204 protein-coding genes, 7 tRNA genes, 1 pseudogene, 2 CRISPR repeat arrays and 1 riboswitch (1 of these 215 running past the window's edge) are annotated in these 230,686 nt (G+C 51.6%); of the genes and pseudogenes, 88 read left to right on the forward strand and 124 right to left on the reverse strand.

All coding sequences use genetic code 11. From position 1 onward, the window contains the following. Window positions 1-374 carry the 5' portion of a cold-shock protein gene (locus ACMV8I_RS10045; RefSeq protein ID WP_498865088.1) on the reverse strand. 109 nt of this gene lie to the left of the window's left edge, so 374 of the gene's 483 nt are visible here — the first part of the coding sequence; it begins with the start codon at window positions 372-374; its stop codon lies off the left edge, out of view. Between the two features lie 161 nt (window positions 375-535). After that, complete coding sequence (locus ACMV8I_RS10050; protein ID WP_498865089.1) at window positions 536-952, reverse strand: winged helix-turn-helix transcriptional regulator; 417 nt, start codon at window positions 950-952, stop codon at window positions 536-538. A gap of 111 nt (window positions 953-1,063) precedes the next feature. Between ACMV8I_RS10050 and ACMV8I_RS10055 the strand changes: the two genes are divergently transcribed. After that, window positions 1,064-1,921 carry an SDR family oxidoreductase gene (locus ACMV8I_RS10055; RefSeq protein WP_498865090.1) on the forward strand — a complete coding sequence of 286 codons (858 nt, stop codon included), beginning with the start codon at window positions 1,064-1,066 and terminating at the stop codon, window positions 1,919-1,921. Between the two features lie 65 nt (window positions 1,922-1,986). Here ACMV8I_RS10055 and alkB read toward each other — a convergent pair whose 3' ends face one another. Next, window positions 1,987-2,643 (reverse strand): DNA oxidative demethylase AlkB, encoded by a 657-nt coding sequence (alkB, locus tag ACMV8I_RS10060; RefSeq protein WP_498865091.1) that lies wholly within the window; start codon window positions 2,641-2,643, stop codon window positions 1,987-1,989. 128 nt (window positions 2,644-2,771) lie between these two features. Here alkB and ACMV8I_RS10065 point away from each other — a divergent pair, with 128 nt between their 5' ends. Further along, entirely contained in the window at window positions 2,772-3,590 is an 819-nt protein-coding gene (locus ACMV8I_RS10065) for a shikimate 5-dehydrogenase (RefSeq protein ID WP_498865092.1), read from the forward strand. Window positions 3,591-3,682: 92 nt separating this feature from the next. On the opposite strand, the gene exbD is transcribed toward ACMV8I_RS10065, so the two are convergent. Together exbD and exbB are read right to left on the reverse strand one after the other, a co-directional pair. Continuing rightward, window positions 3,683-4,114 (reverse strand): TonB system transport protein ExbD, encoded by a 432-nt coding sequence (gene exbD, locus ACMV8I_RS10070; protein WP_498865093.1) that lies wholly within the window; start codon window positions 4,112-4,114, stop codon window positions 3,683-3,685. Between the two features lie 6 nt (window positions 4,115-4,120). Further along, window positions 4,121-5,047, reverse strand: a complete 927-nt coding sequence (exbB, locus tag ACMV8I_RS10075; protein WP_498865282.1) for a tol-pal system-associated acyl-CoA thioesterase — start codon at window positions 5,045-5,047, stop codon at window positions 4,121-4,123. Window positions 5,048-5,505: 458 nt separating this feature from the next. On the opposite strand from exbB, the gene ACMV8I_RS10080 reads away from it, so the two are divergent. The 5 genes from ACMV8I_RS10080 (at window position 5,506) to ACMV8I_RS10100 (ending at window position 10,661) form a co-directional block, all read left to right on the forward strand. Next, window positions 5,506-6,483, forward strand: coding sequence for a TRAP transporter substrate-binding protein (locus ACMV8I_RS10080; protein ID WP_498865094.1), 978 nt, complete (start codon window positions 5,506-5,508; stop codon window positions 6,481-6,483). 57 nt (window positions 6,484-6,540) lie between these two features. Next, the gene (locus ACMV8I_RS10085) at window positions 6,541-7,053 is read left to right on the forward strand and encodes a TRAP transporter small permease (protein ID WP_498865283.1); all 513 of its coding nucleotides are present in this window, start codon (window positions 6,541-6,543) and stop codon (window positions 7,051-7,053) included. Window positions 7,054-7,078: 25 nt separating this feature from the next. After that, window positions 7,079-8,371 (forward strand): TRAP transporter large permease, encoded by a 1,293-nt coding sequence (locus tag ACMV8I_RS10090; protein WP_498865095.1) that lies wholly within the window; start codon window positions 7,079-7,081, stop codon window positions 8,369-8,371. Window positions 8,372-8,510: 139 nt separating this feature from the next. Beyond that, on the forward strand, window positions 8,511-9,707 hold the full coding sequence (gene metC / locus ACMV8I_RS10095; protein WP_498865096.1) for a cystathionine beta-lyase: 1,197 nt from the start codon (window positions 8,511-8,513) through the stop codon (window positions 9,705-9,707). A 255-nt stretch (window positions 9,708-9,962) separates the two neighbouring features. Beyond that, entirely contained in the window at window positions 9,963-10,661 is a 699-nt protein-coding gene (locus ACMV8I_RS10100) for a DedA family protein (RefSeq protein WP_498865097.1), read from the forward strand. 17 nt (window positions 10,662-10,678) lie between these two features. On the opposite strand, the gene ACMV8I_RS10105 is transcribed toward ACMV8I_RS10100, so the two are convergent. Then, entirely contained in the window at window positions 10,679-11,605 is a 927-nt protein-coding gene (locus ACMV8I_RS10105; RefSeq protein ID WP_498865098.1) for an AraC family transcriptional regulator, read from the reverse strand. Between the two features lie 268 nt (window positions 11,606-11,873). On the opposite strand from ACMV8I_RS10105, the gene dkgA reads away from it, so the two are divergent. Then, window positions 11,874-12,695: a 2,5-didehydrogluconate reductase DkgA gene (gene dkgA / locus ACMV8I_RS10110; protein ID WP_498865099.1), complete on the forward strand. Its 822-nt coding sequence runs from the start codon at window positions 11,874-11,876 to the stop codon at window positions 12,693-12,695. 79 nt (window positions 12,696-12,774) lie between these two features. Here dkgA and ftsP read toward each other — a convergent pair whose 3' ends face one another. The 3 genes from ftsP to parC all read right to left on the reverse strand — a co-directional run bounded on the left by ftsP (window position 12,775) and on the right by parC (window position 17,510). Continuing rightward, window positions 12,775-14,190 (reverse strand): cell division protein FtsP, encoded by a 1,416-nt coding sequence (gene ftsP, locus ACMV8I_RS10115; RefSeq protein ID WP_498865100.1) that lies wholly within the window; start codon window positions 14,188-14,190, stop codon window positions 12,775-12,777. A 76-nt stretch (window positions 14,191-14,266) separates the two neighbouring features. After that, window positions 14,267-15,010, reverse strand: a complete 744-nt coding sequence (locus tag ACMV8I_RS10120; RefSeq protein WP_498865101.1) for a 1-acylglycerol-3-phosphate O-acyltransferase — start codon at window positions 15,008-15,010, stop codon at window positions 14,267-14,269. 226 nt (window positions 15,011-15,236) lie between these two features. Beyond that, entirely contained in the window at window positions 15,237-17,510 is a 2,274-nt protein-coding gene (parC, locus tag ACMV8I_RS10125) for a DNA topoisomerase IV subunit A (RefSeq protein WP_498865102.1), read from the reverse strand. 55 nt (window positions 17,511-17,565) lie between these two features. Here parC and ACMV8I_RS10130 point away from each other — a divergent pair, with 55 nt between their 5' ends. The 3 genes from ACMV8I_RS10130 to ACMV8I_RS10140 all read left to right on the forward strand — a co-directional run bounded on the left by ACMV8I_RS10130 (window position 17,566) and on the right by ACMV8I_RS10140 (window position 18,770). Continuing rightward, window positions 17,566-17,739, forward strand: a complete 174-nt coding sequence (locus ACMV8I_RS10130; RefSeq protein ID WP_498865103.1) for a hypothetical protein — start codon at window positions 17,566-17,568, stop codon at window positions 17,737-17,739. Window positions 17,740-17,828: 89 nt separating this feature from the next. Beyond that, the gene (locus ACMV8I_RS10135) at window positions 17,829-18,416 is read left to right on the forward strand and encodes an NAD(P)H-dependent oxidoreductase (RefSeq protein ID WP_498865104.1); all 588 of its coding nucleotides are present in this window, start codon (window positions 17,829-17,831) and stop codon (window positions 18,414-18,416) included. A 48-nt stretch (window positions 18,417-18,464) separates the two neighbouring features. Continuing rightward, window positions 18,465-18,770 carry a putative quinol monooxygenase gene (locus ACMV8I_RS10140; RefSeq protein ID WP_498865105.1) on the forward strand — a complete coding sequence of 102 codons (306 nt, stop codon included), beginning with the start codon at window positions 18,465-18,467 and terminating at the stop codon, window positions 18,768-18,770. A gap of 94 nt (window positions 18,771-18,864) precedes the next feature. Here the strand turns inward: ACMV8I_RS10140 and parE are convergent, their stop codons facing one another. From parE to nudF, 5 genes are all read right to left on the reverse strand, one after another. Further along, complete coding sequence (gene parE / locus ACMV8I_RS10145) at window positions 18,865-20,760, reverse strand: DNA topoisomerase IV subunit B (protein WP_498865106.1); 1,896 nt, start codon at window positions 20,758-20,760, stop codon at window positions 18,865-18,867. 102 nt (window positions 20,761-20,862) lie between these two features. After that, window positions 20,863-21,444, reverse strand: a complete 582-nt coding sequence (gene yqiA / locus ACMV8I_RS10150; RefSeq protein WP_498865107.1) for an esterase YqiA — start codon at window positions 21,442-21,444, stop codon at window positions 20,863-20,865. Further along, a complete protein-coding gene (gene cpdA / locus ACMV8I_RS10155; RefSeq protein WP_498865108.1) occupies window positions 21,441-22,271 on the reverse strand; it encodes a 3',5'-cyclic-AMP phosphodiesterase in 831 nt (276 codons plus the stop codon). The genes yqiA and cpdA overlap by 4 nt, the downstream gene beginning before the upstream one ends. Before the next feature lie 26 nt (window positions 22,272-22,297). Continuing rightward, on the reverse strand, window positions 22,298-22,720 hold the full coding sequence (locus ACMV8I_RS10160; protein ID WP_498865284.1) for a DUF1249 family protein: 423 nt from the start codon (window positions 22,718-22,720) through the stop codon (window positions 22,298-22,300). Window positions 22,721-22,722: 2 nt separating this feature from the next. Continuing rightward, window positions 22,723-23,355, reverse strand: coding sequence for an ADP-ribose diphosphatase (nudF, locus tag ACMV8I_RS10165; protein WP_498865109.1), 633 nt, complete (start codon window positions 23,353-23,355; stop codon window positions 22,723-22,725). A 227-nt stretch (window positions 23,356-23,582) separates the two neighbouring features. Between nudF and tolC the strand changes: the two genes are divergently transcribed. The 3 genes from tolC (at window position 23,583) to ACMV8I_RS10180 (ending at window position 27,239) form a co-directional block, all read left to right on the forward strand. After that, a complete protein-coding gene (tolC, locus tag ACMV8I_RS10170) occupies window positions 23,583-25,100 on the forward strand; it encodes an outer membrane channel protein TolC (RefSeq protein ID WP_498865110.1) in 1,518 nt (505 codons plus the stop codon). A 303-nt stretch (window positions 25,101-25,403) separates the two neighbouring features. Beyond that, window positions 25,404-26,069, forward strand: a complete 666-nt coding sequence (locus ACMV8I_RS10175; protein WP_498865111.1) for a DUF1190 family protein — start codon at window positions 25,404-25,406, stop codon at window positions 26,067-26,069. Between the two features lie 9 nt (window positions 26,070-26,078). Beyond that, window positions 26,079-27,239, forward strand: coding sequence for a glutathionylspermidine synthase family protein (locus ACMV8I_RS10180; RefSeq protein ID WP_498865112.1), 1,161 nt, complete (start codon window positions 26,079-26,081; stop codon window positions 27,237-27,239). 218 nt (window positions 27,240-27,457) lie between these two features. Here ACMV8I_RS10180 and ygiD read toward each other — a convergent pair whose 3' ends face one another. Both ygiD and ribB read right to left on the reverse strand, forming a co-directional pair. After that, window positions 27,458-28,246 carry a 4,5-DOPA-extradiol-dioxygenase gene (gene ygiD, locus ACMV8I_RS10185; protein ID WP_498865285.1) on the reverse strand — a complete coding sequence of 263 codons (789 nt, stop codon included), beginning with the start codon at window positions 28,244-28,246 and terminating at the stop codon, window positions 27,458-27,460. Between the two features lie 190 nt (window positions 28,247-28,436). Beyond that, window positions 28,437-29,090 (reverse strand): 3,4-dihydroxy-2-butanone-4-phosphate synthase, encoded by a 654-nt coding sequence (gene ribB / locus ACMV8I_RS10190; RefSeq protein WP_498865113.1) that lies wholly within the window; start codon window positions 29,088-29,090, stop codon window positions 28,437-28,439. A gap of 267 nt (window positions 29,091-29,357) precedes the next feature. Further along, window positions 29,358-29,533, reverse strand: a riboswitch (FMN riboswitch). Between the two features lie 134 nt (window positions 29,534-29,667). Here ribB and ubiK point away from each other — a divergent pair. After that, window positions 29,668-29,940 (forward strand): ubiquinone biosynthesis accessory factor UbiK, encoded by a 273-nt coding sequence (ubiK, locus tag ACMV8I_RS10195; RefSeq protein ID WP_498865114.1) that lies wholly within the window; start codon window positions 29,668-29,670, stop codon window positions 29,938-29,940. 69 nt (window positions 29,941-30,009) lie between these two features. On the opposite strand, the gene yjeH is transcribed toward ubiK, so the two are convergent. The 4 genes from yjeH to ACMV8I_RS10215 form a co-directional block, all read right to left on the reverse strand. Next, complete coding sequence (gene yjeH / locus ACMV8I_RS10200; protein ID WP_498865115.1) at window positions 30,010-31,260, reverse strand: L-methionine/branched-chain amino acid transporter; 1,251 nt, start codon at window positions 31,258-31,260, stop codon at window positions 30,010-30,012. Window positions 31,261-31,368: 108 nt separating this feature from the next. After that, window positions 31,369-32,796, reverse strand: a complete 1,428-nt coding sequence (gene hldE / locus ACMV8I_RS10205) for a bifunctional D-glycero-beta-D-manno-heptose-7-phosphate kinase/D-glycero-beta-D-manno-heptose 1-phosphate adenylyltransferase HldE (RefSeq protein WP_498865116.1) — start codon at window positions 32,794-32,796, stop codon at window positions 31,369-31,371. 104 nt (window positions 32,797-32,900) lie between these two features. Beyond that, window positions 32,901-35,738, reverse strand: a complete 2,838-nt coding sequence (glnE, locus tag ACMV8I_RS10210; protein WP_498865117.1) for a bifunctional [glutamate--ammonia ligase]-adenylyl-L-tyrosine phosphorylase/[glutamate--ammonia-ligase] adenylyltransferase — start codon at window positions 35,736-35,738, stop codon at window positions 32,901-32,903. Between the two features lie 93 nt (window positions 35,739-35,831). After that, a complete protein-coding gene (locus ACMV8I_RS10215) occupies window positions 35,832-37,142 on the reverse strand; it encodes a CYTH domain-containing protein (protein ID WP_498865118.1) in 1,311 nt (436 codons plus the stop codon). A gap of 224 nt (window positions 37,143-37,366) precedes the next feature. On the opposite strand from ACMV8I_RS10215, the gene ACMV8I_RS10220 reads away from it, so the two are divergent. After that, window positions 37,367-37,987 (forward strand): TIGR04211 family SH3 domain-containing protein, encoded by a 621-nt coding sequence (locus tag ACMV8I_RS10220; RefSeq protein ID WP_498865119.1) that lies wholly within the window; start codon window positions 37,367-37,369, stop codon window positions 37,985-37,987. Window positions 37,988-37,995: 8 nt separating this feature from the next. Beyond that, the gene (locus ACMV8I_RS10225) at window positions 37,996-39,231 is read left to right on the forward strand and encodes a multifunctional CCA addition/repair protein (RefSeq protein WP_498865120.1); all 1,236 of its coding nucleotides are present in this window, start codon (window positions 37,996-37,998) and stop codon (window positions 39,229-39,231) included. A 74-nt stretch (window positions 39,232-39,305) separates the two neighbouring features. On the opposite strand, the gene bacA is transcribed toward ACMV8I_RS10225, so the two are convergent. Together bacA and folB are read right to left on the reverse strand one after the other, a co-directional pair. Continuing rightward, window positions 39,306-40,133, reverse strand: coding sequence for an undecaprenyl-diphosphate phosphatase (bacA, locus tag ACMV8I_RS10230; protein ID WP_498865121.1), 828 nt, complete (start codon window positions 40,131-40,133; stop codon window positions 39,306-39,308). A 209-nt stretch (window positions 40,134-40,342) separates the two neighbouring features. Then, entirely contained in the window at window positions 40,343-40,699 is a 357-nt protein-coding gene (gene folB, locus ACMV8I_RS10235) for a bifunctional dihydroneopterin aldolase/7,8-dihydroneopterin epimerase (protein WP_498865122.1), read from the reverse strand. A gap of 107 nt (window positions 40,700-40,806) precedes the next feature. Here folB and plsY point away from each other — a divergent pair, with 107 nt between their 5' ends. Next, on the forward strand, window positions 40,807-41,460 hold the full coding sequence (plsY, locus tag ACMV8I_RS10240) for a glycerol-3-phosphate 1-O-acyltransferase PlsY (protein ID WP_498865123.1): 654 nt from the start codon (window positions 40,807-40,809) through the stop codon (window positions 41,458-41,460). 92 nt (window positions 41,461-41,552) lie between these two features. On the opposite strand, the gene tsaD is transcribed toward plsY, so the two are convergent. Continuing rightward, window positions 41,553-42,566: a tRNA (adenosine(37)-N6)-threonylcarbamoyltransferase complex transferase subunit TsaD gene (tsaD, locus tag ACMV8I_RS10245; RefSeq protein ID WP_498865124.1), complete on the reverse strand. Its 1,014-nt coding sequence runs from the start codon at window positions 42,564-42,566 to the stop codon at window positions 41,553-41,555. 311 nt (window positions 42,567-42,877) lie between these two features. On the opposite strand from tsaD, the gene rpsU reads away from it, so the two are divergent. The 3 genes from rpsU to rpoD all read left to right on the forward strand — a co-directional run bounded on the left by rpsU (window position 42,878) and on the right by rpoD (window position 47,028). Next, on the forward strand, window positions 42,878-43,093 hold the full coding sequence (gene rpsU / locus ACMV8I_RS10250; RefSeq protein WP_001144069.1) for a 30S ribosomal protein S21: 216 nt from the start codon (window positions 42,878-42,880) through the stop codon (window positions 43,091-43,093). A gap of 137 nt (window positions 43,094-43,230) precedes the next feature. Then, the gene (gene dnaG, locus ACMV8I_RS10255) at window positions 43,231-44,979 is read left to right on the forward strand and encodes a DNA primase (RefSeq protein ID WP_498865125.1); all 1,749 of its coding nucleotides are present in this window, start codon (window positions 43,231-43,233) and stop codon (window positions 44,977-44,979) included. Window positions 44,980-45,189: 210 nt separating this feature from the next. Next, window positions 45,190-47,028: an RNA polymerase sigma factor RpoD gene (gene rpoD / locus ACMV8I_RS10260; RefSeq protein WP_498865126.1), complete on the forward strand. Its 1,839-nt coding sequence runs from the start codon at window positions 45,190-45,192 to the stop codon at window positions 47,026-47,028. A 123-nt stretch (window positions 47,029-47,151) separates the two neighbouring features. Here rpoD and ACMV8I_RS10265 read toward each other — a convergent pair whose 3' ends face one another. From ACMV8I_RS10265 to mug, 4 genes are all read right to left on the reverse strand, one after another. Beyond that, a complete protein-coding gene (locus ACMV8I_RS10265; protein ID WP_498865127.1) occupies window positions 47,152-47,613 on the reverse strand; it encodes a hypothetical protein in 462 nt (153 codons plus the stop codon). A gap of 30 nt (window positions 47,614-47,643) precedes the next feature. Continuing rightward, the gene (locus ACMV8I_RS10270; protein ID WP_498865128.1) at window positions 47,644-48,252 is read right to left on the reverse strand and encodes a RhiA family protein; all 609 of its coding nucleotides are present in this window, start codon (window positions 48,250-48,252) and stop codon (window positions 47,644-47,646) included. An 85-nt stretch (window positions 48,253-48,337) separates the two neighbouring features. Beyond that, on the reverse strand, window positions 48,338-48,820 hold the full coding sequence (locus ACMV8I_RS10275; protein WP_498865129.1) for a hypothetical protein: 483 nt from the start codon (window positions 48,818-48,820) through the stop codon (window positions 48,338-48,340). Window positions 48,821-49,111: 291 nt separating this feature from the next. Then, complete coding sequence (gene mug / locus ACMV8I_RS10280; RefSeq protein WP_498865130.1) at window positions 49,112-49,603, reverse strand: G/U mismatch-specific DNA glycosylase; 492 nt, start codon at window positions 49,601-49,603, stop codon at window positions 49,112-49,114. A 140-nt stretch (window positions 49,604-49,743) separates the two neighbouring features. Between mug and ACMV8I_RS10285 the strand changes: the two genes are divergently transcribed. Then, window positions 49,744-49,820, forward strand: a tRNA-Ile gene (locus ACMV8I_RS10285). Between the two features lie 259 nt (window positions 49,821-50,079). Here ACMV8I_RS10285 and msrA (ACMV8I_RS10290) read toward each other — a convergent pair. From msrA (ACMV8I_RS10290) to malK, 9 genes are all read right to left on the reverse strand, one after another. Beyond that, the gene (gene msrA / locus ACMV8I_RS10290; RefSeq protein WP_498865131.1) at window positions 50,080-50,808 is read right to left on the reverse strand and encodes a peptide-methionine (S)-S-oxide reductase MsrA; all 729 of its coding nucleotides are present in this window, start codon (window positions 50,806-50,808) and stop codon (window positions 50,080-50,082) included. 54 nt (window positions 50,809-50,862) lie between these two features. Further along, window positions 50,863-51,468, reverse strand: a complete 606-nt coding sequence (gene msrB, locus ACMV8I_RS10295) for a peptide-methionine (R)-S-oxide reductase MsrB (protein ID WP_498865132.1) — start codon at window positions 51,466-51,468, stop codon at window positions 50,863-50,865. A gap of 234 nt (window positions 51,469-51,702) precedes the next feature. Beyond that, window positions 51,703-51,909 (reverse strand): hypothetical protein, encoded by a 207-nt coding sequence (locus tag ACMV8I_RS10300; RefSeq protein ID WP_498865133.1) that lies wholly within the window; start codon window positions 51,907-51,909, stop codon window positions 51,703-51,705. A gap of 173 nt (window positions 51,910-52,082) precedes the next feature. Beyond that, window positions 52,083-52,334: a helix-turn-helix domain-containing protein gene (locus ACMV8I_RS10305; protein WP_498865134.1), complete on the reverse strand. Its 252-nt coding sequence runs from the start codon at window positions 52,332-52,334 to the stop codon at window positions 52,083-52,085. Window positions 52,335-52,774: 440 nt separating this feature from the next. Next, window positions 52,775-53,476 carry an acid phosphatase gene (locus ACMV8I_RS10310; protein WP_498865135.1) on the reverse strand — a complete coding sequence of 234 codons (702 nt, stop codon included), beginning with the start codon at window positions 53,474-53,476 and terminating at the stop codon, window positions 52,775-52,777. A gap of 97 nt (window positions 53,477-53,573) precedes the next feature. Next, window positions 53,574-54,212: an RpiB/LacA/LacB family sugar-phosphate isomerase gene (locus ACMV8I_RS10315; protein WP_498865136.1), complete on the reverse strand. Its 639-nt coding sequence runs from the start codon at window positions 54,210-54,212 to the stop codon at window positions 53,574-53,576. A gap of 234 nt (window positions 54,213-54,446) precedes the next feature. Beyond that, window positions 54,447-55,367 (reverse strand): maltose operon protein MalM, encoded by a 921-nt coding sequence (malM, locus tag ACMV8I_RS10320; RefSeq protein ID WP_498865286.1) that lies wholly within the window; start codon window positions 55,365-55,367, stop codon window positions 54,447-54,449. A 220-nt stretch (window positions 55,368-55,587) separates the two neighbouring features. Then, window positions 55,588-56,886: a maltoporin gene (locus ACMV8I_RS10325; protein WP_498865137.1), complete on the reverse strand. Its 1,299-nt coding sequence runs from the start codon at window positions 56,884-56,886 to the stop codon at window positions 55,588-55,590. 26 nt (window positions 56,887-56,912) lie between these two features. Further along, the gene (gene malK, locus ACMV8I_RS10330) at window positions 56,913-58,022 is read right to left on the reverse strand and encodes a maltose/maltodextrin ABC transporter ATP-binding protein MalK (protein WP_498865138.1); all 1,110 of its coding nucleotides are present in this window, start codon (window positions 58,020-58,022) and stop codon (window positions 56,913-56,915) included. A 439-nt stretch (window positions 58,023-58,461) separates the two neighbouring features. On the opposite strand from malK, the gene malE reads away from it, so the two are divergent. From malE to malG, 3 genes are all read left to right on the forward strand, one after another. After that, the gene (gene malE / locus ACMV8I_RS10335) at window positions 58,462-59,676 is read left to right on the forward strand and encodes a maltose/maltodextrin ABC transporter substrate-binding protein MalE (protein WP_498865139.1); all 1,215 of its coding nucleotides are present in this window, start codon (window positions 58,462-58,464) and stop codon (window positions 59,674-59,676) included. 70 nt (window positions 59,677-59,746) lie between these two features. Next, window positions 59,747-61,315, forward strand: coding sequence for a maltose ABC transporter permease MalF (malF, locus tag ACMV8I_RS10340; RefSeq protein WP_498865140.1), 1,569 nt, complete (start codon window positions 59,747-59,749; stop codon window positions 61,313-61,315). Between the two features lie 22 nt (window positions 61,316-61,337). Then, window positions 61,338-62,228: a maltose ABC transporter permease MalG gene (gene malG / locus ACMV8I_RS10345; RefSeq protein ID WP_498865141.1), complete on the forward strand. Its 891-nt coding sequence runs from the start codon at window positions 61,338-61,340 to the stop codon at window positions 62,226-62,228. A 298-nt stretch (window positions 62,229-62,526) separates the two neighbouring features. Here malG and malQ read toward each other — a convergent pair whose 3' ends face one another. Both malQ and malP read right to left on the reverse strand, forming a co-directional pair. Continuing rightward, entirely contained in the window at window positions 62,527-64,617 is a 2,091-nt protein-coding gene (gene malQ / locus ACMV8I_RS10350; RefSeq protein WP_498865142.1) for a 4-alpha-glucanotransferase, read from the reverse strand. 10 nt (window positions 64,618-64,627) lie between these two features. After that, window positions 64,628-67,033 (reverse strand): maltodextrin phosphorylase, encoded by a 2,406-nt coding sequence (malP, locus tag ACMV8I_RS10355; protein ID WP_498865143.1) that lies wholly within the window; start codon window positions 67,031-67,033, stop codon window positions 64,628-64,630. Window positions 67,034-67,327: 294 nt separating this feature from the next. On the opposite strand from malP, the gene malT reads away from it, so the two are divergent. The 4 genes from malT (at window position 67,328) to pdeR (ending at window position 75,207) form a co-directional block, all read left to right on the forward strand. Beyond that, the gene (gene malT, locus ACMV8I_RS10360) at window positions 67,328-70,051 is read left to right on the forward strand and encodes an HTH-type transcriptional regulator MalT (RefSeq protein ID WP_498865144.1); all 2,724 of its coding nucleotides are present in this window, start codon (window positions 67,328-67,330) and stop codon (window positions 70,049-70,051) included. A 261-nt stretch (window positions 70,052-70,312) separates the two neighbouring features. Beyond that, the gene (locus ACMV8I_RS10365) at window positions 70,313-70,597 is read left to right on the forward strand and encodes a YjcB family protein (RefSeq protein ID WP_498865145.1); all 285 of its coding nucleotides are present in this window, start codon (window positions 70,313-70,315) and stop codon (window positions 70,595-70,597) included. Window positions 70,598-70,867: 270 nt separating this feature from the next. After that, the gene (gene bglX, locus ACMV8I_RS10370) at window positions 70,868-73,165 is read left to right on the forward strand and encodes a beta-glucosidase BglX (protein ID WP_498865146.1); all 2,298 of its coding nucleotides are present in this window, start codon (window positions 70,868-70,870) and stop codon (window positions 73,163-73,165) included. Between the two features lie 50 nt (window positions 73,166-73,215). After that, window positions 73,216-75,207 (forward strand): cyclic di-GMP phosphodiesterase, encoded by a 1,992-nt coding sequence (pdeR, locus tag ACMV8I_RS10375; RefSeq protein WP_498865147.1) that lies wholly within the window; start codon window positions 73,216-73,218, stop codon window positions 75,205-75,207. Window positions 75,208-75,271: 64 nt separating this feature from the next. Here the strand turns inward: pdeR and ACMV8I_RS10380 are convergent, their stop codons facing one another. Next, window positions 75,272-76,138, reverse strand: coding sequence for a crotonase/enoyl-CoA hydratase family protein (locus ACMV8I_RS10380; protein WP_498865148.1), 867 nt, complete (start codon window positions 76,136-76,138; stop codon window positions 75,272-75,274). A 395-nt stretch (window positions 76,139-76,533) separates the two neighbouring features. Here ACMV8I_RS10380 and ACMV8I_RS10385 point away from each other — a divergent pair, with 395 nt between their 5' ends. Further along, the gene (locus ACMV8I_RS10385) at window positions 76,534-78,555 is read left to right on the forward strand and encodes an oxidoreductase (RefSeq protein ID WP_498865287.1); all 2,022 of its coding nucleotides are present in this window, start codon (window positions 76,534-76,536) and stop codon (window positions 78,553-78,555) included. 143 nt (window positions 78,556-78,698) lie between these two features. Here ACMV8I_RS10385 and rlmG read toward each other — a convergent pair whose 3' ends face one another. Beyond that, complete coding sequence (gene rlmG / locus ACMV8I_RS10390) at window positions 78,699-79,850, reverse strand: 23S rRNA (guanine(1835)-N(2))-methyltransferase RlmG (protein ID WP_498865149.1); 1,152 nt, start codon at window positions 79,848-79,850, stop codon at window positions 78,699-78,701. Window positions 79,851-80,033: 183 nt separating this feature from the next. Here rlmG and ACMV8I_RS10395 point away from each other — a divergent pair, with 183 nt between their 5' ends. From ACMV8I_RS10395 to ACMV8I_RS10415, 5 genes and pseudogenes are all read left to right on the forward strand, one after another. Continuing rightward, the gene (locus ACMV8I_RS10395) at window positions 80,034-80,540 is read left to right on the forward strand and encodes a M48 metallopeptidase family protein (protein ID WP_498865150.1); all 507 of its coding nucleotides are present in this window, start codon (window positions 80,034-80,036) and stop codon (window positions 80,538-80,540) included. Window positions 80,541-80,691: 151 nt separating this feature from the next. Next, complete coding sequence (locus ACMV8I_RS10400; protein WP_498865151.1) at window positions 80,692-81,678, forward strand: Gfo/Idh/MocA family protein; 987 nt, start codon at window positions 80,692-80,694, stop codon at window positions 81,676-81,678. Between the two features lie 453 nt (window positions 81,679-82,131). Further along, complete coding sequence (locus ACMV8I_RS10405; RefSeq protein WP_498865152.1) at window positions 82,132-83,103, forward strand: TerC family protein; 972 nt, start codon at window positions 82,132-82,134, stop codon at window positions 83,101-83,103. Between the two features lie 137 nt (window positions 83,104-83,240). Next, window positions 83,241-84,452 (forward strand): serine/threonine transporter SstT, encoded by a 1,212-nt coding sequence (gene sstT / locus ACMV8I_RS10410; RefSeq protein WP_498865153.1) that lies wholly within the window; start codon window positions 83,241-83,243, stop codon window positions 84,450-84,452. Between the two features lie 142 nt (window positions 84,453-84,594). Continuing rightward, a pseudogene (locus ACMV8I_RS10415) lies at window positions 84,595-85,085 on the forward strand (ABC transporter permease subunit); the annotation flags it as partial. 48 nt (window positions 85,086-85,133) lie between these two features. Here ACMV8I_RS10415 and ACMV8I_RS10420 read toward each other — a convergent pair. After that, on the reverse strand, window positions 85,134-87,527 hold the full coding sequence (locus ACMV8I_RS10420) for a beta-N-acetylhexosaminidase (protein ID WP_498865154.1): 2,394 nt from the start codon (window positions 87,525-87,527) through the stop codon (window positions 85,134-85,136). 141 nt (window positions 87,528-87,668) lie between these two features. Beyond that, a complete protein-coding gene (mgtA, locus tag ACMV8I_RS10425; protein ID WP_498865155.1) occupies window positions 87,669-90,383 on the reverse strand; it encodes a magnesium-translocating P-type ATPase in 2,715 nt (904 codons plus the stop codon). A 501-nt stretch (window positions 90,384-90,884) separates the two neighbouring features. Here mgtA and treR point away from each other — a divergent pair. The 5 genes from treR to nrdG all read left to right on the forward strand — a co-directional run bounded on the left by treR (window position 90,885) and on the right by nrdG (window position 98,302). Further along, the gene (gene treR / locus ACMV8I_RS10430; protein ID WP_498865156.1) at window positions 90,885-91,835 is read left to right on the forward strand and encodes a trehalose operon repressor TreR; all 951 of its coding nucleotides are present in this window, start codon (window positions 90,885-90,887) and stop codon (window positions 91,833-91,835) included. A gap of 143 nt (window positions 91,836-91,978) precedes the next feature. After that, window positions 91,979-93,397: a PTS trehalose transporter subunit IIBC gene (gene treB, locus ACMV8I_RS10435; RefSeq protein WP_498865157.1), complete on the forward strand. Its 1,419-nt coding sequence runs from the start codon at window positions 91,979-91,981 to the stop codon at window positions 93,395-93,397. A 12-nt stretch (window positions 93,398-93,409) separates the two neighbouring features. After that, window positions 93,410-95,065, forward strand: coding sequence for an alpha,alpha-phosphotrehalase (gene treC, locus ACMV8I_RS10440; protein WP_498865158.1), 1,656 nt, complete (start codon window positions 93,410-93,412; stop codon window positions 95,063-95,065). A gap of 433 nt (window positions 95,066-95,498) precedes the next feature. Continuing rightward, window positions 95,499-97,667: an anaerobic ribonucleoside-triphosphate reductase gene (nrdD, locus tag ACMV8I_RS10445; protein WP_498865159.1), complete on the forward strand. Its 2,169-nt coding sequence runs from the start codon at window positions 95,499-95,501 to the stop codon at window positions 97,665-97,667. A 170-nt stretch (window positions 97,668-97,837) separates the two neighbouring features. After that, window positions 97,838-98,302: an anaerobic ribonucleoside-triphosphate reductase-activating protein gene (gene nrdG / locus ACMV8I_RS10450; RefSeq protein ID WP_498865160.1), complete on the forward strand. Its 465-nt coding sequence runs from the start codon at window positions 97,838-97,840 to the stop codon at window positions 98,300-98,302. 45 nt (window positions 98,303-98,347) lie between these two features. Here nrdG and ACMV8I_RS10455 read toward each other — a convergent pair whose 3' ends face one another. Further along, complete coding sequence (locus tag ACMV8I_RS10455) at window positions 98,348-98,662, reverse strand: CcdB family protein (RefSeq protein WP_498865161.1); 315 nt, start codon at window positions 98,660-98,662, stop codon at window positions 98,348-98,350. After that, window positions 98,662-98,823: a type II toxin-antitoxin system CcdA family antitoxin gene (locus ACMV8I_RS10460; protein WP_498865162.1), complete on the reverse strand. Its 162-nt coding sequence runs from the start codon at window positions 98,821-98,823 to the stop codon at window positions 98,662-98,664. The genes ACMV8I_RS10455 and ACMV8I_RS10460 overlap by 1 nt, the downstream gene beginning before the upstream one ends. A 267-nt stretch (window positions 98,824-99,090) precedes the next feature. Here ACMV8I_RS10460 and phnF point away from each other — a divergent pair, with 267 nt between their 5' ends. From phnF to phnP, 11 genes are read left to right on the forward strand one after another with little or no spacing between them, the layout of a single operon-like run. After that, window positions 99,091-99,816 (forward strand): phosphonate metabolism transcriptional regulator PhnF, encoded by a 726-nt coding sequence (gene phnF / locus ACMV8I_RS10465; protein WP_498865163.1) that lies wholly within the window; start codon window positions 99,091-99,093, stop codon window positions 99,814-99,816. Then, complete coding sequence (gene phnG / locus ACMV8I_RS10470) at window positions 99,817-100,260, forward strand: phosphonate C-P lyase system protein PhnG (protein WP_498865164.1); 444 nt, start codon at window positions 99,817-99,819, stop codon at window positions 100,258-100,260. It abuts the gene before it with no gap. A 3-nt stretch (window positions 100,261-100,263) separates the two neighbouring features. Beyond that, the gene (phnH, locus tag ACMV8I_RS10475; RefSeq protein ID WP_498865165.1) at window positions 100,264-100,845 is read left to right on the forward strand and encodes a phosphonate C-P lyase system protein PhnH; all 582 of its coding nucleotides are present in this window, start codon (window positions 100,264-100,266) and stop codon (window positions 100,843-100,845) included. Then, window positions 100,845-101,942: a carbon-phosphorus lyase complex subunit gene (locus tag ACMV8I_RS10480; protein WP_498865166.1), complete on the forward strand. Its 1,098-nt coding sequence runs from the start codon at window positions 100,845-100,847 to the stop codon at window positions 101,940-101,942. Before phnH ends, ACMV8I_RS10480 begins: the two co-directional genes overlap by 1 nt. Continuing rightward, a complete protein-coding gene (locus ACMV8I_RS10485; protein ID WP_498865167.1) occupies window positions 101,929-102,810 on the forward strand; it encodes an alpha-D-ribose 1-methylphosphonate 5-phosphate C-P-lyase PhnJ in 882 nt (293 codons plus the stop codon). Before ACMV8I_RS10480 ends, ACMV8I_RS10485 begins: the two co-directional genes overlap by 14 nt. After that, on the forward strand, window positions 102,810-103,601 hold the full coding sequence (phnK, locus tag ACMV8I_RS10490; RefSeq protein WP_498865168.1) for a phosphonate C-P lyase system protein PhnK: 792 nt from the start codon (window positions 102,810-102,812) through the stop codon (window positions 103,599-103,601). Before ACMV8I_RS10485 ends, phnK begins: the two co-directional genes overlap by 1 nt. A 30-nt stretch (window positions 103,602-103,631) precedes the next feature. After that, window positions 103,632-104,339: a phosphonate C-P lyase system protein PhnL gene (phnL, locus tag ACMV8I_RS10495; RefSeq protein ID WP_498865169.1), complete on the forward strand. Its 708-nt coding sequence runs from the start codon at window positions 103,632-103,634 to the stop codon at window positions 104,337-104,339. Next, complete coding sequence (gene phnM / locus ACMV8I_RS10500; protein WP_498865170.1) at window positions 104,336-105,472, forward strand: alpha-D-ribose 1-methylphosphonate 5-triphosphate diphosphatase; 1,137 nt, start codon at window positions 104,336-104,338, stop codon at window positions 105,470-105,472. Before phnL ends, phnM begins: the two co-directional genes overlap by 4 nt. Before the next feature lie 9 nt (window positions 105,473-105,481). Continuing rightward, the gene (gene phnN, locus ACMV8I_RS10505) at window positions 105,482-106,072 is read left to right on the forward strand and encodes a ribose 1,5-bisphosphokinase (RefSeq protein ID WP_498865171.1); all 591 of its coding nucleotides are present in this window, start codon (window positions 105,482-105,484) and stop codon (window positions 106,070-106,072) included. After that, a complete protein-coding gene (locus ACMV8I_RS10510; protein WP_498865172.1) occupies window positions 106,065-106,703 on the forward strand; it encodes a DapH/DapD/GlmU-related protein in 639 nt (212 codons plus the stop codon). The genes phnN and ACMV8I_RS10510 overlap by 8 nt, the downstream gene beginning before the upstream one ends. 32 nt (window positions 106,704-106,735) lie before the next feature. After that, on the forward strand, window positions 106,736-107,485 hold the full coding sequence (phnP, locus tag ACMV8I_RS10515) for a phosphonate metabolism protein PhnP (protein WP_498865173.1): 750 nt from the start codon (window positions 106,736-106,738) through the stop codon (window positions 107,483-107,485). A 3-nt stretch (window positions 107,486-107,488) separates the two neighbouring features. On the opposite strand, the gene ACMV8I_RS10520 is transcribed toward phnP, so the two are convergent. After that, complete coding sequence (locus ACMV8I_RS10520; RefSeq protein WP_498865174.1) at window positions 107,489-108,127, reverse strand: Rossmann-fold NAD(P)-binding domain-containing protein; 639 nt, start codon at window positions 108,125-108,127, stop codon at window positions 107,489-107,491. A 216-nt stretch (window positions 108,128-108,343) separates the two neighbouring features. Here ACMV8I_RS10520 and ACMV8I_RS10525 point away from each other — a divergent pair, with 216 nt between their 5' ends. Further along, entirely contained in the window at window positions 108,344-108,862 is a 519-nt protein-coding gene (locus tag ACMV8I_RS10525; protein WP_498865175.1) for a type 1 glutamine amidotransferase domain-containing protein, read from the forward strand. A gap of 86 nt (window positions 108,863-108,948) precedes the next feature. Here the strand turns inward: ACMV8I_RS10525 and ACMV8I_RS10530 are convergent, their stop codons facing one another. Further along, a complete protein-coding gene (locus ACMV8I_RS10530; RefSeq protein ID WP_498865176.1) occupies window positions 108,949-109,389 on the reverse strand; it encodes a YhbP family protein in 441 nt (146 codons plus the stop codon). Window positions 109,390-109,481: 92 nt separating this feature from the next. Here ACMV8I_RS10530 and ACMV8I_RS10535 point away from each other — a divergent pair, with 92 nt between their 5' ends. After that, on the forward strand, window positions 109,482-109,793 hold the full coding sequence (locus ACMV8I_RS10535) for a GIY-YIG nuclease family protein (protein WP_498865177.1): 312 nt from the start codon (window positions 109,482-109,484) through the stop codon (window positions 109,791-109,793). 298 nt (window positions 109,794-110,091) lie between these two features. Here ACMV8I_RS10535 and ACMV8I_RS10540 read toward each other — a convergent pair whose 3' ends face one another. From ACMV8I_RS10540 to ubiT, 11 genes are all read right to left on the reverse strand, one after another. Then, a complete protein-coding gene (locus tag ACMV8I_RS10540) occupies window positions 110,092-110,358 on the reverse strand; it encodes a helix-turn-helix domain-containing protein (RefSeq protein WP_498865178.1) in 267 nt (88 codons plus the stop codon). Between the two features lie 493 nt (window positions 110,359-110,851). Continuing rightward, a CRISPR array of direct repeats spans window positions 110,852-111,840; the repeat unit is 28 nt; unit sequence TTTCTAAGCTGCCTGTTCGGCAGTGAAC. Window positions 111,841-112,222: 382 nt separating this feature from the next. Beyond that, a complete protein-coding gene (locus ACMV8I_RS10545; RefSeq protein ID WP_498865179.1) occupies window positions 112,223-112,489 on the reverse strand; it encodes a helix-turn-helix domain-containing protein in 267 nt (88 codons plus the stop codon). Between the two features lie 98 nt (window positions 112,490-112,587). Next, the gene (locus tag ACMV8I_RS10550) at window positions 112,588-112,770 is read right to left on the reverse strand and encodes an ash family protein (protein WP_498865180.1); all 183 of its coding nucleotides are present in this window, start codon (window positions 112,768-112,770) and stop codon (window positions 112,588-112,590) included. A 224-nt stretch (window positions 112,771-112,994) separates the two neighbouring features. Further along, window positions 112,995-114,582: a CRISPR direct-repeat array (repeat unit 28 nt; unit sequence TTTCTAAGCTGCCTGTTCGGCAGTGAAC). A gap of 128 nt (window positions 114,583-114,710) precedes the next feature. Next, a complete protein-coding gene (cas6f, locus tag ACMV8I_RS10555) occupies window positions 114,711-115,265 on the reverse strand; it encodes a type I-F CRISPR-associated endoribonuclease Cas6/Csy4 (RefSeq protein ID WP_498865181.1) in 555 nt (184 codons plus the stop codon). Between the two features lie 9 nt (window positions 115,266-115,274). Beyond that, window positions 115,275-116,291 (reverse strand): type I-F CRISPR-associated protein Csy3, encoded by a 1,017-nt coding sequence (gene csy3, locus ACMV8I_RS10560; protein ID WP_498865182.1) that lies wholly within the window; start codon window positions 116,289-116,291, stop codon window positions 115,275-115,277. A 22-nt stretch (window positions 116,292-116,313) separates the two neighbouring features. Then, window positions 116,314-117,267 (reverse strand): type I-F CRISPR-associated protein Csy2, encoded by a 954-nt coding sequence (gene csy2 / locus ACMV8I_RS10565; protein WP_498865183.1) that lies wholly within the window; start codon window positions 117,265-117,267, stop codon window positions 116,314-116,316. Continuing rightward, a complete protein-coding gene (gene csy1, locus ACMV8I_RS10570) occupies window positions 117,264-118,604 on the reverse strand; it encodes a type I-F CRISPR-associated protein Csy1 (RefSeq protein ID WP_498865184.1) in 1,341 nt (446 codons plus the stop codon). The genes csy2 and csy1 overlap by 4 nt, the downstream gene beginning before the upstream one ends. Before the next feature lie 20 nt (window positions 118,605-118,624). Next, window positions 118,625-121,906, reverse strand: a complete 3,282-nt coding sequence (cas3f, locus tag ACMV8I_RS10575) for a type I-F CRISPR-associated helicase Cas3f (protein WP_498865185.1) — start codon at window positions 121,904-121,906, stop codon at window positions 118,625-118,627. Beyond that, entirely contained in the window at window positions 121,903-122,880 is a 978-nt protein-coding gene (gene cas1f, locus ACMV8I_RS10580; RefSeq protein WP_498865186.1) for a type I-F CRISPR-associated endonuclease Cas1f, read from the reverse strand. The genes cas3f and cas1f overlap by 4 nt, the downstream gene beginning before the upstream one ends. Window positions 122,881-123,195: 315 nt before the next feature. Continuing rightward, a complete protein-coding gene (locus ACMV8I_RS10585) occupies window positions 123,196-123,699 on the reverse strand; it encodes a GNAT family N-acetyltransferase (RefSeq protein ID WP_498865187.1) in 504 nt (167 codons plus the stop codon). Next, entirely contained in the window at window positions 123,693-124,214 is a 522-nt protein-coding gene (gene ubiT, locus ACMV8I_RS10590) for a ubiquinone anaerobic biosynthesis accessory factor UbiT (RefSeq protein WP_498865188.1), read from the reverse strand. The genes ACMV8I_RS10585 and ubiT overlap by 7 nt, the downstream gene beginning before the upstream one ends. A 313-nt stretch (window positions 124,215-124,527) precedes the next feature. Between ubiT and ubiU the strand changes: the two genes are divergently transcribed. Further along, complete coding sequence (gene ubiU / locus ACMV8I_RS10595; RefSeq protein WP_498865189.1) at window positions 124,528-125,523, forward strand: ubiquinone anaerobic biosynthesis protein UbiU; 996 nt, start codon at window positions 124,528-124,530, stop codon at window positions 125,521-125,523. 14 nt (window positions 125,524-125,537) lie between these two features. Next, on the forward strand, window positions 125,538-126,416 hold the full coding sequence (locus ACMV8I_RS10600) for a U32 family peptidase (protein WP_498865190.1): 879 nt from the start codon (window positions 125,538-125,540) through the stop codon (window positions 126,414-126,416). Window positions 126,417-126,468: 52 nt separating this feature from the next. Here the strand turns inward: ACMV8I_RS10600 and ACMV8I_RS10605 are convergent, their stop codons facing one another. The 3 genes from ACMV8I_RS10605 to ACMV8I_RS10615 are packed head-to-tail and all read right to left on the reverse strand — an operon-like array spanning window position 126,469 to window position 129,760. After that, on the reverse strand, window positions 126,469-127,620 hold the full coding sequence (locus ACMV8I_RS10605; protein WP_498865288.1) for an ABC transporter permease: 1,152 nt from the start codon (window positions 127,618-127,620) through the stop codon (window positions 126,469-126,471). 14 nt (window positions 127,621-127,634) lie between these two features. After that, window positions 127,635-128,783 (reverse strand): ABC transporter permease, encoded by a 1,149-nt coding sequence (locus ACMV8I_RS10610; protein WP_498865289.1) that lies wholly within the window; start codon window positions 128,781-128,783, stop codon window positions 127,635-127,637. Between the two features lie 5 nt (window positions 128,784-128,788). Next, window positions 128,789-129,760, reverse strand: a complete 972-nt coding sequence (locus ACMV8I_RS10615) for an HlyD family secretion protein (RefSeq protein ID WP_498865191.1) — start codon at window positions 129,758-129,760, stop codon at window positions 128,789-128,791. A 344-nt stretch (window positions 129,761-130,104) separates the two neighbouring features. Between ACMV8I_RS10615 and ACMV8I_RS10620 the strand changes: the two genes are divergently transcribed. Further along, window positions 130,105-131,130, forward strand: a complete 1,026-nt coding sequence (locus tag ACMV8I_RS10620; protein ID WP_498865192.1) for a luciferase-like monooxygenase — start codon at window positions 130,105-130,107, stop codon at window positions 131,128-131,130. Window positions 131,131-131,234: 104 nt separating this feature from the next. Here ACMV8I_RS10620 and ACMV8I_RS10625 read toward each other — a convergent pair whose 3' ends face one another. The 17 genes from ACMV8I_RS10625 to rlmE form a co-directional block, all read right to left on the reverse strand. Beyond that, complete coding sequence (locus ACMV8I_RS10625) at window positions 131,235-133,154, reverse strand: DEAD/DEAH family ATP-dependent RNA helicase (RefSeq protein ID WP_498865193.1); 1,920 nt, start codon at window positions 133,152-133,154, stop codon at window positions 131,235-131,237. Further along, window positions 133,144-133,224 carry a protein YrbN gene (yrbN, locus tag ACMV8I_RS10630; RefSeq protein ID WP_096335046.1) on the reverse strand — a complete coding sequence of 27 codons (81 nt, stop codon included), beginning with the start codon at window positions 133,222-133,224 and terminating at the stop codon, window positions 133,144-133,146. Before yrbN ends, ACMV8I_RS10625 begins: the two co-directional genes overlap by 11 nt. 115 nt (window positions 133,225-133,339) lie before the next feature. Then, complete coding sequence (gene nlpI, locus ACMV8I_RS10635) at window positions 133,340-134,224, reverse strand: lipoprotein NlpI (protein ID WP_498865194.1); 885 nt, start codon at window positions 134,222-134,224, stop codon at window positions 133,340-133,342. Between the two features lie 132 nt (window positions 134,225-134,356). After that, the gene (pnp, locus tag ACMV8I_RS10640; RefSeq protein WP_498865195.1) at window positions 134,357-136,477 is read right to left on the reverse strand and encodes a polyribonucleotide nucleotidyltransferase; all 2,121 of its coding nucleotides are present in this window, start codon (window positions 136,475-136,477) and stop codon (window positions 134,357-134,359) included. 282 nt (window positions 136,478-136,759) lie between these two features. Further along, window positions 136,760-137,029 (reverse strand): 30S ribosomal protein S15, encoded by a 270-nt coding sequence (gene rpsO / locus ACMV8I_RS10645; protein WP_498865196.1) that lies wholly within the window; start codon window positions 137,027-137,029, stop codon window positions 136,760-136,762. A gap of 121 nt (window positions 137,030-137,150) precedes the next feature. Then, a complete protein-coding gene (gene truB / locus ACMV8I_RS10650) occupies window positions 137,151-138,095 on the reverse strand; it encodes a tRNA pseudouridine(55) synthase TruB (RefSeq protein WP_498865197.1) in 945 nt (314 codons plus the stop codon). Beyond that, entirely contained in the window at window positions 138,095-138,508 is a 414-nt protein-coding gene (gene rbfA, locus ACMV8I_RS10655) for a 30S ribosome-binding factor RbfA (RefSeq protein WP_498865198.1), read from the reverse strand. Before rbfA ends, truB begins: the two co-directional genes overlap by 1 nt. An 81-nt stretch (window positions 138,509-138,589) precedes the next feature. After that, window positions 138,590-141,277: a translation initiation factor IF-2 gene (gene infB / locus ACMV8I_RS10660; protein WP_498865199.1), complete on the reverse strand. Its 2,688-nt coding sequence runs from the start codon at window positions 141,275-141,277 to the stop codon at window positions 138,590-138,592. A 24-nt stretch (window positions 141,278-141,301) separates the two neighbouring features. Then, entirely contained in the window at window positions 141,302-142,789 is a 1,488-nt protein-coding gene (nusA, locus tag ACMV8I_RS10665) for a transcription termination factor NusA (RefSeq protein WP_498865200.1), read from the reverse strand. Between the two features lie 21 nt (window positions 142,790-142,810). Further along, entirely contained in the window at window positions 142,811-143,263 is a 453-nt protein-coding gene (gene rimP, locus ACMV8I_RS10670) for a ribosome maturation factor RimP (RefSeq protein ID WP_498865201.1), read from the reverse strand. Window positions 143,264-143,505: 242 nt separating this feature from the next. Further along, window positions 143,506-143,582: transfer RNA gene (locus ACMV8I_RS10675), tRNA-Met, on the reverse strand. Between the two features lie 59 nt (window positions 143,583-143,641). Next, a tRNA-Leu gene (locus tag ACMV8I_RS10680) sits at window positions 143,642-143,728 on the reverse strand. Window positions 143,729-143,829: 101 nt separating this feature from the next. Beyond that, window positions 143,830-144,168, reverse strand: a complete 339-nt coding sequence (gene secG, locus ACMV8I_RS10685; RefSeq protein ID WP_498865202.1) for a preprotein translocase subunit SecG — start codon at window positions 144,166-144,168, stop codon at window positions 143,830-143,832. A gap of 255 nt (window positions 144,169-144,423) precedes the next feature. Then, window positions 144,424-145,764: a phosphoglucosamine mutase gene (gene glmM, locus ACMV8I_RS10690; RefSeq protein ID WP_498865203.1), complete on the reverse strand. Its 1,341-nt coding sequence runs from the start codon at window positions 145,762-145,764 to the stop codon at window positions 144,424-144,426. After that, the gene (gene folP, locus ACMV8I_RS10695) at window positions 145,761-146,606 is read right to left on the reverse strand and encodes a dihydropteroate synthase (protein WP_498865204.1); all 846 of its coding nucleotides are present in this window, start codon (window positions 146,604-146,606) and stop codon (window positions 145,761-145,763) included. The genes glmM and folP overlap by 4 nt, the downstream gene beginning before the upstream one ends. 118 nt (window positions 146,607-146,724) lie before the next feature. Continuing rightward, window positions 146,725-148,668, reverse strand: a complete 1,944-nt coding sequence (ftsH, locus tag ACMV8I_RS10700) for an ATP-dependent zinc metalloprotease FtsH (RefSeq protein WP_498865205.1) — start codon at window positions 148,666-148,668, stop codon at window positions 146,725-146,727. Window positions 148,669-148,716: 48 nt separating this feature from the next. Beyond that, entirely contained in the window at window positions 148,717-149,355 is a 639-nt protein-coding gene (gene rlmE / locus ACMV8I_RS10705; protein ID WP_498865206.1) for a 23S rRNA (uridine(2552)-2'-O)-methyltransferase RlmE, read from the reverse strand. Window positions 149,356-149,537: 182 nt separating this feature from the next. Between rlmE and yhbY the strand changes: the two genes are divergently transcribed. Next, complete coding sequence (gene yhbY, locus ACMV8I_RS10710) at window positions 149,538-149,834, forward strand: ribosome assembly RNA-binding protein YhbY (protein ID WP_498865207.1); 297 nt, start codon at window positions 149,538-149,540, stop codon at window positions 149,832-149,834. Window positions 149,835-150,026: 192 nt separating this feature from the next. On the opposite strand, the gene greA is transcribed toward yhbY, so the two are convergent. Next, the gene (greA, locus tag ACMV8I_RS10715) at window positions 150,027-150,503 is read right to left on the reverse strand and encodes a transcription elongation factor GreA (RefSeq protein WP_498865208.1); all 477 of its coding nucleotides are present in this window, start codon (window positions 150,501-150,503) and stop codon (window positions 150,027-150,029) included. Window positions 150,504-150,783: 280 nt separating this feature from the next. Here greA and dacB point away from each other — a divergent pair, with 280 nt between their 5' ends. From dacB to pmrB, 3 genes are read left to right on the forward strand one after another with little or no spacing between them, the layout of a single operon-like run. Next, complete coding sequence (dacB, locus tag ACMV8I_RS10720) at window positions 150,784-152,217, forward strand: serine-type D-Ala-D-Ala carboxypeptidase (RefSeq protein WP_498865209.1); 1,434 nt, start codon at window positions 150,784-150,786, stop codon at window positions 152,215-152,217. Between the two features lie 9 nt (window positions 152,218-152,226). After that, complete coding sequence (gene pmrA / locus ACMV8I_RS10725; protein ID WP_498865210.1) at window positions 152,227-152,889, forward strand: two-component system response regulator PmrA; 663 nt, start codon at window positions 152,227-152,229, stop codon at window positions 152,887-152,889. Beyond that, window positions 152,886-153,953, forward strand: a complete 1,068-nt coding sequence (pmrB, locus tag ACMV8I_RS10730) for a two-component system sensor histidine kinase PmrB (RefSeq protein WP_498865211.1) — start codon at window positions 152,886-152,888, stop codon at window positions 153,951-153,953. Before pmrA ends, pmrB begins: the two co-directional genes overlap by 4 nt. Before the next feature lie 90 nt (window positions 153,954-154,043). Here the strand turns inward: pmrB and cgtA are convergent, their stop codons facing one another. From cgtA to rplU, 4 genes are all read right to left on the reverse strand, one after another. Continuing rightward, a complete protein-coding gene (gene cgtA / locus ACMV8I_RS10735) occupies window positions 154,044-155,225 on the reverse strand; it encodes an Obg family GTPase CgtA (protein ID WP_498865212.1) in 1,182 nt (393 codons plus the stop codon). An 18-nt stretch (window positions 155,226-155,243) separates the two neighbouring features. Then, window positions 155,244-156,215 (reverse strand): DMT family transporter, encoded by a 972-nt coding sequence (locus ACMV8I_RS10740; RefSeq protein ID WP_498865213.1) that lies wholly within the window; start codon window positions 156,213-156,215, stop codon window positions 155,244-155,246. Between the two features lie 87 nt (window positions 156,216-156,302). Then, window positions 156,303-156,560, reverse strand: coding sequence for a 50S ribosomal protein L27 (gene rpmA / locus ACMV8I_RS10745; RefSeq protein WP_188472870.1), 258 nt, complete (start codon window positions 156,558-156,560; stop codon window positions 156,303-156,305). An 18-nt stretch (window positions 156,561-156,578) separates the two neighbouring features. Beyond that, the gene (rplU, locus tag ACMV8I_RS10750; protein ID WP_140473288.1) at window positions 156,579-156,890 is read right to left on the reverse strand and encodes a 50S ribosomal protein L21; all 312 of its coding nucleotides are present in this window, start codon (window positions 156,888-156,890) and stop codon (window positions 156,579-156,581) included. A 259-nt stretch (window positions 156,891-157,149) separates the two neighbouring features. Between rplU and ispB the strand changes: the two genes are divergently transcribed. Continuing rightward, entirely contained in the window at window positions 157,150-158,121 is a 972-nt protein-coding gene (ispB, locus tag ACMV8I_RS10755; RefSeq protein WP_498865214.1) for an octaprenyl diphosphate synthase, read from the forward strand. Between the two features lie 66 nt (window positions 158,122-158,187). Here ispB and ACMV8I_RS10760 read toward each other — a convergent pair whose 3' ends face one another. Further along, entirely contained in the window at window positions 158,188-158,538 is a 351-nt protein-coding gene (locus tag ACMV8I_RS10760) for a DNA-binding protein (protein ID WP_498865215.1), read from the reverse strand. Between the two features lie 658 nt (window positions 158,539-159,196). Between ACMV8I_RS10760 and ACMV8I_RS10765 the strand changes: the two genes are divergently transcribed. Beyond that, window positions 159,197-159,463, forward strand: a complete 267-nt coding sequence (locus tag ACMV8I_RS10765; protein ID WP_498865216.1) for a helix-turn-helix domain-containing protein — start codon at window positions 159,197-159,199, stop codon at window positions 159,461-159,463. A gap of 62 nt (window positions 159,464-159,525) precedes the next feature. Here ACMV8I_RS10765 and mdh read toward each other — a convergent pair whose 3' ends face one another. Further along, window positions 159,526-160,464 carry a malate dehydrogenase gene (gene mdh / locus ACMV8I_RS10770; RefSeq protein WP_498865217.1) on the reverse strand — a complete coding sequence of 313 codons (939 nt, stop codon included), beginning with the start codon at window positions 160,462-160,464 and terminating at the stop codon, window positions 159,526-159,528. 464 nt (window positions 160,465-160,928) lie between these two features. Between mdh and argR the strand changes: the two genes are divergently transcribed. Beyond that, on the forward strand, window positions 160,929-161,399 hold the full coding sequence (gene argR / locus ACMV8I_RS10775) for a transcriptional regulator ArgR (RefSeq protein WP_498865218.1): 471 nt from the start codon (window positions 160,929-160,931) through the stop codon (window positions 161,397-161,399). A 402-nt stretch (window positions 161,400-161,801) separates the two neighbouring features. On the opposite strand, the gene mpl is transcribed toward argR, so the two are convergent. Beyond that, on the reverse strand, window positions 161,802-163,187 hold the full coding sequence (gene mpl / locus ACMV8I_RS10780) for a UDP-N-acetylmuramate:L-alanyl-gamma-D-glutamyl-meso-diaminopimelate ligase (RefSeq protein WP_498865219.1): 1,386 nt from the start codon (window positions 163,185-163,187) through the stop codon (window positions 161,802-161,804). Window positions 163,188-163,354: 167 nt separating this feature from the next. On the opposite strand from mpl, the gene fbp reads away from it, so the two are divergent. Further along, window positions 163,355-164,371, forward strand: a complete 1,017-nt coding sequence (gene fbp / locus ACMV8I_RS10785) for a class 1 fructose-bisphosphatase (protein ID WP_498865220.1) — start codon at window positions 163,355-163,357, stop codon at window positions 164,369-164,371. A 109-nt stretch (window positions 164,372-164,480) separates the two neighbouring features. On the opposite strand, the gene ACMV8I_RS10790 is transcribed toward fbp, so the two are convergent. Further along, a complete protein-coding gene (locus tag ACMV8I_RS10790) occupies window positions 164,481-166,052 on the reverse strand; it encodes a methyl-accepting chemotaxis protein (RefSeq protein WP_498865221.1) in 1,572 nt (523 codons plus the stop codon). A 303-nt stretch (window positions 166,053-166,355) separates the two neighbouring features. On the opposite strand from ACMV8I_RS10790, the gene ppa reads away from it, so the two are divergent. Next, the gene (gene ppa, locus ACMV8I_RS10795; protein ID WP_498865222.1) at window positions 166,356-166,886 is read left to right on the forward strand and encodes an inorganic diphosphatase; all 531 of its coding nucleotides are present in this window, start codon (window positions 166,356-166,358) and stop codon (window positions 166,884-166,886) included. Between the two features lie 110 nt (window positions 166,887-166,996). Here ppa and ACMV8I_RS10800 read toward each other — a convergent pair whose 3' ends face one another. Genes ACMV8I_RS10800 through tamA form a run of 3 tightly spaced genes read right to left on the reverse strand, consistent with a single transcriptional unit; the run spans window position 166,997 to window position 172,882 of the window. Continuing rightward, window positions 166,997-167,347 (reverse strand): gamma-glutamylcyclotransferase family protein, encoded by a 351-nt coding sequence (locus ACMV8I_RS10800; protein WP_498865223.1) that lies wholly within the window; start codon window positions 167,345-167,347, stop codon window positions 166,997-166,999. 31 nt (window positions 167,348-167,378) lie between these two features. Next, complete coding sequence (gene tamB, locus ACMV8I_RS10805) at window positions 167,379-171,206, reverse strand: autotransporter assembly complex protein TamB (RefSeq protein ID WP_498865224.1); 3,828 nt, start codon at window positions 171,204-171,206, stop codon at window positions 167,379-167,381. After that, complete coding sequence (tamA, locus tag ACMV8I_RS10810; RefSeq protein WP_498865290.1) at window positions 171,203-172,882, reverse strand: autotransporter assembly complex protein TamA; 1,680 nt, start codon at window positions 172,880-172,882, stop codon at window positions 171,203-171,205. The genes tamB and tamA overlap by 4 nt, the downstream gene beginning before the upstream one ends. A 302-nt stretch (window positions 172,883-173,184) precedes the next feature. Here tamA and msrA (ACMV8I_RS10815) point away from each other — a divergent pair, with 302 nt between their 5' ends. Further along, the gene (msrA, locus tag ACMV8I_RS10815) at window positions 173,185-173,835 is read left to right on the forward strand and encodes a peptide-methionine (S)-S-oxide reductase MsrA (RefSeq protein ID WP_498865225.1); all 651 of its coding nucleotides are present in this window, start codon (window positions 173,185-173,187) and stop codon (window positions 173,833-173,835) included. Window positions 173,836-174,115: 280 nt separating this feature from the next. After that, complete coding sequence (paeA, locus tag ACMV8I_RS10820) at window positions 174,116-175,489, forward strand: polyamine export protein PaeA (protein ID WP_498865226.1); 1,374 nt, start codon at window positions 174,116-174,118, stop codon at window positions 175,487-175,489. Between the two features lie 104 nt (window positions 175,490-175,593). On the opposite strand, the gene ACMV8I_RS10825 is transcribed toward paeA, so the two are convergent. After that, complete coding sequence (locus tag ACMV8I_RS10825; RefSeq protein WP_498865227.1) at window positions 175,594-175,800, reverse strand: DUF1107 domain-containing protein; 207 nt, start codon at window positions 175,798-175,800, stop codon at window positions 175,594-175,596. A gap of 319 nt (window positions 175,801-176,119) precedes the next feature. Between ACMV8I_RS10825 and ACMV8I_RS10830 the strand changes: the two genes are divergently transcribed. Next, window positions 176,120-176,677 carry a YtfJ family protein gene (locus tag ACMV8I_RS10830; protein WP_498865228.1) on the forward strand — a complete coding sequence of 186 codons (558 nt, stop codon included), beginning with the start codon at window positions 176,120-176,122 and terminating at the stop codon, window positions 176,675-176,677. A 55-nt stretch (window positions 176,678-176,732) separates the two neighbouring features. On the opposite strand, the gene cysQ is transcribed toward ACMV8I_RS10830, so the two are convergent. Next, window positions 176,733-177,479: a 3'(2'),5'-bisphosphate nucleotidase CysQ gene (cysQ, locus tag ACMV8I_RS10835; protein ID WP_498865229.1), complete on the reverse strand. Its 747-nt coding sequence runs from the start codon at window positions 177,477-177,479 to the stop codon at window positions 176,733-176,735. Between the two features lie 221 nt (window positions 177,480-177,700). Here cysQ and ACMV8I_RS10840 point away from each other — a divergent pair, with 221 nt between their 5' ends. After that, on the forward strand, window positions 177,701-179,665 hold the full coding sequence (locus ACMV8I_RS10840; protein ID WP_498865230.1) for a bifunctional 2',3'-cyclic-nucleotide 2'-phosphodiesterase/3'-nucleotidase: 1,965 nt from the start codon (window positions 177,701-177,703) through the stop codon (window positions 179,663-179,665). Between the two features lie 84 nt (window positions 179,666-179,749). On the opposite strand, the gene bamJ is transcribed toward ACMV8I_RS10840, so the two are convergent. Further along, a complete protein-coding gene (bamJ, locus tag ACMV8I_RS10845) occupies window positions 179,750-180,370 on the reverse strand; it encodes a BamJ family beta-barrel-assembly machinery protein (RefSeq protein WP_498865231.1) in 621 nt (206 codons plus the stop codon). A gap of 289 nt (window positions 180,371-180,659) precedes the next feature. Between bamJ and ACMV8I_RS10850 the strand changes: the two genes are divergently transcribed. Beyond that, entirely contained in the window at window positions 180,660-181,379 is a 720-nt protein-coding gene (locus tag ACMV8I_RS10850) for a LysM-like peptidoglycan-binding domain-containing protein (protein WP_498865232.1), read from the forward strand. Between the two features lie 90 nt (window positions 181,380-181,469). On the opposite strand, the gene rplI is transcribed toward ACMV8I_RS10850, so the two are convergent. The 5 genes from rplI to yjfP all read right to left on the reverse strand — a co-directional run bounded on the left by rplI (window position 181,470) and on the right by yjfP (window position 183,832). Continuing rightward, complete coding sequence (rplI, locus tag ACMV8I_RS10855) at window positions 181,470-181,922, reverse strand: 50S ribosomal protein L9 (protein ID WP_498865233.1); 453 nt, start codon at window positions 181,920-181,922, stop codon at window positions 181,470-181,472. 39 nt (window positions 181,923-181,961) lie between these two features. Then, a complete protein-coding gene (gene rpsR, locus ACMV8I_RS10860) occupies window positions 181,962-182,189 on the reverse strand; it encodes a 30S ribosomal protein S18 (RefSeq protein ID WP_004392491.1) in 228 nt (75 codons plus the stop codon). A gap of 4 nt (window positions 182,190-182,193) precedes the next feature. Then, window positions 182,194-182,511 carry a primosomal replication protein N gene (priB, locus tag ACMV8I_RS10865; RefSeq protein WP_498865234.1) on the reverse strand — a complete coding sequence of 106 codons (318 nt, stop codon included), beginning with the start codon at window positions 182,509-182,511 and terminating at the stop codon, window positions 182,194-182,196. Between the two features lie 5 nt (window positions 182,512-182,516). Beyond that, window positions 182,517-182,909 (reverse strand): 30S ribosomal protein S6, encoded by a 393-nt coding sequence (gene rpsF, locus ACMV8I_RS10870; protein WP_013573776.1) that lies wholly within the window; start codon window positions 182,907-182,909, stop codon window positions 182,517-182,519. Window positions 182,910-183,082: 173 nt separating this feature from the next. Beyond that, entirely contained in the window at window positions 183,083-183,832 is a 750-nt protein-coding gene (gene yjfP, locus ACMV8I_RS10875) for an esterase (RefSeq protein ID WP_498865235.1), read from the reverse strand. 200 nt (window positions 183,833-184,032) lie between these two features. Between yjfP and bsmA the strand changes: the two genes are divergently transcribed. After that, window positions 184,033-184,344: a biofilm peroxide resistance protein BsmA gene (bsmA, locus tag ACMV8I_RS10880; RefSeq protein WP_498865236.1), complete on the forward strand. Its 312-nt coding sequence runs from the start codon at window positions 184,033-184,035 to the stop codon at window positions 184,342-184,344. A 3-nt stretch (window positions 184,345-184,347) separates the two neighbouring features. Here the strand turns inward: bsmA and ACMV8I_RS10885 are convergent, their stop codons facing one another. The 15 genes from ACMV8I_RS10885 to nnr form a co-directional block, all read right to left on the reverse strand. Next, window positions 184,348-185,979, reverse strand: coding sequence for an isovaleryl-CoA dehydrogenase (locus tag ACMV8I_RS10885; RefSeq protein WP_498865237.1), 1,632 nt, complete (start codon window positions 185,977-185,979; stop codon window positions 184,348-184,350). A 154-nt stretch (window positions 185,980-186,133) separates the two neighbouring features. Further along, window positions 186,134-186,874, reverse strand: a complete 741-nt coding sequence (gene rlmB, locus ACMV8I_RS10890) for a 23S rRNA (guanosine(2251)-2'-O)-methyltransferase RlmB (protein WP_498865238.1) — start codon at window positions 186,872-186,874, stop codon at window positions 186,134-186,136. Between the two features lie 178 nt (window positions 186,875-187,052). Next, window positions 187,053-189,560, reverse strand: a complete 2,508-nt coding sequence (rnr, locus tag ACMV8I_RS10895) for a ribonuclease R (protein WP_498865239.1) — start codon at window positions 189,558-189,560, stop codon at window positions 187,053-187,055. Between the two features lie 41 nt (window positions 189,561-189,601). Then, complete coding sequence (nsrR, locus tag ACMV8I_RS10900; RefSeq protein WP_498865240.1) at window positions 189,602-190,027, reverse strand: nitric oxide-sensing transcriptional repressor NsrR; 426 nt, start codon at window positions 190,025-190,027, stop codon at window positions 189,602-189,604. 228 nt (window positions 190,028-190,255) lie between these two features. Beyond that, complete coding sequence (locus ACMV8I_RS10905) at window positions 190,256-191,554, reverse strand: adenylosuccinate synthase (RefSeq protein ID WP_498865291.1); 1,299 nt, start codon at window positions 191,552-191,554, stop codon at window positions 190,256-190,258. Window positions 191,555-191,697: 143 nt separating this feature from the next. Further along, window positions 191,698-191,898, reverse strand: a complete 201-nt coding sequence (locus tag ACMV8I_RS10910) for a DUF2065 domain-containing protein (RefSeq protein ID WP_498865241.1) — start codon at window positions 191,896-191,898, stop codon at window positions 191,698-191,700. Window positions 191,899-191,979: 81 nt separating this feature from the next. After that, the gene (gene hflC, locus ACMV8I_RS10915) at window positions 191,980-192,978 is read right to left on the reverse strand and encodes a protease modulator HflC (protein ID WP_497230727.1); all 999 of its coding nucleotides are present in this window, start codon (window positions 192,976-192,978) and stop codon (window positions 191,980-191,982) included. Window positions 192,979-192,980: 2 nt separating this feature from the next. After that, on the reverse strand, window positions 192,981-194,267 hold the full coding sequence (gene hflK / locus ACMV8I_RS10920; protein ID WP_498865242.1) for an FtsH protease activity modulator HflK: 1,287 nt from the start codon (window positions 194,265-194,267) through the stop codon (window positions 192,981-192,983). Window positions 194,268-194,300: 33 nt separating this feature from the next. Next, window positions 194,301-195,605, reverse strand: coding sequence for a ribosome rescue GTPase HflX (gene hflX / locus ACMV8I_RS10925; protein WP_498865243.1), 1,305 nt, complete (start codon window positions 195,603-195,605; stop codon window positions 194,301-194,303). A gap of 98 nt (window positions 195,606-195,703) precedes the next feature. Continuing rightward, window positions 195,704-196,009 carry an RNA chaperone Hfq gene (gene hfq, locus ACMV8I_RS10930; RefSeq protein ID WP_498865244.1) on the reverse strand — a complete coding sequence of 102 codons (306 nt, stop codon included), beginning with the start codon at window positions 196,007-196,009 and terminating at the stop codon, window positions 195,704-195,706. Window positions 196,010-196,123: 114 nt separating this feature from the next. Next, a complete protein-coding gene (gene miaA / locus ACMV8I_RS10935; RefSeq protein WP_498865292.1) occupies window positions 196,124-197,020 on the reverse strand; it encodes a tRNA (adenosine(37)-N6)-dimethylallyltransferase MiaA in 897 nt (298 codons plus the stop codon). A 37-nt stretch (window positions 197,021-197,057) separates the two neighbouring features. Then, window positions 197,058-198,971: a DNA mismatch repair endonuclease MutL gene (gene mutL / locus ACMV8I_RS10940; protein WP_498865245.1), complete on the reverse strand. Its 1,914-nt coding sequence runs from the start codon at window positions 198,969-198,971 to the stop codon at window positions 197,058-197,060. A gap of 50 nt (window positions 198,972-199,021) precedes the next feature. Beyond that, window positions 199,022-200,779 (reverse strand): N-acetylmuramoyl-L-alanine amidase AmiB, encoded by a 1,758-nt coding sequence (gene amiB, locus ACMV8I_RS10945; protein WP_498865246.1) that lies wholly within the window; start codon window positions 200,777-200,779, stop codon window positions 199,022-199,024. 7 nt (window positions 200,780-200,786) lie between these two features. Beyond that, window positions 200,787-201,254, reverse strand: a complete 468-nt coding sequence (gene tsaE / locus ACMV8I_RS10950; protein WP_498865247.1) for a tRNA (adenosine(37)-N6)-threonylcarbamoyltransferase complex ATPase subunit type 1 TsaE — start codon at window positions 201,252-201,254, stop codon at window positions 200,787-200,789. After that, entirely contained in the window at window positions 201,251-202,780 is a 1,530-nt protein-coding gene (gene nnr, locus ACMV8I_RS10955) for a bifunctional ADP-dependent NAD(P)H-hydrate dehydratase/NAD(P)H-hydrate epimerase (protein ID WP_498865248.1), read from the reverse strand. Before nnr ends, tsaE begins: the two co-directional genes overlap by 4 nt. On the opposite strand from nnr, the gene queG reads away from it, so the two are divergent. After that, complete coding sequence (queG, locus tag ACMV8I_RS10960) at window positions 202,779-203,966, forward strand: tRNA epoxyqueuosine(34) reductase QueG (protein WP_498865249.1); 1,188 nt, start codon at window positions 202,779-202,781, stop codon at window positions 203,964-203,966. The genes nnr and queG overlap by 2 nt on opposite strands. A 302-nt stretch (window positions 203,967-204,268) precedes the next feature. On the opposite strand, the gene ACMV8I_RS10965 is transcribed toward queG, so the two are convergent. The 4 genes from ACMV8I_RS10965 to orn form a co-directional block, all read right to left on the reverse strand. Then, window positions 204,269-204,344 (reverse strand) — tRNA-Gly (locus ACMV8I_RS10965). A gap of 76 nt (window positions 204,345-204,420) precedes the next feature. Further along, window positions 204,421-204,496, reverse strand: a tRNA-Gly gene (locus ACMV8I_RS10970). A gap of 44 nt (window positions 204,497-204,540) precedes the next feature. Next, window positions 204,541-204,616, reverse strand: a tRNA-Gly gene (locus tag ACMV8I_RS10975). Window positions 204,617-204,933: 317 nt separating this feature from the next. After that, on the reverse strand, window positions 204,934-205,479 hold the full coding sequence (orn, locus tag ACMV8I_RS10980) for an oligoribonuclease (protein ID WP_498865250.1): 546 nt from the start codon (window positions 205,477-205,479) through the stop codon (window positions 204,934-204,936). Between the two features lie 169 nt (window positions 205,480-205,648). Here orn and rsgA point away from each other — a divergent pair, with 169 nt between their 5' ends. From rsgA to mscM, 3 genes are all read left to right on the forward strand, one after another. Beyond that, window positions 205,649-206,686 (forward strand): small ribosomal subunit biogenesis GTPase RsgA, encoded by a 1,038-nt coding sequence (rsgA, locus tag ACMV8I_RS10985; RefSeq protein WP_498865251.1) that lies wholly within the window; start codon window positions 205,649-205,651, stop codon window positions 206,684-206,686. A gap of 236 nt (window positions 206,687-206,922) precedes the next feature. Then, a complete protein-coding gene (asd, locus tag ACMV8I_RS10990; RefSeq protein ID WP_498865252.1) occupies window positions 206,923-207,948 on the forward strand; it encodes an archaetidylserine decarboxylase in 1,026 nt (341 codons plus the stop codon). Window positions 207,949-207,986: 38 nt separating this feature from the next. Next, complete coding sequence (gene mscM, locus ACMV8I_RS10995) at window positions 207,987-211,352, forward strand: miniconductance mechanosensitive channel MscM (RefSeq protein WP_498865253.1); 3,366 nt, start codon at window positions 207,987-207,989, stop codon at window positions 211,350-211,352. 102 nt (window positions 211,353-211,454) lie between these two features. Here mscM and epmA read toward each other — a convergent pair whose 3' ends face one another. After that, window positions 211,455-212,432 (reverse strand): elongation factor P--(R)-beta-lysine ligase, encoded by a 978-nt coding sequence (gene epmA / locus ACMV8I_RS11000; protein ID WP_498865254.1) that lies wholly within the window; start codon window positions 212,430-212,432, stop codon window positions 211,455-211,457. A 292-nt stretch (window positions 212,433-212,724) separates the two neighbouring features. On the opposite strand from epmA, the gene frdA reads away from it, so the two are divergent. The 5 genes from frdA (at window position 212,725) to blc (ending at window position 216,669) form a co-directional block, all read left to right on the forward strand. Continuing rightward, window positions 212,725-214,524: a fumarate reductase (quinol) flavoprotein subunit gene (gene frdA / locus ACMV8I_RS11005; protein ID WP_498865255.1), complete on the forward strand. Its 1,800-nt coding sequence runs from the start codon at window positions 212,725-212,727 to the stop codon at window positions 214,522-214,524. Continuing rightward, window positions 214,517-215,251, forward strand: coding sequence for a succinate dehydrogenase/fumarate reductase iron-sulfur subunit (locus ACMV8I_RS11010; RefSeq protein ID WP_498865256.1), 735 nt, complete (start codon window positions 214,517-214,519; stop codon window positions 215,249-215,251). Before frdA ends, ACMV8I_RS11010 begins: the two co-directional genes overlap by 8 nt. A gap of 11 nt (window positions 215,252-215,262) precedes the next feature. Next, a complete protein-coding gene (frdC, locus tag ACMV8I_RS11015; RefSeq protein ID WP_498865257.1) occupies window positions 215,263-215,667 on the forward strand; it encodes a fumarate reductase subunit FrdC in 405 nt (134 codons plus the stop codon). An 11-nt stretch (window positions 215,668-215,678) separates the two neighbouring features. Beyond that, window positions 215,679-216,038, forward strand: a complete 360-nt coding sequence (frdD, locus tag ACMV8I_RS11020) for a fumarate reductase subunit FrdD (protein WP_498865258.1) — start codon at window positions 215,679-215,681, stop codon at window positions 216,036-216,038. Between the two features lie 103 nt (window positions 216,039-216,141). Next, entirely contained in the window at window positions 216,142-216,669 is a 528-nt protein-coding gene (blc, locus tag ACMV8I_RS11025; protein WP_498865259.1) for an outer membrane lipoprotein Blc, read from the forward strand. A 79-nt stretch (window positions 216,670-216,748) separates the two neighbouring features. Here blc and ACMV8I_RS11030 read toward each other — a convergent pair whose 3' ends face one another. From ACMV8I_RS11030 to efp, 3 genes are all read right to left on the reverse strand, one after another. Next, window positions 216,749-216,883, reverse strand: a complete 135-nt coding sequence (locus tag ACMV8I_RS11030; protein WP_014333643.1) for an entericidin A/B family lipoprotein — start codon at window positions 216,881-216,883, stop codon at window positions 216,749-216,751. Between the two features lie 117 nt (window positions 216,884-217,000). Further along, window positions 217,001-217,129: an entericidin A/B family lipoprotein gene (locus tag ACMV8I_RS11035; RefSeq protein ID WP_498865260.1), complete on the reverse strand. Its 129-nt coding sequence runs from the start codon at window positions 217,127-217,129 to the stop codon at window positions 217,001-217,003. A gap of 92 nt (window positions 217,130-217,221) precedes the next feature. Next, window positions 217,222-217,788, reverse strand: a complete 567-nt coding sequence (gene efp, locus ACMV8I_RS11040; protein WP_498865261.1) for an elongation factor P — start codon at window positions 217,786-217,788, stop codon at window positions 217,222-217,224. A gap of 37 nt (window positions 217,789-217,825) precedes the next feature. Here efp and epmB point away from each other — a divergent pair, with 37 nt between their 5' ends. Then, window positions 217,826-218,854, forward strand: coding sequence for an EF-P beta-lysylation protein EpmB (epmB, locus tag ACMV8I_RS11045; RefSeq protein ID WP_498865262.1), 1,029 nt, complete (start codon window positions 217,826-217,828; stop codon window positions 218,852-218,854). A gap of 85 nt (window positions 218,855-218,939) precedes the next feature. Here epmB and ACMV8I_RS11050 read toward each other — a convergent pair whose 3' ends face one another. The 4 genes from ACMV8I_RS11050 to ACMV8I_RS11065 all read right to left on the reverse strand — a co-directional run bounded on the left by ACMV8I_RS11050 (window position 218,940) and on the right by ACMV8I_RS11065 (window position 222,272). Beyond that, the gene (locus ACMV8I_RS11050; RefSeq protein WP_498865263.1) at window positions 218,940-219,284 is read right to left on the reverse strand and encodes a DUF4156 domain-containing protein; all 345 of its coding nucleotides are present in this window, start codon (window positions 219,282-219,284) and stop codon (window positions 218,940-218,942) included. A gap of 290 nt (window positions 219,285-219,574) precedes the next feature. Then, window positions 219,575-221,221 carry a chaperonin GroEL gene (groL, locus tag ACMV8I_RS11055; protein ID WP_498865264.1) on the reverse strand — a complete coding sequence of 549 codons (1,647 nt, stop codon included), beginning with the start codon at window positions 221,219-221,221 and terminating at the stop codon, window positions 219,575-219,577. Window positions 221,222-221,271: 50 nt separating this feature from the next. Further along, window positions 221,272-221,565: a co-chaperone GroES gene (locus ACMV8I_RS11060; RefSeq protein WP_009636718.1), complete on the reverse strand. Its 294-nt coding sequence runs from the start codon at window positions 221,563-221,565 to the stop codon at window positions 221,272-221,274. A gap of 215 nt (window positions 221,566-221,780) precedes the next feature. After that, window positions 221,781-222,272 carry an FxsA family protein gene (locus tag ACMV8I_RS11065; RefSeq protein ID WP_498865265.1) on the reverse strand — a complete coding sequence of 164 codons (492 nt, stop codon included), beginning with the start codon at window positions 222,270-222,272 and terminating at the stop codon, window positions 221,781-221,783. A 376-nt stretch (window positions 222,273-222,648) separates the two neighbouring features. On the opposite strand from ACMV8I_RS11065, the gene aspA reads away from it, so the two are divergent. From aspA to ACMV8I_RS11100, 7 genes are all read left to right on the forward strand, one after another. Then, on the forward strand, window positions 222,649-224,085 hold the full coding sequence (gene aspA, locus ACMV8I_RS11070; RefSeq protein WP_498865266.1) for an aspartate ammonia-lyase: 1,437 nt from the start codon (window positions 222,649-222,651) through the stop codon (window positions 224,083-224,085). Window positions 224,086-224,224: 139 nt separating this feature from the next. Continuing rightward, window positions 224,225-225,526 (forward strand): anaerobic C4-dicarboxylate transporter, encoded by a 1,302-nt coding sequence (locus ACMV8I_RS11075; RefSeq protein ID WP_498865267.1) that lies wholly within the window; start codon window positions 224,225-224,227, stop codon window positions 225,524-225,526. Window positions 225,527-225,731: 205 nt separating this feature from the next. Continuing rightward, on the forward strand, window positions 225,732-227,468 hold the full coding sequence (locus ACMV8I_RS11080; protein WP_498865293.1) for a protein-disulfide reductase DsbD: 1,737 nt from the start codon (window positions 225,732-225,734) through the stop codon (window positions 227,466-227,468). 42 nt (window positions 227,469-227,510) lie between these two features. Further along, window positions 227,511-228,086 carry a division control transcriptional repressor DicD gene (dicD, locus tag ACMV8I_RS11085; protein ID WP_498865268.1) on the forward strand — a complete coding sequence of 192 codons (576 nt, stop codon included), beginning with the start codon at window positions 227,511-227,513 and terminating at the stop codon, window positions 228,084-228,086. 127 nt (window positions 228,087-228,213) lie between these two features. Continuing rightward, window positions 228,214-228,289, forward strand: a tRNA-Phe gene (locus ACMV8I_RS11090). Between the two features lie 199 nt (window positions 228,290-228,488). Continuing rightward, the gene (locus tag ACMV8I_RS11095) at window positions 228,489-229,514 is read left to right on the forward strand and encodes a S66 family peptidase (RefSeq protein WP_498865269.1); all 1,026 of its coding nucleotides are present in this window, start codon (window positions 228,489-228,491) and stop codon (window positions 229,512-229,514) included. Between the two features lie 267 nt (window positions 229,515-229,781). Beyond that, window positions 229,782-230,654 carry a winged helix-turn-helix domain-containing protein gene (locus tag ACMV8I_RS11100; protein WP_498865270.1) on the forward strand — a complete coding sequence of 291 codons (873 nt, stop codon included), beginning with the start codon at window positions 229,782-229,784 and terminating at the stop codon, window positions 230,652-230,654. The last annotated feature ends 32 nt before the right edge of the window (window positions 230,655-230,686 follow it).

Below are 230,686 nucleotides of genomic sequence, written 5' to 3' on the forward strand. Positions count from 1 at the left end.
GTCTCCGCTTGCTTCTCTTCTTCTTCCTTCGGGCGGATACGGTTCATCAGTAAACCGACCGATAGCACGGCGTTTTCTTTGTTGACCTGAGACTCTGCAGGTACTTCTTCGCTGTACGCCAGGAAAGACTTAATACTGGTGATTTTGATTCGCTCACCGGCAATAAAAATGTAACGGCTCTCTGGTTCAACTTTCACCGCAAAAGCCGACAAGCCTTTGTTGTTGGTGGTCGGTTCGAAAGTCACCACAGCGTCTTTCTTGATAAGCTCTGGATTGGCGACTTTAATCACGTGGAAATAACGATTATCGCCGTTTTCATCTTTGATAAAACCGAAACCTTTATCTTCAAACCAGGTTGTGATTGTCCCGTTCATCGCTATAACCGCCTAATTAATCGTTCAACATGTCAAATTTTGCAGCGCGCAGTTTAATGCAGTTCGCGCCTAAAGTCCTGCGCTTTACCGCATCGATGCGCCTCGAATTATTTTGGGTAGAGATGAAAAGTTTGGCGTGCATGCCAAATTTCTCTTGTTAATCATTCGCTACCCAAAACCCGAAGGCTGCGCTGTTTCAGGATGCGGTGAAGGTTAAACTCTAGCCAGTCGGCCAGTCCGGTCACCTGTTCCTTAACCTCAAGCCCCAGCGGCGACAGACTATATTCAACGTGTGGCGGCACTACCGGATATGAACGCCGGTCGACAAAGCCGTCCTCTTCTAAAGCCTGAAGCGTTTGGGCCAGCATTTTTTCACTGATACCCCCAACTTTGCGACGTAATTCGCTGAACCGCAGTGTTTCTTCGCTCAGGGCGATCAAAATGAGCAATCCCCAGCGGCTGGTCAAGTGACGGAGGACCTCTCGCGACGGGCAATTCGGATCGAGGATCTTGCCCTGACGGATTTGTTGCGAGAGGGTCAAACGTTCAGAAAATTTTTCAGAGTGAATAACCTTCATACTTACCTTTTGGTGCGTACTTACGAAAAGTTAGTATATCGCATAGGATGTTTTAAGAGCCAGTGTGGTAAAGACCTCTTTTTGAATAAACCCTTACTTTGGAGAAACAACATGATTGCAATTACCGGTGCTACCGGCCAGTTAGGCCGCCTTGTTATCACAGCACTTCTGAAAAAAGTGCCTGCCAATCAAATAATTGCTGCCGTACGCAGTCCCGAAAAAGCCAAAGATCTGGCAGAGTTAGGTGTGGAAGTGCGTCAGGCAGATTATAGCCAGTCCGCCACGCTGGATGCCGCGTTTAAAGGCGTCGAAAAGCTGTTGCTTATTTCTTCCAGTGAAGTTGGACAGCGCGAAGCGCAACACAATGCGGTGATCGCGGCGGCGCAACGTGCGGGTGTTAAACTGCTGGCATATACCAGTTTGCTACACGCAGATAAAAGTCAGCTCGGTCTGGCCGTTGAACATCGTGCAACAGAAAAAGCATTGAGTGAATCCGGCGTGCCTTTTGTGCTGCTGCGTAACAGCTGGTATACCGAAAACTATGCGGCGAGCGTGGCACCTGCGCTGGCACACCATGCCTTTATCGGCTCAGCAGGCGAAGGCCGACTTTCTACTGCGGCGCGTCAGGATTATGCCGAAGCGGCGGCGGCGGTGCTGAGTCTGGATAATCAGGCGGGTAAAATCTACGAACTGGCGGGCGACGAATCCTATACGCTGGCTGAATTCTCTGCGGAAATCGCGCAACAGTCAGGCAAAAAAGTGGATTACGTGAATCTGCCGCAAGCCGAGTTTGCTAAAGCGCTGATGGGTGCGGGTTTACCGGAAGGGCTGTCGAATATGCTGGCGGATTCTGATGCAGCGGCTGCGAAAGGGGGTTTGTTTGATGATTCACATTCATTGAGCAAATTGATTGGGCGTCCGACAACCCCCTTCAAAGACGTGATTGCTGCGACGCTTAAATCTCTCTGATCCCCTTACACGTCATGTTTCGGCCTGTTAACAGCGTGCTTAACAGGCCGGCTTTCCGCTTGCCTTCACCGCAGAGCACGACGAAAGGTCAGATTGAAGCGGTATTGCCCCGTCAGCAGATGTTCGCCTGGTTTGAGCGGTAAAATACCGTGATAACGCAGGCGGGCCGGGCCGCCCCACACCACGATATCACCATGGTTGAGCACCACACGCTGGGTTTTATCACTGCGATCCAAGCCACCAAACTGAAATGTCGCCGGCAGGCCAAGTGAGACTGAAACAATCGGCGCGCCGAAATCGTGCTCGTCTTTGTCCTGATGCAGTGACATTTTAGCCCCCGGCTGATAGCGGTTTATCAGGCACGCATCCGGCTGAAAACCTGGGAAACCAGCCTGCTCTGCGGCATCGACCGCCAGTGCGTAAAACAGTGGCGGCATAGCGGGCCAGGGGTGTTGATTCTCGGGAGACGTTGCCTGATAGCGATACCCTTTTCGATCAGTCACCCAACCAACATCGCCACAGTTAGTCATGGCGACTGACATCTCATATCCACCTGGCGTAGCGCGATACTGGAATGGCACCAGACCGGCAATACGATCGATCTCAACCAGCAATGCGGAATCATCTTGCAGCGCCCCGCCGCGCAGCACCACTGCACCAGGAGCTAACGCCTCACGCCAGTGCGGATGAAAATCCGGGTGATCGAAAAGATCCAAATTCATGTCCACCTCCTGCAGGCGTTATCCCCTAAGTATATACCTTAAATAATTCGTTAAGGCTGGCGGCATACGGCGCGTTTCCGCTAAGGTTTGGTTAACGTATTCAACTCAGTTTTTATACAGGAGGCACCATGAGCCGTGAAATTAACAAAGACACCCAATTGTGTATGTCACTGTCCGGGCGTCCGGGCAACTTCGGCACCCGTTTTCACAATTATTTGTACCAGGCGTTGGATCTGAATTTTGTCTACAAGGCGTTCACTACGAAGGATATTGAAGCGGCCGTTAAAGGCGTGCGTGCACTGGGCATTCGCGGCTGTGCGGTATCAATGCCATTCAAGGAAGCTTGTATTGCTTTTCTGGATAAACTCGACCCTTCCGCCACCGCCATCCAGTCAGTAAATACTATCGTTAATGACGACGGTATTTTGCGGGCCTATAACACCGATTACATCGCCGTCGCTAAATTGCTGGAAGGCTACCAGGTGCCGCATGATGCCGTGTTTGCGCTGCGTGGCAGCGGCGGTATGGGCAAAGCCGTGGTAGCAGCACTGCGCGATGCCGGTTTCAAAAACGGTTATATCGTTGCGCGCAATGAAAAAAATGGCCGAGAACTGGCGCAAGAATACGGTTACCAGTGGAAGAGCGACGTGGGTAATTTAACGGTGGATATGCTCATTAACGTCACGCCGATTGGCATGGCCGGCGGCCCCGAGGTGGATTCACTGGCCTTTGAACCGGAAGTGATTGACCGGGCTTCTATCGTTTTCGACGTGGTGGCTCTGCCGGTGGAGACACCGCTGATCCGTTACGGACGTGAACACAACAAGCAGGTGATCACCGGCGCCGAGGTCGCGACGCTACAGGCGGTAGAACAGTTCGTGTTGTACACCGGAAAACGCCCGAATGATGCACTGATTGATCAGGCCGCGACGCACGCCCGAGGGTGATGTACCCCCGAGAATAAGTAAACACGCCAACAGAACTCACTAAAACGGCCCGAAATTTTCATCGCGGGCCGTTTATATCGAGACTAAAAAATCTATTGCGTTACGTTACCGGTCTGCTCAGCACCCACTAAACCCACTTTCAGATAACCGGCTTTTCGCAGGGTATCCATCACGCCCATCAGTGTTTCATAATCTACCGACTTATCAGCCTGGAAGAAAATGGTGCTCTGCTTGTCGCCGTGCGTACGTTGATCAAGTTGTGCGGTGAGGTTATCGCGATTAACAACGCTGTCGCCCAGATAGAGTTGCTTGTCAGCTTTCACGGTGAGGAACACCGGTTTTTCCGGGCGCGGCTGCGGCTTAGCCGTCGAGGCGGGTAAATCTACACGTACATCAACGGTCGCCAGTGGCGCGGCCACCATGAAGATGATCAACAACACCAACATCACATCGATAAAAGGCGTGACGTTGATGTCATGCATTTCACCGCTTTCGTCGAGATCGTCATTTAAACGTATGGCCATAATTTATTACCCTACGCGCAACTGGCGATCGGCCACTGGCCGCGATGTTTCACCTGCGCTGGCAGCCAGATCCAGATCACGTCCCTGCAACAGTAAAATCTGCGCGGCCACATCCCCCACCTGATGGCGATAAGAGCCGATAGTGCGGGCGAAGATGTTGTAAATCACCACTGCTGGGATCGCGGCAATCAGGCCAACGGCGGTAGCCAGCAGAGCTTCGGCAATCCCAGGAGCGACCACGGCAAGATTGGTGGTTTGCGTCTGGGCAATACCAATGAAGCTGTTCATGATGCCCCACACCGTACCGAACAGACCGACGAACGGAGAGATAGCGCCGATGGTGGCGAGGATACCATTGCCACGGCCCATATGGCGTCCGGCAGCACTGACGCGGCGCTCCAGACGAAAACCAGTACGATCCTTGATGCCGCCGTTGTCGGTTGACCCAGCGGATAGTTCGAGTTCATTTTGGGCATCGCGCACCATCTGGCTGCTGATGCTGTTAGCGTCAAAACTTTCTGCCTGCTCAGCGGCTTCGTCCAGCGTGCGTACCGTTTCCAGTGCAGCGAACTCACGGCGCAAACGGCGCTTGCCGCTCCACACTTCAGCACCTTTGCTAAACAGCAACGTCCAGGTGACCACCGAGGCCAGCAACAGGCCAATCATCACGATTTTCACTATCACGTCAGCGTGGTGATACATGCCAAGCACGGAGAGATCTTTAGGGATAACCGGAAGCGCGACCCTATTATCGACGGGCGCAGCAGAAGCGCTGATCGGCGTCACTGCCGCTGGAGTTTCGTTAGTACTGTCTGTCGGTTGGGCTGCTTGCGTTACCGCTTCAGTTGCCGCAGAAGAAGGTGCCGCGTAGGCATTGCCAGCAAGGCATGCTACCAAAACTAATGGCATCAGAAATGACGCCATCTCTTTCATCTTATTGCGAGCCGTTTTCAAGCGTCGCCTCCAGCCAGAATCAATGTGTATGGGGGTTGATAGCGCCAAATCATATCAAACAAAAAGCTCGAATTGATAGTGGTTCTCATTATTATTTACATTATCGCTGCCCCGTGCGCCCATGTCATTGACCGGTAACAAGCTTTTTGGGGTTTATCCGCAAATGCGTCAAACCTCACCCAGTTCACATTTTTGGAAAAAATTGACGCGTAAATCAATCGATCGATACATTAATTACAAACAAAACGCCGTTTTAAATATTAAGAAATATAATTCCATAACTGTTATCAGTTTGTGACATCGTTCAAATAAACAGCACCCCTGATCGGGTATCTTTCCGAAGTGGGTAAAGACCGGACACCGGCAGCCTTCTTACATGTCATCCATTTCCCCTGTTTTTATTTTCCTTACTAACTGAGTACCCTGGAGACAAAACTATGAAAATGCAGAACGCAATTTTCAGTCTTTGCCTGAGTTCCGCTACCCTTCTCTTTAGTCAAAGTCTGCTGGCACAGACGATCAAAGCCGCCGATGTTCACCCCCAAGGCTACCCTAACGTCGTTGCCGTACAACACATGGGCGAAAAACTGCAACAGCAAACCGACGGCAGGCTGGAGATAAAAACCTTCCCCGGCGGCGTGCTGGGTGATGAAAAACAGGAAATCGAGCAGGCTCAGATCGGAGCGCTGGACATTATCCGTGTGTCGATGACGCCGGTGGCGTCGATTTTGCCGGAGATTAGCGTCTTCACCCTGCCCTACGTTTTCCGCGATGAAGACCACATGCATAAGGTGCTCGACGGCAATATCGGCAAGGAGATTGGCGATAAGATCACTAATGACCCGAAATCCCGCCTGGTGTTTCTGGGCTGGATGGATGGTGGTACACGCAACCTGATCACCAAACAGCCAGTGGTGAAACCTGAAGATTTGCGTGGCATGAAAATCCGCGTTCAGGGAAGCCCAATTGCGCTGGCAACACTCAAAGCCATGGGAGCTAACCCGGTAGCGATGGGCGTCAGTGAAGTGTTCAGCGGGATGCAAACCGGGGTTATCGACGGCACGGAGAACAATCCGCCAACGTTCGTCGCCCACAACTATATGCCGGTGGTGAAAAACTACACCTACAGCCGTCACTTCATTATTCCCGAACTGTTCCTCTATTCAAAAGTGAAGTGGGACAAGCTGTCGAAAGACGATCAACAACTGATGCTGAAACTGGCGAAAGAAGCGCAGGACGAGCAGCGCGAGCTGTGGAAAACCTACAACGACAAATCCCTTGCCACTATGAAAGCGGGCGGCGTGGCGTTTTATGAGATTGACCGCGAGGACTATTTCAAAGCGACCCAACCGGTGCGTGATGAATTCGGTAAAGGCCACGAAGGGCTGATGCAGAAAATTGCCGACGTTCAATAACCTGATGTGAGGCAACCTGCAATGTTGCCTCACATTTCGCGCACTTTCGGGGGTTTCATGCTGAACCGTTATCAACGTTTGATGGACATACTGTATCTCTTCTCCATGTGGCTGGCGGGGATCGCCCTGCTGCTGATGGTGGCCGTGATCCCGATTGGGATCTTCGCGCGCTATGTCATGAATCGCGCCCTCTCCTGGCCGGAACCGGTCGCTATCTTGTGCATGGTGACCTTCACCTTTATCGGCGCGGCCGTGGCCTATCGCTCCGGTTCTCACATCATGGTGGCGATGGTCACCGACCGCCTGCCACCGGCGCTGAAGAGATTATTCGCATTGCTTTCTGACCTGATGATGCTGACCATCAGCCTGTTTATCCTCTGGTACAGCCTGAATCTGTGCAGTGAACTGTGGCAGCAGCCTGTAGCGGAGTTTCCGCAGCTGACCGCCGGGCAGACTTATCTGCCGCTGCCTCTCGGTTCGGCGCTGACCGTGCTGTTTATCATTGAGCAAATCCTTGCAGGCCCGCAGGCCCAGCGCCCGGTGGTCCGGCTTGGTAATTCAGACGCCTGATAGCCCCTTTTCTGGAGCATACGTGATGGATGCATTAATTTTACTGTTAACGCTGGGGGTGATGCTTGCCATCGGCGTGCCGGTTGCTTACGCCGTTGGTCTGAGCGCCGTGGCGGGCGCACTTTGGATTGATTTACCGCTGGAAGCGCTGATGATCCAACTCACCAACGGCGTAAACAAGTTTTCACTGCTGGCCATCCCGTTCTTTATTTTGGCGGGGGCAATCATGGCCGAAGGGGGGATCGCACGGCGACTGGTCAGTTTTGCCTATATCTTTGTTGGCTTTATTCGAGGGGGTCTGTCGTTGGTGAATATCGTGGCCTCAACCTTTTTCGGTGCGATCTCCGGCTCGTCAGTAGCGGATACCGCCTCAATCGGTTCAGTCATGATCCCGGAGATGGAGAAGAAAGGGTACCCGCGTGATTTCGCGGCAGCGGTGACGGCCAGCGGCTCGGTGCAGGCCATTTTGACGCCGCCCAGCCATAATTCAGTGATTTACTCGCTGGCAACCGGTGGCACGGTGTCTATCGCCGCGCTGTTTATCGCCGGGATCCTGCCCGGTCTGCTGCTCAGTCTGAGCTTAATGGTAATGTGCGTGGTATTCGCCCACAAACGCGGCTATCCAAAAGGCGAACGTGTCCCCTTTAAGCAGGCGCTGAAAATCTTCGTCGATACTCTGTGGGGGCTGATGACTGTGGTCATCATCATGGGCGGTATTCTCAGCGGGATTTTTACCGCCACCGAGTCCGCCGCCATCGCCTGCCTGTGGTCATTCTTCGTCACCATGTTTATCTACCGGGACTATAAATGGTCAGAGTTGCCAAAACTGATGTACCGCACGGTTAAAACCGTCAGCATCGTAATGATTCTGATCGGCTTCGCGGCCAGCTTTGGCGCGGTCATGACCTACATGCAATTGCCGATGCGCATCACGGAGTTCTTCACCTCGATCTCCGACAACAAGTACGTGATCCTGATGTGTATCAACATCATGCTGCTACTGATCGGCACGCTGATGGATATGGCACCGATCATTTTGATCCTCACCCCGGTACTGCTGCCGGTAGCCCTTTCCCTTGGCATTGATCCGGTGCATTTCGGCATGATTATGCTGGTCAATCTGGGCATTGGGCTGATCACTCCGCCAGTCGGTTCGGTCCTGTTTGTCGCCAGTGCGGTAAGTAAACAGAGCATTGAGAAAGTGGTGAAAGCCATGCTGCCATTTTATTGCGTGTTGTTCACGGTGCTGATACTAGTGACCTATATTCCGGCGATTTCCCTTACCTTGCCGAAGCTGTTTGGCGTCTATACTGGATAAAGCGCTGGCTGTCAGATGCCTGAAATTTTCTCATCCACGTGGCAAAACCTGCACCGCCCTGAATCATCATGTTAAGTTAAAGAAAAGCCCGTGCCGTAAAGTGCGGGTGTACATTGATTAACGGGATGAAATCGGCACGATGTCTGCAAAAAATATAGAAACCACGCTGATCAGCGCTGGCCGTGACAAAAAGTACACCTTAGGTTCTGTCAATGCGGTGATCCAGCGAGCCTCATCGCTGGTGTTCAACACGGTAGCCGATAAAAAACACGCCACCAAAAACCGCGCCGAGGGTGAACTGTTTTATGGTCGTCGCGGTACGCTGACTCACTTCTCATTTCAGGAGGCGATGGTCGAACTGGAAGGTGGCGCCGGTTGTGCGCTTTACCCGTGCGGCGCGGCGGCAGTCAGCAACGCTATTCTGTCGTTTGTCTCCACCGGCGATCACATTCTGGTCGCCGGTTCAGCCTATGAACCGACACAGGATTTTGCCGAAAAAGTCTTGAGAAAACTGGGCGTCACCACCACTTATTTCCCGGCGACGATCGGCGGTGAACTCGGTTCGCTGATGCAGCCTAATACCAAAGTTGTGTTCCTGGAAGCGCCAGGGTCTATCACCATGGAGATGCCGGATATTCCGGCGATGGTTCGCGCAGTCCGTGCCGTGAATCCCCACGTAGTGGTGATGATTGACAACACCTGGGCGGCGGGCATTCTGTTTAAAGCGCTGGAATTTGATATCGACATTTCGATTCAAGCTGGGACCAAGTACATCATCGGCCACTCTGATGCGATGATTGGCACCGCCGTCAGTAATGAACGCTGCTGGGAACAACTGCGTGAACACTCCTACCTGATGGGCCAGATGGTCGATGCCGACACCGCTTACGTCGCCAGTCGTGGGTTACGCACGCTAAGCATCCGCCTGCGTCAACATGAAGAGAGCAGCATCCAGATAGCACAGTGGCTGGCCGAGCGTCCGGAAGTGGCAAGGGTCAACCATCCCGCGTTGCCAGGAAGCACCGGACACGAATTCTGGAAACGTGATTTCACCGGCAGCTGCGGTCTGTTCTCTTTTGTGTTGAAACAACGGCTCAGCGATCAACAGTTGGCGGATTACCTCGACCACTTCGAACATTTCAGCATGGCCTATTCGTGGGGCGGGTTCGAGTCACTGGTGCTGGCAAACCAGCCAGAAGAGATCCAGGCGATCCGTCCGGCAGAAACCGTCGATTTCAGCGGTACTCTGGTGCGGCTACACATCGGGCTGGAAAATCGCGATGATCTGATCGCCGATCTGGAGACCGCCTTCCAACGTATTGCGGCTAAAGCTTAATGATTGCGACGGACAGCGCAGATCCGCACGCTGTCTGTCGATATTTGTCCGCGAAAATGCCATTAATTTATCAGCATATTTTCATGTGCTCATTTTTATCTGCATAAAGACCTAGCCTCAGCGAATGATGCGTGAGGCTTCTATGACTAAATTATTACTGCTCTTGAGCATTGTCCTCAGATCAACCCCGGCACGACCGATCTGCGTTACACTGACCCTGTGGCCGTTTTTCACAAAACCCTGACAGGACAGACTATGGCAGTACTTACCGATATTTTTCATGCACTGTGGCAGCATGACTTCAGCGTCCTCGCCAACCCTAAGGTACTTTGGGTGGTGTATACCGTATTATTTGTCACCCTTTTTCTGGAAAATGGCCTGCTTCCGGCCTCGTTCCTGCCGGGTGACAGCCTGCTGTTATTAACCGGCGCGTTGATTGCAAAAGGGGTGATGAGCTTTATTCCGACACTGATCATTCTGGTGATTGCAGCCAGCCTGGGTTGCTGGCTGAGTTACATTCAGGGCCGCTGGTTGGGCCATACGAAATTGGTCAAAGGCTGGCTATTGCAGCTTCCAGCGCACTACCATCAGCGTGCTCATCAGATGTTTACGCAGCACGGTTTAATGGCATTGCTGGCTGGCCGTTTTCTGGCATTTGTACGCACGTTACTGCCGACCATCGCCGGTATTTCAGGCCTGAGTAATGCCCGCTTCCAGCTGTTTAACTGGCTAAGCTCGCTGTTATGGGTCGGCGCGCTGATTTCGCTGGGCTTCGCCCTTAGCCATATTCCGATCGTCAAGCGCCATGAAGATCAGGTGATGGCAGGGCTGATGATCCTGCCGGTATTTCTTTTAGTGGTGGGGTTGGCAGGTGCGTTGTTAGTTGTCTGGAAGAAACGAAAATGCAAATCCGCACCCTGCGCCTGTGAGATCAAAACTAAACCCGCTGAATAGCGGGTTTTTTATACATATTATCTAATCAGTGTATCCGCTAACGTCAGCGAGTGACCTTCGCGCGCCCGCGCCATTTCATCACTTGGCGTCACGCCAAAGTAACGCTTAAACTCCCGGCTAAATTGCGACGCACTCTCATAACCGACACGTAATGCCGCCGAACTGGCCTTCAATCCGTCGTACATCATCATCATGCGCGCTTTATGCAGTCGGTAGGTCTTCAAATATTGCAGCGGAGACGTGCTGGTGACCGCTTTAAAGTTATGATGAAAAGCTGAGACGCTCATGTTTACTTCACTGGCCAGCAGCTCAACGCTGAGGTTGTCGGCGTACTGGCTTTCGATACGGCGCAGCGCTTTGGCAATCTGGCAGAAGTGCGTGTGGCGGTTAACCAACGCCTGCAAAGCGCCACCGTTGTCGCTGGTCAGCACCATAAACAGGATCTCCCGGATGATCTGCGGACCTAACACTTTGGCTCGTAAAGGTTTCGCCATCGCATCAAGCAAGCGTTCAGCGGCGCAAAGAATGTCTTCATCCAGCACGCCAGAACTGATACCGGACGATTGATCTTTTTGTCCGGTAAAACCAGCCTCCTCCATGTCCATCAGCAAATCCTGTAACATGACGGTGTTAATACTGATTTGGATCCCGGCTAGCGGATGCTCCACCGTAGCAAAGGTTTCACATTCAAAAGGCAATGGCACCGTCAGCATCAGGTAGTTTTTCGGATCATAGGAAAAGGTGCGCTTGCCCAGATAGCCGATTTTACTGCCCTGGAACAGGATCACCAGACCGGGGTTATACAGCACCGGCGTGCGTGGGTGGTGTCGCTTGGTATGCATCAACGAAACCTGCGGCACGATCGACTGACTGAGCAGTTTATCGCCACTAAGCCGGGCGACATGTAACGCCAGCCGGGTACAAAGCCCCTCTACATCTTCCATTTACCCTTTCCTTCACTCTCAATGATCCGGCACTGATTCTGCCATGGACGCACTATTTCCTACAGCGTTTAGCAGAAACAGGCAAGCTTTAGACAGAAATGAGCATCATTACTGCACCAGAATATTGTTAGGGTGTTAAGTATTACAGTGCGTAGCAGAAATCAGCATAAATGCCGTTAGCTGCTAGGCTTTAGTAAGCACGTGAGGTTTTGCAAAACCTTCATCTGATTGCATCTGATTAAACCCCACGGTTAAACAGGAGAAACTCATGGCAACGCAACCCAACATCAAACTTAACGATGGCAACAAAATGCCTCAGTTAGGACTCGGCGTATGGAAGGCCAGCAACCAAGAGGCGAGCAACGCCGTCACCACAGCGATTAACACGGGTTATCGCCACATAGATACCGCCGCCATTTATAAAAATGAGGAGGGCGTTGGCGAAGCGCTGAGCGCCATAAACGTTCCACGTGAAGAGCTGTTCATTACCACCAAACTTTGGAATGACGACCAGTTGAATGCGCAGGCAGCGCTGGAGAGCAGCCTGAAGAAATTGCGTCTCGACTACGTTGATCTCTACCTGATTCACTGGCCGAAAGCCGATCAGGGTAATTTTGTGGAAGCCTGGAAGCAGCTGCAAAAACTGAAGGAACAGGGGCTGGCGAAAAGCGTCGGCGTGTGTAATTTCCACATTCCGCATCTGCAAAAGCTTAAAGATGAAACCGGGATCTTCCCGGTAGTGAATCAGATTGAGCTGCATCCGCTACTGCAACAGCGTCAGTTGCATGCCTGGAACGCCACGCATAATATTGCTACCGAATCCTGGAGCCCGCTGGCACAGGGCGGCGAAGGCGTGTTCGACCAACCGCTGATCCAAAAGTTGGCGGAAAAGTATGAGAAAACCCCGGCACAGGTGGTGATCCGTTGGCATCTGGACAGCGGCTTAATTGTGATCCCTAAATCCGTGACGCCAAAACGTATTCGCGAAAACTTTGACGTGTTTGACTTCAAACTAGAGAAGGAAGAGCTAACTGAAATCGCCAAACTGGATGCGGGTAAACGTTTAGGGCCAGATCCTGATACGTTTTGATCCACACCTGTACCTGCACGTATTGAAAGCAAAAAACCGCCACGGCGGTTTTTTTTATGTCTTACGTTTGTGACGCGCGTTACATCGACGGCATGGTGATCATCTGGCCGGTGGAGCCACGGTCGGCCATCTCGAGCGCCCCGCTGTAGTAGAGGAACGGGAAATGATCGTAGGATGGCTGGTTGAAGTAAACCAACAGTTCGACATCACCATCGATCCATACCGTATCTTTAAATCCGGCATCTTCCACCAGCGGCGCAGCGCCATTGACACTTTTCACCAAGAAAGAGACGCCCTGAGCATGGAATGGCTGCGGCATGTCGGCATGCACATTCCAGCGCTCCCACGTGCCTTGCTGAGTCGTAACGTCAATACGGCTGATGTCCCAGAGGGAACCATTGATGCCCGGCGGGCTATCACCCAGGCGGAATTCACGGGTGCGGGAGACACTGCCACTGAGAATTTGGTCGGCCAGCAGACGCATAGGAAGATTGTCGGTCACTAAGGGTAAGAGGCCGGTCGGTTTAAGCGTTAGCACTAGTGCGGAAACCAGAATGCTCGAAGGTTCGAACAAGCCACGGAGACGGTCCATCACGCTGGCCGCTTCACCTGCAGTGATCGACACTTCGTCACCCTGCGACATATCAATCAAAACTTCCCGGCGCTCGCCCGGTGCCAGAGATAGCCGCTGAACACTGACCGGTGCAGGTAAGAAGCCAAGATCGGAACCCACCACGTGGAAAGCGCGATTGTCGCTAAGACTAAGCTGATAGCGACGGGCATTAGACGCATTGAGTAAACGCAGGCGCACCCAGCCACGTGAAACCTCGACAAATGGCCCCTGTACACCGTTGACCAGCATAGTGTCGCCAAAGAACCCGCCAGACGCAGGAGTGTCGTATTGCGGCACGCCGAAGTTGTCGAGGCGCTTGTCCTGAATGATCACCGGAAAGTCATCTACGCCATAGTGGTTGGGTAGCGGCAGGTTTTTGCTTATCGGATCTTCAATCAGCCACATCCCCGCCAGCCCATTATAGACGTGTGGTCCCATACGGTTTGGGGTGTTGGCGTGATACCAGCAAGTTGCTGCAGGCTGACGGATAGGCAGAACCGGCGACCAATCGACGCCCGGCGAAATCATGCGCGCGCCACCACCAGCCAGCGTACCTGGCACCTGCAAACCGCTGACAGTCACCGACACCGGTTCAGACAGGCGATTGCTGTAAATCAGCTTGACGTCATCACCGCTGTAGACCCGCACCGTAGGTCCAAGGTACATACCATTAAATCCCCAGACCGGTGCTTTACTCCCCCCGAGGAATGACCAATGGGCTGATTGCATGGTCAGGAATAATGGCTGTCCACGGCGGGACTCTATTAATGGCGGAACGGGCAAGGCTGGTTGCGTTCCACTCGCTTGTGCCCTCAGTGGCAATGCACCTGCGGCCAGTGCCAGGCCGGATGCTTGCAGGAATGAACGACGACTGAGTGACATATTTTCTCCATGAAAACAAAATCAAAGCTGTGTTAACAACCCATTGCCTTCATTGGCTGCGGGCGCAAAGGGAGGACTATTTTTTCGTTTTCGCGGCAGCCTGCCGCTGGGCTACTTCGGCGTCAAGTTCTGCAATTTTGTCAGCCATAACCTGATGACAGTGATTGGACAGCTCGCGCAATCGCTCTTTACCATATTGTGAGGTATCAATCGGCGGCAGCATTTCAATAATTACCAGACCGTTGGACCAGCGGTTGAGTTTAACTGTCCCGTGGGTGTTGGACACGCAGATCGGCACGATTGGCACGCCGGCGGAAATCGCGGCGTGGAAGGCACCGGTTTTAAACGGCATCAAACCGCGGCCACGGCTGCGCGTCCCTTCCGGAAACATCCAAATGGAGATGTTTTTTTTGTTTATATGATCAACCATCTGCGAAATAGTGGTGTGCGCTTTAGCACGGTTATCACGGTCAATCAGCAGGTTACCAGTCAGCCAGTAAAGCTGGCCAAAAAACGGGATCCACGCCAGGTTTTTTTTGCCAACCGTCACGGTTCTTGGCTGGACCATGGACGAAACGGTAACCATGTCATAATTGTTCTGATGGTTGGCAATATAGATGCAGTTACCGTAATGCGCCGCTTCAGGCGGGATCCGTTTTTCCAGGGTAATACCCAGCACCGGTGCCAGACGCGAGAACATATGGCCGAAGGTGGCCACGTGTTTCGGGTTTCTGGGGCTGAACAGGCAATAAATACAACCCAAAATAGACAGTAGAATCGAATAGATAACGACGATGATCAGACGCAAAATAAATAACATAACATCCTCTTAAGCATACCGCCGGAGCCAGCAGAAAACCTCGCAGTTCTCTTTCCTCAACGCTGGGCTATTTTCAGGCCTCGGTCAGCGCTATACAACGGTTTTATTGATACATGTGTAAAGTTTTTGCACTTTGCAGCAACGTAAAAATTGCCTCGTTTTAACAAAGTATTCAGGGCACTAATGTGCCCCGAATTGTTCGATCGGGTTCGGTTACCTGATGGCGTTACTCTTCACTGTTACCCACTGATTTACGCAACGGTGAGTCAACTTCGACGCGATCGATACGTTGCAGGCCACGTGGCAACAGCGTTCCTTTGCGACCACGTTCTGCACGGAATTTCTGTAACTCTTCCGGTCGCAGCGTCAACTTACGCTTGCCGACGTACAGGGTCAGAGAGGTTTGCGGTGGCAACACCAACAGCCAGACCAGTTTGTCTTCGCCCGATGCCGCCTGCGCCGAAGGAATTGAAACAATTTTGTTGCCTTTCCCTTTCGACAACTGCGGCAAATCGGAGACCGGGAACAGCAACATACGACCCGCTGCCGTTATCGACAGCAACATGTTGTCTTCACCATGAAGCTCGATTGGCGGCAGGGTTTTGGCATTATCCGGCAAGGTGATCATTGCCTTACCTGCACGGTTGCGTGCCACTAAATCATTGAAGGTACAGACGAAACCGTAACCCGCATCTGATGCCATAAGGAGTTTCTGATCGTCCTGGGCCATCAGCACCTGTTCGATAGTCGCACCCGGCGGTGGCGTCAATTTCCCCGTCAGCGGCTCACCCTGACCGCGCGCTGAAGGCAGCGTCATCGGATCCAGCGCATAGCTGCGGCCGGTCGAGTCAATAAAGACCACCGGCTGATTGCTCTTGCCTTTGGCAGCCGCACGGAAGCTATCACCGGCCTTGTAGCTCAAACCGTTGGCATCAATATCGTGGCCTTTGGCACTGCGTACCCAGCCCATTTGAGACAGAACGATGGTCACCGGCTCAGACGGCACAAAATCGTGCTCGCTCATGGCTTTGGCTTCTTCACGCTCGGTGATTGGCGAACGGCGATCGTCACCATAGGCCTCAACATCAGCCTGAATTTCTTTACGGATTAAGGTACTGAGCTTACGTTCTGACCCAAGGAGCGCTTGTAACTGATCGCGCTCTTTCGCCAGTTCAGCTTGCTCACCGCGAATTTTGAACTCTTCGAGTTTAGCCAAATGGCGTAATTTCAACTCGAGGATCGCTTCGGTCTGCGTTTCACTCAGATCAAAGCGAGCCATCAGTACCGGTTTAGGTTCATCCTCGGTACGGATGATATGGATCACTTCGTCAATGCTCAGGAAGGCAGTCAGTAAACCTTCGAGGATATGCAGACGCTTCAGCACTTTATCAAGACGGAAGTTCAACCGGCGGCGCACGGTATCACGGCGGTAAGCCAGCCACTCCGTCAGGATTTCCACCAGCCCTTTCACCGACGGACGGTTATCCAGGCCGATCATGTTCATGTTGATACGGTAACTGCGTTCCAGATCGGTAGTAACAAACAGGTGGTTCATCACCTGATCGAGATCAACACGGTTGGAACGTGGCACAACCACCAGACGGGTTGGGTTCTCGTGATCGGATTCGTCACGTAGATCTTCGACCATCGGCAGCTTTTTATTGCGCATCTGGCCGGCGATTTGCTCCAGCACTTTGGCTCCGGACACCTGATGTGGTAAGGCGGTGATCACCGCGCTGCCATCCTCTTTGTGCCACACGGCGCGCATCCGCACCGAGCCTTTGCCAGATTCGTAAATTTTACGGATTTCATTACGCGGGGTAATGATTTCAGCTTCGGTCGGGAAGTCAGGCCCCTGCACGAATTCCAGTAAATCTTCCAGCGTACTGCCCGGTTTTTCCAGCAATGCGATAGCGGCATTAGCGACTTCACGAATGTTGTGCGGCGGAATATCCGTCGCCATCCCCACGGCAATACCGGTCGTACCGTTGAGTAAAATATTCGGCAGGCGCGCTGGCAGGGTTTTTGGTTCTTGCATGGTGCCGTCAAAGTTCGGTACGTAATTAACCGTACCCTGACCCAGTTCGCGCAGCAGCACGTCCGCGTATTTCGACAGACGCGATTCAGTATAACGCATGGCGGCGAAGGATTTCGGGTCATCCGGCGCACCCCAGTTCCCCTGACCGTCCACCAGCGGATAGCGATAGGAGAAGGGTTGTGCCATCAGCACCATGGCTTCATAACAGGCGCTGTCACCGTGCGGGTGATATTTACCTAACACGTCACCGACGGTACGGGCGGATTTCTTGAATTTGGCGTTATTGCTCAGGCCGAGTTCGGACATCGCATAAATAATGCGGCGTTGCACAGGCTTGAGGCCGTCACCGATAAACGGCAGCGCGCGGTCCATGATCACATACATGGAATAGTTGAGATAGGCGTTCTCAGTAAACGTGTGCAGCGCTAAACGCTCTGTACCGTCATGAGTTATTTCGCTCATTGATTAATCCTCAGACCCGTGGCGTTATCGTTTTGGAAAATAAGGAGGCTCACACTTGCAGGGGCACAACATTGCCCGCTACGAGGCGATGATGCCCGCGATAGTACATCATCTGCCGCATTCCTGTCACAGTTGCTGTGATACTGAACGCTACCGCCGCGGTAAGTTGGCTATAAAGTGGCTTAAAATGTTCTTCCTGCCTATTGAAGCGCCGTATTATTGCATCTGAGTCAATAGTATTGTGCGCAATATCACATTTTTCTGCCATGCGGTTTTGAGTAGAATGGGGACAACAGCTTATCAACGAGACCCTACAACATGAGCAATATCCTGATTATTAATGCCGGTAAAACCTTCGCCCACTCAAAAGGCGCACTGAACAACAGCCTGACTGACGTCGGCTCAAGCTTCTTACGCGACGCGGGCCACGAGGTGCGGGTCACCGTTCTTGAAGAGGGTTATGACGTTCAGACCGAAATTGAAAGTTATCTGTGGGCAGATGCCATCATTTATCAGCAACCGGGCTGGTGGATGGGGATGCCATGGACGCTGAAAAAATATATCGATGAAGTCTTCACCGAAGGTCACGGAAAACTGTACGCCAGCGATGGTCGTACCCGTTCAGACGCTGCGCAGAAATATGGCTCAGGCGGCTTGTTACAGGGCAAGAGCTACATGCTCTCTGTTACCTGGAATGCTCCGTTGGAAGCCTTTGAAGATAAAGAGCAATTCTTCCACGGTGTTGGGGTTGACGGCGTGTATCTGGCACAGCACAAAGCCAATCAGTTCATTGGTCTGGATACACTGCCTACTTTCATGTGTAACGACGTCATCAAGCAACCGAATGTTGAGGGCGATTTTGCCCGTTACCGTACGCACCTTGAATATGTGTTTGGTCAGGCTTAAGTTTAGTCTTCGCATCGATATTTTTCCGACAGGTACAAAGAGGATTTCATGATCACTGTTATTGCCGAAATCAAAGTAAAATCGGGCCGCCGTGACGAGGTGCTGGAAAAAATCATCGCGCTGTTGCCAAGCGTTCTCGAAGAGAAAGGCTGTCACCGCTATGAGCCCTACGTTGATTTCAACGGTCAGATCCCGTGGCGTAAAACTGTTCCTCACTCCATCTTCATGTTGGAGGAGTGGGAAAGCCTGGCGCACCTTGAAGCACACCAGCAGGCGGCGCATATGGACCAGCACCGTGAAAACATCAAAGCCGACGTGCTGGATGTGGTGATCCACATTATCGAAAAAGCGTGATTATTTGATGTCAGGTCGCCTTGAAATCTGACATAAAAAAACGCCGGATGCTCTGCAGCTCCGGCGTTTTTGTTCATGATGAAAACGAATCGGTTTACACGTCCAGTTCGGCGGTGTCACCTTTTTCCTGCAACCAGTTGCGGCGGTCTTCAGAACGTTTCTTCGCCAACAGCATGTCCATCATGCGCAGGGTCTGATCGATATTCTCTTCGTCGATGGTCAGTTGCACCAAGCGGCGGGTATTTGGATCCAGCGTGGTTTCACGCAGTTGCAGCGGGTTCATCTCGCCCAATCCTTTGAAGCGCTGGACGTTAGGTTTACCCTTTTTGCGTTTCAGCTGATCCAGTACGCCCTCTTTTTCCTGCTCATCAAGCGCGTAAAATACTTCTTTGCCCAGATCGATTCGGTACAGCGGCGGCATGGCGACATAAACGTGTCCACCGCGAACCAAAGAGCGGAAATGACGGACAAACAGCGCACACAGTAACGTGGCGATGTGCAAGCCGTCGGAGTCCGCATCCGCCAGAATACAGACTTTACCGTAACGCAGCTGGCTCAAATCTTCGCTGTCGGGATCGATACCGATCGCCACCGAAATATCATGTACTTCCTGCGAGGCCAGCACTTCGTCTGAAGAGACTTCCCAGGTATTCAGGATCTTACCCTTGAGGGGCATGATCGCTTGATATTGACGATCGCGCGCCTGTTTGGCCGATCCGCCTGCCGAGTCCCCTTCCACCAGGAAGAGTTCGGTCATATTCAGATCCTGCGAGGAACAGTCAGCCAGTTTGCCGGGTAACGCCGGGCCGCTGGTCAGTTTTTTACGCACCACTTTCTTCGAGGCACGTAAACGACGCTGGGCACTGGAAATACACAGTTCAGCCAACTGTTCAGCGGCCTGCACGTTCTGGTTCAGCCACAGGCTAAAGGCATCTTTCACCACGCCGGACACAAAGGCTGCACACTGGCGTGAAGACAAACGTTCTTTGGTCTGACCGGCAAATTGGGGATCCTGCATTTTCACCGACAGCACATAGGCACAGCGCTCCCAGATATCTTCCGCCGACAGCTTCACGCCGCGTGGCAGAATGTTGCGGAATTCGCAGAACTCACGCATGGCATCGAGCAGGCCCTGACGCAGACCGTTGACGTGCGTCCCGCCCTGCATGGTTGGGATCAGGTTGACGTAGCTTTCGGTGAGCAACTCACCGCCTTCCGGCAGCCACAGCAACGCCCAGTCAACCGCTTCGGTATCACCGGAAAATACGCCAACAAAGGCTTTTTCCGGCAGAGTGATGAGACCGTTGACCGCTTCCATCAGATAGTCAGTCAGACCATCTTCATAACACCAGCGCTGCTCGGTGTTGTTCACATTGTCTTTGAAAACAATTTCAACGCCAGGGCAGAGAACTGCTTTAGCTTTTAGCAAATGGCTGAGGCGGCTGACGGAAAAACGTGGGCTATCGAAGAAGCTGACGTCCGGCCAGAAATGCACGCTAGTACCGGTATTGCGCTTGCCGCAGGTGCCGGTAACGTGCAGATCCTCAACCTTGTCGCCGTTCTCGAATGCCATTTCATAGACTTCGCCGCCGCGTTTCACTGCGACTTCAACACGTGTTGAGAGAGCGTTGACCACGGAAATCCCCACGCCGTGCAGGCCGCCGGAAAACTGATAGTTTTTGTTGGAAAATTTGCCGCCTGCGTGCAGCCGACAAAAAATCAGTTCAACTGCTGGCACACCCTCTTCAAGGTGAATGTCCACCGGCATACCGCGACCGTCATCAGTGACTTCAAGAGACTGGTCGGCGTGCAAGATCACTTCGATACGTTTTGCGTGACCGGCTAACGCCTCATCGACGCTGTTATCTATGACTTCCTGACCGAGGTGGTTTGGTCGTGTGGTGTCGGTGTACATGCCGGGGCGACGACGCACCGGTTCAAGACCGCTGAGGACCTCTATGGAATCCGCGTTATAAGTTGATTGGCTCATCGTTGAATATTCGTGGCTCATAGGTTGGGAAACATTCGTTGGGCGGGCGCTGCAGGGTCTGCGAGTCGGAAAGTCCTCTGGGGGAAAACTCACCCTGACGATTCAGTCCGATGCCAGACCCAGGAAATCAATAATCGGCGAAAAATAGCGTTCGAAGCCGATAAAAGTATGATTTCCCTCAGGTTCGACCGTCTGTCGGCAGGGAGTGTAATACGCCACGGCCTGACGGTAATCGAGGATTTCATCGCCCGTTTGCTGAAGCAACCACAGTAAATCCGGTGACTCCAGCGGCTCGACCTGCATCACTTTCAGGTCGTAAACGTGGCGTGACTCTAACACATATTGCTGCCCGGTGTAGGGGTTCTCATTCTGCCCCAGGTAGTCGATAAGTAGCTCAAAAGGCCGCACGGCGGGATTGACGACCACGGCTGGCACAGTAAAGCATTGGGACAACCAAGTGGCGTAATAGCCGCCCAGCGAAGAGCCGACAATGCCCAGTTTCCGCCCGGATTTTTGCATCACCAGGGATTCAAGTTGCTCCGCTGCATCCGATGGAAAAGGCGGCAACTGCGGCACCACCATTTCTATCTGAGGATGACTTTCCGCCAACCAGTTTTTGAGCAACGTAGCCTTGGCCGACTCCGGTGAACTATTGAAACCGTGCAGGTAGAGTAAGGTGCTCATTCGTAACCGTCCGAATCCGAATCCGGGCTGAATTCATCAGTGTTAAGACGGCATACCTGCGTCTCTACCCGGCCATCAGGATAGAGATCAAGATAGCGCCAGCCAGGCGCGGCCGTATCAATAGTGAAATTGGTACAATGCGGTTTGAACTGAACACAAGTCGATGGCGTGGCATACAGCCGTTTTCCGTACCAGTCGAGATCCAGCTCCTGATGAATATGTCCGCAGAGCAAGGTGTTGACCTTCGGATAGTGCATCAGCACGTTAGCCAGCATGTGCGCATTGCGCAAACTGTGCTGGTCAAGCCAGGTACATCCCGACGGCAGCGGATGGTGATGCAACATAATTAGCGTGAAACGGCCGGGGTAAGCATTCAGACAACGTTCCATCCATTCGATCTGATATTCACTGACATGACCGTGCGGTACACCGAATACCTGCGTGTCGAGCAGCAAGACTTGCCAGCGATCGCCGAGCAGCACTTGCTTAGAGGGATGAATACCCGCAGCTTGCAAGGCATCGACCATCGCGGGTTGGAAATCGTGATTTCCTGGTAACCAGACACAGGGCGCAGGCAGTTCATTAATGCCCTGAGCAAAATGGTGGTAGGCCTCAAGGGATTGATCCTGAGCCAAATCGCCGGTTGCCGCGATGATATCGACCTCGCGCTCCTGTGCTTTTATTGCATCCAGCACAGCGCGATAGCTGCGGAAGGTGTTCACCCCCAACAACGTTTCGTTCTCACCGGCGAAGAGATGAGTATCTGTAATTTGCAGAATTCTGACTTTGGCCCCATTCACCAAAGGCAGTCTAAACAGGCTTTCCAAGTAGTGTCCTTTGTTATCAAGTCTGTCTAACAAACCGGAACGGCCATCGCTCCATGCGCAAGGCAAAAACGCAGCCAATCCGCAAGGAACTGGTTAATTTGATGCTTTTCATCACGCTGATGCAACTTTTTATTAGGATAATCATAGCGTGCTTTGAAGCGAAAGATCTGCTGACTCGCACACACTTCGGCAACCATAGCATCGTGATAAAGACGCACGGTTAATGAAGGCAGGCTCCAGTAGCTGACCGCCGGGGCGGTCTGTTTTATCTCAACCAAGGTCGTGTAACGCGTGGACTCAATAACGGTCAGACGGTACGTTGCGCTACTCACCTGATAAGTTGCCATTTCGCCAACTTCATCATTACGCGGCATTAAACGGCGCAGTTGTGCGAAATTGGTTTCACACAACCTCATCATCTCTGGAAAATCAGGGGTATAGCGCTTAATCATCAGTGGGACCACTCTTTTTTCAGGGATTCATGGTGCAGAGTCAGCCACTGCAAAGCAATAACTGACGCAGCATTATCGATTACGCCTTCCTCCACCCAGCGGTAAGCTTGTTCACGGCTTACCACATGCACGCGGATGTCCTCGTTTTCCACCGCAAGGCCGTGAATTCCCTGTGCCGTTGTCGCATCCACTTCGCCGACCATGATAGACAAGCGTTCGCTGGTTCCCCCTGGACTGGCGAGGTAGCTCAGCGCGAGTTTACAGCGGCCGACAACAATATTAGCTTCCTCCAGCGCTTCGCGACGTGCGACCTCTTCTACCGTTTCGCACTCTTCAATGATACCGGCGACCATTTCGAGAAGCCATGGGGTATCACTGGAATCAATAGATGGAATACGGATTTGTTCAATTAACACCACTTCATCACGCTGAGGATCATAGGGTAATAGTACCGCTGCATGGCCACGTTCGAAAACCTCTCTCACCACTTCTCCACTCATTTCGCCACTAAACAGACGATGGCGAAACCGATAGGCAATAATGGAAAAAAAACCTTTATATCGCGTCTCACGTGCAATAATTTCCACATCATCCTGACCGAAAGTGACCGGTGAATTTTTTAATGAAGACATCTTGCTTCTCCCTTATTCCCTCACACAGACAGATTATCGTCATTTGAGGTCAATTTGATGAAAATGCGCTAATAATAATCAGGCACGTTTGTGGTAGATTTATACTAATTTAGGCCGTAAGGCACGTTAAGCCACTCAGTCCTTCTGCCAGTCTCTGATAGAATCAGGGTCTATTCGTATTTTGACAGCGTCACCATAACAACATTGCTGCACAACAAGGAATGCAAATGAAGAAACTGCTCCCCCTTCTAATCGGACTTAGCCTGGGCGGCTTTAGTGCGATGAGCCAGGCTGAAAACCTAATGCAGGTCTACCAGCAAGCCAGGGAAAGTAACCCGGATCTGCGAAAATCTGCCGCTGACCGTGATGCTGCATTCGAAAAAATTAATGAATCGCGCAGCCCTTTATTGCCGCAACTCGGCTTGGGTGCGGATTATGATTATACCAATGGCTATCGCGACGCGAATGGTGTTAACAGCAATGTGGCCAGTGCTTCCCTGCAGTTGACTCAGACCATTTTTGATATGTCAAAATGGCGTGCATTGACCCTGCAGGAGAAAACGGCCGGTATTCAGGACGTCACTTTCCAAACGGCTCAGCAATCCTTGATTCTGAATTCAGCGACGGCGTATTTCAACGTATTAAGCGCGATTGATTCCCTGTCTTACACCGAAGCTCAGAAACAAGCTGTCTATCGCCAGTTAGATCAAACAACTCAGCGTTTCAACGTTGGCCTTGTGGCGATCACTGATGTGCAAAATGCCCGTTCGCAATACGACACCGTGCTGGCCAATGAAGTGACTGCGCGTAATAACCTCGACAACGCATTGGAATCTTTGCGTCAAGTCACAGGCGTTTACTACCCGCAGCTCTCTTCACTGAATATTGACCGTTTCAACACCCAGCGCCCGCAGCCGGTCGCCAGCCTGTTGAAAGAAGCAGAAAGCCGCAACCTGAGCTTGCTGTCTGCACGTTTGTCACAGGATTTAGCGCGTGAGCAAATCCGTTCTGCCCAGACTGGCCACATGCCGACAGTAGACCTGACGGCGTCCACGGGTCTGAGCAACACCAAGTACAACGGATCTAATACCGGCTCCGGCAATTTTCAGGACAGCGATTCAGGCCAGAATAAAGTTGGTATCAGCTTCTCCCTGCCGCTATACAGCGGCGGCTCGGTGACCTCTCAGGTCAAACAGGCGCAATACAACTTTGTTGGCGCTAGCGAGCAGTTGGAAAGCGCTCACCGTTCTGTGGTTCAGACCGTCCGCTCTTCCTTCAACAACGTTTCTGCGTCTATCAGCAGCATCAACGCCTATAAACAAGCCGTTGTGTCTGCGCAAAGCTCATTTGACGCGATGGAAGCAGGTTACCAGGTGGGTACCCGTACCATCGTTGACGTGTTGGATGCGACCACGACGCTGTATAATGCCAAGCAACAGTTGTCAGCTGCACGTTATAACTACCTGATTAATGAGTTAAATATTAAATCCGCATTAGGTACGTTGAACGAAAATGATCTGCTGGCCCTGAACGGTGCGTTAGGCAAATCGATCCCGACTACACCTGACGCCGTTGCTCCGGAAAGTCCACAACAGGATGCGTCTGCGGACGGTTACAATCAGAATCAGAATGCAACGCAGACCCAAAATAGCGCACAAGCTGACAACGCGAGTTCACCGGTAGTAAACCGTACCCCGACAACCACTCACAGCACCAAGAAAAGCGGTAATCCATTCAAGAATTAATCGAATTATACCCAAAATAATTCGAGGTGCATCGAGGCGGCAAGAGAAGAAATCCCGATGAGCTTAGTAAACTAAGTGATTCGGGTGAATGAGCGCAGCCAATAAAGATGCAGCTTGAAGTATGACGGGTATCACCGTTTTTCGACCTGAGCAGCCTGAAGGGCTGTTTTTTTTGCCCGCGTCACAGCCTTTCGTAAAGTCTCGTAACAATTGACCCTGACTGCTTTAACATTAATCATCTTTACCCTATTCTTGTGCACTACTGGGAAAGGGCAAAAAAGCCCTACACATGGGATATATTCGATGAAACGGACACAAAACATCAATCTGGCTACCTTCCGCAAATCCTGGCGTAGCTATCGCATCACCCCTGTCGCCATTGCCGTCAGCGCCGTATTTATGCTTTCAGCTTGTGAAAAAACCGATGAAACCGTCTCGCTTTACCAAAACGTAGACGATTGTTCAAAAGCTAATCCCTCTAACAGCGCACAGTGTACTGCGGCTTATGATGCTGCCAAAAAAGAAGCTGAAAAAACCGCGCCAAAATACGCCAGCCGTGAAGAGTGTGTGGCTGAATTCGGCGAAGGTCAGTGTACTCAGACGCCAGCGCAGGCTGGCATGGCCGCACAACCGCAGCAAAGTGGCAGCTTCTGGATGCCATTGATGGCTGGCTACATGATGGGCCGTATGATGGGCGGCGCGGGCTTTGCTCAGCAACCGCTGTTCACCTCAAAAAATGCCGCCAGCCCGGCTAACGGCAAATTCGTCGATGCCACCGGTAAAAGCTACGGTCCAGCGACCGCTGGCGGACGTACCATGAACGTGCCTAAAACTGCGATGGCACCAAAGCCCGCGACCACCAGTACCGTAACACGTGGTGGCTTCGGTGAGAGCGTAGCAAAACAGAACACCATGCAGCGCAGCTCGGCCTCCAACACGCGTTCACCGTCACGCAGCATGGGTGGCTAAGAGGCCGTCATGAAACGTTTAGCGATTGCAGAACGCCCGAACTGGCGCGAAAAAGCCACTGAGTTTGGCTTCAACTTTCACACCATGTATGGCGAGCCGTACTGGTGTGAAGATGCTTACTATCAGTTCACGCTGGCACAGATAGAAGAGATCGAAGAGGCTACCGCAGACATCCATCAGATGTGTTTGAAAGTGGTCGAAAAAGTCATCGGCGACGATGCTCTGATGGCGAAATTCCAGATCCCGAAACACGTCTGGGAATTTGTCCGCAGCTCATGGCGCACCCAGCAGCCCTCACTCTATTCCCGCCTGGACCTGGCCTACGACGGCGTTAACCCGCCGAAGTTGCTGGAAAACAATGCCGATACCCCGACGTCGCTTTATGAAGCGGCCTTTTTCCAATGGTTATGGCTGGAAGACCAAATTGCCGCAGGCAAACTGCCGCAGGATGCCGACCAGTTCAACTGCATGCAGGAAAAACTGATTGAGCGTTTCAGCGAGCTGAAGAACCAGCACGGTTTTTCATTGCTGCATTTCGCCTGCTGTGAAGACACAGAGGAAGATCGTGGTACGGTGCAATATCTGCAGGATTGCGCGCTGGAAGCAGAACTCGCCAGTGATTTCCTGTTCATTGAAGAGATCGGCCTTGGCGAACGCGGTCAGTTTACCGATCCGCAGGATCAGGTGATCAGCAACTTGTTCAAGCTCTATCCGTGGGAATTCATGTTCCGCGAGATATTCTCTACCAAACTGGAAGATGCGGGAGTCCGCTGGCTGGAACCGGCCTGGAAAGCCATTATTTCTAACAAAGCCTTGCTGCCGATGTTATGGAAAATGTTCCCGGATCACCCAAATTTGCTGCCGGCTTTTTTCGCAGAGGATGCACACCCGGAAATGGATCACTATGTGATCAAACCGCTGTTTTCCCGTGAAGGTGCCAATATCCGCATTATCGAAAAAGGCCAGGAAGTCGCCCGCGTGGAGGGTCCTTACGGCGAAGAGGGCATGATAGTCCAACAGTTCCATCACCTGCCGCAGTTCGGTGACAGCTATACGCTGATCGGCAGTTGGTTGATCAACGATCAACCCTGCGGCATTGGCCTGCGCGAAGATAAAGCGCTGATCACGCAGGATCTGTCACGTTTCTATCCGCATGTGATCATCGGTTAACCTTTAAATTGACAATAAAAAAGGAGAGCGAATCATTTCACTCTCCTTTTTTTATGTGGCAATTAGCCTATACCCTCAATCATTCGAGTCGCCCAGAAGCGCCTACTTTTGGTGCAGGAAGGCGGCAAACAAGCGAATCCCGATGAGCTGACCTGGGACAGTGATTCGGGTGAGAGAATGCAGCCAACGCACCTGCAGCTTGAAGGATGACGAGCATATTAGCCTAGCTGTATGGACAGCATACTGAGCGACCCCATCACAATACCGTCGGTTGGCGTGGTGATCACCTCTTCGCCATCCCATGCACCCAATAAGTACAGCAGCGGCAGATAATGCTCGACGGATGGATGAGAAAGGGCTGCGTCTTCATGTTGCATAAAGTTGACCAGCGGATGGTCTTTGACCGTCCCTTTCCAGCCCAGATTATCCAATACATACTGGTTAAAGGAGGTCGCCCAAGGATAAGGCTCGGTGTTACCTTCCCACTTCACCCTCCTCAGGTTATGCACCACGTTACCGCTGGCAACAATCATCACACCTTCGTCACGTAGCGCGGCCAGTTTCCTGCCGATCTGATAGTGATATTCTGCCGGTTGTGTACCGTCGATACTGAGCTGCACCACAGGAATATCCGCATCAGGATACATCTTGATCAACACGCCCCAGGTCCCGTGGTCAAGACCCCATTCACTGGTATCTGCAGTGACATTGATGGGCCTGAGCAATTCCTGCAACTGTTTTGCCAGCGCAGGTGAACCCGGTGCCGGATAACGTTTGTCGAATAACGCCTGCGGGAAACCACCAAAGTCATGGATCGTACGCGGGTTTTCCATCGCGGTGACAGCCGTCCCCCGGGTAAACCAGTGAGCAGACACAGCCACGATGGCTTTCGGGCGCGGCAATGTTTCACCCAGTTTTTGCCATGCGCGAGTATAGGTGTTGTCTTCGAGCGCGTTCATCGGGCTGCCGTGACCTAAAAACAAGGCAGGCATACGAGGGGAAGTCATCATGTTTTCCTTACCGCAAAGTTAAAAGAGTGGCAGCTTCCCGACTGATGGATTCTGCGCGATGAAAATACGGTACTCTTTTTCTTCGCGGCACACAGCCGGATAACAGTGATGAAGTTATTCAGTAAATTTGAATAATCGAAAAATAGAAAAGGCCGCACGATGCGGCCTTTCAATAGGATGGAGAAACTCAGCTGGCTTGTTGGGTCTGAGCCTGACGATAGGCCACCAGATCTTCAATAGTCAGTACCGTGATATCGTGTTTTTTGGCAAACGCGATCGCTTCTGGCGCATGTGCCATGCTGCCATCGTCGTTGGTCAGTTCACACAGCACACCGAACGGTTTTAGGCCTGCCAGTATTACCAGATCAATTGACGCTTCGGTGTGACCACCGCGGGTCAGCACCCCGCCCGCTTGGGCGCGCAGCGGAAAAACATGCCCCGGACGGTTCAGATCAGAAGGTTTGGCATTGTCTTTAATGGCAGTGCGGATAGTCGTGAGACGGTCAGCAGCAGACACACCCGTTGTCACACCTTCGGCTGCTTCGATGGTCACGGTAAACGCCGTCTGGAACTGGCTGGAGTTGTGCTCAACCATCATCGGTAAATCGAGCTTTTTACGGCTGTCTTCGTTCATGGTAAGGCAAACAATGCCGCTGCCGTGGCGGATCGTCAGCGCCATTTGCTCAACGGTCATCGTTTCGGCGGCAAAGATTAAGTCGCCTTCGTTTTCACGATCTTCGTCATCCAGTACCATTACACCGCGGCCATTGCGCAATGCATCAAGTGCACGCTCAATACGTTGAACCGGCGTACCAAATTCGGAAAGTAGGGTCTGATTCATGGTAAAAATAACCTCATAAACTGTATGTAAAATACATGGATTACCAGAATCAGGGCGTCTTGAGGAGTATCACTGTGGCGCGACTTCGTTGCACTACAGTGGTATACCCTAAATAATTCGAGTTTCAGGAAGGCAACAAGCTCGTGAATCCCAGGAGCTTAGCTGACTAAGTGACTGAGGTAGGCGAGCGCAGTTAACACACCTGTAACTTGAAGTATGACGGGTATAAAAAATAACGCAGCAGGCAAATTAATGCCTGGCTTGAATCGTTACTCTCTCCCATCCGGACTTTAACCGTCGGCCCCGGAATTACACCGGATCTGCTGACCTCTAACCTCGAAAGGTTGAGCGCTCGCGGGCTTCCACGTTGGAAGGGTTATGATCCTTCCGGTATTCTGTGGTTTACCGCCGGTGGGGACTTTCACCCCGCCCTGAGAATAAGCACGTCAACTATAGCGCCATTAAAAGGTCGGAGCAATGTGTCGAATGGCCGATTAATGCCTTCGAAGAGGTTTATAGAATTCGCATCTGCGATTACACTGGTTGTAATCGCCTAATTCGAAATAAGGTAAAAAGCATGATTGACCCAAAGAAAATTGAACAAATTGCCCGTCAGGTTCACGAGTCTATGCCAAAAGGCATTCGCGAATTTGGTGAAGATGCCGAAAAGAAAATCCGCCAGGTTTTACAGGCCCAGTTCAGCCGTATGGATCTCGTCAATCGTGAAGAGTTTGATGTGCAGACTCAAGTGCTGCTGCGCACCCGCGAGAAACTGGTGGCGATGGAACAGCGTCTGACTGAGCTGGAAAGCAAACTGACTGCGGCGCAAAAGCCACAGGATCCTGTTTAACTTTATCATCCCACCAGATCGACGTAAAAAGACCTGTTTTGCAGGTCTTTTTTATGCGCATAGCAAACGTTACTCAACCCGTAACACTGCCCGGGGTTTCGGCAACATCCCCCATAAAAGAGCAAACATCAGCAAAGCATATAACGACTTCCAGCCCACCATAGCCAATAAAAAGCAGCACAGCAGACTCCCCAACAACGCCATCCCTCTTGAGCGCCCTTTCAGCAACCGCCATCCTGCCAGCATGCACAACAGATAAATAAGAATAAAGATGCCATTGGCATAGACAATCAGCGCATCGAGCGGCAGATCCAACCAGTAAATAAGCAGTGTGAACAATACACAGCTGCCTACCACGGCGTTCAACGCAGCGACCGGAACCTGCTGTGCGGAGAGCTTAGCCAGACGGCTTTTCGGCTTGAGTTGTGCCTGTGACCATACCAGCCTGGCGAAACTTTGTGTGTAGATATTCACGCTGGCAAAACAGGCCAGATAGCCAATGATGCAGGCCACCCAAAGCGCATGTTGGCCGAACAGTTGTACCACAATACCGGGTAGCGACGCTGCCGCCTCGCGGCCTTCGCCCCAGGCGTGAAACTTTAGCACCGCCACCGTACAACCCCAATACACTGCGCCTGCCACCAGCATGCCAATCAGCAGCGCACGTGGGAAATCACGCTTGGGGTGGCGGAACTCAGTTGCCAGATGAGCAAAGGCTTCCAGCCCGACAAAACACCAGAACATCACGGCCAGCGCATCAAACATTGAGAGCGGAGAGATATCCTGTACTTTTGGCAACGGGATCTGGCTGAGCGTTATCCCGCCCTTCCACCAAATCGCCACCACCAGCCCAACCACCAAAAAAGCGATCAGCGTCTGAATATTGGCACTCGAGCCGGCACTGCGGGTGCCGAGAAACCAGATAGCAAAAAGCGTCCCTAGCTGCACCAGTAACAAATTCGTGCTACTCCAGCCAAAAGCCGCCTGCCAGAATCCTGCTGCAATATGTAAAGCGGCAGGCAGTCCCACCGGGATGACGGAAAGAAAAAGCCAGCCAGTTACCCGCGCCATATGCGGGCCAAAGGCCGTGCCGACAAAATGGGCCGCACCGCCCGCACTGGGAAAGTGTCGTCCTAACGCAGCAAAGCCAATGGCAATAGGAAAAACCAGCAGGATTAACAACGGCCAGGCCCACAGGCTGTCATATTGCGCCAGTTGTGCAGCCAGTGCAGGCACCGCGAAAACCCCCGTCCCCAGCAAAGAGGTAGAGAGGAGCCCGACGCCCTGCGCCAGTCCCAACTCCTGTTTTAGTCCACTCACAAACGCCTCACTTAAGCAGGGTTTGACCAATACCTGGGTTTGATCAATAAAAGAAAGGCCCGGCACAATGCCAGGCCTTCGTTTTTTATCGTCGATCAATGCCGTATATTAATCCTGCGCTTTGATCTGATTAATAATTTTGGTGGTGGATAAACCGTCTTCGAAGTTGAGCACTCGCACTTCTCCTCCGTTGGCCCAAACGTCCTCGCAACCGGCAATTTGCTCAGGTTTGTAATCACCCCCTTTGACCAGCAGATCCGGCAGGATCCCGGCGATCAGGCGCTGTGGAGTATCTTCTTCAAATGCCACAACCCAATCCACTGCGCCCAGCGCACCAAGTACGATCATGCGGTTTTGTAACTGATTGACCGGGCGGCTTTCGCCCTTCAGGCGCTTGGTAGAAGCATCGCTGTTGACGGCCACAATCAGACGGTCGCCGAGCTTACGCGCATTCGCCAGATAGGAGACATGCCCTGCATGCAGGATGTCGAAGATGCCGTTGGTCATCACCACTTTTTCACCACGCTGACGGGCCATTGCCACAGCCGCTTTCAGTTCGGTTTCGGTCATCACACCAAAACCTACGTCAGAGCGCCCGCCGATGGCATTCTCAAGTTCAACCGGAGAAACGGTTGAAGTACCGAGCTTTCCGACCACAACACCGGCAGCCGCGTTGGCAAGGAAGCAGGATTCTTCCAGTGAGTTTCCAGCAGCAAGAGCTGCCGCCAGCACACCAATCACCGTATCACCAGCACCGGTCACGTCATACACTTCCTGCGCCTGCGTTGGCAGATGCAGCGGTTCTCTGCCCGGCTGCAACAGGGTCATACCATGTTCTGAGCGGGTTATCAGCAGTGCCGAGAGTTCAAAATCAGCAACCAGTTTCATGCCGCAGGAGACAATCTCTGCTTCATCTTTACAGCGTCCAACCACGGCTTCGAATTCGGACAGATTAGGTGTCAGCAGCGTCGCACCGCGGTAGCGCTCAAAATCAGAACCTTTCGGATCGACCAACACCGGCACACCGGCTTTTTTTGCCAACTGGATCATCGATCGAACGTCAGTCAGTGCGCCTTTGGCGTAGTCAGACAGCACTAGCGCGCCGGTTTTCGGCAGCGCTTGTTCGATTTTTTGCAGCATCGGCTGAAGATCAACACCTTCAAAACCCTCTTCGAAGTCGAGGCGGATCAGCTGCTGATTGCGAGAAAGCACGCGCAGTTTGGTGATGGTGGGGTGAGTCGTTAACGCCACAAAATCACATTGAACATTCACTTCATCCAGACGCTGGCTCAGCGCACGGGCGGCGTCATCAACACCGGTGATCCCGATAAGGCGCGATTCGGCTCCAAGGGACGCGATATTCATCGCCACGTTGGCAGCACCACCAGGGCGCTCCTCAATGGTGTTGACTTTCACCACCGGCACCGGCGCTTCAGGCGAGATACGGTTAGTCGGGCCATACCAGTAGCGATCTAACATTACATCACCCACTACCAGCACACCGGCACGGTGAAAATCAGGCAGAGTCACTTTCATCCCATACTCCAAAACAGGTAAAACCTGACATAAAAATAGTGCGGGGATAATATCACAAGTCATTATCCTCTCAGTAGAAACCATCGCTGCGCAGGATTACCCTGTCAGCCCAGCCAGCTGTTCCAACTGGCCGTGATGTGGCTGCGTTCGGTCATAAAGCTATCGACAGCTACTTTGCCGCTATGTTCCTGTAATGCCAGATGATGTATTTCATCCCGCAACGTCACGTAAGCATGTTTTAGCCGCTGCGCTTCCTCTTCCGACATGATGTCGTACTGCGCCATCAACTCGAAAATACGCACATTATCCGACCAGCGCGTCAGACCTGGCTCATCGTGGGCAAAGCGCAGGACCAAATATTGTGCAATGAACTCAATGTCAGTGATGCCGCCCGGGTCGGCTTTCAGATCAAAGAGATCACGCTTTTTGCTACCTAAATGGGCATACATTTTCTCTCGCATTTCACGCACTTCTTTGCACAATGCGTCGGGATCTCGCTGGCGGCATAAGATCTCGCTCCGGGTGGTATTAAACTGACGGGTAAGTTGCGGATCGCCGTAAACCACGCGTGCGCGCACCAGCGCCTGATGCTCCCAGGTCCAGGCTTCGTTTTGCTGATAATCAGCAAAGGCTTCAATGGTGCTAACCAGCATGCCTGCCGCGCCGGAAGGCCGCAGACGGGCATCAATCTCGTACAAAATACCGGACGAGGTGCGAGTGCTGAAGAGATGCATAATACGCTGAGCAAGGCGCAGATAGAATTGGCGGCCATCGATGCTACGCTCCCCGTCGGTCATCACTTCCGGCGCACAGTCCAGCAGGAATACCAGATCCAAATCCGAGCTGTAACCCAACTCCCAGCCACCAAGCTTACCGTAACCAATCACGGCAAAACCGCGTCCTTCGCGGTGCTGCAGATGAGTCGGTTGCCCGTAACGGACGATCATCTGGCTCCAGGCCTGTTGGATAACCGCCTCGAGGATCGCCTCGGCAAGATAAGTCAGATGGTCACTGACCTTCATCACCGGCAGCGCGCCTGAAATATCACCGGCGGCAATGCGCAGATGCTGCGCCTGTTTAAACTGGCGTAGCGCCTCCAGCTGTTGCTCTTCGTCATCGGCCGGTACACGCAGTAAGAATTGGCGCAATTCATCACGGTAGGCGTCGGGCGCAGTAGGCTGATAAAGGGTACGGGAATCAAGCAGTTCGTCGAGCAGTAGCGGGTGACGCGCCAGTTGGTTTGCCACCATCGGCGACGCAGCGCACAGCCTGACCAACTGTTTCAATGCGCCCGGATACTCCACCAATAGTTCGATATAGGTCGTGCGAGTGACAATATTAAGCAGTAACAGTGTCAGGCGTTCCAGGGTGATATCGGCATTTTTGTAAGCGCAGACTTGCGCCAGCAGACCGGGCATCAGCAGGTCGAGCTGGTCACGGCCACGCGGCCCAATGGTGCGTTTGCCCACGTCACGACGGAATTCGGCGATCAAACGTAATAAACGGCCTTGCGCCCCGGGTGCCAATTGCGGCACCAACCCGGCGATGTCGGCATCGTCCAGTGCATCAATCCACAGACTGCTGAACTGGGCATACTGAGGATCTTCGTCCGCGTCCGGCGTGTCGTCACCGATTAAATCATCAAACACGGTGCGCACTGCCTGCATGTGAGCATTCAACCCATCCAGTAGGCTCGGCCAGTTGGCGAACTGCATTCCCCACGCCAGTCGCGCCTGATTAAGCTCATCCGAAGGCAGGGTTTGCGTCTGCTCATCGGCAATCGCCTGCAAAAGATTTTCCAGACGACGCAGAAACAGATAACTCTCACGCAATTGCTGCACTTGCACCGTCGGCAGTAATCCCAGTTCATCCACCGCCTGCAAGGTCGGTAGTAATGAACGCTGCTGCAACAATGGCTCACGGCCACCGCGGATCAGTTGAAAAACTTGGGCGATAAATTCAATTTCACGGATGCCACCCGCACCGAGCTTAATATTGTCTTTCAGGCCCCGACGGCGGACTTCACGGGCAATCATACCTTTCATATTGCGCAGCGACTGGATCACACTGAAATCAATGTAGCGACGGAAAACAAACGGCATCAGCATCTTACGCAACTCCTGGCCGCTGCTGTCTTCGGCACCGCCCATCAGCCGAGCTTTGACCATGGCATAACGCTCCCAGTCACGCCCCTGCTCCTGATAATAATCTTCCAGCGCAGGGAAACTCATCACCAGCGGGCCGCTGTCGCCGAAAGGCCGCAAACGCATGTCGACGCGATAGACAAAGCCGTCGATGGTCGGTTGATCCAGCGCTTTTATCAGCCGCTGGCCAAGGCGGGTAAAGAATTGAGCATTATCCAGCTGGCGGCGTCCACCCTGCGTCTGACCGTTTTCAGGATAGGCGAAAATCAGATCGATATCGGAAGAGAAATTAAGCTCACCGCCACCCAGTTTGCCCATGCCCAGAATCAGAAGTTTTTGCGGCACGCCTTCTGCATTCACTGGTGTACCAAATTCACGGCAGCAGGCGTCGTATAGCCATTCGCGGGCGCTGACTATCAGGGTTTCAGCCAGTTCGCTTAACTGATGTAATGTCTCTTCGCATCCGCTGGTCAGCAACGTCTGTGACCAGGCAATGCGGGTCAACATGCGCTTGCGAAACAGACGCAGAGTCTTCATCAACCCGGCCTCGTCACTGACTGCGGCCAGCGCTTCGTTCAACCAGTCGCCATAATGTTGCCACTCATTGGCGTGCGGAGGATGTTGCACAATCTCATGCCACCACGCCGGGAAAGCCAGTAAGTTTTCACTGACAAAATCACTGACGGCAATCGCGGCCAGCGTGTTGTCATCAATGTCCGGCAGACTTTCCTGATGTTCCTGACAGCGCTCAATAAAATTGTCAGCCTGACTTTGCAGCGTGGGAGAGAGTGGCAACATGAGATCGGGTTCCTTTCGCAAAAAAGCCTGAGTCAGACTCAGGCTACTTGTTCAATTAAACTTCAACCATAAATCAAAACGGCGATAACTATCTTACCTGGCGATTTTACCATTGAGCCAGAACGCATCCATCATCACCGCTTGCTGACGGGCAGAGTCTTCCCAGGCATGCTGCTGCTGAACGATAGCCTGTTGTAGCTCCAGCCAACCATTGATGTACTGCATAATAGCCTCTTCCGGGTAAGCACCTGCTAACATATGGAAGGAGATGATATGGCGTTTCAGGCGTGCCAACTGGTCACGGAAACCGTCCTCATCCAGTGGCTGGCCAAACACGTCTTTAAGTTCAGCGGCGGTACGGCCCAGCATGATGTCAGCAAAACGCTTGAAAGAACCGTCGAGTTTCTTCTGGGCCTTCTCATCAATGAAAGGTTTCCACGCTTGGTTCGCCAGCCATGATGTGAGCGCCAACTTACATTGTAGATACGCTGCGCTGTAGCAAACGGCTTCAGCATCAGCGCCTTTCTTCTCCAGTAACGGGACTAGATCAGTCAGCAACGCACGTAGGTCGGTAGAGGCTTTACGCGGGATCAACCCGCCGAAAATCACCAGGATTTGACGCACGGTTTCAACGGCCTGCAAGACGGTAAGACGCACAGTTTTATCACCGCGTACCCAGAGTTCCTCATGGTACTGCCAGTGATCCATCGCCTGCGCCAGCGTGTCGGCCAGAGCCTGCTCAACGGTAGCCTTCGGTGCAGCCTTAAATACCAACAAAGGACGCGGCTCACGGGCCGGATCGCCTTTCGCCAATTGGTATCCACGCGCCGCTTTGCTCAAGCCACCCTGACGTAATCCGCCGTTTTGGCCAATCAGTGCCGCCAGAGACAGCAGATCGGCGGTGTTGCCTTTTTTCAGCTCAAGTTCAACTTCAGACAGCGGCTCTGATAGCTCACCGGCAACCACTTCACCCAGATCAAGCCCCAGCTCAATCTCGCTTTGCTGGTAAGTGATCACCCATTTTTCACGTGTGAAGATAGTGCTAAACAGCGGCAGTAATGCTTTTTGTAATGCGGCGACTTTGCAGCCTTCTGGCCAGATATCTTTCGGGAAGGCACTGAGCTTCAAGGTCGGTTTTTTTAGCTCAACATTGTATTCAGGACGCTGATGAAGCCCACCCACGACGCTGCCGGCGGTTTTGATGGTCATTTCATACTGGTCGTCGAAACCACGAATGCGCAGGCCCATATCATGCTTGCGCATCCAGTTATCGGCAGTTTCATAATAGATGTTGGTCAGTTTCTGCGGTGCGGTATGTTCGCTGTCAAGCTTTGCCAATTGGCTCGGCAATTCGGCGATAGCGGCAGCGGTGGCGATAAATTTTAATTCTATTTCTACGGTCATAGTGATTTCACACCGGTTCTGGATGTCATAAGGCTGTTATATAGCCGACAAAAGGAGTTAATTCTACCACAGGGCACGAGCGCAAGCCGCATGTCACGGGATAGTAAGATAGTTCTCATTCCTGTTTAAGCATTGCGTCGTCAAACTGTTCACCTTAGTATCAACCGTTCATGACGTCGGTTCACACATCGCGTTCCATAAATTCACTCAGAAACGATGAAAAAATGCAGAAATTACGCCTAATTTGTCTCGCTTTGCTTACTTTAAGCATCACTTGGGGCGCTCACGCTGATGAAAAGCGCTACATTTCCGACGATCTGATCACCTATATCCACAGTGGTCCGGGTAATCAATATCGTATCGTAGGGACGCTCAATGCCGGTGAACAGGTCACCCTCCGCAGCGTCAATGACAGCACTAAATATGGTGAAATCATTGATTCAAAAGGTAAAACCGCCTGGATCCCACTTGACCAATTGAGTAACGTTCCCAGCATACGTACCCGTGTTCCAGATCTGGAACAGCAGGTGAAAACGCTGACAGACAAATTAAACAATATCGATTCTAGCTGGAATCAGCGCACTGCAGAAATGCAGCAAAAAGTGGCCTCCAGTGACGGTATTATTAATGGTCTGAAAAAAGAAAATCAGGATCTAAAAAACCAGCTGATTGTCGCACAGAAAAAAGTCAGTGCGGTGAATGTGCAGTTGGACGACAAGCAACGCACCATTATTTTACAATGGTTTATGTACGGTGGTGGCGTCGCGGGTGTCGGTTTGATCCTTGGCCTTATCCTGCCGCACCTCGTTCCACGTCGTAAGAAAAATGACCGCTGGATGAGCTGAGCCATATCATGAAGATCTACCTGGTCGGCGGCGCAGTTCGGGACAGCTTATTAAATCTGCCAGTGACCGAACATGACTGGGTGGTCGTGGGTGCAACCCCGGAATACATGCTGGCCCAAGGTTATCAGCAGGTCGGTAAAGATTTTCCCGTATTTCTGCATCCCGTCAGCCACGATGAGTATGCGCTGGCGCGAACCGAGCGCAAGTCCGGTGCCGGTTATAACGGCTTTACCTGTTACGCCGCGCCGGATGTCACCCTTGAGCAGGATCTGATGCGCCGTGACCTGACGATTAACGCCATCGCCAAAAGTGCTGAAGGTGAGCTGATTGACCCTTATCGGGGTCAGCAGGACATCAAACAGCGCGTACTGCGCCATGTGTCTGATGCATTTGGTGAAGATCCCCTGCGCGTGCTGCGCGTGGCGAGATTTGCCGCGCGCTTTGCACATTTGGGTTTTCACGTCGCACCAGAAACACAAAAATTAATGCAACTAATGGCTGATAGCGGTGAATTGTCCGCGTTGACGCCAGAACGCGTCTGGAAAGAGACAGAGAAAGCGTTACAGACGCAGGATCCGCAGGTGTTCTTCCAGGTACTGCGTGACTGCGGCGCGCTCAAGGTGCTGTTCCCTGAACTCGATGCACTTTTTGGCGTGCCTGCGCCTGAGAAATGGCATCCTGAAATCGACACCGGTATTCATACGTTAATGACGCTGAAAATCGCTGTTGAACTAACGCAGGATGTTGATATCCGGTTTTCAGCACTGTGCCACGATCTCGGCAAAGGACTGACCAACCCTGAATACTGGCCGCATCATCATGGACACGGCCCGGCCGGCGTGAAACTGGTGGAGAATGTGTGCCAACGGCTAAAAGTACCTACTCACATTCGCGAGCTAGCCAAGCTGGTTGCCGAATTCCATGACCTAATCCACACCGTCAATAAACTGCGCCCGGAAACGATTCTGAAACTGTTCGACACCATTGATGTCTGGCGCAAACCCCAGCGTCTCGAGCAGATGATTTTAACCAGCGAAGCAGACGCCCGTGGCCGCACCGGCTTTGAACACAACCCCTATCCGCAGGGCAATTATCTACGCGAAGCCTATTCCGTAGCGCAGACCATTTCGATCAGAGACGTGGTGGCGTTAGGTTTACAAGGCACCGCTATTCGCGATGAACTGAAGAAACGCCGTATACAGGCGATTAGCGACTGGAAGAAAATGCAGGACGTTGATCTTTAATCTGCAATTAACGTCAAAAAAAACGCCCATCGGCAAAGATAGGCGCTTTTTTATTGCTTCAACGCTGACAACGGTTAAGCGATAAATACCATATATACCGCAATCGCAACAATAAAACGGTAGATGGCGAATGGCACAAACGAGATACGTTTAATCACGCTCAAAAAGGCTTTTATAGCAAATAGCGCTACGATAAATGCCGTCACAAAACCAACGGCGAACATCGGTAAGTCAGCCATCGTAAGGAAGCTGTAGCTTTTATAAAGGTCGAGGACGGTAGCCCCTAGCATCATCGGCACGGCCAGCAGGAAGGAGAACTCCGAGGCGGCAAAACGGCTCACCCCCAGCAGCATACCGCCGCCGATCGTCGCACCCGAGCGGGAAAAACCCGGCCACAGCGCCAGACACTGACACACGCCAATCATGAATGCCTGAAAATAAGTCATGTCATCCACGCCTTCCGCGCGTGGTTTTTTCGGTTTCAGCCATTCGGCAGCAATCAGCCAAATACCACCGACGACCAACGCGTACATGACATTTTTCGGCTCAAAGAGCATCTTAATCTGCGCATGAAACAGCAGCCCCAGCACTACGGCAGGCAACATCCCGAGCAGAATATGGATAAGGTTTAGCCTGCGGGTTCCCGTTCCTTCATGCACCGGCGGTTTGCCAAAATGCAGCCCGATCATGCCGAACAGTCTGCGCCAGAACATCACCACTACAGCCATGATTGAGCCGAGCTGAATGATCACTTCAAAAGACTTGGCTGTATCACCGGTAAAACCCAGCAAATTGCCGACGATGATCATGTGCCCGGTGGAGGATACCGGCAAGAACTCTGTCAGACCTTCGACCACACCTAAAATGACGGCAACCAGTAAAGAATGGCTCTCAACTACCATTTAAATACCTCAACCCGTAAGAAATGAAAACTGTCTGTTTCTGTCATCGTACAGGATGAAATTCAGACAATAAAAAGCGGCATCATTCAGGTGCCGCTAATACAACGTAGTTCATCACGAACAACGTCTTTATAACGCATTTTTATGACAAATATTCGCGCAATCAGTTCTGAAGTTTACATTTAAATCTGCTTTTTCAAAGACAACATTTAACCGCGCACGCCGCGCTCAATGATCACGCCGACGTTAGATGCCTGCGCTATTGCACCTGGCTTACTCAATTTAATGCGTACCCAGGGTGAGTTAAAGCGTGCCAGTAACAAGGAAGCAACGTCTTCAGCAACGCGTTCAACCAACGCAAAATTCTGTGATGACACATGCTGGATCACCGCTTCACTGACATCGGCGTAGCTTAGGCAATCATTCACATCATCACTAGCAGCTGCCGCACCGTTATCCCATGCCATTTCAATATCAAACACCAGTTTCTGCTTAATCGTCTGTTCCCACTCATAAGCGCCAATGGTGGTGATTACATTCAGTTGCTCAATAAATACGATATCCATCACGCGTTTCTCTGTTTTTGGGTCAGCCGGATACCACTTCCGGCGGAAAATGCGTATTATCCATACATGTTGCGATTAAAACGACTCTTATTAGACGGAACTGCGTTATGAGTGCTACCGCGCTTGGCATGATTATTTTCGCCTACCTTTGCGGCTCGATTTCCAGTGCAATTCTGGTCTGCCGGGTAGCAAGGTTACCCGATCCCCGAACGCAAGGTTCCGGCAACCCTGGTGCGACTAACGTTCTGCGGATTGGTGGTCGCACTGCGGCCGCAACGGTACTGATTTTCGATGTGCTCAAAGGTATGTTGCCGGTCTGGCTAGCGTATCGTCTGAATATTCCGCCGATGTACCTTGGTCTGACTGCCATCGCGGCCTGCGTGGGACACATCTATCCGGTTTTCTTCCGCTTTAAGGGCGGGAAAGGCGTTGCCACAGCGTTTGGTGCCATAGCGCCTATCGGGTGGGACCTGACCGGTTTGATGGCCGGTACGTGGCTGCTGACGGTACTGCTGAGCGGCTATTCATCACTTGGTGCCATTATCAGTGCGCTGATTGCCCCCTTTTATGTCTGGTGGTTCAAACCCCAGTTCACCTTCCCGGTCGCGATGCTGTCATGTCTTATTCTGTTACGTCATCATGATAACATTCAGCGCTTATGGCGGCGGCAGGAAACCAAGATCTGGGACAGGCTAAAAGAGAAGCGTGCCGCTAAAAAAGCGGCCCAGGAAGAGGCCAAACGCGCTGAAAGCGAAAAGTAATCCCGAACGGCAGACATAAAAAACGACCTCTCAGCAGGTCGTTTTTTTTTATTTTTCTTAAATCAGGAAAACCGGTCTGAATGATGGCACTTTCAGACCGCTGGAAGTTCTGCTAAAGGCCAGCGTGGCCGCACCGAAACGCTCAGATCCTGCGTTGCGCCCGTGTTCATCCGCACCATCCCCGCGTAGGCAATCATCGCGCCGTTATCAGTGCAAAACTCAGGACGGGCATAAAATACTGCGCCGCCGCGTTTTTGCATCATCTCAGCGAGTTTAGCCCGCAGAGTGCGGTTAGCACTGACGCCACCCGCCATCACCAGACGCTTAAAGCCAGTGTGGTCGAGAGCACGTTTGCATTTAATCGCCAACGTATCCACGACGGCATCTTCAAAAGCGCGGGCAATATCAGCATGGGTTTGTGGATCACCGTCATTGGCACGAACCGTATTCGCCGCAAAGGTTTTCAGGCCGGAGAAACTGAAGTCCAAACCGGGACGGTCAGTCATCGGGCGCGGGAACGTAAAGCGCCCCGCAGTCCCCTGCTGCGCCATTTTTGACAGCATCGGGCCGCCGGGATAATCCAGACCCAGCAGTTTTGCGGTCTTGTCGAAGGCTTCGCCTGCGGCGTCATCAACAGATTCGCCCAGCAATTCATACTTGCCGATCCCGGTCACGCTGATCAATTGCGTATGACCACCAGAAACCAGTAGCGCGACGAAAGGAAAATCAGGGGGATTATCTTCCAGCATTGGCGCAAGAAGATGACCTTCCATATGATGGACGGGTACAGCTGGAACACTCCAGGCGAACGCCAGAGAACGTCCGATGGTTGCGCCGACCAGCAGCGCACCGACTAAACCGGGGCCTGCGGTATATGCCACGCCATCGATATCCTGCGCCGTCAGCCCGGCTTCTTTCAGCGCCGCCTGAATCAGAGGAATGGTTTTGCGCACATGGTCGCGCGATGCCAGCTCAGGGACTACACCGCCGTAATCAGCATGCAGTTTTACCTGACTATACAGTTGGTTGGCTAACAGACCGACTTCGCTGTCATAGATTGCAATTCCGGTTTCATCGCAGGACGTTTCTATACCCAGTACTCGCATCACCTTTCCCATCTTGTTTTCGCGCTAACTCGCGGCGCGCAGTTTAACATACAACGCCCGCACAGCGCTGCTTCTGCGTAGTAAATCCGATGGCTTAGCCAATTAATGTCGAGCAATTTAAGTTGATTGGTATATAATCGCCGGCCGACGCAAAAGCGAGCGCACTTTTGGAATAGATGGGTTGGAAGGCGCAGTTTCAATTTGCCGTTATGCTTTACAACGCAGAGCAAGTTGGAGTAAAATTCCGCACCATTTTGAAATGTGCTGGTACAAACCAGCAAACAAACCGATTTTATCGAGGTGAGAGGCACATGCCTGTAATTAAAGTACGTGAAAACGAGCCGTTCGACGTAGCTCTGCGTCGCTTCAAGCGTTCCTGCGAAAAAGCGGGTGTTCTGGCAGAAGTTCGTCGTCGTGAGTTCTATGAAAAACCGACTACCGAACGTAAACGCGCCAAAGCATCTGCAGTAAAACGCCACGCCAAGAAACTGGCTCGCGAAAACGCACGCCGTACTCGTCTGTATTAATCTTCGGGGGTAACCCCACCGTGTGTTTTTGCTTACGCAGAAACACACAAATCGATGAGTAGCTGCATACGCATGCCGTGCTTTCCGAAAGGAATGCGCGGCTTGTTCTCATTTATAGGCTAGTGAGTAAGGGGCTTATGGCTGGGAGAATTCCGCGCGTATTTATCAATGACTTGCTGGCTCGTGTCGACATCGTGGATCTTATCGATGCTCGCGTAAAGCTGAAGAAACAAGGCAAGAACTACCACGCGTGTTGCCCTTTCCACCATGAGAAAACACCCTCATTCACCGTAAACAGCGATAAGCAGTTTTATCATTGTTTCGGCTGTGGAGCGCACGGCAATGCCGTCGACTTCCTGATGAACTACGACAGACTTGAGTTTGTCGAAAGTATCGAGGAACTGGCGACAATGCAGGGTCTGGAAGTGCCTTATGAAGCGGGCACGGGTCCAAGCCAGATGGAGCGCCATCAGCGTCAAAGCCTCTACCAGTTGATGGAGCCGCTTGCCGCCTTCTATCAACAGTCACTTAAACAATCCGCCGGTGCACCTGCCAGAGAATACCTTTCTCAACGCGGCTTAAGTGAAGACGTTATTACCCACTTTGCCATAGGTTTCGCTCCCCCTGGTTGGGACAACGCACTTAAGCGCTTTGGTAAAAGTGCTGACGACAAAGCCTCATTAATTGACGCCGGTATGCTGGTCACTAATGACAACGGACGCAGTTATGATCGCTTCCGCGAACGGGTCATGTTCCCGATCCGTGACAAGCGCGGTCGTGTCATTGCCTTTGGTGGCAGGGTTTTAGGCGACGGTACACCGAAATACCTTAACTCGCCAGAAACCGAGATTTTCCATAAAGGCCGCCAGCTGTATGGCCTGTATGAAGCGCAATTAAAACATCCGACACCTTTACGCTTATTGGTTGTCGAAGGTTATATGGACGTCGTCGCACTGGCACAATTTGGCATCGATTATGCCGTTGCCTCTTTGGGAACCTCGACCACTGCTGACCATATACAACTGATGTTTCGCGCCACCGATAATGTGGTGTGTTGCTATGACGGTGATCGAGCGGGGCGCGAAGCGGCCTGGCGCGCACTGGAAACTGCCCTGCCGTATCTCAATGATGGCCGTCAGCTACGATTTATGTTTTTACCCGATGGCGAAGATCCTGACACACTGGTACGCAAAGAAGGTAAAGCAGCGTTCGAACAACGGATGGAGCAGGCGCTGCCGCTCTCAACTTTCCTGTTCGATTCACTGATGCCGCAGGTCGATTTGAGCAGCCCCGATGGGCGCACCAAATTGAGTATGCTGGCGCTGCCTTTGATTCGCCAGGTTCCGGGAGAAACGCTGCGGATGTATCTGCGGCAGCAGTTAGGTAATAAACTCGGCATTCTTGATGACAACCAGCTCGAAAAGCTGATGCCAAAACATGCCGATAGCGGGAATACCTACCAGGTACCCCAGCTAAAACGCACAACCATGCGTATACTTATAGGGTTACTGGTACAAAACCCACAACTGGCTACACTTATACCCTCGCTGCAAGGATTGGAGCAAGCGAAGCAGCCAGGGTTGGAACTCTTTACGGAGTTGGTAACCACTTGCTTAGCCCAGCCGGGGCTGACAACGGGCCAGTTACTTGAATTGTACCGTGACAATAAGTTCTACCAACAGCTTGAAACTCTCGCGATCTGGAACCATATGATCGTAGAGGATATGGTCGAAGAGATATTTCGCGCCACACTGGCAAGCTTGTATGACTCAATACTTGAGCAACGTCAGGAAACACTGATTGCGCGCGAAAGAACCCACGGGCTTAGTGGTGAAGAACGCAAAGAGCTTTGGTCGCTCAACGTAGCGTTGGCGAAAAAGAACTAGAACACCATATAACGAAGATAATGCGTGATGCGTTATCCAAAAGAACACGGCTTAAGTGCCGATAAAAAGTGGGACAAGGTCCCGCGCTATGCCGCCCTTGTGGGCCGCGGCAAAAAGTAAACGCCCCTATACCCTAACGGGTAAACGTTATTGTTGGCGGTTTTGCTGACCAACACCAACCCAAATACTCTGAAGTGTGGATACCGTCTTATGGAGCAAAACCCGCAGTCACAGCTTAAGCTACTTGTCACCCGTGGTAAGGAGCAAGGCTATCTGACCTTTGCTGAGGTCAATGACCATCTGCCGGAAGATATCGTCGACTCCGACCAGATCGAAGACATCATCCAGATGATTAATGACATGGGCATCCAGGTTCTTGAAGAAGCACCTGACGCCGATGACTTAATGCTGGCCGAAAACCGCCCTGATACCGACGACGATGCCGCAGAAGCTGCAGCGCAGGTACTCTCCAGCGTTGAATCTGAAATTGGACGCACCACTGACCCGGTTCGCATGTACATGCGTGAAATGGGTACCGTTGAACTTCTGACACGAGAAGGCGAAATCGACATCGCCAAACGTATCGAAGATGGTATCAACCAAGTTCAGTGTTCCGTTGCCGAATACCCTGAAGCGATTAACTATCTGCTCGAACAGTATGACCGCGTTGAAGCGGGCGAAGCTCGTCTGTCTGATCTGATCAACGGCTTTATTGATCCGAATGCAGAAGAAGAAGTCGCACCAACCGCAACGCATGTGGGTTCTGAACTGACCACTGAAGAGCAGAACGATAACGACGACGACGACGATGAAGACGACGATGCTGAAGACGACAACAGCATCGACCCTGAACTGGCGCGCCAGAAGTTCACCGATCTGCGTGAGCAGCATGAAGCGACTCGTGCCGTCATCAAGAAAAACGGCCGAAACCACAAGAGCGCCGCAGAAGAAATTCTGAAGCTGTCTGATGTCTTCAAGCAGTTCCGCCTAGTGCCAAAACAGTTCGACTTCTTGGTCAATAGCATGCGGTCCATGATGGATCGTGTCCGTACTCAGGAACGTTTGATCATGAAGCTGTGCGTTGAACAGTGCAAAATGCCGAAGAAAAACTTCGTCACTCTGTTCTCCAATGACGAGACCAGTCAGGCTTGGTTCGATGCAGCTCTGGCAATGGGTAAACCATGGTCCGAGAAGCTGAAAGAAGTGACTGAAGATGTACACCGCGGCCTGATGAAACTACGTCAGATCGAAGAAGAAACCGGCCTGACCATCGAGCAGGTGAAAGACATCAATCGCCGCATGTCGATCGGTGAAGCCAAGGCTCGTCGTGCCAAGAAAGAGATGGTTGAAGCAAACTTACGTCTGGTTATTTCGATCGCTAAGAAATACACCAACCGTGGCTTGCAGTTCCTCGACCTGATCCAGGAAGGTAACATCGGCCTGATGAAAGCCGTTGATAAGTTTGAATATCGCCGTGGTTATAAGTTCTCAACTTATGCGACCTGGTGGATCCGTCAGGCTATCACCCGCTCCATTGCCGACCAGGCACGTACCATCCGTATTCCGGTGCATATGATTGAGACCATTAACAAACTCAACCGTATTTCTCGCCAGATGCTGCAAGAGATGGGCCGTGAGCCGACGCCGGAAGAGCTGGCTGAACGCATGCTGATGCCGGAAGACAAAATCCGCAAAGTGCTGAAAATTGCTAAAGAGCCGATCTCCATGGAAACGCCAATCGGCGACGATGAAGATTCGCATCTGGGTGATTTCATCGAGGATACTACCCTCGAGCTGCCGCTGGATTCTGCTACTTCAGAAAGCCTGCGTTCTGCAACGCACGACGTTCTGGCCGGTCTGACTGCACGTGAAGCCAAAGTACTGCGTATGCGTTTCGGTATCGATATGAACACCGACCACACGCTGGAAGAAGTGGGCAAACAGTTCGACGTTACCCGCGAACGTATCCGTCAGATCGAAGCGAAGGCACTGCGCAAACTGCGCCACCCAAGCCGCTCTGAAGTACTGCGCAGCTTCCTGGACGACTAGTCGTTAACGAGTGTGACGTGAAAATGAATAACCCCGGTAGCGATACCGGGGTTATTTTTTCATCTTCACATTATAGCTCCTGAAAATTAACTTCACCGTCCATGCCCTCAACTACTGCTATTATCAACTTAACACTACCGGGATCCAGGTCGTGGAATCTGGTAAAGGGATCAAACCACTACTTTCCCCAGCCACACCAAACACATAAGAATTTTTATACACCTCATTAAAGTAAACATAGAAGGTTTCGGCAAAGCTAATCATCTCCTCTGTGTTATCCGCTGATTCACAGGCATCAATATAAACATTGCCTTGATAACCTTTAGGGAAAATACTTTGCAGACTTTGAAATAGCGTATTGCCATTAATATAAAAATCATTCTTTTTATCACCAATAACAGGTAAGCCGTTATCACCTAAAAAAGCGCCATGGGCTAAGACAAAAATATTCTCGTCAACATCAAGTGTAGGGAGTTGATCGTGGAATACCACAAAAAAGCGGCCATAAGTTAACGGACTTTTAATGATAGAGTTTTTCGCAACAGCAAAAAGCGTCTCATCATCAGTACATACAATCAGGATCATGATTTTTCTCCATCAGTATTAAATATAATTTCAGGAATTAGCTACTGACCAAGTATTATCAGTTTTCAGCTGAACATCCAGATCATAGATATTCGGCTGGAAAATCAGTTGCTGATTATTGGTAATTTCGCCAATATCCAACACCTGCCCTGGCGTGTAGTTACCGAAGGTGACCCAATAGGTTGGGTGCGGCGTGAAGTTAAGGTTAATGTTAGGCTGAGCCTGTACAACAAAGGTTCCTGCGCCTGACATACCCACCCCGACAGAGGCCTGGTTAAGTGGCAGGCTGCTATCATTGGTAATATACATAGTCCCGTTGCGGGCTCCTTTCGTCTGGTCTTCAAAGACAAACGCACCATCACTATAGACCAGAGTTACCTGATTTTTACTGTTGAGGTCGGTTGCCAGGGATTGTGAAGCGTCAAAAGTGACACCGGGGATCAGCACGCCGGTTTCATCCCAGACAAAGCTATAATCGATAGTCCAGTCGAATGTCACTTTAGTGAGTGGATGCGCCACTTTAGAGAACCAGGCCAGAGACATTACTTTCGGATCGGTAATATCTGGAGAAGTTTGATAAATACAAATTGCGCCGGTATTCACCGAGTTATTTTCAACTGTTACGGAATATTTAGTCATGGTATTTACCCTTTATAATTAAGTTAAAAAATATGTGTATTTCATCATGGTAATCTATTCACTTCATAAACCTCCTTCATCTATATTAATTACGTGATTTTATTAACCTAATGCTTCTCATGGTAATGCCAAAAGTTTGTGTGAGTAGTCTTGCCGGAATATCTTCTTTCATTGCCAACTGCATTGCGGCACGTCGAATAGCAATAAAAACGCCCCAATTGGATGGCATGTCAAGATATCCAGACGAATGAGTTTTTTTATAAATCTTCTTATAACTATTTTCGGGAATTGCTATACCATAAATATTTAAAAATTTATCAGACTCTTTGGGGAGATAAATTTTCCGCCCACCATGATGGTGAATAAAATCAAATAGGCCAGAAAATCCACAATGCTCGGCAAACTCTGAAGCAACCCATGGCATCGCTGATAAAATGTTGGTCTTGTACCTTTCACAAAAACTGATTAAGCGGACTTCTCGTTCTGAATGCTGGATCGGCAAGCCGGAAAACAATTCGAACCACTCCTCCAGATTTTCCTGTCTTTCTCCTGTTTCCACATTGGCCATATCCCTTTCTCCCGATGAATCACATTGCTCTGCTGCTGAGCAACTCACCCCGGATGAGATGATGAGATTAAGTTTTAGCCCAATTAACACCATTCACACAGGGGAAGCATTCCGCTTACATTAGGAATGCAAATGTTTCAACACTAATAAAACAGATAAAGGGAAGAATAACCCATTGAAATATATCAACAAGGCGATTTACACCAAAGGGTATGGAAGGTAAATAATGCAGGATACGAATAATTCATCCAAATAAGATAATGTGATAGCAATACAGCCTGAATCTATTTATCACAGTGATAAGTACAGTTCACGATAAGATGCCACCAGTTCATCCAGCGTCGCCCTGTTCAACCCGCTTGGGTTCGGCAACACCCAGACTTCCGTTTTACCTATTTTCTGCGCCTGACGTCCCCAGCTCACTTTACTGATGCCAAACGCCTTACTGAATGCCTGTTTACCCAATACCGCCAATGCCTGCGGCTGATAGCGTTCGATCTTGGCAACCAATGCAGCCCCGCCCTCACGCAACTCATCACGCACCAGCTCTGTGGCTTCAACCGTTGGCCGTTCAACTAACATAGTGATGCCGCAATCCGTATCAAGCAGATGCTGCTCCTCTTCCGGCTTGAGTAAACGCTCAGTAAAACCGGCCTGATGGATCACCTTCCAGAATCGGTTGTTCGAATTAGCGAAGTGGAAGCCATGATGGGCCGTCGACAGGCCTGGATTGATACCGCAGAAAACCACGGAAAGATGGTCGGCAATAATATCGGTGATCATTATTTATCCCTGAGAGGTATTTACCAACGTTATCGCAAAAAAACGCAGCAATGACAACAAGCTAGAATTGCACACAAAACGCGCATACAACCCAACAGGTCTAGACCTGCCAGTGGAACATACCGTATAATCCGCCCCACGGCCCCTTAGCTCAGTTGGTTAGAGCACGCGACTCATAATCGCTTGGTCACTGGTTCAAGTCCAGTAGGGGCCACCAAATTTTAGTTTTAAATTCAATAAACTAAGCCACTTCACAAGAAGTGGCTTTTTTGTTTTTAAGACAAAATGTCGCACAAGCTTTATTGACGCCTTGATACGACGCGAACCAATCCCTATGCATTTATTCGAATAGGGTGCTTCATGAATGCTTCGTGGCATTCTTCGTTATGAAAAGGCTGGGCGTAAACCCTATAGCGAAACTGCGCCTCAACAAATGGCGCAGCCTTAAACAATCGGTCTGAATTAAAACCATCCCCCTATTGTTTCACCAGCACCGGCTGTTGGCGGTAATCCGCTGGGAAGTAGTGCTGCAAATCCTTAATCTTTGGCAAATCATTCACCACAATGTACGGATAGTCAGGATTATCATTCAGGAAGTTTTGGTGATAAGCCTCCGCAGGGAAAAAATGCCCGCTGTTTTCGACTTTAGTCACCACCGGTTTACTGTAGCTTTGGCTGGCGTTGAGTTGCGCAATATAGGCTTTTGCTACCTGCGCCTGTTCATTATTGAGCGGGAACACGGCAGAACGGTACTGACTGCCGCTGTCTGGCCCCTGACGGTCAAGTTCGGTAGGGTTATGTCCCACAGAGAAGAAGATATGCAGCAGTTCGCCATAGGTGACCTGCGTCGGGTCGAAAGTGATCTGAACAGATTCTGCATGGCCGGTTTCGCCCGTGCTCACCTGCTCATAGCTCGCTGTTTGCGCCACACCACCGGCATAGCCTGATACTGCACTGGTCACGCCTTTCACATGCTGGAACACGCCCTGGATCCCCCAGAAACATCCACCGGCAAACAGCGCCGTCTCACTGTGTGACGTACCGGCAGGCTCATTCTGTATCGGCGCTGGGATAACGACAGCTGGCTCCGCGCCACCGCCCCATGACCAGGCGTTATTCTGAAAAGCAAAAGCGGAAGCCACCACCAGACTGGCAATCAGGCTGTAATTACGTACCGACAATATGTTTTTACGGATAGTTTTCATCAGGCTACTCACTTGTAAGTTACGCAGAGGGTGGCGAAGATTGTCACCGTCAATTCACATCGCTTTCGGTGTAAATGTCATCGCCAGACCATTCATGCAATAACGCTGCCCCGTAGGCGGTGGTCCATCATCAAAGACGTGCCCAAGATGCCCACCGCAGCGCCGACAATGCACTTCATCACGCACCATACCCAGCGAGGTATCACGGCGGGTCAGCGCTGCGTTGGGCAATGGTTTCCAGAAGCTTGGCCAGCCGGTGTGGCTGTCGAATTTGGTCGCAGAGGAAAAGAGAGGAAGACTGCACCCTGCGCAGGCAAATTCACCCACGCGGTGTTCGTCATTTAATGGGCTGGAATAAGGGCGTTCCGTCCCGGCCTCACGCAATATGTAGTATTGCGCCCCGCTCAGCCGCTGATGCCACTGCGCGTCAGTCAGGCTGACTTCAAAACGTTCATTTTTCGCCTGAGCGTCAGCCTTGCGGGTAAACAGCGTCGGGAATAAGCCCAGCGCTGCTACAGCAGATACCGTGCAGCTGCCCAGCAGGAAATTACGTCTGTTGATCATCATTGCCTCACGTCGGTCTGCGATTAATGACGTCAGACTACAAAGGAAAGGGTTACCGAATCCTCCCGAAGGTTTAACCATTTTGTGATAACTCAACGTCGTCTTCCTGCGGAGGTTTTCATACAGCAACGGGCGAAGATGACGAGCATAGAGATTAAGCTTTTCGAGTCAGCAGCAGACCCCATTTTCCTTAAATACTTCTCCCTCAGCATTCTTTGCAATTTGAGCTAATAGTGATCTAAATAGGCTGGATATTATTAATCTGATAACAAATAAAATGATGCCGCCAAACCACTGCTGGAAGCCACGGTGCGAAGTTCAACCGCACCTCTATTTTTCGAGCCATATTTTTATTCCCAGCTCGTTCAGCAGTGTGTGAAGATTGACGGCCTTAGCCGCTGATGGGTTAGCGATCATTCGTTTAAATGTGGAGACAGAGACACCAATTTGTAGGGCCATCTCTTCATAAGTGATGTTTTGCAGTTTTAGTTGGCGAGTCAGAATTTGCGGAAGGGTTGAAAAATCAAAAAGTGTCATATTTGAACCTATTGCACCCTATTTAGCTTTCCCTTGAGTGAAATACCCTGGAATTTGATAAAAGTGTCAAATATGAACCTTAGACGCAACACTTAAGCAGACGAAAGGCCACTGTTAACCGAGTGGCCTTTTATTTTCTGCACAATGTAGCGGCAAACTGACCGTGTAAAACGTCAGCCCCTTTCTCTACGCTCAATCACCTTATCTAAGTGCTGGTCGTAATAACGGCTGGGCCAGATCTCACTGGGCTTCACGTTTAACGCTTCGGCGATCAGGCGTTCGCCTTTTGGCCAGGGGCGGCTGAGGGCGTTGGCGAGCGTCGATGACGATAAGCCAGAGTCACGCGACAGCGCGGCCAGCGTGGTGCCCTGCTTACGCAGTCCGGCAATAATGTCAGCGGGGTGCCAGTCGGGTTTGATTTTCATTGTGCACCGCCTTCAGTGACAGAAGACAGAGTGAGGAACGGCAGAAAAGTCGGGCTGTGGGATGTTTTTTTCATGATGCAGCGTCCAATAGATTAAGTAGAAGCTACCACCAGAGTTGATAATCTCTTGGGTGGTAGCCCAGACGAGGTTATCAACACCGGCTCTACTGGAATACCGGCCTGACCGAAGTCAGCCTCGCCTGAGCCACCATAGAACATTACAAGCATCGTTTAAAAATCAAGCAAGTAACGGGTGTGCTAAAGCATCGCCACTAAGGCCGCGTTATAAATGCGCTTAGTGTCGCCAGTAGAAAGGCCTACAGGTTGATAATCCCGGCTGCAGATTTTGCTGCAGCAAGCCAACTATACAGAATCACCGGTAGGTAACCAAGTAAGCGAAATACGTTTTGCGGGACGTATTCCAATCTCACGGCTAAAACCCTACTTCAATCCCATCTGACCGCGTAATTCTGCTTTGGCCGCGTCGAACTCAGTCTGAAATTCCGGTTGTTCGGCCATTTTCTGGGCGATCAACGCGGCGCCGGTGCGGCTCATTACGGTATCAGAACGGTAGTGGAAACCGGCCACCAGACGGTTTTCGGCATAGCCGGCGGCGCGGCTGAACAGCGCGTTGCGTTTTTCCGGCACCATGTCAGCCAGTACGGTGGCCATCAGGTAACCCACAGTGGAGTGACCGGACGGCCATGATCCCGATTTGGATTTTTTTAGCAGCGGGTGAATTTGCTCATCCAACATGTACGGACGCGGACGGTTAAAAAACTTCTTGGCGGAGTCATCCACCACATCTTCGGTCGCGACGACACGCTCAAACAGCGCGGCCACTTTTGGCAATTTTTCGGCGGTAAATTCCGGTCCCATCACGTCGGCAAAGCGCCAGACGTTTTCCTGTGCATCGGCAATCGCCGCTTTCTCTTGTTCCGGCGTGCGGCTGGCCTGAATCGCCAACAACTCTTTCAGCTCGGCTTTAGTTTGCTCTGAATTATCCGCCGGTGGCGCAGGCAAATATTTACTGAGATCAACCTCTTTGCTGGTAATAAATGGCCTGGCTTCTTCCGCAGCCTGCACGGTAAAAGCGGCGGAGGTAAACGTTAAAAAGAGTAATGCAACAAGGGACTTACGCAAGGGCGTGCTCCTGATATTTGGGGGATATCAGAAGAGTAATGAGTCAGTATGACAGCTTTATGACAGCGCCCTGCAAGGTTGCAGGGCGCGTGCATGTTTAGCCTAGCAGCGTGCGGACAAAATCTTCAATCTCTTTATTCTGGCCGTTCTCAAACAGGCATTTTTGGAAGCGCGGACCGCTGACGGCAGTTTTCACCAGGCTCTGGTCAATGGCGCGCAGGGTGTCGAGATAGTTATCTTTGACCACCGCCGCTTTGACCTGATCGAGGATCCCGGCATTACGCACCTGCGGCTCTTTACGGTCAGCCGGATAGCCTTCACCTTTCACGCCAGTAAACGCTTTCTCGAAAATGAAACGTACATTCAGCTCTGCGCCCCAGCCGTAACCTTTGGCGAACGGCAGCGACAGTGCATTGCCGTTGTTAATCTGAGCAAACAGATAGGCATCTGCCGGATCAATGCAGTAACCGCAAATCACGCCCGGATGAATATTCAGTGACATCATCGCGCCCTGCCCGGTACCGCATCCCGTGACCACAAAGTCCACTGCTTTGGCATTCAGCAAAATACTGGCCATGATGCCGAGATGAATATACGTCAGATGATGATCTTGTTCATCACTCATGCCTACGTTGTACACCGGATAGGACTTCTCATCTGCCACGGTTTTCAACTCTTTCAGCACGGCTGCATTCTTGGCGGCCTGGCTGTTTTCCATCATCAATGCAATTTTCATCGTCTCTCCAGAATAATAAAACACCATTTCATTTTTATAATGATAGCGTTTTATGAAATTTTAGACAGGATTATTGCGTGATGAGGCTCGCAAAAGCTGCCTTCAGCAGCCAGAAGTGCACATGAATCGTGTCGATACAGGGACATGAATTAAGACGTACAAAAAAAGAACCCTCTCCGGTTCAGAAGAGGGTTCCGATTTTCTTCTCTGATGAAAAGAAGAGGGGCCTAAAAATTAGGGCTTAACGCTTTGTATAAAAGTCTTACGTGCTGTTTTAGAACCCAGACGCTCAGCTTCATCAAGCAGTTTTAGCGCTTTATCAACGTCACCGGCTTTCACCGCTTTCTTAATCGCGTCGTTAAAGTACGTTTCTGAATCAGACAACATAGGTTCAGCCGGTTTGGCTGGCGCAGCTTGCTCGGTACGTGCAGGGGCTGGCGCAGCTTGCTGACCGACGATAATCGGCGTGGTGGCTGGCGCACTGCTGTTGCCATTAATGTTGTCCAGCATCTGACCAATCATGATGTTGCCCGATTTTTGCTCGGCGCGAACTTTGATACTCAATGTGCCGGTGGGCGTATGACGCGCCACAGGATCGGGGATATCCGGTAAGGCATTACCGACACCCGCCGCAAAGGCTTTCGCCGGGTTGCTCATCAGAGTGGTCGCCGCCAGGTCTTGCTTGGTGGTGTAGACCAGCAGATAAATTTGTTTCTGACCCAACGCGGGCGTCAGTTTCAGCGTGCCTTCCAGACGGTCACTGGAGACAATGCCCGGTTTTTCATACGGGAAATAGCTCGAAGGATAATAGGCCGCCGGGCGCATCTGTTCGTCCAGAACCAGCACGTTCGGTGCGTAGAGCGTTTTACCGGTCGCGATGCTGGTGACTGTAATTTCAAGCGATCCTCTGTCGGCAGGCAAAGCATAGGCGGCAACGGCGCCCTGAATATCGCCCTGATTGATTTGTGCGCCAAACGTACCGAGCGTCACATCCTGCGTCACCGGAGGAACCAGCGGCATCCACGACAATTTCTGTAAGGTCTGAGCGGAGATCACCGGCGCAACCGCTGCATCAGTTTGCGCCGCGTAAACACCTGCGGAAGTCATCGCCAATAAGCTTAATGACAGACACAGTGACAGCAGATTTTTTCTCATCATTATTTCCTTTTGAATCACCATGAAGGCTGGCGGTCATCAGCGATAATCCGCCAGCCAGCACATCTTTTCTATTTCTGATATTGGGCACATAACCTTCTAAATCATTCGAGTCACAGGAAGGCGGCTACTGTGTGAATCCCGAGGAGCGTAGACCGCTACGTGACTCGGGTGAGCACAGGCAGCCAACGCGCCTGTGGCTCGAAGGATGACGAAGGTTTTACCACCAGATTTCCATCTGGGCGCCAAACGTAACTTCACTGTCGTTACCACGGCTGAAAGTACGGGTACTGGTGTCGTTCATGGCCAGACCGTTGTTTACGCCACTGTCAGTGTCGTAGCCCCATTTCTCATCCCAGTTTGCGTAGGTTGCGAAGACGCGGATAGCCGGACGTGACCAAATGCTGCTGCCTGCCTGCCACTGTTGCGCCAGCGTGACTTTGTACTGTCCATTGGTATCGCTGGTGCGCTGGGATTTCACGTTGTCGTAACCGACTTCCAGCAAGGTGCTCATGATTGGCGTCCATTTGTACATTGGGCGCACACCGACGGTGTACCAGGTACTCCCGTTGTTGCTATCACGGTCAATATCCTGATACATCGCCACATACATCAGGCTCCAGGTATCGTTGAAGTCGATGGCTCCATGGTCAATCACACGAACCATATGACCGTTGTTATTAATGCTCGCACCATTCGAGTGACCGGTTGCCGCACCGGTGGATGGGTCAGTCATCGAGTCAGTCGCGTACTGCAGCACAAACTTGTTATAGCCGTTATAGATGCTTTGCGTATGTTCTGCGGTCAGCATCACGCCGTCTTTGGTGGCATCATCCGAGAGTGAATAGCCGTCGCGCGCATTGGCACGACCATAGTCCACACCCAGTTCCAGCACGCCACCGGGGTTTAGATTCAGACCAGCCAGACGCACGTCGAAGACGTCGTTGGAGGTCGGCATTTCGTTACGCTGGTCAGCGATATAACCGTAAGAGCCGCCGCTTTCTGTGTTACGCGTGGCCGCTACAGACAGTTTACCAAAGCCCAGATCGACATCTTCCAGGCCAGCACCCGGACCGGAAATATCCCAGTAGTAGAAGTCGATCATGTGGACGTCATGACGCTGATAGAAACGTTTACCGGCCCACATGGTGGAGCCTGGCAGCCAGTCGATCAGGTTTTTACCTAAGACGTTAGCCTCACGGAAAGCCGGATCGGTTGACTCCCAGTCGTTCTGCTGTGAAACGGAATACGCTACGTTACTGTTGAAGTAGAAGCTCTTATCCCCTTCTTTCCATACTTCCTGCCCAAGCCTTAACTCGGCATAGGTCTCACATTCGTTGCCCAGACGGTATTTACTTTCAGCACCGGTTGCCTTGAAACATTGTTGCTCGCCGCCGCTGCCGGTCCAGCCAATGCCAGAACGCGCATAACCGGTAAAATCGACTGCCATTGCTTGTGTAGAAAGGATGCCAGCAGCCACTGCCAGCGCCAGAGAGGAATTACGCATTGTGATCATCATTTTCTCCTGTAGGGGATCGCGTGCTTTCAAACACCGGGTTCGGGGTGTAACCGTCGGCAGGCTGTTCCATCCTCACGGAACAGATGACAGCGGTGTGGCGGCAAACCAATGGCGAATGTTGCACCTTCTTCTACCAGCACCACGTCGTTCTGGCGGTACACCAGGTTTTGACGGATAGCCGGGATCTGGATATGAATCTGGGTTTCGTTGCCGAGTTGCTCGACCACCTGCACCAGACCTGACAGCGTCACTTCCGCGATATCACTCGGTAAGAGATGTTCAGGGCGGATCCCCAGAGACAGATTAGTGCCGACGGTGACGTCTTTGCCTGCCACCGACAGCCATACGCGCTGGCGGTCAGGCAGTTCGATTTGCACACGTTCGGCTTCAGCGCCGGTGACTTTCACCGGCAGGAAATTCATTTTTGGCGAACCAATAAACCCGGCAACAAACCGGTTGGCGGGATAGTGATAAAGCTCCAGGGGTTTACCTATTTGCGCGACACCACCGGCGTCGAGCACCACGATTTTATCGGCCAGCGTCATGGCTTCGACCTGATCGTGCGTGACGTAAATCATGGTGCGTTTCAAACGTTTATGCAGACGGGAGATCTCAATGCGCATCTGCACACGCAACGCGGCATCGAGGTTTGACAGCGGCTCATCCAGCAGGAACACCGTCGGTTCAGCCACCAACGTGCGGCCAATCGCCACGCGCTGACGCTGCCCGCCGGATAATGCTTTCGGACGGCGGTCCAGTAAGTGGGCCAGTTGCAGTACTTCAGCGACCTGATTCACCCGCTGGATGATTTCAGCTTTTTTGGTACCCGCCAGCTTCAAACCAAACGACATGTTTTCGGCCACGGAAAGGTGTGGGTAAAGGGCATAGGACTGAAACACCATGCCAATGCCGCGTTCGGCCGGCGGTACTTCATTCATGCGCTTACCGGCAATCAGCAGTTCGCCGGAGGTAATGTCTTCAAGACCGGCAATCATGCGTAACAGGGTGGATTTCCCACAACCGGATGGCCCGACAAACACCACGAACTCGCCCTCTTCAATCTCAATATTGACGTCTTTTGAGATCACAATGTCGCCAAAGGCTTTGTAGATATTACGAAGTGATACGCCCGCCATACCCGACTCCTGAACTGACTGATAAAAACGTTCTGTGAGGCAAGGCAACTGCGAGGTGATGTGCCTTGTCAGCAAGGGAACTGAATGTCAGGAAGAGTGAGGGAATAGGCAGAATAGGTAATCATCCGTAACAACGTTTTTCATGGGGGAGAAGGGAGGAGGAAGGGCTTGTGGTATTAACGAATGAAAGTTCACACCAGAAATCAAATTCGTGATCTGAGTTGCAAAATACGCCCCCTATTATTGAGTAGTGATCCACAAAAGGCGCGGCAGTGTTAACTGGATCACACAACCAGAGCCGGGGGCGTAGAGAGGGGGATGATGAAGCCGCACTGGCTTATCGCCGACACTGGTCTGGCAAGCTTTTCTTCACGTCTGATAAGCATCCGAACGTCACATAAGAACCCGACTCCCTACAGGACCTCAAAAGGACTGGATTATGACTCTCAGCATCAAGACTCTTAATATAAAGACATTGGTCAAACACACTCTGGCAGTGTCAGCGCTGGCTACGCTGGTGTTGTCCTCCTCTGCCTTTGCCAAAATAGAAGAAGGCAAACTGGTCATCTGGATCAACGGTGACAAAGGCTATAACGGCCTGGCGGAAGTCGGTAAGAAATTCGAGAAAGACACCGGCATTCACGTCACGGTAGAACATCCGGACAAACTCGAAGAGAAGTACCCGCAGGTTGCCGCCACCGGTGACGGTCCTGACATCATTTTCTGGGCACATGACCGTTTTGGCGGTTACGCGCAGTCTGGCCTGCTGGCTGAGATCAGCCCGGATCAGGCGTTCAAAGATAAACTCTTCCCATTCACCTGGGACGCAGTCACCTACAACGGCAAGCTGATCGGCTATCCGGTTTCGGTCGAAGCGCTGTCGCTGATTTATAACAAAGACATCATTAAAGAAGCGCCGAAGACCTGGGAAGAGATCCCGGCACTGGACAAAGCGCTCCGCGCCAAAGGTAAAAGCGCCATCATGTGGAACTTGCAAGAACCCTACTTCACCTGGCCTATCATTGCCGCTGATGGCGGTTATGCGTACAAGTTTGAGAACGGTAAATACAACATCAAAGACACTGGCGTGAATAACGCGGGTTCACAGGCTGGGCTGCAATTCATCCTCGATCTGGTGAAGAACAAGCACATCAACGCCGACACCGACTACTCTATTGCTGAAGCCGCCTTCAACAAAGGCCAGACCGCAATGACTATCGACGGCCCGTGGGCATGGTCAAACCTCGACAAGAGCAAAATCAACTACGGCGTGACGTTGTTGCCTTCTTTCCACGGCAAACCATCTAAGCCGTTTGTCGGCATACTGACCGCGGGAATTAACGCCGCCAGCCCGAATAAAGAACTGGCAAAAGAGTTCCTCGAAAACTATCTGATGACCGATGAAGGTCTGACAGCAGTCAACAAAGACAAACCGCTGGGCGCCGTTGCACTGAAATCTTATCAGGAGCAGCTGGAAAAAGATCCGCGTATCGCAGCCACCATGGCTAACTCGAAAAACGGCGAAATCATGCCAAACATTCCGCAAATGAGCGCCTTCTGGTATGCGGAGCGCAGCGCAATTATCAACGCCATTAATGGCCGTCAGACGGTGCAACAGGCGCTGAAAGAAGCCGAGACTCGCGTCACCAAGTAACACGTAAAAACTGGCGTGAAGCGCATGACTGCCTTCACGCCACAGCTTCAACTTGAAGGATGATCACTCTATGCAAGCAGCTCAAACCGGACTGCCTCTTCGAAAAAAAGGGCAGATAAGCGATGCCCTGAAATGGCTGGTTGTCAGCCTGTTCGCACTGTTCACCGGTTACCTGATCGTACTGATGTACGCGCAGGGGGAATATTTGTTTGCCATGCTGACGCTGCTGCTGTCTGGCACCGGCCTGTATATTTACGCCAACCGTCGCGCCTATTCATGGCGCTACGTGTATCCGGGTCTGGCGGGTATGTCGCTGTTCGTGCTGTTCCCACTGGTGTGTACTATTTTTATCGCGTTTACCAACTACAGCAGCACCAATCAACTGACGTTTGAGCGTGCGCAGTCAGTGCTCATGGACCGCCAGTTTCAGGCCGACAAAAACTACACGTTCGCCCTCTTTCCTGCCAATGCCAGCCAATGGCGTCTGGCACTGACCTCGCCTGACAATGGCGAGATACTGGCTTCCGCACCTTTTGCCTTCAACGCCACCGCTCCCCAAACGCTGGCACTCTTGCCGCAGACGATGCCACAGGGTGAAAAAGCCGGGCTGCGGGTTATTACTCAAAACCGTCAGGCACTGGGGCAACTGACGGTAAAACTGCCTGATGGCGAAAGCCTGCGCATGAGTTCGCTGCGCCAGTTCTCCGGCAGCCAGCCGTTGTACAAGAAGGCCGATGACGGCAAACAGCTGACCAACGTGCAGACCGGAGTCGTTTACCGCCCCAATATGGAGAGCGGTTTTTATCAGCAGGTGAACGCGAGCGGTGAGTGGCAGGCCGAAAAAATCAGCCCCGGTTTTACCGTTAATATTGGTTGGGACAACTTCCTGCGCATACTGCATGACGACGGCATCCAGAAGCCGTTCCTGTCGATTTTCGTCTGGACCATTATTTTCTCACTGCTGACCGTCGTGCTGACCGTGGCCGTGGGCATGGTGTTGGCCTGCGTAGTGCAATGGGAAGCGCTGAAAGGCAAAGCGATTTATCGGGTGTTGTTGATCCTGCCGTATGCCGTCCCGGCATTTATTTCGATCTTGATTTTCAAAGGTTTATTCAATCAAAGCTTCGGCGAGATCAATCTGATGCTCAGCAGCCTGTTTGGCATCAAGCCGGCGTGGTTTAGCGATCCGATGACCGCCAAAACTATGATCATCATTGTTAATACCTGGCTGGGTTATCCGTACATGATGATCCTGTGTATGGGCCTGCTGAAAGCCGTTCCCGACGATCTCTACGAGGCCTCCGCAATGGACGGCGCCACGCCGATGCAGAACTTCTTCCGCATCACGCTGCCGCTGCTGATCAAGCCACTGACGCCGCTGATGATCGCCAGTTTTGCCTTTAACTTTAATAACTTCGTGCTGATTCAGCTACTGACCAACGGCGGCCCGGACATGATCGGCACCACCACGCCAGCCGGTCATACCGACCTGCTGGTCAGTTACACCTACCGCATCGCCTTTGAAGGCGGCGGCGGGCAAGACTTCGGGCTGGCTGCGGCCATCGCGACGCTAATTTTCATTTTGGTGGGTGCGCTGGCGATTGTGAATCTGAAAGCCAGCCGAATGAAGTTCGACTAGCCGACTAAGGAGAAGTAATAAAATGCCCATGGTTAAACCAAAGTCGCAAAAAATCAGGCTGTTCGTGACGCATCTCTTGTTGTTGTGCTTTGTGGCGCTGATCCTGTTTCCACTGCTGATGGTGTTCGCCATTTCGCTGCGGCCGGGTAACTTCGCCACCGGCAGTATTATTCCTGACCAGGTGTCGTGGGATCACTGGAAACTGGCGCTCGGCATGGCGGTGACCAACGCCGATGGCAGCCTAACCCCACCGCCGTTCCCGGTGATGTTGTGGTTATGGAACTCAATCAAGATTGCCGTGATCACCGCGATGGGCATTGTGGCGCTCTCTACGACCTGCGCTTATGCTTTTGCCCGCATGCGTTTTCGTGGCAAAAGCACCTTGCTGAAAAGCATGCTGATTTTCCAGATGTTCCCGGCGGTACTTTCCCTGGTCGCGCTCTACGCGCTGTTCGACCGCCTTGGCCAATACGTGCCGTTCCTCGGGCTGAACACGCACGGCGGGGTGATCTTCGCTTATATGGGCGGGATTGCGCTGCACGTCTGGACCATCAAAGGCTACTTCGAAACCATCGATAACTCGCTGGAAGAAGCCGCCGCGATCGATGGCGCGACACCGTGGCAGGCATTCAGGCTGGTTCTGCTGCCGCTGTCGGTGCCGATTCTGGCGGTGGTGTTTATTCTGTCGTTTATCGCGGCTATTACCGAAGTTCCGGTGGCATCGTTACTGCTGCGGGATGTGAGCAGCTACACGCTGGCCGTGGGAATGCAGCAATATCTGAATCCACAAAACTACCTGTGGGGCGACTTTGCGGCAGCAGCGATTATGTCTGCTATACCTATTACCACGGTGTTCCTGATTGCTCAACGCTGGCTGGTCGGCGGGTTAACGGCGGGCGGCGTAAAAGGTTAGATTTATTGCAATACCCTTGGTGTCATTTGTTTGGAAATGTACCCAAAATCATTCGGGTTGCAGGAGGGAGGGAAATGAACGATTCCCGATGAGCTGACTCAGGTCAGTGATTCGGGTGAGTGAGTGTAGCCAACGCATCTGCAACGTGAAGGATGAAGGGGAATCTGTGTCTGAAGTCTTGGGCGGCCTATATAGGTCGCTTTTTTTTGGGAGGTGCGCAGGACATGACGCCCCCAAAAAAAAGGCTTCTGACCTGCATCAGAAACCTTTTTAAGCCATTGACTTAAACACTATGACATCAACTCACCGACACTTTCCTGCGGCGTTTATCCAGATCTTTGATCAGCTTATTGACGTCGTCATCGGCAAACATCTCTTCCAGTGTGCGAGTCAGTTTACGCCGCCAGTTCGGGTATTCGTCGCTGGTGCCGGGGATGTTGACCGGCTCCTGCATATCCAGCCAATCTTCGGGCTGTAAGCCTAATAATGCACAGGCGCTGTCTGCGACATAGCGTTGCAGGCCGCGATTAAGCGTCGGCGTCATGTGCATGACATCCGCTTTGTGACCGGTGCTTTTTGGCACACAACCGTGGTGATGCAAGCCATTGAGCAGGCCCTGTCGTGCGCGAGCGCGGTCGGCATAAAGTTCGGTCAACACGTCTTCGTCACGATATAAACCAAGCTTTTTGCCCAGTGCCAGATCATCGTTCTGCCAGTAGCCACGTAGCGTCGGCAAGTCATGCGTGGTGATGGTTGCCATCGCCTGCACCGGGTAGGACTGCGGTGCGCGGAATGTGTTCTCAGTATCGTGTTCGAAGTACAACACTTTGTAGGAGTAAACCCCGCTTTCACGCAGCTTACTGACAATCTCCACCGGCACCGTACCGAGATCCTCGCCGATCACCATGCAGCGGTGACGCTGACTTTCCAGTGCGAGGATCGCCAGAAGATCGTCCACCGGATACAGCACATAGGCGCCGTTTTCCGCCGTCTTACCGTAAGGGATCCACCACAACCGCAACAGCGTCATCACATGATCAATACGCAATGCCCCGCAGTGGGTCATGTTGGATCGCAGCAGGTCGATAAACGGCTGATAGGCACGCTTAATCATCACGTGCGGGTCCATCGGGCGCAGATCCCAGTTCTGGCCGAGTGGCCCAAGGATATCCGGCGGCGCGCCAACTGAGGCTTTCAGGCAATAGACATCGCGATCGCCCCAGGTTTCTGCGCCACCTTCAACAACGCCAACCGCCAGATCGCGGTATAAGCCAATTGGCATGTCGGCCTGCTGGCTATCGTGGTAACAGCGGGCAAATTGCCACTCGGCCAGCCACTGTAACCACAGATAGAAATCGACTTCGCTTTCATACTGTTCACAATAGGCTTTCACTGCGGCACTTTGTGCGCTGCGGTATTTCTCCGGCCAGTGCGTCCAACCCTGAGGTTCTTCTCCCTGTTTCGCCAGATGGGCGAACAGGGCATCAAACGCCGCCTGCTGGTAGAGGCTTTCACCGCCTTCACGGACAAATTTTTGATATGTCTTTTGCATAGGATCGCTGGCACTGCGCGTCACAAATTGCTGATGCGCAAGGTGTAAACCGGCCAGTTTCAGAGGCATCACACGGCCGTAATCCACCCACGCACTGCTGCGCACCTCCTGGAGGGTTCTCTGTGTCTGCGGTTCACGCCACCAGCGCTGTGCCTGTTCGCTGAGCTGAAAATCTTCCACCGCGTTGACGTCGATATAAATGACGTTCAGCCAGCGCCGCGATGACGGGCTGTACGGGCTGGCCGCCACCGGATTGCCAGGATAAAGGGAGTGGATCGGGTTGAGGCCAACAAAAGCACCGCCGCGCTGGCCCATCTCATTGACCAACTGACGCAAATCGCCGAAGTCACCGATGCCCCAGTTTTTTTCCGAACGCAGCGTATAAAGCTGTACGCAGGCACCCCAGAGTTTTTTACCCGCCAGCAGCGCATCGGGTTCATAGCAGCGTTTTGGGGTAACGATAATGCGGCACACCCAACTCTGACTATTCTGGGTCAACGTCAGTTGGTGATAGCCGGTGGGAATTCTGCCCGGCAACGCCAGCGTCATTTTCGCGCTGGTGCGACCCTGTTGAACCGCGCCGCTTTCCAGCTGTAACTGCCACTGAAATTCACCCTCACCACCGATCGGCAATGCCAGGCGGCTGCCTTTGACGAACACTTTCACTCCCGGTAACGGTATGTCGGTAGCCAGCGGTTGGCCTGCTTTCCAACCCATCGCCTCCAGTAGTTCCAACTTTGTCGCGGTCGCGATGGCCTGTTGTTTGCCATGGGCGTTAATGTATCCGGCAGCAATCCCAGCCTGGATCGCCGCCTGTTCGAGTTGCTTGCTCTCCATTCCAGCTCCTTTAGCGTTTCGCCTGCCAGATCCGCTGCTGATAATCGCAGATCGAACGGTCTGAACTGAACATGCCGACTCGGGCAGTATTGAGAATAGTACGTCGCGTCCACTGCGCCTTATCACGGTATAAAGCATCAACCTGCTGTTGTGCCTGGCTGTACTCGGTAAAGTCGGCCAATACCAGATACGGGTCGCCACCCTCCAGCAGGCTGTCGAGCATCAGGCTGAACGCTTTTTCGTCGCCATCGCTGAACAGTCCGCTTTCCAGATCCTTAAGCGCCGCGTTGAGATGGCTATCTTTTTTACGCCATTTCAACGGGTCATAACCGTCTGCTTTGAGTGCTTTGACCTGATCGACGGTGTTACCGAAGATGAAGATATTCTCTTCACCGACCTGCTCAGCGATTTCGATGTTAGCACCATCGAGGGTACCTACGGTCATCGCACCGTTCAGAGCCAGCTTCATATTGCCGGTGCCGGAGGCTTCGGTGCCTGCCGTTGAGATCTGCTCGGACACATCCGCGGCCGGGATCATCAATTCAGCCACCGAGACACGGTAGTCAGGAATAAACACCACTTTCAGACGATCGGCGACGTTCGGATCATTGTTGATTTTTTCGGCTACTTTGTTGATCGCATGAATAATATTTTTCGCCAGATAATACCCCGGTGCGGCTTTAGCCCCGAACAAGAATACGCGCGGCACCCTGTCCATCTGCGGGTTATCGCGCAGCTGACGGTAGAGCGATACGATGTGCAACAGGTTGAGGTGCTGCCGTTTGTACTCGTGCAGGCGCTTGATCTGTACGTCGAAAATCGCCTCAGGGTTTAGCGTTATGCCCATGCGTTGTTTGACGTAAGCAGCCAGCCGCACTTTGTTATCGTATTTGATTTGCTGATAACGCTCACAGAAGGCGGCGTCATCGGCAAATTTTTCCAGCCCCTGCAGAGCATCGAGATGAGTGACCCATTCGGTTTTCAGGCTCTCGTCAATCAGCGCAGAGAGCGCCGGGTTACACTGTTTCAGCCAGCGGCGCGGCGTGATGCCGTTGGTGACATTGTGGAATTTGTTCGGCCACAACTGGTGATATTCAGGGAACAGATCTTTTACCACCAAATCTGAGTGCAGGGCTGCCACACCGTTAACCGCAAACCCGCTGACCACGCAGAGATTGGCCATGCGCACCTGTTTGTTCTGATGCACAGACAATTTCTCCCACACCGCATCGTTGCCAGGCCACTGTTTTTCAACTAATTTTTTAAAGCGGGCATTGATCTGTTTGATCAGCGAGAAGTGGCGCGGCAATAGGCTGCGAACCAGTTTCTCATCCCAGCACTCCAGCGCCTCAGGCATCAGCGTGTGGTTAGTGTAAGCGAAGGTTTTACGGGTAATGGCCCAGGCGGCGTCCCATGTCAGCTGATGTTCATCGAGCAGAATGCGCAGCAGTTCCGGGATGGCGATAGTCGGATGGGTATCATTAAGCTGGATCACTTCAAAGTCAGGCAAATCTTCAATCCTGCGGCCGAGGAAGTGATGGCGGCGTAAGATGTCGCGCACCGAGCAGGCACACTGGAAATACTGCTGCATCAGTCGCAGGCGCTTGCCTTGCTGATGATTATCATTCGGATAAAGTACCTTGGTCAGTTTGGCGGCATCAATGCCCTTTTGTTCGGCCTTCAGGAACTGCCCGTCATTGAACAGGGTCAGATCGAACGGGTGGATATCCGTCGCCTGCCACAGGCGCAGCGGCTGGGTGACACCATTACGATAGCCAACGACCGGCAGATCCCAGGCTTCGCCGCGCAGACTGAACGCAGGTTGCCACCGTTCAACGCCAGCACTGTCTTTCGCCAATTTCCCGCCGAAGGAAACATCCACCGCCAGACGGCTGTTGTGGCTAAACCACGGATAACTTTCGCGATGCCAATCATCCGGGGCTTCCTGCTGTTTACCTTCGTCGAATGACTGACGGAATAAACCGTACTGATAATTGAGGCCGTAACCTGTGGCAGGCTGCCCAACCGTCGCCATTGAATCAAGGAAACACGCAGCCAGACGGCCCAGGCCGCCGTTCCCCAGCGCAGGATCGGTCTCCTGTTCCAGCACATCGGCCAGTTCAGCGCCCTGCTCAGACAGTACGTCACGCACCGTGTCGTACCAGCCGAGGTTAATTAAGTTGTTGGCCGTCAGCCGGCCAATTAAAAATTCCATCGAAATGTAATTTACGTGACGCTGATCCTGTTTCTGTTTTTCCACCACCGGCCTCGCGGCCAGCTGTTCAGACAGTGCCCCACTGACCGCCTGCCACCACTGGTGCGGTGTCATATCCTGTGCGCTTTGCAGACCAAACCCTTGCCACTGGCGGGTCAGGGCATCCTGAAACTGCATTTTTTCTAATGTGAATTGCGACATAATTCCTCTCTGAACAGATAATTCTTGCAGACGTTAACGATATGCTGAAGGTAAGCCTGTTGAGAGGCATCATCCCGCGAGGGATGAGAGAGGGGAGGAGATAAAGGGCGTAGTACAGACGGGATTAATTCGTGTAAAAACAACCACTGAAACTGTGACTCAGAGCAACTTAACGAAACGTGAAAGTGTAACAATCTTGCAATATCTCTCGCATTGGCAGACCTTATGAACATTATTACACGCTGTAAAATAAATATACTTTCTTCTGGTTTACCATCATAAGAATCGAAAACTATGCTGATCCCTTCGAAACTGAGCCGTCCGGTGCGGCTGCAAAACACGGTGGTACGCGATCGTCTGTTGGCAAAACTGGCCTCTGCGCAAAATTACCGTCTGGTCCTGGTCGCCTGCCCCGCCGGCTACGGGAAAACCACGCTGATCGCCCACTGGGCAGCAGGCAAAAGCGATCTCGGTTGGTATTCGCTGGATGAAAGTGACAATCAGCCGGAACGTTTCGCCAGCTATCTGGTGGCCGCCATTCAGCAGGCTACCGGGGGGCACTGTCTCAAAAGCGAAGTACTTAGCCAGAAACGTCAGTACGCCAGCCTGTCAGCGCTGTTTGCCCAGTTGTTTGTCGAACTGTCCGACTGGCACCGCCCGCTGCTGCTGGTAATTGATGATTATCATCTGATTTCCAATGATGCCATTCACGAAAGCATGCGTTTCTTCCTGCGCCATCAGCCGGAAAATGTCACCTTGATGGTTCTGTCACGCACCCTGCCACAGCTGGGTATCGCTAATTTGCGTGTACGTGATCAACTGCTGGAGCTGAATGCATCACAGCTGGCCTTCAACCATGTTGAAGCTCAGCAATTCTTTGACTGCCGTCTGGCAGAGCCGATTGAGCAGGCTGACAGCAGCCGTCTATGTGACGACGTCGCCGGATGGGCCACGGCGCTGCAGCTGATTGCGCTGTCAGCGCGCCAGTCAAGCGCATCCACCGCCTCGGCCCAGCAATCGGCCAAAAAACTGGCCGGCCTGAATGCCAGCCATCTGTCGGAATACCTGGTGGATGAAGTGCTGGACCACGTCGATGCCCCCACCCGTAACTTCCTGCTGCGCTGCTCGCTGCTGCGGTCAATGAATGATTCTCTGATCGTCAAACTGACCGGAGAAGATAACGGCCAACAACGGCTGGAAGAACTTGAGCGTCAGGGGCTGTTTATTCACCGCATGGATGACAGCGGTGAGTGGTTCAACTTTCACCCGCTGTTCGCCACTTTCCTGCGCCAGCGCTGCCAGTGGGAACTGTCGGCCGAGCTGCCAGCGATCCACTGCTCTGCGGCGGAAGGCTGGCTGGCGCTGGGTTTCCCGGCTGAAGCAATTCACCATGCGCTGGGTGCCGAAAATACCAATTTACTGCGCGACATTCTGCTGCAACATGCCTGGCCACTGTTCAATCAGAGCGAGCTGGCACTGCTGGAAGAATGCCTGAATGCGCTGCCGTATGAGCGATTGATTGAGAACCCTAAACTCGCCCTGTTGCAGGCCTGGCTGGCGCAAAGTCAGCACCGTTACGGTGAAGTAGAAATGCTGCTGGAACGGGCTGAAAACGAAATGCAGCGCGAAAAAATCGAGATGGATAAAACCCTCAGCGCCGAGTTCGACGCACTGCGGGCGCAGGTGGCAATTAATGACGGTAAGCAGGATGAAGCGGAAAAACTGGCCGTCCACGCGTTGCGCTACCTGCCCAACTCCAGCTTCTACAGTCGCATTGTCGCCACCTCGGTCACCGGTGAAATTCAGCACTGCAAAGGCGACTTAAGCCGTGCACTACCGCTGATGCAACAAACGGAACAGATCGCTCGCCGCCACGAAGCCTATCACTACGCGCTGTGGGCACTGCTGCAACAGAGCGAAATCCTGATTGCTCAGGGTTTTTTACAGGCCGCCTATGAAACGCAGGACAAGGCGTTTGAACTGGTGCGCGAGCAGCACCTTGAGCAACTGCCAATGCATGAGTTTCTGCTGCGTCTGCGCTCGCAGCTCCTATGGTCATGGGCACGCCTTGACGACGCCGAAAACGCCGCCCGCGAGGGCCTCGAAGTCTTGGCTAACTTTCAACCTCAGCAGCAATTGCAATGTCTGGCGATGCTGGCCAAATGCTCGCTGGCGCGCGGCCATCTCGACAATGCGCACAGCTATTTGCAGCGTTGCGAAACTCTGCTGCAAAGCGGGCAATACCATACCGACTGGCTGACTAATGCCGATAAACCGCGGGTGATTTACTGGCAGATGGTCGGCGATAAAACCTCGGCGCGCAGCTGGCTGAATCAGACGTCCAAGCCGGGCATGGCGGATAATCACTTCCTGCAAGGCCAGTGGCGCAACATAGCCCGCGTGCAGATCCTGCTAGAGCAGTTCGACGAAGCCGAAGTGGTCATTGATGAACTTAATACCAACGCCCGTCAGTTGAAGCTGGTCAGCGACCTCAATCGCAACCTGATCCTCTGCAACATGCTCTACTGGCATACTGGCCGTAAGAACGAAGCCCAGCGCGTACTGATTGAAGCGCTTGAGCTCTCTAACCGCACCGGATTTGTCAGCCATTTCGTCATTGAAGGCGAGATGATGGCGCAGCAGTTGCGTCAGCTGATTCAGCTCAACTTATTGCCGGATATGGAACAGCGCCGGGCGCAGAAAATCCTGCGCGATATAAACCAGCATCACCGGCACAAATTTGCCCATTTCGACGAAGGCTTTGTGAATAAATTGCTTACCCATCCCCAGGTCCCGGAGCTTATCCGCACCAGCCCACTGACCCAGCGCGAGTGGCAGGTACTGGGACTGATTTACTCCGGTTACAGCAATGATCAGATTGCCGGTGAGCTGACGGTAGCCTCGACCACCATCAAAACTCACATCCGCAATTTGTATCAAAAACTGGGCGTTACCCACCGCCAGGATGCGGTTTCTCAGGCGCAACATCTGTTGCAGGTGATGGGTTATGGTGCCTGACACGCTCCTCAACCCTGTCAGTTCGACATAAAAAAACCGCCATGATTTTTTGGCGGTTTTTTTATGTCTTCAGCTAGCCGAAACAAGCCTGACGATAATTTTTCCGCTGCTAAACTTTTTGATCTTCCAAACCTCGCCCATTATAATGTGACGAAGATCACATTTTATGTTTGCACCGCCTTGCGCCTCCTGCGTGTTTTGTCCTTCCGGGCAGCCAGCGTGGTGCAATTCAGGCAGCGACGCTAAGAAGGAAGACGTTAGATGGGCACGTTAGCCGCTGGTTTCATGATGATGCGCTGGGAATTACTCAGTGCATTTCTGATGTTTTGCACCAGCCAGTTGAATATCGTTTGTCGCCAGTCCAGCCGTAACGCTATGGCATTCATTTTCAGCGGTGTCGGTCTGGTCATCACCTGCTTCTTCGTCATGGGTCTGATGGGCATCACCTATGACGCCGACGCTGTTGCACATTTCTGGGCCGTGACCCAGGACGTCTTTATAGACACCATGAGTAAAACCCCGACCGATATGCCCTTCTATTATTAATTCAGCCCGTGGCGTGCAATCCTAAAAATTGGAAACTGCGCGCTTCCTCAAAAGAGTTTTTGTACATCAACTTTCAATTCAGCGTAGATTGCGAGGTGCAACGCCTCGCTCTGCGCAAATTGTTTTTTATAAAAGTATTCATTGCTTATAAGCGAAGTGACGTATTAGATTCTCACGCTATAATTTTCTTAGAATGATCATTATCTTGTTTGCTTTCTTGCTGCTGATTTTCGCCCTACGGCAGTACGATTTTTGTCTGAAGGATACTCAATGAATACGCATCACCTGATTGGCGCGCTCGTGTTAATGGCAGGTTCCACCTCGTTGTTTGCAGAACAAACGGCGGGTATTCCACAAGATCAGCTGAAAGAGCGCGAAGCGTTTATCTCCCATCTGATGAAACAGATGACGCTGGATGAAAAAATCGGCCAACTCAATTTAGTCAGCGTGGGGCCTGACTATAAGAAAGAAGCCATCATGGCCGATATCCGCGCCGATAAAGTCGGCGGTATGTTCAACACGGTGACCAAACCCGACATCCGTCGCATGCAGGATCAAGTACAACATAGCCGTCTGAAAATTCCTCTATTCTATGCGTATGACGTCGTTCACGGTCAGCGTACGATTTTCCCGATCAGCCTCGGATTGGCAGCCAGCTGGGACATGAATGCCGTGGCCACCAGCGCGCGGATATCCGCTGAAGAAACCGCTGCCGATGGCCTCAACATGACCTTCTCACCCATGGTCGACGTCACCCGCGATCCGCGCTGGGGTCGGGTTTCTGAAGGCTTCGGCGAAGATACTTACCTGACATCCCGTCTCGCCCATGAAATGGTCTCTGCTTATCAGGGCAATGACCCGTCCGCGCCAAATGCGGTGATGGCGAACGTCAAGCACTTCGCACTCTATGGTGCCGTCGAAGGCGGCCGTGAATACAATACTGTCGACATGAGCCTGACCCGCATGTTCAACGACTACCTGCCCCCCTACAAAGCCGCGTTGGACGCCGGCGCCGGCGGTGTGATGGTGGCATTGAACTCGATAAATGGCATTCCGGCCACCTCCAACCCGTGGTTATTACAGCAGATCTTACGCGACCAGTGGAAATTCAAAGGCCTGACCGTCAGCGACCACGGCGCGATTGGTGGCCTGGTGATGCATGGCGTCGCACAGGATGATCGCCAGGCGGCGGCTATGGCGCTGAAGTCGGGTGTCGATATGGACATGGCCGACAACATGTACGGCAAGTATCTGAAAGGCCTGGTCGCCGACAAAATTGTTACCGAGAAAGAGATCGACCGCTCAGTCCGTAATGTATTGACCGCAAAATGGGACATGGGGCTGTTCGCTGACCCGTACCGTCATTTAGGTCCGGCTTCCAGTGATCCGGTGGATACCAATGCTGAAAGCCGTTTGCATCGCGCAGAAGCGCGTGAAGTGGCCCGCACTTCGCTGGTGTTGCTGAAAAATGAGCATGAAACCCTGCCGTTGCAGAAAAAAGGCACCATTGCGTTAGTCGGAACCCTGGCAGATAGCCAGCGTGACGTCATGGGGAGTTGGTCAGCCGCCGGGAAAGCCAATCAGGCCGTTACCGTGCTGCAGGGAATGAAAGAGGCCATCGGTGATAAAGCGACGCTGCTTTATGCACGCGGTGCCAACATCTCTAACGACCCGGCGCTCCTCGACTTCCTGAATCAATATGAAAAACAGGTCATTAACGATCCGCGTCCGGCGCAGGAAATGATTGATGAAGCGGTGAAAACCGCCGAAAAAGCCGATGTGGTCGTCGCGGTAGTCGGTGAAGCACAAGGCATGGCTCATGAGGCTTCCAGCCGAACTGAACTTAACATTCCACAAAGCCAGCGCGACCTGCTGAAAGCCCTAAAAGCCACCGGTAAACCATTGGTGATTGTGCTGATGAATGGTCGTCCGCTGACCTTAACGTGGGAAAATGATATCGCTGACGCGATGCTGGAAACCTGGTTCAGCGGTACCGAGGGCGGCCACGCGATTGCCGATGTATTGTTTGGTGATTACAACCCATCAGGTAAGTTACCGATGACCTTCCCACGCTCCGTGGGGCAGATCCCGCTCTACAACAGCGTGCTTAATACCGGTCGCCCGTTTAATCCGCAAAAACCTAATAAATATACTTCGCGCTATTTTGATATCACCAACGGCCCGCTTTTCGCCTTTGGTTACGGCCTGAGTTATACCCAGTTCAGCGTGTCTGACGTGTCGCTTTCAGCCTCCACAATGAGCACCAGCACACCACTGACCGCCAGTGTAACGGTCAAAAACACCGGTAAACTCAGTGGCGCAACCATCGTTCAGCTCTATCTGCAAGACGTAGCAGCCTCGATCAGCCGACCGGTCAAAGAGCTTAAGAATTTTGAGAAAATTGACCTGGCTCCTGGCGAAGAGAAAGTCGTGACCTTCACTATCAACGAAAAAGATTTACGCTTCTTCAATGACAAGCTCAAGTGGGCGTCAGAACCCGGTAAATTCAACGTATTCATTGGATTGGATTCACAAGATGTTAAGACCACCAGCTTCCTGCTGAAATAATCTGTATTCGCAGAATAGCTGGCGTGCAGTTTACAAGCGGAGATACTTTCATGAAAGACACTAAAGATGACTCCATTCTGTACCTGCACTTTGGCACCCCGCGCCCTTATTGGCGTATGGGGTCTGACAGTAATGCCCTCGAGTTATCCGCTGAGAAGGGTGTCACCAACGTCGCCGTATCATTGACTGGATATCAGGCGGCGCGTATCCGCGAACTGACGGGTATCACCTCCTGTTTTACACTGGACGTCTCGCTGTTTGGCACCCCTATTTGCCTCTATCTGGTCGGCAGAAAAGTCGATAATCAGGTCTGGGCCGGCACTGCCTCTGATTTTGAAGATACCGCCTCGGTGGCGCACGACCTTGAAGTCGGGCTGAGCTTCGCCGAACAGGTGGTTTCAGAAGCTAACTCCGTGATCGTCATTATCGATCAGGAGGGCAAAGTTCACCGCTTTAACCGACTGAGCGAGGAGTACACCGGCCTGCGTGAAGAGGACGTTATCGGGCGCAGCGCCTATGAGCTGTTTATGTCGATGGAAGAGGGTATCGCTTCACGCCAAAACATCACCGGCTTCTTCCAGAATGAGCAATCCTACGAAGTCGAGCGCTGGATAAATACGGTCAAAGGCCAGCGGCTGTTTCTGTTTCGTAATAAATTTGTCCACAGCGGCAGTGGAAAACAGCAAAAATTTCTGATCTGCTCTGGCTCGGATATCACCGATGAACGCATGGCGCAGGAGAGATTACGGGTACTCGCCAACACTGACGTCATCACCGGTTTGGCGAACCGCAATGCCTTGCAGGAACTATTGCGTACAGCGCTTGAAGAGCGCGGCGATAATCAGGTCGGACTGATATACCTTGATCTGGATAACTTCAAAAAAGTTAACGATGCCTATGGCCATATGTTTGGTGACCGCCTGCTCAAAGAGGTAGCGCACGCCATTCTGGACTGCCTGAAAGAGACCGATACGCTGGCGCGGCTCGGGGGCGACGAATTCATCATTCTCAGCACCTACACCTCGGTGGAGGCGCTCGAAGCCATCAGCCAGCAGATCCTCGGCCGCCTTAAAGCGCCATTTCGCATTGGTTTGATCGAGGTTTACACCGCCTGTTCTAGCGGTATTGCCGTCTGTCCGCAGCACGGCATTGATTCAGAAAATCTGCTACGTAATGCCGACACGGCCATGTACGTGGCAAAAGAGAGCGGTAAAAATGCGCACTGCGTATTTTCGCCGGAGATGAACAAGAAAGTCGCTGAATTTATGTGGCTGGATACCCACCTGCGCAAAGCACTGGTAGAGCATCAACTGATGCTCTACTACCAGCCGAAAGTTGCCGCCAATGGTGACGTTCTGAGCGTCGAAGCGCTGCTGCGCTGGCGCTCACCGGAGCGCGGCATTATTCAGCCGCAGGACTTTATTCCTTACGCCGAAGAGTCTGGCCTTATTGCGCCACTCGGCAAATGGGTGATAGATACCGCCACGCAACAGGCCGCCGACTGGCAGCGCAAGGGGCTGAACCTGCGTATCGCCGTCAATCTTTCGGCCCGGCAATTGGGTAATTTTTCACTGGTCGCCAACTTTACAGAAGCCATGCAAAATTCCGGAATGAAGCACTGTCTGCTCGATTTCGAGCTGACGGAAAGCTGCCTGGTTGAAGATGAAAAAGCCGCCGTCGCTATGATAAACCAGCTGCGTAAACTCGGCGCGGAAGTGTACCTGGATGACTTCGGCACCGGCTACTCCTCGCTGTCCCAACTGGCGCGTATTCCTCTCGACGCGATCAAGCTGGACCAGAGTTTTGTGCGTGGCATCAATCACAGTCCGGTTTCACAGGCCCTGGTACGGGCGATCGTTGCCGTGGCAAGAACGCTGCAATTAAACGTGGTGGCGGAAGGCGTAGCAACGCTTGAAGAAGAGTTGCTGATTGACGAAATCGGCGTGGACAGCAAACAAGGTTTCCTGTTTGCCAAGCCAATGCCCGCAGACGAGCTGGAGCACTGGCTTGTACAGAGAGCAAAACTTCACCCGGTCGTTTGAACACAGCCTCGCGCTAGCTGTCAGGATTGGCAGTTATTGTGGCGGGACAATAGGTATAAGCAGACTAACCGGTTTTACGCACAGAAGCCGTATGGCGATTTTGTAACATCACCAGCCGTTCCATGTAAGCGACGTCTTTCTCTTCCAGAGTAAAGGCCGCATCGACCCAATCTTCCGTAATATCCATCAGCTCCGAACGCGAAAGTTGCAACACACGCTGGCGCGCACGGATCATAGCTCTGATCCCGTTGAGCTTTGGCCTGAGTGTATCGATAAAGGTACGGGTAGCGATGAACGCATCACCCGGCTGGAACAGTATATCTACCAGCCCGCGGCTTTCGAACCACTCCGCCGTATGTGACTCTCCGGTAGAGATAAGTTCCTCCGCCAGCCGCATGCCCGATTTACGCGACACCAACGAATAACCGCCCATGCCGGGAAACAGATTAAAAGCAATTTCCGGAAATCCCATCCGGGCGGTGTTCTGTGCCAGCACATAGTGATGCGCCAGCGCAGCCTCGAAGCCCCCGCCCAGCGCAGTCCCTTCGATCATCGATAGACTGACTGCACCGACATCGAAACCTCGAGCAGCCGCATGAACACAATCGATACAGGCACGGGCATAAGCACGTAATGCTTCGCGTTTATTATTAAGGATTGAATCAACAAAAAAACTCAGGTCACCGCCGACATTATAAATATTAGGCACCAAAGAACCGGTAACCCAAAAATCAAACCGTAACCCTGAGGCCTTTGCCGCATAGGTCAGGTTCATAATGTCTTCGATTAACAGCTGATTAAAACAAGGGCGGGGAAAGGCTTTCAGCATCATCCACATGACATTACGGCCTTCTTCATAATAGGCAGCAATTTGCGTTAAATGCCCGGCTTCGGTAAATGGACGACACGCTGTATGGTCAATAAGATTCATAGTTAATATCCAGGTAAGAAAGGGATGGTGGGTGAAGCAGGTCCAGCCTATTCCAGCTCTAACCCGAACTGAATCGATTCGAGTTTATGCGGTAAAAATAATCTCAATGAAGCGAAATAATGTTTTAATTTAAAAAATTAGCAGGGAAATAAATAACCTGGCCTCGTGGGAGTTCTATTTTTTTCGCCAGGGCATTAACCAAAATCAGAATTTCCCATAGACAGAACCATGCTGGCTATCGACTCTTCTTGCCGAACGATTCTTTTACTCTTTTTTAATTTTTATGAGCCTAATCACATTCGCCAGCGTTACCCTTTTAAATTCCCCGTTCAACAGCTAAATTGATCTTTATCTCATCCGACCACTTAAGAGTATCTCCTATGAGCGAACGCGATATGCCTTTTTATCCGCACCTGCTGGCGCCGCTGGATTTAGGTTTTACCCAGCTTAAAAATCGCGTGCTGATGGGTTCAATGCATACCGGGCTGGAAGAGTTGGAGAACGGCCCGCAGCGCATGGCCGCGTTTTACGCAGAACGCGCGACGGCAGGCGTGGGACTTATCGTCACTGGCGGCATCGCGCCTAATCTTCAGGGCGTGGTGTATCACGGCGGCTCGGTGCTCAACCAGGCACAACAAATCCCACATCACAAGGTAGTGACCGACGCGGTGCATCTGGCCGGTGGAAAAATCGCCCTGCAGATCTTGCATGCCGGACGCTACAGCTACCAGCCCAATCCGGTCGCACCTTCGGCCTTGCAGGCGCCAATTAATCGTTTTTCACCGCTGGCGCTGACGGGCGAACAGGTCGAGGAAACCCTGGCTGATTTCGCCCGCTGTGCAGCGTTAGCGCAGCAGTCCGGCTACGACGGCGTTGAGATCATGGGATCCGAAGGCTATCTGATAAACCAGTTTTTGGCCGCCCGCACCAACCAGCGCACGGATCAATGGGGTGGCAACGCCGATAATCGCATGCGTTTTGCGCTGGAAGTGGTGCGGGCCGTACGTGCCATCTGTGGCCCACACTTTATTATTATCTATCGCCTGTCGATGCTGGATCTGGTCGAAGAGGGATCAAGCTGGGATGAGATCGAAACGCTGGCTCAGCGCATTGAGCAGGCCGGTGCCAGCATCATCAATACCGGCATCGGTTGGCACGAAGCCCGCGTACCCACCATCGCCACCATGGTGCCGCGCGCCGGATTCAGCTGGGTGACACGTAAACTGATGGGCAAAGTGAATATTCCGCTGATCACCACCAACCGTATCAATGATCCGCAGGTGGCCGAAGACCTACTCGCCAGCGGCTGCGCCGACATGGTGTCGATGGCGCGCCCATTCCTCGCCGATCCGGCTTTCGTGCAGAAAGCCGCCCAGGGGCGCGCCGATGAAATTAATACCTGCATCGGCTGTAATCAGGCCTGTCTGGACCAGATTTTCGCCGGAGAACTGACCTCATGCTTAGTCAATCCCCGCGCCTGCCGTGAAACCGAAATGCCGCTGCTCCCGGCCCAGCATGTCAAACGACTGGCCGTTGTCGGTGCGGGTCCGGCAGGACTTGCCTTCGCCACCACCGCCGCCAGTCGTGGGCATCACGTCACCCTGTTCGATGCTAACCCTGAAATCGGGGGGCAGTTTAATATCGCTAAGCAGATCCCCGGTAAAGAGGAGTTCACCCAGACGCTGCGCTATTTCTCCCGCCAGTTGGCAATGTTGCAGGTGACCCTGCGTCTGGGTGAAAAAGTCAGTGCCAGCCAGCTCGACGGCTATGACGAAGTGATCCTCGCCTGCGGCATCTCCCCGCGCCTGCCGGAGATCGCCGGGATTGATCACCCGAGCGTACTGACTTATCTCGACGTACTGCGTGACAAAAAACCGGTTGGCCCTCGCGTGGCGATCATTGGCGCAGGCGGAATTGGTTTTGATACGGCGGAATATCTGGTGCAGAGCGGCCCGTCGGCCAGTCTCGACAGCACGATTTTCAGCCATGAATGGGGGATCGATCAGACCTTGACCCAACGCGGCGGCCTGGTTCCCGGAGGCCCGAAGGCCGAGCCTGCCGCACGTGACGTGGTGTTATTGCAGCGCAAAAGCAGCAAAGTGGGTGCCAGTTTGGGTAAAACCACCGGCTGGATCCACCGCGCCAGCCTGTTACAGCGCGGTGTGAGAATGTGGAGCGGTGTGAGCTATGAACGTATTGATAACCAGGGATTGCATATCACACGCGACGGCGTGAGTGAATGTCTGACGGTGGATAACGTGATTATTTGCGCCGGGCAAGAACCGCAACGGGCGCTGCTTGAACCACTGCTGGCGGCGGGGAAAACGACACATTTGATTGGCGGCGCGGATATCGCCCTGGAGCTGGATGCCCGGCGGGCGATTGATCAGGGAACAAGGTTGGCCATGGCGATTTAAGTAAGCATCACATCCGACTCGTAGCGCTAAATCATTCAAGTTGCATCCAGGCGGCAACTGAATGAACCCCGGGAGCTTACATCAGTAAGTGACCGGGGTGAATAAAGGCAGCCAGCGCAGAGGCAGCTTGAAGGATGACGGACTTAGCTTTTTGACGCTGACTTCACGGCCCTCAACACAACAAACTTCTGGTTGGTGGCGATGGTGGTGCAGTTACCAAACAGGCGACGCAGTTTCTGGTAGTAATCCAGATGACGGTTGCCGACGATGCGCAGTTCGCCGCCGGTTTGCAGACAGCGCTTGGCATCGCAGAACATGCGCCAGGCAGTATCATCACTCATCACGGTACCCTGATGGAACGGCGGGTTGCAAAACACCGCATGCAGGGTTTCGCGTTCAACGCCCGCCAGCATATTGTTGACTTCAAAATGGCAGCGGTTGAGATCTTCCGGCAGGTTATTCTCGACGTTCATCTTGCTCGATTCCACCGCCATGAACGACTCATCCACAAACAACATTTCTGCGTCCGGGTTCAGCGCCAGCGCGGTCATGCCGATCACGCCGTTCCCGCAACCTAAGTCGACCATGCGCCCTTCAATACCTTCCGGCAAATGCTGCATAAAGAAACGTGCGCCAATATCAAGGCCGGTGCGCGAAAAGACGTTGGCGTGGTTGGTAATGCGGTACTCGCTGTCATCAAGCGCCCATTCGGTGGTGACCTGCTCAGCTGCCTGCGCAGGCAGGGTGGCCTCACAGTGGATCAGACGGGCTTTCTTCCACGCCAGCGTGGTTTTGGTCGGGCCAAGAATTTTCTCGAACAGTTGCAGCGTGGAGGTATGCACATCACGCGCTTTGGCACCGGCGATAATCTGCGTATCCGGCGTCACCACTTCGCGCAAAGCAAGCAGCTGTTGTTCCAGCAGAGCCAGCGTTTTAGGTATTTTGATCACCACGAGCCCGGGGTTGATCGGTAATGGCACCAGACTGCTTTGCTGAGAAATGCTTTCGTCATCAAAACCATTAAGGCGCAGATTATGGCGTGTCGCCAGTTGGCTCATAAAAGAGTCGCCAATGCTGGTCGGTTCGAATTGCTGTAGTGCACAGGCCAGCGTGCCAAAAGTATCGTTGAAAACCAGTACAGGACGGCCATTGAGCGCGTCGGTAGTGAGGGTCTGCAGCAGATACTCATCCGCAGCTTCCCATGCCTGTAACTGTGTTGACGTCTCTTCTTGCGGATAACGTTCCAGCTCCAGTTGCAGTCGCTGCTTACCCAGTTCGAGTTCGAATTGGCTCATTAGCCTTCCTCATTATTCAATTTGCGCTGTTTATCCCTTAAATTGAGCTATCAGTAAAATGTTTTTTCAGTTAAAAAGGGCTTTATCTGCCGTCATTAGGTGTTAACGCCCGGTTTTCTATGCAAAACCCGTATCACCCTGCGACCCTCCCTTTTGGATCAATGAGAGCTAAAGCAAACAGTTATGTCTGAATTGACCTATCTGCAAGGCTATTCTGAGTCGCTACAGACTCAGGTACACCAGTTAATCGACCAACAGCGTCTGGGGCAGGTTCTGCTGTCGCGTTATCCGCAGCCGCACGAGGTCACCACTGACAAGTCGCTGTATCAGTTTACGCTCGATCTGAAGAATCAGTATTTACGCAGTTCCTCACCGCTGAGCAAAGTGGCCTACGACAACAAAATTCATGTGATGAAGCACGCGCTGGGGCTGCATACTGCGATTTCCCGTATTCAGGGAGGTAAACTGAAAGCCAAGGCGGAGATCCGCGTAGCCACGGTGTTTAAAAGCGCACCGGAAGCTTTTCTTAAAATGATCGTGGTACACGAACTGGCGCATCTTAAAGAAAAAGAACACAACAAGGCCTTTTACAACCTGTGCTGTCATATGACACCTGACTATCACCAGTTAGAATTCGATACCCGTATGTACCTGACGCATCTGGAAATCTTCGGTAAGTTATACCCATAAACAAAAAACAAATTCTCCCCAAAAGCATTCGAGTTGCATCAAGGCGGCAACTGAGTGAATCCTCAAGAGCATACATCAGTATGTGACTGGGGTTCGCGAAGGCGGCCAACGCAGAGGCAGTTCGAAGGATGAAGGGGATTATGGAGAGAATATGATTCGCTTTGCTGTTGTCGGCACCAACTGGATCACCCAACGTTTCATTGACGCCGCGCACGAGAGCGGCAAGATGAAACTGACGGCGATTTATTCCCGCACGCTGGACGGCGCAAAAGCCTTCGGTCACGAATACCCGGTCGAACACTATTTTGACTCACTGGCAGCGCTGGCCGCCTCCGCCGACATTGACGCGGTTTACATCGCCAGCCCGAACTCCCTGCACTGCCAACAAACGCTGCTGTTTCTCAGCCATAAGAAACATGTGATTTGCGAAAAGCCACTGTCTTCAAATTTGCGCGAAGCCGAAAGCATGATCGCCTGCGCTACCGAAAACCACGTGGTGCTGTTTGAAGCCTTCAAAACCGCCTATCTGCCTAATTTCCTGCACATGAAAGACGCGCTAAATCGCATTGGTAAACTGCGTAAGGCCATCTTCAATTATTGCCAGTATTCATCGCGTTATCCGCGTTATCTGGCAGGTGAAAATCCGAATACTTTTGATCCTGCATTCTCTAATGGTTCGATTATGGATATCGGCTATTACTGCCTGGCAAGCACGGTCTCACTGTTTGGCGAACCGCTGTCAGTCAATGCCTCAGCCACATTGCTCAAAGGCGGGGTTGATGGTCAGGGTACCGTGGTTCTGCGCTATGCCGATGATTTTGACGTGGTGATCAACCATTCTAAAATCAGCGATTCGTTGTTGCCGAGTGAAATTCAGGGCGAAGATGGCGTGCTGCAGATGGAGAAGATCTCCGAATGCCAGACGCTGAGCCTGATCCCTCGCGGCAGCCAGAAACTCGATCTGACCCGGCCTCAGCACATCAATACCATGCTGTATGAAGCCGAGACTTTCGCACTGCTGGTGGAGAACCAGTTTGTCGGCCATCCGGGGCTGGAAGTCTCACGCATCACCGCTAAATTACTGACTGAAATCCGTCGTCAGACTGGCGTCGTCTTCCCCGCCGATAGCGCTATTTAAATAGAAATCATCTGAACCTGGCAAGCGTCAGGCGCTGACAGGTTAGTATTTCGAAATGTTTGACTTTTGACATATTCTGAATTACTTTCCGCTACGCATAGGGGAGTAACTTCTTCGTCGGATAATCGTCATTACGGTGTCTGGACCCGCGCTCATGCAGCGCTGTCTCAGCCATCCGGTTACCGGGCAACCCAATAATTCATCGAATGAATATTTACCCAAAATCATTCGAGGTGCAGGTAGGCGGCAAGCGCACGGATCCCGATGAGCTGACACAGGTCAGTGATTCGGATGAATAAGTGCAGCTACGCCCCTGCGGCTCGAAGGATGAAAGGTAAAGGGGTTGTAAGTGAGACCTTGCCGGAAGGCGAGGTTTGCTTGTAGCTCTGTAAGAGCGGCTAACGTCTTCCGACGTAGCCGTTTTTTTTTTGATGTTTTTTGGAGGATTGCGTAATGATGAATTCTGTCGGGAACCCGATTTTGTGGGGCAGTTTCGCCGTGGTAGTGGCTATCATGCTGGCCGTTGATCTGCTATTACAGGGCCGTAAAGGCGCGCAGGTGATGACCATGAAAAGTGCCGCCATCTGGTCGCTGGTATGGATTAGCCTGTCGTTGTTGTTCAACTTCGGCTTCTGGTGGTATCTCAACGGCGAGTTTGGCCGCGAGGTCGCTGACGCCCAGGCGACCATGTTCCTGACCGGTTACCTGCTGGAGAAAGCGCTGGCAGTGGACAACGTCTTCGTCTGGCTGATCCTCTTCAGCTACTTCTCCGTTCCTGCCAACCTGCAGCGTCGCGTACTGGTCTATGGCGTGCTGGGCGCTATCGTCCTGCGTACCGGTATGATCTTCGCAGGCAGTTGGCTGGTGGGACAATTCAGTTGGATCCTTTACGTCTTCGGCGCATTCCTGTTGTTCACTGGTATCAAAATGGCGCTGGCCAAAGAAGATGACGGTGAAATAGGTGAGAAGCCAATGATTCGCTGGCTGCGCAGCAAACTGCGCATGACCGATGAGCTTCAGGGTGAGAAATTCTTTGTGCGCCGCAACGGCCTGCTGTTCGCCACCCCGCTGTTGCTGGTGCTGATCATGGTGGAACTGAGCGACGTGATTTTCGCCGTCGACAGTATTCCGGCGATTTTCGCCGTCACCACTGACCCGTTTATCGTTCTGACCTCAAACCTGTTTGCCATTCTCGGCCTGCGGGCAATGTACTTCCTGCTGGCGGGCGTGGCAGAACGCTTCTCCATGTTGAAGTATGGTCTGGCGATGATCCTGATCTTTATCGGTATCAAAATGCTGCTGCTTGACGTTTTCCATATTCCGGTGAGTATTTCGCTCGGGGTAATCGCTACGATTTTGATTGGCACACTGTTGATCAACACTTGGGTGAATCATCGGGCCGACCGCACAAAAAATTTAAAATAAGCGGGCATGCGTCGCAATATCGTTATCCCAAACGGGCACGGCAAAGTGCCCGTTATTTTTTGCGCTAAATTTTGTTAACCTGCGGATCCACCCTTCAGGATAGAGAACGGTGCCAACATTAAAAAAGGAATGACTCCATGCAAACACAATCCTCGCCATCGCTCACTCAACGCCTGCTGCACGCCAGCCTGGTGAAACAAATCCTCGTCGGCCTGCTGGCCGGTATCGTGCTGGCCTGGCTCGCACCCGGTGCAGCAAGCTCAGTAGGAATATTCGGCAGTTTATTTGTCGGTGCGCTGAAAGCCGTCGCGCCGCTGCTGGTACTGGTGCTGGTGACCGCCTCCATCATGAACCACCCGCTGGGGCGTAAAACCAAACTCGGGCCCATTCTGTTTCTTTACCTGCTCGGAACCTTCTCGGCAGCCCTGATCGCCGTGCTGGTCAGCTTTATGTTCCCTTCCACACTGGCTCTTAAAGCCGCTAATGTGGCAATCACCCCGCCCGGCGGCATTGTCGAGGTGCTGAAAGACCTGGTCATGAGCATTGTCTCTAACCCGTTCCGGGCGCTGATTGATGCCAATTATATCGGCATTCTGGCGTGGGCAATTGGTCTGGGTCTGGCATTGCGCCACTCCGCTGAAACAACCAAGGCGCTGGTCAGTGATATTTCGGGGGCCGTCACTAAAATTGTTCGTGTGGTGATCCGTTTTGCACCGCTGGGTATCTTTGGTCTGGTCGCAGAAACACTGGCCACCAGCGGTTTCAGCGCACTGTATGACTATGCTCACCTGCTGGCGGTGCTCATTGGCTGCATGTTACTGGTCGCGCTGGTGTTCAATCCGCTGATTGTATTTTTTAAAATCCGTCGCAACCCTTATCCGCTGGTATTCGCTTGCCTGCGGGAAAGCGGCGTCACCGCGTTTTTCACCCGCAGCTCTGCCGCCAACATTCCGGTTAACATGAATTTGTGTCGTAAATTGGGGCTGGATGAGGATACCTATTCAGTCTCGATCCCGTTGGGTGCCACCATCAATATGGCCGGTGCGGCGATCACCATTACGGTGCTGACGCTGGCAGCGGTGACCACTCTCGGGATTGAGGTGGATATCCTGACCGCGCTGCTGCTTAGCGTGATGGCTGCCGTCTGCGCCTGTGGTGCATCCGGTGTGGCGGGCGGTTCGCTGCTGCTGATCCCGATGGCCTGTGCGCTGTTTGGCATACCTAATGACATCGCTATGCAGGTCGTTGCCGTTGGGTTCATCATCGGTATCTTGCAGGATTCAGCAGAAACTGCGCTGAACTCATCGACCGACGTGTTGTTTACTGCGGCTGCTTGCCAGAAGGCGTAGCCTGAACGATCACCGGGCGGTAACTGCCGCCCGGTTCCTCTTCTCACCGCTTATCTCTCTTTTCGTTGTAACGGGGGGTTTATAAATTTATCGTCATGATGCTTTCGCCCCTTTTCGGCAAAAAAACCTTCACCGCTGCCACTCTTGTTTTTGGCCTTACCGTACTCCAGTCCGCCACGGGTCCATCGGCGAAGTCCTGAACGCGCTGGGCGTGTCGCTCAATAATAATGCTCCGGCGTTTGTACTGGCGCAGGTGTACGGCGCGCAGCCCTACTTTGTGCTGTCAGCACGGGTGGCCTTTGAGGGCGTGCCGAAAGATATCGAAGAGGCCAGCCAAACGCTGGGGGCGTCGCCGGTGACGGTGTTTATGCGTTTAACGCTACCCTGCGCAGCACACGGGCTCGCCGCTGGGCTGGCGATTGCCTGGGTCAGGGTGATTGGCGAATTCGGCATCGTGATGGTGTTTTGCTACTTCCCTCAGGGCATACCGGTAAAACTGTTTATTAATCTGCAAAACGATGGTGTGACGTCGATTTATCCTCTGCTGTGTATCCTGCTTGATTACCGCTGCCGTTGTGGTGCCTGATGCGGGCAGGAAAATCGAAAATAGATCTCCCACCCGAACCGGCCTGAGGTAAGAAAAAGCATGCGCCACCCTTTTATCGCGGTGGCGCTGATACCTTACTTCATGCCCTGCAACAATCTTTGCAGCGGATAAACCGCCGCGATCACCAGCTCATCCTGAATCTGTGCCGCCGCGTCCAGTTGTGCCTGCGCCTGCTGGCGTTCCTGCTGACTGATAGCCGTGCCCTTCTGCACCTGATCCAACCATTGCAGACCGAGTTCAGACAGCTTTCCAACCTGCTCCGCCACTGGGATAACCGGTTTAAGTACATAGTTCTGCGTGAGCTGCGGCTGCACCAGCGGCGTATTACGCTGCCAGACTTCTAATTGCGTGCGGATAGCCGCTGCGGCATCGGCGTCTTTCGGGTTGGCGAGCAACGCACTGATGTGATTATCCAGCTCACGCACCGCATTGCTCTCGGCAGGTAAGGCATCCACCAAACGGTTCAGCGGTTCGAACTGGGTGTAATGACCGGCCTGGAATTTGATGTGCTGACGGGTGTAATACTGCGCCGGTTCCAGCGCGGTGGAGAACGTCAGCAGCGGCGTAATGTCGGTGCTGTTCATCAGACGGCTCATCATTCTGGCGGTTTGCGCGTGCTGTTGCAGACCGACGGACACCACGGACCAGCTGTCGATTTTCGCCAGCCGCTGATACATATTGCCGATGTCTTTCACGTTCTGCGCGGACCACAACCGTTCTGCAACCACAAAGCCGCGCGGCCACAGACGCAGATCCAGAATTTGTGACGTGATGTTCTCCTGCCACAGCGCGGCTTCTCCACCGAGAATATTTTTCATCCCCTGCGTGTCAGGCACCACGGGCGGCGTTCCGGCAGGAACGGCGCTGAGCTGGCTGCCCGTCGCCGGATAACGCGCATTGCCAATCAGGAAGTAGCCATTGAATTTGCCCTCGTTGAGCGTCAGCACCGGCCGCGTATCGCCCATCCAGGTATCCACGGCAAAACTGACGTTGCCACCGTCCTGCCAGATAATATCGCGTACCGCTCGGCGGGTTTTACCGCCGAAATCAATAAATCCACGCCAGCCCTCTTTGCCTTCAATCAGCGTGAAGCTGCCGTCCACCGGTTTGCCCTTCAGGCGCGGCATGCTGAACTGCCAACTTTGCGCTTTCTCGCCGTCTGCCACGTTTTGGTTCACGCCCAGCGGCTGCGGCAGGATCTCATTGCGATAGTGATAGGCCGAACTTTGCGGCTGATCGAGGTAGAAGCCGGTGGACAAAATCCCCTGATATCCCTGCTGCGCACTGGCGCCGAGTGAGTCCGGTCCCTGCCATGACTGAATAACAATATCGTGCGGCAGATCCGGATGGAAAATCTCATCCCAGCCGACCATTTTTCGCTGATGTTTGTGCAAAATAACCTGCAACCGCTTATTAAATGCGGCCTGTAAGGCATGGCTGTCGGCAATATTATTCTTCTGCATATAGGCCTGAATGGCCTTTGAATTCATCCACTGCGTATCTTTCACTTCGTCGCCGCCGATATGCAGATACGGGTCCGGGAAGATAGCGGTCAGCTCGCTGATGAGGGTGTCGGCAAATTTATAAACTTCGTCATTGGACGGGTCAAGCGTCGGTTCATGCACCCCCCACTCGCGCTCCATCTTATACGGGCCCGGCGCGCTGATAAGCTCTGGATAGGCCACGGCAATCGCGGACGCGTGGCCCGGCATGTCGATTTCCGGCACCACGCGGATGCCGAGCGACGTGGCATACGCCACCACATCCTTCATCTGCTCAACGGTATAAAATTCACCGTCGCTGGCAAGCTGTTGCAACTTAGGATAGTGCTGCGAGGCAAAGCGCCAGCCCTGATCGTCAGTCAGATGCCAGTGCAACACGTTCAGCTTGGCCGCGGCCATACCGTCGAGCTGGCGTTTAATGGTGCTGACGGGCAGGAAATGACGGGCGGAGTCGAGCAGCACACCTCGCCAGGCAAAGCGCGGCTGGTCGTGAATCGTCACCAGCGGCAGGAAGGTATTCTGACCGTCGTTCTGCAACAACTGCAACAACGTTTCCATGCCGTGCAACGCGCCAAAGCGGGTATTGGCGGTCAGGGTGGCGCCCTGTGGAGTGACCTCTAATTCGTAGCTTTCATCGCTGTCGGGCATCGGTTGAGCAGCGACTTTATGTTTAATCACAATCTGGATTTTGCTCTGATGCGCATCTGCCGGTTGCGGCTGCAAGGTCCAGCCGGTTTGCTGCTCAATCCGTTCACGCAAGCGGCTGACCGCCGGGCCTAAATCATCCCCACTGACGGCAACGGAGAGTGAAGTATCCACCCCCCATTTCCCGGCATCCGGCGCGACCTCCACCTGCTGCGGCCAGGGCATCAGCGGCAGATTGCCTGCGGGTGCGGCAAACGCCGTAGCGGTGATAGCCAGGAGTAACGACGAGGCAAACATGGAACGACGGAATGGCAAAAGCATTGATGAGATCCCTCAGAGAAAGCAAACAATCGTAGTTCGCTGAAACGTAAGGAATAACTATAGCGCGTGGTAAAAAAAAAGACGGTGATTGAGTTAACAATCACCGTCTTTCCTTAACAATTACTGCTTAAACGCTGTCATTTACTGCCAACCATAACGACGTACGAACCAGCCTTTGACGCACTGGGTCAGCACCATGTAACCGGCCAGAATGGCGATTAACCATGGGAAGTAGCTGAGCGGCAGAGCCTGTAATTGCAGGAATCCGGCGACCGGCGAGTAGATAAGCCCGATGCCGACAATCACCACCATCAGGGTCATGAGACACAGCGGCCACGAGGCGCGGCTTTGGAAGAACGGCACTTTACGGGTGCGGATCATATGCACAATCAGCGTCTGCGACAGCAGCCCTTCGATAAACCAGCCGGACTGGAACAGCGTCTGCATTTCCGGCGTATTGGCCTTGAAAACCCACCACATCAGGCTGAAAGTTAGAATGTCAAAGACCGAGCTTATCGGCCCGAAAAACACCATAAAACGGCCGATATCGCCCGCATTCCAGCGCTGTGGTTTTGCCAGTTGCTCTTCATCAACGTTATCAAACGGGATCGCGACCTGAGACACATCATAAATCAGGTTCTGAATTAACAGATGCAGCGGCAACATTGGTAAGAACGGCAGGAAGGCGCTGGCTACCAGCACGCTGAAGACGTTACCAAAGTTGGAACTGGCGGTCATTTTTATGTACTTCAACATATTGGTAAAGGTTCTGCGCCCTTCGGTAACGCCCTGCTCCAGTACCATCAGGCTCTTTTCAAGCAGGATGATATCGGCCGCTTCCTTGGCGATATCCACCGCAGAATCCACTGAAATACCGATGTCTGCAGCGCGCAGCGCTGGCGCATCATTGATACCGTCACCCATGAAGCCGACCACGTGACCGGCGCCACGCAGCACCCGCACAATGCGCTCTTTGTGCATCGGCGTCAGTTTGGCAAATACCGTGGTGGTTTCGGCGGCGGCCAGCAGTTGGATGTCATCCATCACTTCGATATCGCTGCCGAGCAAAATATGATCGACCTGCAGGCCCACGTCTTTACAGACTTTGCGGGCTACCAGCGGGTTGTCACCAGTGAGGATTTTAACCGTCACGCCTTTGTTCTTCAGCGCTTTCAGCGCCGGTGCGGTGCTCTCTTTTGGCGGATCAAGGAACGCAATGTAACCGGCCAGAATCAGGCTGGATTCGTCATTCACACCGTAGCCCTGGGTACGCGACGGCATCACTTTATGCGCCACCGCCACCACCCGCAGCCCCTGTTGATTGAGGTCATCGGTAATACGACGGATGCGCGCCAGCAGCAGATCGGTCAGTGGAACAATCTCACCGTTAATCTGCACCAGCGTAGAGATTGACAGCATCTCTTCCAGCGCCCCTTTGCAAATCAGGCGGTGGTTATCGGCGTTTTCAGAAACTACCACGGACATCCGGCGGCGATCGAAATCAAACGGGATCTCATCCACTTTCAGCCAGTTTGCGGCGTGGGTCATCCCGGTGGACTCCAGCACCGCGACGTCGAGCAAGTTTTTCAGGCCAGTCTGATAATGGCTGTTAAGCCATGCCAGATGCAGCACCTCGTCACTGGTTTCCCCAAGCACGTCGGTATGACGCTCAAGGACAATTTTATCCTGCGTCAGGGTGCCGGTTTTATCGGTACAGAGAATATCCATCGCGCCGAAGTTCTGAATTGCATCCAGACGTTTGACGATCACTTTCTGTTTCGACAGCTTCACCGCGCCTTTCGCCAGCGTAGAAGTGACGATCATCGGCAGCATTTCCGGCGTCAAACCCACCGCCACGGAGAGCGCAAACAGCGCCGCCTCCCACCAGTCACCCTTGGTAAAACCGTTGATCACCAGAACGATGGGAGTCATCACCATCATAAAGCGGATCAACAACCAGCTGACTTTACTGATCCCTGCCTGGAAGGCATTAGGCTGTGTCTCTTCCTGCGTGACCCGTTCGGCCAGTTGACCAAACCAGGTTTCGCCACCGGTAGCAATGACGATAGCCATCGCCGTGCCGCTGACCACGTTGGTACCCATGAAGCACAGGGTATCCTGCTCCAGCGGATCGCAATCGAGCGGCATCCGGCTGCAGGCCTGTTTTTCGACCGGCAGAGATTCACCGGTGAGAGCTGCCTGGCTGATAAATAAGTCTTTGGCAGAGAGAATACGTAAGTCGGCCGGGATCATGTCACCAGCGGAGAGTTTAACCAGATCGCCCGGCACCAGTTGGCTTATCGGCAGCTCCATGGTTTCACTGCGGCCGGTGTGGGCATCGCTGCGCAGCACGGTGGCCGTGTTACTGACCATGGCTTTCAACGCATCGGCGGCTTTGTTGGAGCGCGCTTCCTGAATGAAGTGCATAAAGGTAGAAATAAACACCATCGCGCCAATCACCAGCGCGGCGGTGAGGTCGTCAGTGGCATAGGAAACCAGACCCAGCACGGTCAGCAGCAGGTTGAACGGATTACGGTAGCAATGCCACAGGTGCAACCACCATGGTGCAGGCTGTTGATCGTCAGTCTGATTCGGGCCGACGCGTTCGCGGATAGCATCGGCTTCCTCTCCGGTCAGCCCTTCGGGATGGCTGCCAAATTGCAGGTAGAGGCTATCTTCTGTGGCACGGGCACACTGCATGCTATGCGCCGCAATGCTGGCAGGCACTTCCGGCATTTTGCTGCCATTGATGCTTTCCTGGATAGAATCGCCCAGCATTGGATCTCGACGAACCAGACGGCGCGGCAAATTACGGCTAAGTGCATTAAGCAGCCTTTGAGTGAAATTTTTGAACATGATTAGACTCTTTGTTGCGTCCACGGCTATGCAGCCACAGACATGGCAAAAGAATTCCCCTCCATCTTTCACGCTGCTACTGCGCAGGCTTCCCTTGCTCACCCCCAATCACTTAGTCAACTCAGCTCAAGAGGATTCGCCCGGTTGCCGCTTTGCTGCAACGAGAACTATTTTGGGTAAAAAAATTATGGGATGGACGACAAAAATCGAGCGCCACCGCTTACCATTTATTGCTTTTTACAAGCGTTAATATCACGGCAAGCAGTAGCGAAAAGGCGGGTGCTTACCGGGTCACAACGGACCGACAAAATTGGGGTCAGGTTCCATCAGGTTTTCACCTCCGGTAAGGAACGTTTAGGAAATTGTACCCGTCAGGCATTACAATCCTTCGGGTATCTACACCAAAAAAGAGAATATCCTGCAGATATTCGTCGCACGCAGTGTACGCTGACCAACTGCAACCAAACATAAACCTGATCCATCATTCGCTATAAAATAACCATGCAAAATCGTCTGACTATTAATGACATTGCCCGCCTGAGCGGTGTGGGGAAATCCACCGTGTCGCGTGTGCTCAATAGTGAGGGTAACGTCAGCCCGCATACACGCAAACGCGTGCTCGAGGTGATTGAACAGCACAACTTCAGCCCGTCTAAGTCGGCACGCGCCTTGCGGGGGTTCAGCGATAAAATCGTGGCGATTATCGTCTCGCGCTTAGATTCACCTTCTGAGAATCAGGCGTTGCGCACCATGCTGCCCCTGCTCTATCAGCAAGGTTACGACCCGATTGTGTTGGAAAGCCAGTTCAGTGCCGCACGCGTGGAAGAGCATTTGCAGGTGCTCAAACAGCGCAATATCGACGGTGTGGTGCTGTTTGGTTTTTCCGGGCTGGAAGCCGCCATGCTCAGCGGGTGGCAAAATAAACTGGTGATGATGGCCCGCGCGATGCCGCAGTTTTCAGCCGTCTGCTATGACGACGCGGGCGCAGTCAAACTGCTGATGGATAAATTAGTGCAGCAGGGACACCGGCACATCGGTTTTATCGGCGTTTTCCCCCACGATACTACGACTGGACAGCTGCGTTTCGAAGCCTATCAGGCCTATTGCGCCGAACATCACCTGACACCGCAAATGGCGCTGGGCGAACTGAGTTATCAGAGTGGCTTTGACTTGATTGAGCAGGTGCTACTTCCGGGCACCGACGCAGTGATTTGCGCCTCCGACACGATTGCCCTTGGTGCAGAAAAATACCTGCAACAACACAATATCACCGGCATTCAGGTGTGTGGCATCGGCAATAACCCGCTGCTGAAATTCCTCTTCCCGCAAACTTTCTCCGTGGAGCTCGGTTACGGCGCGGGCGGCGAAACCGCGGCGAAGCAGCTTTTAGCTCAACTCAGCCATCGGGCTCCTTTACAGCAAATCGTCATACCGGGTCAGTTAGCAGACTGAGCCGCTGGCGCGCTTTGCAGCAAAAATTTTGTGATCAACCACTTAAAGATGGGAACGTTCCCGGACAATAGCCGTTCACTTTGGCTATGCTTGCGACGTTTCGTATCCCCACTCTTTGCAATCACACAAACGAAGGCGAAAACATGAGCAAAGTAAAACAACAGGACGTCGACCGCCTAATCGACCTGGTTGGCGGCAGCGCCAACATTGCGACGGTAACACACTGCATTACCCGTCTGCGTTTCGTATTGAATGACCCGGCGAAAGCCGATCCGAAGGCGATTGAAGAGCTGCCGATGGTCAAAGGTTGTTTCACCAATGCCGGTCAGTTTCAGGTAGTGATTGGTCCAGAAGTCGATGATTACTACAAGGTGCTGATTGCCACCAGCGGTAAAGACGATACCGGCAAGGAGGCGGCCAAAGTGGCGGCGCGCCAGAATATGAGTTGGTTTGAACGTGGCATTTCGCATTTTGCTGAGATTTTCTTCCCACTGCTCCCGGCGCTGATCAGCGGCGGTTTAATTCTCGGCTTCCGTAATGTCATCGGTGATATTCCGATGAGCGGCGGCCAGACGCTGGCGCAAATGCACCCGATGTGGAAATCGGTGTATGACTTCCTGTGGCTGCTCGGCGAAGCGATCTTCATGTTCCTGCCGGTAGCGGTGTGCTGGTCAACGGTGAAGAAAATGGGCGGTACTGAGATCCTCGGTATCGTACTTGGTATCACGCTGGTTTCCCCGCAGTTGATGAACTCCTACAACCTCGGCCAGCAGATCCCGGAAGTGTGGAACTTTGGCTGGTTCACCATCGAGAAAGTCGGTTATCAGGCGCAGGTTATTCCGTCGATGCTGGCCGGTATGGCGCTGGCAATGATAGAAAACGGCCTGAAAAAAATCGTCCCGAATTATCTCTATCTGGTGATCGTGCCAGTGGTGTCTCTGATGGTTGCGGTGTTCCTCGCCCATACCCTGATTGGTCCGTTCGGCCGCATGATAGGTGACGGCGTAGCCTTTGCAGTGAAAGCCGTGATGACCGGCAGCTTCGCACCGATTGGTGCCGCCCTGTTTGGCTTCCTCTATGCTCCACTGGTGATCACCGGCGTACACCAAACCACGCTGGCGATTGATATGCAGATGGTGCAAAGCACCGGTGGCACGCCGGTCTGGCCACTGATTGCTATCTCCAACATCGCGCAGGCCGCTGCGGTAGTTGGCATCATTATCGCCTCTAAAAAACATAACGAACGCGAAGTCTCTGTTCCGGCGGCAATCTCGGCGTTCCTCGGCGTGACCGAACCGGCCATGTACGGGATCAACCTGAAATACCGCTTCCCGATGCTGTGCGCGATGATTGGCTCCGCCATAGCCTCTCTGATTTGCGGCCTGAGCGGCGTGACCGCCAACGGGATTGGCGTCGGCGGGCTACCGGGTATTCTGTCTATTAAACCGCAGTTTTGGGGCGTATTTGCGCTGGCGATGCTGGTCGCGACGGTTATCCCTATAGTGTTGACGGTACTGGTTTATAAGCGCAAAGCCCGCAAAGGCGAGCTGGCGGTGGTTTAAAAGGATATGACAATGAACAGCGAATTGCCGTGGTGGAAAAACGGTGTGATTTACCAGATTTACCCGAAAAGTTTTCAGGACACCACCGGTAACGGTTTAGGTGATATCAACGGCATTACCCGCCGCCTGGATTACCTGAAAACGCTCGGCGTCGATGCCCTCTGGATAACACCGATGTACGTCTCGCCGCAGATTGATAACGGCTATGACGTGGCAGATTACTGCGCCATCGACCCCGCTTATGGGACAATGGCGGACTTCGAAAATCTGACGGCGCAAGCCCATCAGCGCGGTATCCGCATCGTGATGGATATGGTATTCAACCACTCTTCCACTCATCACGAATGGTTTAAACAGTCGCAGGATCCGGCCAGCCCTTACCGTGATTTCTATATCTGGCGCGACGGTGACACGGCTGGCGGCCCGCCGAATAACTGGCGTTCAAAATTCGGCGGCGGCGCATGGCAGTGGCATGAAGAGAGCAATCAATACTATTTGCATCTGTTTGCCACCCAACAGGCGGATCTCAACTGGGAGCATCCGCCTGTGCGTAAGGCGCTAAAAGAGATCTGCCGCTTCTGGGCACAGAGAGGCGTCGATGGCCTGCGTCTGGACGTGATTAATCTGGTCTCCAAGCAGCAGAATTTCCCTCATGATGACGCCGGAGATGGCCGCCGTTTCTATACCGATGGTCCACGTATCCACGAATTTTTGCAAGAATTCAGCCGCGACGTCTTTAAGCCCCTCGGGCTGATGACGGTTGGGGAGATGTCCTCGACCCAACTGGAGCATTGCCGCCGCTACGCCGCCAATGACGGCAGCGAGATCTCCATGACCTTTAACTTCCATCACCTGAAAGTCGATTATCCGAACGGTGAGAAGTGGGCCAACGCGGCACCGAACTTCTTGCAGCTCAAACAGATCTTTAATGAGTGGCAGCAGGGGATGCACGGTCACGCCTGGAATGCGCTGTTTTGGTGTAACCACGACCAGCCGCGCATCGTCAGCCGGTTTGGCGAGGACGGCGAGCTGCGCGTTCCGGCGGCCAAAATGCTGGCGATGGTGCTACACGGCATGCAAGGTACGCCGTATATTTATCAGGGCGAAGAGCTGGGGATGACTAATCCCGGCTATCAACATCTTGAGCAATATCGGGATGTAGAAAGCCTGAATATGTTTGCTGAACTGAAAGCCTCCGGGCGTAGCGAAGCCGAACTGTTGGAGATTTTGGCGGCGAAATCCCGCGACAATGGCCGCACGCCGATGCAGTGGGATGCCTCACCCAATGCCGGTTTTACCTCCGGCACGCCGTGGATATCACCTTGTGAAAACTACCAGCAGATCAACACCGAACAAGCGCTGGCCGACACAGATTCGGTGTTCTACACCTATCAGCATCTGATCAACCTGCGCAAACAGCTCCCGATACTGACCCATGGCGACTATCAGGATTTAGCACCAGACAGCCCGCAGCTATGGTGCTATCGCCGCAGCTGGCAGGACCAGCAGTTGACGGTCATTGCCAATCTCAGCAACCAGATGCAGATTCTGAATAGGGAATTTACCGCGCTGGAACCGTTGTTCAACAACTACACCGACGCACCGGTTGCCAACTGCCTGCGACCTTATGAATGTGTGTACTGGCTTGAAGAGAAAACGGTCAGGTAATTTTTCCATCGTGTTCAGCCTGACCGGGTAATGCCTCTCACCGGTCAGGTTATTGGCAACCAGACTGCCGCAGGTGAGGGCAACGCTTCCTGATACCCCCTTCTCAACAGCCAAAATCTGACAATGTTTCAGACGAGTTTCATCATAGTGTGATCCCACCGATAAAGTCAGAATGAAGCAAATTCTGCGCCACTTTACGTCCTTTTTAACACGTCTGTACATTCTCCAAACTTATGCCAAAAATCTTTGTTTTAAGTCAATAAAGCACGGATTACAGCAGAAGGTATCTGACGTAATGTCTATATATGGTGTGTATAGTGACAACCCAAACCCAATATGTAGCGTTTACCCGTAATTTACTCCGCATGAGGCTACAAGCCGTACGGAGCGCGGCATAACGCATAAAAGGAGTAACATTGTGAAGGTAGACAACATGAAATCCGCACCCGCAGATAACTCCCGCCAGCAACCGATTGTTATCAAGCGGGACGGGTGTCAGGTTCCTTTCGATGAAGTTCTCATTAAGCAAGCAGTACAACGAGCGGCGATGGCTGCTGGTATCGATAGCGCTGAATATTGTACCCAGGTTGCCAGGGTAGTGACCGCAGGAATGCAGGGTAAAGCGCGGGTGGACATCAACGAGATCCAGGATGCAGTTGAAAACCAGCTGATGGCTGGACCGCACAAGAAACTGGCGCGCGCTTATATCGAATACCGCCACGACCGCGACGTCAAACGCGAGTTGCGCGGGCGCCTGAATCAGGAAATCCGTGGTCTGGTTGAACAAAGTAATTTGGCGCTGCTCAACGAGAATGCCAATAAAGACAGCAAAGTTATTCCTACCCAACGCGATCTGCTGGCTGGGATTGTTGCCAAGCATTATGCCAAACAACATATGTTGCCGCGTGACATCGTGCTGGCGCATGAGCGTGGTGAGATTCACTATCACGATCTCGACTACTCACCGTTCTTCCCGATGTTCAATTGTATGTTGATCGACCTGAAAGGCATGCTGACCCAGGGTTTCAAAATGGGTAATGCTGAAATCGATACGCCGAAGTCAATTTCAACCGCAACAGCCGTTACCGCTCAAATCATCGCGCAGGTCGCCAGCCATATTTACGGCGGCACCACCATTAACCGAATCGACGAAGTACTGGCTCCTTTTGTGACCAAGAGTTTTAACAAACACAAAGCCGTCGCGCAGGAATGGAATATCGCCGACGCCGATAAATTCGCCCACAGCCGCACCGAAAAAGAGTGCTACGACGCCTTTCAGTCACTGGAATATGAAGTCAACACGCTGCACACCGCCAACGGCCAGACGCCGTTTGTCACCTTTGGTTTTGGTCTGGGTACCACCTGGGAATCGCGTTTAATTCAGCAATCTATTCTGCGTAACCGCATTGCCGGTCTCGGCAAAAACCGTAAAACCGCCGTGTTTCCAAAACTGGTGTTTGCCATCCGCGATGGTCTGAATCATAAAACCGGTGATGCCAACTACGACATCAAGCAGCTGGCGCTCGAATGTGCCAGCAAACGTATGTACCCGGATATTCTTAATTACGATCAGGTCGTGAAAGTCACCGGCTCGTTCAAAACGCCGATGGGCTGCCGCAGTTTTCTTGGCGTCTATGAAGAGAATGGCGAAATGATCCACGAAGGCCGCAATAATATCGGCGTGATCAGCCTGAATCTGCCGCGCATCGCGCTGGAAGCCAAACGGGATGAAGCCGCTTTCTGGACACTGCTCGACCAACGTCTGTTGCTGGCCAAGAAAGCGCTGATGACCCGCATCGCCCGGCTTGAGGGCGTCAAAGCGCGTGTTGCACCCATTCTTTATATGGAAGGTGCCTGCGGTGTGCGCCTGAAAGCCGACGACGATATTTCCGGTATTTTCAAAAATGGCCGCGCCTCGATCTCCCTCGGGTATATCGGCGTGCACGAAACCATTAACGCGCTGTATGGCAACCAGACTCACGTCTTCGATGCCAGCCAGCTGCGTGAAAAAGCCGAAGCCATTGTTGGGCGCCTGAAAGACGCCACGGAGCAGTGGAAAGAAGAAACCGGCTACGGGTTTAGTCTCTACAGTACGCCAAGCGAAAACCTGTGCGACCGCTTCTGCCGCCTTGATGCCGCCGAATTCGGTCTGATCCCCGGCGTCACCGATAAAAGCTACTACACCAACAGCTTCCATCTCGACGTGGAGAAAAAGGTCAATCCGTATGAAAAACTTGATTTCGAAGCGCCGTATCCGCCGCTGAGCAACGGCGGGTTCATCTGCTATGGAGAATATCCGAACCTGCAACACAATCTGAAAGCGCTGGAAGACGTGTGGGACTACAGCTATTCCCGCGTACCTTATTACGGCACCAACACGCCGATTGATGAGTGCTACGAATGCGGCTTCACCGGCGAGTTTGACTGTACCAGCAAAGGCTTTACCTGCCCGAAATGCGGTAACCACGAACCGTCACGTGTTTCCGTCACCCGCCGCGTTTGCGGCTATCTCGGCAGCCCTGATGCACGGCCATTTAACGCCGGTAAGCAGGAAGAGGTAAAACGCCGCGTGAAGCATTTAGGTAACGGACAGCTGGGTTAAGCTGGATTGATCTTACGACCTAACGATCGCGTTTGGTCAGCAGGCGTGATTGTCGCAGTCAATTTGGAGGCGACCAGCGCGGAAAAACCGGAGCGTACACGTAGTACGTGAGGATTTTGAGCACTGCACGAATCCAAAGTAGCAAGTAAAATAGCCTGCTGGGAAAACTCATGAATTATCATACATATTATCCGGTGGATGTGGTCAACGGCCCGGGAACGCGCTGCGTCCTGTTCGTTTCCGGCTGCGTCCATGAATGCCGCGGGTGCTACAACAAAAGTACCTGGCGGCTGGATTCGGGCCAACCCTTTACGCAGGAAGAGGAAAACCGGATCATCGCCAATCTGCAAGATACTGTGATCCCGCGCCAGGGGTTGACGCTTTCCGGCGGCGACCCGCTGCATCCGCAAAACCTGTCGGCTATACGCCAGCTTTTACTTCGTGTGCAGGCTGAATGTCCGGGCAAAGACGTGTGGATGTGGACGGGTTATACACTTGATGAACTGACGCCAGAGCAGCAAGCGGTGATCGCGTTGATCAATGTGCTGGTCGACGGCAAATTCGTGCAGGATCTGAAAGATCCGTCACTGATTTGGCGCGGTAGCAGTAATCAGGTGATTCATTATTTGCGTTGAAGATTGCAGAGTGTAGTAAGGGGAGAATTCATTCCCCTTTTACGCTCAAATGCCATTCAATAAGAAATCAAAAGCATTTTTAACTTCATAGATTTCCCCGTCCAACTGCCTCACCCATTTGCCCACTTCTCTCTGTGGGACGCCTCCCAACATATGGGTCATCGCCACATAGTGCTGATGTTTGATTTTCAGCAATGGGCAAAGCTTCTTAGGCGGAAAATCAGCAAACCTTGCCAACGACACCAAGGGTACCATCACTGAATTACCGTATCCCTTCGCCAAAGGATGGTGAATATTCAACAGATACGGGTAGGCTGCTTTCCCCCCACCGGCATTTTCATAAATAGCGTACTGATCCATCAAAATGCCCGTTGATAGTCAGAGAAAGAGCCATTTTCTTCGGCATATTTTTTGATTGCCTCAATCCCTTTTTGATTTTCCCGTTGCCATTTTTCCGCGGGCGTTCCCTGCAATTGTGCAGCGGGTAACTCGTTGAATTTCCTGTTCTGTGCTTTTGTCATACGGAGTCCTTATGTAATTAGAATTTAAATTCCCTCGCAGCAAACAGAGTATAATTTGTACTCCATCATGGGTAAATGAACAAATCATATCCCTGCGAGACCTATTCCAACTCTTCACCTCCCTGCAATCCGATCTTCACCAAACTGTCACCTAATTCCGCCATTCTGATGCCAACACCGAACCGAGGTTGACATCATGCTCTTCTATCAACACCTCAATCTGATCCCTTCCTTTGCCCGTCTGAACCGTGCGAGGTACTCATTGTGATGCACTTATCTAGACCTCTGACCAGTCATACCACTGTCTATCAACAGATCGCTGCCGAGCTGGAACATGAGCTGCGTAATGGCTACCGCTGCGGCGATTATCTGCCGCCGGAACAACAACTGGCCGAGCGCTTTCAGGTCAACCGCCACACTCTGCGCCGCGCAGTGGACGAACTGGTCGAACGCGGCTGGCTACAGCGCCGTCAGGGCGTGGGCACGCTGGTGCTGATGCGTCCTTACGATTACCCGCTGCATTCGCAGGCCCGCTTTAGCCAGAATCTGCTCGACCAGGGCAGTCACCCAACCAGCGAACGTCTGCTGGCGGTGCTGCGCCCTTGCACTGACCATGTCGCCACTGCGCTATCACGTCAGGAAGGCGACACCATTATTCATCTGCGCACTCTGCGCCGGGTCAATGGCGTACCGGTTTGCGTCATCGATCACTATTTGCCCGATCTCGACTGGTGGCCGTCGCTCCAGAATTTCCACAGCGGTTCTCTGCACGGCTTCATCCGTGACGAAATTAAACAATCTCTCAGCCGCCGGACGACACGCATTAGCGCCCGCCGCGCACTGGCGAAAGAGAGCAAGTTACTCGAAATCGTACCGCAGGCCGCGCTGCTCTGTGTGCGTACTCTGAATACCTGTGACGACAGCGATCGCGTGGCGGAATACTCCGTCAGCCTGACGCGCGCCGACATGATTGAACTCACGATGGAGCACTAAATGGATACCCTGAAAAACCGCCAGCGCTGGATGTCGATACTGGCCCACAGCCGGCCGGATGAGCTTTTAGCCCACTGGCAGCCGTTGAATTTGTCTCCGCAGTTTGAACGGCTGCGGGCTGCTGAAACCGGCCTGACCCAGCTTCAGGGCCGCATGGGCGGTACCGGTAAACGTTTCGTTATGGGTGATATGACGGTCACCCGCGCCGTCGTTCAGCTCGATTCCGGCGTCTACGGCTACAGCTATGTCACCGGCCGCAACAAACCTCATGCCGAACTTTGCGCGGTGATCGACGCCCTGTTACAGGTTCACGGCATGGACGAGCTGCTGCATAAAACGATCATTGCCCCGCTGGCGGCAACTCAACAGGCACGCCGAGAAAGGCGCGCACGTGAAGTGGCTGCCAGCCGCGTCGACTTCTTCACTCTGGTTCGCGGAGAATAATCCATGACACTTGTTGCCAGTTTTCAACACCCGGTGGCTGACGCCCAGTTCAGCTTCCGCCGTATTTTAAAAGCCCTGAGTGAGCCAGGTATCTGCGTCACATTGCCCGCAATGGCAGGCTTTGGAGCGCTCGGCTCAGCCAGCGCCTGCGTGCTACTGACGCTGATTGATCAGGACACGCCGCTGTGGATAAGCCGCTCACTCAACGACGATATTCTGCGCAAGAATCTGCGTTTCCATACCGGTGCGCTGCTGACTGAAGACCCGTCATCAGTCAGCTTTGCGCTGACGGATCCGGCGCTCGACAACGCGACGCTGATGGCTTTCGCCTGCGGTGATGAAATGTCACCGGAGCTGTCGACCAGCGTTATTGTGCAGCTTGAAAGCTTATCCGGCGGAACGCCGCTGCGACTTACCGGCCCCGGTATTGAATCCGAACGGGTCGTCACCCTAACGCTGCCGGATGCGGTGCGTGATTACCTGCTGAACCGTCCTCATCGTTTTCCGCTCGGTCTGGACTTTATGTTCACCTGCGGTGATGAACTCATTGCGCTGCCGCGTACTACACGCGTGGAGGTTTGCTGATGTACGTAGCCGTTAAAGGGGGCGAAAAAGCCATTGTGGCTGCCCATCAGTTGCTGGCGCAAGAGCGCCGTGGCAATCCCGATGTACAGGCGCTGGGTTGCGACCAGATTGAACAACAGCTGGGTCTGGCCGTTGACCGCGTGATGAGCGAAGGCGGAATTTATGACCGCGAGCTGGCCGCGCTGGCCATTAAGCAGTCCGGCGGGGATTTGGTGGAAGCAATTTTCCTGCTGCGCGCCTACCGCACCACGCTGCCACGCCTGGCCACCAGCCAGCCTCTGGACACCAAAAATATGCGCCTTGAGCGACGTATTTCTGCTGTTTACAAAGACTTGCCCGGTGGGCAAGTACTCGGGCCGACCTATGACTATACCCACCGCCTGCTGGATTTCGCCCTGCTGGCGGAAGGTGAAGCGCCGCTTACACCGCTGGCCGACGAAACCCTGCCGGACAACTGCAGCCACGTGTTCGATCTGCTGACCCGCCAGCAATTGGCGGTGCAGGAGGAGGATGATGGTTCTGAACCGGAAGATATCACTCGCACACCACCGGTTTATCCAGCTTCTCGCGCCGCCCGTCTACAACAACTGGTACGCGGCGACGAAGGTTTTTTGCTGTCGCTGAGTTATTCCACTCAGCGCGGTTATGGCCGTACTCACCCGTTTGCCGGTGAAATTCGAACCGGCTGGCTGACGGTGGAAATCGTGCCGGAAGAGTTAGGTTTTGCGATCGATATCGGCGAGATCCTGCTGACCGAGTGCGAAATGGTGAACGGTTTTGTGACGCCAGAGGATAAACCGCCGCACTTCACCCGCGGTTACGGACTGGTATTTGGCCGCGCTGAACGCAAAGCCATGTCAATGTCGCTGGTCGATCGTGCGTTGCAGACCAAAGAGTACGATGAGCAGATTAGCAGCCCGGCGCAGGATGAAGAGTTTGTTCTGTCGCACGCCGATAACGTCGAAGCCGCCGGTTTTGTTTCCCATCTCAAACTGCCGCACTACGTCGATTTCCAGGCAGAACTGGAACTGCTGAAGCGCCTGCGCCAGCAGTATGATGCATCATCATCACAGGATCCCGACAATGAAAAACAGTGAACCCAACGCGCCGATTATCGCGGGTTATAACCATGGTTATCTCGATGAGCAGACCAAACGCATGATCCGCCGTGGCATTTTGAAAGCCGTGGCGATCCCCGGTTATCAGGTGCCCTTTGCCGGACGTGAAATGCCGATGCCTTATGGCTGGGGCACCGGTGGGATCCAGCTGACGGCCAGCGTGATCGGCCAACAAGATGTGCTGAAAGTCATCGATCAGGGCGCCGACGACACCACCAATGCAGTGTCGATCCGCAAATTCTTCCAGAGCGTCGCTGGCGTGAAAACCACGGAAAAAACCGTCGATGCGACCCTGATCCAGACCCGTCACCGCATTCCGGAAACGCCACTGGCTGAAGATCAGATCCTTATTTTCCAGGTGCCGATCCCCGAGCCGCTGCGCTTTATCGAACCGCGCGAAACCGAAACCCGCAAAATGCACGCGCTGGAAGAGTACGGCGTGATGCAGGTGAAGCTGTATGAAGACATCGCCCGCTTCGGCCACATCGCGACCACTTACGCTTATCCGGTGAAAGTGAATGATCGCTACGTGATGGATCCGTCACCGATCCCGAAATTTGATAACCCGAAAATGCACATGATGCCTGCGCTGCAACTGTTCGGTGCCGGCCGTGAAAAACGAATCTACGCGCTACCACCGTTCACCAAGGTGGAGAGTCTGGACTTCGACGATCACCCCTTCACCGTGCAGCAGTGGGACGAACCCTGTGCCATTTGCGGCTCGCGCCACAGTTATCTCGACGAAGTGGTGCTCGATGACCTCGGCAACCGCATGTTCGTCTGCTCAGATACCGACTACTGCGCCCAGCAAGTTGAGCAACAGACTTCCAACGAGGTTAACCACTGATGACCACTCCATTACATCTCATCGCTGAACCGCTGCTGTCGGTCAACAATCTGACCCATCTGTATGCACCCGGCAAAGGCTTCACTGACGTTTCATTCGATCTCTATCCGGGAGAAGTGCTGGGCATTGTCGGCGAATCTGGCTCGGGGAAAACCACGTTGTTGCAGTCGATTTCAGCCCGTCTCGCTCCGCAACAAGGCAACGTTATCTACAATAACGGCCAGCAACCGGCACGTTCGTTATACGAAATGCCGGAAAGCGATCGTCGTCGTCTATTACGTACTGACTGGGGCGTGGTGCACCAACATCCGATGGACGGCCTGCGCCGCTCGGTCTCGGCGGGCGGCAACATCGGCGAACGCCTGATGGCAATCGGTGAGCGCAACTACGGCGAGATCCGTAAACAAGCCACGCAATGGCTGGAAGATGTTGAGATCCCGGTATCCCGTCTGGACGACCTGCCGACTACCTTCTCCGGCGGTATGCAGCAACGCCTGCAAATTGCCCGCAATCTGGTGACTCACCCACGGCTGGTGTTTATGGATGAGCCGACCGGCGGCCTCGATGTCTCGGTGCAAGCGCGTCTGCTGGATCTGCTGCGTACTCTGGTGGTGGAAATGCAACTGGCGGTGGTGATTGTCACCCACGATTTAGGCGTTGCCCGCTTGCTGGCCCATCGTTTGTTGGTGATGAGGCAGGGTCAGGTGGTGGAAAGTGGTTTAACTGACCGCGTACTCGACGATCCGCACCATCCGTATACGCAGCTTCTCGTTTCTTCCGTGCTGTCTTAACTCCCCCGACGTTCTTGAAGAGTGACCAAAATGACAACCAAGCTCAGGGTCGAAAATCTCAGTAAAACCTTTGTACTGCACAACCAGAACAGTGCTCGCCTGCCGGTATTCCGTGATGCCAACTTGCAGGTTGACGCCGGGGAGTGTGTGGTGTTGCACGGCCACTCCGGCAGCGGAAAATCGACGCTGCTGCGCTCGCTGTACGGTAATTATCTCCCCGACAGCGGCCATATCTGGGTTGAACATCAGGGCCAGTGGATTGATCTGGTGGGTGCCGAAGCGCGGGAAATCCTCGCAGTTCGTCGCCATAACATCGGCTGGGTTAGCCAGTTTTTACGGGTTATTCCGCGTATCAGCGCGCTGAATCTGGTGATGCAGCCGCTAATGGAGCTCGGCACCGACAAAGCCGAATGTGAAGTCCGCGCCAGCCGCCTGCTGACCCAGCTCAACGTACCGGAGCGCCTGTGGCACCTTGCGCCCTCGACTTTCTCCGGCGGCGAGCAGCAGCGCGTGAACATCGCTCGTGGCTTTATTGTCGACTACCCGATTTTACTGCTCGATGAGCCTACAGCCTCGCTCGACGCCACTAACCGCGCGGCGGTAGTCACATTGATTGAACACGCTAAACAGCGTGGTGCGGCCGTGGTCGGAATTTTTCATGATACCGACGTACGCGATCGCGTGGCGGATCGCCTGTATGAGATGACCCCGGAAACGGCGGCGGAGATACCAGCATGATCATCAATAATGTCAACCTGGTACTGGAAGATCAGGTAGTAAAAGGGTCGATCGAGGTACAGGGCGGTGTGATCACCACCTTTGCTGACACCGCCAGCCAGTTACCGCAGGCGATCAACGCAGAAGGCGGCTGGTTACTGCCCGGTCTGATTGAACTGCACACCGATAATCTGGATAAATTTTTCACTCCGCGCCCCAATGTAGACTGGCCAGCACATTCAGCGATGAGTAGCCATGATGCCCTGATGATCGCCAGCGGTATCACGACCGTACTGGATGCCGTGGCGGTCGGGGATGCACGCGACGGCGGTCACCGTCTGGATAACCTGCAAAAGATGATCGACGCGGTGGTCAACAGCCAGAAAGCCGGGCTGAACCGCGCCGAGCACCGTCTGCATCTGCGCTGCGAGCTGCCGCATGAAAGCACTCTGCCGCTGTTTGAAAAACTGATGGATACCGAAGTGCTGTCGCTGGTGTCGTTGATGGACCATTCACCAGGCCAGCGCCAGTTCGCCACTCCCGCCAAATATCGCGAATATTATCAGGGCAAATACAACCTGAACGACGACCAGATGGAAGCGTTTCAGACTGAACAGATTGAGAACTCACGCCGCTGGGCACAGCCCAACCGTCAAGCCATTGCGGCGCACTGTCGTCGTCTGGGGATCTCCCTCGCCAGCCATGACGACGCCACCACTGCGCACGTTGAAGAGTCGCTGGCGCTGGGCAGCGTGATTGCCGAATTCCCTACCACTGAAGAAGCCGCACGGGCATCGCACGCGCTTGGACTGCAAGTGTTGATGGGTGCGCCAAATATTGTTCGCGGTGGCTCGCACTCCGGCAATGTCGCCGCTCATCATTTGGCGTCACTGGGTATTCTCGACATTTTGTCCTCTGATTATTATCCGGCCAGTCTGCTGGACGCCGTTTTCCGCATTGCTCAGGATCAGAACAACGCTTTCACCCTGCCGCAGGCCGTTTCGCTGGTAACCCGCAATCCGGCCAAGGCACTGCGTTTAGAAGATCGCGGCGTGATTGCCGAAGGCAAACGTGCCGACTTGGTGCTGGCAAGGGCGCATGGCAGCCACCATTACGTCCAGAACGTCTGGCGTCAGGGTCTTCAGGTTTTTTAAGGGGCAGGCATGACTGTTTTAGTCTATCTGATGGGGGCTTCCGGTTCCGGTAAGGACAGCCTGCTCGATGCGCTGCGTCACGCCTTGCCGCCGGGAGTGATAGTGGCACACCGCTACATCACCCGACCGGCAGACGCCGGTGCTGAGAACCATATTGCACTGCGCGATGACGAATACCAGCAGCGGCGTGAACAGGGATTGTTTGCCCTCGCCTGGCAGGCACATGGCTGCTGTTATGGTGTTGGCATTGAGATCGACCACTGGATGGCGCAGGGCTGTAACGTGGTGGTTAACGGGTCGCGCGCGCATTTGAGTCAGGCGGCGCAACGCTACGGTCAGCGCTTATTGCCGGTTTGTTTGCAAGTGTCGGAAGACGTATTAGCGCAGCGTTTACAGCAGCGCGGACGGGAAAATGCTGAACAGATCCGCCACCGGTTACTGCGTGCTGCGCAGTACGCCTGCGGGCTACCCACACATTGTCAGCGGCTGGACAACGACGGGCATCTGCATGACACATTGGCGGTATTTCTGCGTCTGCTCGGGCAGCCTGCGCAGGCCAATATTGATAACATTACATCTCAAAAGGTGAGCTATGAGTAACATCGTTGAAGCCCAACAAAACAGTGATGAAGAACGCTTAGCTGAACCGAAGATCGGTGCGAATGTGGTCATGAGCAAGTCCAGCCTAGGCCAGTATGTGCACATCTCTGATGATGCGATCCTGGAAGAGAGTGAGATTGGCGACTACTCCTACACCGCCGGGCATAATCAGATTTTCTACGCCAGCATCGGTAAATTCGTTTCTATCGCCAGCTATGTACGCATCAATCCGGGCAATCACCCGACCTATAACCGAATAGCCCAGCACCACTTTACCTATCGTGCTTCAGCTTACGGGCTGGGGGAAGACGACGATGCATTTTTCAACTGGCGTCGTGCGCACCACGTTACCATTGGCAATGACGTATGGATCGGCCATAACGCGGTGATCATGCCCGGAGTGACCGTCGGCAACGGCGCGGTGATCGGCACCTCAGCAGTAGTGACTAAAGATGTAGAACCTTATTCGATCGTGGCAGGCGTGGCGGCAAAAAAGATCGGCATGCGCTTTGACGACGCGTTGATCGAAAAGATCGAACGCAGTCAGTGGTGGGATTGGGATCACGATCAGCTGAAAGCGCGGATGGCGGATTTTCGCGATCTGGATCTTTTTGTCGAAAAATATCTCTGACCGGTTATCGGTGAACTTCGGAAAGGAAAATCATGCAACTGACGTTTCTCGGCACCGGCGGCGCACAACAGGTACCGGTCTTTGGCTGCGACTGCGCAGCCTGCCTTCGGGCACGGAAAAACCCAGCTTTTCGGCGACAGCCATGCTGTGCAAAACTCGATTATGCCGGGGAAGTTACGTTAATTGATGCGGGATTGTCGGAATTAGCACAACAGTTTACTGACGGTGAAATTCAGCGTTTTTGGCTTACACATTACCATATGGATCACGTTCAGGGGCTCTTTACGTTGCGCTGGGGAGTCGGAAATGCGATCCCCGTCTATGGTCCACCGGATGAAAACGGCTGCGATGATCTGTTCAGGCATCCCGGCATTCTGGATTTTCAGCCACCGTTTAAGCCGTTTACTGCCTGCCAGTTCGGCGCTATCGAGCTGATACCGCTGCCGCTCAATCACTCAAAAGTCACCTTCGGCTATTTGATTAAAACTGAGCGTGCGACCGTGGCCTATTTGACCGATACGGCCGGTTTACCACTGGCGACAGGCCAATTTTTAGACGGAATAAAACTCGACGCGCTGATCCTCGATTGCAGCCATCCGCCGCGCGATATACCGGATAAAAACCATAACGATATCCATCAGGCGCTGGCGATCCACCGTCAGTTGAAGCCGCAAAAAACCTATCTGACACACATCAGTCACCGGCTTGATGCGTGGTTAATGGGCAACGCATTAGAGGACAACGTGATCGCCGCCCATGACGGGTTGCGGCTTGAATGGTAACCGTCACTCGCGGGCGATAGCGGCGAGCTGATTGGATTCGAGAACGGTAATACCGCCTAAACCGGCGTTGAATGCCTGCCGATGCAGGGCTTTGGCGACATCTGCGGCGTCAATGGCTTTCCATTTTCCAGGCAGCAGTTTGAAAAACGGCGCGCTGAGTTGTTCGAGCAGACGTGGCGGCTGGCGTTTGCCCAGCAGTAACGAAGGTCGGGCCAGCGTCAGCAGCGGCCATTCCTGCTGGATAAGCGCCTGTTCCATCTCGCCTTTGGTACGGTTATAAAGAAAACGTGATGCCGCATTGGCACCGTTGGCACTCACCACCAGACAATGTTTTGCCCCCAACTGTCTCGCTGCTTTAGCACTGTTGACCACCAGATCAAAATCCACGTTGCGGAAAGCTTCAGCGCTACCAGCTTGTTTACGCGTCGTGCCCAGACAGCAGAGAAACAGATCGATGGGCAGATCCAGCCCGGCGATCAATGCCGGTAAATTTTCACCGACCGGATTCACCCGTTTCTTTGACGGCGGTAAAGCCCGGCGAGTGGGTGCAATCACCCGGCTGACACGTGAGTCTTGCTGTAAAAGCCGCAGCAGTTCCCTGCCAACCAGTCCACTGGCGCCCAGTAAAAGTACCTTTGCCATAGTATTTCCTTATGTTGATCCAACTTGTCAGTTTCGGCTTAACGACGCCGACACGCTATAGGACAGCTCCGCTTGCTACTCATTAAACCACAGCCTGTATACCGCAGACTCGGATAAATCCAGTTTGATCACACCACCCAGAGCTCCTAGGCTTAAGTCATTGTCAGCAAGGCAAGCGCCCTGAAGACATTTTTAAAGCATGAAATGGGAGAAATTATGAGCAAGAAAATTGCAGTCCTCATCACAAACGAATTCGAAGACTCAGAATTCACCTCACCGGCTGAAGCCTATAAAAATGCAGGGCATCAGGTCATCACCATCGAAAATAAAGCCGGGAACGTGATTAAAGGCAAGCAGGGCAAAGTACAGGTCACCATCGATAAATCAATCGATGAGGTGAAGATCGCTGATTTCGATGCCTTACTGCTACCAGGAGGCCATTCACCCGATACTCTGCGCGGCGACGATCGCTTTGTCGAGTTCACCCGCCAATTCGCCAAAAGCGGTAAACCCATTTTCGCCATCTGCCATGGGCCGCAGCTGCTTATCAATGCTGATGTGCTCCGCGGACGCAAACTCACCACGGTAAAACCGGTGGTGGTTGACGTGAAAAATGCCGGAGCCGAGTTCTTTGATAAAGAGGTCGTGGTGGATAGCGATACTTTGGTCACCAGCCGCACGCCGAATGACCTGCCCGCTTTTAACCGCGAGTCATTGAGAATTCTGTCCGCTTAATTTCTGACGATAAAGCCAGACAATGATGCAGTTCGACGTGTAGCAAAAGGGCCCGTTAGAGCGGGCTCTTCTTGTTTGTCCTGTTATCAACTCGCTTCACGGGTCCAAAACAATTTTTTGCCAAATCCCAGGGTGTTATCAGTCATTTTTATCTGGTTGAGTTTTAGCGCCCAAACCGGGGCCTTCATCGTCGCAGCGATGGGGAAATGTTGGCAGTACAGATACCGCGCTGCGGTTTCTTCCTCACCGGTAAGAATGAGCGCATCGCCACGGTACTGAATGCCTTTGATCAGCGCGATCGTTTTCGGCGCTGGCGCAATGGTGCCAACTACCTGGGGATTTTTGTGCATCAGCGTGCCATGCAGGGTTTTCAGTTCGCTCATAAAGTAGAGCGTCATGGTGCTGATATCCGCCACGTAAAAGCAGTTGGCACTCCACATGTCGCCGTCGGCGGTGGCGCACAGCGCTAAGACGTGGTGCTTGCCGAGAAATTTACCGATATGTTTTACATCATCTGCGTCATTCATGCCCTGCTCCTTAACATTCCCTGCCGTCAGTTTAGCGCGCTATGGGCCGGTGAGGTAAACTTGCGCTCACCCCTTCCCTGCTGCGAGTCAACATGTCCTCCACGTCTGAACCCACGCCCTGGTTTTTATATATGCTGCGCACGCCGTCCGGCATGTTATATACCGGCATCACGACCGACATTGAACGCCGTCTGGCGCAGCATCAGGCTGGTAAAGGCGCTAAAGCACTGCGGGGGAAAGGTGAATTAAAATTGGCGTTTCACTGCGCCGCAGTCGACCGCTCGCAGGCGTCAAAGCTGGAAATCAAAGTAAAGAAATTGAGCAAAATACAAAAAGAGAAGCTGGTCAGCGAGCACCCCACCAGCCTGACTATCTATTTGGAAGAACTGCCTGTACGGCAGTGAAGCACTCGGTTTGCTCCTTCACCTCTCACGAGGGGAAGGCTGGGATGGGGTGTGGGTTTTTTCGGAGGATTTGTGCATAAGATACAGGCGCTGTCCGCGGGCGTGGTCTGATTTTCTAAGCTGCCTGTACGGCAGTGAACTTGCTCGACCAGCTCGAAGCCGAACGCCAGCGTTTTTAAGCTGCTTGCGACCAATATTCCACAAGTCCGGCGCTAACTAATACGCAAGAGTATGTTACCTCTATTTAAATGGCGTAATTCCTCACGCCATTTAAAATATTCAAGGTAATGATTTACTTTTACGGTGCCATATCCCCGGAACGTAATTTTCTGTCGATCATTTTACGGGTCTGCGGATCATAATAGCGGCTGGGCCAAATAGTGGACGGCGGAACACCAATCGCTTTACTGATAATTAACTCTCCTTTTGGCCATGGCCGTGAAAGCGCATTCGCCAGTGTAGAAGAGCTTAGCCCGGCATTACGTGACGTCGCAGCCAATGTAGTGCCTTTCTTACGCAGCGCGGCAATAATATCTGCGGGGTGCCAGTCAGGTTTAACGCTCATAGCCCACCCCTGTATTGATGATTAAAAGCAACGAACAGGAAGTGAGAAATGGCAGAAAGGTAGGATTGTGGGACGTTTTCATTTACATCTCCTCGTAGTAATAATTACCAACACCGGAGCTGCGAAACTCTTTGGGTGATGGCTCAGACAAGGTTCGCAGTACCGGCCTACGAGGACACCGGCCAACCCTGGGGTTGCCCAGCCTGAGCCACCATTGACTGAACAGTTTAAACTGAACGGGTAATAGGTGTGCAAAGACATTAACACTTGATGCAAAACATCAAGTGTATCCTCATAAGTTTCCGGGCTGCGAAACCCGACTGCGAATTATGTCGCAGCGAGGCGACTATAGCGTAAATCGCTAAGCTAAAGAAAGCGGGTATATTTGAAATTGCGGCGAGGATTCCAGAGAAATCTTTTGATTTGCAGTGTGTTGCAGAACTGTCTACACGGCAGTGAACGCTGATTCAATAGCCGCGGCACTACACCACGATTTCTAAGCTGCCTGTACGGCAGTGAACAGTTAGAGAAGCGCGTCGCTGTGAGCCTCTCATTTCTAAGCTGCCTGTACGGCAGTGAACCGGGACGTAACCAAGCTTCTGGTTCTCCATCCTTTCTAAGCTGCCTGTACGGCAGTGAACCTACCGTGACAGTTGTTTTATCAGGCATTACATTTCTAAGCTGCCTGTACGGCAGTGAACAATATTTAGCTGATACATGTTCGATGTATTGCTTTCTAAGCTGCCTGTACGGCAGTGAACGTATCCACGAAGATTAGATCGCCAGGCTCAAGTTTCTAAGCTGCCTATACGGCAGTGAACGTGGTGTTCTGACTGTTTGCAGCGGCATTACCTTTCTAAGCTGCCTGTACGGCAGTGAACCGAAGCACTTTCCTTCGGCTTCCCCGAATCAGTTTCTAAGCTGCCTGTACGGCAGTGAACGAAGAAGCGGACGTTTACGAAACCGTTATTGTTTTCTAAGCTTCCTGTTCGGCAGTGAACTACCATCTGAATATTTTTAAGCCCCCGCATGATTTCTAAGCTACCTGTTCGGCAGTGAACGCCCCCTGTCGTCAGTAAGTATCAGCGACAAGTTTCTAAGCTGCCTGTTCGGCAGTGAACGCCGAGTCCTTAACGCCTTCCATGTACTCACTTTTCTAAGCTGCCTGTTCGGCAGTGAACGCCGAGTGGCGCAAGGTGCTGGAGCAACATGATTTCTAAGCTGCCTGTTCGGCAGTGAACGAAGCGCATCACGGCTGCCAGAGGTTTTTAGATTTCTAAGCTGCCTGTTCGGCAGTGAACTCATCAATCAGGCTGTCGTCTGCGATTACGCATTTCTAAGCTGCCTGTACGGCAGTGAACCCTTTTTTATCGCAATAAGTGCAGGCTTGAAATTTCTAAGCTGCCTGTTCGGCAGTGAACCTGAAATCAAACTTGCCTGAGTGAATAGTTGTTTTCTAAGCTGCCTGTTCGGCAGTGAACTTGCTCGACCAGCTCGAAGCCGAACGTCAGCGTTTTTAAGCTGCTTGCGACCAATATTCCACAAGTCCGGCGCTAACTAATACGCAAGAGTATTGAAGTTAATACATATTGGATCGTTTGGAATGCAGAATTGTTTTAAGTTCACTGGGTGTGAGTGCTTCAGGTATGTCTAGTCGCCTTAAAATAATTAGAAAATAGCCTATTGCAATATACTGACTATTTCTAGCATCAATAACACTTTCAAACCAATAACAATCAGTTTTTAAAGAGATAATTACAAACAAAATGCATAGGAATTTAAAATAAAAAAAACAACACGTTACATCTATTTAAATGGCGTAATTCCTCACGCCATTTAAAATATTCAAGGTAATGATTTACTTTTACGATGCCGTATCCCCGGAACGTAATTTTCTGTCGATCATTTTACAGGTCTGCGGATCATAATAGCGGCTGGGCCAAATAGTGGACGGCGGAACACCAATCGCTTTACTGATGATTAACTCTCCTTTTGGCCATGGACGTGAAAGCGCATTCGCCAGTGTAGAAGAGCTCAGCCCGGCATTACGTGACGTCGCAGCCAATGTAGTGCCTTTCTTACGCAGCGCGGCAATAATATCTGCGGGGTGCCAGTCAGGTTTAGCGCTCATAGCCCACCTCCTGTATTGATGATTAAAAGCAGCGAACAGGAAGTGAGAAATGGCAGAAAGGTAGGATTGTGGGACGTTTTCATCGTGAATTCCTTTAGCTAGTTAATAGCTACCCCAGAGTTCTCACGCTCACGGGTGGTAGCCCAGACAGGGGTGAGAATACTGGCGCTAAAGGATACCAGCCTGACCGAAGTCAGCCCTGCCTGAGCCACCATAGACATATAATTTGCCATATTCCGGCTTATCATAGGTGAGCAAAAGCTTCGATACTTTATGCACATTATTTATAGGTGTGCAGCATCGCCTTTAGGTTACCGAGTTCTCACGCCCGACTGCGAATTATGTCGCAGCGAGGTGACTATAGCGTAAATCGCTAAGCTAAAGAAAGCGGGTATATTTGAAATTGCGGCGAGGATTCCAGAGAAATCTTTTGATTTGCAGCGTGTTGCAGAACTGTCTACGCGGCAGTGAACGCTGGTTCAATAGCCGCGGCACTACACCACGATTTCTAAGCTGCCTGTTCGGCAGTGAACACGATCTTAACCGCGGTGACTAAAGGTGCCACTTTCTAAGCTGCCTGTTCGGCAGTGAACAGCATGAGTTTTGATAAGGACCGTGTCATATGTTTCTAAGCTGCCTGTTCGGCAGTGAACCCGCGTGATCACCTCGTTACGCTGGTGCACAATTTCTAAGCTGCCTGTTCGGCAGTGAACAACAGCATGCATGGTCATTGTCCGACCGCAAATTTCTAAGCTGCCTGTTCGGCAGTGAACCAGATGCTATCTATTTGGGCGGCCTGCTTAACTTTCTAAGCTGCCTGTTCGGCAGTGAACAAAACGGTAAAGGTTACATATGTAATGCTGTATTTCTAAGCTGCCTGTTCGGCAGTGAACATGATTCAACAGCCTCACGAACTGATTTGTTATTTCTAAGCTGCCTGTTCGGCAGTGAACCCGTGTAGAATCCAACACGTCATGTATTAATATTTCTAAGCTGCCTGTTCGGCAGTGAACCGCTATCGCTACCCATATACTTCATGACTTCGTTTCTAAGCTGCCTGTTCGGCAGTGAACACATCCCCTCCACATGAAGTATTCCATTTACATTTCTAAGCTGCCTGTTCGGCAGTGAACACGCTGAAAACGAATCCATAGCGCTTACAGTTTTTCTAAGCTGCCTGTTCGGCAGTGAACCATACGGAAAGGGATCGGTTTGGCTAGTGCCATTTCTAAGCTGCCTGTTCGGCAGTGAACCGTAACTGCCATCGCCGGTTAAACAAAGTTATTTTCTAAGCTGCCTGTTCGGCAGTGAACTATCAATTTGAAGATATGCAGCGTCAACGGCTTTTCTAAGCTGCCTGTTCGGCAGTGAACAAGTCGCCTTAAGACTTGGCATGGATTGGTCTTTTCTAAGCTGCCTGTTCGGCAGTGAACTAGCTGGCACCGTCTGATCTTCCGCACCCACCTTTCTAAGCTGCCTGTTCGGCAGTGAACATTTGCAGCGCTTAACGGGATACGCGCACTCGTTTCTAAGCTGCCTGTTCGGCAGTGAACGGGACGTCATCGGTCGACGTGTCCGAGATACTTTTCTAAGCTGCCTGTTCGGCAGTGAACATATGACGACTAACGACCTTGAAAACTACTTTTTTCTAAGCTGCCTGTTCGGCAGTGAACTCGTCTTAGAGAGAACGGTGAGAGAGCTGCGCTTTCTAAGCTGCCTGTTCGGCAGTGAACAGCAACTTAAGAACCGAGATAAGGTGCCTGATTTTCTAAGCTGCCTGTTCGGCAGTGAACGCCTTTGATAGCAAAAGACCTTGCATGTATGATTTCTAAGCTGCCTGTTCGGCAGTGAACCCCAGCCCTGCGTCATAGCGCGTTGTCTGCGCTTTCTAAGCTGCCTGTTCGGCAGTGAACTGCCGGTCCACGACAGCGTGTAAGTTCCAGCTTTTCTAAGCTGCCTGTTCGGCAGTGAACATATCGGGTCACTTATACAACAATCTATTATCTTTCTAAGCTGCCTGTTCGGCAGTGAACTTTATGCTCTTGACCCAATGATATTCTTCAGGTTTCTAAGCTGCCTGTTCGGCAGTGAACTGTTGAAGAAAGCGGTTATCTCCTTAAGAAACAACCGCGTTTACTCAACGGGGGCATTTACCCCTTTTTTATTCCTTTATCTTCACACTATTAATATCAACAACTTAGCAATGAGTAAAAATAAAGGGTCAGAACCAGGGGATGGTGGTGGTGGCACTCAACCCATACGCGCTGAACACACCTTCCACTGGTGAATCACGTAGTGCTCCCTGCCTGATAAACAATCGAAAACTCTCACCGGTCGAAAGGCTTTTGAGAGTGATAAACGGCAGGTTGCAACTCCTGGAGCGACTGTCTGGAATTTGCTCCAAGGCTTGATCCTCAGTCAGCCAACCTTTTTTTACTGACCGCCGCCGCAGTCTGTCGGCGCTGCTCTTCACCTGAATTCGGCTGACGGTGCGGTATTTCACACCGGCCGGTACGGCGTTAATTTCGCTGGATTCAATGTGGTCATTGACCCCTTTTCGCCACGGATGTTGGTTAAACGCCGCCAGCGTCTCTGCGGTGCCATGCAGACGAAGTATATCTCCGGGCGCTTTCCCCGCGCGTGGGAAACTGACGCCCACCTTACCGTCCGCATATTGCCCCAGCGCCCGGTGCAGTTTGGCGAACAGTGCCGCCATCAGCAACTCGCTACTAAATTCGGGATCGGGCAAGACGCGGATATCCTGATAACTGTCCATGCTTGCCCCTTATTCGCCCTTCTCACCGAAAACGCCGCCGCGGATCAGCGTCGCCATCACATAATGTTGCTGTTCGAGATCCGGCTGTTTGTCTTTCGTCACCCAGTTATCCAGCAGGGAGTAAAAATCCATTTTCTGTTTTGGTTGGCGGTAAGCTTTCCCTTTGCTGGTAACGGAGCCGTAAGGTTCGACGGCAATCGGACCGAGTTCCAGTTCCAGCGCGTCCGGATACCAGTCGTCGATGGTGCGCAGCGCGTTGCCAATTTTCTGTGAGTGCAGCGCCGCGACGTTACCCACCTGATAGAGCACTTTGCTTTTTTTGTTGTCACGGCTGCTGTCCAGAACCAGCTCCTGTGACGGAAAAACTTCCTGGCCTGCACCGAGCTGCACATAAGCTTCAATGCTGAAAAATGCCGATCCCTGCCCCGCCAGAGCTTGTTCAATCACCGCCGCCAGTGTGGCAATATCGCCCTGTGCTGCGCCAAAACTGCGCAGACTGAATGCCGCCGAATCAAATACCCAACAGGTTTTATTATGTGTCACTTTCACACTGATATTTTCCGCGCCAACGCGGTTGCGCCATAGAAAACGCCCGTTCGCGAGATTTTCCGCATAACGCGCTGCCAGCGTGCCAAAACCATGCTCGGTTCGATAGCCGTCAATCACTGCCGCCAGCGCGGCCTGATAATCCTGATCGTTACACACCGACGGCGAAGAAAGATTACCCAGCACACGCAAAGTGAACTGGAGTTTCAGGGTATCGGCATCGAAGGGTAACGCGGCCACGTCAACGCGTTGCAGATTGGGCTTTTGGATCTCAGCATCCAGCTTGGCTGGATCGGTCGATAACGCGTTTTTCATGCGGTTTGAAATCGTGCCGCGCACCGCCTTTTCTTTGATTTCAATTGGCTGGAATAGACCGGCATCACGCTCATGCCAGTTACCGGCAAACATCTGCGCATCGGAGTTCGCCAGCTTACGTTCAAAAGCCAGAACGGAGGCGGTTTTTACGGTGGTTTTGGTCATTGCGCTTTCCTTAATTCAATGATTAAAAATCTGAGTGTGATTGCAGGTCTAAGTCGGCTTCCTGCAAGGGTTGAGCGTGGCTGCAAATATAATTTTCGTCACTGTTCGGATAACGCCAGAACAGCTGATAAATGTCGTTCACGCGGTGCGGGCTGCGCCATTCACCGATACCGTAAGCCGCTTCGGCGAAGCGGAACGGCAGCGTCGGGTCGCGGGTTTTTGCTACCTCACCGGGCGCATAGAGCGGTGAAATAGCGGTATACCCAACCATCAGTGGCACCAGATATCCTTTCACCGGCTTCGGCTGGTATTGCCAGTCAGCCGCATCGTCTTCCAGCCGGTGTGCCTGATAAGCGATTGTGGAGAAATCAAGCCAGGCGTCGATCATCTCGGTCTGCGGGTCCTGCTCCAGCCGCTCAGCAAAGTGGCTCGCCAGCAGTTCTGAGCGATCGACCAGCGCGAATCCCGGCAGCGCGCGGTACATTTCCCCACGGGTAAACGACGTCAGTTCATTGGGACTTTGCGGCAGCGTCAGTACGCGCACCGGTTTCATTGACACCACGGTACCGCCCGCCAGCCGCTGCGTGACGCACAGCGCTTGCAGGTGCTGCGCCAGTTCGCTGGCCCCTGCGTCACCGTGGGCAATGCTGCCCTGACATTCGATAAACAGCGTAACCGTCATGTGCATTCGCCCTTCTTCATTGAACGGCGCGGTTTTGGCTTCTTTGGTCAACGGATTGCGGGTCTGCGAAAAATAGTAGTCACCCCGTTCGGATGCCTGATGCGCCTGAATCTGATGCTGATGGCACACCACACCGCAGCCGCTAAATGTCAGGCCGTGGCTTGGCTGAACCTTGCGCGACAGCGCGTGGGTATAACCGAGGAAGTGCGTGATGGCAGGAAATCCGTAAGTCAGGCCAGAGATCGCATTGGCATTTTCGACCTGAATATGAGGCAGAACAATCAAGTAGCTCATTGCCATTTCTCCTGCTGGGCGGCATCGAATTCGTGCAGACGCTTGCGCATTAGCACCGACCATTCTTTAAATTCCACCGCACCCATATTGAGCTTTTCGTCTTTATTCAGGCGACTGTTCAGCCAGTGAGCGACGTCGTCGGCAATGTCTGCGATCCAGTCGCCGCGTTCGCGCTGGCGTTTAAAATCCGGGTCAGTATTTTGGCGCAAAGGATCCAGCCACAGTTGCTGCGACATCTTTAGAATGCAGTTTTCCTGTTGGCTCCAGCCCTGCTGTTCGGTCAGGCTCTGAATTTCCGCCGCGTAGCTGAACAGCATGCCGATCAGTTCATCGACGTATTCAGCACGGTTCTGGCGAATGACCTGCGTGTTTTCCTGCTCATAAACGCTGCGCAGATAGCGGCGTAGATCGTTCACCACGCGGCTGACCTGCGGGGAAACGGCTGTCAAAAATGTCTTTTGTTCCGCAGGAGGTTTGAGGATTTGCTGCCATTCGGGCGGCGCACAGCGCAGTAGGTGATTTTTTCCGCCGCGTGCGCTGTTCAGATAGGAGATGTTTTGCGGCTTAGTACCGCCGACGTTTTGCACCGCAAGGTCAGGGAAAAACTGTACCTCCGCCGGATGCCACTGCTTTTCACGCCGGGCTTTACGCGCTGCGATCGACTCCTCGCTGTAACGTGAATGGCTGATACGCAGATAAAGGGCGTGGGCCAGCGAAGAGGAATACAACGGGCTGACTAGGTGATAATCGCCGGTTGCCGACACGGGGAAATAAAGCTGTTTAGCGAGCTGATGCGTTGAGAGGCTTTTGTCCGACAGCGCCAGCATGAAACCGCTGACCCACTGTGCCAGTTGGGCGTCGTTTTCTGCCAACGATGCCAGCGCCGAGTGATCGCCGCGTTTGAGGCAGGCCAGCAATGAATCGCCTTCGTATTCTGTTTGCAGCAGTTTCGCGACGTCAAGCGCAGCCGAGTTCCCGACGGCATCCACGGCGGGAGCATGCAATGTGGCGGTCGAAAGACAGACCGGTTCAGACGCTTTTACCGTGCTGTAAACGCTGCTGCCTTTGGCATCGCCGTGAAAGTATTTCACAGCATGAGTGACCAGACTGATCTGCCCGGCACGCGCAGCAGCATCCGTCAGCCAGGCGCGAACTTCATATTTTCGCTCGATTTCCCTGCGCTGTTCCAACAGCTGTAGCTGTAAAGCGGCCTGTTCTTCTGGATCAGAAATCTCCGCCCGTTTTTTTTCTGCGTCTTTGTCGAAGGCCTCAAGCTTGGGCTGCTTACGGCCTTCGATGTAGTCGGTGATGAACTGGCTTAATCCATGTATTTCCATGTTCCCTCCTTGCTTCTTGATTAATCGAGTGCGCCAAACACCCCTAATACTTCATGCCAGCGCCATCGCTTGTTTTCGTCTAGTGGCAAACAGATTTCGCCAAAGGTTTTACTGACGCGATCGAATTCCCATTCGAGGCTGTCGGCGAGTCGCTGGTAAATGTTGCTGTAGTTCATATCCATCCACGGGCTGACGCCCTGCGCGTACACCTGTTCTATTGCTTCAGCATCAAACACGCTGCTGTCTTTCCAGCCTTCAATACCCTCGTCGGGCTGACGAAAATGCGGTGTATCACCTTCCTCTTCCAGCCACAGGTAATATTGCTGGTCTGGCTGCGACTTGCGAAAGGGCGTGAGCTTTTGCAGCTCGCCGCACCAACTGACGTCATGGCGCCACCAGCGCGCCGCAAAGTTAGCGTCACACGGCTGACGCCCCAATAATTCCGGCCACAGGCGACCGTGTTCCATATCAACAAAGCTGTTAGGCGGGTCAAGCCGCTCACGTTCCTGGATCCGCGGAATAGCGCTGAGAATTTTATATTCCTCCGGCTGGAGTAAATCATTGAGATCGTGACTGGCAAACAGATTGTGGCTGCTTTCTGCGCCCGGCTTGCAATAGGCGGGGGCGAGATTTTGCAGCGCTTTGACGTTTTTATGCAGGATATGCATGTTCGGCAAAGCCGGAGCCTGTTGACGATGCCGCTGTACGCGACCAGCAAGCTGAATAAGCGAACGCATGGAGCTGGGTTCGGCAATCGCCCAATCATAGTCATGGTCGCGGCCAATCTCAGCGACGGAGGTCGCAAGCACGACAAAGATATGATGTATTTCAGGCTGCCCTTCTATGGCTTGCCGGATTTCATCCACCTGCCAGATTGCCTGATCATCGTAGCGGGTCAGGGTGGCGTCGAGACGACTTTCAATGTGCGCCCGCATCGCCAGCGGATGCTGGCTGTGATAGACGCAATAGTGCAGACGCGTGTTTTCCGGCGATCCCGTCGCCAGCAGACGCTGAGCCACAGCAACCAGTTGGTTGATATTCGCCATTCTGACTATCCCGACTGACAGCGTTTTTCCATTATCGTGCACCTGATGATGTTGCTGATGCAGCGCCAGTAATGACTGATGAATGCGTTGTGAGACGGCTTCCACCACATGATTTTCACGGGTGCTTTCGGGTGATGTCGTCACCAGAATAGTCTTGCGCAGCGCCCTGGCCTGCCGCAAAAGAGGGACGCGCATTTCGACAAACTCACGGTGCTGCGCGCCGAACGTCTTACCGCTCGGATGCTGACCTTGCGCGACGTTATGCTCATCAAACCACGCACAGCAAACATTAAGCGGTATTCCCGGCTGGCCGTTGGCCTGCTGATAATGCTTACGGCCTTCGGCATAGGCGCTGAACAATGCCTGTACCAGCGCTGGCGCGAGCGTGGCTGAGGAAAGTAAAACAAGCGAACCCAACATGCCCGCCCAGTTGACCAACCGACACAATGCAGGGAGATCGGCCATATCGAAATCATCAGGTTCATCGAGCACCAGATCGGAGGTCAGCAGACGCAGCATCGGGGCAATCTGATGCCCGCCACGCTGGCTTTCGCAGGCGGGCATCAGATGATCAATGGTGGTGACTAACACCGGCGCACTGAGCAGTTTCAGCAGGGAGTCTTTACCTTTTAGCCACTGCCCAATGCGGCCGCTATCCAGCGTTCCTTCGTAGCGCACGTACTGATGTTCTGCAAAAAGGTCGTCCGCCGACTGGCTACCGGAATTGATCGTTCCGTTTCGATCATCATTAAGCTGATGCAGTTGCTGCACCGCCTGTGAGCCAATCAGTACCGCCAGATCTTCTTTATCCAGATGCAGCTTTTCGCCCAGCGCATCGCCGGTCTGCAATGTCAGCGTGCGCAGACCGAGCGCGACGGAAAACCGGCAACCGCGTGTTTCATCCGCCAGACCGTACATTATTCGCGCATTGGCCAGCGTTTTACCGCAGCCGGTCGAGGCCATGTTCACACCGAAAAAACCGTGCTGCTGAGACGTTTCACGCAAGCCACAGGCGAGATCGAATGCTTTATCCTGCCAGCGATATTTCTGCTGAGCAGTCCGTTTTTTAAAACCTTTGTGGCGGGAGATCGCCGGGAGTGTTTCACGTAAAAACGGCAAGGTGCGCGCCAGCAAATAGGCGTTCTGACTGACGCCAATATTGTGTTCATCCAGATGCTGTTTGGGTTTGCCGGTTTTTCTATCCGTATTGGCGATGGCGGCATAGGCCGGGTCCTGCCAACCTGGCGTGGCATCAAGCGAAGAATAAAGATGGTCGGCAAGCATCAGAACCAGCCGTGCCATATGGCTGGTGAAGCGCTGCTCCAAAAAAGCATGGGGCGAAGTGATTAAGGGCAGTTGTAAGGCACGCGCCGCAAATACCTGCGCTTTATTGCGCCACGTGGTGCTCTGTATCGGCGTTCCCTGCGGGAAATGCCAGACTTCGCGCCGTTCTTTAGCGGTCCATTCGGCGTCGATATTGGTCGAGTTCCAACACGGTGCAAATTGCTCATCCAGCCAGCCCGCAATATCCGTCACCTGAGGCGGCATAGTGTAAATATCGCCCTGACCGTTTTTATCGTTTTTAGGGTAAACCGGTAAACGGTGATGCGAAATAATCAGCCATGCCACCACGCGTGCGACAGGAGGCAAACCCGAGAGCGGGCTGTCATGGCTGACGCCCGTTGCATCCCGTAACAGATTCTCCAGCATGGTTTTCTCACTGTCAGCGCTGACCTGTTGTAACGCAGTCAACCACTGTGCATCCGTCTGAGTACTGACGAATGCCTGAAACATTCGTACGGAGATCCATTCATGGCGAAAAGGCTCGAAGCGTTTCCCCTTGCCTTTTAACTTGTCCTGAAATAACTGATTGGCCTTGCCGAAATCGTGAAATAGCCCGGCTATGGCGGCTAACAAACTGATGGTTTGGGTAGCATGGAATGAAGTTTCGGTGGCGGATTTTAGAATGTCGCGCTCTGTGGTATGCGTCGGCACCGACCCTTTTTGATTAAACTTACGGATATTACCTACAATCCAAATAATTTCGGTCTGATTGTTAGACTTAATCCAATGGCAGGCTATCGCGGTGTTTCTGCGGGCTGTTTTCTTAAGTAAACGGCGTAACGTATTTAGCCCTTCCAGGGTGATCGCCGTTTGCCATGTACGCCTTCCTTTACGTTCAGCAAACTGATCGATGATTCGACGGGTTTCCACCAGCGCTTTTTTATTACACTCAGAGACTAATAATATATTCATCGGTGCTGACTTATTTTTTGTGCAACGTCTTGTACTGTTTCAATCATGGTATCTAAGGCATCGGCTCGCTGGAAATTACTCAGGCAGCGCTGGCGGAATTCCTGTTCGTCATCGCCATTCATCGCTGCAATAAAAGCCTGAGGCAGAATTAGCGCATCCTTAATCAAATCCGCAACGTCAAACACCAGCCCTCCGCGTCGTGTTTTGCCATGCATGACGGCAAGGCCATGCGGCAGGCCAATCACCCACACGGCCGTCGCGGCCAGCCCGTAAGCCAGATAGTTACCATGATCGAGAAAACGGTTAGCGAGATCGACACCACCGCCACGTTTGGCTCGGGTGAAATCGCCATAACTGGCTGCCGTCGCTGCTAGCTTATAAAGGCTTTTGGTCAGCACCGCTTCCTGCGCCATTAGCCCGGTAATGGTATGACACTCAGGCAGACTGCGTTCAAAACGTAATAACGTTGATTCTATTCGGGAATGATCAAGTTTAAACGCATCTTCACGCGACATTGTTGCGCTAAACCAGTGCTTACGAATTTGCGCTATACGAACCTGCTGAAATGCCACTGCCGCGGCCAGTCTTTTCTGTTCATCGAACCAGAAACTGACCCAATATTGCAGATACTCCGTCGGGCGATATTCACTTTGCGACGTTAACCATGAGACATTCACTTCGACTTCATTGGCAGAAAAAAGCGGCGTTCCACCCCCGCCGCAGAACCCAACCAGAACACCGGCTCTGGCGAATTCCCGCATTGCGGCCTGCGTCACTGAGGTCCCCGTTCCCAACATCACAACGGTGGTATTAGCGATAGGGATATTCCAATAAAGTGATTGTTTCCCTTCCTCCGTCACATATTCAACCCGCCCACCGTTCACTAAAACACGGCAATATTGCAGATAGTAAATATTGGACCGTTTAGAATGCAGAATGGTTTTAAGTTCACTGGGCATTAACGCTTCGGCCATTTTAAAGTCCTTTTCGATAGTTTTATAAAAATAATAACTTATAAAATAGACCGATTAGATCGAACATCAATGATTAAATATATTGGGTATTTACATGCTGCAAGCTAAGCCAGAAGATATTTTTATTTCTAAGCTGCCAGTGCAGCAGTGAACTGTTGAAAAATACGCTATCCCCTGCGTTATTAGCGTGCTGCAATGACTTTAATCTAAAATCAATGCGTTAGAACGGGTAACAAAAGGGAGTTTTAAGAAAGGTGTTGTGAGCCAAAAAAGCGGAGGAGTCTCCGCTTTAGGTATTATTCGTCATCGCTAAAATCAAAACCGATTAAATGCAGCCGGGAAAGTGACTTCGCCGTGGGCGTCAGTCAGGGCGTCTTCGGTCAGGGTGTAAAGCTGAAAGGCGGCTTCCGTGTCCGGCCAGCGGCAGTGAAGATCGTGTGCTGCGGCGGATTTGAAACCGAAACGTCCATAGTAGGCTGGGTTACCGAGAACGACGACGGCGGCGTATCCAAATTCATTGAGGGAATCCAGACCTTCGTAGATAAGCTTCTCACCTACCCCCTGACGACGCAGAGACTCCTCAACCGCCAGCGGTGCCAGCCCGACCCAGTTGCGGTCTTCACCTTTGATATCCACCGGACAGAAGGCGACGTAGCCGACCACGCTTCCTTCATCGTCAGTCGCGACCACGCCAAGCGTCAGCAGCCCATCTTCACGTAGCTCTTTGACCAAATCTGCTTCGCCGCTGTTGGGAAATGCGGCGCGCAACAGGCGGTCAATGCCAGCGGCATCAATAGGTATTTCGGTGCGAATTAACATGTTTGCACTACCGGAGCCACAGGCTCGCGGTCCTCTTGTAAACCGGCTTCGATAAAGTCAGCAAGACGCATCAGGCCACTTTTCAGCAGAACCGGCATGCTGTCCAGATCAATGGCGTCCATCAGATTTTTTACGTTCAGACCAAGCTCGGTGTCGCCTTCAATACGCAGGCGACGCTGGAAGAATAACGTATCGGGATCTTGTTTGCGGGCGGCGATCAGCACCAGGTCATTGGCGTTGCCACTGAAGCTGACATCTGCTTCGCCGTGCTCACGAATTTGCAGCTTGCCCTCTTCAACGCTCATCAGCCAGTTTAGGTTGAGATCGCTGACCTCAATTTTTAACCAGCGACCTTCGAGGAAGTCGAGTTCACCTTCAGCCAGCGCCTGACGGAACTGCCAGCTCAGCACTTGCTGCAAAACCTGACGCTGTAGCGAAAAAGGCGTGAATTTTAATGGCACACTCAACAGGGAGGGTCCCTGGCGCACCATACGTGCTCGTAGTTTTTGCAACACTGGCACTACTCCTTTAGGTACTTTTCGGAAACTGATTAGGTCAAGATATGCGCCCTATTTTGCCACATCGTCCATTTAGTTCAGCGGCCTGCATCAATAAATACTGCAACAGAAAGAAAACGCATACAACCTCCCGCTAAGGCATACCTCTGGCCAACTCGGCAGAAACTGGCTCAAATCAAAATATTGCATTCATAGCTTCACTAAAATGGTCGACCAGTAAACGCTCCCTGATAAATGATTTACGTCAGCGGATTCTCCCCTTTTCACTCTTGCCGGCACAGTTATTGCCGGTTAAAGCCAGGAACAGACGATGGAGCTACTTTGCCCGGCGGGCAATTTGCCTGCGTTAAAAGCGGCAATTGATAATGGAGCCGATGCGGTTTATATCGGCTTAAAAGATGATACTAACGCCCGCCACTTTGCCGGTCTGAACTTTACTGAGAAGAAATTGCAGGAGGCGGCAAATTACGTCCACCGTCGCCACCGCAAGCTGCACATTGCGATCAATACTTTTGCGCATCCGGATGGCTATCAGCGTTGGGAACGCGCCGTGGACATGGCGGCGCAGCTCGGTGCTGATGCACTGATCCTCGCCGATATTGCCATGCTTGATTATGCTGCAACCCGTTACCCGCACGTCGAACGCCATGTCTCGGTGCAGGCATCAGCCACCAATGACGAAGCTATTCGTTTTTATCAGCGCAATTTTGACGTCGCCCGCGTGGTGTTGCCGCGCGTGCTGTCAATGCACCAGGTACGCCAGTTATCACGCAGCAGCGTCGTCCCGCTGGAAGTGTTTGCGTTCGGCAGCCTGTGCATTATGGCCGAAGGGCGCTGCTATCTGTCTTCTTATCTGACCGGCGAGTCCCCCAATACGGTCGGAGCCTGTTCTCCGGCACGATTTGTGCGCTGGCAGCAGACGCCGCAAGGGATGGAGTCGCGTCTGAATGACGTGCTGATTGACCGTTATGACGAAGGCGAAAATGCTGGGTATCCGACGCTGTGCAAAGGCCGTTATCTGGTCGATGGCGCCAAGTATCATGCGCTGGAGGAACCCACCAGCCTGAATACGCTGGAGCTGTTACCGGAACTATTCGCTGCCAATATTGCCTCGGTAAAAATCGAAGGCCGTCAGCGCAGCCCGGCCTATGTCAGCCAGGTGACGCGCGTCTGGCGAGCCGCTATCGACCGTTTTATGGCCGATCCGCAAGGCTTCACGACGGACGCAGAGTGGATGAAACAGTTGGGTTCTATGTCGGAAGGTACGCAAACTACGCTCGGCGCGTACCATCGTAAATGGCAGTGATCGCAGGGAAAATGATGAAATACTCTTTAGGGGCCATTCTCTATTATTGGCCAAAAGCCGAGGTTGAGGCCTTTTATCAGGCCGCAGCCAGCAGCAGCGCAGATGTGATTTATCTCGGGGAAAACGTCTGCACCAAACGACGCGAGATGAAGGTCAATGACTGGATGGAGATCGCCCGTCACTTAGCGGCCAGTGGCAAACAAGTGGTGTTATCGACGCTGGCTTTGTTGCAGGCACCGTCTGAGCTGAATGAGCTGAAACGCTACGTCGAGAACGGCGAGTTTGTTATCGAGGCCAATGATTTTGGTGCAGTCAATATGGCCGCAGAGCGCAACCTGCCGTTTGTGGTCGGCCATGCGCTTAATTGCTATAACGCAGTGACGCTGAAGATCCTGCAACAACAGGGGATGACACGCTGGTGTATGCCGGTCGAATTGTCCCGAGACTGGCTGGTCAATCTGCTGAAGCAGTGCGAAGCGCTGGGCATCCGCGATAAATTCGAAGTGGAGGTGCTGTCTTACGGTCATCTGCCACTGGCCTATTCCGCTCGCTGCTTTACCGCGCGTTCGGAAGATAGGGCAAAAGATGACTGTGAAATCTGCTGCATTAAGTATCCGCAGGGCCGCAAGGTGTTGTCACAGGAAAACCAGCAAGTGTTCGTGCTCAACGGTATTCAGACTCAGAGCGGCTATTGCTACAACCTCGGCAATGAGATGACGTCAATGGAAGGTTTGGTGGATATCGTCAGGCTATCGCCGGAAAGTCAGGAAACGCTGAAGGTATTGGAATCATTCCGCACCAATGAACACGCCCTGACGCCACTCAACCTGACCGACAAGACCGACTGCAACGGTTACTGGCAGCGAGTCGCCGGGCTGGAACTGGTGCGTTAGTTTTGGCTAATTAAGGGCAGATGCCTGCCCTTATGTGTGGCGTTCTATCATCTCAGTCATTCTTCAGCGGTTTTTTACGGTACAGCATGCTGCGCAGGCGGCCGCTGTCGCGCAATATCCCCAGCCCAATTCCCAGTACGGTATAAACCGCCCCCAGCAGAAGTAACATCAGCATGTCACTGCCCACCTCACTGAACGGCAGGCCCATCTGGTTCACGCCGGCGATGGCTTTGGTTGCCCAGGTCGAGGGCAGCATCGACGAGATAGCCCGCACCCAGTCGGGCATTGCCTGCAGAGGCCACAGGGTTCCGGAGATATAAAACACGGGCATGGTAATGAAAGAGAGCGTCAGGTAGATCATCTCCACGCTGCGCAGACACTCCGTCACCAGTTTTCCCAGCCCGAGAACTGCCAACAGGAAGGGGAACGTCAGCATGATGATCTCAGGAATACTTGCCGTTTGCCGGTAGCCCAACACCCACGGCCACAGAATAAACAGGACAATCGACAAGAACAGCCAGATGGGGATCAGCGCCGATAACCCGCCAAGAAACACCGGAATGCCGGGTTTTCCGTCAGGCGCACTGTTGAGCGTAATGTTAACGCGCACGCTGGCAATCAGCAGGGAGTGCTGTAACAACATGACCAGCAGGCCAGGAAAGATGATCGCCGCAAAGCTGATACCCGGGTTGAACAGGTCCAGCGTCTGGCCGACGATCGGGGTGATCAATACGCTGGCCTGTTTGGCGGTAAAGCCACTACGCATCAGGAGATCCGTGTTGTATTGCATCAGGATCGACTGATAGGCCGCCACCACATCCTGCTGGATCTGGCCGTTCGCCAGGCGGTTGGTGGCATCGCCATACACCGGGATCACAATATCTTGACCGGCGAGGATCTTCTTCTCCAGATCGACCGGCATGATGATCACCGCAAACAGTTTTCGCCAGGCCAGGTCTCGCTTCGCCTCCTCAACGCTGTCGTAGCTGTTAACTTTGATTTTTGACGTCGCATCCAACTGGCGGGTCAGCAGACGGCTGGCGCTGCTGTGGTCCTGATCGACCACCGCGACCGGCAAGTCCCACACAGTGCGGTTAGCGTATACCGTGCTCATAACGCACAGCGAGAGCAGCAGCATCAACCACATCGGCCTGTCGAGCATGCCAATCAGGACTTTGGTGAACGTTTTCCAGTAGGTTTGCAGCCATTGACGCGTGGTCATTTTCCCGGCTCCTGTTTTTTCAGTCGCAGGTATAAGCGCTTATGCACCAGCAGGCCGGTGAGCAACGGATAAATCAGCAAGATAGCGCAAACGCTGAAGATGGCACTGGCAGGAACCTGGCGCAGGAAGATATCGAACATGGCGTACAGCGCATGCGTCAGGGGTTCAATGTTGGAAATGATGCGAGCAGGCCACGGCATTGAGAGCTCAGGAACTGCCATACCCGAGAAGGTCAGCGCGATACTAACGAAAATCCCCATCATGGTGTACGCGGTGATCGTGGTACGGGTAAAAGTAAACAGCAGCAAGCCCATGCTCTGCGCGGCGATCACATAAAAGAAGCTGATCAAAACCATAAATAACGGATCACCGCTGACGCGTGCATCAAAGAAGCCAACCAGCATGGCGATTTCTACCATCAGTAAGGTGGTAAAACACAACGTATAAGGTGCCAGCTTTCCCAGCAGCGCGAAGGTAAATGAAGGTGCCGCCAGCAGCGACTGGCTTCGGGCCATCACGTAGATCATGCAGGTAACGGTAAAGAGTTGGATCAGGTGGATCGTGGCGGCAAATTGTTGGTAATAAATGTAGCTGCCACTGGCGTTGAACAGGCTGCCATAAGAGAGCTCGACGCTGGCCAGAGGCGGCACGTTTTTACCGATTGCATTAGCAATGATTGAACGATATTGAGTGTTGAGTTCAGTGATAAGTCCGCTAAAGTCCTGCGTTGAATAGAGTCCGGCTCCGTAAAACAGCGCGTTGTAATAGAGCACTACGCTGGGCTGTTTGCCAGCGAGGGCATCAGCTTCAAAGTCTGGCGGAATGTAGAGCAGCGCGTAATCCTGCGCGGTACGCAGCCGGTGCTCGGCTTCTTGCAAGCCACCATCAAAGGCCTGAACATGGGCGTGCGAACCGGCATCAAGTTTTCGGGTTAGGGTTTTCGACAATGTACTGTGGTCGCTATCAACTACCGAAACGGGCAGATCAAGCAGCGTTCCTTCCGAGAAGTTACTGCTGATGAGAATGAACAGCAGCAAAGGAAATATCCAGCCCAGCCAGTGGATCACCGGTTGACGAAAAGCATGATGCGTTTCGCGGGCGAAAGAACGTGAAAAGCAGCGCCAGCTGGCTTTGAGCCGGTACATTGCCACTACTCCTTCCAGTTCCACAGAGCGCTCATTCCCTGCCTTAAATTAGGAATAGGTTTGAGTGGATAGAGACGGACTTCAAACGTTTTCAGGTCAAAGTCGCCGGTGGCACGCGTGGCACGTTTAGTGGCGTAATCCCCCAGCGGAGCGATATAACGCACGTCGGCGTCGATCATCTGGTCATTCAGCGCCGGAACGCGGATCCGGACTTTGTCACCTTTGTGCACACCCGCCAGAACATCTTCCCGCAGGTTAAAAACAAAATAAGCATCTGGCAAGCGGATCAGAGTCAACAGCGGGCTGGATGCACTTTGCAACTCCCCAACTTCCGCCGGGATCGGACCCACCTCACCATCAACGGGGGCTTTCACCTGCAGGTCATCGGTCTGCACTTTGACTTCCAGCAGCTCTTCCTCAGCCTGCCGCAGTTGGGCAGCATAGCTCTCACGCTGCTCGGCGCGATCGCCGTTGATACCTTCATCCAGATTGGCTTTTGCCACTAATACCTGTTGATAGGCGCTGTCACGCGCACGACGGGAGTCTTCTAAATCTGATGCCGAGATGAAACCTTTGGTGGCCACTTTGGCGTTGCGATTATATTGATCGCGGGCATTTATGTATTCGGCCTGCGCCTGTGACAGCGTGGCCTTCAGGTTGCGAATGCTCTCTTCACGGGTACCGTTGGCCGACAAATCCAGCTGCGCTTTGGCCTGGTCGCGTGCGGCTTCCAGCGAGCGCAACTGCGCCATCAGTTCGGGGCTGTCGAGAGTGATCAGAAGCTGTCCGGCTTTAACATCATCACCGCGTTCAACATGACGTTCAATGACGCGACCTTTAGCTTTGGACGCAACAATAACCTCAGGGGCATCAACCTCACCCTGTAATAAGAGATCCTGGTTATTTGCGCGGAAAAGAACCGCCAGCGAAATGGCCACTGCGACCAGCAACAGGGTCAATAATATTCTTTTACTCATAGTATTAACTTCCTTTATCACTGCCAGCGGTAAATCTCAGCCCGACGGGGATCGGTACGGATCGTTGGCATTTCCTTTTCCATTGAGCCTGTTCCCTGCCCGCTGCTTCTTTAGGGGATGAATAAAGCGCAGGCATAATAACGGGATGCAGAGAGGCTTTTTTAACACGAAACGGCATATCCATTAAATTATAAATCAACCTGTAAATATTCGTGCAGATTCGCATTCCTGTTGCCCCAGAGCACAAATGAAGTATTCAGCTAAAGTTTATTAGGTGATACTCACCTGTATAATTAGCGGGCGAACAGGTTTGCCCCTCACCCATTAACGAGTGAGTGATAATCATGTCTGAGAAAATAACAGTCCCTCTTTCCGTGCTGGATCTGGCACCGGTACCGCAGGGTTCTTCACCGAAACAGGCTTTCCATTCTTCTCTGGAGTTAGCCCAACACGCTGAAAAGTGGGGCTATCAGCGTTATTGGATGGCAGAGCATCACAACATGACCGGTATCGCCAGTGCCGCGACTTCGGTTTTGCTTGGGTTCATTGCCGGTGGCACCAAAACGATTCGCGTGGGGTCGGGTGGCGTCATGCTGCCTAACCACTCGCCGCTGGTGATTGCGGAGCAATTCGGTACGTTGGCGACGCTCTATCCCGACCGTGTGGATCTCGGCCTTGGCCGCGCGCCAGGTACCGATCAGCGCACCATGGTAGCCCTACGTCGTCATCTTTCCGGCGAAGTAGATAACTTCCCACAGGATGTGCAGGAACTGCAGCACTATTTTGCCGATGTGCAGCCAGGTCAGCCTGTACAGGCCGTACCGGGTCAGGGTTTGCATGTGCCATTGTGGTTGCTGGGCTCAAGTCTGTACAGCGCACAGCTTGCCGCAGCTTTGGGTCTGCCATTTGCTTTTGCGTCACATTTTGCGCCAGACATGCTGTATCAGGCGCTGGCGATTTATCGCAGCCAGTTCAAGCCATCGGAACAATTGCAAAAAGCGCACGCCATGGTCTGTATCAATGCCATTGCCGCAGATACCGATGAAGAAGCCCGTCGCATGTTTACGTCCAATCAGCAGCAGTTCATCAATCTGCGTCGTGGTAATCCGGGTAAACTGCCTGCGCCCGTCGATAATATAGAAAGCCTGTGTTCTGCATCGGAACGCTTTGGTGTTGATCAGGCGCTGCGGCTGTCGGTGGTAGGCAATAAAGAGACGGTCCGGGCAGGTCTGCAAACCATACTCCGTGAAACCGAAGCGGATGAATTGATGATCAACGGCCAGATTTTCGATCAGCAGGCGCGGTTGCATTCATTCGAAATTGTCTCTCAATTGCAGAATGATTTGGTCCGGGAAGTGCGTATCGACTGATTTCGTGAACTGTTTTCATCCTGCAATGACAAATACGACAAACATAAAAAAACCCGCCGAAGCGGGTTTTTATTTATCTGTTATTAGCCTGAGCTAACGTCAGATTATGCGTCAGGAGTACGGCGTGGTGTACGACGTTCGCCAGCAGGTACAGAAGCACCGCCTTCACGACGTTCAGCAGGACGACCACGGCCACCTTCACGACGTTCGCCGCTGAAAGTACGAGGTGGAGCACCGTTACCACGGCGTTCACCGCCAGCACCTGGAGCACCAGCAGGACGTTCACGGCGTGCTGCTTGTGGCTGTGCATCGCCTAACAACTGCATGTTCATCGGCTTGTTCAGGATACGGGTGCGGGTGAAATGAGACAGAATCTCGCCCGGCATGCCTTTCGGCAACTCGATCGTTGAATGCGAAGAGAACAATTTGATGTTACCGATATAACGGCTGCTGATGTCGCCTTCGTTAGCAATTGCGCCAACGATGTGACGAACTTCAACACCGTCATCGCGACCCACTTCGATGCGATACAGTTCCATCTCACCAGCATCACGACGTTCACGACGTGGTGCACCATCACGTGAAGCTGCGCCATCACGTGCAGGACGGTCACCATCACGAGATGGACGACGGTCATTGCGGTCACCGCGATCGCTACGCTCGTCAAAATCACGACGTGGCGGACGGCTTTTGAAGGCCTGATCAGCAGGAACGATCAACGGACGTTCGCCCTGTGCCATTTTCAGCAGCGCAGCGGCCAGCGTTTCGATATCCAGCGCTTCTGCAGGTTGCATTTTTGCCAGCAGCGCACGATATTGATCCAGATCGCTGCTTTCCAGTTGTAGCTGAACTTTTGCAGCGAACTTAGCAAGACGACGCTCGCCCAGTACATCTGCAGTAGGAATTTCAACTTCTGGGATGGTCAGCTTCATGGTACGTTCAATGTTACGAAGCAGGCGACGTTCACGGTTCTCAACGAACAGCAGCGCACGGCCAGCACGACCAGCACGACCGGTACGGCCGATACGGTGAACGTAAGATTCTGAGTCCATCGGGATGTCATAGTTAACAACCAGGCTGATACGTTCTACATCAAGACCACGTGCTGCCACGTCGGTTGCGATCAGAATGTCCAGACGGCCATCTTTCAGACGTTCCAGAGTCTGCTCACGCAGGGACTGGTTCATGTCACCGTTCAGAGCTGCACTGTTGTAGCCGCTACGTTCAAGCGCTTCAGCCACTTCCAGTGTTGCGTTTTTGGTACGTACGAAAATAATCGCCGCATCAAAATCTTCAGACTCAAGGAAACGTACCAACGCTTCATTTTTACGCAGACCATGGACAGACCAGTAGCTCTGGCTGATGTCCGGACGGGTAGTTACGCTAGACTGAATGCGAACTTCCTGCGGATCTTTCATGAAACGACGGGTAATGCGACGGATAGCTTCCGGCATGGTGGCAGAGAACAGTGCGGTCTGATGATCAGCCGGGATCTGCGCCATGATGGTTTCAACGTCTTCGATGAAGCCCATACGCAGCATTTCATCGGCTTCATCCAGCACCAAACCGCTCAGGTTAGAGAGGTTCAGGGTGCCGCGTTTCAGGTGGTCCAGCAGACGGCCTGGGGTACCCACAACAATTTGTGGACCCTGACGCAGTGCGCGCAGTTGGACGTCATAGCGTTGGCCGCCGTAAAGGGCAACCACATTCACGCCATGCAAATGTTTAGCGAAATCAGTACAAGCTTCAGCAACCTGAACGGCCAGTTCACGGGTTGGAGCCAATACCAGAATCTGTGGAGCCTTCAACTCAGGCTTAATGTTGTGCAGCAGTGGCAGCGCGAAGGCCGCAGTTTTACCAGAACCGGTTTGCGCCATACCTAATACGTCACGACCGTTTAAAAGGTGTGGAATACATTCGGATTGGATCGGTGATGGTTTTTCGTAGCCCAGATCGGTCAGGGCGGCAATGATAGGAGCAGACAGCCCCAGGTCAGCAAAAGAGGTTTCAAGCTCAGTAGTCATGTACACGTGCCTCATTAATAATGGCAGCCAGTCTACATAACTCGTCGAGAAAATTTTCAGTCATTTTCATTGAAAAGTGTGAACCGGCTCAAATTAGATTATAAAACGAACAAAACAACCCTCGCCCGTTAAGGCGCTTAAAAATGGTTAAACCATGATTTAAGAAGGCTGATTGGTGTCGTCAGCTATTGCTGGTCCGATTCTGATAGGTCGTCTTGCTCTTGGCCTAATAGCGCCAATTCCAACAATGCATAGCGGTGCTCAACAAAATTATGAACGTTGTTAGCTACCGTCAGTTTGAACAGTGCCAGGGCGCTGTTCTTGTCCCCCAGACTTAGGTAATGTTTACCTAAATAGAAGTCAGTTTCACTGAGATGCTCAGCGAGCGAAGTGTTATCCGTTGCTTCCGCCTTTAGGCGTTCCATCAGCGTTGTTTCGCTGATCTTACCCAGGTAGAATTCGACGATATTCCATCCCCATTGCCCTCTGTCCGCTTTGTCATAACGCTGCTGCAGCGCTACGTCGGCATCCTTCGGATTGATTTCTCTCTCCGCAAGATAAAGCCATAAAGAACGGAAGGGATCATTTGGATCGTCTCGATAAAACGCCTGCAGATCATCCTGCGCTAACGAGAATCGGCCACCGTAATACAGTGCGATACCTCGGTTCAAACGCGCGTAGTTGTAAGTTGGATCAAGCTCTAGTACAGAATCAAACGCTTCATAGGCAGCATCGAAATTGCCTGCCTGCGTTAAGTAAATCCCCAGGTAGTTAAAAACTTCTGGCATATCAGGACGAATAGACAGCGCTTGTGAAAAATCGTTCCGCGCTAACGCTCTAAGACCCAGACTATCATACAGCACACCGCGCTCATATAATAGCTGTGCACGCTCATCGTCAGTCAGCGCTCGACTGGCAAGGATTTGTTCCATACGCGCCAAGATAACTTCCTGCTGCAACGTAGGCTGCAACGGAATAGCCAGAACTTCGTTTTTACGCCAATCATGGTTGCTGCATCCTGCCAACATAAGAGCTGTCGCAACATAACACCAGCGCAAGAAAGGCTTCATTTCTACTCCCGAAGACAAACATTGGATTAACCTCCTGTCATCCGGCTGCTTAACACAAGCGCATCCTGCGCTCATGATACGAACAGTTCCCTGCCTGATGACAGGGAACTGTAAAACTTCTGTTACAGAAATTTATTCGGCTGAAGGCTCTGCGGCTTCGCTTTGGCTTGGCGCTACGGCATCTTTCATGCTCAAGCGTACGCGACCCTGGCGATCAACCTCAACAACTTTAACCGGAACTTCCTGACCCATCTGTAGGTAATCGGTCACTTTATCAACGCGCTTGTCAGCGATTTGAGAAATATGAACCAGACCCTCTTTACCGCCGCCAATGGCAACAAATGCGCCAAAGTCTACGATGCGAGTTACTTTACCTTGATAGATACGGCCAACTTCAACTTCAGCAGTGATCTCTTCGATACGACGGATAGCGAATTTAGCTTTCTCACCGTCGGTCGCAGCGATTTTAACTGTACCATCATCTTCAATTTCAATGGTGGTGCCGGTTTCTTCGGTCAGGGCACGAATAACAGAACCACCTTTACCGATCACGTCTTTGATTTTATCTGGACTGATCTTAATGGTATGAATACGTGGTGCAAATTGAGATATATCACCACGCGGAGTGCTGATAGCCTGTTCCATCACGCCCAGAATGTGCAGACGCGCACCCTTAGCCTGATTCAGTGCAACCTGCATGATTTCGCGGGTGATGCCTTCAATTTTGATGTCCATCTGCAGCGCAGTAATACCGTCACGGCTACCGGCTACTTTAAAGTCCATGTCGCCCAGATGATCTTCGTCACCCAGAATGTCAGACAGAACGACAAAGCTCTCGCCTTCTTTAACCAGGCCCATTGCGATACCCGCGACAGCTGCTTTAATCGGCACGCCTGCATCCATCAGGGCCAGAGAAGCGCCACAAACAGAAGCCATAGAAGATGAACCGTTAGATTCGGTGATTTCAGAAACCACACGTACGGTGTACGGGAAATCTTCTGGTTTTGGCATCATGGCCAACACGCCACGTTTCGCCAGACGACCATGACCAATTTCACGGCGCTTAGGCGAACCCACCATCCCAGTTTCACCAACGGAGTATGGAGGGAAGTTGTAGTGGAACAAGAAGCTGTCAGACTTCTCACCCATCAACTCATCAAGGTTCTGCGCATCACGTGCAGTACCCAGAGTGGCAGTAACCAGCGCCTGAGTTTCACCACGAGTGAACAGTGCTGAACCATGGGTACGTGGCAGAACGCCAGTACGCACGTCCAAACCACGGATCATGTCTTTTTCACGACCATCAATACGTGGCTCGCCACGCAGAACACGGCTACGCACCACGTTCTTCTCAATGCTGCCCAATAGGTCAGAGATTTCGCCAGCGTCCAGTGTTTCATCTTCAGCTTGCAGGGTTTTAACCACTTCCGCTTTGATAACGTTGATCTGAGCGTAACGCTCTTGTTTGTCAGTGATCAGGTATGCATCACCTAAACGAGATTCTGCCAGTGTCACTACGCGAGCATGCAGCTCAGCGTTAACGACTTCAGGTTTCCAATCCCATTTCGCTTTACCGACTTCAGCAACCAGAGAGTTGATGTTATCAATAACGATTTGTTGTTGTTCATGCCCGAACACCACAGCGCCCAGCATCTGATCTTCGCTCAACACGTCCGCTTCAGACTCAACCATCAGTACGGCGCCTTGGGTACCGGCAACCACCAGGTCCAGACTGCTGGTTTTCAGCTCATCTGCCGTCGGGTTTAGAACGTACTGACCATTGATGTAACCTACTCGTGCTGAACCAATTGGGCCACTGAATGGAATGCCAGACAGGCTCAGTGCAGCAGAAGCACCGATCATCGCAACGATGTCAGGGTTTACTTGTGGGTTCAGAGAAACCACCGTCGCAATAACCTGAACTTCATTCAGGAAACCTTCTGGGAACAGAGGGCGAATTGGACGGTCAATGAGACGGGAAGTCAGGGTTTCGCCTTCACTTGGACGGCCTTCACGACGGAAGAAGCTGCCCGGGATACGACCAGCAGCGTAAGTACGCTCCTGATAGTTAACCGTCAAAGGGAAGAAGCTTTGGCCTGGTTTGGCTTTTTTCTGGCCAACAACAGTCACGAATACTGCGGTGTCATCCATGCTAACCATCACGGCTGCAGTTGCCTGACGACCCATCATGCCGGTTTCCAGCGTGACAGTGTGTTGACCGTATTGGAATTTACGAATAGTCGGATTAAGCAATGTAATATCCTTTCATGTGACGCGCAGCTGTTATGACAGCAGTTCACGTCAGTAAATATCAGAACTTCTCACTACATCCTCGCGACTAATGACAATCCTTATTTCTCTCAGCGGAAATAAAGTCTCTCATTAGCCGCGCGAACCTCTGTAACGGAAGATCACGTGATAGCAATTTCTATGAAGATAAGTTCTATAAAAACAACAACACTACAGTAACCTGATTTGCGGTTGCTTCCTAGAATAAAGGGGCCAATTGGCCCCTTTACACTGAAACTCGCTAGATTAGCGACGCAGACCCAGACGCTCGATCAGGCTGGTATAACGTGCTACATCTTTACTCTTCAGATAATCAAGCAGTTTACGACGCTGAGAAACCATACGCAGCAGACCACGACGACTGTGGTGATCTTTTTTGTGCTCTGCGAAGTGACCTTGCAGATGGTTAATTTGAGCAGTCAGCAGAGCAACCTGAACTTCGGAAGAACCACTGTCATTAGTGCCACGACCGAAGTCTGTAACGATTTGAGCTTTAGCTTCAACGCTTAGAGACATAATCATACTCCAAAATATTATAGATAATTAAACGGGTGCCGATCTCTAATTCAGCTACCCAGTGCATAAGCTGCGCTATTCTACTCTTTGCATTATATGATCGCAAGATGAGCAAGAAGGCTTACTCGGTGTATTCAACCACCAAACGACGCGGCGCAATGCGTCCATCATCGTCAATCTCACCGACGCCGATGAACTTACGCTCTTCGCCCTCGGTGATGCGCACCATACCTGACGTTGGGGCACCCGAAGCCTGAACCGGTTGGCCCTGCTTCACGTAGCCTGCCACGACAGGTAGAAGATTCACCTCTGGGAAGTCCTCACAGGCACTGTCCATCGGTAATAACAGAGGATCCAGCAACAGGCGCGGCTCAATACCTTCAACTTCAGCCTGTGCGATCAACTCGTGCAGTTTCTCCATCGTAACCATCCTTTCGGCAGGATAGGCCGCAACCTGAACACGACGAAGATAGGTTACGTGCGCCCCACAACCGAGCTTCTCACCCAGGTCATCCACAATTGTGCGGATATAAGTCCCTTTTGAGCAGTGAATTTCCAGCTCAACGTCGACCCCTTCCCAGCGAATGAATTTCAGTTCATACACGGTGATCGGGCGGGACTCACGCGGAACGTCGATACCCTGACGGGCGTACTCATACAGTTTTTTCCCTTCATATTTCAAAGCTGAATACATTGAAGGGATCTGCTGAGTTTCTCCACGAAAACTCTCGAGCGAATCATCAAGTTGCTGCTGCGTAAAGTTGACGTCGCGTTCAGAGATAATCTGCCCTTCCGCATCAGAGGTATCCGTGCGTTGTCCCATGCGGGCAACGACCAGATAACGTTTATCTGAATCTAACAGGAAGCGGGAGAACTTAGTGGCTTCGCCCAAACAAAGCGGCAACATACCGGTGGCCAGAGGATCAAGGGCACCAGTGTGTCCTGCACGGTTGGCGTTATAAAGACGTTTTACTTTTTGCAGTGCATCGTTAGAGGACAGCCCAAGGGATTTATCCAACAACAGTACGCCGTGGATATCACGGCCGCGGCGGCGTGGGCGACTCATTATACTTCCTCGTCGTCGCCTGCAGCTGAACGACGTTCAGCATCGTTCCGCACGACGTTAGTCACCAGGTTAGACATACGCATGCCTTCAACCAGTGAGTTGTCGTAAGCAAAAGTCAGCTCAGGAACAACACGAAGACGCATCGCTTTACCGATCAGCGTACGAATGAAACCAGACGCATCCTGCAGAGCTCTGATGCCATTTTTAACACGATCGGGGTCCTGATTATCGGTGGTCAGAACATCAAGGAAAGTGACGAACACTTTGGCATATGCCAGGTCACGGGACACTTCAACGCCAGAAACGGTGGCCATGCCCACGCGCGGATCTTTCACTTCACGTTGTAAAATAATGGCGATTTCTTTTTGCATCTCCTGAGAGACACGCTGGGTACGACTAAATTCTTTTGCCATGATAGGACTCCTTCAGACAATTTCCAGACAAAGAGGGGGGCCTCAAGGCCCCCCAACTGGATATAAACGACGTCGCTAAGATTACGCGATGGTGCGTTTGATCTCGATGATTTCGAAGACTTCGATCACATCGCCAGCACGCACATCGTTGTAGTTCTTCACGCCGATACCACATTCCATGCCGTTACGAACTTCAGCAACGTCATCTTTGAAGCGGCGCAGGGATTCCAGCTCGCCTTCGTAGATCACCACGTTGTCACGCAGTACACGGATTGGGTTGTTACGCTTAATCATACCTTCAGTAACCATACAGCCGGCAATTGCACCGAATTTCGGTGACTTGAACACGTCACGAACTTCAGCCAGACCAATGATTTGCTGTTTGTATTCTGGCGCCAACATACCGCTCATTGCCTGTTTCACTTCGTCAATCAGGTTGTAGATAACGGAGTAGTAACGCAGATCCAGGCTTTCATTTTCGACAACACGACGGGCTGACGCATCAGCACGAACGTTGAAGCCGAGGATGATAGCGCGTGAAGCCGCTGCCAGCGTTGCGTCGGTTTCAGTGATACCACCTACGCCCATGCCGACAATCTTGACTTTAACTTCGTCAGTTGACAGAGCTTGCAATGCGTCAGAAATCGCTTCGCAAGAACCCTGCACGTCAGATTTCAGCACGATGTTAAGTTCAGAAACTTCGCCTTCGGTCATGTTAGCAAACATGTTTTCCAGTTTAGATTTCTGCTGGCGAGCCAGTTTCACTTCGCGGAATTTACCTTGACGGTAAAGCGCCACTTCACGAGCTTTTTTCTCATCACGTACAACGGTAACTTCATCACCCGCAGCAGGAACACTGGACAGACCCAACACTTCCACTGGAATAGAAGGACCGGCAGACATAATGTCACGGCCCATTTCATCACGCATTGCACGAACGCGGCCGTATTCGAAGCCACAAAGAATGATGTCGCCTTTGTTCAGAGTACCTTCCTGAACCAATACGGTAGCAACAGGACCACGACCTTTATCAAGGAAGGATTCAATCACTACACCGTTTGCCATGCCGCTGCGAACCGCTTTTAGTTCAAGAACTTCAGCTTGCAGCAAGATTGCGTTCAACAGTTCATCAATGCCCGTGCCCGCTTTCGCAGATACGTGGATGAACTGAGACTCGCCGCCCCACTCTTCCGGCATAACGCCGTACTGAGAGAGTTCGGTACGAACGCGATCTGGATCAGCGTCAGGCTTATCAATTTTGTTAACAGCCACCACGATTGGAACACCCGCAGCTTTCGCATGCTGTACGGCTTCGATGGTTTGTGGCATCACGCCATCATCGGCTGAAACAACCAGAACCACGATGTCAGTCGCCTTGGCGCCACGAGCACGCATTGAAGTAAATGCGGCGTGTCCCGGTGTATCCAGGAAGGTGATCATGCCGTTTTCAGTTTCAACGTGATAAGCACCGATGTGCTGCGTAATACCGCCCGCTTCGCCCGCAGCCACTTTCGTTGAACGAATGTAGTCAAGCAGAGAGGTTTTACCATGGTCAACGTGACCCATGATAGTCACTACCGGAGCACGCGACTCAGCAGCAGTTGACGCACCGGTATCACGGTCACTCATCAGCGCTTCTTCAAGCTCGTTTTCACGACGCAGGATAACTTTGTGACCCATTTCTTCAGCAACCAGCTGAGCTGTTTCCTGATCAATGACCTGGTTGATGGTGGCCATTGCACCCAGTTTCATCATGGTTTTGATGACCTGAGAGCCTTTAACTGCCATTTTGTTAGCAAGTTCGGCAACTGTAATGGTTTCACCCACTACAACATCACGGTTCACAGCAGCAACTGGCTTGTTGAAGCTCTGTTGCAGCGTGCTTGGCTTACGTTTGCCTTTACGACCAACGGCACGCGCTTCTTCGCGATCTGCTTTAGATTCAGACAGTTTATTGCCTTTCTTCTGCTTGGTCGCTTTGCCACCGCGGGTACGGCTTCGACGTTCGCCTTCAACTTTAGCGTCATTTTCGTCTTCAGCTGCACGGGCGTGCGTAGAAGTGGTGACATGATAGTCAGCAGATTCTGATTCGCTTGGCGCAACAACTTCAGTCCAAACGCCAGAGTCAGCCATTTTACGGGCCTCTTCTGCAATGCGTTTAGCATTTTCTTCTAGTTTGCGTTGAGCTTCTTCTTCCGTTTTGCGTTTCAGCTCTGCGGCTTCAGCTTCACGGCGTGCTTTATCTGCCTGAGCTGGTTTGATTGCTTCATCTGTATGTTGATTTGTCACTTTGTCTTTTTCCGCTTGTTCGCGCTTAGCTTTTTCGGCGGCCTCACGTTTGGCTTGCTCTTCGGCGGCGCGCTTCGCTTTTTCCTGAGCTTCGCGCTGGGCTTGCTCTGCTATTGCACGCTGTGCCTGTTCTTCCGCTTCACGCTTCGCCTGCTCTTCCGCTTCGGCCTGGGCAACTTCTGCTTCGGTCATATCACGTTTAACATAAGTGCGTTTCTTGCGGACTTCGATTTGCACCGATTTACTCTTCCCGCCGGTGCTCGGAATATTCAGTGTACTACGCGTTTTGCGTTGTAACGTCAGTTTGTTTGGAGCACTACCGTTTTCACGGTTCAAGTGCGCCAGCAAGGTTTCTTTTTCTTGCTGGGTGACAGAGTCAGCTTCAGACTTGTCGATCCCTGCATCAGCAAATTGCTGTACCAGGCGATCAACCGGAGTTTGAATCTCTGCTGCCAGCGATTTTACGGTTACATCTGTCATGCTGTTCCTTCCTGCTACAGTTTATTACGCATTGTCGCCAAACCAGCAGATATTGCGTGCGGCCATGATAAGTTCACCAGCCTGTGCGTCGCTAAGACCTTCAATATCTGCTAGATCGTCAACACCTTGCTCGGCAAGATCTTCCAGCGTACAAACCCCTTGTGCAGCCAGTTTAAATGCCATACTACGTTCCAGACCCGCCAGGTTCAGCAAATCATCAGCAGGCTTATTATCGCCGAGACTTTCTTCCTGAGCCAAGGCCAGGGTAGTCAATGCTTCTTTTGCACGTTCGCGCAGCGCATCTACCGTGTCTTCGTCCAGACCATCGATTTCAAGCAATTCTTTCATTGGCACATAAGCCAATTCTTCAAGCGTTGAGAAACCTTCTTCTACCAAGACGGTGGCGAAATCTTCATCGATAGCCAGATACTTGGTGAAAGTTGCGATAGCGGCATGTGCCTCGGCCTGATGTTTGGCCTGCAGGTCATCCGCAGTCATAACGTTTAATTCCCAGCCGCTTAACTGAGAGGCTAAACGTACGTTCTGACCATTACGGCCAATCGCCTGTGCCAGATTGCTGGCTTCAACGGCGACATCCATTGTGTGTTTGTCTTCATCAACTACGATAGATGCCACATCGGCAGGTGCCATGGCGTTGATGACAAACTGTGCGGGATTATCATCCCATAATACGATATCAATACGCTCGCCACCTAATTCGCTGGAAACAGCCTGAACTCGGGCACCACGCATACCGACACAAGCACCGACTGGGTCGATACGTTTGTCGTTGGTTTTCACAGCAATTTTAGCACGGGAACCCGGATCGCGGGCAGCGGCTTTAATTTCAATCAACTCTTCACCAATTTCTGGCACTTCGATGCGGAACAATTCGATCAGCATCTCATTGCGTGAACGGCTGACGAAAAGCTGAGCACCGCGAGCTTCCGGACGCACATCATAAAGCACACCGCGAATACGGTCACCAGAACGGAAGTTCTCACGCGGAAGCATATCTTCGCGCAGAATAACGGCTTCAGCATTGCTGCCTAAGTCGAGAGCGATACTGTCACGGTTAACTTTCTTAACGATACCGGTAACGATCTCACCCTGCTGCTCGCGGAACTGCTCAACAACCATTGCACGTTCGGCTTCGCGTACTTTCTGTACGATAACCTGCTTCGCGGTTTGAGTGGTGATTCGGTCGAAAGTAACAGATTCAATCTGATCTTCGATGTAACCACCTAGTTCGATAGACGGATCTTCGTATTGAGCAGCTTCGATCGTGATTTCACGGGTCGGTTGCGTAACTTCGCTAACGGCAACCCAACGGCGGAAGGTATCAAAGTCACCGGTTTTACGGTCGATCGTGACGCGGACTTCAATTTCCTGTTCGTACTTTTTCTTAGTCGCTGTCGATAACGCAGTTTCCAGCGCTTCAAAAATCTTCTCGCGCGGGAGGGATTTTTCATTAGAAACCGCTTCTACAACAGCCAGAATTTCTTTGTTCATCCTAGTTGCCTCATCCAAACTTTAAAAGTGGGGTACCAGATTCGCTTTCTGGATGTTGCTCAGCGCGAACACTTCATCTTTGCCGTCAACAGTAACCGTGATCATTTCGCCTTCGACAGCTTTAATTATTCCCTGCCATTTACGACGGTTCTGCATAGCCATTCGCAATACCACGCTCACCTCTTCACCGAGAAAACGTTGGTAATGTTCAGCGGTAAACATCGGGCGATCGAGGCCAGGAGAGGAAACTTCCAGGTTGTAAGCCACAGTGACCGGGTCTTCGACATCCAGTACCGCACTAACCTGGTGGCTGACATCAGCACAACTATCAACTGTGATCCCGTCTTCACTATCAATATAGATGCGTAGCGTCGATTGGCGAGCTCTTACGAACTCGATACCTACCAGTTCAAAGCCCAAAGCTTCAACCGGTGCTGAAATCATCTCTGTTAATTTTTGTTCTAATGTGGACAAGCCCACCCCCAAGACATAAAAAAAGGGCCTAATAGCCCAGTGATTTTGCTGCCAGTTATTATTGTAAAATAATAAAAAACCCCGATAAATCGGGGCTTTATGAAACTGGACCCTGTTTGCCGCATAGCGGCGTCGGTTCAACTTTCGAAAGTGTTATTTTCAAATTGAAGCTTTCAAACAGAAGCTGCAGAACATCACAGGAAGATACTGAAAGTCTATTTGAAATAAACACTTAGGGAAAGTGGTTGCGGGGGCCGGATTTGAACCGACGACCTTCGGGTTATGAGCCCGACGAGCTACCAGGCTGCTCCACCCCGCGTCCGAAAACGTGGCAAATAATACGCCGATAACCGCTCAAAAGCAAATTATCACAAAGATTGGTACCGAGGACGGGACTTGAACCCGTAAGCCCATTCGGGCACTACCACCTCAAGGTAGCGTGTCTACCAATTCCACCACCCCGGCACTTTTTTTTTCACAATCGCTTTTACTGTCCAAGCATAAGCAATTGATTGAAAAGCTTACTTCCACTTCCTAGCGAGAAAAGTCACATCTAAAGCTACAGATTAGTGAGGAACGTCACTGTTTGGCGCCGAAGGAGCCGCTGGTGCAGTTGTAGTCTGCTCAGTTTTCGCTGGCTGACCTAAATTTTCCCACTCACTACCTTGTTGACCCTTATGTGTACTCATATTCCCAAGGATCAGACTGATCACAAAGAAAAGTGCTGCCAAAACAGCTGTCGTACGGGTCATGAAGTTACCGGAACCACTCGAACCGAACACTGTGCCAGAAGCACCTGCCCCGAAAGAGGCTCCCATATCAGCACCTTTACCTTGTTGCAGCATAACCAGAGCAACAAGCCCGATAGCCACTATAAGGAAAATCACCAGAAGAGCTTCGTACATAGTAGTACCTGTATCCTTGCGGGTTCACCGCGTAACGATTGCTTCTCACCAATTTAGTAGGTTTTCAACGACCCACTGAAGCGGGTGTGAATACTAACCAAAGGTGTATGGTGACGCAAGAGCAATTTGAAGAGGATTGTTTGTTTGCGGAAAAAAACGCCAAAAGCAGTATAACTGCCGTGTCAGGATGGGTTGTGGGCCCTTTTTTGCAATGAAAAGGCCCACACTCGTCTTAATCCTCCGATTTATAACCGGTTATATTTTGGACGTTTTTACAGCATCAGCGATGCGGTTAGCGAGCATCTCGACGAGTGCACCATCTTCACCTTCAACCATGACCCGAATGAGTGGCTCAGTGCCTGATTTACGCAACAGCACTCTACCGCGTCCGGCCAGTTGCTTCTCGACCTCTGCGGTGACCTGCTTCACTTCTTCGGTTTCGAGCGGATCGTGTTCACCACTAAAGTGCACGTTTATCAGGATTTGCGGCAGCAATTTCATGCCACTGCACAGATCCTGCAGGCTCATGTGATTACGCACCATCGCGGTCAGAACTTGTAAACCGGCGACAATACCGTCTCCGGTAGTGGTTTTGTCCAGCAGGATCACGTGCCCAGAGTTTTCGGCACCAATGCGCCAGCCCTTCTCTTGCATTTTTTCAAGCACATAACGGTCACCCACTTTAGCGCGGACAAATGGAATACCCAGCTGTTTTAACGCCAACTCCAGACCCATATTGCTCATCAACGTACCGACAGCCCCGCCCTTAAGCTGGCCCTGACGCAGTCCCTCACGGGCAATAATATAGAGAATTTGATCCCCGTCGACTTTGTTACCTTCATGGTCAACCATGATCAGACGGTCACCATCACCATCAAATGCCAGACCTACATGCGCCTTTTCTGCCAACACGCGTTGCTGCAACTGACGGACATCAGTCGCACCGCACTCTTCATTGATGTTCATGCCGTCTGGCTCGCAGCCAATCGCAATCACTTGGGCACCCAGCTCACGCAACACGCTTGGCGCGATGTGGTAGGTGGCGCCATTGGCGCAGTCAACGACAATTTTCAGACTATTTAGATTCAGCTCACTTGGGAAAGAACCTTTGCAAAATTCGATATAACGCCCTGCCGCATCGACGATACGGCTGGCTTTCCCTAATTCTGCAGACTCCACGCAGGTCAGAGGTTTCTCCATTTCAGCTTCAATCGCCTCTTCAACATTATCGGGTAATTTAGTGCCATCGATAGTGAAGAATTTGATGCCATTGTCGTAATAAGGATTGTGCGATGCAGAGATAACGATACCCGCCTCTGCACGGAAAGTGCGTGTCAGGTATGCCACCGCAGGCGTTGGCATGGGACCGGTGAACGAGGCTGAAAGGCCCGCAGCTGCCAGACCAGCCTCCAGTGCCGATTCAAGCATATAGCCCGAAATGCGCGTATCTTTGCCAATGATCACTTTGCGGGAACCGTGGCGCGCCAGCACCTTGCCAGCCGCCCAACCGAGTTTCAATACAAAATCTGGCGTGATCGGGCTGTCGCCAACTTTGCCGCGAATGCCATCTGTACCAAAGTATTTACGGTTGCTCATAATTTATATTCATCCCTTGCTGAAAGTGTTGCCTCGACAATGCGCATCGCCTCGACTGTTTCTTTTACATCATGCACTCTGATTATTTGCGCACCCTGCATTGCGGCAATGACCGCGCAGGCTACGCTGCCCGTAATCCGCTGTTCAGGCGGAACCCGGAGTAACTGTCCTATCATCGCTTTTCTCGACATTCCCACAAGTAATGGCAGGCCAAACTGGTGGAACTCAGCCAGTCGGGCAAGAAGCTGATAATTATGGGTCAAATCTTTACCGAAACCGAAGCCCGGGTCGAGCAACAATTTATTTTTAGGAATCCCGGCACTCACACAGCGTGCAATTTGCTCACTAAAGTAGGTAGTCACCTCGTGAATAAGGTTCTCATAATGCGGGGCATGCTGCATGTTTTTTGGCTGCCCCTGCATGTGCATTAAACATACAGGCAATCCCGTTGAGGCCGCCGCAGCGAGGGCTCCCGGCTCTTGTAAAGAGCGGATGTCATTGATCAAATGAGCCCCTGCGTTAGCTGCTTGCAGGATCACTGCAGCTTTAGAGGTATCAACTGAGATCCATACATCCATTCGACGGCTGATCGCTTCAACAACAGGAACTACTCTTGTAATCTCTTCATCTTCACTGACTTCAGCCGCTCCCGGCCGGGTTGATTCACCACCAATATCTAAAATAGTGGCCCCCGCGTCGATCATAGACTGCGCATGTTTTAATGCAAGATCGAGACGATTATGACGTCCTCCATCGGAAAAAGAGTCAGGCGTAACATTGAGGATCCCCATAACCTGCGGGAAAGTGAGGTCGAGTGAATCGCCCCTGGAAGTAAGCTGCATGCTGGATTCCTGCCTATCGATTCTAAGATATATTCTGTATTGCTTCAGTAATATGTATAAAAAAACCCCGGTCAAGGCCGGGGTTTTTGTTTTAGCAATATCAATTCTAATCGGCGACTTACTTGCCGCTAAATTGTTCGCACATTGTATTACCCGGGTTCGGGGTCCGGGGCTCATCAACCGGCGTTGGCGCCGTAGGAGTGCCACCGTTGTTTGAGTTATCGCTGCCATTCTTACCGGTCGCGTCATCCCAACCCGCTGGCGGGCGAACATCTTTACGGTTCATCAGGTCATCAATTTGTGGTGCGTCAATGGTTTCATATTTCATCAGCGCATCTTTCATCGTATGCAGGATGTCCATATTTTCCATTAACAGCTTACGAGCACGTTCATAGTTGTGCTCAACCAGTGATTTCACTTCCTGATCAATGATACGCGCAGTTTCATCAGACATATGTTTAGCTTTCGCGACTGAACGACCAAGGAAAACTTCACCTTCTTCATCAGCGTAAAGCAACGGACCTAACTTCTCTGAGAAGCCCCACTGCGTAACCATGTTACGGGCAATTGATGTCGCGACTTTAATATCGTTCGATGCACCGGTAGAGACTTTTTCCACACCGTAGATGATCTCTTCTGCCAAACGACCACCGTAAAGTGTCGAGATCTGGCTTTCCAGTTTCTGACGGCTGGCGCTGATAGCGTCACCGACAGGCAGGAAGAAGGTAACACCTAACGCACGGCCACGAGGAATGATCGTCACTTTATGCACAGGGTCATGCTCAGGAACCAAACGGCCGATGATGGCGTGGCCTGCTTCGTGATATGCCGTTGACTCTTTTTGCGCTTCCGTCATCACCATAGAGCGACGTTCTGCGCCCATCATGATTTTGTCTTTCGCTTTTTCGAACTCAACCATTGAAACAACACGTTTGTTACCACGTGCGGAGAACAATGCGGCCTCGTTGACTAAGTTCGCCAAATCAGCACCAGAGAAACCTGGAGTACCACGTGCAATAACAGAAGCATCAACGTCTGGAGCTAATGGAACGCGACGGGAGTGAACCTTAAGGATCTGCTCACGTCCACGAACGTCTGGCAAGCCGACCACAACCTGACGGTCGAAACGGCCTGGACGCAGCAATGCTGGGTCAAGTACGTCGGGACGGTTTGTCGCGGCAATAACGATGATACCTTCATTACCTTCGAAACCATCCATTTCAACCAGCATCTGGTTCAGGGTCTGTTCACGTTCATCGTGACCGCCACCTAAACCAGCACCACGCTGACGGCCCACGGCATCAATTTCATCGATAAAGATGATACATGGTGCAGCTTTTTTCGCTTGTTCGAACATGTCACGCACACGTGATGCACCGACACCCACGAACATCTCTACGAAGTCAGAACCGGAAATGGTAAAGAACGGAACCTTAGCCTCACCTGCGATAGCTTTCGCCAGCAAGGTTTTACCCGTACCCGGCGGCCCTACCATCAGAACGCCTTTAGGAATTTTACCGCCGAGTTTTTGGAAGCGGCTTGGTTCGCGCAGGTAATCTACCAGTTCGCTAACCTCTTCCTTGGCTTCATCGCAACCGGCAACATCAGCAAAAGTAGTTTTGATTTGGTCTTCGGTCAGCATACGCGCTTTGCTTTTACCAAAGGACATTGCCCCTTTGCCACCGCCACCCTGCATCTGCCGCATAAAGAATATCCAGACGCCAATTAACAACAGCATCGGGAACCATGAAATAAAGATAGAGGCCAGCAAGCTAGGTTGTTCTGGCGGTTCGCCAACAACTTTCACATTTTTGCTCAGCAATGTATCCAGCAATTTAGGATCATCAACTGGTATGTAGGTCGTGTATTTGTTGCTGTCTTTTTTAACAACGTCAATCTCACGTCCATTGATACGTGCTTCACGAATCTGGTCTTGGGTCAATTCGGACATGAAGGTAGAATAATCTACCCTACGGCCATTAGACTCGCTGGGCCCAAAGCTCTGAAATACAGACATCAATACAACCGCGATGACTAACCAGAGAATCAGGTTCTTCGCCATGTCACTCAAGGGATTAACCTCATATTACAACTGTGTTAACAAACAGCGTTAGGGTACTAAAAGTTTCAGCCCTGTCGCTACGATGTACACTTCTCGCGAACGTGCGCGAGAAGCATCTGGCTTACGAACCTTCACCTTCGTAAAAAGGGAGCGAATTTCCCGTAGGTATTCATCAAAGCCATCTCCCTGGAACACCTTCACCAGGAAAGTTCCACCTGGTGCCAATACATCACGACACATATCCAGCGCTAACTCAACCAGATACATCGACTTTGGAATATCGACTGCCGGAGTACCGCTCATATTCGGGGCCATATCGGACATGACCACCTGAACTTTGTTGTCTCCCACTCTTTCCAAAAGAGCTTTGAGCACTAATTCATCACGAAAGTCGCCTTGAAGAAAATCGACGCCAACGATAGGATCCATAGGTAAAAGATCGCACGCGATAATGCGGCCTTTGTTACCGATTTGAGTTGCCACGAACTGTGACCAACCACCAGGAGCCGCGCCTAAATCCACTACGGTCATTCCGGCTTTGAACAGTTTATCACCTTGCTGTATCTCATCCAGTTTAAACCAGGCGCGGGAGCGCAGGCCTTTTTTCTGTGCCTGAATCACATATTTATCGCTAAAGTGTTCCTGCAACCAGCGTGTGGAACTTGCAGAACGCTTTTTATTAGACATTATTTATTAACCATATAATTTTCCATTAACTCTAAAATAGAGCATTTGGAACAAGCTCTTAGCGTCATTATCTCTATGACTAAGTCAGGCATATCACGCTGTCGGAGCAGTCCGATTTGGTGATAACCATGAGATGGCGGTAGAATGACCCGTTTTCAATCCCAACTTAAGTAAAAAAGACGATGAATCTTAACAATAAGCAAAAACAGTACCTGAAAGGTCTGGCACATCCACTAAAACCGGTTGTCATGCTAGGTAATAACGGCCTTACCGAAGGTGTACTTGCCGAAATCGAACAGGCTCTGAAACACCATGAACTCATCAAGGTGAAAGTAGCAGCTGAAGAGCGTGAAACGAAGACCTTGATTGTTGACGCTATTTTGCGTGAAACCAAGGCGAGCAGTGTGCAAGTCATCGGCAATATGCTGGTACTTTATCGCCCTTCTAGTGATGACCGCAAAATTATCTTACCGCGCTAGTTCTTTCGGTTTAAAGAAACACGCTGTAGATATCTAGAACGGTGACACGTAATCAGTTTCAATAAAAGGCCGCTCGCGGCCTTTTTACGTTAGTTTTCACTTCCCTGTGAAGCATTTCACGAGAGAAGGAAAAAAATCAAAGCTGACTGCGACCTGCAAAAGGTGCTATTTACTCAGCATTTACTCGACTCATTAAAGGTATTCAACCTTCAGCACTTCATATTCGACATCGCCGCCCGGCGTGTGGATAACCACGATGTCATCTTGTTCTTTGCCGATTAAACCACGGGCAATCGGAGAGTTTACAGAAATCAGATTTTGTTTAAAATCGGCTTCGTCATCACCAACGATACGGTATTTTTGTTCTTCTTCAGTATCGAGGTTCATCAAAGACACTGTCGAACCAAAAATGACCCGACCGGTTAAAGGCATTTTAGTCACGTCAATAACCTGAGCATTCGAGAGTTTAGCTTCAATCTCCTGAATTCGGCCCTCGCAAAAACCCTGCTGCTCGCGAGCAGCGTGGTATTCTGCGTTCTCTTTCAAATCACCATGCTCACGCGCTGTGGCAATATCAGCAATGATCCTCGGGCGACGGACGCCCTTAAGATGGTCAAGTTCTTCACGTAATCTTTCAGCGCCACGCAATGTCATCGGAATCGGTTTCATATATTCACTACCTCTAACTTTGTCCTTTCGGCAAACACCGTCCTGATTAAATCAGGTAGAAATAAGTCAGTTCTCTTGACCGACTCTCTCTTGGTAAAAACAAAAAACCCAACCAAAAGTCCATGACCCTGGCCAAGATTGGTTTTGCATTATGTCGGGTATTTTAACGTAGAGTTCCTTAAGGGTCATCGTTTACTTTCGCCCTCGTTGCACCACAGTTCGTAGCATCGTAGTATGGCAACACGTTCTTCTGCGGTTACCAGGGCCCTTACTCAAAATAATGCGTTTTTTAAGAATTGTCAGTGGATTAGCTTGCGCGTTAGCTCTAAACGCTAACGCATCTCAGGTCGAAAATTACACCGAGTATCTGCCCGACGGCACGAACCTGGCGTTGCTGGTGCAGAAAATTGGAGCCACGTCTCCTGCAATCGACTATAACGGGCAGCAAATGGCACTGCCCGCCAGTACTATGAAAATTCTGACCGCATTGGCAGCGTTGCTGCAACTGGGTCCGGATTTCCGCTTCACCACCACATTTGAAACTAAAGGTACGATCTCCGATGGTATTCTAAAGGGCGATCTTGTCGCCCGTTTCGCCGGAGATCCTACCTTTAAGCGCCAAAATATCCGCAATATGGTGGCGGCTTTACGTAAGCAGGGGATTAAAGAAATAACCGGCGATATTATAATAGATAGCTCCGTGTTTGCCAGCCATGACAAAGCACCTGGTTGGCCCTGGAACGATATTACGCAATGCTTCAGTGCGCCGCCTGCAGCAGCAATTGTCGATCGCAACTGCTTCTCCGTTTCGCTCTACAGTGCACCGAAACCAAACGATAATGCCTTTATTCGCGTAGCGTCCTATTACCCTGTCCATATGTTCAGTGAGGTACGAACGCTGGCGAAAGGTTCTCCGGATGCACAGTATTGCGAACTCGATGTGGTTCCGGGCGAGCTAAACCGCTATACACTGACGGGCTGCCTCACTCAACGTAGCGAACCTCTGCCTCTGGCTTTTGCCATTCAGGATGGTTCGAGCTACGCCGGTGCAATTTTAAAAGATGAATTGCAGCAGGCTGAGATTCAGATTGATGGTACGTTAAAGCGCCAGACTCAGCCGACACCGGCTGGCACTGTTTTAGCGCAAACTCAGTCGGCACCGCTGCATGATTTGCTCCGCCAGATGCTGAAGAAATCCGACAACATGATCGCCGATACCGTGTTTCGAACCATTGGGCACCAGCGGTTCGGCGTCCCGGGCACGTGGCGTGCGGGTTCTGATGCAGTACGTCAGATATTGCGACAGAAGGCCGGCATTGATTTGGGTAACTCGATTCAGGTCGATGGATCAGGCCTTTCTCGTCACGACTTGCTATCTCCCGCCACCATGATGCAGGTTCTGCAATATATCGCCCAGCATGATCAGGAGCTAGATTTTATATCAATGCTTCCACTGGCCGGGCATGACGGAACATTGCAGTATCGCGGGGGCCTGCATGAAGCCGGTGTTGACGGCAAAGTCTCTGCCAAAACAGGTTCACTGGCGGGGGTTTATAACCTGGCTGGATTTATCACCACAGCAAGTGGTCAGCGCATGGCCTTTGTACAGTTCTTATCCGGCTATGCCGTACCTCCGGAAGATCAGCGTACACGCCGTGCACCGCTGGTTCGTTTTGAGAGTCGCCTCTACCGTGACGTGTATCAAAATAACTGAGTTTCCCCGATGAAATTACTGATTGTCGAAGATGACGAGCTTTTGCGACAAGGCCTTTCTCTGGCACTCACAGGTGAGAATTATGCCTGTGAGTGCGCATCAACGGCAGCGCAAGCCCATCGCCTGATTAAAACCAGTCAGTACAGCTTAGTGGTTCTTGACCTGGGGTTGCCGGACAGAGACGGAGTCTCGTTGCTGCGCCAGTGGCGACGCGAAGATATTTCACTACCGGTGCTAATCCTCACCGCGCGTGATGCACTCGAAGATCGCGTCCATGGACTGGATGCCGGTGCAGATGATTATTTGGTGAAACCGTTCGCCTTGGTTGAATTACTGGCCAGGGTTCGCGCGCTGATACGCCGGTATCAGGGACAAAGTGATAATCAAATAAACGTAGGCGATCTCAAAATAAACCTGTCGACACAACAGGTTTTCCAGAAGGAAACGCCGGTTGAAATCACTCCGAAAGAGTTCGCCATTTTATCTCGCCTGATGATGCGAGCAGGTCAGACGGTGAATCGTGAATTACTTCAGCAGGACCTTTACACATGGAATGACGACATGGGGTCTAATACGCTGGAAGTCCACGTCCATAATTTGCGCCGTAAGCTGGGTAAAGAGCTGATACGCACCGTGCGTGGCAATGGCTATCGTCTGGAAACCACACCATGATCAGCATGCGCCGCCGGTTATTGGTCATGTTGGCACTTATCCTCTTCGTGACGCAACTCACCAGTGTTTTCTGGCTTTGGCACGAGAGTCAGGAACAGATCAATCTCCTGGTTAACGACACTCTGTCCGCTAAAGTCCGCAATATCCACGTTGAGAAGGAGATCGCCGAGGCTATCGCATCGCTTATTGCACCTTCACTACTGATGATGGTCGTGACGCTATTACTCTCTTTCTGGGCAATCAGTTGGATCATCCGTCCTCTGAATCAGTTACAAGAACGGCTAGAAACACGTTCCGCAGATAACCTCTCGCCTCTTCCTCTTAACAGCGAAATCAGTGAAGTCGTTTCGGTCACCAACGCGCTAAATCAGCTTTTCTCACGACTTTCCCATACTATCCAGCAGGAGCGGTTGTTCACGGCTGATGCCGCACATGAACTGCGAACGCCTCTGGCCGGCGTGCGTTTGCACCTCGAATTAATGGAGCAGAAAGGTGTAGAAGGCAGCCGAATACTGATCACCCGTATCGACCAACTGATGCATACCATCGAACAGTTATTGATGCTGTCTCGCGCCGGGCAGAATTTCGCGAAAGGTCACTATGATCAGGTCGACTTAGTCGAGCATGTTATCTGTCCACTGCAGGAAGAGCTGCAGGAAATGATTGCTCAGCGCCATCAAAAGCTATTATTCAATATGCCTGAACAATTAATTCTTCAAGGGGATGCCGTTTTGCTTAGGCTGATGGTGCGTAATTTGGTCGAAAATGCCTACCGTTACAGTCCTGAAATGAGTGAAATAGTTGTCTCCCTATCCCGTGAGGCCGAAGCGGTGCTGATACAGGTAGAAGATCAGGGACCCGGTATTGATGAGCACCAGGCCAGTGAGATCACTCAGGCTTTCAAGCGCATGGACCAACGTTACGGCGGCAGCGGACTGGGGCTGAATATCATTGTTCGTATCGCTACGCTGCATGGAGGCCATCTGTCACTGCACAACCGTCAGGGAACCACCGGGCTTTGCGCCCAGTGCCGGTTACCTGAAACTGCCTTCAGCAGGTTCTGAAACGGTTTTGACGGAACGAGTTAAAATTAGACATTAAAAAAGGTCGCATTAAGCGACCTTTTACACATAAGAGTCTTTCAGGAACGGAAATTAGCGTTCGTAAATGATTTCGACACCTTCGTCGTCTTCATCATCCCAATCATCCCAGTCGTCATCGTCATCTTCTTCTGCTTCAACTGCCACTTCGGCCAATTGATCACGATGGTAATCGTCCCACATGAACTCAACTTTCTCAGGCACAGCGGCTTCGACAGCCATATGTTTAGGATTTTCGTTGATGAATTTCATCACATCCCAACACAGCGCATTCACACCTTCACGATTGGCGGCAGAAATCAGGTAATAGTCGCCTTCCCAGCCCAACGCTTCAGCAATAGCTTTAGCCCGAGTCTCAGCTTCTTCTTTTTCGATCAAATCAACTTTATTGAAGACTAACCAGCGCGGCTTCTCAGCCAGCTTGGCGTTGTACTGCTGCAACTCATTGATAATAACTTTGGCATTCTCAATTGGGTCTGATTCGTCAATTGGTGCGATATCGATAAGATGTAAAAGTACACGGCAACGCTCAAGGTGCTTAAGGAAACGGATCCCTAAACCAGCGCCTTCAGAAGCGCCTTCAATCAGCCCTGGGATGTCGGCAACCACAAAGCTTTGCTCGCTGTCCATACGGACCACGCCAAGGCTTGGAACCAGAGTGGTAAACGGATAGTCGGCTACTTTTGGTTTCGCTGCGGAAACGGCGCGGATAAACGTTGATTTACCTGCGTTTGGTAGCCCAAGCATTCCCACATCAGCAAGCAACATCAGTTCAAGTGCGATATCACGCTCTTCACCTTTGGTGCCCATCGTCTTCTGACGCGGCGAGCGGTTAATGGAGGATTTAAAGCGGGTATTACCCAAGCCGTGAAAACCGCCTTTAGCGACCATCTGAACCTGACCATGGCGGGTCATATCACCGAGTACTTCGCCCGTAGCCTGGTCGATTACCCGTGTACCGACTGGAACTTTAACCGTGATATCTTTGCCACGCTTACCGGTACAGTCGCTGCTTTGGCCATTGGTGCCACGTTCAGCACGATAAGATTTCACAAAACGGAAATCGATCAGCGTGTTGAGGTTTTCGTCACCAATAAGGTAAACATCGCCGCCATCGCCGCCGTCACCGCCATCAGGGCCACCGCGTGGAATATACTTCTCACGACGGAAGCTAACACAACCGTTACCGCCGTCACCTGCCACGATCAATATGGTGGCTTCATCTACAAACTTCATTTGTACTGTCTCCGTAAATCATTCACCGGGCTGCTTGAGTTTAGCCACCCGATTTTGTTCTGTCCGACCAGGCCACCAACGATGGCCTATTGCGGAAAACATCGCTCCCGCCACCACCACGAATGCACCAAGATAACCAATAACGTTAAGTACCGGTGCCGCAAACATACCAGGCCAGGCGAGTGCTAATAAATCTGAAAATAGCAGGGTAAACAGCGGCGTCAGGGTGACAAAAGCACTCACTTGCGCCGCCTGCCATCTCGCCATCGCTTCCGCTAATGCGCCGTATCCTACTAAAGTATTCGCGCCGCAAAACAACAAGCAGGCAAATTGCCAGCCGCTGAGCTGAGAGAGCATCGCCGGACTGGCCAGCGGGAGCAATGCGATAGAACATAAAGTGTACAGTAAAAATAAGATCTGAGGTGAAGCCAGCTGGCGCAATAAAAATTTTTGTGCCACGCCATAGGTCACCCAAACCGTTGCTGCGCCGATCCCCAGTAATACACCTAACGTGTAATCAGTGAGTCGAGTAAAAATCTCAATCAGGCTAGTATTGAAAAACAGAACCAGCCCTAAAATAAGCATACCGGCGCCGATGACCTGAGTGATACGCATCCTTTCCTTCAGGATAACGACGCTGGCGAACATCATACCGACGGGTGACAGCTGTCCAATCACCTGCGATGCCGTTGGGCTGAGGTATTGCAGAGATGACCCGAATAAAACGAAATTACCCAATAATCCGCAGGTGGCGATAAGGAGTAAAATTAACCAACGCGGACTTTTGAATATGCGCATCGATGGCAATCTATGCCGCAACGCGAGAATACATCCAAGAACTATAGCGGCTGAGGAAAACCTAAACCAAACTACGGTAAACGGATCCATCACCACTAAAACCTGTTTCATCGCAATCGGCAGAGAACCCCAGCACATAGCTGTGGTAATCGCTAACATGATCCCTACTGGCGCCTGCGACTTCGTATCCATATTCTTGTCAGTGTGAGCGAATCAGAATGTAAAAAGCCCCGCAACGAGTTGCGAGGCTTACATCTATTTACTTAAGACTCGAAAAATTTATTCAGCTTCGATGCTGATAAACTTACGATTTTTCGGGCCTTTAACTTCGAACTTGACTTTACCGTCAGCCAAAGCAAACAGAGTGTGGTCTTTGCCGCAACCCACGTTAGTACCAGGGTGGAATTTGGTGCCACGCTGACGAACGATGATGCTGCCTGCCAGTACCGCTTCGCCGCCAAAGCGTTTTACGCCAAGACGTTTAGCTTCTGAATCGCGACCGTTGCGTGTGGAGCCGCCAGCCTTTTTGTGTGCCATAGTTCCGCTCTCCTAAACTTAAGCGCTGATGCCGGTGATTTTAACGTCAGTGAACCACTGACGGTGGCCCTGTTGCTTACGGTAATGCTTACGACGACGAAATTTAACAATCTTAATTTTATCGCCACGACCGTGAGCTACGACTTCAGCTTTGACCAAACCGCCAGCAACTAATGGCAGACCGATATTAATTTCTTCACCGTTAGCAATCATTAAAACTTGATCAAACTCGATTGCTTCGCCAGTTGCGATGTCCAGCTTTTCAAGGCGAATAGTCTGCCCTTCGCTGACACGGTGTTGTTTACCACCACTTTGGAAAACCGCGTACATATAAAACTCCGCTTTCCGCGCACTCAACTTTGTATAGTCCAGAGGGCGCTATAAATATTCACAATAGGGCGCGAATTCTACGCAAAAAATCCGCATAAGACAAGAGCACATTCACCACAAAAGAAGAAAAAAAGCGCAGTTCTTGCGATAGCATTTATCTGCACTGTTTTTCAAGTACAATCCCCATTACAGTAAGTGCCATGTGCCAATGTGAGCCAGACCTCATTGCGGTGAAAAGTAACGCAGCCGAAAAAACACCATGAACCTAGAACAGATAATCGATCTCACAGAGCAGGACATGGATGCGGTAAACGCAACCATACTTGAGCAGCTGAATTCAGATGTTTCACTCATCAATCAGCTGGGATATTACATCATTAGTGGCGGGGGCAAACGCATTCGCCCAATGATCGCCGTTCTTGCTGCACGTGCCTTATCTTATAAGGGTAACAAGCACATCACTGTCGCTGCACTTATTGAGTTTATCCATACGGCAACACTGTTGCATGATGACGTCGTTGATGAGTCAGATATGCGTCGCGGGAAAGCAACGGCCAATGCCGCGTTCGGCAATGCCGCGAGCGTTTTAGTGGGTGATTTTATCTATACCAGAGCTTTCCAAATGATGACTGATCTAGAATCATTGCCCGTACTGGCATTGATGGCAAAGGCGGTCAATGTCATTGCTGAAGGCGAAGTTCTACAATTAATGAATTGCAACGACCCGGACATTACCGAAGAAAGCTACATGCAGGTTATTTACAGTAAAACTGCACGACTGTTCGAAGCTGCATCACAAGCTTCGGCAATGCTGGCCAATGGCACTGAAGACCAAATTCAGGGCTTACAGGATTACGGTCGTTATCTTGGTACCGCTTTCCAGTTAATCGATGATTTGCTCGATTATGACGCGAATGGGGAAACTCTGGGTAAAAATACCGGTGACGATCTGAATGAAGGAAAACCAACACTTCCTTTACTTCACGCGATGAAAAATGGCAATGCAGAGCAATCTGCCATGATCCGTAAGGCCATTGAGGAAGGTAATGGCCGTCACTTGCTGCAACCGGTATTGGCAACAATGCATCAGTGGGGTTCACTAGAGCACACTCGACTGCGGGCAGAAGAGGAAGCTGACAAAGCTATTGTTGCATTACAAGTTCTGCCTGAATCTGTTTACCGCACTGCACTTGAGGCGCTTGCTCATATTGCTGTCAGACGAAACTTTTAACCGTCCCCAAAATCATCTTTGAGCATGTACCGCCCATGCGGTACATGCTGCCAGTAACACCCAGTCTCAAGTAGTACGCAGACGCTGTAGAACTTCAGATAACCCCTCCCTGACAATAAACTTTATGATCATTTCACGCTCTTGTTGCTTCAGTTGTTTGTAACTTTCAATCCAAATTACCAAGGGATCCTGATGTGAAGAATATACATATTCCGCAGATTGTTCTTTCATCTCCAGGCAGTTCATCGCGTTGATGGGCAAGCTATCAATATGGTATTCAACAGCCTTTCCCTGAACACCATGCCTGCGACGCTTGACCCAGGCATTACGCCGCGCCATACCGTGGATCCCTTGAGTCGAGGAAGGTAACCCCTCAAAACCAATCAGTTCATTTGCTGAAAACCACTCTTTTTTCATAACGTTCCTTTTCAGATGGCACGCAGGCCTATTCGAATATGTTAGAAATCCTTGAGATGGCGAATAGTTTTATAAAAACCATCACCTTTCCTTTTAAATGTACATTTAATAACTGCACATAAGTTATAGCATTACTTAATAGAAAGAAGAAACACGAATTAACCACCCACCTTTCACATACATCAGAAAATTATTAATTACTTTATGAAACAAAAAAATAATACATTAAACTTTCAGAAAGAAACCAAACTAAAAACAAAACGAAAATCAAAATAAAGACAATAAATACAAAGTCATACATAAAATGTATTCCATTAGCCAGACACTATCCTGTTGAAAGCAGCACCATGAAGTGCTAAGAACGCGCACTGTGTTAAATGTATGTCTAAATCGAACAGTTAATATCAAAAAAAAATTATTATTCACATCTCATTAATAACCAAATATTTATAAACACCTGTTGCACTCTATCTGCAAAAAATCAAATTACGCATTTGCGTTAATTGCCATAAAGAGATATTTTTCCAGAAGATAAACAACATATTTTTTAGAAACAAAAACATCAACTCCGAGATGCAATATTTCAGATCTTGATTCCATAAGTCACACTGACGTTAAAAAACCATTGAATATTTTGCCTATAATGAAGGGAATACACATGAAAGGACGTAAAGAAAATTGGCATCAGGCAGACATTATCGCAGCGCTGAGAAAAAAGGGAACCACTTTGGCGGCGGTCTCTCGCGGCGCCGGGCTAAGTTCATCAACACTGGCTAATGCATTGTCTCGACCATGGCCTAAAGGTGAACGTATCATTGCCGATGCGATTGGCATCCATCCATCAATGATTTGGCCAAATCGCTATTTTGATGCGGCAACCTCGCAACGAATAGAACGCAAAATGAGAGCACCGAATAAAAACTGAACTCGTACTAATAAAAAACCGCCGTAAATGACGGCGGTTTATCAAGAATCATGTAACGGGGATCAGTTATTGATGAATTGCTCACCCAGTTCAATATCTTTGCGCAATACATCAAGCATTGAGTCAAGAGAGCTTTGCTCAAATGCACTCAACTTGCCGATGCTCTTCAGTTCAGCGACACCATTTTGACCCAACAGAATCGGCTGAGCGAAGAAACGTGCATATTCGCCCTGACCTTCTACATACGCGCACTCTACAACGTTACTCTCGCCTTGTAGTGCACGAACTAAGGATAAACCAAAGCGCGCAGCTGCCTGGCCCATAGAGAGTGTAGCAGATCCACCACCGGCTTTAGCTTCAACCACTTCAGTACCCGCATTCTGGATACGTTTGGTTAAGTCAGCCGCTTCACTTTCGCTAAAGGTAACACCAGGGATTTGCGACAGGAGTGGCAAAATAGTGACACCTGAATGGCCGCCAATCACCGGAACTTCGATATCCTGTGGCTGTTTGCCTTTCAGTTCAGCAACAAAAGTATTCGAACGTATTGCGTCGAGAGTGGTTACGCCAAACAATTTATTTTTGTCGTAAACACCCGCTTTTTTCAACACTTCAGCAGCGATAGCTACCGTAGTATTCACCGGGTTAGTGATGATACCAATGCACGCTTTTGGGCAGGTTTTCGCCACTTGTTCTATCAGATTGCGAACGATGCCCGCATTGACATTGAACAGGTCAGAACGGTCCATCCCCGGCTTACGTGCGACGCCGGCAGAAATCAACACCACATCAGCTCCCACTAATGCTGGAGTAGCATCTACTCCACTGAAACCTATAATTTTTACAGCTGTAGGGATATGACTGAGGTCGACAGCAACACCCGGCGTTACCGGGGCAATGTCATACAGAGAGAGTTCTGAACCTGAAGGCAGCTGAGTCTTGAGTAGAAGGGCGAGGGCCTGGCCAATACCGCCAGCTGCACCGAGAACTGCAACTTTCATCCTATACTCCTTTTTTATCATAAACTTAAAAAGCGCCGTGAATTCATCTAGTTATGACCTTAATCTACTGAACCGCCAAACACAATCAACTAATCCAGATTGTGAGAAGCCACGCAGTATTAAGGTTGTATGTCGGCTTAATTTAAGATTACTTTGTTGATGCTTCAGCAGCATAAACAATAACATCATAAAAATAGCGTCACGAAACACGACAGGTTAACCGGCAGTTACATTACACCCGAAGACAACATCAGAACAATATCATTTTTATAACAATTTAATTACCAATACAGGCGGCAGCAGTGCACAAAATTTTGCATATTCATCATATTTAACCATTTGCTTTTTGAGCCTGATTCCATCTATTTAGGTCTAGTTCATGTGGTATTACAGAACATTTATTGCATAACAATTCAAATATATGCATAATATTCAGCACTATTGTTATTACCTCAGGGTGTAAAATGCGTAATCCTGCTAAACAGGAAGATCTGATCAAAACCTTCAAGGCATTATTGAAGGAAGAGAAGTTCAGTTCTCAGGGGGAGATCGTCCTCGCCTTACAAGAAGAGGGCTTCGAGAACATCAATCAATCGAAAGTCTCGCGCATGCTGACCAAATTCGGCGCGGTACGTACCCGAAATACCAAAATGGAAATGGTCTACTGTCTGCCCGCTGAAATTGGTGTCCCTACGACCACCAGCCCATTGAAAAATCTGGTTTTAGATATTGATTACAACGAGGCCGTCGTGGTTATACGCACCAGCCCAGGTGCAGCACAGCTGATTGCGCGCATGCTGGACTCTTGGGGGAAATCGGAAGGTATTCTGGGTACTATCGCCGGTGATGACACCATTTTCACCACCCCAGCCAGCGGTTTCAGCGTTAAACAGCTTTATGAAGACATCCTTCACCATTTCGAACAGGAGCTGTAAGCGGCCCTCTATTGCGAAGTTAATGAATAGCGCCATATCACGACATGCAGGTTACCCGCCGTTTGCTCTTCAAGGTATCCTGCAAGTAACGCTATAGTATTACGACTCATTTTTCTCTAGCTATCTGCCTGCAAAACACCTGATGTTGATCTACAGCGGCGCTGCTATCCGATCACTTCCCATGTAAAGCTGACCCTCATAAGTAACATCACCTTCATATTTTAGTTTCAATGGGCTAATAACTGCAAAATTTACGCGCAGATGGCCAAATCAACTTAAGCGCTGATTTTAAAATAAAAAGTCATTCTTTTTTAAATCTCTTTTTATGCTCTCCATACACCAAATTCGATCCATTAAAAAGCACAGCGAGAACTGTGCTTTTTTATTCTCAAAACCAGAATGTTAAAACTCTTTTACTGCGCTGGCCTTAGCCGCTAGTGCATCAAGGAGTTTGCTATGAATACCGCCGAATCCGCCGTTGCTCATCACCAGAATGTGATCGCCCGGCAGCGCGGCTTTAATCACCAGATCCACCAGCGAATCAACATCTGCACTCCAATGCGCAGGCTGGATGCAGTGTTCGGCTACTTCAGCGACCTGCCACGGAATATGCTGTGGTTGCAGCAGGAACACTTCATCCGCCCGCCCCAGCGCAGGGGCCAGTTCGTTTTTACTCAGCCCCATTTTCATGGTATTTGAGCGAGGTTCGAGAACCGCCAGAATGCGTGCAGTACCGCCTACCTTACTGCGCAGTGCGGACAGCGTGGCGAGAATTGCCGTTGGATGATGCGCGAAATCATCATAGACGCTGACGCCAAATGCTTCGCCGCGCAGTTCAAGACGACGACGGGCATTGATGAAACTATCCAGCGCTTTGCAAGCATCCTCCGGTTTCACACCGACGTGGCGGGCAGCAGCAATGGCCATCAGCCCATTATGCATATTGTGTTCGCCTACCAGGGACCAATTCACTTCACCGACCTTTTCTCCATGAAGCATCACGGCAAAGGAGCTGGAATCTGGCGCGACCTTTTTTGCATCCCATGCACAGGCCTCGGCTTCACCCACGAACTCCTGTTCACTCCAGCAACCCATTGCCATCACTTGTTTCAAGGGAGTGTCATGCTCAGGCAGGATAATTTTACCCTGGCCAGGCACCAGGCGGACCAAATGATGGAACTGTTTCTGAATAGCTTTAAGATCGTCGAAAATATCCGCGTGATCAAATTCAAGATTATTGAGGATCAACGTACGCGGGCTGTAATGGACAAACTTGGAACGTTTGTCGAAGAAGGCGCAGTCGTACTCATCAGCCTCAATGACCATGAATGGGCTGTTACCTAGACGGGCAGAAACGTCGAAATTCCCCGGCACACCACCGATGACATAACCCGGTTCGTAGCCACAGACTTCGAGGATCCAGGTCACCATGCCAGCGGTTGTCGTTTTGCCATGCGTACCCGCCACGGCAATCACCCAACGGCCCGGAAGCACATGGTCGTGCAGCCATTGGGGGCCTGACACGTAGGGAATGCCTTGTTCCAGCACGGCTTCAACACAAGGGTTACCGCGTGTCATGGCGTTGCCGATAATCACCAGATCCGGCAGAGGATCCAGTTGAGAAAGATCGTAGCCCTGGATCAGTTCAATACCCTGATTTTCCAGCAGCGTACTCATTGGAGGATAAACGTTGTTATCTGAACCGGTAACCTGATGCCCTTGTGCACGTGCCAGCATCGCCAGCCCGCCCATAAAGGTGCCGCAAATCCCAAGAATATGAATGCGCATATGTTTTCCATTAATGCCTTTAAGTCAGCGGCTATTCTACCGCTCAGAATCCTCCAGAAGAAATGGATTTGCCTAGGATTCACTCATATATTTGGGCTAAACTGCTCTCGCTAATGTAAAGGGTTTATTAATAAACCGTTATCCATCCTAGATTCAGGGAATGCGTCATGAAAACGTTAGGCGAATTTATTGTTGAAAAGCAGCAGGACTTTCCCCACGCGACCGGTGAACTCACCGCCCTCCTTTCAGCAATAAAACTCGGCGCCAAAATTATTCACCGAGACATCAACAAAGCCGGGCTGGTCGATATCCTCGGTACGAGTGGTGTGGAGAACGTGCAGGGCGAAGTTCAGATGAAGCTCGACCTGTACGCCAATGAAAAGTTAAAAGCGGCCATGAAAGCGCGCGGTGAAATTGCCGGTATCGCGTCAGAAGAAGAAGATGAGATCGTCATTTTTGAAGGGGAACGCGCTGAGAATGCAAAATACGTGATTTTGATGGACCCGCTGGACGGATCATCGAACATTGATGTAAACGTCTCCGTGGGAACTATTTTCTCTATTTACCGCCGTACAACCCCTCTCGGGCAGTCAGTCACCGAAGCAGACTTCCTGCAACCGGGTAACCGCCAGGTCGCGGCCGGCTATGTAGTTTATGGCTCCTCGACGATGCTGGTCTACACCACCGGTGCGGGTGTTCATGCCTTCACTTATGACCCTTCACTTGGCGTATTCTGCCTGTCACATGAAAAAGTCCGTTTCCCTGAAAAGGGCAGCATGTACTCAATCAATGAAGGCAATTACATTAAATTCCCGCTCGGCGTTAAAAAATACATCAAGTATTGCCAAGAGCAGGACGAAGCCACGCTGCGCCCTTATACCTCACGCTATATCGGCTCGCTGGTTGCTGACTTCCACCGTAACCTGCTCAAAGGCGGCATCTACATTTATCCAAGCACCGCAAGCCATCCTGCCGGCAAACTGCGTCTGCTGTACGAATGTAACCCGATGGCCTTCCTGGCTGAACAAGCGGGCGGCAAAGCCAGTGACGGTAAAAACCGTATTCTGGACATTATTCCGCAGAAACTGCATGAACGTGCCCCTTTCTTCGTCGGCAACTGTTCGATGGTCGAAGATGCAGAACGCTTTATTGAGCAGTTCCCCGACGACGCATATCCACAATAAATACGTTTTAGCTCTGTACAAGACTTACGTTAATAAAAAACATCAACAAAAAGGTCCAGCACAAGCCGGACCTTTTTTTACGGCTGAACATCTTAGAACGAACAGCCTCTCAGACAACATCCTGACGATGCAGTTTGAAGACTGATACGCTTTGCGCCAGTATCTGCGCCTGCTCTTCCAGCGAACGCGTGGCAGCCGTCGCTTCTTCGACCAGTGTGGCATTTTGCTGCGCCACCAGATCCATTTGGGTGATCGCAATATTCACCTGCTCGATACCATGAGTTTGCTCTGAAGAAGCAGTGGATATCTCACCCATCAGGCTGGTGACACGGCGTACTTCGTCGGCAATCTCGGTCATGGTGGCAGCGGCAGATTTCACCATTGCTTCCCCTTCTGAGATACGGCTTTCGGAATCGACAATCAGCTCTTTAATTTCCTTCGCGGATTGCGCACTACGCTGAGCCAGACTGCGCACCTCGCCCGCTACTACGGCAAAACCACGCCCTTGCTCACCGGCTCGTGCAGCTTCAACCGCAGCGTTCAGCGCCAGAATATTGGTTTGGAATGCGATACCGTCGATGACTGTAATAATGTCAGTAATGCGTTTCGAACTGTCTGTAATAGCGCGCATTTTATCCATCACCTGGTGCACCACCTGACTGCCTTTATCCGCAATACCCGATACACTTTGCGCCAGTTGGTTGGCCTGCTCGGAGTTCGTCGCGTTCATGCGTACCGTTGACGTCAGTTGCTCCATGCTGGCCGCGGTCTCTTCGAGTGATGCGGCAGATTCTTCAGTGCGTTGTGCCAGGTGTACATTACCTGCCGCCAGCTCACGCGAACCGACATCGATCTGATTACCTGCATCACGAACACGGCCCACCGAGGCAGCCAGCGCATCCTGCATCTTCTTCATCGCACGGAATAAACGGCCCATTTCATTGCTGCGAGAATCGTCGATGTCGCGGGTCAAATCTCCGGCGGCGATGAATTCTAGCTGCGCGATAGATGCACTGAGCGGATGCATAATGATTTTTTGCAGAGCAAACCACGCCAACAGCGCAATAGAGATAGCGATCAGACAGGCAACAATAATGACGATAACCTGTACCTGCGCCTGTTTCTGCGCAGCCGTAATATGGCGATCGGCAGTTTCGTTGGCATACACCCGGAAATCCGCCAGCGCTTTATCGTAAGCGTTGCTGGACGGCGTCATTTTATTTTCCAGTACGTCGTAATAACCATCGGGGCTTTGCGCCTGGATAGCCGCCAACGCGGGTTCAAGCCCTTGCTGTTTATACGCGTCATAGGCCACTTTTAACGCCGTGGATAAATCTTCTCCGCGCTGAGTTTCATCTTTAATCGCCATAAACACGGCAACCTGCTGATCGGCCTGCTTGATATAGTCCGCAACCCGCCCGGCCGTCTCTTTCGAGTCATCCATCATGCCAATTTCCATCTGACGAACCGCTACGCTGCTGGCGACACGCGCGCGCAGAGAAAAACTGTAGCTATTGGCTAACGCCCCAATTTCATCTCCCTGAAGCTGATCAATTTGCTTTAGTGAAGTGGAACTTTGCCGGATAGCATTCGTACCCAACACACTGACAAGTAACAAAATCAGTGTCATTACGACTAACAAGGCGATCAATCCCGCCTTTACGCTCAACTTATTTAACATGCTGTAGTACCCGGTCATTTAGGAAAAGGAGGAAAATCGGTGAGCGTTAATCTGTCGGTAATGGAGAATTTTTATGTCAGTGATTATCGGCAATCCCATGAATTTCTTGAGAAGAAACAGTAAAACAGGCAGTTAGGCGGTAAAGCGCGATTGCTGAAAACTTTAATGCCAAAAAAGCCTGACTAAGCGCAAAGAAAAAGTGAGAAAAACCAGAAACAACCGCCGAGAAAAGGGCAGGAATTCGTGACGGACTTGGCTATAATGTTCGCCACTCCAATTCCTGGTCCAATGAAGGAAACCAAAATGAGCTTACTGAATGTGCCGGCAGGCAAAGACATGCCAGAAGATATCTACGTAGTGATCGAAATCCCTGCTAACGCCGACCCAATCAAATACGAAGTAGATAAAGATACCGGTGCACTGTTCGTGGATCGCTTCATGTCGACTGCGATGTTTTACCCATGTAACTACGGCTACATCAACCACACCCTGTCTCTTGATGGTGACCCGGTTGACGTGCTGGTGCCAACGCCGTACCCACTGCAACCAGGTTCAGTCATTCGCTGCCGTCCGGTTGGCGTACTGAAAATGACCGACGAATCTGGTGAGGATGCCAAAGTTGTGGCGGTTCCACACACCAAACTGAGCAAAGAATACGATCACATCAATGATGTGAACGACCTGCCAGAACTGCTGCGTGCACAGATCACCCACTTCTTCGAGCAATACAAAGCGCTGGAAAAAGGCAAATGGGTAAAAGTTGAAGGCTGGGCTGACGCCGCTGCCGCGAAAGAAGAGATCGTGACATCTTTCGAACGCGCTAAAAACAAGTAATTGTTTTACCGTATAAAAAAACACCGCCCACTGGACGGTGTTTTTTTATGTCTCTCTCCCTGGTAGAAGAGAAGATGTAGCAACAGATTAAGCGACCTTGCTCAGAGTTCTCACTTCACATCATCCGCACGTTTCAACCAGTCTCCACCTTCGATCCGCGACACTCCTTCGAGTGAGCGAATGTAAAGGTAGATCCAGGCGCTGCCGTACGGGGTGGAAATCAGCTCACGTTTATAGTCTTTTGTATTACTTTTCAGTTCGTCCAGTTCAGCCATAATAGATGACGTGATACGGTAAACTTCACAATAGACTTTTCCGTCCCCTGGAACTGCCGCAGGATAGTGCCCCAGATTGTAGAGCGCATAGCCTTCCAGCTCGTGGTCACCCAACCACTGAGCGTGAGTCATCCAATGACTGTTGCCTTGCTTGCGTCGTAAACTACCATAAACAATTATTCGCATGTTTGGTTTCGTATAGTAAAAGTCACATGGGTTAGAACTCAAACTGATAGAGCAAATCCAATGCCTGATCGATACCTGAAACAGCTTCAAGGTACAGTTTAGGCATCAAACGATAGCGCAGAGTCAATGTTGCCAGCGAATCGAAGATACCGACACCATATTTTACCTGTAAACCTGGTAAAACATAGCCGCTGACCACCACCTGAGAGCTATCTCCCACCCCCTGCGTATCCAGTGCCAGATTGCTGACACCGAATGCTTCACCGATTTTACCCACAAGTTTACCACTTTGTGCAACTCCCATGCCGATAAGCATTGAAGTCATTGCGCCGCTGTCAGCACCCGAACTGCCTAAACCTTGCCCGCGAAGCAGATAGGACAAGGCTTCCTCCTGCGACATGGTTGGATCTGAGAAGATTTCAAGTTTAGGTGAATCGGCCTCACCGGTGACCCGAAGTCCAGCAATCACGCCATTTTCGGTGGAATCTGGATTACGGATCGCTTCCAAACTCAGCAATGGCTGGTCGGCAGGACCAGAGAACAGCAACTGGCCTTTACGGACGATCAAATCTTGTCCGTATGCACGGAAGCGACCCGATGGAATATCAATCTGACCATTCAGACCCAGACCGCGTTTATCCTGCGCCACTTTAAGCACGCCTTTCAGGCGGGCTTTCAGACCAAAGGCGTCAAGTCTCACATCATTACCGATGTTAATCATCAGATTACTGTTGATAGGAATTGACGTCGAGACGGGTGCTATAGGCTGGCGCTGATCGTTAAGCATCACTTCGTCAGACGAGATGCCTACCGCGCTTTCAGGCAGTTCCTGCACGGTGATACGCGCCCACGGAATATCTACCCGACCGTTAAGCGAGAACAATTGCGGCGTGGCTTCAAACACGATGTCCGGTGACACATCCATACGCACCATTGGCGGGATAGAAACACGAACACGATCGCCTTTCGCGGCAATTTTAGCGCGCCATGCATTCAATTCGCTCCAGTCCGCGTTACCGTTGAGCTCGAGCTGACCATGCGCGGTACGTATCACCCCAGCCATCAGTGACGACATGCCGTTGAAGTTGATGTTGAGATTGCCGCTGGTCACGTCGAATGGCATAAACTGTGCGTCGAAATCGATATCAGACAGCGCCAATTTACCAAACACCTGCGGCTTTTGCGCATTCCCGCCCAAACGTAGATTTGCATTGAGAATGCCCGAAGCCTTCTCACCTTCCGCGAGCAGCGGTTGCAGCAATGCCATCGATATTTTGGTGATGTTGACATTGCCACTCAGATCGCGACGATTTTGCGGATCGATAATTTGAACGTTGCCATCAAATTGGCCGTTATTGGCAATTTTGACCAGCCAGTCGAAATTAGCACGACCATTATTGAGCCCGGCATTAATATTAAGCGAATCAAAGGCCACCGGTAGGCGATTGCCCTGAATAAGCTGTTGTACCTTCACGCCATTTCCCACCAGCGACAGGCTTGCCTGCGGCAGTCCACCATCAGCCTTCCAACTCACATTGGCTTTGCCGCTGAAAACACCGCTGAGTTTGGTGTCCTCGCCGAGGAAAGGCTTGAGCATGGCCAGATCAAACCGATTAAGCAGCAGGCTAGCCTGTCCGCTGGCACTGGCATCAATGGTTTTCGGTACACACAGATCGGCGTTAGGGTTTTGCCAACAGTGCGGCCCGACCGTTACCCGCTGATCTTTATTGAAGTACTCCAGCGCAATCGAGCGATTAAGGCGCCATTCACCGACCGGCGTATCAAACAGCGTATTATTGATATTGCCTTTCCACTGCTCAGTCGTGCGGTCAAAGCTACCGCTCAGTGCCAGACGACCAGATACCGGCTTACCTTCTACATTAAGCTTCAGCTCATGCTGCTTTTCGTTACCTTTAGCATCCAGCGTCAGGTCACTGATTTTCAAAGCATCTTGTTTAAGATCCTGCACCCGAACAGCAAGATTACCTTGGATCTGGTCGTAAGAACTGACATCACCTTTAATAATGACGCGGCTGATAGTCAGCGCCTGCCATTTAAGACCCGTCGCAGTGAGATCGGCCAGCAGCTTTGGTGCTTTCAGATCACCACGTAATTGCAGCATACCTTTCGCTACGCCGCCCAGCCCCGGCAGAGCACCGTCCAGATGCGGTGCATCGATTTTGGCATCCAGCTCCCATTTTTCGCCGAGCTTACCTTTAACATCGATATTATTGCGCCCCAACTCAAGATGTAGTTGAGGGATATCCCACTGTCCGTAGTTATTGCCCCGCATGTTACCGCGGGCTTTGACCAGATTATTTTTCACATTGCCGTCAAGCTCCAGCGTCGGCACCTGGACCTGCCAGCTGCCACCATACAGACTGCCGCGCGTAGCGATTTTACCCTGCAACCTGGCTGGCCAGTCAGGGTACTGCTTGGCGGTATTGATGTTATTGAGCGTCAGCAGGGTGTTCCAGCTGATAGCTTTACTCCAGTCCACAACGCCGGTCAGATCAGCATTGCCCTGCAACGCAGCGAGCCGCAGCAAGGTGAGTTTGAATTGCTCGACGTTACCTTTGCCGTCGACGCTCAGCGTCGCAGGTGGAATTTGATCGCCGCTGAAATCAGAGTGTAGCGAAAGCGCGTAGTCTGTCGCTTTACCGCTGAATTTCAGTTTGAAGCCCTTAATCTGAAACTGTGGGGTACCGGCCAGTGGCCATTGCAGCGCATTACTCTGCAGCGCCAGATTTAGTGGCAGACCGGCTTCAGCCAGTTGGGTTTGCATGGAAAGCTGCGCCCTAACCGGGCCGGAAAGGTTCAGACCAACATCCAGTTTATCGCGCAGACCGCCGCCCACTTTCAGTTTGATTTTCTCGCCTTTAAGCGGATCCACATTCACCACGGTGTTCACCGTCATGTCGACCGGCCAGTTGCCATATAGAGTGGCCTGCCCGATACCATCCAGCGATCCCTGAGGTGAACGCACCTGCAGCGCCTCGAGTTTCACTACCTGATCCTGCGTGCTGGCCTTCAACAAAAAACGAGTGATCAGCACGTCGGTATCACCGGTCAGACGCAAATTGTCTGCGGTCAGCTGATCGATATTGAGATCCAACGGCAGGCGGAAGTCCGGTAACTCGGGTAACAGAGGCTTGGAAAATAACGCCTGCAAGGTTTCGCCAAGCGGTTTTTCTGGCACGATGACAGGTTTTTCCACCGGTTTGCCGGTGACTTTCTCTGTCGCTTTCTCGACGGCTTTATCCTGCGCAGCCTGCACGATGTCCGGCAGCGGGCTAACCACCGTTTTTGGCAGGGCAATCAGCAGGCCGCCGAGATGAGTCGGTAACAGATGCAACGAACGGTCCTGCCACTGCGCCCCCGAGCGGAACTCTTCTAAGGAGATCGCGCGGTCATCAATGGTGACATTGACATTATTGAGCGTCAGCACGCGCAGGGTGATCGGATAGGGAGTACTAAGATTGGTTAGCGGCTCGCTGTTTTCAGGTTCTGCAACAGATTCCGCAGACTTCATCTCTTTGGTGTTAACCGCAACGTTTACATCTCTCAGACGCAATGCATTGATGCACAACGCACTGTTTTTAAAACAGGAGAGATCGACCGAGAGATGGAACTCCCCAGCCTTAACGTCCACACCGGGCATTTCGTAATGTAGCCCTTTAAGCGTCAGGTTACGCCAGCCACCCTCGACGCTGGCAATGTTCAAACCAGGAACAAACCGCTGCGCACCGTTGATGACGAGATGTAAGCCAGTTTGCGTACCGATGAGAAACGCCAGCGTACCCACCAGTAACAGCAGAACAATGAGGAAACCCAGGCAGATCTTCTTAAATAAACTCATAATTCCGGACCCAAACCAATGTAAAACTGCAATCCATGCTCGTCCTGGTCGCCGACCGGCGCCGCGATATCAAGCTTTACCGGCCCCACCGGCGAGGCCCAGCGTACGCCTACACCCGCACCGGTTTTAAGATTACTTTTGATCAGATCATTGGTGGCTTCTCCGGTATCAACGAACACCGCACCCCACCACTTTCCAGTGACGTTGTACTGATATTCCACCGAGCCGGTTGCCAGTTTTGACGCACCAGTCAACTTACCGTCATCATCTTTTGGCGACAGCGATTTGTACTTATAACCACGAATGCTGCGGTCACCCCCGGCGAAGAATCGTAAGGATGGCGGCACGCGTTCGAAATCATTGGTTTCAATCCATCCAAGGTTGCCACGCAGGACAAATCGGTTCTTCTCGGCGAATGTGCGGATCCATACGTTTTGCGCCTGAATCACGGCGAAGTCGATATCAGAACCCCAGGTCGTGTCAGAGATATCCAGTGAATAACGCTGTGAGTCGCCCCAAGTGGGCATCAGCCCGCCACGCTGTCGAGTGCGGTTTACGTTCACACCCGGATAAATAAGCATAGTGGTGTTGGTCACACTGCCCTGCGTAAAGTGGTCAAGACTCCAGCGCAGGTTAACCGCGCGTTGCCAGCCACTGTTGAGCTCCCAGTAACGCGCCAGGTTGACGGTGGTGGAGTCTGATTTGGTGTCATTCAGGTCTTCACGTTTGAAGCCTCCCTGCACCAGATAATATTGTTCGAGAGGCGCTTTCAGCAGCGGGATCTTATAACTCAAATCGAGAGATTGCTCCGGGGCCGAAAGATTAACTGTGCTCTCTAAACTGTGGCCGCGATCGTTGACCCACGGTTTTTTCCAGTTGGCTTTCAGCCGGGGCCCGACGTCGGTCGCGTAACCCACCCCGGTTTCAAGTGTATTGTGCGTACGCGGCGTCACCACCGCGTTCAACGGCAGCATTTTAGTCGTTTTGGCACCGGTAAACTCAGGGGAAACCACCACCGAGTTAAACCAGCCGGTCGCAGCAAGGCGGCGGTTCAACTCCGCCAGATCGGCCGAACTGTAATAGTCACCTTCATGAAAAGGCACCAGGTTTTGCAGATACTCTTCGCGGATCTGCGAGCCCTGAAAAGTAACAGCGCCGAAGTGGTAGCGCTGTCCACTGTCAAACTGGATATCCCAGAACGCTTTGTGCTCGTCTTCTATAACGCCTAACTGACTCTTGCGCATATCAGCATCAAAGTAGCCTTTACGCACGGCCATGCCTGTCAGGGCGCTTTTAAAGCCGTCATAGGTCCCGTGATTTAATAGGGTGCCAACGGCAGGAACGCGTGACTTCTCTAGTGCCGCAAACTCATTGTCTTTGCTGGCCTGACCGTCAATCACCACATGGGTGCCTGCGATCTTGACAGGCGTTCCTGGCGTCACTCTTGCCACCAATACCGGACGGCCCGGTGGTGGCGTCTGACGGAAATCAAAATCAATGGTCGGCTGGTAGTATCCTAAAGGACGTAATCCCTGTTCGATAGCCGCGCTGACGCGGGCACGAAACCGTCCATCAGCACCCACTTCATCACTTTGAATTGAGGAGAGCCGGACCCGCACATTCTTTTCCAGATCGCCTTCAAGACCTTCTAACTGTAAGCGTACTTTCGCAGCCATAGAGAGCGAGGGAGCCAGCAACAGACCTAATAATAAAAATTCCCGGTGGTATCGTGGCACGCACACTCCTTCTTATTCTTCTGTCCTGTTAAAATACCAGATGCCGGTCAGGGGATTAATGCCAAAACGCGGCATATTCACCTATTAAAAATCTGATTAACGCATTTTAGTGCTAATTACCCAAAAATCATCATCGACAAGGCAACGTTATCCATATTGTGTGCAAAGTCGCAATCAGATACAACTAACCATATCCTATTGGCCGTGACAGGTTATTAAACAAACTGCCGGAGTCTCCTGTAATGCAACTTTCCGATAAAACTCTTTTTAATAAAAACCAGATTGTGAAGCAGGAAGATGCTTTGCCAGGCCGCATAACCCCGATGCCGGTTGCCACCACGCATGTAGTAAACGGTCATTCGATGACTCACGTTCCAGAAAATATGGAAGTGGCGATTTTCGCCATGGGCTGCTTCTGGGGAGTAGAACGTCTGTACTGGCAACAAGATGGGGTTTACAGCACCGCGTCCGGATACAGCGGTGGCTTCACACCAAACCCGACCTACCGTGAAGTTTGCAGTGGCCAGACTGGCCATGCCGAAGCGGTTCGACTGGTCTTTGACCCGGCAATAATACGCTATGATCAACTGCTACAGATCTTCTGGGAAAATCATGACCCGGCTCAAGGTATGCGTCAGGGTGGCGATTTAGGCACACAGTACCGCTCGGCAATTTATCTGTTAAGCGAAACACAACAGGATGCAGCGCGAGACAGCTTACAGCGTTTCCAACACGCGATGGAAATCGCAGGCGACAAGCGCCACATCACCACCGAAATCACCGAAGCGCTGCCGTTCTATTATGCAGAAGACGATCATCAGCAATATTTGTACAAAAATCCCGAAGGCTATTGCGGTCTGGGTGGGATCGGCGTCTGCCTTCCACCTCAGTGACCCCACAATCATTTAAGTTGCAGGTAGGCTTACAATCCAAAGAACCCGATGAGCTTACTCGGGGTAAGTGACTCAGGTGACGGATACAGCGGGATTTTTAAGCGCTGGCGGCAATCTCTGCGCTACTGCTATACTGCACGGGCCGCAAATGTGGCCCGATATAAAACGTTTATGGCTGTTATCTTTGATTTTTTCGCCCTAAATAATGTTTTCTTTTATACAGCAACCCAATGAGTGCCCTTCCATGCCGGTCTTTGCATCGGTGTTAAACGGATAGATTATGTTAAACAGTATCTTACTGATTCTCTTACTTATCGCGATCAGTGCCTTTTTCTCCCTGTCGGAGATATCGCTGGCCGCTTCCCGAAAAATTAAACTTAAACTTCTTGCCGATGAAGGAAACATTAACGCTTCATATGTACTGAAATTACAAGAAACACCTGGCCGATTCTTCACCGTCGTTCAAATCGGACTTAATGCCGTCGCCATTCTCGGTGGTATTGTCGGTGATGCGGCGTTCTCTCCTGCTTTCCAAATGTTCTTCGTCCGCTTCATGTCCCCAGAAATGGCCGATCAAGTCAGCTTCATCTGCTCCTTCGCTCTGGTCACCAGCCTGTTTATTCTGTTTGCTGACCTGACGCCAAAGCGCATCGGTATGATTTCACCCGAAACGGTTGCCGTTCGTATAGTCAACCCGATGCGTTTCTGCCTGTTCGTGTGCCGGCCGATGGTCTGGTTCTTCAACGGACTTGCCAATACCATTTTCCACCTGTTCAAGCTGCCAACCGTGCGTAACGACGACATCACCTCGGATGATATCTATGCCGTAGTGGAAGCCGGTGCGCTGGCGGGGGTACTGCGTAAGCAAGAGCACGAGTTGATTGAAAACGTGTTTGAGTTGGAATCACGTACCGTACCGTCATCGATGACGTCACGCGAGAGCGTTATTTTCTTCGACCTGCGCGAAAGCGAAGACAGCATTAAAGAGAAGATCTCCACTCACCCACACTCCAAATTCCTGGTGTGCGACGGGCACATTGATCAAGTGGTCGGTTATGTCGATTCAAAAGATTTACTGAATCGCGTGTTGGGTAATCAGAGTCTGATGCTAAGCAGCGGCGTACAAATTCGCTCAGCGCTAATTGTGCCTGACACACTGACACTCTCCGAGGCCCTGGAAAGCTTCAAGGCCGCCGGTGAAGACTTCGCCGTGATCCTTAATGAATATGCCTTGGTAGTGGGGATTATTACGCTCAATGACGTGATGACCACGCTGATGGGTGATTTAGTCGGCCAGGGTATGGAAGAGCAGATAGTTACACGCGATGAGAACTCGTGGCTTATTGAGGGCGGTACACCAATCGAAGACGTGATGCGCGTACTGCATATTGAAGCATTCCCGCAGGCGGGTAATTATGAAACCATCGGCGGTTTTATGATGTTTATGCTGCGTAAGATCCCTAAACGTACCGACTTTGTGAAGTTCTCCGGCTATAAGTTTGAAGTCGTAGATATCGACAGCTATAAAATCGATCAGCTGCTGGTCACCCGCATCACAGATAAACCTGTCGTACCGTTGTTACCGAAGACACCGCAGGAAATCAAAGATGAGAAAAATGCCCTTAGGCTTGCTGAAAAAAACGGCGATCATTAATAGTGACTTGTCGTCATAGCAGTATAAATACCAGAGACACAAACGGCCCTGAAAAGGGCCGTTTTTTTTGGCATATAACTGTGTTTAGCGTCATGCGCCGGGTGTTAACCCATTTCAGTTTGCAAATGCATAACCTGACGGTTAACTTCTGACATCACGCTGAAGTGCTGCTTATCACGTATTTTCGGCAATAAAATTTTGCCTTGGTCGAACTCAAATGCGCCGACGTCTTTAATATAAAGACGACCACGGAACAACGTCTTAACATACTTGGCTACTTTCAACGGATTGTAGCGCTGGAAGATTCTCATTTTTCTACTTTCCTCCGATAAATCACTGCGGACTCAGGCTGGTTAACGCTGCGATGAAAACCTGAATGGGATGATATTCGCAGTGAATAGACATATAACATAGCAGGGCAATCAGGTTCCGCCAGTTTATTTAACTGCTTTTACTTGTCTTGACAGTGCACCTTTCAGGATTGTCGTATTCATACAGTATAACCCCGCAAATTGTGTCATTTCTGTAACAGATAACACATTGTTAACATCCCAACAGGACAGACCACTTGCCTGAATCTATGATTATCGGGTCAGCCTCTTTTTACAGCCTCGTTTATTGGGAGTACGTATGATTTTTAAAAGCCTGCTTGTTATGTCTCTGGTTATTTACCCGTTGTTCGCTTTTGCACACGATCTAACCCCTGGCGAGCGCCTCCCCGCAGTGGGCGTTGATGACAAAGGCGAGCTGAACTACATCAATAATAACTTCAGCTACGCCCGCTGGAACAGTGCCAAACTGCCGGGAAAAGTCCGCGTGGTACAACATATAGCCGGACGTTCCAGCGCGAAAGAACTGAATGCACCATTAGTTGATGCCATCAGAGCCGCCAACCTACCGCATGATCATTACCAAACGACGACAATCATCAATACCGATGATGCAATTATCGGCACCGGCATATTTGTGCGCAACAGCATCGAAAATGGCAAGAAGGAATTTCCATGGTCGCAGGTGATTGTTGATAGCAATGGCGTAGTGAAAAAGGCCTGGCAACTGGAACCAAAAAGCTCGGCTATCGTTGTATTAGATAAAAACGGAGTGATTAAATTTGCTAAAGAGGGTGCGCTGAATCAGGCCGAAATCAAACAAGTGGTTGATATGCTGCATCAGTTGGTGAAGGAATAACGGAGCCTGGAGTATAAAAAAGCGCAGAAGCTGCGCTTTTTTAAAGATTCACGCGTCAGAATAGCGATACCCGGAACCCAGGATTAAGGAACGACTCTTTCGGGGTGTACAACAGAGCCTGGCCGGTCCAGTCGTGCACAATCGCACCGGCAGCAATCGCCACCGCGTGCCCTGCGCCGGTATCCCAGATATTGGTTGGCCCGAAACGCGGATAAAGCTGTGCCTCACCTTCGGCGACCAGACAGAATTTAAGTGAAGAACCGATAGCGACCGTTTGATGCTCACCCAGCTGCGACAAGTAATCCTGTAACTCATGATCGTTGTCATAATGCGAACGGCTGACGACCACCAATGGCGGATAGGCTTCCTTCACTTGGATTTGTTTGCGTTCGCCATTCTCCTCTTTCCAGGCTTTTCCCTCGGCGGCACTGTACATCACTTTGGTTACCGGCACATACACCACGCCCAGCACAGGCTTGCCATTTTCGATCAGGGCAATATTGACGGTGAACTCGCCATTACGTTTCAAAAACTCTTTGGTACCATCGAGCGGATCCACCAGCCAGTAACGGGTCCAGCCCTGACGCTCGCTCCAGGTCTGTGGATCCTCTTCTGACAGCATAGGCGTTTGCGGGTCAATTAGTGCCAGTCCGTTCTTAATCACGTTGTGCGCCGCCATATCAGCTGCAGTCACTGGCGAGTCATCTTTCTTCTGACGGGCATCAAGGGGCTGTGCACCGTCATAAACTGCCATAATGACGTCACCGGCATCACGTGCCAGCTGGGAAATTTTCTCTAACATTTTCCACCTCAGTACTCTTTCAGAAATCCTAAGTCATAGATGAAGCCTAGTTTTTTTTAGGCGGAATAGCCATCCCGTAATCTGCGTCTGTTAAAAATTCCACCCCGTATTATTGGTTACGCTTCACAATTATTTATGACAACTAATTACATTCTCATCATATTTTGAGATATATATCGAGTTTTCCCTTTATGGATATTCCCCTTTCTGGAGGCACTGCAATGATCACCCGTCATCTGACGTTATCCCTTTTGGCCACGCTGGTTGCCGTTTCAGCTCATGCTTCGCAGGTCGATCTGCGGATCATGGAAACCACCGACTTGCACAGCAATATGATGGACTTCGACTACTACAAAGATAAACCGACGGATAAGTTCGGCCTGGTGCGCACTGCCAGCCTGATCCACGCCGCACGTGACGAAGTCACCAACTCCGTGCTGGTTGATAATGGCGATGTGATCCAGGGTAGCCCTCTTGGCGATTACATGGCGGCTAAAGGTCTGAAGAAAGGCGATATTCATCCTGTCTATAAAGCGATGAATACGCTGGATTACGTAGTCGGCAACCTGGGTAACCATGAATTTAACTACGGGCTGGATTATCTGAAGAAAGCGCTGGCAGGTGCAAAATTCCCCTACGTGAATGCCAATGTCATCGACAGTAAAACCGGCAAGCCACTGTTTACCCCGTATTTAATCACCGATAACCCGGTGAAAGACCGTGACGGCAAAACGCATAACCTACGCATCGGCTATATCGGCTTCGTACCGCCGCAAATCATGGTGTGGGACAAAGCTAACCTACAGGGTAAAGTCACGGTGGCTGACATCACAGAAACAGCCAAAAAGTGGGTGCCGGAAATGCGTAAGCAAGGCGCAGATGTCATCGTAGCTATCCCGCACTCCGGGCTATCGGGCGATCCTTATACAGCTATGGCAGAAAACTCGGTTTACTATTTAAGCCAGGTAAAAGGGATTGACGCCATTATGTTTGGCCACGCGCATGCGGTATTCCCTAGCGAAGAATTTGCCAACATTAAGGGCGCAGATATCAAACAGGGAACGCTGAATGGTGTTCCTGCAGTGATGCCGGGCATGTGGGGTGACCATCTGGGTGTGGTAGATATTGTTCTCAATAATAAGGATGGCAAATGGCAGGTAGAAACCGCTCGCGCTGAAGCACGGCCGATTTATGACAAAGCCAACAAAAAATCTTTGGCTGCAGAAGATCAGAATCTGGTGAAAGTGCTGGCGGAGGATCACAAAGCAACGCGCGATTTCGTCAGCAAACCAGTCGGTAAGTCCAACGACAACATGTACAGCTATCTGGCACTGGTGCAGGACGACCCGACAGTGCAAATCGTCAACAACGCGCAGAAAGCCTACACCGAGCATTTTATTCAGGGCGATCCGGATCTGGCGAATTTACCCGTGCTCTCTGCCGCCGCGCCGTTTAAAGTCGGCGGCAGAAAAAACGACCCGGCCAGCTTTGTCGAAGTGGAAAAAGGCGATCTCACCTTCCGTAATGCCTCCGATCTCTATCTCTACCCGAACACCTTGGTCGTGATGAAAGTCAGTGGACAGGAAGTGAAAGACTGGCTCGAATGTTCCGCCGGGCAGTTCAACCAGATTGATGTACACAGCACTAAGCCTCAGTCTTTAATCAACTGGGACGGTTTTCGCACCTATAACTTTGATGTGATCGACGGTGTAAACTATCAGATTGACGTCACACAGCCTGCACGTTTTGACGGCGAATGTACGCTGATCAACAAAGATGCCGAACGAATCAAAAATCTGACCTTCAACGGCAAGCCAATCGATCCGAAAGCTACATTCCTGGTCGCAACCAATAACTATCGTGCCTACGGCGGCAAATTTGCAGGAACCGGCGACAAACACATTGCGTTTGCTTCGCCGGATGAAAACCGCTCGGTAGTAGCGGCCTATATCGGGGCTGAAACGCAGAAATCTGGGGCAGTGACACCAACGGCAGATAACAACTGGAAACTGGCGCCGATCGTCGTTAGTCAGCCGCTGGATATCCGCTTCGAAACGTCACCGACGGAAAAAGCGGCAGCATTTATTAAGACTCATGCGCAATATCCGATGGTCGCCAAAGGCACCGATGACATCGGTTTCGAGGTGTATCAGCTGAATCTGCAAAGCCCGCAGAAAACGCAGTAATTCTTCATAAGCAACAGACGTAAAAAAGGGCGCAGAGGCGCCCTTTCCATTGCTGTGCTTTCTGTTTTTATACTTCGGCAGACATTACAGGATTTCCAGCAGCTCAACTTCGAAAGTCAGGGCACTGAAAGGTGGGATGGACGCGCCAGCACCACGTTCGCCATAAGCCAGGTTATGAGGGATATACAGCTCCCACTTAGAACCTACTGGCATCAGGGTCAGGGCTTCGATCCAACCGGCAATAACACCACTGACCGGGAATTCTGCTGGCTCGCCGCGCTGTACAGAGCTGTCAAACACGGTGCCATCAATCAATTTACCGGTGTAGTGAACTCGCACACGGTCCTGACGGCCTGGGATCGAGCCTTCGCCCTGGGTGATCACTGAGAATTGCAGACCAGATTCGGTGCTGGTGACGCCATCACGCTGTGCGTTGGTAGTCAGGAACGCCTGGCCTTCCACTGCCAGTGCTTCCTGACGCTCAAGGCGCACTGCATCAGCACGTTCGTGAACTTCACGCAGCGCGCGATGAACCACATCAACCGGAACTGCTGGTGTATTCCCTTCCAGCGCATCGCGTAAGCCTGCCAGCAATGCGTCAGGCTCTAAACCCTGTAAACCTGATTCCTGCAATTGTTGACCGACCTGCAAGCCGATACCGTAACTTGCCTGCGCTTCTACGCTGTCAAATGAAGGGGTTGTCATGGAGTTTCCTTTAGTCTTTAAATAAGTCGAACGCGCAGCATAGCAGTGCGCGGCTTTTGGGTAAAATTCTCTATAGTGCAGAGAGCCACTGACTGCAGATTTGCACGAAACGAATCGAATTTATGGTATTTATTGTGCATAAAGAGACCATTTACGTGCTATTTGTACTTTGTTCCTTTTCGCATCAAGCAGTTAACAAGCTATACTTAGCGGGAAAATCCGACAGAATAATCGGACATGATTTTTTTCTGTTAACTCTGTCAGCTGTGCGTAAGAAAGAGAGGTTGTCATGGGCAGAATCCCGCCCAGGAGAAGGAAAGCCATCCGCATTTATCAACCGATGTTGAGATCCTGGATTGCCATTATGAAAAGGCCGATGCGTGACACTACGCCGCTGTCTGAAAGCGACGAATCCACAGAACAGCAAAATGTGCAGCCATCAATGATGAGCAAAGCCAAAGCACTGGCCTGCAAAGGCTGGCATATGAGCGATAATTTCAATTGGATGTCGCCGCTGCCCTACGCCCATCGTCGCTGGATTATTCTCAGCGTACTGGTGGTTCTGCTGGCGTTGTTGTGGCCCTATTCGCCCCAAAACAGCTATTCGCCGTCACAACCACAGCAACCAGCATCGATTCCAATGCAGGCTGATCTGAGAAATGAGCAGGGACGCACTACGCAACTTGCACAACCTCAGCCACAACAGCAACAGGCGGCCGCTGAGACGCCTCAACCGCTTGCTCAGGAGAACTGGAAGAGTTATCGCATTCAGTCCGGTCAGACGCTGGCACAGCTGTTCCGTGATAATAATCTGGCAGTGGGTGATGTCTTTGCGATGGCGCAGGTCGAAGGGGATGAAAAGCCACTGAGTAACCTGAAGGCCGGGCAAGAAGTGAAAATACAGCGTAATGCGCAGGGAGCAGTGACGTCACTGCAAGTGACCAGAGAACAGAATTCGACGGTGCTCTTTACCCGTCAGGCCGACGGCACTTATAAGCGCAGCCGATAGTTTATCGTTATTGCTTCCTAAACAGTGACTTTCGCTAAAAAGCAAAACGCCGGCACAAGGCCGGCGTTTCACAGGTTAACTTCAGCGTTATTACGCTTCAGCAACCACAACGATATTCAGTTTAGCGAATACGTCAGTGTGTACCTGGAACTGAACTTCGTGTTCACCAGTGGTACGCAGAACGCCATTCGGCAAACGAACTTCGCTTTTTGCAACTTCAGCACCAGCTGCAGTCACTGCATCAGCAATATCGCGAGTACCGATAGAGCCGAACAATTTGCCTTCGTCGCCTGATTTAGACGCGATGGTGACTGAAACCAGTTCGTTGATTTTAGTTGCACGAGCTTGAGCAGCGTTCAGAACGTCAGCCAATTTGGCTTCCAGATCTGCACGACGTGCTTCGAAGAACTCAACGTTTTTCTTGGTAGCAGGAACAGCTTTGCCCTGTGGTACCAGGAAGTTACGAGCGTAGCCCGCTTTAACGTTAACTTGATCACCCAGGCTGCCCAGGTTTGCTACTTTATCAAGCAGAATAACTTGCATTACCTTAACCTCTCAAAGTCGTTTATGGACAGTGGCCAATTACTGATGACGATCAGTGTATGGCAACAAAGAAAGGTAGCGAGCGCGCTTGATACAACGAGCGAGCTGACGCTGGTATTTTGCACGAGTACCGGTAATACGGCTCGGGACAATTTTACCACTTTCGGTAACGTAGTTTTTCAGCGTAGCGATATCTTTATAATCAATCTCTACAACGCCTTCCGCGGTAAAACGGCAGAACTTGCGACGACGGAAATAACGTGCCATTAGGCTAGTCTCCAGAATCTATCAATTCAATCTGCTCGGCATGTAACACCACTTTGTTCAGTCCATTGCGCCCTTGATGGCAACTAATGAATCCAGAAACAGTGAGTTGCGTGCCGACCGTTATACTGTGAGTTAATGCTTGTGACGCTTGTCCACTAACAACCACGGGCATTCTGCACCATGCTTGTCGGTTAAATCCGGCTTCTTCCTGCTGTGAGCGGTGCTCTAGCACAAACTGACAGTGAGGGATGCCCGAAGGACTGACTTTACGGATGGGTGCCTTGCACACTGTACCGGACAACACCAAACGATTCGCCGTCACGGCAATTACTCTTCAGAATCCCCAGCTTCAGCATCATCATTAGCTTCAGCGAAATCTTCACGACGATCACGACGTTCGTCTTTCGCTTTAACCATTGGAGATGCTTCAGTTACCGCGTGTTTTGTACGCATAACCATGCTACGGATAACGGCGTCGTTGAAGCGGAAGTTTGTTTCCAGCTCATCGATCGCTTCCTGCGGGGCTTCGACGTTCAGCAGAACGTAGTGAGCTTTGTGCAGTTTGTTGATCGGATAAGCCAGTTGACGGCGGCCCCAGTCTTCCAGACGGTGAATCTGACCAGCAGCGTTAGTGATTACTGCACTGTAACGCTCGATCATGCCCGGAACTTGTTCGCTTTGGTCAGGGTGTACCATAAATACGATTTCGTAATGACGCATAGAATTGCTCCTTACGGATTATTCAGCCTCCTGTCAGGGTCAACCGCGGCCCATGGAAGCAAGGAACGTGTTAATATGTGCGGTCGAAAAAATGACGCGCAATTATATGTACAGCCTGAGAAAAATTCAAGTAATAAGGTAGATTAATTAATCGTCCGCCCGCAGGTGCGCTTTTACAGGTGACGATGGAAAAAAGCCGTGGCTTCTGCCGACGCATGCACGCTAACCCGGTGCTTCGCACCCGGCTCGGCGAGAAAGGTCAGATTCGCGTCATTGCCGCTGGCAACCATCTCCTGATGCAGTCGCAGGCTTTCATTAAATGGCACGACATCATCCTCTTCCCCATGCCAGACAAACAGCGGGCGCTCAGCAAGTTGGGCAGCTTTTCCGCTGATATCCCAGCCCAATAGCGACGCATGGGCGCGCCGGAAGGCTTCACGTTGTGCGGCGTCTTTAGCATCATAAGCAGGAAAAAGACGTTCCGATAACGTATTGAAGTAACCCGAACCCATCAGGCAAACCGCGGCTTTTATCCAGGGGAAGCGAACCAAAGAGGCCATCGTAGTCATGCCGCCCATTGACACGCCTCCAACACCCAGACGGCAGGGATCGGCCAGACCGCGGCTGACAAAAGACTCTTTCAACGTTGCCAGCTCATCGACATTGCTTTGCAAAATATCCCAGAAGCTCGCCATAAGTCTTGCTGTATCACCATCAGCCCGCGCGCCATGCAGCGGTGCATCCGGCAAAATCACCCGATAGCCTACCTGTGCCAACAGGTAACCGAAGTAGGAATAGATCTCTTTCGATGATGTAAAACCGTGATAGAAGAAAATGGTCGGCAGCAGATGATGATATTTTCCCGCAGGCACCGCATGGATCAGTTGTATCCCCTGCACTTCTTCCTGATACATTTCAATCATCAGACCGACTCCCCCGTTTTAATCAATCCGGATAACATCCCGGCAAGAGTGCTATTTTATCCCCATTAGCGAAAGCTACTACTGCCATTTTGACATGATTTATAACCACTTCGTGCAGCGACGCTTGTGAGCGTCCCACTCGCCAGCATCGCAGATAAAGCGCTACACTTATTCTAAGTGCCTACATACCGGATAATTTGATGAAAATTCATTGTTTGACCCTGTCGCTACTATTGATTCTCGCGGTGAGTGGTTGCAGTAACATGATGCAAACCACACCTGTTCCGCCCCCCGCTCCGACGGCCAAAGCGCAGGAAATAACCCGAGCGCAAACGTCAACACTAACCAAATTAGGTGCTATCACCGCCGAAGCCATTGGCAGCCCGATGGACGTCGAAGCAGAGATTCAACGTAAAGCCGATGCCGCCGGTGCGCGTTATTACGTCATCATGTTTAACAGCGAAACCATTGTCCCTGGCCGCTGGTACTCTCAGGCTATCCTTTATCGTTAAGCACTACTCGGCCCCAATAGCGCGATTTAACAACTGCTGGCAGAGCCTTTCCGGCACCAGACTTTCCCCGCGATCATCAAGCACCATCCGGCACCAGGCATCCGCCATCGGTGGCGGAGAAAATTCTAACATCTGCACTGCCGTACATAAGTTGAAGATTTGCGAGGTCAGCCAGCGCGCCTGGGCTTCATCCGGCGCACGTAAGCGTTGTAACAGCAGCCGCACCGCGCGATCGAATAAGCGGTTCTGACCACGTACCTGATGCAGTATGTGCTGTAGCAGTTCAGTGGCCATGGGCAGTTTTTTAAGCGTACGCAGTACGTCAAGGCACATGATGTTGCCAGAGCCTTCCCAGATACTGTTCACCGGCATTTCGCGGTACAGGCGCGGCAGTTCGCTCTCTTCGCAATAGCCGATACCTCCCAACGCTTCCATGCCTTCAGCAACAAACGGCACCCCCTGACGACAGACCTCATATTTGGCTGCCGGCGTCAGAAGTCGGCACAGCACCTGCTCGCTGGGATTTTGCGTAGCACCTGTCGCGGCTGCCAGCCGCATCAATATCTGTGTCTGTCCCTCCAAACGTAACGCCATCCGGCTGAGAACCTGACGCATCAGCGGTTGCTCCACCAGCGACCGACCAAAAACCTGACGCTGGAACGTATGATAGAGCGCCACTGATAGGGCGCGCCGCATCATGCCGTGACTGCCCAGCGCACAGTCAAACCGCGTATGCGCCCCCATCCTGAGAATATGCCGTATACCATCACCCTCCTCGCCCAGCAGCCAGCCGGTGGCATTGCGGAACTCCACTTCGCTGCTGGCATTGGACCGGTTTCCCAGTTTGTCTTTCAACCGCTCGATATGGATGGCATTTCGTTCGCCATCGGGCAAAACACGCGGCAGGAAGAAGCACGATAATCCTCCGTGCGTCTGCGCCAGAACCAGATGGGCATCGCTTTGCGGAACCGAGAAAAACCATTTGTGACCGATCAACCGGTAGGCTTTACCGGGGCCAGCGCCTTCCAGTGCCGTAGCTCGCGTGGTATTACTCAGCACGTCTGACCCACCCTGTTTTTCAGTCATACCCATGCCGATCAGCACGCCTTTTTTCTGCGCTGCCGACTGCAAATGTGGGTCGTAACGATCGGAAAGCAGCGGCGTCAGCCAATGGCTGAATTCAGCAGGAAGGGTTTTCTGGAGTAACGGAATGGCGCCGAAGGTCATGGTTATCGGACATAATGTTCCCGACTCAACCTGAGCGTGCAGAATAAAACGTGCCGCCCGCGCCACCGAAGAGCCTATTCTGGCCTCATCTTCCCACGGCAAATTATGCACCCGGTTGGCTATCAGTCCCTGCATCAGCAGGTGCCAGGCCGGATGAAAGCGCACATCGTCGAGGCGCTCACCGGTGGCATCAAAACGCAGCAGTTCAGGCGGATTAGCGTTGGCCAGTCGCCCAAGCTCCAGAGACTCCGCTGAACCTAGCTGCTGACCGAGAGAAGCCAGAACGTCAGTGTCCCATCCGGCCTGCTGGCAGTTTACGGCTTCACGCAGCGGCGAGTCGGAGAGAAATAAGTTGCTGTTGCTTAGTGGCTTAGGCTGATTAAAAACCCGATGTGTTTCCCAATCCATGATGTTCTCCCTGCCGGGTTGTTAAGGGCAAAGTGATGATGGGATCAAGTATGGTAAAAATTGAGGGATTAACAGGCGGATGGATCACAAAGGGTGAAATGTAAAATGGGAACCCTAAGGTTCCCATTCTGGTATCTGACCCGTGCAGCCTGGGTCAGGCTTTCACTGCACGCTGACGCACGGCTTCGAACAGGCAGACGCCGGTCGCCACTGAGACGTTCAGCGAAGAGACAGAACCGGACATCGGGATGCTGATCAACTCGTCACAATGTTCGCGGGTCAGACGGCGCATACCTTCACCTTCTGCGCCCATAACCAGCGCCATAGGACCGGTCATTTTGCTTTGGTACAGAGTATGGTCAGCTTCACCTGCCGTGCCGACAATCCAGACATTGTGCTCCTGCAACACGCGCAGAGTGCGAGCCAGATTGGTCACGTTAATCACTGGTACATTTTCAGCCGCACCGCTGGCGACTTTTTTGGCAGTGGCATTCAGCTTCGCAGAACGGTCGCGCGGAACAATCACCGCGTGCACACCGGCGGCATCGGCAGTACGCAGGCAGGCACCGAGATTATGTGGATCAGTAACGCCGTCCAGCACCAGCAGGAACGGGCTGTCCAGACTTTCCAGCAGCGCAGGCAGATCGTTTTCCTGATACTGACGCCCTTCGCGGACGCGGGCAATAATGCCCTGATGTACCGCGCCTTCTGACTTCTCGTCCAGCAACTGGCGGTTCGCCACCTGAATCACAATGCCGCTGGCTTCCAGCTCATCGATCAACGGTTTCAGACGTTTATCATCACGTCCTTTCAGAATAAAAACTTCAAGAAAGCGCTGCGGATCGGTGTCGAGTAAGGCTTTAACGGAATGAATACCGTAGATAATTTCGCTCATGAGGCTCTTTAAAATAGAATTGCGGACAGCATGCTGCCCGCAATTTAACTAAGGTTACGGGCGATTCTATCATCGACTGCGTTGCCCTTCATACTTCGAGTTGCAGATGCGTTGGATGCACTTAGTTGTCTCCCTGCAACTCGAATTATTTTGGTATACAAACAATCGACTGAAAGGGTTAACTGTCAGACTGCTTTTTCTTCGCGCGCTTGGCTTTGGTGGCGTCCGCGATTTTCTGCGTCTGGTCAGAAGGCTTTTTGGCTTTCTTCGGTTTGCCGTCTTTGCCTACTGCGCTCGCCGCTTTCTCTTTCTTCGGTTTTGCCGATTTGGCTGCTTTTACATCGTCTTTACGGAATGCACTGTCCGGCTCGAAATTCGCGCCTTTCTTCGCCGTACGACGGCGTCCGGCGTTGGCAGGACTGTTCGGCCGCATAGTACGCTCGCCCGGTTTCTTAGCACGATCGCGGGCCGTTTTACCTTCACCACGTGGTTTGCGGCTGCTGGAAACCAGAGCAAAATCGATTTTACGCTCGTCCATGTGCACGGCTTCAACGCGGATTTCGACGGTATCGCCGAGGCGATAGACCATCCCGGAAGACTCACCGATCAGGCGCTGGCCGATATTGTCATAACGGTAGTAGTCGTTATCCAGCGTGGAGACGTGGACCAGACCATCGATGAACAAATCATTAAGGCGTACAAAGAAACCGAAGCCCGTGACGCTGGCGATGATCCCATTGAACACTTCGCCGACGTGATCCTGCATGAAGTCGCACTTCAGCCAGTCAGCCACGTTGCGGGTCGCTTCATCCGCACGGCGCTCGGCCATCGAACAATGCTCGCCCAATTGCAGCATGTCATTGTATTCACTATGCCAGCCGCCGGTTGGCGTCCAGCGATCTTTCAGCGTGCCGTGCTCTTTTGCCAACAGATACTTGATGGCGCGGTGCAGTGCGAGGTCAGGATAACGACGAATTGGTGAAGTAAAGTGACCGTATGACTGCAAAGCCAGACCGAAGTGTCCGCGATTTTCCGGATCATAAATCGCCTGCTTCATCGAACGCAGCAGCATGGTTTGCAGCATTTCCCGGTCAGGACGGCCAGCCAGCTCATCCATGATTTGGGCGTAGTCTTTAGGTTCAGGCTTCAGACCACCGCCCATCACCAGACCCAATTCACCCAGCACGCTTTTCAGCGCCGAAATGTGGTCGTCGCTCGGACGGTCATGAACGCGGAACAGCGCAGGCTCGTTATGTTTTTCAACAAAACGTGCAGCCGCGATGTTCGCCAGAATCATGCATTCTTCAATCAATTTGTGAGCGTCGTTACGCACGGTCGGTTCGACACGCTCGATACGGCGTTCTGCGTTAAAGATAAATTTGGCTTCTTCTGTTTCGAAGGCAATACCGCCACGTTCTGCGCGTGCCTGATCCAACGCTTTGTACAAGTGGTGCAGCTCTTGCAGGTGTGGAACCAGCGGGCTGTAATGTTCGCGCAGCTCTTCGTCACCATCAATAATGCGCCAGACTTTGTTGTACGTCAGGCGGGCGTGAGAGCTCATCACCGCTTCGTAGAATTTCGAACCGGTTAGTTTGCCCTGCGCTGAAATGGTCATTTCGCAGACCATACACAGGCGATCAACCTGCGGGTTAAGCGAGCAAAGTCCGTTGGACAGTACTTCCGGCAGCATCGGAACGACCTGCGACGGGAAATAAACGGATGTAGCACGGCTGCGCGCTTCGTCATCGAGCGCGGTACCATGACGGACGTAGTAACTGACATCGGCAATGGCAACCCATAAGCGCCAGCCGCCACCGCGTTTTTTCTCACAGAATACGGCGTCATCAAAGTCACGGGCATCTTCACCATCAATAGTGACCAGCGGCAAGGCGCGTAAATCAACGCGGCCTTTTTTGGCCTCTTCCGGTACCTGCTCACTCAGGCCTTCGACCTGTTTAAGCACCTGAGGTGGCCAGACGTGAGGGATTTCATGGGTACGCAGCGCAATATCCACCGCCATGCTGGTGCCCATTTTGTCACCGAGCACTTCAACAATTGTCCCGACCGCTTTGGTACGGCGCGTCGGACGCTGAGTCAGCTCAACAACCACCATATAGCCCATGCGCGCACCATTAATGGCTTCGGCTGGGATCAGGATGTCGAAACTAAGACGACTGTCGTCCGGTACCACAAAACCCGCGCCGGCATCAGTAAAGTAGCGGCCAACAATCTGGCTAACTTTAGGCACCACGACGCGAACGATACGGGCTTCGCGACGACCTTTGCGGTCAGTGCCAATAGGCTGTGCGAGAACCACGTCGCCGTGGATGCACATCTTCATCTGTTCAGCGGACAGATAAACGTCATCTTTTTTCACGCCTTCAAGACGCAGGAAGCCGTAGCCATCACGGTGACCAATCACCGTGCCTTTCAATAGGTCTAGACGCTCTGGTAACGCGTAGCACTGGCGGCGGGTGAAGACTAATTGGCCATCTCGTTCCATCGCCCGCAGGCGGCGGCGCAGGGCTTCCAGCGCTTCTTCACCAGATAAATTCAGTTCAGTGCTCAGCTCTTCACGGCTGGCCGGCGCTTCGCGCTTGGCGAGATGCTCAAGAATGAACTCACGACTCGGAATAGGTGATTCGTATTTTTCTGCTTCTCGTTCCAGGAATGGATCTTGTGACATAGCGGTTCCTCCGTTGTCATCAGCAGTTTGTTGAAACTCTTTCATTCAACAAGCAATAATTTGTAGAGCGTTGAATTGTCCCTGACCATGTCGGCCAGAGTGTACTGATTCAGCTCATCAAGAAAATGTTCAACAGCAGTGTGTAATATCTGCTTAAGTCGGCAAGCGGGCGTGATATGGCAGAAATCCCCTGCGCAATTCACCAGCGTCAAAGGTTCAAGTTCACGCACCACATCGCCAATACGGATAGTTTCAGCAGGTTTACCCAGCTTAATGCCACCATTCTTACCCCTTACAGCAGTGACCAGTCCAGCCCGGCTCAGCTGATTGATGATTTTCACCATATGATTTCTCGATACACCATAAACATCGGTGACCTGCGAAATGTTGGTCATCTGATCGTTTGGCAACGACGCCATATAAATCAGTGCCCTCAAACCATAATCAGTAAAACTCGTTAACTGCACACATACCTCTGGGTCGTAGTTTACCCGGTCTTTCTACGTCAACTATGACAACAGGGTGAAGAAGATAGTTTAAGTTTGCTATTAGATGATAAACCAGCCACGAAGTTTGCGGCTAATCATTTAGATAGTGGATGCTTTATGGAAAGTAAACAAGCGCAGGCGGGTAGAAAAAAACAAACCGGGCACGAGGCCCGGTTAGGATTCTATTACAGCCAACAAACGAGTCTTTTATGCGTCAAACGGGTCACGCAGGATCATGGTTTCGCTACGATCCGGGCCGGTAGAAATGATATCAATTGGAACTTCAGTCAATTCTTCAATGCGTTTGATGTAGTTAATTGCGGCTTGTGGCAATTTCTCAACTTCTTTCACGCCAAAGGTGGTTTCGCTCCAGCCTGGCATGAGTTCGTAGATTGGCTCGATACCTTCCCAGCCTTCTGCTGCCAACGGCGTAGTAGTCATTTCGCGGCCATCAGGCATGCGGTAACCGATACACAGTTTCACTTCTTTCAGGCCGTCAAGCACGTCAAGTTTGGTCAAACAAAAGCCAGACAACGAGTTGATTTGCACAGCACGTCGCACTGCAACAATGTCCAGCCAGCCGCAACGGCGACTACGTCCGGTGGTCGCACCAAACTCGTTACCTTGCTTACGCAGGAACTCGCCGGTTTCGTCGAACAGTTCAGTCGGGAACGGACCCGCGCCCACGCGTGTGGAGTACGCTTTAACAATACCCAGAACATAATCGACGTAACGTGGACCAATACCGGAACCCGTAGCAACGCCGCCCGCAGTGGTATTGGAGGAGGTGACATACGGATAGGTACCGTGGTCGATGTCCAGCAAAGTGCCCTGCGCGCCTTCGAACATGATCAGATCGCCACGCTTACGCGCACCGTCCAGCAGTTCGGACACGTCAACCACCATCGCAGTCAGGATGTCGGCAATCGCCATGACATCATCCAGCGTTTTCTGGTAATCAACAGCATCGACTTTGTAGTAGTTGACCAGCTGAAAGTTATGATAATCAACGATTTCTTTCAGCTTGATAGCGAAAGTTTCTTTGTTGAAGAGGTCACCAACGCGCAGACCACGACGGGCAACTTTATCTTCATAAGCAGGGCCAATGCCACGACCGGTGGTGCCGATGGCTTTATCGCCACGCGCTTTCTCACGCGCCATGTCCAGTGCAACATGGTAAGGCAGAATAAGCGGGCAAGCTTCAGACAGTAACAGACGTTCGCGTACAGGGATGCCACGAGCTTCAAGTTGGCCCATTTCTTTCATTAAGGCGTCAGGCGCCAGTACAACACCGTTGCCGATGATACTGGTGACGTTTTCACGCAAAATGCCAGAAGGAATTAAATGAAGAACGGTTTTTTCACCGTTAATAACCAGAGTATGACCGGCGTTGTGACCGCCCTGATAGCGCACAACATATTTAGCCCGTTCAGTCAGCAAGTCGACGACCTTGCCCTTCCCTTCGTCACCCCATTGAGTGCCTAGTACGACGACGTTCTTACCCATCTCAGAATCACCAGGTTGCTTAAAAAAGGATTCTAACATCTCAATCCTGGGTTTCCAGTACTTTTAGCATACGGTTGCGTGAATATTTTGGAATACGTGCTACGCGTCAAAGCGAGAAGTGACGGCCAATATGTAACAAACTGTCACCCACCGGCCTTATTACGCAACATGTAGTAAATTACGAAGCCGGCAACCACAAGTGCTCCACCAAAGCGGCGCAAAACACTGTCGGGAAGCTGAGTCATGGATTGGATCATTTTTCTCCATCCTTGCGGATAGAGCATCGGCCCCAGACCCTCCAGAACCAAAACCAACCCCAATGCTAACCATATACTCGAGTTCATTTGGCGAATCTCTCTGTGTGCTTATCAGGTCCACATAAAACAAAAGGCCCAGTTAAGGGCCTTTTGAACATCGACAAACCATTAAGGTTTGGTTTTATCCGGGGATTTCATAAAGCGGAAGAAGTCGTTATCCGGGCTTAATACCAAGACGTCGTTACCGCTCTTAAAGCTCTCTTCATAGGCCCGCAGGCTACGGATGAAAGCGTAGAAATCGGGAGCCTGACTGAAGGCATCAGCAAACAGTTTCGCTGCTTCGGCATCACCTTCACCGCGCGTTATACGAGCGGTACGTTCCGCTTCAGCCACGGTACGGGTTCTTTCATAGTCAGCAGTGGCACGCAGCTTCTCTGCTTCCTCTTTACCTTGGGAGATGTGGCGCAAGGCAACCGAGTTACGTTCAGCGCGCATACGGTCATAGATTGCACTCGACACCTCATCCGGCAGGTTGATTTGCTTGAGCCGCACATCAACCACTTCGATACCCAGTGCCGCCATACTGTTGGCATTCACCGCCGGCTGTTTACCTTTGGTTTCCTGTTCAACACGTTTGGCTACTGAGGCAATCGCATCATCAGCTTCCGTTGTAGCTTCCACTTCTTCAGTAGAACCATTGTTCAGCGCATCCCGGACATCCTGCGTCATACGCCCGCGGGAGTCAGTCACAATGTCTTTCACATCCAGACGCCCGATCTCAGAACGCAAACGGTCACTCAGTTTACGCTTCAGTAGAACTTCAGCCTGAGAGACATCACCACCACCGGTTGCCAGATAGTAACGGCTGAAATCGCTGATACGCCATTTTAGATAGGAGTCAACGATCAGATCTTTCTTCTCGCTGGTTACAAAGCGGTCAGCCTGATTGTCCATGGTCTGAATTCGCGCATCCAGAGTTTTCACTGATTCGACAAAAGGAACCTTGAAGTGTAAACCTGGCGCATAGACCAATGGCTTGTTGTCGCCGTCACGCAGTACTTTGCCGAAACGCAAAACGATGCCACGCTCGCCTTCCTGAACAACAAACAGTGAAGCATAAAGCGCCACCAGCACCACAACGACGATAAGTAAAAATGACTTACGCATTGTTATTCTCTCCCTACGCGAAGTGTATCGTCACGCTGTGCGTTGACACGGCGTTGGTCCATGACACTGCCAGAAGAACGGGAACCGCTGTCATTGGCACTGCTGCTACTTTTTACATTACCGTTTAAACCCGATACTGACGGTAAAAGCCCGCCCTGATCTTCGTTATTGGTGGTTGTGCTGGCATTATTGCCACGCAGCATTTGATCCAACGGTAACATCATCAGATTGTTACTCTTATCATTCACCAGAATTTTACGGGAATGGCTAAGAACACTCTGCATAGTTTCTATATAAAGACGCTCGCGGGTAATTTCCGGTGCTGCTTTATATTCAGGCAGTAATTTGGCAAAGCGCGCCACTTCACCCTGAGCCTCCAGGATGGTACGGGCTTTGTACGCTTTGGCATCTTCGAGCTTACGCTGTGCTTCACCATTAGCCTGTGGCTGAATCTGGTTGGCATACGCTTCAGCTTCACGGATAGATTGTTGCTCTCTTTCACGTGCGGCAATCGCGTTGTCGAAGGCGGCTTTCACCTCTTCCGGTGGACGCGCAGTCTGGAAGTTGACGTCCTGAATGGTGATGCCCATTTTGTACGGACGGATAGTTTCTTCCAGTACACGCTGAGTATCACTACGGACCGTGGTACGTCCTTCGGTCAGGATCTTATCCATAGTGTACTTACCGATAACGCCACGCAGCGCACTGTCAGTGGCCTGACTCAGGCTGTCGTCAGCATTAGCAACGCTGTACAGGTAGGCTTCAGGATCGGTGACCCGATACTGCACGTTCATTTCGACACGCACGACGTTTTCATCAGAGGTCAGCATGACGCCAGAGGCAGCAAGTTCGCGGACGGATTCGACGTTAACCGCACGAACCTGATCCACAAACGTTGGCTTCCAGTTCAGACCCGGTTGTACCAGATGGCTGAATTTACCAAAACGGGTAACAACGCCGCGCTCGGCTTCTTTGATGGTATAGAAACCAGTGGCAGCCCAGATGACAACAACCGCAACCGCAGCGATGCCGACGATACGCCCGCTCATGCTACTTTGCGGGCCCGATGTATTACCGGTCCCATCACCATTGCCCGAGCCTTTACCCCCGAAACTACTCAGTTTTTTACTGAGTTTACGGAAGATATCATCGAGATCCGGCGGGCCTTGTTCTCGGCCGCCCTTTTTATCGTTACCACCAGAATTATTTCCACCAGAGTTGCCGCTATTATTGCTGCTGCCCCAGGGGTCGCGGTCCTGTCCGTTATTACCGGGCTGATTCCACGCCATGTTATAGCTCCATTATTCTATGATTGGTGTTCTTCAGGCCAAATCAGACAGGTTCTGATTGCGGACATAGCCACTCAGTTCCTGTTCTTGTTTGCAGAGGCGGTGCCAGTCAACAATGGGCATTCGCACCATAAGACCGATATTTCCATCCTCTTCAATCCATTCTTTTTCAATAGCCTGAAGCTGGTAAAAACGGCTACGAAGGCGGCCAGCTTCTGGTGGTAAACGCAATTCATGCTGCGCTATTTCACCAGAGAGACGCTCCGTCAACGCCTGGAATAACAACGGAATACCTTCACCGGTCGCGGCTGAAAGCCAGACTCTGATCGGTAAATTATCCTCGTTGCGGTCGATACGCGGGATAAAACCATCCAACATATCTATTTTATTCATCACTAACAGCACAGGGATGTCATCTGCTTCAATTTCTGCCAGCACCGTATTGACCGCGTCGATATTTTCCTCAACGCGAATATCCGCTGCATCAATGACGTGCAGTAACAGAGTTGCCTGTCGGGTTTCCTGCAATGTTGCTTTAAAAGCAGCAACCAAATCGTGGGGCAGGTGACGAATAAACCCTACGGTATCCGCCAACACCGTTTCACCAACATCGGCAACCATGATCCGGCGCAGCGTTGGGTCGAGGGTGGCAAACAGTTGATCGGCCACGTAAACATCGGCCTCAGTTATACGGTTAAACAGCGTGGATTTACCGGCGTTGGTATAACCGACCAATGAAACAGTGGGAATATCAGCACGCATTCGCGAGCGACGCCCCTGTTCACGCTGTTTGGCGACTTTTTCAAGCCGACTGAGGATCAAAGTGATCCTATCGCGCAATAAACGACGGTCAGTCTCAAGCTGGGTTTCCCCCGGGCCTCTGGCACCAATACCGCCACCCTGACGCTCAAGGTGTGTCCAGCCGCGAACCAGTCGGGTAGCAATGTGGCGTAATTGCGCCAGTTCTACTTGTAACTTACCTTCGTGAGTTCGTGCCCGCTGGGCAAATATATCTAAAATTAAACCGGTACGATCGACCACGCGGCATTCGCACAACGCTTCCAGGTTTCTTTCCTGACCGGGCGTCAACGCATGATCAAACAGGATAACAGACGCGCCAGTTGCTTTAACGGCATCTGCAATTTCTTGGGCCTTTCCTTCACCTACAAAGTACTTAGGGTGCGGTGCCTTACGGCTACCCGTGACGACTTGGAACGTCTCTACACCTGCAGAAGATACCAACGACTCGAACTCGCTTAGGTCTTCTGTGTCTTTGTCTCGCGAGAAATAGATATGAACCAGTACGGCCTGCTCACCGGCTTCATAACGGTCAAACAAGCTGATGACCTCTCATTTGGGAAAAAACTGCCAGCCAGGGGCTCATAAGCATAATCGGACTACTTATGGGCCCCGTCATGGTTGACCCGCAATGCGCTTTATTCAGCGTCATCGCTTTCCTGCACAGGTTGCGCAGAAGGCGTACTACCCTGATGATAGTTGCTGGTACCACCACTGCTTGGATTATTACTATGGTGAGAAACCGGGCGGGAAGGCACAACGGTTGAGATCGCGTGTTTGTACACCATCTGGCTCACCGTGTTCTTCAACAGAATGACAAACTGATCGAAAGACTCAATCTGGCCTTGCAGCTTAATACCATTCACCAAATAAATAGAAACCGGAACACGTTCGCGACGCAATGCGTTCAGGAACGGATCTTGCAAAGATTGCCCCTTAGCCATTCTATCTTTTCCTTATTAGTTTGTTGTTTGTAACTCAGAGCCTATCGGCTCGAAAATAAATCACATCAAAAGTTTGCGCGTTGAGTACTAATCAATTGTACACAATCACCCAACCTATGCACTAACAACCTGAATTACACGGCGCAAGGCTTCGTCTGGCTTTTCACTGTCCAGCCATTCAACCCCCTCCCAACCTCGCAACCAGGTCATCTGACGTTTGGCCAGCTGTCGTGTCGCGCAAACGCCACGATAAACCATTTCATCGTAGTCGGTTTCGCCAGAAAGATATGACCACATCTGGCGATAACCCACACAACGAATGGAAGGCAAGTCCGTATGCAAGTCGCCCCGAGCTATCAGCGTTCTAACTTCATTTTCAAAACCATGCAACAACATCTGACTAAAACGTTGTTCTATACGTTCATGTAACAACTCGCGCTGAGTCGGTGCAATCGCAAACTGATGTACATCATACGGCAGCGATTCACCCGAGATCTTAGTCAGTTCGGTTAAAGTTTTACCTGAAATATAAAAAACTTCCAGTGCTCTGGACAGTCTCTGCGGATCATTCGGATGAATTCGCGTTGCCGCTACCGGATCTATCTCACGTAATTGGTGATGGAGGCTGTCCCATCCGTGCTCTGCTGCCTGCGTTTCTATGCGCTGCCGAATGGCTGGGTCCGCCGGGGGCAACGGCGAAAGGCCTTCTAATAACGCTTTGAAATACATCATCGTGCCACCGACTAAAAGCGGAATTTTATTCCGTGCGGTGATCTCAGCCATTTCCCGCAAGGCATCTGCGCGAAAATCAGCCGCTGAGTAAGCCTCTCTCGGATCGAGGATGTTGATTAAGCGGTGGGGTGCCTCGCGTAATTCCTCTTCAGTCGGTTTGGCGGTGCCGACATCCATACCGCGATAAATCAGCGCGGAATCCACACTGATAATATCGACCGGAAGATGGTCAAGTAATGAGATCGCCAGGGCCGTTTTGCCGGAGGCCGTCGGCCCCATAATGAAGATCGCTGGAGGTAAATGATGTGTATTCAAGTCAGTCACGCTTAAAAGCCGCCAGAGCAGGCTGTAAATCAATAGGTTGCAGAAGGCCAGACGGAGGCGATTTAACCAGTTTAGGGCAAAGGCGCTCTACGTCTGTGAGTAATTGTATCGCTTGTGAAATGGTCCAGACTTCGTGATCGCTGCCAGTGTGGCGGGCAAACCACATGGCTACCGCATCAGAAGTTACCTCCTGCTGAACAGCAAGATAGCCTAACAGGTCGGGTATCAACTTTTGTAAATTTTGTTGCCGTAAAGGTAAAGGTACTGCGCGTAAGGTCACACGCTGGTGATCAACCGTCATCTCGAGGCCAAATTTTTGCAACAACGCCTGATGACGAACAAACGCAGCACTCTCTTCTTTGTTTATGTGAAGTTTAAGTGGGATGAGTAAAGGTTGAGGACGCAACCCCTCTTCCGGCGGCGTTAATTGCGCTCGCTTCAGCCAGCGCTCCGCGATAGGCAGCGATAACAACACCAGCTGTTTCCGCCGTTCGAGCAACGCATATTCCGGCGCGTACACCGTCAGTACACGTCCGAAACTCTGGCTGTGCGAGTCCAACGCAGATTCAGGCAGCTGATTATGTGATATTTTTGGCGGCAACGACGCAGCAGGTTCCTCGACTTTCAGCACCTGCGTAGTCGATTGCAGTAAGCGCTGATACATATCGCCCTGCGGCTGGCTGTAAGACGGCTGGTCATCTTTAAACACGGCTTCACGTGGTTGACTGACGCGCGATGTCGCAGGAAAGACATTTTCACGCGCGGCGCGTGGCGCAGTTTCCCGCTTCGCAGCCGGTTGCGAGAAGTGATTGGCGCCTGCGGCTTGGCGGTTTTCAGGCTGCCAGCGCGGTGCATCAATTTCCACACCGTCTTCATCGACAAGAGTTCCAGCGAGCAGATCGGGTTTAGCGATCTGCTGCAACACCGTCATCACGGCCTGATAAATAAAATCATGCACTAACCGCGACTGATGAAAACGGACTTCATGTTTGGCTGGATGTACATTTACATCCACCTGATGCGGATCGACATCCAGATAAAGGACATACGCTGGCAGTTGGTCGTCTTTCAACTGGTCTTGGTAGGCCTGGCGGATTGCATGGTTGATAAGACGGTCTTTCATCATGCGATTATTGACATAGCAATACTGCATGTCTGTCAGGCTACGCGATCCGGCCGGATCGGCGACCCAGCCGTGGATCCCCATATCGCCATGTTCCCACTTCACCTCAAGCGCATGCTGTACAAAAGTCGGGCTACAGATAGCCGCCAGCCGTCGCGAAGATTGCGCCGGATCGGTCACTGCACGATATTGCCGTATCAGTTTGCCGTTGTGCGTGAGGTTAATGGCCACGTCAAAACGCGCCAGCGCAATGCGCCGGACCACTTCGTCGATATGAGTGAATTCAGTTTTCTCAGTGCGCATAAATTTGCGCCGGGCGGGTGTATTGAAGAACAAATCCAGTACTTCAACCGTAGAACCCTGTGGATGCGCCGCAGGTTTAATTGTAACGGCCATATCGCGGCCTTCGGCATACGCCTGCCAGGCTTCGGGCTGAGTTGCGGTGCGTGACGTCAGCATCAGACGTGAAACCGAACTGATGCTGGCCAGTGCCTCCCCACGAAAACCGAGACTGACAATCGCCTCAAGATCATCGAGGCAGCTGATTTTACTGGTGGCATGACGCGCAAGTGCGAGGGCCAGCTCATCTTTAGCAATGCCGCAGCCGTTATCACGGATGCGGATAAGCTTGGCACCGCCGCGATCGATATCAATATCTATACGCGTTGCGCCGGCGTCCAGACTGTTCTCCACCAACTCCTTCACCACCGAAGCCGGTCTTTCCACAACTTCACCCGCCGCTATCTGATTGGCTAATTGCGGGGGCAGAACCTGAATCGGCATAATGGCTCCAGAGATAAAACGCTACACTTCGCCGGTACCAACGAAGCAAATTATGACTGAGGAATGGTTAAATTTTGGCCGAGTTGCACCTCACCAGACTTCATGTGGTTGGCCGTTTTGATATCATTCATGCTGACACCATATTTCGACGCGATCGCCGACAGCGTATCGCCCCGTGTGACTTTGTGCTTCGCCGCTTTCTTTTTGGTCGCAGCGGTTTTCTGACTGTTTACCGATACCGCTTTAGTACCCGCCGGCACTTTCAACCGTTGTCCAACCCACACGCCGTCTTTCTTCAGCTTGTTCAAATCGCTCAGCGCGCCCGCAGTCGTACCATATTTAACGGCAATCCCGATCAGCGTTTCACCGCGTTTTACCTGATGAATCTGCGTTGCGCCGCCTGAGGCTGCCGTCGCTTCAACCGGCCCTGGCTGACTCATGGAACTGTTGACCGAAGCGCTGCTGTCAACCGCCGTTGCTGAGGCCAGCAACGGACGGTTTTCGACCTTTGGGCCGGATTGCAACGGATGCGACAGGAAATAACTGCGCAGGCCAGAGTAGATAGCCTGAGCAATTTTATCCTGATACGCGCTGCTACCAAGCAGCCGCTCCTCATTACCATTACTGATGAAGCCGGTTTCCACCAGCAAAGAAGGAATATCCGGTGAACGCAGTACGCCAAGGCTGGCATGTTCGGGTTTTGCTTTGTGCAATGCTCCAACACGGCGTAGCTGAATCAGCACTTTCGACGCCACGTCATAACCAACGCGCTGCGAATGGCCAAATTGTAAATCCAGCACCGCCTGGCTTAGGTAAGGATCAGCGGCGGTATTCGCCAACATGTCACCCGCACCACCAAGCAATTCAGATTGCTTCTCATGCTGCTCCAGCCAGTTACCCATTTCACTGTTGGCACGGCGGTTGGACAGTACCCAGACCGATGCTCCGGTGGCGCTGCGGTTAGGTGCAGCATCAGCATGAATAGAGACAAGCACGTTGGCGCCTTTCTTACGGGCAACGTCTGAACGTCCCATCACCGAAATAAAGTAGTCGCCATCACGAGTCAGTACCGGTTTAAACATCGGATCGCTTTCGAGTTTGGCTTGCAGCTTACGGGCAATGGCAATCGTGACATTTTTTTCTTTCAGGCCATTAGCGCCAATGGCTCCCGGATCTTGCCCACCATGCCCGGCATCAATTGCCACAATCACTTGATTGCTGCTGTCACTGCCGAGAGTTCGCGGCGTTGGTGTAACGTCTGACTTAGGCTCTTGGGTCACTGCCGTCAGTTGACTGCCAACAAAGGGGTTTGGTTCACTGTTTTTCGCCGTTAAAGCCGCATTTGGCGATGGTGTTGACGTCACCGTATTTAGCGGAACAGAACGTCTCGCGGATGCTGTGGCGGCAGCGTTCATCGTGAAAACAACGTTATTTCCCTGAATCACCGAATTGGTTTTCACTTTTTGCGTCAGCTCAAACACCAGTCGCTGGCTTTGAGCATCTTGTGCATTACTGGAACGCACCCGCTTCACCAGATTCTGACCATTAAAATTCAGCGGCAGACCTTTCATTACACCGCTTTGTTTAACATCGATCACCACCCTTTCAGGGTTGTGCAGCGGAAAGAAGGCGTAGTCAGGCTTCCCATCAAAAGTAATGGTGATGGTCGATTGGGTGGATCCGTTGGAAACATTAATGTTTTTCATGCCTGCTGCCGATGCAGACAATGGTGCCAAGGCAGCAAACAGCAAAATCGACGATAAAAACAGCGTCGTAGTAAGGAAAATCTTTTTGAAGCAATCACTCATCGCACGATCATCCTTGCTGTTGTACCAGATGCAATAGACTTATTCCGCAGGCAGAAACCCCTTTCAGGGTTGCCTTGCGCCCATCAGTCTGATATTCCAGTGTTAATTCAATATCGGGTTCAGGAAGAACTCCGGTACCCTGCTGCGGCCATTCAACCAGACAGATAGCGTCTTGGGCAAAATAATCACGAATGCCCATAAATTCCAGCTCTTCCGGGTCCGCAAGACGGTACAGATCAAAATGGTATACCGCCATCGGATGTAACTGATAAGGCTCGACCAGAGTATATGTGGGGCTTTTTACATTACCCTGATGCCCAAGCGCCTGAAGAAAACCACGGCTAAAGGTTGTTTTTCCGGCACCTAGATCGCCGAAAAGATGAATAACTGTCGCACCAGTGCAAGCTTTGGCCACAGTGGCACCCAGTTTAAGCGTTGCTGCTTCGTCCGGCAGAGAGAGTTGTAGTTGATTCATTGGGTGATATCTTTTTTCTTCAGATCAGGATTAACTAACGGAGCAATTACCGCTAAAAGATCGGTCGCCAACATACCGCGTGTACCGCGCAAAAGGGCTATCTGGTCAGCGGCTGCGCCGTGCACCACCGCACCCGCACAGGCTGCGTCAAACAGCGAAAGTTGTTGAGCCAACAATCCGCCGATAATACCAGAAAGTACGTCGCCCATGCCGCCGGTAGCCATGCCTGCGTTGCCGACGTCGGCCAACGCTATCGGCCCACCATTCTCTGCAATCAACGAGCCCGCACCTTTGAGGAGCACGACACCGCCGTAGCGTTCTGTCAGCTTGCGCACTGCAAGTAAGCGGTCACTCTCAATATCTTTCACCGAACATCCCAGTAAACGAGCCGCTTCGCCGGGATGGGGCGTTAACACGCGATTTTGCCGTTTCTGCGGTGTGATTGCCAGCAAGTTCAGAGCATCGGCATCGAACAGGGACGGTTTAGTGCTCTCAGATACCTGTTTGAACGCCGCTTTACCCCAGGCTCTCTGCCCCATGCCGGGGCCAACTACCACGACATCGGCCCACTCAAGGCCGATTGCCAGTGACTTTTCATTCAGTTCCTGCACCATAAGTTCAGGCCTGGCGGTCAAAAGCGGCCCAGCGTGCTGTTTGTGAGTAAGTACTCGCACCATTCCGGCTCCAGCCCGCAATGCCGCTGCTGACGCCATAAGGATCGCTCCTGCGAAACCGATATCGCCGCCAACTACCAGTAAATTACCGTGATCGCCCTTATGCGAGCATGGCCGGCGGGGATGTAACCAGTCACCCAGTTGGGTGGCATCAAGTCGCTGTAAAACCGCTGGATACCCACCCAGCCAGCTGCGTAAGCCAAGAGATTCGCAATGTAATTTCCCAACGTGATCGCGTGCTTTACCTGTCAGCAGACCGGGTTTGAGGGCAATGAAACAGAGGGTCAGAGCAGCCTGCACCGCTTTACCAGGCACAGTACCCTTGTCTGCATCAAGACCCGAGGGAATATCCAGGGACAACGCAGGGGCTTCATGAGCATTGATCGCAGCAATCAGCGCGTCATAGGGCGCGCGAGGCGCTGAAGTTAAACCGGTCCCGAGCAGCGCATCAATAATCAGATCAACGTCGGGTGGCCAGCACGTATCGGCTGCACCGACCGCACCACCGGCGCTGAGCCACGCATTGTGCGCTGTCTGAGCTTCATCAGGTGAGGGCTTATCACTTTTCACCGCCAAAAGCGTCACGCTTATACCCGCCGATTTCGCCAGCCGCGCGACTTCATACCCATCACCACCGTTATTGCCATGTCCGCACAGCACCAGCCAGTGCCGGGCTGTGGGGAACGTCGTCCGTGCCAGATGAAATGCCGCCGCCCCCGCGCGCTGCATCAGCGTGAACAAAGAAATGCCGATTTCCTGCGCAGCATGACTTTCCGCCTGACGCAGCCAGTCCGCAGAAAAGACAGAATGTGGTAAACTCTGCGCGTTACGTTCTTCACTTTGGTTAGTCATGACACTCCCTCTTGATCTCATTCAGCTGGCCCGGCTTATCAAGCAATGGGGCGAATCCCTTGGCTTCCAGCAGATCGGTATCTGCGATACCGATCTTTCTGCTGAAGAGCCAAAATTGCAGGCATGGCTTGATAAACAATACCATGGCGAAATGGAATGGATGGCACGTCACGGCATGCTGCGCGCGCGCGCGCATGAACTTCTGCCCGGCACGCTACGAGTCATCAGCGTTCGAATGAATTATCTGCCCGCCAAAGCCGCATTCGCCAAAACACTGAATAACCCTGAGCTGGGCTACGTCAGCCGTTACGCGCTCGGGCGCGATTATCATAAGTTGCTGCGGCAACGCCTGAAGAAACTCGGCGATAAAATCCAGGCTCATTGCACTGAACATGCTGATTCAATAACAATTGATGGTCAGCAAAAGCATGGCACAGAAATCACTTTCCGGCCTTTCGTCGATTCAGCGCCGATTATGGAACGCCCACTGGCGGCGAAAGCAGGGATCGGCTGGGTTGGTAAACACTCACTTATTCTCAACCGCGAAGCTGGCTCGTGGTTCTTCCTCGGTGAATTGCTGATTGATTTACCGCTGCCGGTTGACCAGCCTCAGGAAGAAAAATGCGGCAAGTGTGTCGCCTGCATGACTACCTGCCCGACCGGTGCAATTGTTGCGCCTTACACCGTGGATGCGCGGCGCTGTATTTCTTATCTGACGATTGAACTGGAAGGGGTGATCCCGGAAGAGTTCCGCAAACTGATGGGTAACCGCATCTATGGTTGTGATGATTGTCAGCTGATTTGCCCATGGAATCGTTATTCGCAGCTTACCGACGAAAAAGATTTCACCCCGCGTGCCGCATTACATGCGCCGGAGCTTATCGATCTCTTTGCCTGGAATGAGGAAAAGTTTTTGCGAATAACTGAAGGTTCACCTATCAGGCGCATCGGTCATTTACGCTGGCTGCGTAATATTTCGGTCGCATTGGGCAATGCACCTTATGCAGAAAATGTGCTTTTGGCGCTGCAAACGCGACGAGGCGAAAATAGCCTGCTGGACGAACATATTGAATGGGCTATAGCGCAACAGATGGAAAGACGGAGTGAGAATCAGGTGGAAGTGCAATCTTCCCAGATTAAACGCCTGATTAGAGCGGTCGAAAGAGGTTTGCCACGCGATGCATAAGTGTCAATTACAAACGTTACAATGCCACCTTTTTATCTGTGCATAAAAATATAAATGCTTTGACAATCAAGTGCAAAAGAAAGAGCAAGTGATCAAGATAACGTTTTTTCATAAAAAAATATCGTTTTAATTCAGCAGCTTATTTTTTGACAATATAAATCGGCCAAAAAATGTACTGTGTGAAAATTCAACGAAAACTGTGGATAAGTCTGTTCAAAAAGTTACTACAAAGAATGTAAAGTGATGACGTAACGCGCCTGCAAGTGGCGTGCTGTCTGGCCTGGAGATTGAATGAATAAAAATGGAGCGGGAAACGAGACTCGAACTCGCGACCCCGACCTTGGCAAGGTCGTGCTCTACCAACTGAGCTATTCCCGCATTGAGATGCTTGATACATCCTGCTGTTAACTGGTTTGTTGGAAAACCACAGCATCACTTCTGAAGATACAAATTTTGGAGCGGGAAACGAGACTCGAACTCGCGACCCCGACCTTGGCAAGGTCGTGCTCTACCAACTGAGCTATTCCCGCGTCGCATGGAACTTTTTTCTAACCTTGATCAACTACTTAAAATTTGGAGCGGGAAACGAGACTCGAACTCGCGACCCCGACCTTGGCAAGGTCGTGCTCTACCAACTGAGCTATTCCCGCTCTGCGCACTCAACGAAATTGTTCATCGGTACGGGGTGCGCATTATACGAGAAATCCGCCCCCTCGCAAGCCCCTGAAAGCAAAAAAACGTGTTTTTCGTTCAAGTGCCGATTAAAAGAACAAACCGGCGATTTAAGCAGCAAGTCGGGGGGATTTGATGTTCTTCAATAGGTTAAAAATATTTTAACAATAAATACCCTAAAACATTCGAGTGGCGCGAAGGCCGCAAACTCACGAATTCCGATGAGCTGACATGAATCAGTTATTCGGGTAAGAGTATGCAGCTAACGCATCTGCGGCTTGAGGATGACGGACATTTAGAGTTGGATGAAATGCTCGCGGTAATACGCCAGTTCTGCCACGGATTCACGAATATCATCCAACGCCTGATGGGTATTCTGTTTTTTAAAACCACCCAGTACTTCGGGTTTCCAGCGGCGCGCCAGCTCTTTCAGCGTACTGACATCCAGATAACGATAGTGGAAGTAGGTTTCCAGCTGTGGCATGTATTTGAACAGGAAACGGCGGTCCTGCCCGACACTGTTACCACAAATCGGTGATTTACCTTCAGGTACCCACTGTTGCAAGAACTCGATAGTTTTCAGCTGCGCCGTATTGTCATCAAAGGCACTGGATCTGACCCGCTCGACCAAACCGCTGCCGGTATGAGTACGCACGTTCCAGTCATCCATCAGCGCCAGCTGTGCATCTGACTGATGAACTGCCATTACAGGACCTTCGGCCAAAATATTCAGATTGGCATCGGTCACCAGGGTGGCAATCTCAATGATGCGGTCACGTTCAGGGTCGAGCCCGGTCATTTCCAAGTCGATCCAGATTAAGTTGCTGTCATTTCCTGTCATGATATTTCCTGTTAACGGTCAGTCATTGATGCTATTGCATCAACAATCAGAAGTTTGTGAGAGACACGCCGAGTAACCGCCTGCCAGCAACGGTTAATAAATACGAAATAACTGGTATCATAGACGTTTTGGTCGCAACGAGCGATTAAAGCCAGTCAAGTGAGGCGCAGTGACTAAGTCAAAACTGTCCAAAGGGCAACAACGTCGCGTTCAGGCTAACCACCAGCGTCGTCTGAAACCGACCGACAAACGTAAAGAGCTGGACGACTCGCTGCATGGCGCACCGCAAGACGGCGTAGTGATCAGCCGTTTCGGCATGCATGCGGACGTTGAAGCTGCCGACGGCAGCCAGCACCGTTGTAATATTCGCCGAACTATCCGTTCCTTGGTTACCGGCGACCGGGTCGTCTGGCGCGCAGGCGAGAATGCCAGTGTCAAAGGCATCGTAGAAGCAGTACATGAGCGTACTTCCGTACTGACTCGGCCTGATTTCTATGACGGCGTAAAACCTATCGCTGCTAACATTGACCAAATCGTCATTGTTTCCGCCATTTTACCCGAGCTGTCACTCAATATTATCGACCGCTATCTGGTGGCCTGTGAAACAGTGGAGGTTGAGCCGCTGATTGTACTCAACAAAATTGACCTGCTCGACGACGAAGGCCGCAAGTTCGTCGAAAGTATGATGGATATCTACCGCAAAATTAATTATCGCGTGCTCGAAGTTTCCAGCCAGACCGGCGAAGGGATGCCCGCGTTTGAAAGTGCTCTGATCGACCGTATCAGCATCTTTGCTGGCCAATCTGGAGTGGGTAAATCCAGCCTGCTGAATGCATTGCTGCCGCCAGAAGAGAAGCAGATCGTTGTGAATGTAGTGTCCGACAACTCAGGTCTCGGCCAGCACACCACGACGGCCGCCCGGCTTTATCACTTCCAGCATGGCGGTGACGTCATCGACTCCCCTGGGGTGCGCGAATTCGGTCTGTGGCATCTGGCCCCGGAACAAATCACGCAGGGCTTTATCGAATTCCGCCCATTCATGGGTTACTGTAAATTCCGCGACTGCAAACATGGCAGCGATCCAGGCTGCGCCATTCGTGATGCCGTAGACCGTGGAGACATCGCCGAAGAGCGTTTCGATAACTATCACCGCATTCTGGAAAGTATGGAAGACGTAAAAACACGTAAAAACTTTGATGCGTTATAATAGCTAACTGATTGAATTGTTAGACGATGAGCTTAATTGTTAGCCCGTCGTTTAACAGGATTGATTAGCAGGTATTGAAGCGATGATTTACCCTCGTTACAATCCGCAGCCTTAAACTGAGTCGCTACATTAAAACGGCCGACCATCACGCTCAGTGGTGCTCTGATTCAGAGTGCCTGCCTATTTTCCGCGCCGTTATATTCTCGGTGCGATGACATCACCCAAGAGGTTTCCCCGTGCTGGACAGTATCAAAATCAAACTTCAATACTTACTTCCTAAACAAGGATTGACCCGTCTGGCTGGCTGGGGCGCAGAGAAGCGTGCCGCGATGCTGACGCATTGGGTTATTAAAGGCTTTGCACGCTATTACAATGTCGATATGAAAGAAGCCAGGGATCCTGACCTGAAATCCTACCCAACCTTCAATGCTTTTTTCGTACGCCCACTACGCGATGGCGCACGCCCGGTTGTTAGTGGTTTAGATATGCTATGCCTGCCCGCTGATGGCGCAGTCAGCCAGTTAGGTGCCATAACCGACGGTAAACTTTTCCAGGCCAAAGGCCATTTTTACTCGCTGGAAGCATTGTTGGCAGGAAATTACACGTTGGCTGAGCAGTTCAAAGAGGGGCAGTTTGCTACCATTTATCTGGCGCCACGCGACTACCACCGCGTACATATGCCATGCGACGGTGTACTGCGTGAAATGATTTATGTTCCGGGCGATTTATTCTCGGTTAACCCGCTGACCGCAGCTAATGTTCCGAATTTATTTGCACGCAATGAACGAGTCATCTGCCTGTTTGATACTGAATTTGGCCCTATGGTACAGATTCTGGTGGGTGCAACCATTGTAGGCAGCATCGAAACCGTATGGGCAGGCTGTGTAACGCCACCGCGCGAAGGCATTATCAAACGCTGGACCTACCCTGCAGCGGCTAATGAGGGCGCTATCGCACTCGAGAAAGGCCAAGAGATGGGTCGCTTTAAACTGGGCTCAACCGTCATCAACCTGTTTGCAGCGGGCCAGATCAATTTCATGCCACAACTGAGCAACGGTACCATCACCCGCATGGGCACACCTTTTGCAGAAGCCATTCGCCAAGGTGCCACGGTTAAAACTGAAACTGTTGTCGTCAATGTTACAAAAACCGATCCCGTCGTTGTTAATGACATCAATGCGCCGACAGAAACTACGCCCGCTCCGGCAGGTATGGCGCAGGCCGGAGTGACAAAGCCGGCACCACCACCGCAAGAGATCTGACACCTTCCCAGCCCCAACAGATTAAAAGGAAATATTGAGTGCGTCTGATCCCTGCGTTACTGATGAGTTTACTGCTGGCCCTGCCGATGATAGCCAGCGCGGTGCCGTCGGAGGATCAGCTCAAACAAGAGCTGAAACAGGCTGAAGCCAATAAGGAAATGGCAAATCAGGCCCAGGTGGTCGAAGCATTACAAAACGCACTGAACTGGCTGAGCGAAGCGCGTGCCTCATCGGTACGCGCCGAGCAGTATCAGAAAGTGATCGATGACTTCCCGAAGCTGACTCAGGGTTTACGCCAAGAGTTACAAGCGCAGGGTGATACGCCACTGCCGGTAGATAACAGCCTGACGGCTGCTCAGCTGGACCAGCAAATCCTTCAGGTCAGCAGCCAACTACTGGAAGAAGCCCGGCAGTTGCGACAAGAGCAGGACCGTTCACGCGACATCAGCGACTCCCTTAGCCAAATCCCACAGCAGCAGTCAGAAGCCCGCAATGCGCTCAGCGATATTGAACAGCGCATGCAGTCCAGCGTCACATCCGGCAATATATCGCAACTTGCCCAGGCGCAGATGAATGCGTTACAAGCTGAGTCTGCCGCGCGAAAAGCCAAAGTGGACGAACTGGAACTGGCTCAGCTTTCGGCGAGTAACCGGCAGGAATTGTCGAGAATGCGCGCAGATTTGTATAAAAAACGCCACGATCGTCTCGATCAGCAACTTCAGACATTACGCAATAATCTCAACAGCCAGCGCCAACGCGAAGCCGAGCAGGCCATTGAAAAAACCGAACTACTGGCAGAGCAGATCGGTGAGCTTCCCGCCTCCGTCAATAAGCAGCTACAAGCCAACCGCGAGCTCTCTCTGGCGTTGAATCAGCAGGCGCAGCGCATGGACTTGATCTCCTCGCAGCAACGTCAGGCTGCCGCCCAAACCCTGCAGGTCCGCCAGGCATTGACCACTATCCGTGAACAGGCTCAGTGGCTGGGCGCATCAAATCTGCTGGGTGAAACCCTGCGGGCGCAGGTGGCCAAATTGCCTGAAGTGCCCAAGCCGCAACAGTTGGACCGGGATATGGGCCAGTTACGCGTTCAGCGCCTGCACTACGAAGACCTGCTCGATAAACAGGCACTCTTGCGGCAGGCGCGTCAGGACGATGGCACACCGCTGACGGCCGCACAGCAGAAAATCCTCGATGCGCAACTGCGCACCCAAAGTGATTTACTCAATTCGTTGCTTTCCGGATGTGACTCGCAAATATTGGAGCTCACCAAGCTGAAGGTGGCAAACAGCCAACTGGTTGAGGCACTCAACGATATTCATGAAGCAGCTCACCGCTACCTGTTCTGGGTTGCTGACGTCAGTCCTATTAGCTTCTCTTATCCGCTGCAGGCAGCACATGACCTGACCCGTCTGCTGTCGCTGGACACCCTGTCACAGCTCAGCAGCGCCTCGCTGATGATGGTTACCAGCAAAGAGACGTTAATACCTCTGTTTGCCGCCCTGATTCTGGTGATTGTCAGCATCAGTTCACGCCGCCACTATTACGCATTTTTGGATCGATCCAGCAGCCGGGTCGGTAAAGTCACACAGGACCATTTCTCCCTGACAATGCGGACCGTATTCTGGTCCATTCTGGTGGCACTGCCGCTGCCGGTACTGTGGGCCGCGCTCGGCTTTGGGCTGCAAAGCGCATGGCCTTATCCCATTGCCGTCGCTATTGGCGATGGGGTTACCGCCACCCTGCCTATCCTGTGGGCCTTTATGATAAGTGCAGCGTTGGCACATCCCCAGGGATTATTCGTGGCACATTTCGGCTGGCCGCAGCGTGCAGTTTCCCGTGCAATGCGCTATTACATGATGTCAATCTGGCTTATTGTGCCGCTGATCATGGCGCTTATCACCTTCGATAATCTCAATGACCGTGAGTTCTCCAACACCCTTGGCCGTTTATGCTTCGTCCTGCTTTGTCTGGCGCTAAGCCTGGTTACCCATAGCCTGAAACGCGCCGGCATCCCGCTCTATCTGGATAAGAAAGGCAATGGAGAAAATCGGCTCAACAATACTCTCTGGTGGCTTCTGTTAAGCGCACCAATGGTGGCTGCACTCGCGTCACTAATGGGCTATCTGGCGACGGCGCAGGCGCTGTTGGCAAGGCTCGAAACATCAGTGGCTATCTGGTTCGTCCTGCTGGTGATTTACCATATTATCCGGCGCTGGATGCTTATTCAGCGTCGCCGTATTGCCTTTGAGCGTGCGAAACAGCGACGTGCAGAAATGCTTAGCCAACGCGCACGCGGTGAAGAAGAGTCGCAGCACGCTAACAGTAACGAAGGCACAGTCGAGATCGAGGAGCCGGAAGTGGATCTCGATACGATCAGCGCCCAGTCTCTGCGTTTGGTGAGATCTATTCTGACCATGATCGCTTTTGTTTCGGTGATCTTCTTGTGGTCAGAGATCCACTCTGCATTCTCCTTCCTTGAGAATATCCATCTCTGGCAGGTCTCTTCGGTCAGTCAGGGTGTGGAAAGCATGCAGCCGATCACTCTCGGCGCGGTGTTGATCGCCATTCTGGTGCTGATCATCACCACACAGCTGGTGCGAAATTTGCCTGCGCTACTGGAGCTGGCGCTGTTGCAGCATCTTGACCTGACGCCAGGCACTGGTTACGCCATTCTCACGATCACCAAGTACGTACTGATGATCGTGGGTGGCGTGAGTGCTTTCTCGCTGTTAGGGATCGAATGGGCGAAGTTACAGTGGCTGATCGCCGCACTGGGTGTAGGTCTTGGATTTGGTTTGCAGGAGATCTTTGCCAACTTTATTTCTGGTCTGATCATTTTGTTCGAAAAACCTATTCGCATCGGCGATACCGTGACGATCCGCAACCTGACCGGCAGCATCACCAAGATCAATACCCGTGCAACCACCATCGCTGACTGGGATCGCAAAGAGATCATCGTTCCAAACAAGGCATTTATCACCGAGCAGTTTATCAACTGGTCGTTGTCTGACTCAGTCACTCGTGTGGTATTAACGGTTCCGGCGCCCCCGGAAGCCAACAGCGAGGAAGTCACTCAGATCCTGCTTAGCGCAGCACACCGTTGTTCGCTGGTGCTTGACAACCCGGCACCAGAAGTCTATCTGGTCGATTTGCAGCAAGGTATTCAGATCTTTGAACTGCGTATGCACGCCGCCGAGATGGCGCACCGTATGCCGTTGCGCCATGAAATCCACCAACTCATTCTGGCTGGCTTCCACGAGCACGGCATTATACTGCCATTCCCACCGTTCCAGGTCCGTATGGAAACCCTTCGCCGTGCGCAAAATGGCAGCAATGCTACATTCACCACCTCAAGCAGCGGCAACATGACCAGCAACAGTGCCCGCTCACCCGGTGATTTGTAACTCAACACACCTGACTGAGTTACCCACGAAAAGACAAAAGGCCGGCAATTTACATTGCTGGCCTTTTGTAACGACTTCCGCTGTATTCCAGAGTATTACCTGTCAGGCTCTCATCACCGGGAATGCCAGGATCTCGCTGAGGCAATCGGCCCCTAATGCAATCATAATCAGGCGGTCAACGCCCAGTGCCACGCCAGAGCATTCTGGCATGCCGTGTTCCAACGCATCGAGCAGGTTTTTATCCACTGGCTGCACGGGTAAACCACGCGCGGAACGCTTCTTGTTGTCTTGTGCAAAACGCTGACGCTGCTCGCGGCTATCGGTCAACTCGCGGAAACCATTCGCCAGCTCCACACCTTTGTAATAAACCTCAAAGCGTTCCGCCACACGATGATCTTCGGTGCTGATTTCAGCCAAAGAAGCCTGTGTTGCCGGAAAATGGTAAACAAACGCCGGCTTATCGCGCCCTATATGTGGCTCAACGCCCATGGCGAATAGCAGCTGCAGCAGCGTATCGCGATCTTCTTCGGTGTCAGCAATGTTCGACAAATCGAGTTTTGCCGCCGCTTCACGCAGTTGGGTTTTGTCGGCGGAGAGCGGGTCAACGTCGAGGTGACGAGTAAACGCCTGCTGATAAGAGAGGGTTTCAGCCGTTTCGCAGTCCAGCACTTGTTGCAGTAAGTCATCCACTTCATTCATCAAGCGATACATATCATAACGTGGGCGGTACCACTCCAGCATGGTAAATTCAGGATTGTGGTAGCGTCCCGCTTCTTCATTACGAAAACTTTTACCCATCTGATAAATCGGCCCGCTGCCCGCTGCCAGCAGTCTCTTCATATGGTATTCAGGGCTGGTCATCAGATACAGCGTCATGCCATCAGCTGCACCTGGTCCTACAAACCGGGTCTCGAAAGGCACCAGATGAACATCAGTCACTGTCGCTTGGCTCATCGCCGGTGTTTCCACTTCTAATACGCCACGATCGGCAAAAAAACGTCGAATCTCAGCGACGATTGCCGCGCGCTTCAACAAATTGGCGATAGGAGCACTGGGTTGCCAGCTTGCTGTTTCGCTCATGGTTCTTAACTCCGAAGTGATAAAGGGCATGCAGTCTACCTGCATCCATACGGGCAAACAAATATCTCATTCTGCGTCCCAAATCGGCAACAGAGGATACATAAAGCTGAAATCAGCGTTTACATCAAATTTCCCGCTCTACCCCTTAGGTATAATTAATCCCTTACAAAAAACAAGAATACTCACCTCTGAGACTTTACCTGCGTGTCATCAGAGTCAACTAAGCCATCAGTAATGCTGGCTTCTCAGAGGGTCTTAAGACCCTAAATCATGATGATAGTGGAGGAATGCAGTGCAAACCTTTAACGCCGACATTGTAGTTATAGGCGCTGGCGGAGCTGGTTTACGCGCAGCGATAGCAGCAGCGGAAGCCAATCCCAGCCTTAACATTGCGCTGATATCGAAAGTTTACCCGATGCGCAGCCATACCGTGGCTGCCGAAGGTGGTTCAGCGGCCGTCACACAAGATCACGACAGCTTCGACTACCATTTTCAAGATACCGTATCCGGTGGTGACTGGCTCTGCGAACAGGATGTGGTGGATCATTTCGTCCACCAGTGTCCACAGGAGATGGCGCAACTCGAAATCTGGGGCTGCCCATGGAGCCGCAAAGAGGATGGGTCAGTCAACGTGCGGCGTTTCGGCGGTATGAAGATCGAACGCACATGGTTTGCGGCTGATAAGACCGGCTTCCACATGCTGCATACGCTGTTCCAAACCTCGCTGAAGTACCCGCAAATCAAACGATTCGATGAGCATTTTGTTCTGGATATTTTGGTCGATGATGGCCGTGTTCATGGGCTGGTTGCTATTAATATGATGGAAGGTACGCGGATGCAAATCCGCGCCAACGCAGTCGTAATGGCTACCGGTGGCGCTGGCCGCGTTTACCGTTACAACACCAATGGTGGCATTGTTACCGGCGATGGTATGGGCATGGCGTTCCGCCACGGTGTTCCGCTTCGTGATATGGAGTTCGTGCAATATCACCCGACGGGCCTGCCCGGCTCAGGTATTTTGATGACAGAAGGTTGCCGTGGTGAAGGCGGCATTCTTATTAATAAAGAAGGTTACCGTTATTTGCAGGATTACGGCATGGGACCGGAAACGCCATTGGGTGAGCCGAAGAACAAGTATATGGAGCTCGGCCCGCGGGATAAAGTATCTCAGGCTTTCTGGCATGAGTGGCGTGCTGGCCGTACAGATTCCACCCCGCGCGGCGATGTGGTTTATCTCGACTTGCGCCACCTCGGTGAAAAGAAATTACTCGAGCGTTTGCCGTTTATCTGCGAACTGGCGAAAGCCTACGTTGGCGTTGACCCGGTAAAAGAGCCGATCCCGGTACGCCCAACGGCGCACTACACCATGGGGGGTATTGAAACAAATGCCCAATGTGAAACCCGTATCAAAGGCCTGTTTGCTGTGGGTGAGTGTTCGTCAGTCGGCCTCCATGGTGCTAACCGCCTTGGCTCAAATTCACTGGCTGAACTGGTGGTATTTGGTCGTATGGCTGGTGAACAGGCCGCGTTACGCGCGACTGAACACATACCTTCCGCTAACGATGCCGCACTAGATGCGCAAGTTGCTGATGTTGAGAAACGCCTTTCAGATCTCATGGCACAAGAAGGCGACGAAAGCTGGGCGAAAATTCGCGATGAGATGGGCATGTCGATGGAAGAAGGTTGCGGCATTTATCGCACACCTGAACTGATGCAAAAAACCATTGATAAGCTGGCCGAGCTGAAGGAACGCTTCAAGCGGGTAAAAATTAAAGATACTTCAAGCGTCTTCAATACCGACCTGCTGTACACACTCGAACTGGGTTACGGGCTGGACGTTGCCGAGTGTATGGCACACTCCGCTTTCAACCGTAAAGAGTCGCGGGGAGCCCATCAGCGTCTTGATGAAGGTTGCACAGAACGTGATGACGTCAACTTCCTCAAACACACACTGGCCTTCTTCCAGCCAGACTCCGCTCCGCGACTGGAATATGGCGATGTAAAAATCACCACGCTACCACCAGCCAAACGCGTTTATGGTGGAGAAGCCGAAGCACAGGACAAAAAAAACAAGGAGCAATCTCATGGCTGAGTTGAAAAGCCGGAAAGTTGAGATCATGCGTTACAACCCGGAAACTGACAATGCACCGCATCCGGTAGTGTATGACGTACCCTTCGATGAAACGACATCACTTCTCGATGCCCTGGGCTTCATCAAAGATAATCTTGCGTCAGATTTGTCCTACCGCTGGTCATGTCGTATGGCGATCTGCGGCTCATGCGGCATGATGGTCAATCGCGTACCCAAACTGGCCTGTAAAACCTTCCTGCGTGAATATCCGGAAGGCATGCGGATCGAAGCACTGGGTAACTTCCCGATTGAACGCGACTTAGTAGTCGATATGACTCACTTCATCGAAAGTCTGGAAGCGATCAAACCTTATATTATTGGCAATACCCGCGATGCTGCTCAGGGTCCGGGCAAACAAACGCCAGCACAGATGGAGAAGTATCATCAATTCTCCGGCTGTATCAACTGCGGTTTGTGTTATGCAGCCTGCCCGCAATTCGGTTTAAACCCCGAATTCATTGGCCCTGCTGCCATCACGCTGGCGCACCGCTATAACCTCGATAATCGCGACCATGGCAAACAACAGCGCATGCCGCAATTAAACGGCAAGAACGGCGTCTGGAGTTGCACCTTTGTTGGATATTGCTCAGAAGTCTGTCCGAAACATGTCGACCCTGCAGCAGCTATTCAGCAAGGCAAAGTCGAAAGCGCGAAAGACTTCATGATCGCGAGGCTCAGACCGCAATGAGGGAACCGAATATGATCAACACGCCAAGCAAACGTAACGCTTACGTCCGTGAAATGAAGTCTAACTGGTGGCAGAAATCAGGATTTTACCGCTTTTATATGCTACGGGAAGGCACCGCGGTTCCTGCGGTGTGGTTCAGCCTACTGTTACTGGCTGGGCTGTTCTCGCTCAAACATGGTGCAGAGAGTTGGGTCGGTTTCGTCGGTTTTCTGCAAAATCCGATTGTGATGGCTATTAATCTGGTAGCCCTGCTGGCGGCCATACTGCATACCAAAACCTGGTTTGAACTGGCCCCGAAAGCTTCAATTATTATCGTCAAAGGCCAGAAAATGGGTCCGGAGCCGGTGATTGGTGCTTTTTGGGTGATCACCGTGATTGCCACGCTGGCTATTCTGGCTATCGCCCTGTTCTATTAATGGAGGAGATAATGAATAAAATGCTTCCAAAGCGCTCTGAAGAACCTGTTTTCTGGGGCCTATTCGGCGCAGGCGGTATGTGGAGTGCCATTTTTGCTCCAGTGATGATCCTGCTGGTGTGCTTTCTGTTACCGCTGGGCTTATTCCCGGGCGATGCATTGAGTTACCCGCGCGTCATGGCTTTTGCACATAGCTGGATCGGGCGACTGTTTCTATTACTTATGGTCGTTCTGCCGCTCTGGTGTGGCCTGCACAGGATCCACCACGCCATGCATGATGTGAAGATCCATGTCCCGGCAGGTAAGTGGGTGTTCTACGGGCTGGCATCTATCCTTACCATCGTGACGCTCATCGTTTTGATCAGAATTTAATCTTTCATCACGGCCCGATCCTCGGGCCGCTTTCCCATCGCTGTATTGCCTCTTTCTCTCATTTTTACCTACACTTAGAGAACACACTAAGGAAGGAACTGTTATGCATATTTGGTCAAAAATCAGCGTTGTGCTGTCGGCGGTCATGTCTGTTGCCTGCAGCGTCACGCCGCCCTCCGACGTAAAAGTCGTTAATAACTTTGAATTAAACCGCTATCTCGGTACCTGGTATGAAGTCGCGCGGTTGGATCACAGCTTTGAAAGCGGGCTGGAGCAGGTGACGGCAAATTACAGCCTGCGCGAAGACGGCGGTGTAAAGGTCATAAACCGTGGTTTTAATACGGAAAAGCAGAAGTGGCAGGAAAGTGAAGGTAAGGCCTATTTCACCGGGCCTACTTCACGCGCAGCACTTAAAGTCTCCTTCTTTGGCCCATTCTATGGCGGATACAACGTCATAGAACTCGACAAAGATTACCAATATGCGCTGGTTTGTGGTCCGAATAAAAGCTACCTGTGGATTTTATCGCGTACACCGGCGCTCAGCGATGGTGTGAAACAGAAATTGCTTAACACGGCTCAGCAATACGGCTTTGATACCAATAAGTTAGTTTGGGTTAAACAACCCGAATAAAACATAGCGGAGAGAGGCACTGCCTGCATGCTACTGCAGGCAGAATCTACATTAAGTGGGGCTTTTAGACGTAAAAAGATTACTGCGCACTTTTTTGGATGGCTTGTCCGCCAGCAGAAACATCCTCACCCACGCCACGAGTGGTGTTACATGCAGTCAACGCACTAGACAATACCAAAACAGACAAAATAGCGAGAATACTTTTCTTCAGCATATAAATTTCCTTCCTATAAGAGAATGTAAAGTACGACCCACTAAGTGTAGTAAAAAAACAGCAACGCGAGGTTTTAAAGAGGATTTTAGGAAAGAAGGTAAACAGCGGCTGAAAGGATCAACTCTTTCTGGAGATAGCGCCACCCAGATGCTGGATGTCTTCACCAAAGCCGTGAACGGTATTGCAGCCATTTAGGGTAGCCAGCATCAGAACAGAAACCATGATAAACACCATTTTCTTCAACATCGTCAAGGTAATCCACCGAAAAAGTGATGAGTTGAAAGTCACGGCAGGCTTCAACCTGCCGCAGCTTTCACTGGCGTTATGTCGCTGTCGACTTACTTAACGCGGGAAACGTATTCGCCAGAGCGGGTGTCACAACGGACAATTTCGCCAATCTGTACGAATAATGGAACCTTAACTACGGCGCCAGTGCTCAGGGTCGCAGGCTTGCCGCCAGTACCGGCAGTATCACCTTTCAGACCTGGGTCGGTTTCGATAACTTCTGCTTCGATGAAGTTCGGTGGCTGAACAGCGATAGGACGACCATCCCACAGAGTGATGATACATTCTGCATTATCCTGTAGCCATTTCACCGCATCAGCAACGGGTTTAGCGTCAACCTGATGCTGTTCGAACGTTTCAGGGTGCATGAAGTGGTAGAACTCACCGTCGTTGTACAGGTAAGTCATGTTGGTATCTACCACGTCTGCACCTTCACAGGTGTCAGTAGATTTGAACGTTTTTTCTACGCGGGAGCCGGTCAGCAGACGACGCATTTTCACACGTGCAAAAGCCTGACCTTTGCCTGGTTTTACGAACACACTGTCTTCGATAGCGTAAGGCTCGTTTTCGAAGATGATTTTAAGACCCGGACGGAAATCGTTGCTAGAATAAGTCGCCATGATGGCCCTCTAATTTTAAACTGGTATTAGCCAAAAAATGGCAAACATTGTAACCCTAAATACGCCATTTAGAGAAGATTGGTTGTATCAACTCGGCGATGTTATTACAGACCCGGATGAACTGCTTACTCTTCTGGCACTTAACGATAATGCAGAGCTGCAAAAAGGGCGTGATGCGCGTCGTTTGTTCCCGCTACGCGTTCCGCGCGCCTTTGTGGCACGCATGCAACCGGGTAATCCCAACGATCCTTTACTGTTGCAGGTTCTGACAGCACGCGAGGAGTTTATCGCAGCACCGGGCTTTACGACCGACCCACTCGACGAGCAACACAGTATCGTCCCGGGGTTACTGCACAAATATAACAATCGCGCACTGTTGCTGGTCAAAGGCGGCTGTGCGGTAAATTGCCGCTACTGCTTCCGTCGTCATTTTCCGTATCAGGAAAACCAGGGAAATAAGGCCAACTGGATTAAGGCGCTGGATTATATCCACTCACACCCTGAACTCGATGAAATTATTTTCTCTGGGGGTGATCCGCTGATGGCGAAAGATCGCGAACTGGACTGGCTGATCACAGAATTGGAAGCCATAGCGCATATCAAACGGCTGCGGATCCATAGTCGTTTACCGGTAGTGATACCGGCACGCATCACGCCGACGCTTTGCCAACGGCTGAGTGTGTCACGTCTTCAGGTGTTGATGGTGACCCATATCAATCACGCCAACGAAATTGATGAAGAACTTTGCCATAGTATGACGCGGCTGAAAAAGTCCGGCGTAACACTGCTCAATCAAAGCGTATTGCTGCGTGGTGTTAATGATTGCGCCGAGACTCTCGCACAGCTGAGCAACGCATTATTCAATGCGGGGATCCTGCCGTATTACATTCACGTATTGGATAAGGTACAGGGCGCAGCGCATTTCATGGTCGGTGACGATGAAGCTCGGGTGATCATGAAAGGGCTGATGAGCCGAGTTTCCGGCTATATGGTACCTAAACTGACGCGTGAGATCGGCGGTGAGCCAAGTAAAACCATTTTGGATTTACGGCTTAAGCAGTCCTGAATTCAATGAAAGCCTGAATCAAAAAGGGATGCCTGATGGCATCCCTTTTACTCTTTGCGTCTTGCTCAGGAGAAAGTCTGTCCGCTTAAGGACACTTATACACCTGGCCAACCATTTTGCTGTCTACCGGCACGAAGCTGGACAGTAACTTTTGTGTCGGGCTGTTTGCACCGTAAATAGTGTTGCCACCCATTGATGCCGCTTTGTTACGCAGATCGTTTGCCGCGCCGCGCATTGAACTGCCGTCACCGCCACTACCTGAGAACCAATTGCTTTGCGCGCCGGTAACGTTTCCGATGAGCTGGCATTCGCTGCCAGGTTTAGTATCGGTGAATTTTACCTGCTGGCCCGCTGCATCAAGCTGATGAGTGGTACTGCACCCGGCAAGCAACATGGCAGCTGACAGACCCAGTAACATTTTAATCCGCATCACTTTCCCCATTTGATATTGAAATCTCATAAAGCCTATCAGAGAACGTTCGGTTCTCTTAGGCATCCGTTGCCACGTTTGCCTAAGGTTCAACGCGTTACCTGAGATAAACAGGCAATGGCGATAGGCGACAGTTTACACGTTAAACGCTAAAGACAATGAGAGTTATCTTACTGAACCGAACAAAAAAAGGGCAAATAAAAAACCCGGCCATAAATGACCGGGTTTCTTCAACATATAAAAGGCTTGCGCCATTCATACGCCTAGCGGATAAACGCCAGGGGGAATGATTACATCATGCCGCCCATACCGCCCATACCACCCATACCGCCAGCACCGCCCATGTCGCCTTTATCATCTTTCGCTAGGTCGGTGATCATGCACTCGGTGGTGATCATCAGGCCAGCGACAGAAGACGCGAACTGCAGCGCAGAACGGGTCACTTTAGTTGGGTCAAGAATACCCATCGCGATCATGTCGCCGTACTCTTCGGTGTAAGCGTTGTAGCCGAAGCTGCCTTCGCCTGCTTTCACTTTGTTCGCGATAACAGAGGCTTCTTCACCGGCGTTAACCACGATCTGACGCAGTGGAGATTCCATCGCGCGCAGTGCAACACGAATACCCACGTTCTGGTCTTCGTTGTCGCCTTTCAGGCCTGCCAGGCTGTGAGCAACGCGAATCAGCGCAACACCACCACCGGCAACCACGCCTTCTTCAACAGCAGCACGGGTTGCGTGCAGCGCATCTTCAACGCGGGCTTTCTTCTCTTTCATTTCAACTTCAGTCGCAGCGCCAACTTTCAGAACGGCTACGCCGCCTGCCAGTTTAGCCACACGCTCTTGCAGTTTTTCACGGTCGTAATCAGACGTTGCTTCTTCAATCTGCTGACGGATCTGAGTAACACGGCCCTGGATAGTCGCTTCTTCGCCAACACCGTCGATGATGATGGTGGTGTCTTTGTTGATAACAACACGTTTAGCCTGACCCATGTCTTCCAGGGTGGCTTTTTCCAGTTCCAGACCAATCTCTTCAGAGATAACGGTAGCGCCAGTTAGGGTTGCGATGTCCTGCAACATAGCTTTACGACGGTCGCCGAAGCCAGGTGCTTTAACCGCAGCCACTTTCACAATTCCACGCATGGTGTTCACAACCAGAGTCGCCAGGGCTTCGCCTTCAACGTCTTCAGCAATGATCAGCAGTGGTTTGCCGGCTTTAGCAACGGCTTCCAGCACTGGCAGCATTTCGCGAATATTAGAAATCTTTTTGTCAGCCAGCAGAATGAACGGACTTTCCAGTTCAATTGAGCCGGTTTCTGGCTTGTTGATGAAGTACGGAGACAGATAGCCACGGTCAAACTGCATACCTTCAACCACGTCCAGCTCATCTTGCAAGCCGGTACCTTCTTCAACAGTGATAACGCCTTCTTTGCCAACTTTTTCCATCGCTTCAGCGATCAATTTACCGACGGTTTCATCGGAGTTAGCAGAGATAGTCCCTACCTGCGCGATAGCTTTAGAATCCGAGCAAGGCACTGACAGTTTTTTCAGCTCTTCAACAGCAGCGATAACCGCTTTGTCGATACCGCGTTTCAGGTCCATCGGGTTCATGCCAGCTGCAACAGCCTTCAGACCTTCAGTAATGATGGACTGCGCCAGCACGGTTGCAGTAGTCGTACCGTCACCCGCTGCATCATTCGCTTTAGATGCTACTTCTTTGACCATCTGTGCGCCCATGTTTTCGAACTTATCTTCCAGTTCGATTTCACGTGCAACAGAGACACCATCTTTAGTGATGCTCGGTGCGCCGAATGATTTGTCCAGGATAACGTTACGGCCTTTAGGGCCCAGAGTAACTTTAACTGCATCAGCAAGGATGTTTACGCCACGCAACATTTTTACACGAGCGTCGTTGCCGAATTTTACGTCTTTAGCTGCCATTGTTATTTACCTTCAATTCGTTCAGTTCAGAAAAAGTGATCAGGAGCGGATTACGCTTCGACGATGGCCAGAATGTCGCTTTCGGACATGATCAACACTTCTTCATTGTCGATCTTTTCTGCTTTCACGCCGTAACCGTCGTTGAAAATAACGATGTCGCCAACTTTAACGTCCAGCGCTTTCACTTCACCATTTTCCAGGATGCGACCATGACCGACGGCCAAGATTTCACCGCGGGTAGATTTACCAGCAGCAGAGCCAGTCAGAACGATGCCGCCAGCGGATTTGGATTCAACTTCTTTACGCTTGACGATAACGCGGTCATGCAATGGACGAATTTTCATTGATAACTCTCCTGTGAGCGGGGTCCATAACTATTTTAGGTTTGAATGCCTGACAGTTATCTGCCAGGCCTCGTGGTTTGTTTAATGGGGGCGTTACGCCACCCTTCAAGGGGAGAAAACAAAAAAAACGCTTTTTCTTTTCCATTTCAAAAATCGCTTAGTGGACATTTGAAGCCTCCCTATCAACAATAAATTAACAATCGACGCCGCGAATCTTAACGATCGCGACGATCAATGTCGTCCTCTTTTTCAGGCGAGATCAGACGCTCATGCTGTTCATCAGTACGTTTAAACTCACCCTCGAAAGTATTCCCGGTCGGCTGGCTTTTTCCCCAATTGCCGCCAGAACGAACAATATTGAGATGCGGCATCAGTTTTAGCGTCAGGGATTTCTGCACCGGCGGCAATAAAAGCAACAACCCCAGGAAGTCAGTAAAAAAGCCGGGGATCAACAATAAGAAACCAGCCATCACCAGTGATACGCTTTTAACCATTTCGGCAGCCGGGCTTTCACCAGCAGCGAGTTTCTGTTGCAGCTGCATAAAGGTTTTCATGCCCTGATTTTTTACCAGGGACACGCCCACGCAGGAGGTGAAGACCACCAGCAGCAAGGTCATGGCGACGCCAATAAAGGCGGCCACCTTGATAAATAGGGTTATTTCGATGTAAGCCAACAGAAATAATAGCAATAACGGTAACCAGCGCACCGCATTCTCCTCGTGATGAAGTCCCGGTTAGCCCAAAGTCGCGCCATTCCAGAACTATAAAATAAGGCCTGGAATGATCTGCATGATCGCAACGCTCCAGGCTTGTCTACAATGAAATGGTAGCGAAGACCGCTGTTTTCAACCTGCGCTGAAGATTTAATTCGTTGAACGAATGATTTGTGAGAGTTCTCACAGATACAGAAATAGATGCCCCGTAACAGTGCAAGAGAGTGATCTTAGTACGTGCAATTCGCTAACAGCAGCATATGATCGCCTTCGTCGTAGTAACAACGGTTGATCGTTTTTAATTTCCCGCTGTTAGTAACATAATTATTAACATCGCATAACGCGTTTCCGCACCAAAAAGAAGGTTCTCATGTCAAATACGATTCGTATCGAGGAAGATCTGCTGGGTACTCGCGAAGTTCCAGCCGAGGCTTATTATGGAATTCACACCCTGCGGGCAATTGAAAACTTCTACATCAGCAACACTAAAATCAGCGATGTACCGGAATTTGTCCGGGGCATGGTGATGGTTAAGAAAGCAGCCGCATTAGCGAATAAAGAGCTGCAGACCATCCCCCGTCATATCGCAGACATTATCATTCAGGCTTGCGATGAGGTCCTCGACAAAGGCAAATGCATGGATCAGTTCCCGATTGACGTCTTTCAGGGCGGCGCGGGCACTTCGGTTAATATGAACACCAATGAAGTTCTGGCAAACATTGGCCTCGAACTGATGGGCCACCAGAAAGGTGATTATCAGTATCTAAACCCGAACGACCATCTGAATAAATGTCAGTCCACCAATGATGCTTATCCAACCGGTTTCCGGATCGCGGTTTACGCCTCCTTACTGAAACTCATTGACGCGATCACCCAACTTGGCGACGGTTTTGAGCATAAAGCCACAGAGTTCCAAAACATCATAAAGATGGGCCGTACACAGTTGCAGGACGCCGTACCGATGACACTCGGTCAGGAGTTCCATGCCTTCAATGTGCTGCTCAAAGAAGAAACCCGCAACTTACTGCGTAACGGCGAACTACTGCTGGAAGTGAATCTCGGTGCGACCGCCATCGGTACCCGCCTGAATACGCCGGACGGTTATCAGCAGTTGGCCGTAGAGAAACTGGCCGAAGTCAGCAACCTGGCCTGCGTACCCGCAGAAGACCTGATCGAGGCCACCTCAGACTGTGGGGCCTACGTTATGGTTCACAGTTCACTTAAACGCCTTGCGGTTAAGCTGTCTAAAATCTGCAATGACTTACGCTTACTCTCTTCAGGTCCACGTGCTGGCCTGAATGAAATCAATTTGCCAGAGTTACAGGCCGGTTCTTCCATCATGCCAGCCAAAGTTAACCCGGTGATCCCTGAAGTAGTGAACCAAGTCTGTTTCAAAGTTATCGGAAACGATATCTGCGTAACGATGGCAGCCGAAGCTGGCCAGCTCCAGTTGAACGTTATGGAGCCGGTTATCGGCCAGGCGATGTTTGAATCCATCCATATTTTGACTAATGCTTGCTACAATCTGCTGGAAAAATGCATTAACGGCATTACGGCTAATAAAGAAGTCTGCGAATTCTACGTATTTAACTCCATTGGTATCGTGACTTATCTGAACCCGTTCATCGGCCACCACAATGGCGATATCGTCGGTAAGATATGTGCGGAAACAGGCAAGAGTGTACGGGAAGTTGTACTGGAACGCGGGCTACTCACGGAAGCAGAGCTGGATGACATATTCTCAATCGAGAACCTGATGCACCCGGCTTATAAAGCAAAACGCTATACGGATGAAAATGAACAGTAGCAGAATCACCACGTAGCCACTTAAGGCTCGTTGTTCTCACGAACAACGAGCCTTTTTACTTTGCACATAACAACAATTATACAACATCTCATTTTCATTTTATTTCCTTGGCAGATGCAGGAACAATGGGCGAACAACTATGTTAATCATCGAATTTATTATTGTACTGACAGCGATCTTTCTCGGCGCTCGCCTGGGAGGGATCGGCATCGGCTTTGCCGGTGGTATTGGGGTACTGGCACTGGCGCTTTGTGGTGTAAAGCCCGGTTCCATCCCGTTTGACGTTATTTCAATCATCATGGCCGTTATCGCGGCAATTTCAGTAATGCAAGTCGCCGGCGGAATGGATTATCTGGTCCAGCAAACGGAGAAACTGCTGCGCAAGAATCCTAAGCAGATCACCTTACTGGCCCCTATTGTCACTTACTTCCTGACCATCTTTGCCGGTACGGGTAACATTTCACTTTCTGCTCTGCCGGTGATCGCAGAAGTGGCAAAAGAGCAAGGCATCAAACCCTGCAGACCACTCTCGACCGCGGTCGTCGCCGCTCAAATTGCCATTACCGCATCACCGATATCAGCCGCCGTGGTGTATATGTCGTCAGTGATGGAAGGCCATGGTGTCAGCTATTTGCACTTACTGATGGTCATGATCCCATCAACGCTCGCAGCCGTGATCGTGATGTCACTGATCGTGAGCTGGTGCTTCAGCTCAAAACTCTCTGATGACCCGGTCTATTTAAAGCGTTATGAAGAAGGGTTGGTACAGCTGCGCGGCGATAGCGTCGTGGAGATCAAGCCAGGTGCCAGACTGTCGGTATTGCTGTTCCTGCTGGGCGTAGTTACCGTTGTCGGTTACGCGGTGGTCAATAGCCCAAGCCTCGGCTGGGTTGCAACACCGTTGATGAACACCACCAGCGCCATTTTGATCATCATGCTGAGCGTCGCGACGTTGATCACCCTGTTATGCCGCATTAATACGGATGCCATCCTCTTATCCAGCACGTTTAAAACCGGTATGAGCGCGTGTATTTGTATCCTCGGTGTGGCCTGGTTGGGTGATACCTTTGTGCAGGCGAATATGGGTTGGATTAAAGAGACTGCTGGCGGGCTGATTCAATCCCACCCTTGGTTACTGGCGGTTATTTTCTTCTTCTGTTCCGCCCTGCTGTATTCGCAGGCTGCGACGGCGAAAGCGCTGATGCCATTAGCGCTGGCGCTGAATGTCACCCCGCTGACCGCCGTAGCTTCGTTTGCTGCCGTTTCCGGGCTGTTTATTTTACCGACTTACCCGACACTGGTAGCAGCAGTGCAAATGGATGATACCGGTACGACAAGAATTGGCCGTTTTGTCTTCAACCATCCGTTCTTCATTCCGGGCACTATAGGGGTTTTCCTGTCGGTGCTTTTTGGATTCGGTCTGGGCAGTATCATTCTTTAATCGTTTTCTACAGGGGCTTCGGCCCCTGAATCAGTGTACTTTGCCCCTCATCTTACAAACCCTGACACTCCGGCGCTTTCTGCTTACCGAAGGGGCGGGGTATAATCATATTCTGTTAGTGTGCTTTGAGATGATACCGTCCGCAGCCTCTTTCGATTCACCCAGTGGCCCGTATGCTGCCGCGAGCAAGAGAATAATGACCCGCATGGATTTCCGTCTACCCCGTCTTTTATTGCTATTTTTTAGTTTGTTTTTCCTGCCGCTTCATGCGCAGGCTTCTCTGTTTGATAAACCCGCAAACCCGCAATTTGTGCCCGTTGATCAGGCTTTCGACTTCGATTTTCAGCAACAAGGGCCAAACCTCAAACTTAATTGGAAGATCCGCGAAGGTTATTACCTCTACCGAGATAAAATTGAACTGGTAGGCCATGAGGCGCAGCTGGCAGCATTTATTTTGCCTAAGGGCCTTGAGCACCATGACGAGTTCTTCGGCAATACAGAAGTCTATGAGAAACAGCTCAGCCTGAGCGTGCCGCTGCGCGCTGCCAGCAGCCAGGCATCACTCAAAGTGACCTATCAAGGTTGTGCGGTGGCGGGATTCTGCTATCCGCCAGAGACCCGCGAGATCCCGCTCAACGAAGTAGTAGAACGGGTAGCAACGTCAGATAGCTCAGCGACTCCGCCTGCCAAAGGCATCGATGTCACCCCTTCGCCACAAGTGACACAGCTGCCATTCTCTCCATTATGGGCATTGCTAATTGGCATCGGCATCGCCTTCACTCCTTGCGTACTGCCGATGTATCCGCTGATTTCCGGCATTATTCTGGGACGTCAGCGGCCACATAGCATGAAGCGTATTTTCCTGTTGGCCATGTTTTACGTACAGGGAATGGCGCTGACCTACACTCTGCTTGGCATGGCGGTTGCGGCAGCTGGATTGCAGTTTCAAGCTGCGCTGCAAAGTTCGTGGGTGTTGATTACGCTGTCGATCGCCTTTGTAGCGCTGGCTCTGTCAATGTTCGGTATGTTCAGTCTGCAATTGCCTTCATCGCTACAAACTCGCCTGACACTCTGGAGTAACGAGCAGAAAGGTGGTTCGCTGACTGGCGTGTTTATCATGGGTGCCCTCGCCGGGCTGATTTGCTCGCCTTGCACGACCGCGCCGTTGAGCGCTATTTTGCTTTATATCGCACAAAGCGGAAATCTGTGGGCGGGCGGCGGAACACTCTATCTTTATGCGCTGGGAATGGGGATCCCGCTGATTATCGTCACTTTATTCGGGAATCGCCTGCTGCCGCGCAGCGGCCCGTGGATGCAATACGTCAAAGAGGGCTTCGGCTTTGTCATCCTCGCCCTGCCGGTCTTCCTGCTGGAACGTATTATCGGTGACACGTGGGGATTACGCCTGTGGAGTACGCTGGGTATCGCGTTTTTTGGTTGGGCGTTATTACTCAGCCTGACAAGTCAGCGTGGCCTGATGCGCGTGCTGCAACTGCTGTTCCTCGCCGCAGCGATGATTGTCAGTCGACCGTTGCAGGACTGGGCATTTGCTCCTTCAGACACAGCGACGACGGCTCAGCATGCCCTCAAGTTTCAGCCAATTAATAATGTTGATGAGCTAAATACCGCACTAGAGACTGCCCGGGGGAAGCGAGTAATGCTTGATCTCTACGCTGACTGGTGTGTCGCCTGCAAAGAATTCGAAAAATATACTTTTACCGCACCACAGGTGCAGAATGAACTGCGAGATACGGTGATATTGCAGGCTGATGTCACGCAAAATAATCCGCAACAGGTGGCGTTACTTAAACGGCTCCAGGTATTAGGCCTGCCGACCATCCTGTTTTTTGGCGCAGATGGAAAAGAGTTGCCAGGAACACGTGTAACCGGCTTTATGGATGCAGTCCAATTCACCGGGCATTTGCAGAAAACCCAGCCTTAAACGACACTACTTTCTGAAGTACGCGAATTGGAGGAGGCAAACGTGCTACGTGAACAGGTCCTTGACCAGACACTTAATCTTTTGGAACAGCGCGGTTTGGCCACACTGTCACTGGAGTCAATCGCTGAGCTGGTGAGCGTTCCACTCAGTGATTTACGCCGTTTCTGGCCCGATGCAGAGGCGCTGTTGTATGACAGCCTGCGTCATCATGGCGAACAGATTGATATATGGCGACGCCAGTTATTGCTTGATCAAACGTTGAGCGCCCCGCAAAAATTGCTGGCTCGGTATAAAGTTCTGGACGAACAGGTTCGTTTGAACCGCTACCCTGGCTGTCTGTTTATAGCGGCATGCAGTTTCTACCCAGACAGCGAGGCTCCTATCCATCAATTGGCTGAAAAGCAGAAGCAAGCCTCTTACCAGTACACGCTAGAGTTATTGCAGGAGATGGGTTCAGACGACGCACAGATGGTGGCTGAGCAGATGGAGTTGATACTTGAGGGTTGTTTGAGCAAGCTGCTGGTAAAACGTCAACTGCATGATGTTGCGGTCGCCAGACGGCTTGCTGAAGATGTACTCAACGTGGCTCGCTGCCGTGAGCACGGCGCACTGGCGTGATAAACAGGCTAAAAGAATCTTTTCATGACTTTTTTGCCTGAAAAGCCAGCAAACGAACCCTTTTTATGGTGTTTGTCGCATAAAGCCGTTGACGGCTTAAGGCCAATACGGTTTAATGCGCCCCGTTGCCCGGATAGCTCAGTCGGTAGAGCAAGGGATTGAAAATCCCTGTGTCCTTGGTTCGATTCCGAGTCCGGGCACCATATTTTAAAAAAACCAGCCTAAGGGCTGGTTTTTTGCTTTCTGGCATTTATAAACAGCTTGCCCGCACTCATTTTCTCTCTTTATTCGCCATTCCTGACCGCATTAATCGATCAGACTTATCCCATAAAGCCATATTAAACCAGCATTTGAACTGATACATTGCAGGTTGCAACATTGCGCAAATTTATAGGATGTAAAATGCCTTCGTTCCCTTTTTCGCTATTTCCCCCGGCTTTAAAAACAGGTGATACGATTGGTTTTTTCTCTTCGTCTTCACCGGCAACCGTGACCGCCTCCCGACGTTTCGCGAGGGGAAAACAATTTCTGGAAGAGAAGGGGTTCGTGCTGAAAGCAGGCTCACTGACGGGGAAATCCGACCATTACCGCTCGGGCTCGATTCAGGCACGTGTGGAAGAGCTTAACCAATTGATTCGCGATCCTCAGGTACGCTGTATCATGTCGACAATCGGAGGCAGCAACAGCAATTCCGTGCTGCCGTTGCTCGATTACGATGCGCTGCTGGCAGACCCCAAAATTATCATTGGCTATTCAGATACCACCGCGCTGTTAGCAGGGATATACGCTAAAACTGGGCTAATCACATTCTATGGCCCGGCTCTGGTGGCCTCTTTTGGAGAGTTCCCGCCGCTGGTTGATGAAACCTATGCCTCTTTCGCTGACATTGTGATGGCAAAGCTCAGCGAGCCTTATAGCTATCGCCTGCCTTCGCTCTGGACGGATGAAAAACTCAACTGGAATGATGAAACTCCGGTCAGAACCAAGCAGCTGTATCCGAATACCTGTCGCTTTCTGGGTAGGGGGTGGGTTGAAGGACGCGTCATCGGCGGCAATCTGAATACGATGTCTGGCATCTGGGGCAGCCATTATATGCCGGAAATCCGTCAGGGCGATATTCTGTTTATTGAAGATAGCCTGAAAGACATTGGCACCGTTGAGCGATCTTTTTCTATGCTCAAGCTAAATGGCATTTTTGATCGCGTCAGTGCCATCCTGTTAGGTAAGCACGAGCTATTCGATGACGGAGGAACAGGAAGACAACCGGTTGATGTGCTGCTCGAAGTACTCAACGGGCAGGAAATACCGCTGGTGGATGGTTTTGACTGCTGTCATACCCATCCAATGTTAACGCTGCCATTAGGCGCAAATCTGGCTATAGACTTCAGCCGCCAACAGGTTCATATCACCAGTCAGTACCTGTCCTGAATCCGGATTAATCAAGTACTACTAAAATTCCGCACGTGATTTATATTGTTTACTATCATAAGAAAACCGCCAGAAAATACGTCATGGTTTAAGATTTCGGGAAAGTCACGTGTAAAAAATTATGACAAAACTCTATTTTATAAATAGAACAGTTTATACTGGCTGGCAGCATTCTCAGTATATAAAGGGGGAACGCAAACTTAAGTGAACTTAATTACCTAATGCTGTGAAACGTAGGATCTACAAGACAAATAGAAAGGGACGCATATGAATTATCTAATTGAGAATAAAATAGTCTTCAATCCGGAGGATAACTCACTTTCATTACTGAATGATGCTGAAAGTAAAATCACCGTATCTAATCCTGCGCGAAGAGTATTATCACTGTTACTTGAGCAACATGGTACCGTTGTAGAACGTGAGACATTCTTTAAAAAGGTATGGGATGACTATGGGTTAACAGCCAGCAATAATAATCTCAATCATTGCATCAGCAAATTACGTAAAGTGATTGTCACACTGGGTTATCTCGATGAGTTTATCGTCACTGTACCTAAAGTCGGCTTTACCATAAGAAAAGAACGAGATATTACGTCACAGCTCGGGATAACCGTTGCACAGGAGAGAACCGCGGCACTACCAGAGGAAACACTAACCGCGCCTGAAACCCCGGATGTTGCAAAAAAAGCAGCCCCCACAGAAACGGCAGAATCAGAACAACAGAGTGCATCATTGTCAGCAACCAAAAAGATAAACTATAAATATCCTTTTATTTTCAGTGCATTTTTTCTGTTCTCATTTTTTGCGTGGGTTTTTTACACGCTGCATGGCGTGATGTCCGATCCCAAAGCAAAGCTGCAGATTAGCAGAATCGGAGCCTGTGAACTGTATTCTACGGCCCCGGTATCTCAGTCCAGAAAAGAGAATTTCATTCAACTAGCACAGACATTCATTCTGAAACAGAAGATAACCTGCACACCTGGAGATATTCTCATATTCCAAGGTGAGCAATTCACGGCCCCGATTAACACGAGTTCAGTCCGTGTTTTCATGGCACAGTGCAGCACGAATGGCGCTCATAAAGTTAACATTTGCATCAGCTATTATGTGAATGACAGGACAACGAATGATAAGTTTTAAAAAATGGCCATCACTAGGTCTGAAAATAATCA

The sequence above is a fragment of the Ewingella sp. S1.OA.A_B6 genome (assembly GCF_049889095.1).
GTDB lineage: Bacteria > Pseudomonadota > Gammaproteobacteria > Enterobacterales > Enterobacteriaceae > Ewingella.

What these genes read in the sequence shown, in the direction of transcription:
- ACMV8I_RS10315 (WP_498865136.1), bottom strand. Translation starts at nt 54,212, where the DNA reads ATGAAAATTGCATTGATGATGGAAAACAGCCAGGCCGCCAAGAATGCA.
- phnK (WP_498865168.1), top strand. Translation starts at nt 102,810, where the DNA reads ATGACCACTCCATTACATCTCATCGCTGAACCGCTGCTGTCGGTCAAC.
- queG (WP_498865249.1), top strand. Translation starts at nt 202,779, where the DNA reads ATGACACTCCCTCTTGATCTCATTCAGCTGGCCCGGCTTATCAAGCAA.
- ACMV8I_RS10265 (WP_498865127.1), bottom strand. Translation starts at nt 47,613, where the DNA reads ATGATCCTGATTGTATGTACTGATGATGAGACGCTTTTTGCTGTTGCG.
- rpoD (WP_498865126.1), top strand. Translation starts at nt 45,190, where the DNA reads ATGGAGCAAAACCCGCAGTCACAGCTTAAGCTACTTGTCACCCGTGGT.
- ACMV8I_RS10800 (WP_498865223.1), bottom strand. Translation starts at nt 167,347, where the DNA reads ATGCGAATAATTGTTTATGGTAGTTTACGACGCAAGCAAGGCAACAGT.
- malG (WP_498865141.1), top strand. Translation starts at nt 61,338, where the DNA reads ATGCCCATGGTTAAACCAAAGTCGCAAAAAATCAGGCTGTTCGTGACG.
- csy3 (WP_498865182.1), bottom strand. Translation starts at nt 116,291, where the DNA reads ATGACCAAAACCACCGTAAAAACCGCCTCCGTTCTGGCTTTTGAACGT.
- frdC (WP_498865257.1), top strand. Translation starts at nt 215,263, where the DNA reads ATGATCAACACGCCAAGCAAACGTAACGCTTACGTCCGTGAAATGAAG.
- phnM (WP_498865170.1), top strand. Translation starts at nt 104,336, where the DNA reads ATGATCATCAATAATGTCAACCTGGTACTGGAAGATCAGGTAGTAAAA.
- ACMV8I_RS10305 (WP_498865134.1), bottom strand. Translation starts at nt 52,334, where the DNA reads ATGAAAATCAAACCCGACTGGCACCCCGCTGACATTATTGCCGGACTG.
- phnG (WP_498865164.1), top strand. Translation starts at nt 99,817, where the DNA reads ATGGATACCCTGAAAAACCGCCAGCGCTGGATGTCGATACTGGCCCAC.
- ispB (WP_498865214.1), top strand. Translation starts at nt 157,150, where the DNA reads ATGAACCTAGAACAGATAATCGATCTCACAGAGCAGGACATGGATGCG.
- ACMV8I_RS10270 (WP_498865128.1), bottom strand. Translation starts at nt 48,252, where the DNA reads ATGACTAAATATTCCGTAACAGTTGAAAATAACTCGGTGAATACCGGC.
- mpl (WP_498865219.1), bottom strand. Translation starts at nt 163,187, where the DNA reads ATGCGCATTCATATTCTTGGGATTTGCGGCACCTTTATGGGCGGGCTG.
- ACMV8I_RS10135 (WP_498865104.1), top strand. Translation starts at nt 17,829, where the DNA reads ATGAGCAATATCCTGATTATTAATGCCGGTAAAACCTTCGCCCACTCA.
- rpsO (WP_498865196.1), bottom strand. Translation starts at nt 137,029, where the DNA reads ATGTCTCTAAGCGTTGAAGCTAAAGCTCAAATCGTTACAGACTTCGGT.
- ACMV8I_RS10525 (WP_498865175.1), top strand. Translation starts at nt 108,344, where the DNA reads ATGAGCAAGAAAATTGCAGTCCTCATCACAAACGAATTCGAAGACTCA.
- malE (WP_498865139.1), top strand. Translation starts at nt 58,462, where the DNA reads ATGACTCTCAGCATCAAGACTCTTAATATAAAGACATTGGTCAAACAC.
- rpsR (WP_004392491.1), bottom strand. Translation starts at nt 182,189, where the DNA reads ATGGCACGTTATTTCCGTCGTCGCAAGTTCTGCCGTTTTACCGCGGAA.
- ACMV8I_RS11080 (WP_498865293.1), top strand. Translation starts at nt 225,732, where the DNA reads ATGGATTTCCGTCTACCCCGTCTTTTATTGCTATTTTTTAGTTTGTTT.
- ubiK (WP_498865114.1), top strand. Translation starts at nt 29,668, where the DNA reads ATGATTGACCCAAAGAAAATTGAACAAATTGCCCGTCAGGTTCACGAG.
- tolC (WP_498865110.1), top strand. Translation starts at nt 23,583, where the DNA reads ATGAAGAAACTGCTCCCCCTTCTAATCGGACTTAGCCTGGGCGGCTTT.
- ACMV8I_RS10055 (WP_498865090.1), top strand. Translation starts at nt 1,064, where the DNA reads ATGATTGCAATTACCGGTGCTACCGGCCAGTTAGGCCGCCTTGTTATC.
- ACMV8I_RS10420 (WP_498865154.1), bottom strand. Translation starts at nt 87,527, where the DNA reads ATGCTTTTGCCATTCCGTCGTTCCATGTTTGCCTCGTCGTTACTCCTG.
- tsaD (WP_498865124.1), bottom strand. Translation starts at nt 42,566, where the DNA reads ATGCGAGTACTGGGTATAGAAACGTCCTGCGATGAAACCGGAATTGCA.
- exbD (WP_498865093.1), bottom strand. Translation starts at nt 4,114, where the DNA reads ATGGCCATACGTTTAAATGACGATCTCGACGAAAGCGGTGAAATGCAT.
- groL (WP_498865264.1), bottom strand. Translation starts at nt 221,221, where the DNA reads ATGGCAGCTAAAGACGTAAAATTCGGCAACGACGCTCGTGTAAAAATG.
- ACMV8I_RS11030 (WP_014333643.1), bottom strand. Translation starts at nt 216,883, where the DNA reads ATGCTGAAGAAAAGTATTCTCGCTATTTTGTCTGTTTTGGTATTGTCT.
- ACMV8I_RS10460 (WP_498865162.1), bottom strand. Translation starts at nt 98,823, where the DNA reads ATGACAAAAGCACAGAACAGGAAATTCAACGAGTTACCCGCTGCACAA.
- nusA (WP_498865200.1), bottom strand. Translation starts at nt 142,789, where the DNA reads ATGAACAAAGAAATTCTGGCTGTTGTAGAAGCGGTTTCTAATGAAAAA.
- msrA (WP_498865225.1), top strand. Translation starts at nt 173,185, where the DNA reads ATGCAACTTTCCGATAAAACTCTTTTTAATAAAAACCAGATTGTGAAG.
- aspA (WP_498865266.1), top strand. Translation starts at nt 222,649, where the DNA reads ATGTCAAATACGATTCGTATCGAGGAAGATCTGCTGGGTACTCGCGAA.
- ACMV8I_RS10140 (WP_498865105.1), top strand. Translation starts at nt 18,465, where the DNA reads ATGATCACTGTTATTGCCGAAATCAAAGTAAAATCGGGCCGCCGTGAC.
- malT (WP_498865144.1), top strand. Translation starts at nt 67,328, where the DNA reads ATGCTGATCCCTTCGAAACTGAGCCGTCCGGTGCGGCTGCAAAACACG.
- malP (WP_498865143.1), bottom strand. Translation starts at nt 67,033, where the DNA reads ATGTCGCAATTCACATTAGAAAAAATGCAGTTTCAGGATGCCCTGACC.
- ACMV8I_RS10550 (WP_498865180.1), bottom strand. Translation starts at nt 112,770, where the DNA reads ATGTGCATAAAGTATCGAAGCTTTTGCTCACCTATGATAAGCCGGAAT.
- hflC (WP_497230727.1), bottom strand. Translation starts at nt 192,978, where the DNA reads ATGCGTAAGTCATTTTTACTTATCGTCGTTGTGGTGCTGGTGGCGCTT.
- ACMV8I_RS10485 (WP_498865167.1), top strand. Translation starts at nt 101,929, where the DNA reads ATGAAAAACAGTGAACCCAACGCGCCGATTATCGCGGGTTATAACCAT.
- ACMV8I_RS10380 (WP_498865148.1), bottom strand. Translation starts at nt 76,138, where the DNA reads ATGAATCTTATTGACCATACAGCGTGTCGTCCATTTACCGAAGCCGGG.
- treC (WP_498865158.1), top strand. Translation starts at nt 93,410, where the DNA reads ATGAACAGCGAATTGCCGTGGTGGAAAAACGGTGTGATTTACCAGATT.
- infB (WP_498865199.1), bottom strand. Translation starts at nt 141,277, where the DNA reads ATGACAGATGTAACCGTAAAATCGCTGGCAGCAGAGATTCAAACTCCG.
- cas6f (WP_498865181.1), bottom strand. Translation starts at nt 115,265, where the DNA reads ATGGACAGTTATCAGGATATCCGCGTCTTGCCCGATCCCGAATTTAGT.
- phnN (WP_498865171.1), top strand. Translation starts at nt 105,482, where the DNA reads ATGACTGTTTTAGTCTATCTGATGGGGGCTTCCGGTTCCGGTAAGGAC.
- secG (WP_498865202.1), bottom strand. Translation starts at nt 144,168, where the DNA reads ATGTACGAAGCTCTTCTGGTGATTTTCCTTATAGTGGCTATCGGGCTT.
- ACMV8I_RS10220 (WP_498865119.1), top strand. Translation starts at nt 37,367, where the DNA reads ATGCAGAAATTACGCCTAATTTGTCTCGCTTTGCTTACTTTAAGCATC.
- tamA (WP_498865290.1), bottom strand. Translation starts at nt 172,882, where the DNA reads ATGGCTGCGAAAGTACGCTTACAGTTAGAAGGTCTTGAAGGCGATCTG.
- parE (WP_498865106.1), bottom strand. Translation starts at nt 20,760, where the DNA reads ATGAGCCAATCAACTTATAACGCGGATTCCATAGAGGTCCTCAGCGGT.
- treR (WP_498865156.1), top strand. Translation starts at nt 90,885, where the DNA reads ATGCAAAATCGTCTGACTATTAATGACATTGCCCGCCTGAGCGGTGTG.
- nnr (WP_498865248.1), bottom strand. Translation starts at nt 202,780, where the DNA reads ATGACTAACCAAAGTGAAGAACGTAACGCGCAGAGTTTACCACATTCT.
- ACMV8I_RS10120 (WP_498865101.1), bottom strand. Translation starts at nt 15,010, where the DNA reads ATGTTATTTATTTTGCGTCTGATCATCGTCGTTATCTATTCGATTCTA.
- rlmG (WP_498865149.1), bottom strand. Translation starts at nt 79,850, where the DNA reads ATGAGCCAATTCGAACTCGAACTGGGTAAGCAGCGACTGCAACTGGAG.
- paeA (WP_498865226.1), top strand. Translation starts at nt 174,116, where the DNA reads ATGTTAAACAGTATCTTACTGATTCTCTTACTTATCGCGATCAGTGCC.
- ACMV8I_RS11060 (WP_009636718.1), bottom strand. Translation starts at nt 221,565, where the DNA reads ATGAAAATTCGTCCATTGCATGACCGCGTTATCGTCAAGCGTAAAGAA.
- ACMV8I_RS10760 (WP_498865215.1), bottom strand. Translation starts at nt 158,538, where the DNA reads ATGAAAAAAGAGTGGTTTTCAGCAAATGAACTGATTGGTTTTGAGGGG.
- ACMV8I_RS11095 (WP_498865269.1), top strand. Translation starts at nt 228,489, where the DNA reads ATGCCTTCGTTCCCTTTTTCGCTATTTCCCCCGGCTTTAAAAACAGGT.
- mdh (WP_498865217.1), bottom strand. Translation starts at nt 160,464, where the DNA reads ATGAAAGTTGCAGTTCTCGGTGCAGCTGGCGGTATTGGCCAGGCCCTC.
- ribB (WP_498865113.1), bottom strand. Translation starts at nt 29,090, where the DNA reads ATGAATCAGACCCTACTTTCCGAATTTGGTACGCCGGTTCAACGTATT.
- ACMV8I_RS10100 (WP_498865097.1), top strand. Translation starts at nt 9,963, where the DNA reads ATGGCAGTACTTACCGATATTTTTCATGCACTGTGGCAGCATGACTTC.
- ACMV8I_RS10215 (WP_498865118.1), bottom strand. Translation starts at nt 37,142, where the DNA reads ATGACCGTAGAAATAGAATTAAAATTTATCGCCACCGCTGCCGCTATC.
- ftsH (WP_498865205.1), bottom strand. Translation starts at nt 148,668, where the DNA reads ATGGCGAAGAACCTGATTCTCTGGTTAGTCATCGCGGTTGTATTGATG.
- malK (WP_498865138.1), bottom strand. Translation starts at nt 58,022, where the DNA reads ATGGCGGGCGTATCACTTCGTAATATCTACAAAGCCTTTGGCGACATT.
- pdeR (WP_498865147.1), top strand. Translation starts at nt 73,216, where the DNA reads ATGAAAGACACTAAAGATGACTCCATTCTGTACCTGCACTTTGGCACC.
- malM (WP_498865286.1), bottom strand. Translation starts at nt 55,367, where the DNA reads ATGAGAAAAAATCTGCTGTCACTGTGTCTGTCATTAAGCTTATTGGCG.
- truB (WP_498865197.1), bottom strand. Translation starts at nt 138,095, where the DNA reads ATGAGTCGCCCACGCCGCCGCGGCCGTGATATCCACGGCGTACTGTTG.
- mgtA (WP_498865155.1), bottom strand. Translation starts at nt 90,383, where the DNA reads ATGTTCAAAAATTTCACTCAAAGGCTGCTTAATGCACTTAGCCGTAAT.
- ACMV8I_RS10455 (WP_498865161.1), bottom strand. Translation starts at nt 98,662, where the DNA reads ATGGATCAGTACGCTATTTATGAAAATGCCGGTGGGGGGAAAGCAGCC.
- ACMV8I_RS11035 (WP_498865260.1), bottom strand. Translation starts at nt 217,129, where the DNA reads ATGTTGAAGAAAATGGTGTTTATCATGGTTTCTGTTCTGATGCTGGCT.
- nudF (WP_498865109.1), bottom strand. Translation starts at nt 23,355, where the DNA reads ATGTCTTCATTAAAAAATTCACCGGTCACTTTCGGTCAGGATGATGTG.
- ubiU (WP_498865189.1), top strand. Translation starts at nt 124,528, where the DNA reads ATGGAGCTACTTTGCCCGGCGGGCAATTTGCCTGCGTTAAAAGCGGCA.
- ACMV8I_RS10275 (WP_498865129.1), bottom strand. Translation starts at nt 48,820, where the DNA reads ATGGCCAATGTGGAAACAGGAGAAAGACAGGAAAATCTGGAGGAGTGG.
- bacA (WP_498865121.1), bottom strand. Translation starts at nt 40,133, where the DNA reads ATGGTAGTTGAGAGCCATTCTTTACTGGTTGCCGTCATTTTAGGTGTG.
- rpsU (WP_001144069.1), top strand. Translation starts at nt 42,878, where the DNA reads ATGCCTGTAATTAAAGTACGTGAAAACGAGCCGTTCGACGTAGCTCTG.
- cas1f (WP_498865186.1), bottom strand. Translation starts at nt 122,880, where the DNA reads ATGGCCGAAGCGTTAATGCCCAGTGAACTTAAAACCATTCTGCATTCT.
- ACMV8I_RS10910 (WP_498865241.1), bottom strand. Translation starts at nt 191,898, where the DNA reads ATGAACTCGAGTATATGGTTAGCATTGGGGTTGGTTTTGGTTCTGGAG.
- ACMV8I_RS10405 (WP_498865152.1), top strand. Translation starts at nt 82,132, where the DNA reads ATGATGAATTCTGTCGGGAACCCGATTTTGTGGGGCAGTTTCGCCGTG.
- pmrA (WP_498865210.1), top strand. Translation starts at nt 152,227, where the DNA reads ATGAAATTACTGATTGTCGAAGATGACGAGCTTTTGCGACAAGGCCTT.
- yqiA (WP_498865107.1), bottom strand. Translation starts at nt 21,444, where the DNA reads ATGAGCACCTTACTCTACCTGCACGGTTTCAATAGTTCACCGGAGTCG.
- ACMV8I_RS10480 (WP_498865166.1), top strand. Translation starts at nt 100,845, where the DNA reads ATGTACGTAGCCGTTAAAGGGGGCGAAAAAGCCATTGTGGCTGCCCAT.
- ACMV8I_RS10180 (WP_498865112.1), top strand. Translation starts at nt 26,079, where the DNA reads ATGAAACGTTTAGCGATTGCAGAACGCCCGAACTGGCGCGAAAAAGCC.
- yjfP (WP_498865235.1), bottom strand. Translation starts at nt 183,832, where the DNA reads ATGATTGAAATGTATCAGGAAGAAGTGCAGGGGATACAACTGATCCAT.
- rlmB (WP_498865238.1), bottom strand. Translation starts at nt 186,874, where the DNA reads ATGAGCGAAATTATCTACGGTATTCATTCCGTTAAAGCCTTACTCGAC.
- ACMV8I_RS10510 (WP_498865172.1), top strand. Translation starts at nt 106,065, where the DNA reads ATGAGTAACATCGTTGAAGCCCAACAAAACAGTGATGAAGAACGCTTA.
- yhbY (WP_498865207.1), top strand. Translation starts at nt 149,538, where the DNA reads ATGAATCTTAACAATAAGCAAAAACAGTACCTGAAAGGTCTGGCACAT.
- rplU (WP_140473288.1), bottom strand. Translation starts at nt 156,890, where the DNA reads ATGTACGCGGTTTTCCAAAGTGGTGGTAAACAACACCGTGTCAGCGAA.
- ACMV8I_RS10620 (WP_498865192.1), top strand. Translation starts at nt 130,105, where the DNA reads ATGTCTGAGAAAATAACAGTCCCTCTTTCCGTGCTGGATCTGGCACCG.
- glmM (WP_498865203.1), bottom strand. Translation starts at nt 145,764, where the DNA reads ATGAGCAACCGTAAATACTTTGGTACAGATGGCATTCGCGGCAAAGTT.
- csy1 (WP_498865184.1), bottom strand. Translation starts at nt 118,604, where the DNA reads ATGGAAATACATGGATTAAGCCAGTTCATCACCGACTACATCGAAGGC.
- ACMV8I_RS10050 (WP_498865089.1), bottom strand. Translation starts at nt 952, where the DNA reads ATGAAGGTTATTCACTCTGAAAAATTTTCTGAACGTTTGACCCTCTCG.
- blc (WP_498865259.1), top strand. Translation starts at nt 216,142, where the DNA reads ATGCATATTTGGTCAAAAATCAGCGTTGTGCTGTCGGCGGTCATGTCT.
- msrA (WP_498865131.1), bottom strand. Translation starts at nt 50,808, where the DNA reads ATGAAAACTATCCGTAAAAACATATTGTCGGTACGTAATTACAGCCTG.
- ACMV8I_RS10400 (WP_498865151.1), top strand. Translation starts at nt 80,692, where the DNA reads ATGATTCGCTTTGCTGTTGTCGGCACCAACTGGATCACCCAACGTTTC.
- orn (WP_498865250.1), bottom strand. Translation starts at nt 205,479, where the DNA reads ATGACAGGAAATGACAGCAACTTAATCTGGATCGACTTGGAAATGACC.
- ftsP (WP_498865100.1), bottom strand. Translation starts at nt 14,190, where the DNA reads ATGTCACTCAGTCGTCGTTCATTCCTGCAAGCATCCGGCCTGGCACTG.
- ACMV8I_RS10830 (WP_498865228.1), top strand. Translation starts at nt 176,120, where the DNA reads ATGATTTTTAAAAGCCTGCTTGTTATGTCTCTGGTTATTTACCCGTTG.
- malQ (WP_498865142.1), bottom strand. Translation starts at nt 64,617, where the DNA reads ATGGAGAGCAAGCAACTCGAACAGGCGGCGATCCAGGCTGGGATTGCT.
- bamJ (WP_498865231.1), bottom strand. Translation starts at nt 180,370, where the DNA reads ATGACAACCCCTTCATTTGACAGCGTAGAAGCGCAGGCAAGTTACGGT.
- phnF (WP_498865163.1), top strand. Translation starts at nt 99,091, where the DNA reads ATGCACTTATCTAGACCTCTGACCAGTCATACCACTGTCTATCAACAG.
- ACMV8I_RS10600 (WP_498865190.1), top strand. Translation starts at nt 125,538, where the DNA reads ATGAAATACTCTTTAGGGGCCATTCTCTATTATTGGCCAAAAGCCGAG.
- argR (WP_498865218.1), top strand. Translation starts at nt 160,929, where the DNA reads ATGCGTAATCCTGCTAAACAGGAAGATCTGATCAAAACCTTCAAGGCA.
- greA (WP_498865208.1), bottom strand. Translation starts at nt 150,503, where the DNA reads ATGAAACCGATTCCGATGACATTGCGTGGCGCTGAAAGATTACGTGAA.
- csy2 (WP_498865183.1), bottom strand. Translation starts at nt 117,267, where the DNA reads ATGAGCTACTTGATTGTTCTGCCTCATATTCAGGTCGAAAATGCCAAT.
- ACMV8I_RS10545 (WP_498865179.1), bottom strand. Translation starts at nt 112,489, where the DNA reads ATGAGCGCTAAACCTGACTGGCACCCCGCAGATATTATTGCCGCGCTG.
- epmB (WP_498865262.1), top strand. Translation starts at nt 217,826, where the DNA reads ATGGCAAACATTGTAACCCTAAATACGCCATTTAGAGAAGATTGGTTG.
- ACMV8I_RS10395 (WP_498865150.1), top strand. Translation starts at nt 80,034, where the DNA reads ATGTCTGAATTGACCTATCTGCAAGGCTATTCTGAGTCGCTACAGACT.
- dkgA (WP_498865099.1), top strand. Translation starts at nt 11,874, where the DNA reads ATGGCAACGCAACCCAACATCAAACTTAACGATGGCAACAAAATGCCT.
- rlmE (WP_498865206.1), bottom strand. Translation starts at nt 149,355, where the DNA reads ATGTCTAATAAAAAGCGTTCTGCAAGTTCCACACGCTGGTTGCAGGAA.
- efp (WP_498865261.1), bottom strand. Translation starts at nt 217,788, where the DNA reads ATGGCGACTTATTCTAGCAACGATTTCCGTCCGGGTCTTAAAATCATC.
- ACMV8I_RS11100 (WP_498865270.1), top strand. Translation starts at nt 229,782, where the DNA reads ATGAATTATCTAATTGAGAATAAAATAGTCTTCAATCCGGAGGATAAC.
- ACMV8I_RS11075 (WP_498865267.1), top strand. Translation starts at nt 224,225, where the DNA reads ATGTTAATCATCGAATTTATTATTGTACTGACAGCGATCTTTCTCGGC.
- ACMV8I_RS10790 (WP_498865221.1), bottom strand. Translation starts at nt 166,052, where the DNA reads ATGTTAAATAAGTTGAGCGTAAAGGCGGGATTGATCGCCTTGTTAGTC.
- hfq (WP_498865244.1), bottom strand. Translation starts at nt 196,009, where the DNA reads ATGGCTAAGGGGCAATCTTTGCAAGATCCGTTCCTGAACGCATTGCGT.
- phnP (WP_498865173.1), top strand. Translation starts at nt 106,736, where the DNA reads ATGCAACTGACGTTTCTCGGCACCGGCGGCGCACAACAGGTACCGGTC.
- rbfA (WP_498865198.1), bottom strand. Translation starts at nt 138,508, where the DNA reads ATGGCAAAAGAATTTAGTCGTACCCAGCGTGTCTCTCAGGAGATGCAA.
- nrdD (WP_498865159.1), top strand. Translation starts at nt 95,499, where the DNA reads ATGAAATCCGCACCCGCAGATAACTCCCGCCAGCAACCGATTGTTATC.
- cysQ (WP_498865229.1), bottom strand. Translation starts at nt 177,479, where the DNA reads ATGTTAGAGAAAATTTCCCAGCTGGCACGTGATGCCGGTGACGTCATT.
- folP (WP_498865204.1), bottom strand. Translation starts at nt 146,606, where the DNA reads ATGCAGCTTACTTCCAGGGGCGATTCACTCGACCTCACTTTCCCGCAG.
- rpmA (WP_188472870.1), bottom strand. Translation starts at nt 156,560, where the DNA reads ATGGCACACAAAAAGGCTGGCGGCTCCACACGCAACGGTCGCGATTCA.
- tsaE (WP_498865247.1), bottom strand. Translation starts at nt 201,254, where the DNA reads ATGAATCAACTACAACTCTCTCTGCCGGACGAAGCAGCAACGCTTAAA.
- ACMV8I_RS10850 (WP_498865232.1), top strand. Translation starts at nt 180,660, where the DNA reads ATGGGCAGAATCCCGCCCAGGAGAAGGAAAGCCATCCGCATTTATCAA.
- ACMV8I_RS10535 (WP_498865177.1), top strand. Translation starts at nt 109,482, where the DNA reads ATGTCCTCCACGTCTGAACCCACGCCCTGGTTTTTATATATGCTGCGC.
- cas3f (WP_498865185.1), bottom strand. Translation starts at nt 121,906, where the DNA reads ATGAATATATTATTAGTCTCTGAGTGTAATAAAAAAGCGCTGGTGGAA.
- ACMV8I_RS11050 (WP_498865263.1), bottom strand. Translation starts at nt 219,284, where the DNA reads ATGCGGATTAAAATGTTACTGGGTCTGTCAGCTGCCATGTTGCTTGCC.
- bsmA (WP_498865236.1), top strand. Translation starts at nt 184,033, where the DNA reads ATGAAAATTCATTGTTTGACCCTGTCGCTACTATTGATTCTCGCGGTG.
- mug (WP_498865130.1), bottom strand. Translation starts at nt 49,603, where the DNA reads ATGATCACCGATATTATTGCCGACCATCTTTCCGTGGTTTTCTGCGGT.
- ACMV8I_RS10105 (WP_498865098.1), bottom strand. Translation starts at nt 11,605, where the DNA reads ATGGAAGATGTAGAGGGGCTTTGTACCCGGCTGGCGTTACATGTCGCC.
- ACMV8I_RS10840 (WP_498865230.1), top strand. Translation starts at nt 177,701, where the DNA reads ATGATCACCCGTCATCTGACGTTATCCCTTTTGGCCACGCTGGTTGCC.
- phnH (WP_498865165.1), top strand. Translation starts at nt 100,264, where the DNA reads ATGACACTTGTTGCCAGTTTTCAACACCCGGTGGCTGACGCCCAGTTC.
- ACMV8I_RS10090 (WP_498865095.1), top strand. Translation starts at nt 7,079, where the DNA reads ATGGATGCATTAATTTTACTGTTAACGCTGGGGGTGATGCTTGCCATC.
- ppa (WP_498865222.1), top strand. Translation starts at nt 166,356, where the DNA reads ATGAGCTTACTGAATGTGCCGGCAGGCAAAGACATGCCAGAAGATATC.
- ACMV8I_RS10300 (WP_498865133.1), bottom strand. Translation starts at nt 51,909, where the DNA reads ATGACACTTTTTGATTTTTCAACCCTTCCGCAAATTCTGACTCGCCAA.
- rplI (WP_498865233.1), bottom strand. Translation starts at nt 181,922, where the DNA reads ATGCAAGTTATTCTGCTTGATAAAGTAGCAAACCTGGGCAGCCTGGGT.
- metC (WP_498865096.1), top strand. Translation starts at nt 8,511, where the DNA reads ATGTCTGCAAAAAATATAGAAACCACGCTGATCAGCGCTGGCCGTGAC.
- ACMV8I_RS10365 (WP_498865145.1), top strand. Translation starts at nt 70,313, where the DNA reads ATGGGCACGTTAGCCGCTGGTTTCATGATGATGCGCTGGGAATTACTC.
- ACMV8I_RS10885 (WP_498865237.1), bottom strand. Translation starts at nt 185,979, where the DNA reads ATGGATTGGGAAACACATCGGGTTTTTAATCAGCCTAAGCCACTAAGC.
- ACMV8I_RS10385 (WP_498865287.1), top strand. Translation starts at nt 76,534, where the DNA reads ATGCCTTTTTATCCGCACCTGCTGGCGCCGCTGGATTTAGGTTTTACC.
- malF (WP_498865140.1), top strand. Translation starts at nt 59,747, where the DNA reads ATGCAAGCAGCTCAAACCGGACTGCCTCTTCGAAAAAAAGGGCAGATA.
- fbp (WP_498865220.1), top strand. Translation starts at nt 163,355, where the DNA reads ATGAAAACGTTAGGCGAATTTATTGTTGAAAAGCAGCAGGACTTTCCC.
- alkB (WP_498865091.1), bottom strand. Translation starts at nt 2,643, where the DNA reads ATGAATTTGGATCTTTTCGATCACCCGGATTTTCATCCGCACTGGCGT.
- phnL (WP_498865169.1), top strand. Translation starts at nt 103,632, where the DNA reads ATGACAACCAAGCTCAGGGTCGAAAATCTCAGTAAAACCTTTGTACTG.
- ACMV8I_RS10625 (WP_498865193.1), bottom strand. Translation starts at nt 133,154, where the DNA reads ATGACTACTGAGCTTGAAACCTCTTTTGCTGACCTGGGGCTGTCTGCT.
- cgtA (WP_498865212.1), bottom strand. Translation starts at nt 155,225, where the DNA reads ATGAAGTTTGTAGATGAAGCCACCATATTGATCGTGGCAGGTGACGGC.
- ACMV8I_RS10175 (WP_498865111.1), top strand. Translation starts at nt 25,404, where the DNA reads ATGAAACGGACACAAAACATCAATCTGGCTACCTTCCGCAAATCCTGG.
- ACMV8I_RS10905 (WP_498865291.1), bottom strand. Translation starts at nt 191,554, where the DNA reads ATGGGTAAGAACGTCGTCGTACTAGGCACTCAATGGGGTGACGAAGGG.
- dacB (WP_498865209.1), top strand. Translation starts at nt 150,784, where the DNA reads ATGCGTTTTTTAAGAATTGTCAGTGGATTAGCTTGCGCGTTAGCTCTA.
- ACMV8I_RS10520 (WP_498865174.1), bottom strand. Translation starts at nt 108,127, where the DNA reads ATGGCAAAGGTACTTTTACTGGGCGCCAGTGGACTGGTTGGCAGGGAA.
- nlpI (WP_498865194.1), bottom strand. Translation starts at nt 134,224, where the DNA reads ATGAAGCCTTTCTTGCGCTGGTGTTATGTTGCGACAGCTCTTATGTTG.
- ACMV8I_RS10765 (WP_498865216.1), top strand. Translation starts at nt 159,197, where the DNA reads ATGAAAGGACGTAAAGAAAATTGGCATCAGGCAGACATTATCGCAGCG.
- sstT (WP_498865153.1), top strand. Translation starts at nt 83,241, where the DNA reads ATGCAAACACAATCCTCGCCATCGCTCACTCAACGCCTGCTGCACGCC.
- frdD (WP_498865258.1), top strand. Translation starts at nt 215,679, where the DNA reads ATGAATAAAATGCTTCCAAAGCGCTCTGAAGAACCTGTTTTCTGGGGC.
- yrbN (WP_096335046.1), bottom strand. Translation starts at nt 133,224, where the DNA reads ATGAAAATGACTGAAAATTTTCTCGACGAGTTATGTAGACTGGCTGCC.
- ACMV8I_RS10065 (WP_498865092.1), top strand. Translation starts at nt 2,772, where the DNA reads ATGAGCCGTGAAATTAACAAAGACACCCAATTGTGTATGTCACTGTCC.
- treB (WP_498865157.1), top strand. Translation starts at nt 91,979, where the DNA reads ATGAGCAAAGTAAAACAACAGGACGTCGACCGCCTAATCGACCTGGTT.
- nrdG (WP_498865160.1), top strand. Translation starts at nt 97,838, where the DNA reads ATGAATTATCATACATATTATCCGGTGGATGTGGTCAACGGCCCGGGA.
- parC (WP_498865102.1), bottom strand. Translation starts at nt 17,510, where the DNA reads ATGAGCGAAATAACTCATGACGGTACAGAGCGTTTAGCGCTGCACACG.
- rpsF (WP_013573776.1), bottom strand. Translation starts at nt 182,909, where the DNA reads ATGCGTCATTACGAAATCGTATTTATGGTACACCCTGACCAAAGCGAA.
- exbB (WP_498865282.1), bottom strand. Translation starts at nt 5,047, where the DNA reads ATGAAAGAGATGGCGTCATTTCTGATGCCATTAGTTTTGGTAGCATGC.
- ACMV8I_RS10540 (WP_498865178.1), bottom strand. Translation starts at nt 110,358, where the DNA reads ATGAGCGTTAAACCTGACTGGCACCCCGCAGATATTATTGCCGCGCTG.
- ACMV8I_RS10325 (WP_498865137.1), bottom strand. Translation starts at nt 56,886, where the DNA reads ATGATGATCACAATGCGTAATTCCTCTCTGGCGCTGGCAGTGGCTGCT.
- rnr (WP_498865239.1), bottom strand. Translation starts at nt 189,560, where the DNA reads ATGTCACAAGATCCATTCCTGGAACGAGAAGCAGAAAAATACGAATCA.
- dnaG (WP_498865125.1), top strand. Translation starts at nt 43,231, where the DNA reads ATGGCTGGGAGAATTCCGCGCGTATTTATCAATGACTTGCTGGCTCGT.
- hldE (WP_498865116.1), bottom strand. Translation starts at nt 32,796, where the DNA reads ATGAAAGTGACTCTGCCTGATTTTCACCGTGCCGGTGTGCTGGTAGTG.
- folB (WP_498865122.1), bottom strand. Translation starts at nt 40,699, where the DNA reads ATGGATATCGTATTTATTGAGCAACTGAATGTAATCACCACCATTGGC.
- amiB (WP_498865246.1), bottom strand. Translation starts at nt 200,779, where the DNA reads ATGAGTGATTGCTTCAAAAAGATTTTCCTTACTACGACGCTGTTTTTA.
- ACMV8I_RS10085 (WP_498865283.1), top strand. Translation starts at nt 6,541, where the DNA reads ATGCTGAACCGTTATCAACGTTTGATGGACATACTGTATCTCTTCTCC.
- ACMV8I_RS10825 (WP_498865227.1), bottom strand. Translation starts at nt 175,800, where the DNA reads ATGAGAATCTTCCAGCGCTACAATCCGTTGAAAGTAGCCAAGTATGTT.
- ACMV8I_RS10740 (WP_498865213.1), bottom strand. Translation starts at nt 156,215, where the DNA reads ATGGATACGAAGTCGCAGGCGCCAGTAGGGATCATGTTAGCGATTACC.
- miaA (WP_498865292.1), bottom strand. Translation starts at nt 197,020, where the DNA reads ATGGGGCCGACGGCCTCCGGCAAAACGGCCCTGGCGATCTCATTACTT.
- ACMV8I_RS10585 (WP_498865187.1), bottom strand. Translation starts at nt 123,699, where the DNA reads ATGTTAATTCGCACCGAAATACCTATTGATGCCGCTGGCATTGACCGC.
- ygiD (WP_498865285.1), bottom strand. Translation starts at nt 28,246, where the DNA reads ATGACTTCCCCTCGTATGCCTGCCTTGTTTTTAGGTCACGGCAGCCCG.
- mutL (WP_498865245.1), bottom strand. Translation starts at nt 198,971, where the DNA reads ATGCCGATTCAGGTTCTGCCCCCGCAATTAGCCAATCAGATAGCGGCG.
- ACMV8I_RS10080 (WP_498865094.1), top strand. Translation starts at nt 5,506, where the DNA reads ATGAAAATGCAGAACGCAATTTTCAGTCTTTGCCTGAGTTCCGCTACC.
- ACMV8I_RS11010 (WP_498865256.1), top strand. Translation starts at nt 214,517, where the DNA reads ATGGCTGAGTTGAAAAGCCGGAAAGTTGAGATCATGCGTTACAACCCG.
- epmA (WP_498865254.1), bottom strand. Translation starts at nt 212,432, where the DNA reads ATGAGCGAAACAGCAAGCTGGCAACCCAGTGCTCCTATCGCCAATTTG.
- pmrB (WP_498865211.1), top strand. Translation starts at nt 152,886, where the DNA reads ATGATCAGCATGCGCCGCCGGTTATTGGTCATGTTGGCACTTATCCTC.
- ACMV8I_RS10615 (WP_498865191.1), bottom strand. Translation starts at nt 129,760, where the DNA reads ATGAGTAAAAGAATATTATTGACCCTGTTGCTGGTCGCAGTGGCCATT.
- glnE (WP_498865117.1), bottom strand. Translation starts at nt 35,738, where the DNA reads ATGTTGCCACTCTCTCCCACGCTGCAAAGTCAGGCTGACAATTTTATT.
- ACMV8I_RS10225 (WP_498865120.1), top strand. Translation starts at nt 37,996, where the DNA reads ATGAAGATCTACCTGGTCGGCGGCGCAGTTCGGGACAGCTTATTAAAT.
- ACMV8I_RS10610 (WP_498865289.1), bottom strand. Translation starts at nt 128,783, where the DNA reads ATGTACCGGCTCAAAGCCAGCTGGCGCTGCTTTTCACGTTCTTTCGCC.
- hflK (WP_498865242.1), bottom strand. Translation starts at nt 194,267, where the DNA reads ATGGCGTGGAATCAGCCCGGTAATAACGGACAGGACCGCGACCCCTGG.
- tamB (WP_498865224.1), bottom strand. Translation starts at nt 171,206, where the DNA reads ATGAGTTTATTTAAGAAGATCTGCCTGGGTTTCCTCATTGTTCTGCTG.
- ACMV8I_RS10530 (WP_498865176.1), bottom strand. Translation starts at nt 109,389, where the DNA reads ATGAATGACGCAGATGATGTAAAACATATCGGTAAATTTCTCGGCAAG.
- bglX (WP_498865146.1), top strand. Translation starts at nt 70,868, where the DNA reads ATGAATACGCATCACCTGATTGGCGCGCTCGTGTTAATGGCAGGTTCC.
- plsY (WP_498865123.1), top strand. Translation starts at nt 40,807, where the DNA reads ATGAGTGCTACCGCGCTTGGCATGATTATTTTCGCCTACCTTTGCGGC.